Genomic DNA, 230686 nt, shown 5'->3' on the forward strand with positions numbered 1-230686 from the left:
TCATTATTACTATTCTATAGTGTGTAGATCATGGCTCTAGCTTCGGCCGTAATGATTTCTCCCGCCTACGGATGTCAGTTTGGGACGACACCGATAATTGGTATTACTATACAGAATTCTGATAGGAGTTACTGACCAGCATTACTGAAGGGTGTGTCTGACAAGTATTTATATACAAGCCGTTCGTTGCCGACCATACATGATTTCGTACACCATTTGGTCGGAGGCTGGAGGCGTCGGGAAGACGACGCTCTCGGTTAACTTAGCGGCGGCCCACGCACGGCGTGGCGAACGAGTGCTCGCTATCGACATGGACCCCCAAAACGGTGGGTTGACACACCATTTCGGCGGTGAAGTCTATCGAGAAGATCCCGAGGTGGACAACCTCGTTCGACACATGGTCGAACGGCCAAAGGGCGATTTCACGGATCTCGTCGTCGAAGTCGAGGAGAACATCGACCTCGTACCGGGTCACAACATGTTGGAATCGCTCGAGCGAAACCTGACGCGTGCAGCTCAATTGGAGGAGGACATGCACGACGAGAACTATCGCTGGCCGAAAGAGAAACAACTCCGACGCGTGCTTTCTGATGCGGACATTCCAGCGACGTACGACGTCCTCATTATCGATCCACCTGCGACAGTCGGACAGCACATTTACAATTCGATTTATGCGACGTCCAATCTCCTGATTCCGGCCGAGCTTTCGGCAAAAGGTGCCCAAAGTGTGGAGGGACTTAGAGACGTAGTGACGAACATCGAAGAAACTCTCGGTGATATCGAGGTTGGCGTTCTCGGTGTCGTCCCAAATAAAGTCGCGAACACGAACGTCCAGCGCGAATACCGAAAGCTGCTCAACGAGCAGGATCTCCCTATCGCCCCGGTCTCAATTCGTGAGCGTGGGTCGATGCTTGGCGACGCGTGGGACGGCCAAGTGAGTATTTTTGAACTCGCAACAAACGACGACCATCGTGATCTTCGCGACTACGAGCAAGAGACGCTCGAAAAGTTTGATCGACTGGCGGCGTTCATAAGCAAGCAGTTCGAGAGTCCGGAGGTAACAGCATGAAATCCGGTGCATCCGACCCCTTTGCGGACGACACAGCCGATGACACCACCGTGGAAAACGCAGACGGCGAAGCGCAGAATGCGGTCGAATCGGAGACGAAGGCGGAATCAGAGACAGAGTACTCCGAACAGTCTGACGAGTCAGGAACACCAAGCAGTAATACTCGGCAAATTAGCCGTGAAGACCTTCCATTCACGCTCCGCCGCGACAACGTCAAAGACGAACGCGAGAACGTCCATCAGTTATTCGTCCAAACCGAGACGGACAAGCATGCTAAGGATGCAGAGCGAGAGCTGGAATCCCTTATCGGTGAAGACGTGTACCGACTCGATGCACGTGAAGCAATCTATCTCGCAGGAATGCAGAATTTATCGGATGCGGCAACCATCCTCCGGGATTGGGGATACGACTTGTAGACGGCCACGATCCGTCAAAAGAGACGTTCTAAACGATCGGTCTCCCGTCGTCTAACCGGCTATATTCTCCATATAATTTATACAAAATATAATAATACGTTGTAATCAAACAATACCATGGATGGTATTGACAACCATAGAAGTTCAGAGCACAGTTCTCGCCACGAATCTGAAGGCAACGAACATACGATCGACCGACGAACGGCCCTTCAGCTATTCGCTGCAGTCGGTGGTTTGAGCACCGTCTCGTCAGTCGCAGGAACGGAGGACAGCTCGGGCAGTGAATCGACAAACACAAATCTGGAAACGAAACAAAATGCGGCCCCCGTGGGAACGGATGCATTACTTTCGTATATCCGCGCTAGCTATGGTACGCAACTAAGCGAATCCGAACTCGGCCAAGTTCGTGACGACATCGCCAGCGACCTTCGTGCGGCGAACTCACTCGATGCAGTCGAACTCGATTACACTGACGGCCCCGCACTAACGTTTCAGGCGTATCGGGAGGATGATTGCCGATGATTGCCGAGGAGAAGCTTTTTCAACCGATAGACGAGCTTGGAGACGGACTTCGTAACGGCGAGTATACAGCGACAGAGCTAACGAGGTCCTACCTCGACCGACTCGAACGGGTTGGGCCAGAGCTCAACGCTGTGGTCACCGTGATGCGTGAGCGTGCGCTAGAAACGGCCGCCAAACGAGATGCGGAGCTGGCTGCAGGCACGGACCGAGGACCGTTACATGGCATCCCGTACGGAGCAAAGGATTTGCTCGCGGCAAAAGGCGGACCGACAACATGGGGTGCAGAACCATACCGCAACCAAACGTTTGACTACGATGCAACGGTAGTAAACCGGCTCGAAGAAGCAGGTGCGATTCTCATTGCGAAACTCGCGATGGTGGAATTGGCCGGTGGCTTCGGATACAACCAAGCCGACGCCTCGTTTACCGGGCCGACACGAAACCCCTGGAACCCGAGTGCGTGGACGTGTGGGTCGTCAAGTGGGCCAGGGGCCGCCGTCCCAGCTGGTTTGGTCGGGTTCGCCATCGGAAGCGAAACGTGGGGGTCGATACTTTGTCCCTCATCGTTCAGCGGCGTTTCCGGCTTCCGACCGACGTACGGACGTGTCAGCCGCTATGGTGCAATGACACTATCGTACACGATGGATAAAATTGGGCCACTGTGCAGGTCTGCACGCGGATGTGAGCGGGTGTTCCGCGCTATTGCAGGATTCGACCCGAAAGACGACACGTCAGTCGAAAAACCACTCGAAATAAAATCGGAAGCGACACCGAATCCCGACATCGCAGTTCTCACAGATGCCGGAAAAGAAGAACAGGAAAGCGTTCGGGAAAATTATAACCAGTCACTCAATATCCTCAGTGAATTCGCGACGATAACCGAAATAACGCTTCCCGATCTTCCCTACAGCGAGGTTGCAGGCCTCGTTATCGACGCCGAGTCGGCAGCGGCGTTCGAGGACCTCGTCAAAAGTGGCGAAACTGATGAGCTGCGAGCACCGTCGAGTCAGATCGGTGGCTACAGTCAACAGGTCGTATTGGCGAAAGATTACCTGAAGGCTATGCGTGTTCGAACAAAAATTCAAGAACAGATTGACGACGTGCTTGCACCGTATGATGCACTCGTCACTCCGGCAAGACAGACAGTTGCAAACCCGATCAAGACGCCGCTCAGCGAGTATTTCGGCCGATACGGCGGTCCCTCGATTAGTGCTGCGGCTAACGTCGCCGGATTACCCGGCGTGACCGTTCCGAACGGGTTCGGTGCTCGTGACCTTCCGACCGGATTGGCGTTCACTGGCCGAGCGTTTTCAGACGTTCAGGTACTCGACATTGCACAGCAATATCAAGCCCAAACAGACCATATCGACTACAGTTCGTTGGAAGGGGGGCTTTCGGACTAGCACCGAAAGCTGGTACTCGTTCAGGAGAGGTGTCTAGTCACCCGGTTCGTAAGTCCGCAGCAATTGCGAGTACGTCGGTATCAGTTATTGGAGTCGTACATTCGGCACGTTCCTGGACTCTGCTTACCACGGAGGACAGTTCGTCGTCGTCAACGGCAACATCGTGGTCTTCTAACACCGCTCGGACGCTTGCGCGACCGGAATGTTTGCCCAGCACAAGACGTCGGTTGCGCCCGACTTTCTGAGGTGGGTAAGGTTCATACATTGCCTCATCCTTGAGCGTCCCATCCGTGTGAATGCCGCTTTCGTGAGCGAAGGCATTGGACCCAACGACAGCTTTGTTGGGCGGGAGTGAGATGTCTGTCGCCTGTGCTACGGTTTGTGCGAGGCCGTACAGTTCAGTCATCTCAACGGTCTCGATATCGTAAGCGTGATCGAGCGCGATAGCGACTTCCTCTAGTGCGACGTTTCCGGCCCGTTCGCCAATTCCATTGACCGTTGCATGAACCATATTTGCTCCTGCGGCGATACTTGCGAGTGCATTCGTAAGTGCCAAACCGAGGTCGTCGTGTGTGTGCGTGCTTGTTGGTCCGAGCGTCGAAAGTCGGTTTACGGTTTCTGCTGTTTGTGCCGGGTTTGAGTGACCAACCGTATCGCAGTAGCAAATACGGTCGGCACCAGCGTCCAACGCGGCACCGAATAGTCGTTCGAGAAAGTCATCGTCCGCCCGACTACCATCTTCGCCGAGTACTTCCACCCAAAGTCCGTGAGCAGTCGCATATTCGACGAGGTCGATGGTCGTTTCAATGACTTCGTTTCGTGTTGAGTCAACTTTTTGCTCGATATGTCGGTCGCTCGCAGGAACAACAAGGTTGATGCCATCAACCTCACAATCGAGCGCGTAGTCGATATCTTCTCGTATGCCTCTCGCAAAACTCGTTATTCGAGCCTCAAGGCCGAGTGACGTCACACGACGGATAGCATCGCGTTCAGCCTCGCTCGTACACGCGCTCCCAGCTTCGATTACGGAGATACCTCCTGCGTCGAGTGCTGTTGAAATCTCGGCTTTTTCTTGGGGAGACAGTGATACACCTGGCGCTTGCTCACCGTCACGAAGCGTGGTATCGAGAAACTGTACTTCTTCGCAATCAGATAGCGTGGTTAGATTCGGGGAGCCCCCGAATAAATCGGTCACCGGTCATGCTTTACCGTCAGCACCATTTTGGGGAGGGATATTAACGGGTGCGATCTGACAGACGCGTCTGTCATCCATCCGTTTCAAATGTGAGAAATTTGACGCAGTATTTTTTGGTGTGATTTCAAGTGAATTTTTTACGATCGCCACAAAACACTTAATCGGAGCGATTATGCCATATGCTGTGGCGAGGGAAGCCTCTGACACCGCTTGGATCGGGTTCATTCTGGTACTGACTTGATTGTCACCTGATCCATTTTACCCTCGTCACCTTCCACCAAATAAGCGCCTACGGTACCGATTGATACTATCAGCCGGTCGAATCACTTTCTCCCGATAATGGAAAGCTATAGGGGTTGCAGTGGTTAAATGACAACCACGAGAATGTCTGAGGAGGAGTACGATCACGCGGCAATAGAACGGCGGTGGCAGGAAGTGTGGGATGAGAGAGAGGCGTATCGGACGTCTGACAATGCAACGGACCCAACGTACGTGCTGGGGATGTTTCCCTACCCATCAGGGAAGCTTCACATGGGTCACGTTCGTAACTACACGATCACAGACGCATTTGAACGATATCGGCGAATGTGCGGCGACGACGTACTACACCCGATGGGATGGGACTCGTTCGGTCTTCCCGCTGAGAACGCGGCCAAAGAGCGCGATACCGATCCTCGCGAATGGACGCTCGATTGCATCGATACGATGCGGGGTCAGATGAAGTCGATGGGATTCGGCTACGATTGGGACCGTGAAATTACCACGTGTGAACCAGAGTACTACCGGTGGAACCAGTGGCTCTTCCAACGGTTCCACGATGAGGGTCTCGTCGAGCGGAAAGCTGCGGAAGTGAACTGGTGTCCCTCCTGTCAGACGGTGCTTGCGGACGAGCAGGTCGAGGGCGAAGACGACCACTGTTGGCGATGTGAGACCGTCGTCGAACAGCGCGAGTTGGATCAGTGGACGCTCGCCATCACCGAGTATGCCGACGAACTGCTCGAAGCGATCGACGAGTTGGATGGTTGGCCGGACAGCGTCCGTCAGATGCAACGCAACTGGATCGGGAAAAACGAAGGAACTGCCTTGGAATTCTCCGTCGAAGGCTACGGGCCGGTCGAGGCATTTACCACCCGCGTGGACACCGTCTTCGGCGCGGCATTCTTCGCACTCGCTCCGGACCATTCCATCGCCCAAGAACTGGCCAACGAGGACGACGGGATACGCCGATTCATCGAAGAAGAGGCGGACCCCGATGGTGACGAACCGAACGGTGTCGAAACCGGGCTCACCGCCACGAACCCCGCGACCGGTGAGGAACTGCCGGTGTTCGTTGCCGACTTCGTGCTGTCGGACGTCGGAACGGGCGCGCTAATGGGTGTTCCGGGCCACGACGATCGAGACCACGTGTTCGCGTCGAAGATGGGTGTCAATATCACGCCCGTCGTCGCTCCCGAATCGGACGAACCGGAGGCACCGGACGTGAGCGAATCGGCATTCACCGAGGATGGCGTGCTGGTAAACAGCGACGAATACTCGGGACTGACGAGCGCGGAGGCGCGTGAGCGACTGACAGCGGACATCGAATCCGCGACATTCCACACGCAGTATCGCCTACGCGACTGGCTCATCTCCCGGCAGCGCTACTGGGGAACGCCCATCCCGGTCATCCACTGTGACGACTGTGGACCGGTCATGGTACCCGAAGATGAGTTGCCAGTCGAACTGCCCGAGTTCGTCAACACGACGGGCAATCCGCTCGACGCTGCTGAAGAGTGGAAACACGTCGAGTGTCCGGACTGCGGTGCCGATGCGACTCGCGAGACGGATACGATGGACACGTTCATCGATTCGTCGTGGTATTATCTGCGGTATATTTCGCCGGACTTCGAAGACGCGCCGTTCGAGACGGACCGTGCCAACGACTGGATGCCGGTGGACCAGTACGTGGGCGGTATCGAACACGCCGTGATGCACCTACTGTACGCCCGATTCGTCACAAAGGCTATCTCGGATCTCGGGATGTTGGACCATCGCGAGCCGTTCACGAACCTGCTCGCACAGGGAATGGTGCAACTGGAGGGGGAAAAGATGTCGAAATCAAAGGGGAACACCGTGTCGCCCCAGCGAATCGTCGAGGAATACGGTGCCGATACGGCTCGGCTCTTCATGATGCAAGCCGCACAGCCGGAGCGCGACTTCGACTGGTCCGAAGAGGGCGTTCGCTCCACGAACCGCTTTTTGACGCGGTTGAAAGCGACCGTAGACGACTTCGATCCCGCGGCCGCCGACGGTGAAGACGATTCCGTCGCAAGGTACGTCCGGAGAGAGATCGACACGGCAGTCGCCGTCGCCACCGACGAGTACGAGGAGTTGACGTTCAACGTGGCGCTCCGGGAAGCACAGGACCTCGTCGGAACACTGCGAACGTATCAGGAGTTTACCGACGTTCACGCTCCGACGTTCGAGCGTGGACTAACGGTAGCGACCAAACTGTTGGCCCCGGTGACGCCACATATCGCCGAGGAACTATACGACGAGCTCGGTCACGATGGCCTCGTCGTCGATGCCGAGTGGCCATCGTCCGACGTTGAGATAGACGATGCAGTCGAACGTCGTCAGTTGATACAGAATACCCGCGAGGACGTACGCAACATCGTTGACGTCGCCGGTATCGAGGAACCCGAGCGCGTTGATGTCGTCGTCACACCCGAATGGAAATACCGAGCTCGAGAGATTGCCATCACAAGCGATGCGGACAACCTCATCTCCGAGCTGATGCAAGAAGGGGAAATCCGTGAACACGGTGATGTCGCCGCCTCCTACGGACAGGATTTACAGGCCGAGCGCGAGGCGCTCACCCACACGTTGACGCCGGAGTCGGAGTACGAAGTGCTCCAGCAGGCGACGTGGTTGATCGAGCAGGAGTTCGACGCGCCGGTACGGATTCTCAGCGCGGAGGAGGCCGACGACGATGTCGTTCGAAAGGCCGAGCCGGGACGGCCCGCCATCGACATCCAAGAATAGAGCGTCATTGCTACCAAGGACGACCCTATTCTCGGGGTGATGGCCGTATCGTCGTTTCGATGGCCCCGGGGGCTCGAATATCTCGAAGAGGGCTACAACGCCGAAATCACGACTACCGGCGAGCTCATCGACTCGTGGGAATCGTAACTCGAGCACAACAGCAATCGGGAACGATACTTCTGCAGACCAAGCAGAAAAACCAAAAGAAGCGGGATGAGAGGCGCAGCAGAGCCGGATTCGGACCCTCACTTCCCACTCGATGGAAAAAATGAGGCATGGCTCGAATCATTCCACCGGGATCGTGTGGCTGCCCTTCGTTCATTATAGCATAATACAGTTTATCAGTATGGCCATGTGAATACATCCGACCGTGAACGTCGGTCCACTTTTCCACCGTACGATCGTTCGGACGAGGACGAACAGTGGTGGAGATGAGATAGCCGAGAAGATGACCAGGGATAGTAGCGAGTACGCCCTCGTTGCCTCTTTTCGTCGGACTCGGCCGTGGCCGGCACCGCTACGAACTGCTATCCGACGTCTGAACATCTGTACGTCTACCGTAAACGAACAGCAACGAACGCATGAGCGTAGCGCACTTCGACGGCGGGTTTTATATTTCAGTGCTTAGACTACATTGGTTGATGACGGTTCACCCGAGTCGCGGAGCGACACAAGTAGTCAGTATCAACATAGAACCACTATCAGCCGTTTCAGGAGGGAACTAACCGATGGAGGAAGTCAGCACCGACGCCGCGCCGCCGAGTATCGGTCCGTTCTCGCAGGCGATTCTCGACGGCGACCGGATCTACGTCTCCGGTCAGGGACCGGTCGACCCGGAGACCGGCGACATCGTCGGGGAAACCATTGGCGAGCAGACGGCACGAACTCTCGAAAACATCGACGCAGTCCTTGCGGCGGCGGGGCGGTCACTCGATGACGTCGTAAAAGCGACCGTCTTCGTCCAAGATATGGCCGATTACGACGAGATTAACGATGTGTATGCGGAGTACGTCTCGTCACCGTATCCAGCTCGAAGCGCCGTCGAAGTGGCGGATTTACCCATCGATATCGGCGTCGAAATAGAGGTCGTTGCGAGCACTCGTGCGGAGGAGTAAGAGGACAATGAAAGCCGTTGCAGTTCGTCGTGATGAACCCGGACCACAGGTCGTGGACGTGCCGAAACCACAACCCACGTCGGATGAAGCATTAATACGGACGCTCAGGGTTGGCATCGACGGTACGGACCACGAGGTAATCGAAGGGAGTCATGGCGGGTATCCGGACGATTCGGACTACCAGATACTGGGTCACGAGGCGGTTGGTGTCGTCGAAGAGCCGAATGGAACCCGGTTCGCGGAGGGTGATCTCGTCGTCCCGACCGTTCGGCGACCATTGGGAGAACCGAACGAATATTTCGACCGCGGTGAACCGGATGTCGCTCCGGATGGCACGTATCTCGAACGGGGAATCGTCGGTGCACATGGCTATATGGCAGAGTACTTCACCAGCCCGGCGGAGTTTCTTGTCAGTGTTCCTGACTCCTTTGCCGACACGGGATTTCTGGTCGAACCCATCAGCAACTCCGAGAAGGCCATCGAGTTCGCTCACGCGAGTCGGTCCGCGTTCGAATGGAACCCGAAGTCCGCGCTCGTCCTCGGCAACGGGCCGCTGGGGTTACTAACGCTGGCGATGCTCACCGAACACAATACGTTCGAGCGAACGTACTGCCTCGGGCGTCGTGATCGACCCGATCGGACGATCGAAATCATCGAGCGACTCGGCGCGACGTACGTGGATTCGCGTGAAACCCCCGTCTCCGACATTCCGAACGTGTACGGGCCGATGGATTTCATCTACGAAGCAACGGGCTATGCACCACACGTCTTCGAGACGGTGAGCGCACTCGCGGCGAACGGTGTCGCCACGCTGCTCGGAATTCCGAGCGATCACGCGTTCGAAGTCGATGGCGGCCGCCTCCATCGAGAGTTAGTACTCCGGAACAAAGCACTACTCGGGAGCGTCAATTCGAACGTCCGCCATTTCGAGGCTGCAAAAACGTCGCTCGCGGAATTTCCGGACTGGTTTACGGACGAGTTGATTACCGGGGTGTACACCCCTGAAAATGCCGATCGGGCGTTCGAAACCGGCGACAACGTTATCAAAACTGTCGTCGAATTCGATACACTGTAGCGGGCTATGGTTCGGCCTGCGCCGTGATTCGTTCGACAGCGTACGTTGCTTCATCGTCAGTGAGACACATCGGATTCACCGTGAACTCGCCCGCTGGAAGGGCGTCGGCACCGACGAAAACGCGGGGCTCCTCACTGCGGAGGCCGCCGACAATGTCGGTGGCCGTGACACCTGCGGCCTCGGCATCTACCGACACGACGACCTCCGGCGCGACTGCAGTTTTGTCGTCGGCTGTAAGAGAGGTTTCGAAACCGTCAATGGTGTCCAGTTCGGCCGCGATTCGCTGCGAACGGTCGAGCCATTCGGCAGCGCGGGCATCATGATCCTCCTCGATGAAAAGCGAGAGTGCACGAATCAGCCCGACGAGCTCCTCCTTGCCAACTTTCATCGAGCGACCGATTCCCTGTCTAGGGACGCCGCCGAGCTGGGTCGGATCGACGAGTGCAGGTGCCGGTTCCCACACCTGCTCCGCGGCGTGCATGTCCAGATGCTGGGCGGCTACCGACTCGATCAAGTCCTGACGGCCGGCAAGTATCCCGGTGGTTTGCGGGCCGCGAATCGCTTTACCGCCGCTGAACGCGACGAGGTCGGCGCCCGCTTCGGTGAACGTCGAGAGGTTGCTCACCGGGGGCAGTTCGGCGGCAGCATCCACGATGACCGGAACGTCGTTGTCGTGTGCGATTTCACAGACAACGTCGAGTGGTGGTTCGGTGTAGGATTTCTCCATATACGCGACCGCCGCCGTGTCCTCGCCGATGGCGTCTTCGATTTCCCACGGTTCGACGTTGCGCGATCCGGTACCGAGATGACGGTCATTCGTTCCCACATCTACGATACGTGCGCCCACCGCTCGGAGTGCATGGTCGTAACCCGTTCGGTGCGTTCTGGGCATCACGATTTCGTCCGGCACGCCCTCCGTCTTCGGTAGCCGCGCCATCACACCGAGGTCATCAGCCGCGATGCAGGCGGCCGCGCCGAGCGCAAGCGCGCTCGACGCACCGGACGTGACGTAGCCTGCGTCCGCACCGGTTGCCTTGGCGATCAACTCGCTCGCTTTCGCCTGGAGGTCGGAGAGACGGACGAAGGCGTCCGATGCGCGAGCCATCGCCTCGACGGCCTCTGGGTGGATTCGACTGCCGCCAATTCGCGTTTTGGTTCCGGTCGCGTTGACGACGTGTGGGACGCCCAACTCCTCGTAGATAGTCTCGCGTGGCATACGCTATCCTCACACAGCTTGCACTAAATAGATTCGACTGGACAACCGTCCCACGGCTGTTATCGGTTCCTCCGGGCTTCGATACACCAACCACCACCGATACGTTCATGTCCTGCGAGTGAGCATCGATACCAAGCCACGAATATGCCCGACACCGAAAGCGGAGCAAGCTATTTCGGCGTACAGGACCCCGAACACGCGGTTGCGGACCTCGAACGATTCCGGGACGAGGGATTAGACGCCGTTCTCCACACGTTCAGCGAACGTGATCAAGCGTTCTACCGCGAAACGATGGCGGACATCGTCGCCGCAAGCCACGACCATTCGCTTACGGTCTACGTCAATCCGTGGGCGGTCGGCGGCGTCTTCGGCGGCGAGGAGTTCTCACGGTTCGTCGCCCACAACCCTAACAGTCGGCAGGTTCTCAGCACCGGGGAGCGCGTGCCAGCCGCCTGCTTTAACGCCCCGGCGTTCCGTGAATTCATGCACGAGTGGACCCGCGATGCCGCCGGACTCGGTGCGGATGTGCTCTTCTGGGACGAACCGCACTGGCATAACGTTCACTGGTACGGCGACGACCATCCACGAGATGTGTGGTGCTGTCGCTGTACCCATTGCCGCGACGGCTATCGCGAGCGATATGACGAACCGATGCCCGCCACCGAGACGGAAGCAGTCTCGACGTTTCGGGAGGAGTCGATGCTCGACTTTCTGGACGAAATGATGGCACTAACACGCGAGGAAGGCGCGGAGAACGCGGTCTGTCTTATGCCGAGTCAGTCAGCCGACCACGGACCGCGAAACTGGGAACGACTCGCCGAAAACGAGCATCTCGACGTGCTCGCCACCGATCCCTACTGGGACGCCTTCGCGGAGGACGCCGACCCGGAAGCCTACGTCTCACAGTTCGGAACGGAACTGGTCGAACTCGCCGATGAACACGGGTTGCGAAGCCAGCTCTGGATACAGGGGTTCGGATTGAAGGGGGAATCGGCGACAGACGAAGTTCGAACTGCCACACGAACCGCGCTCGACCTCGACGCCGACAGCATTTTTATGTGGGGCTACGACGGCTGTCGAACCATTTCCGAAATCGCCTGTGAAGAACCGATGGCCGTCTGGGAGGCGTATTTGGACGAGGTCAACTGATCGGTGACCACGAACGACGTGGTCGATAACATGATTCCACGCGTCAGGAGACCATCCCACGACAACAGTTCCTTCGGTACCCAATGTAGCATACAGTCGATTGTGTAAATGAACGGATCTCCGTCGTCATAGTCATCAACGGCGAGAAACGAGTCGTTCTGAACTCTCACCCCCAACTCGCCGGCAAACATGACGTTTGTTATTGTTAGAATATCATCTCAGTATCATATGATCCCATTGTCCGTCTCAGAACGGAAACAATCGTGCTTTCTCGTCGGCAGTGAGTTGCTTACCGTACTCGCTCGCTTCAAACGCCTCCGCATAGCAAACGTGCTCGCCATCGGCACCGTATCGTTCGACGAGGTCGTCGCGGTAGCGGTCCGCTACGTTCGAAAGGGCCTCGACATGCGGCAGTCCACCCTCGCGTAACCACTCGAGTCGTTCGTCGGGGTCGTCCGGAACCTCGCCGAGCGTCCCTTCGACCGATGGCAACCATTCGTACATCTGAGATTCGTGGCAATCAAGCATCTTGAACTTTCTATCGGCGGTATCGTCGATATCGATGACGACATCCGGCGAAAAGGGATACGGACGCTCGAATGTATCACTCATGTACGCAAAGACGGGATTTTCGTCGAGTGCGGGCGTTCCCGGACGAATCTTCGGCACCGCGACTAAATACGCCGCGTCCCGGACGAGCTGTGCCGTATACCGGTGGTCCGGGTGGTAATCGTTCGGACGATGAGTGAGGACGAGGTCGGGGCGAAACTGGCGGATACGTTCGATGAGCCGCCCTCGATTTTCGAGCGATGGTTGGAGTTTCCCGTCCGGAACGTCTAGCGTCTCGAACTCGGCATCAGCGACTGCTGCTGCAGCTTTTCCTTCCTCGTATCGGCGACGTATCAGCTCTCGACCTCCGAGACCGTGGTGTCCAGCTTCGCCATTTGTCATCGAAACGAAGCGTACGTCATGGCCGTTGTCGGAATATTTACACGCGATGCCGCCCGCTTTGAGGTCGCAGTCATCGGGATGAGCACCGACGACGAGAACCCGTATTGATTCCCTCGACATCGATTCATAAGAGACGATTCGATTGTATAAGCTCTCCGAACTGTTGGCTGACGAAATCGCCGCCGTACGGAATTATTTGTAGGTCGAGTTCGAGGAATACATATGTCGATTACGGACGTGTCAGCCATCCCAGTAGAGATGGGCGTCAAACCACTCGAATCGGAACTTGGCCTCGCACCCTACGTGAGCAACCACGATAGTGTCGAATCGGTTACGAGAATGCTCGTCAAAGTCAAAACGGACGAGGGTGTGACCGGTTGGGGCGAGATGCTCGTCGGAATGAAATCCGCCGCGGTGACGAAAGCGGTCATGGACGACGTGATCGCTCCCGAACTCGTGGGTCGTGAGGTCGGCGAAATACGCAATTTCGTTGAGTCGTTTTACTTCCCATACGTGAAAGTCCGACCGTTCCTCGGAGCCGTCGAAACCGCACTCTGGGACGCGTTCGGCAAGCAGGTTGGTGTTCCTGTCCACCAACTACTTGGCGGCAAGACCCGCGAAAACGTACCAATAGCGACCTGTCTCGGCATCCTCGGCCCCGAAGAGTCACGCAATTACGCCAATCGAGCGGTCGAGCATGGATTCACGACGTTGAAAACGAAAGCCGGACCGGATTGGCGCGAGGACGTCGAACGGATTCGTGCGATGCACGACGAAGTGGATGGTGAATTGGAGTTTCGACTCGATCCCAATCAAGGATGGGCGTTCGAGGACGCGGTTCGCGTCGCTACTCGGCTCGAGGAGGAAGGGATCTTGCTCCAGTATCTGGAGCAACCGGTTCGAATCGATACGTATGGAACGTATGCCTCGCTCCGAAACCGTGTCCGAACGCCGATTGCAGTCAACGAGGATACCTACTTCCCGCGAAACCTCCGCTACCTACTCCAAGCCGACGCCATCGACGTAGCCGTCGTTGATCTCGTCCCTGCTGGTGGTATCCTCCGCGTCAGAGAGCAAGTCGCGATGGCGGCAAACGCGGGTGTCTCGGTATCACACCACTGTGGGTTCGACCTCGGCGTCAAGACTGCTGCCATGCTCCACACTGTAGCGAGCACGCCTGGAATCAATCTCCCCCCGGATAGCGTCTACTACGGATGGGATGACTACATCATCGAGGAGCCGTTCGAAGTCGAAGACGGAGCCCTTTCAGTGCCCGACGAACCGGGGCTCGGGATAACGGTGGACGAGGAGAAGGTAGAACAGTATCGATGTGATTGAGATCAGTCACTTTCGGCCGCACTGCTCGGGGGAGGGGACCCTTTTTCGTCTTCGAGCGGTTCGCTCTGCCAATAACTGTGCGTGTCTTCGTGCCGGAAGCACGCCGTTCGTCGTCCGTCGCCATCGTGGTCAGTGAGTGAGGGGCAGGCCTTCGTACACGCCGTCCGCGCCTCTGGGCAGCGCGTATGGAATCGACATCCAGACGGTGGATCGACGGGGTCGGGAATATCGAGCGATCGAACCGGCGGTTCCGGGACGCTATCAGAACGATTTCGGAGATCGGAAGTCGCCCAGAGCAACACCTTCGTGTAGGGATGCTGTGGGTCGTGAATTATCTGTTCGGGGGTTCCGATTTCCACGAGTTCGCCGAGATACATGATGCCGATTCGGCCATTCGCTCGCTGTGTGAGATGCTTTGCGTTGGCGAGATCGTGTGAAATGTACAGATAGGACGTGTTGAACTGCTCTTGCAGTTCGAGCATGAGGTCCATCATCTCGGCACGAAGCGATACGTCGAGCGCACTGATGGCCTCGTCCGCGAGGATGAGGTCGGGATTCATCAACAGAGACCGAATGAGGGCAACGCGTTGCTGTTCGCCGCCGGAAAGCTGGTGTGGATATCGCTTTGCGTAATCCTTCGCTGGGGACATTCCCACGTACTCGAGCAACCCGTAGATCCGGGCACGGCGGTCGGCTTCGCTCATCTCCGGTTGCCAGCGTTTTAGTGGTTCGGCGAGACTCGATTCGACGGTGTAGTTCGAGTTCAACGAACTGCCGGGGTCCTGGTGAATCATCTGGAGCGACCGCCGTATTTCCTGGGGCGAGTACTCACCCTCTGCCTGTTTCCCGCCGAACAGCCCACCGGACTCCTTCGTCTCCCAAATGTCCTGCCCTCGGTACAACACGCGACCGTCCGTCGGACGCTGAACGCCGATAGCAGTCTTACCAAGCGTCGTCTTTCCACAGCCGGATTCGCCAACGAGGGCGACGATATCGTTCTCGTACAGGTCGAGGCTTACATCATCGACGGCGTGGACGGTTTCGGAACCAGCGAGCCCGAACAGGCGCTCTTTCTCAAAGTGAACGCTCACGTTTTGCATGGACAACAGTGGTTCACCGCGGTTGTCTGTCATCGCCGGTCACCCCCATGAGTCTCAGTAACGCTTTCCATCGAATCCGTCGATTCATCAAGCAGCAACGGAATGGTTTCACGGGCTTCCTCCCAGTGGAAACAAGCGACATCGTGGCCGGAATCCACATCCCGCAGCTGTGGGTTTTCCGACGTGCACATCCCATCCGCGAGCGGGCATCGTGGGTTGAACGAACACCCCCGTGGAAGCGTTACGGGGTCGGGACTCGATCCATCGATACCATCGACTTCCATCTCGCGGTCGGAGATGTTCGGGACAGCATTGAGCAACGCACGGGTATACGGGTGTGCTGCATGGTCGAGAACGTCGTCCGTTGGACCGAGTTCGACGAGTTCGAATGCATACATCACCGCAAGTCGGTCCGCGAGGTCGGCGACCAACGGCAGATCGTGGGTGACGAATACCATCGTCAAGTCGTATTTTTCCTGCAGGTCTTCCAACATGCTGATGATGGAGCGTTGCATGAGAAGGTCGAGTGCCGCGGTCGGTTCGTCCATCACGACGACGTTCGGGTTCAAAACGAGGCCAAGCGCGATAAGGGCGCGCTGTTTCATCCCGCCGGATAGCTCGTGGGGATGTGAGTGCAATACCTGTTCGATGGGCAGATAGAGGTCGGCGAGGAGTTCTCGGGCGAACTCCATACCGGCCGCAACATCGGCGTCGTGTGCCCGGAGTGTCTCCTCGAAGTGACTACCGATAGTCATCGTCGGATTGAACGCGCTTTGAGCGCCCTGGATGACGAACGAAATCTCGTTCCAGCGGAGTTTCGTGAGTTCCTCACGGGAAAGGGAAAGGATGTCAACCGGCGAACCCTCCGGCGGATGATAGATGATCTCGCCCTCGACTTGTCCCGGCGAAACGACGGCATCCAACATCGCAGAGGCAAGCATCGATTTTCCGGAACCGCTTTCGCCGACGACGCCGAGCACCTCGCCTGCGCGAACGTCGATGCTGACATCACGGAGGACACGAGAATCACCGCGATCCATGCTGAACGAGACGCTGGTATCCCGTATCTCCAAGATAATGTCTCCGTCCGGCGGACCCTCCGCATCTGAAGTGGGGCGGGATTCAGTCGCCATTCCTACCTCCATCGTCGCAGATCTCCTCGAATCGAACGGTTCGGGTGAATCGTTCGGGTCGGTTCGAGTGTCGATACGACGTTGCCGTGGTGGTGTCTGTAGTGGGCATGGGTTCGATCGTGGATTGTCGTTTCATTAGGTGTAATTGATGAGTCGAAGTCCGAGATGGCCGATAATCGCGTAGACGAACGCGCTTGTACCCCAGATAGCGAACATCCCGGCAAGGACGCCGTGCGTTAGCGACGGGAGAACGTGCGTCGAGAGGAGAACGGCCAACAGGCAACAGATGACGCCCATCGCCGTGATGAACGCAAGGAACGACTGCCTGATGGCAAGCAGAACGGACACCGTTCGTCCGTTCACGGCCGATAAGCGGGTGCTCATGTGTCACCACCACCGGCGGCCGTCTCGTGACGGGAGCGAAGTCGGACGTTGAACACCCTATCGAGGCCCTGCGCGAGCAGGATGAATCCAAGCGAGATGAGGATGATGAGTGCCATCGGAACGAGGAGCCAGTGAATCTGATCGGGGTTCGTCAAGTCCGCATTGCTGTAGGCCTTGTCCATCATCACGCCCCAATTGAGCGTCGAGTGGGGGAGGATACCAAGGAAGTACAGGGCGATCGACTCGAAGATGATGTTTCGCGAGCTGTTCGCGAAGTTCACCGAGATGTACGGCATCAGGTTCGAAATGATGTCCTTGCGAAGGATACGAGTCTCGGATAAGCCCATGATACGTGAAGCTTCCGTAAACGACTCCTCGCGGATACTCAGCACCTGCGAACGCACGGTTCGGGCCAACCGTGGCCAGTTGTCGATACCGAGGATGAGTCCGACGACGAGCGGCTGTTCGGGTTGGTAGATGCTCGCCAGCACGATTACCAGTGCGATACCGGGGATCGTGAGTACGACATCGGTGATCGACATCAACACGTAATCGGTTCGGCCGCCGCGATAACCCGCGACCGTCCCAATAACCGTTCCGAGACAGACCGAAAGTAATGCACCTGCTAAAATCATCTGCAGCATTGCAGGAGTCGCGTGGACGACCTGTTTCAAAATCGACTTCCCCATCACGCCCGTTCCAAGCGGATACTCCCAATTGGTGAATGGCGGGACGAATATCGGCCCTTCCATGACGCTGGCTTCTGGAATGAGGTAGACTCCAACGGTACCCATCACAACGAATCCAAGCAGGATGAGCGAGCCGAACAGTGCCCGCCAATCGTTGAGCAGAACCGCCACCGGCGCATAGATGCGGCGCTCGAACGTTCTTCGAGCCTTTTCACGCGGTGTCAGTTCGGGAACGTTCGCTGTCTGTGTGAAAATGCTCTCGTCTACCGGACCGGCGGAACCGGAGTGGCCGCTCGTCCCACCATCCGTGCGTGGGGGCGAACAGTCCGAGCCAAGATCGTTTGCGTCATCAGTAGGCTTCACGGTCACTCCCTCCTTTGACTCGGGGATCGATGACCCCATACGTCAAGTCCGCAACGAGAATCCCTAACAGTGTAATGCTGGTGAAGAAGATGAACGCACCCATGATGACCGGATAATCACGATTCAACAGTGCGTTGAACGTTACGAGTCCCATTGCGGGATAGTTGAAAATCGTCTCCAAGATGATTCCACTTCCGAAGATACTCGCGATACCCATCATGATACTTGTGTAGATGGGTAAGAGCGCGTTCCGACCAACGTAGCGAATGGCGATTCGCCCCTGACTGATGCCACGGAGCTGTGCGACCCGAATATAGCCTTCACCCATCTCACGGATACAGTTGCCGCGGAACGCTAACGCACCCCCGAATCCCGCGATAAACGACGAGAGGACGGGCAGCGCCGCATGTTTAACGACCCCGATGATGAACGGGAGGTTGAGACCTGGCGTCGTGTTCGGGTCCATCCGACCGCCACTCGGCAGCCAGCCGAGATAGAACGAGAAGACGATGAGCGAGAGGATGGCGACGATGTAGTACGGAACGGTGGTATTAGCAATGGAGAAAATCGTCATTCCGGTGTCGAATTTGCTCCCCTCGTTGTACGCCATGACCGCGCCGAACAGCAAGCTGACGGTAGTCCCGAGCGCAAGTCCGTAGATGCTGATGAAAATCGACCACGGCATCGCTTCGAACAGGATATCGAAGACAGGTCGGTTTTTGAATATTGACCGTCCAAAATCCTGGTACAGGACGATATCCCGCAGATAATGATAGTACGAAACGTACCACGGTTGATTGGGGTCGATTCCGGTGTAGGTCTCGACCATTGCGTTGATACGCGCCATCTGCTGCGGTGATGGACTCTCACCCTGCTCTAGCATCTGTTGCATCAGATGGATTTTGACCATCTCGATGGGACCGAATGGGAGCATCCGGTACAGGGCGAACGTTACTGTCAGTGCGAGGAAAAACACCAGCACTGACTGGCCGATCCGCTTCGAATAATACATCGTGCTACTGTGCTTGTGTTTCTCCCATACCAATAAAGCTATGGGAGAGATTCTCTGTAACGGTCCATTCATGAGGGCCGACAACCAGATGAGGGTATGACGCTCCTCGAACGGCTTCGAAGCTATCTCGGCGGTGGTACGGACGACACCGAAACGTACCAATGCATCAGATGTGGTGGAACATTTGACCGCAAGCACTACGAATGTCCCGACTGCGGTGTTCCACACGTTGTTACGCATACGGGTGACAGCGACGAGCGGGACGAAACGCTTAATCCCTGACACACGAGTCCATCGAACGGATGTCACACGGCCTTAGCCTCTTCGACTACGTCTGTTCGAACACCGATAAGTTTGCCCTGCTGTTCGCCTTTGAGTGTCTTGCCGGAGTCCTCTCGATAGCACTCTTTTTCTGGACGGAACCGGGCACGGCCACGCACGTCATTTCCCTTCTCAATGCCGTCGGCGCTGGAGCACTCGGAGCGGTGACGGGAGTCGTCCTTCTGAAATGCTATCGGACGTGATGGAACAGACAGTAAAATGGAAGTCGTGATCGAATCTAGTACACTCCGATTCTACTCGGGGTGTGTTTGCTTCTCGGTTACTTGGTTTTCGCGCTGACGTGCCCCTTCATCAGGAACTCCATCGAGTTCGAGAAGTGTTCCGCCTTTGTCCCCTCCGCGTTCGGGTGGTCATCGGCCTCTGCGGTGGGGAAGTTGAACTTACTCGTGTCACCCCAGAACGCTCTCGTCTCGTCGTAGAAGCCGATATGTGGAACTTGCCAATTCGTGTACCACATGAGCTTCTTGGTGAGATCTTTGACTTCCTTCGTGGACTGCGTCTGGGACATGATGTTGTTCCATTTGACCGGGTTCAACGTTTGTTTCGAACCGCCGTTCCCCTTCTGTCCAACCTTTTTCGGGAACTTCGCTCGGATGGGATGGTTCAGTTTGTTGCTCCGATCTTGCGAAAGATCGGGCATACTACGGTTTACTTTGCAGTTGCCTTTCGCCTCACTCTTATTCACAATTTCGTCGTACTTCCCGATACCTGCCACGCTGAGGGTCGAATACGCATTTGCCGGGTGTGACGTATCGGAGAACCAGTTGACCATGTCGAAGTCGTGTGTGTCCGTCCAGCGTTTCCAAAAGCCGCTGCTTGACGGGATGACAAGTTTGTTATCGAAACCAAACTCCTTGAGTTTGGGACTCATGTAGTTCCCGATGGTTTCGTAGATGTTCCACGGCGGGGTCAGATAGGTGAGCCCCTCGACTCGACTACCGTTCGGACCGACCCAGACGTTTCCATCCTTCGAGTAGCCAGCGTTTTCGAGGACCTGTTTCGCTTTTTGTGGCTTCGAATTGCGTCCGTAGGTGATGAGTTTGTTCCGGAAACCGTCGTCGACCCATTGTTTCGTCGCCTTGGATGACATTCCGGTGACGGTATCACGGGATTCGTAGTTCAGGCCCTGTGTGCTTTTGATGACTTGAACGAGTTCATCGTGATCGATGAGGTAGGCGATAGCCCGGCGAACCGGACGGCGGGCGAGATGTTCGTTGTTCCAGTTCATCGAGAGTTTGACAATGCTGGACGTACCGAACCGATTGAACACGTCCACCTTGCTGCTGGATTTTGCCTGATTTACCGTCTTGTCACCCATGTCGAGCTGGTCGGCTCTAAGCGACTGAATCGCCTTTTGCTTCTCGGAGATGAGATGCCAGTTGAACGTCTTTAGGTTCGTCCAATCGGCTCGGGGGTGATCCTCGTACTTCTCGTGAACGGCGTTAGTTGGCGAAAGTTGTGTTGGCTTCCAGAGACCACAGCCGAGTCCCTTCTCAGTCAGGTCGTTCAGCGTGATGTTCTCCTCTTCCAGTTCCTTCGTTACCTCCTTGATAGCCTCCTCGCTTCCCGCATCCTCGTACTTCTGCAGCCACGATTTGAAGTAGTCGTGTTTGACGGCGATAGAAAGGTACGAAGACTTCTGCAGGGACGGATTGGCCGGTCCCGAAAGTTTGTGTTTGAGGGTGTATTTGTCCACGATCTCCCAGCTATCGTCGGTATTCTCCGGGCCGAGATCCACGCGATAGTCACTGATGAGATACGCCGTATGAAGGTCCTGTGCAGTCACGGGTGTACCATCCCACCACGTGTAGTCCTCGTTGAGCTTTATTTCGACTTCACAGCCGTCTCCTTTGATATTGACTTCATCCGCGAGCCAATACATCGGTTTCCCATGGGCGTTGGGATACACTGGAGACTCCCACCAGATGTAATCCATCCAAAATTCCGTATTTTTGGTGCTCGTGAACGGGTTGATGTTCGCTTTGCTCGGTTGCCAGCTGACCGGCGCACGCATATGGAGTTCCGTTGTGACGGGCGTTCCATCGCCGTTCGATGTGTTGGAACTCATCGTTACGTCCGGGTCATTGGGGTTGTTCCCGCCACAACCGGCCAGACCAGCCATCGTCGCACTCCCGCCGAGCGCGAGCCATTGTCGTCGTGTCAGGCGGTTCCCCTGTGGATCACCGCTAGAACCGTGGTTGCTGTTAACCATGCTCGATTTGATATTTAAATGAGAGGGCAAAAATGTTTGGGTTAGTGATTTTACCCTCTTGGACCCAAAACAGTTTGTATTGGGGGAACAGGTGTGAGGTATGGCTTTCAGCGCAGACAGTCGACATACCGATGTCGCCATCGTCACCGGTGCGGCAAAGGGTATCGGACGTGCCGTTGCGAAACGATTTGCCGACGCGGACATGACCGTAATTGTTGCAGATGTGGACAACGAGGGCAGCGAGCGGACGGTTGCGGAGATCGAGAACGAAGGCGGCACCGCCGAGTTTGTCCCGACGGACGTCAGCAATCCAAGCGACGTCGCGACGATGGTCGAAGCGACGATGGAGCGACACGGGAGCGTCGATATTCTCGTGAACAACGCGGGCGGGTCGTTTGACGATGGAAACGTCGCCGACGTGGCGACCAACACGTGGGATAGAATCATCGATATCAACCTGAAGGGACAGTTCCTCTGTGCCCGGGAAGTACTCCCGGCGATGGTCGAATCGGGTGGCGGTTCGATGGTTCACATCTCGTCCGTTAACGCGCGACTCGGTATCGGCCTGGTTTCGTATTCCGCCGCGAAAAGCGGTATTCTCGCGCTTTCTCGGCTCGTGGCGACCCAGTACGGCAGACACGGCGTTCGCTCGAACGCGATCTGCCCGGGAAGCATCATCACTGATGCATCGAGCGAGAAGCTGACGACCGAGGGACCGGTTCGAGAGGAATGGATAAACCAGTATCCTGTCGGTCGATTCGGTCGCCCCGAAGACGTGGCCGCTGCTGCATTTTATCTGACGTCCGAAGAAGCATCGTTCGTTACCGGCACCGAGCTCGTCGTCGATGGCGGCCTCACCGCCGGACTCGACCAGCAGTTGGAGACGATGATGTACGATATCGACGAACCGCCGACGCGTCACCACGAGAGCGACCAGGGCGAATGAAACGTCGGTTCGGGGAGTGGAATTATAAGTAGCGGTGGGAGAAACAGCGGAAGGATGACCGCCGAGTTCCGCCAACTGACCGACTACGATAGCATTCGTGTCGGCATCGACTGCTGGAATCGCACCTATCCGTCCTTCGCCATCCCGGGGCGGGTAGCGGTACAGAACGTCTTTGCCCCCTTCACCGGGGTCGATGTAACGGCATGGGGTGGTTTCGAGGACAATACGCTCGTGGCGTTCGCGCTCGGAAAGCGGCTTACGACGTCGATTCCCGAATATACGGGTTCCGAACAGGGATGGATAAGTCTGTTCGCTGTGGATCCGGCAGTCGAGAATCGAACCAATGTTTCTCAAAAACTGCTCGCGACGGTCGAGCGCGACATGACGGATTTTGGCGTCTCCCGACTCCGTTTTGGCGGTGACCCCGGGCATTTCCTCCCCGGTGTCCCGACCGAGCTGGACGACCTTCGGAAGACGCTCCGTCAAAACGGGTTCGGCATCGACAGGACGTTTCACGACCTCCGAGGTACCCTCACGGAATACGAATCACCCCCACGAATCGCCGACGTTGCCGACTCGTGGCCGGAGTTGGCGCTCGAACGGGTCGGAGCGGACGCGAAACCCCTTCTCGAATTCCTGTCCGACCAGTTCCCGGGTCGCTGGAGCTACGAGGCGGAGAACTTCGTCCGTGTTCCTGGTGGGGCTTCGGAGTACTGGCTCCTCCGAAACGAGGGAGAAACGGTCGGCTTCGCCCGGACGAACACGCCGAATTCAGCGTATCGCGGTGGGAACGTCAACTGGGCGGACCGACTCGACGGAACCGTCTGCGGACTTGGCCCGCTCGGCGTTCACGAATCGTATCGCGGTCGTGGATGGGGACTCTGGTTGGTCGCGTCGCTCACCGAACGCTATCGCGACGCGGGATACGACCACATGATCATCGACTGGACCGACCTCGCCGAATACTACGGTAAGCTCGGCTTCGAACCGTGGCTCACCTACGAAACGGTCACGAAAGAACTGCGGGCGACAAAGGGGGCGGCGTGAACGAGCGCATCGTTATCGGCCTCATGTCCGGAACGTCACTGGATGGCGTCGATGCGGCCTGTTGTCGAATTCGAAGCGATGGGAACGACAGTCCAGACTACGATGTGTCCGTCGAGTCGTTCGTCACGCGTTCGTATGACCCACCACTCCGCGAGCGAATCGAAAAGGTGTGCACCGACGAGGGATCCGTCGCGGAGGTGTGTACCCTGAACGTTACGCTCGGAACGGTTTTCGCGGATGCGGCTGTTGCGGCCGCCACGGCCGCGAACATCGATATAGAGAATGTAAACGCCATCGGGTCACACGGCCAAACAGTCCGGCACGAACCGATACCGAAAGCGATGCCCGTTGGTGACGAGCGTCTCCGTTCGACGCTCCAAATTGGGGACGGGAGTCTTATCGCCGAACGAACCGGTATTACGACGATTTCCGACTTCCGCACCGCCGACATTGCAGTCGGCGGACATGGTGCCCCCCTTGTACCGTTCGCCGACCTCGCCCTACTTGCCGACGATGAGTCGTTCCAGATCGCTCAGAACATCGGTGGAATCGCAAACTGTACAGCGTTGCCACCCGAAGCGAGTCGAGAGAACGTCACAGCATTCGACACGGGTCCCGGCAATATGGTTATTGATGGCGTCGTCCAACGGTTGACCGACGGCGAACGGACGTACGATCGAGATGGAGAAATCGCTCGGAACGGAACGGTCAGCGACGCGATTCTCAAAACTGCGATGGACAAGCACTACTTCCATACTGCGCCTCCGAAATCGACCGGGAGGGAAGAGTTTGGTCGTGCGTACGTTCGAGAGTTCATCGACATCTGTCGCGAGCAAAATCTTCCCGACGAAGATATCGTCGCGACAGCGACCGCGCTGACGGCCCGATCGATCGCTGCTGCGTACCGCAAATTCCTCCCGCAGATGCCGGACGAAGTCGTCGTCTCCGGCGGTGGAGCGTTCAATTCTACGCTCATCGAGATGCTCGACGCGGAGGTGAACGGTCCGGTAACAACGATCGATGAATATGGCATCGGTGCCGACGCGAAGGAAGCCGTCGCGTTCGCCCTACTCGCCACAGCAGCACTCGATGGGGTTCCAAATAATGTTCCCAGCGCGACCGGTGCCGCCCGCCCGGTCGTCATGGGAAAGCGTTGTCCACCGACCTGAGCGACCCACACGTTTTCGAACGGTCGATATCTCACCGTAGCCCGGTCTCAACGGTAGGTTGTTTTCGACTCCGTAAAAGCCATATACAGTGATGTATCGACAAGCAGTGCTCCGCCATTCAGGGTTCGTCTTCATTCGTCAGCCGTTCAGAAGGTTTCGAACGAACCGAATCAAACGTTCATTCATCGTTAAATTAGGAAAAATGCGAACTGTAACGAGGGATGGCATACGACCCATCAAACAGACCATTACATCCATAGTATCGTAATGGATATCGAATGTCGTCGAGTCCACCATTCTGCAGAGAGAAGTGGTAATACTTGCGTTTAGAGCATGGTTTCTACTCTATCGAAACGGTGAGTCCCGATTATGAAAGTCCCATACACAACGAATTTTGGAAATTAACGTGTCTCGTGGCTTCTCCCGGTCGTTTCTGCTGAGCCGAAATTGATTACAAGACAGATGAAGGGTGAGAAACAGTTCCAGAAATTCGAACCGAGCGGCACTCTAATGGGAAAATGTGGACGAGAAGAAGCTACGAATCCGCTGTGACACCCGGGAGGTCGGGGAGGACTGTGAGTGACGTTACCTCGTAGGTCGGATCTTCGGGAAGATCGTATTCCGTTCGATGCGACCGGCGAACGAACACCGAATCGAGACCAGCGGCGTGGGCAGCACGAACGTCACATGCACTATCCCCGACGTACAATCCGTCCGTTACGTCGAGGTCCGCCATTGCGCGTTCGAGATAGTACGTGTCCGGCTTCGTTCGTTCGAATCCTTCGACCGTCGGTTTGCGGCCGTATACCGTCTCGAAAAGGTGAGCAAACTCGAAATATTCGAGCATGTATTCGACGGTTGCGTGTTGGTTGCTGCTGATAACACCCATTGCGTGGTGTTCAGCGAGGTCAAAAAGAACCGAACAATCGTCGTATGGTACTCGCTCGCCACAATCCATCATTCCACATTGAAGGCTCGACGTGTTTGCTTCGCGCTCCGGCCAAAACCTGGTGAAGTCGACGCCGAGATTATCACACACGCGACGCATATCCTCGATCGTCGCACCCGCGATAAACGCGTCTACGTCGGCAGTCGATGGAGAAATGCCAAACGCATCGAACGTCTCCTCGACAGCCTGCCGATAGGCGGTCGGATGCTCCGGATGGAAGTCGAGAAGGACGCCATCGACATCGAACAACAGCGAATCATACGTCATTGTGTTGTTTATTCCGTGTGAAGTCACAAATAGATTGTTCTCCCATGTTCGACAGGCAGAGTAGTTAAGACGGTTCGCAACCCTCGTTCAGCGGAATGACACATTCGACGGGAAACGATTCACTTGAAGCGGTTCTCGAACGCGGCCGGGACGAAGGCGTGTATCCCGGTGCCGTAGCAGCACTCGGGTCTACGGCGGGCATCGAACAGGTTGCAGTCGTCGGCGAACGTGACCCGGAGCGGGACAAAGAGATGACTCGCGAAACCGTGTTCGACGCCGCGTCCGTAACGAAACCGGTCGTAACGGCGACAACTGCACTCTCGCTCGTTGAAGCCGGAATCATCACGCTTTCGGACGAACTCCGGCAACACGTCTCGAACCTCGATGGCCACCGTCGTGGGAGGATTCGACTTCTCGAACTACTGACTCATAGCTCTGGTTTTCAGCCGTATTCGTTTTCCGAGTCGTGGCGGTCGCCGACGGATGTGTTGGATGGACTCCGAAACCGTTCGATACTCGAAGCCGAACCCGGAAGCCGAAACGAGTACAGCTGTCTCAATTTCGTCTATCTGGCTGAGGCGCTTCGGCAGGCAACCGGACGTTCGCTCTCCAAACTTGCTGAGGCGCACGTCTTCAACTCCGTTAACATGAAGAACTCCAGTCTGGGGCCGTTAACGGACAGTTCGAGCGTCGCTGCGACCTACGACCACCAGTATCGCGACCGAACACTCAGAGGAGAAGTACATGACCCCCTCGGCTGGGCCATGGATGGTCAGAGCGGAAACGCTGGGCTATTCACGACGGTCGATGACCTCGCGGCGTTCGCCCGAGCGTACCTCGCTGCGGATGGGACGCTTCTTTCGCACGCGACCGTCGAGCGTTTGCAAGACGACTGGGTACCGGAGTTGAACATCCGTCACAGCCTCGGGTGGCGACTTGCCGACGAGACGTACCCCGCGCCGAACTGGTCGCGGACTGGGCTGGGCCACACGGGCTATACCGGAACCTCACTGTGGCTCGACCACGACCGCGACCGATTCGCCGTGTTGCTCACGAATCAAATCCACGATGGAAAAGAAACTGGTCTCATTCGGTTTCGCGAGCGGCTTCATGCGATGATTGCCGCTGGGCGTTTCGACTGAGAATGGGGAATTTAGGGGTGATATGACGGGAGCATCGTCATCGAAGCGTAACCGAAGGAAGACGCAAGAGCGAACTGGATTCTTGCCACGGCCGGGGAATATTTATTACACGGCGCGAACGTTGGCAGGTATGGTCGCAGTCTGGAGTTACCCGTGGAATTTACTCTCACACGACCCGAACCAGGTTGTAAGAGAGTTCGATGAACTGGGGGTAACGAGTGTCACAGTCGCCGCGCATTATCACTCCATTCGAACGCTCGACCCGCGTTCCACCGACGGTCTGTTCGAATCGTACAGCGGTGGCTGTTATTTTGTCCCCGACGAGAAGTATTTTGACGAGACACCGATCGACCCTCCGGTAAACGAAATCGATGACCATCCCGACCCGTTTGGGGATGTCGTCGAACTGCTAACCGAGAACGGAATCGACGTCACCGCTTGGCTCGTCTGTTTTCATAATTCGAGGCTCGGTCGGGACAACCCACAGTTTCGCACGGAAAGTGCGTTTGGAGACGCACACGACCACGCGTTTTGTCCGTCCCATCCCGAGGTCCACGATTACTTTGATGGAGTCGTACAGTCGCTCGAAGACTATGGAATCGACGCGATCAACCTCGAATCGCTCGGCTTTCCAACCGCGTTCCATGGGCACGGTTCGACGTTTGGACATGCGAAAAATCACGTCGTCAGCGGAACACCCGAAGAGCTCCTCGTCTCACAGTGTTTCTGTTCCGCCTGCCAAGAGCGGGCGGCAAGTCATCACGTAGATTTCGATGGTGCCCGTGAGATCGTTCAGTCGCTCGCTCGTGACATACTTCAAAAACCGACGTCGCAGATGGAATCAATGGAACAGCTCGTTGAAGACCATCCTGTCCTCGGGGACCTCTTCGATTTTCGTGCGACCGTTATCGAAACCTTCCTCGAACGAATTGCGGCAGCCAGCGGTGACGTCGATTTAACTTACTCCGCGTCGGACGGTCTTGGCCGCGGCCCGAACGATGGCTGGCCAGCGGGCGTCGTTCTCGACGCTGTTCAAACGCATCTCGACCGCATTATCGCACTCTGTTATACGGATGACTGTGGTCTTGCTGAACGTCGTGTTCGAGAGTATCGTAACGCGGTCGATATCCCGGTCGATGTCGGACTCACTCTCGATCCGAATGTCCTCGGAACTCGAGACGACTGGCGGACGTTTGTCGCCGAAATCGGCGCTCTTGGCGACGATCTTCACGTATACAATCATTCCCTCATGAGTGAGGAACATCTCGATTGGCTCGAAACGGCAATCGCACGACCCAAAAATTGAGCCAGCAGCCACCAATTCACATAGGGTTTTTTAAGTCAAAAACGCATTGCCAAAGATATGGTTACACTCGGTGTAGAGCGGTTGTTAGATGACCGTTCCGAGATAGTCGAAGACGACCGATTGGGACTCACCACAAACCCATCGGGAACTGACAGTAAACTCAACACGACGATTGACCTGCTCGACAATCACGACGCATTCGACCTCCAGAAACTGTTCGGACCTGAACACGGTATTCGTGGCGACGCGCAGGCAGGTGTGAAGGTCGAAGACAGCATCGACGACAGAACCGGTCTCCCGGTGAAAAGTCTTTATGGGGAACAAAAACGGCTGAAGCCGGAGATGGTGGACGATATCGACACGATCATTTACGATATGCAGGACGTCGGCTGTCGGTTTTATACCCTCATCTATACGTTAGCGTACGCACTTCGAGGCGCCGCGGAGGCCGACAAGCGAATGGTCGTTTTAGACCGGCCGAATCCGATCTCCTCGTTGCCCGTCACCGGGAATCGAATTGGTGGCGATGCGTCGTCGTTCGTCGGCGCGTATGGGCTTCCGATCGTACACGGAATGACCATCGGAGAACTCGCGTTATACTTCAATGGCGAGTTTGAGATGGGTGCCGACGTGGAGGTCATCGAGATGCGTGACTGGGCTCGCTCGGACTGGTTTTCGGACACCGACCTCCCGTGGGTGTATCCCTCACCAAACATGCCGACACCGGAAACGGCGATGCTGTACCCCGGCATGTGTTTTTTCGAAGGGACGAACATTTCCGAGGGTCGCGGAACGACAAAACCGTTCGAACTCGTCGGCGCACCGTGGATCAGCGCGGACGAGTGGGCGACGGACCTTTCGAACCAAGGGTTGGACGGAGTGGCATTCCGACCAGCCTACTTTTCCCCGACGTTCTCAAAGCACGAGCGAGAGAACGTCACGGGCGTCCAAATCCACGTCCTCGACCAGGACGCAATCGACCCCGTCATGGTCGGTCTCACGGTTCTTGCGTCCGCGTTCACGACGTACGACGACTGTGAGTGGATTGCCTACGATGACGAATACTTTATCGACAAGCTGGCAGGAGGGAGCTATCTTCGTGAGACAGTAACCACTGCAGACCCTGCCACAGAGCCCCGTGAGATAGCCGAAACCATCGTAAACAGTTGGGAAGACGACCGTGCCGAATTCCTCGATGCACGAGCGAACTACCTCAGGTACTGACCACCGATGATGGATTCAACAATCGAGACGGAATCGATTCCCTCAACGTCATTGTATTCCAAGACAGCGATCGAGTCAGCTGTTTCATCTCTATCGCTGGATGAAAAAGTCGGACAGTTGTTCGTTGCTGGGTTCGATGGAACGACACCGACACGGGAGATAGAACGGCTCGTTTCCGAGCGCCATCTCGGCGGCGTTATCTACTTTAGCCGAAACGTCGAATCGCCGGAGCAGGTTCAAACTCTCTCTCGCACGCTTCAGGGATTCGTCCCCGATGGGCTGCCGCCACTGCTCCTGTCCATCGATCAAGAGGGAGGTCGAGTCGCCCGCCTCTCGTGGGGAACTGAGCTTCCGAGTGCGATGACACTCGGTGCGACGGACGACTCGGCACTTGCCACCCGGGCTGGAAATGCGGTCGGCCGTGAACTGCGGTCGCTCGGTATTGATATCGACCTCGCACCCGTTCTCGACGTAAACAACAATCCAGACAACCCAGTCATCGGAGTTCGGTCGTTCGGGGAGCGTCCCGAGCACGTCGCAACGCTTGGCTCCGCCTTTGCTGATGGAATTCAGGAAGCGAGTGTCATCGCTTGCGGAAAACACTTTCCTGGTCACGGCGATACAGCAGTCGATTCCCATCTCGATTTACCCGTTATCGACCACGACCGCGACCGACTTGATGCGGTCGAACTGCAACCGTTCCGTCAGGCTATCGAGGCCAATATCGGCGCGATTATGACGACACACGTCGCGTTTCCGACCATCACGGGAGACGCAGAGCGACCGGCGACGCTCTCCCGCAGAGTCATCACCGACCTTCTCCGAAAAGAACTCGGATTCGACGGGTTGGTGCTCACGGACTGCATGGAGATGGACGCCATCGCCGACGGCGTTGGAACGGTCGAAGGGTGTGTACGGGCTGTCGAAGCGGGTTGTGACCAAATCTGTGTTTCACACACACCGCGGAAACAACATGCCGCCATCGACGCCGTCATCGACGCAGTCGAATCGGAGAGGATTGCAGAATCACAGATTGACACATCGGTTCGACGCATCGTTCGCGCGAAACAGACGTTTGGCGCCGGATACGTGGGCGGTACGGACGAATGGAACACCGTTGCAGATGAATGCCGATCCGTAGGTCGGACCGTCGCCGAACGTGGCGTTACGCTCGTGCGCGACGTTTCCAACGCGATTCCATTGCCCGATCACACTGTGTCCGTCTACGAGTTCGAGGCCGGACGTGGTTCGCTCGCCGAGGAAACACAGGACAATCAAGGTGTATTCGCATCGGCACTCTCGGCAGCCGGCGCGACAGTCGATGCCACGGTTCTTCAGAAAGGAGAGTTTCCGGACGAAATTGAAGACAGGCCGACAGTAGTTTGCACGTCGGAGGCCGTCTCGAATCCTGATCAAGCAACAGTCGTCCGTAACCTCATAGCGGAAGGCGTAAATCCGATCGTAGTTGCCGTGCGAAACCCCTACGATCTATCGGTGCTTTCCGGCGTTCGGACGTACATGACGACATATGACGACACAGAAGCGTCGCTCGTCGCGGCAGCCGAACTACTGGTCGGAAACGGGAAGCCGACCGGTCGGCTTCCCGTTACGATTCCGAATCGGGACAATACACTGGAGAGGTAGTCTGCGACGCAACTTCATTCAGGAGATTGGGTACAACGTTACTGCGTCTGTGCGGATATATTTCGAAGCACGTCGGCCAATTCGTCACCCAATCGGTCGAAGAGCATTTTCCCTTTTTCAGCGCTGGCCAGCTCAGGATCACCGATGGCACCTGAGTCAGAATACGCTTCGAATGGTCGATACGTCGAAAGCGGCCCGCCAACAAGAAGGTCTTTTCCGCCACGATCGTAGGGCTCATCCAGATACTCGGCATCAGCCTGGTTCATCTTGACGAGGTCGTCGTAGAGATGGAGCATAAGCGATGTTTCGAACTCGCCACCGTGTGCCATACCGCCAACGTCGCTCTCCCGAATCTCGTCGATAAACGGTTCAGCGAGTTGGAAATAGGTTACACCGGTCACCTCTACGTCGGGATGGTTTTTACCGATAATGCTGACGGCGTTATCGACGGCAGAGGCGTTTCCGCCGTGTCCGTTAACGAAACAGAGACCGTTGAAGCCGTTTTCAAGGGCCGTACTAGCGACATCTGAAAGAACATCGAGCAGGTCATCTAGTTCGAGCGAGATGGTTCCGCCGAGCGAGAGATGGTGCGGTGAAAAGCCGGACCACACCGGCGGCGTGACGAGAATCGGAACGTCATCTGCGACACGTTCTGCGCCCAGATGGGCGACTGCGTCAGCTAATAGCGTATCAGTAGCGACGGGAAGGTGGTGGCCGTGCTGTTCGATACTTCCGACGGGAATGACGAGAACTGACCGATCATCGGTGCCGATGTCTCCAATTTCACGTCGAGTCTTTGCCGCCCATGCAACTGATGAGAGACGCATCGCTGTCGTCATAAAGAACACTGCTCGTTTTGGTCGCATAATTATTTGGATTGTATCGTAAAATAATATTCATCACGCGAGAAACGGTACACGAAATTGAATTATATCTTTTCATCAACAATTTTTATTAGTATTAATATATTATTACGGCTGTATGACGGGAGAAGAAATTCAAACGTCGAATCGTATCGGGCGAAAGCTAACTCGAGACGCATCGCGACGCACGTTCCTGAAGGGGACTGGTGCGCTCGCAACGACGGGGACGTTCGTCACGCGCGGGGTAAAAGCACACGGAAGTTACGGTAACCGCGTCGTCGGGTATTATCCATCGTGGGCAGGCAATTACACCCCATCAGATATACCGTTTGACAAGCTCACACACTTGAACTATGCCTTCCTCGAGCCACAGTCGGACGGAACGGTCGTCGTCGGCGATTCCTCGGAAAAGAGTCTGCTCAGCGACCTCGCAACCTACGACAACACAGATACGGTATTCATGCTTTCCATCAGTTCCGGTTGGTATTCCGGAACGTTTTCCGACGCTGCATCGACGGCCGCACGACGCCAACGGTTTGCCAAGACGGCCGTCGATATCATGGAGCAGTACAACTTCGACGGCCTCGACCTCGATTGGGAGTATCCGGATGGAACGGTTCGTGCAGAGGATCCACATAACTTCACACTACTCTTAGAGGCGTGTCGTAACGAACTCGATTCGAGGTTTGGTTCGTGGACTCACCTAACGATGGCTGGATCCCCTAATCCGAACATCGTCGACGATGCGTATGAATTGGGTACTATCAGTAGCTACCTCGATCATATCAATGTAATGACATACGATTATCATGGTGATTGGAGTAACGACACTAACTTCAATGCCCCATTCGATTCACCGCCGGAAGATCCCGACGGGCAACAAAGTTGGAACACTACTAATCACATGGAGTATTGGGGCAGTAAACCAATATCGAAGGACAAGCTTGTGATGGGAATGCCATTTTACGGCCGTTCCTATTCGGGTGTCGCACCGACGAACGACGGATTGTTCAATTCGTTCAGTTCGTCAACGTCCGAGACGTACTATAATATCCGAGAGAATATCAAACCGCAATCGGACTACGAATATCACTGGCATCCCGACGCAAAGGTGCCATGGCTATATTCCACGGTGGAAAACACGTTCATCTCCTATGATAACGTTGATTCAATATCGAACAAGGTAGAGTACGCGAAAGCCAATGGGTTCGGAGGAGCGATGTGTTGGGAACTCTCTCAGGATCCAAGCAATACCCTCATCAGCGAAATGCACGACCGATTGCACGCCTGAAAATCATCCATTTGAGTAGTCCAACTAAATCATCCGTCGTAGTAGTGTGGCGGAATGTTTTCGCAAGTATACCCTGGCATATTTTCACAGGATGCCAATCATGTATGAGTTAGTTTTAGCTCTATTATATTCTTTGCACGTCTGAGGTTTTTTAATAAGCGCTCGCGAAGGTCATCGTCGAGTCTGCTCGCTGGGCCGGAGACGCTGATCGCTCCGATAACCTGTCCGTTCTCGTTTTTGATCGCGACCGCAATACAGCGAACACCCCGGACTCGTTCCTCGTCGTCGACAGCGTATCCTTGCTCCCGAATCATCTCCAGTTCAGCGCGGAGTTCGACAGGATCGGTTATCGTCTTGACAGTCTGGGCAGATAGCTCCCGCCGATCAAAAATCGATTCGGTCTTGCTTTCCGGAAGATAGGCCAGAATGGCTTTTCCGAGCGCAGTTGCGTGGAGTGGCACATGTTTCCCAGGACGAGTGTCGAGTGGAATCGCATCGTCCCCTTGTGTGTTATAAATATAGACGCCAACACCGTCCTCCTCGACAAGTAGGCTTGCTGACTCTTCAGTTTCAAATGCCAATGTATCGATTTCCGATTTGGCCAGTTCGTATACTTTCCGCCGGGAGCGTGCGTATTCCCCGAAATCGAGAAACCGCAGACTTACGTGATAGGTGTTGTTATCCCTCACAACATATCCTCGTTGCGCGAGTGTACGGAGATGGTTATGCACTGTACTATCGGGAAGATCAAGATGTGCGGAGATCTCGGTGAGACGAGCACCATCGAGTTCACGAAGAGTTTCGATGATATCGAACGACCGCGCGGTTGTCCTGACTGGAGTATTTGATTCGCGGGTCATTGCCCTTTACGTCTCTTTGTATTCCCGAGGATAGTTATATAATTTCCTTCACGCAAAAAGGTATAGTCGTGAAAACGGTGATTATGGCGAGTAAAAACCGAACAGCAATTGTAAGCCATGCAATTACAATAACGATTGCCGTCGTCTGCCGATAATAGTAGGAAGAACACTTGCCCGCCAGTATTATCAGTTAGTCTGATCAGTAATACTGATCAGAAATGCCATATAGCAATTTTAGATAGTATTACCAGGCAATAATCCCAAGCAATAGGACTATTTAGCAATGCCAGTTAGAATGTCCGAGCTTTGCTACTAAAAAATAAGCCCGGTCGATAATCAAATAGAACACAAAGAGTTGATTGCTAAATTTGGTCGGTCGAACGGTCAGCATCGCATAATCGAATCGGTCAGTTCAGAGATGATACGGCGAAAAATCGAACAGACATGAGTCGGGACATTCGTCTGTCGACTACCACTGGCAAATCAATGCAAACGGACGATGCTAAATATTCACAAAACGGAAAGCGCAATGACATCGCTGGAAGTTCCAATCGGAGTTTTCAACCGAAACACTGACGTGAAATCTTGATTCGAGACACCCCCCGTCAAGAGTGAAACGCAGGATGAGTTCGATAGTGAAATGAGATGCCTCAAACTCACGGAATAACGGTCGAGGGTGAGGGGGACACACCCCTCGTCCAGAGTGTATCGGTTGAGGATGGGGTGGGGAGGATGGTACACAGTCGAAGACGAAGAAAAAAGAGACGTTTTACTGCATCTAGCGGGGACGCAGCAGTGAATAAAACAACTGAAAGGCGCTACTCGGGAGGCTCCGTTCTTCTGGTCGGGAAACGGATTTACAAATCCGTTTCCTTTAGATAACGGATTTTTACTTAATGGACTTTTATGTTCTGTACTCATATAATACTTATGTTCTACTTGCCCTCTACGAACCCTATTGTATCAGAAACTTTTCATTTATTCGGCCTCACTCTCTTTCCCCAGCGGCTCTTTTTCTATTACACTCTGGACGAGGGGTGTGTGGCGGACGGCGTGAAACCAGCGTACACATCTGATAACTAGCTCGAATTTCTGTTAGCAGGATGCGACTGGTTGCGTCTATTTGTGTATAGTTACACTCTGGGTGAGGGGTGTCTTGACGATACAGAAAACACGACTGAACCTAACTCGTCATACACTCTGGACGAGGGGTGTGGCATGCAGAGTAGAACGTTCATCAGACACCAACGACTATCATACAACGACACCCGTCTCAATTTCACTCTGTCTATGGTTTCCGTACGACCATGGAAATACCTCTTATTCAGCCATTCTCTATACGGTATTCCGAAGAGTTACACTCTTGGCCCGCTTGGAGTAGCTATTTATATTAAGCGAACACTCACTGTGGTATGCCTGATGAATCGACTCGGATAACCGATTTCGAGGATGGTTCGGAAGATCCTCTGTTTAGCATTGATGACGATGATGCATCTACTCAAGTCTTCGAGCGAAAAGAGCTCCTCAAAGTCGGGCACGTTCCGGAAAGCGATCGAATCGTAGGCCGGGATACGGAAATCGAGTCCGTCGCCGCCGAACTTCGACCCATCGTTCGGTCCGAACCCCCGAACAACGTAATGATTTATGGGAAGACGGGAACAGGAAAATCACTTGTCACTCGTCACGTCACCGAGCGAGCGCGACAAGCCGCGGCCGCGCAGGGCCTCACTGTCGGGACCGTGTATGTCGACTGTGCCCAACACGATACACATACCCGCGTCGCTAGGAGCATCACACGAACGCTAAACGACGAGGTTTCGACTGGCCTCTCGATACCACGGACGGGTATCGGGAGTGGAGAATATTACGACTATCTTTGGGAGGTCCTCGATGCGAGCTATGATTCGGTGCTCGTCATCCTCGACGAAGTTGACCGCCTCGAAACCGACGACGTGCTTATGCAACTTTCGCGTGCGCGCGAATCCGGAAAAGCCGAGTGCCATCTTGGTATCGTTGCAATTAGCAATAAAATCGAGTACCGAGATAGCCTGAACGAACGTGTGAAAAGCAGTCTTCGTGAGGAAGAATTCGTGTTTCAGCCATACGATGCGAACCAACTTCGCGAAATTATGGAACATCGTCGTGATGCGTTCAAAGACAATGTCCTCACCGATGATGTGATTCCACTCACTGCTGCGTTTGCAGCACAAGAACACGGTGACGCTCGCAAAGCTATCGAGATCCTTCGCCACGCTGGAGAGTTGGCTGAACGGCAGGCGGACGGAGAAATCACCGACGAACATGTTCGCGATGCGCAAGAATGGGCAGAAGTCGACCGTTTTGAGGAACTGCTTCGTGGATCGACGACGCAAGTGAAATTCATCCTCTATTCGCTCGCAATACTTACTCGGGAGAATCGAGAAAACGAATTCTCTACGAGTCGAATTTACAAACAATATACGAACGTCTGTGGTAATCTTGATGCAAACGTACTTAGTGAACACCGCGTCTACGAACTGCTGAAAGAGCAAGCATTTCTCGGCGTCGTCGAATCAACTCGAACGGGTGGTGGACGTGGACAGGGAAGCTATCTCGAACATCGACTTGTGCAGGACACCAACGTCGTGCTCAAATCCGTTCTTAGGGACAGTCGATTCGACGATTTAGACTGAACCTGCAGTCTTTTGTTTCCATTATGATTCTCTCTGCGACTTCTCTAATGTTATCGAATTCAACTACTTAGTTAGAACGAGGACAATCATTTTGTATGAAAAAATATGATTGTCATACGCACAGCAGACACCCCCGGTCAAGAGTGTAAACCAGTCGTATTCAACACGCAATCGTATCGAAACTCCAACCGTATCTTTTTTAGCTTCTACTGTTTTGCACTGTCATCTGTTCGCGAAGCGTCATTGATTACTCGACGAAAGCCACTTTCGTTTCCGGAGCGCACGATACCCCGGTGATCCGTCGGCTATCCAAACGACGAATGCGATTCCCACGAGAGCGAACTGACTGAGGACGAACACCGAAAGATCTAGTTCCGCAAAGTGTGCGAGAAAACTTTGCTCCGTTTCGTAAGATGGTGATGGGAGTACTGGCCAGAGCAGAAAACTCAGCTTCGAAAGATCACCATCAAGAACTGGTTTTGCTATATCCATCGCAAGATGACTGAGATAGCCGATGGCAAACGCCTGCCACGGAACTTGTTTTGAATACCGCTGAATAAGGAGCCAGCCAACACTTAGAATTAGAGCCGCAGTCAGCAACGAATGCATCAGCGACCGCCCCGTTGGGAGAATAGCGAACGTCCACGCAAATGGCTTATCGATCAGGTCGGGAAACTGCGTTCCGATGGCGACGAACAGGGTCCCGAGTGCCGTCGGTCTACGATGAGTAGATACTCGACTTGACAGCGAATACAACAGATATCCGACGGCGAGATGTCCCCAGGGCCACATCATCGTAATATCCTTGCTCAGTTTTGTTAGCTACTTCGCTTTCGATGTCACGTATTTCAATCAAATTGGCAACCACACTTCACACCTAAACTTGCGCTTCCGTTCGATAATTTCCCTTTTTATATTGATCCTTTCATTGTTATCTCCTCATCTTACTACTCTCTATGAACTTATCATCTGAAAAGGAATTTCTAATTACGACGGTTTTACGTCGTGAACGAACTCGACTCGATATTTATAATTGTCATACGTAACAGATATTTTAATATAGGGAATTTCAGGTCTTGTCGCTACTGAATGGGGGACAGATGATTAGCACTCGCGATAGCTGGCTTTTGGTTCCTTCTTCTGCGACGAATAGAAGTCTGATAACCGAATTGGTGCTGCTCGTCCCCTCAAATGATATGTGGAATTCCATTTTCTAACTACATTCGTATACAATATAATATATATTCATCTTATCAATATTGGGTTATTTTTTTATAGTAGACTGTGGTACCCAACTTGACCGGCGATTCGGCAGACGTGTGCTACAACAGAATCGAAAGCGTCGCCGGACATGAAAAACTGACGTATAATCAAAATTATAGAAAAATGACAGGAAACACTAACGAAAAAACGTGCGTCGTTACTGGTGCATCACGGGGAATCGGGGCGGAAATTGCGAGAGATCTTGCACGCGATGGTGCGGATACCGTCGTAAACTATCGCTCCTCTGAGGGGGAAGCTCTCGATGTTGTTGAATCAATTGAAGCGGAAGGGAACAACGCAATCGCTGTACAGGCAGACGTAACCGACAAGAAGGAGGTAGAGGAAATGTCGGATATTGTCCAAGACAGGTTTGGTCCCGCCGATGTGCTGGTGAACAACGCGGGCATCACCGTTGACCGCACGTTTAAGAATATGACCCGCGAAGACTGGGACCGCGTTGTTAACGTGAACCTTGGAGGGGTGTTCAATTGTACGAAAGCCTTCTACGACGACATCAAACAGGCACCGGAAGGGCGTCTCATCAATATTTCAAGCGTTGTGGGACAACAAGGGAACTACGGTCAGGCAAATTACGCAACCACGAAAAGTGGACTCTTTGGCTTTACGCGAACACTCGCTCTCGAACTGGCAAATTCGGGTTCGACAGTGAATTGTGTCGCACCTGGTTTCACGAGAACCGATATGCTCGCGGATGTAGACGAGGAAATTCAAGGGAAAATCCGCAACCGGATTCCACTCGACCGATTCGCTGACGTAGACGATATCTCCGGTGTAGTTCGATTTCTGGCGAGCGAGGAATCCTCATATATGACCGGGCAAATCCTTGGAATCAACGGCGGAATGGAGTGGTAATCGGAGGGTAGTACTACTCGTTCTTCAGCGCCGAACCAGCTATTTCAGGGCTGAATGACTTTCTCCCGACTATTATCGATCGGCAAAATAGGTCGCCTTGGAAGGCGATAATCCAGGAGCGAAAGCGACGACGGAATACATCAGAGAAACTTCCTATTAGCAGGTCATTTGGACGCCGTAAGGCGAACAGCCTGATCAATCCACTCTCGAACGGTCTTCTCGGAGAAATCGGTCTCTTCTGCGAGATGACTTGCATCGGCATCAGCGAGCGCAGAGAGAGTATCGATACCGGCTGCTTGCAGTCGTTCCGCGTACACTGAACCGATTCCCGACACAGCTTCGAGATTCTCTTGGGTTACCGAGCGTCCAGCATACCAGTCACAGACTTTTGGCCATAACTTCGTATGTGAACTAGATGAAACGGACAGGCCGATATGTCCGGTCGGGAACTCTAGAACGGAGGTGTCGTCACTTCCAACGACCTCGTTGAACGGTTTGCTTGCCTCGGGTGGAATCAAGTGGTCGTACTCCCCGACGATTTGGAGTACGGGCATGTCAATGTCGTCCAGGTCTATATGCCTCCCGTTCAGATGGAGTTCGTTCCTCATCAATTTGTCATCTTGGTAGATGTCCTCTATGAACTGGCGGTACGTTTCCCCGGCGACATCAATGCCGTCGCCAATCCACCGTTCCATCCGGGCGAAATTCTCGACCATTTCGTCATTGTCGATGTTATCGAACAACCGGACGTACTTGGTGACGAAGTTATCGACTGGATCCATGAGCGCGAACCCGACATCAAGAAATTCGGATGGGACGTTTCCGACCGTCTCTGTGAGTACTTCGGGTGAATAATACTCGTCGTCTCCCCATAGTTCGAGGACTCCGCCATCGCCATCGAAGGACAGTCCGGCGGCCATCAATCCAAGGTTTTTGACTTTGTCCGGATGCAAAGAAGCGTACATCGCGCTCATAGTCCCACCCATACAGTAACCGAGAACGTTGATCGAATCCTCTCCGGACCGCTCGCGAACGACATCGACGCAGTTGTCGATATATCGATCAACGTAGTCGTAGAGCGTGAGATGAGCGTCAAGTTTTGACGGCTCGCCCCAATCAATCATGTAGACATCGAATCCTTGGTCGAGCAGCGTTTTGACCACGCTTCGATCCTGCTGTAGATCGAGAATATATGGCCGATTGATCAGCGCATAGACGATGAGGATTGGCACGTCATGCTGTTTGTCCGTCGTCGGCTCGTAATGTTTGAGCGTGAGTTTGTTTTCTGAGTACACCTCCCTGCAGGGGGTTTGACCGACTTCGACGTCCGACATCCGCTCGATTTGCTCGGGGAGTACGGTACTTTTGTCCATCATTTCGGTTGCTTTCTCCCACTGTTGACGTTGCATATCGGTGATGAGCGTAAACGGGTTCATTCGCTCTCTACCACGTCGAGCACTCGGTCTAGTTTCCGCTCGATGTCGTGTTGTCGTCGCTCCACTTCGACCAATCGCTCTCCGATTTCTTGAATATCTGTTTCTGTCGGAAGACCGAATGCGCCAAGCGTTTGTTCAGTAGCTTCGTCCATGGTTTGCTTGTACGCCATCGAGTTTTCGACGGAGTCAGCAGTCATGGAAGCAAACTCGGATGTGGTCGTGACCTCTTTGAACGCATCGTTGGCCGCCTTCAGCCAGATGTCTCGGAACTCTTCGATGGGGACATCTTCCCCGTCAAGTGCGTCGTTTATCCGCTCGAACTGCTTTTGAGCGGCGTCCATCCATGCTTCGTACGCACCGATATACCCGTTCATCCCGTCCGATGCCTTCTCATCCGTTTCAGTGGTATCGAATGCCGACATCCATGAATCGACGAAAGCAGTCTGTGCTTCGACGTTTCGTTCGAGCGACTCGATAAAGGCATCATTCATTTCATTCATGTACTTGTTTTGTGAGGCGTTCTTTGATGGGTTTGTGTCTGTCATGGATATGGGTATTTCGTGGTGGAGTGACAAAAGCGTTAGTCAGAAGCTACTCGGTCTTGAACTCGGTCGCATCGACCACGGCATCCGACTGTTCTTCGAACTGCTTGTTCGTCTCCAGCATCATTTCGGCGGAATCGTCGACGAACGAACTGTAACTTTCGTTCATCTCTTCGGATGCTTCGATGCTATTCTCGACGTTGCGTTCGATAGACTCCCACACCTGATTATGAATGTGATTCAACACGTCGAACTGATCGTCTATCGCTTCGTGCATACTCGTGACCGCTGTCGAGTCCGAAGGCGTCATGCTATCAATCACGTCGATCGACGCCTCGGTAGCCGATTTCCACGCATCGAACCCCTTCGACTGAGCCGACTTTTGCTGTTCGACCGCTCTGGTGAATGAGTCGGACATCTCACTCTGGACTTCGATAGTCTGTTTACTCATTTTCCGTCCCTGCTCGATCGATTGACGTTGCATCTCGAATATCGGTGCGAATGGATTGTTATTCATCATCGTTTGTTGATTGTTTCTTGAAGGGAATAACGATCGTCTGTACGATGTCTCCTTCATTGATGTCGAGTACCTCTCTCTCGGCATCGGGAATACTGATTCGGCCACCACTCTGGACACGAGTTTTGAAAATTGCGGTCTCTCTCCCGATGGACTCGACCTTCGAAAACTCATCGACTTTCGAACCGCTAGTCCCGGAGACCATCTGTTCCCACATATCCAACTGTTTCTCCGCCGCATTCTCACTCGCCTGTTGCAGCTGGTTCGCAAACAGAGCGGGTGGCCACATACTTCGGTCGTCCTGATTCGTCATCGTCGAACACATGTACGACAGACCTCTGTAAAAATCTACCGCCGAAAGACACTAAATGGGATAGAATGCCATTGATTGGTTTCCAGTGTCATCGAGAACGTTGAGCACGTCAACCTTACTTTCCTGGACGACCCTCTATTGCCACCGGAATTACTATTATGTTCCTCTCCCACATACTCTCTAGTTCGGACAATCCCTTACCATGAGCAAAAACGAATCCTCGGCAAACCTCGGTCGAACGATAACGAAATCGTGGTTGGATGCATCTGAGCATGTGATGAACAGCTTCTTCGAAGTAAACCGGGCTTCGCTCGCCGCATTTGGCTTTTCGACTGAGACAAACGGTTCTCACAGCCCTGAACAACCCCAACAATCTACAGAAACATGGACGTTCGATCGGTCCGTCGAGGACCCGGACGATATTAGTCTTGGTGACACTGTCGAGTTTACCAAAACGCTCACCGACGCAGATGTCGAAGCGTTTGCCCGCGCAAGTGGAGATACGAACCCACTCCATTTGGACGACGGATTCGCAATGGAAACTCGATTTGGCGAACGAATTGTCCATGGAACCCTCGTTTCTGGCCTGATCAGCGCAGCGTTAGCGCGTCTTCCAGGCCTGACAATATATCTCTCTCAGGATATTTCGTTCATGAAGCCGGTTACACCCGGGCAAACACTCACCGCGGTCGTCGAGGTAATCGACGTTCTCAACGACGACCGATATACGCTCTCGACGGTCGTGTACGACGAAGACGGCCAATCGGTCGTCGAAGGAGAGTCGACCGTCCTCATTGATACTCTCCCGGAGAAAACAACGGAATCGAAGTGAACGGCTTCGCTTTCCCCGAACATTGGTCCGATAGTTCTACTATCGGTATGATGACCGAACGCGATCGCTCGAACGTGAGTCGGTACAAACGATAATTAAAAACAGATACCATGAACACCCACTACACCCAACGGGGAACGGGAACGCCGCTGATATTTATCCATGGTGGCTGGTTGAGTGAGCGGATGTGGACGGACCAGATGGAACGATTCGAGCGTGACTATCACGTTATCTCATACGATATTCGAGGCCACGGACAAACTGGCGGGTCACCGAAATCGACCTATTCGATGGACCTCTTCGTCGATGACCTTCGACGACTACTGACTGAACTTTCCGTCGAGATGCCCGTTCTCTGCGGACTTTCACTCGGCGGGATGATCGCACAAAAGTATGTAGATCGCTACCCGGACGACGTATTGGGTGTCGTACTCGCAAATACAGTGCAGTCGTTTCCCCCATTTCCGCTCACGCAAACCCAAAAAGAGCTGTTGTTTCCGCGGCTACAACGCCATCTCGCGCTATCCAACCTGGGGCCACAGTCGTACTTCAGACTCTCGTTTCCGCTGTTTCATCTTTTCGAAGGTCATCAGTGGATATCGCTCGACCGAGATACCCGAAAGTACGCACTTCGAGACAGCGATCGAATCAGCGCTGAGGAATTTGCGAAGATATTTGATGCGATGTACACCTGCGACCTGCGAACGGACGTTTCGATATCGTGCCCAGGACTAGTACTCACCAGCGACCACGAAACCCGCGCGGTCCGCAGGCAAAACGTCCGAATCGCAGAAAGCATACAACATAGTTCACATGTCGAAATCCCCGATGCGGGACATCTGATGAATATGGATAACCCCGAAGCGTTCGATTCCGCAGTCGATAGGTTTATCGCTGATTTAGTGGTGGTTGACGACCGATAATCGATAGCGCGAATACTGTCATTCCTACCGATGCGCTGCCACTGAAAACCCACAATACTGTCAAAAATTATTTCCTGTTATCGACCGTGATGTACATTTCATGCGCGCCGCTGTCTTAGAAGAGTATCAAGAACCGCTTGCTATCAAAGATGTAGACTCCCCTGACCCTGCGGTTGAGGGGGCAGTAATCGAAGTCGAGGCGTGTGGTATTTGTCGAAGCGACTGGCACGGTTGGCAGGGAGACTGGGATTGGCTCGGCATCAAGCCGCCGACCGGACAGATACTCGGCCACGAACCTGCTGGCAAAGTCATCGAAGTTGGGGACGAGGTCGAGAACATCAAGGTCGGTGATCGGGTCGCCGTCCCGTTCAACATCGGTGACGGTACCTGTCACCAGTGTCGGACCGGTCATGGGAACACCTGTCAAAACGTGATGCCATTAGGATTCGCCGAACCGGTTCAGGGAGCGTTCGCCGAACAGCTCCACATCCCAACCGCCGACCACAACGCCGTTCGACTGCCAGAGGGCGTCTCGTCGGTCGATATGGCTGGCTTGGGATGCCGATTCATGACTTCGTTCCATGCGCTTGCTCACCGTGCGGACGTCGAAGCAGGCGATTGGGTCGCCATTCACGGCTGTGGCGGTGTTGGCCTCTCGGCAGTTCACATCGCAGATGCTCTCGGTGCGAACGTCATCGCTGTGGATCTAATGGACGACAAACTCCAAAAAGCGACGGACCTTGGCGCAGCCGAGGCGATCAATGCGAGTGAAAACGACGTTCCCGAGACGGTCAAAGCGATTACCGACGGTGGTGCCGACGTTTCTGTCGATGCCCTTGGAATCGAGACGACCTGTCGAAATTCGGTGATGAGTCTCGGCACTCGCGGTCAGCATGTCCAAGTCGGCCTGAGTACACAGGCCGAGGAAGGGAAAGTGGCACTTCCGACGGATTTGATGGTCATGCAGGAGATCGAGTTCGTCGGTTCGCTCGGTATGCCTCCCACCAGTTACGACGAAATCTTCCGGATGGTCGATACCGGGAAACTCGACCCGAGCGCTGTGGTTTCGGAGACGGTGGCGCTCGACGACGTGTCCGACCGACTGGCATCGATGGACGATTTCGAGACGATGGGTATACCGGTCATCGACGAGTTCGCGTGATTGCTCGTCCGTGAGTGAGAATCACACCGTTTCTATATTAACGGACTGTTTTTCGACATGCCTATAGACCCTGGTTAAGGGTTGCTGATCAATGCTTATCATTTTCGAAAAGGTATTCTGTTCGTTTTAATATCGAAAATAAGAACAGAACAGCCGACAGACATACCATCTCTGAGAACGTTCTATTAGTCGGGGGAAAACAGTGAAACGTTACGAATCGGATGTTAGCACGAACGCAGTCTACGTGAATCGGGGATGTCCGTAATATGGCTCTCGTGGATACGCTCATCATCCTCATCGTCAGTTTGCTGGTCGGTGGGTTCGGTATTTACGTTGGAGCGAGGGTCGCAACCGACCGTCCAAGTGGCTACTCACACGCCATCGTCACGGCCCTTATCGGTTCGATAGTGTGGGGCATCATCAGCTTCTTCGTTGGTTGGATACCCCTCCTCGGGGCACTCTTAGCGCTTGTTGCATGGATTGGCGTTATCAACTGGCGGTATCCCGGAGGATGGGGGACTGCGATCGTCATCGGACTGGTCGCGTGGTTCGCGGCCGCAATCGTGTTGTACCTCCTCGCACTGTTGGACATCGTCGCTTCTGGCGCCCTCGGGATTCCTGGAATCTGATCCGATTTCACGCCGAATCGCAGGCCGATAACAGCATGCACATGTAATGTCGGTTCTCAATTTCTTCACCGATCAATGACAAACCATATTCGATTTTCGTAGTGGCTCGGCAGCGACGGTAACCGATAACAAAGCGAAAAGCGTTCAGTCCGCGCCTGCAGGGGTTGGTGTTCCTGGCGGTTCGTTGAACATGTACTGTTTGAGAAGTACAGCGGCAATGACGGCGAATCCGACAATGTCGGTCATCATCCCCGGTGCAATAAGTACCACTGCGCCAATAACGAGCGCGGCCCGTTCGGGGTAGCTAGCGGCCATATACAGATATCCTTGTGTTCCGGCGGACAGTGCAAGGACACCAATGACTGCCGTTGTTGCACTAATGGCGATTTCGGTCGTTGAACCGATGAGCAGGAGTTGTGGCCCGTAGACGAACATGTATGGCACAAGAAAGCCTGCAGCGGCGAGGTTGAGCGCGGTAAAGCCAGTTTTCCACGGATCTGATTCGGCGATTCCACTTGCGGTAAACACTGCCAACATGATCGGTGGTGTAATCGCCGAGATGATGCCGAAGTAGAAAATAAACAGGTGTGCAGCGATCAGTTCGACACCCATGTTGACGAGTGCAGGTGCGCCGAGTGCTGCGAGAACGACGTACGCTGCCGTTGTTGGAAGTCCCATGCCAAGGATAATCGATGTGAGCATGGTCAAGAACAGTGCGATGATGAGCGTACCACCGGAGAGACTGGTGATGAGCGTACTGAACTTGAGGCCGAGGCCAGTGAGCGTGACCATTCCGACAACGAGACCGGCAGTCGCACAGGCTGCGGCCACGGTGATAGTCATCCGCATTCCGCGTTCCATAGCGGCGACGCCAATGCTGAGGGCACTGCGACCAAGGCGACGAATCGTCGCGACATCACCGTTCGTGAGTGCACGGCCGAACTCTCCTGCTCGTGCAGGTGGAATTGCCACCACGACGGTCAGCAAGATGGCGTAAAACGCGGCTTTCATCGCGGAGTTCCCTTGGACAAGCATAACCACAAGCGAGACGAGCGGTATCAGGAAGTGGAATCCGGTTTTAAGAAGGTGCCACGTGTCGGGGAGGTCCTCGGACGCCATCCCTTCGAGCCCCTCTTTTTTCGCGCGGAAGTGAACGGCTGCGCCAATCGAGAGGAAGTAAAGTAGTGCCGGAATCGACGCTGCTGCAATAATCGTCACGTAAGAGATTCCCGTCCATGAAGACATGATGAACGCGCCCGCGCCCATCACTGGTGGCATGATTTGACCGCCGCTCGATGCGGCAGATTCGACGGCGGCGGCGTATTTCGATTTGAATCCAGTGCGTTTCATCAGCGGAATAGTGAACGCACCCGTGGTCGCGGTATTCGCGACTGCGCTGCCGTTCAGGCTGGCTAAGAAGCCACTCGCCATGACCGACGTTTTCGCGGGGCCGCCGGTCGTTCGTCCTGTCGCGCCATAGGCAAGGTCGATAAACCAGTCGCCGATGCCCGTGACCTCCAGAAACGCGCCAAGGATGATGAACACAACAACGAAGGTCGCACTCACACCGAGTGGGATGCCGAAGATACCCTCGGTGGTGAGGTAGGAGTGAGAGATGATCCGTTCGATGGTGTATCCGCGGTGGATAATCGGTTGGGGCATGCTCCGACCGTAGTACGCGTAGAGGAGGAACGACGACGCGATGATCGGCAGTGCACGACCCGTCGCACGCCGTGTGATTTCGAGCACGACGAGGATGGTGATTGCTCCAAAGACAAGGTCGCGTGTCAGTGGACTCCCCGAACGAGACGCGAGCGTCCCGAACTTGATGGCGTACGCAATGTATAGAATACTCGGGACGGAAACGAGTATCAGCAACCAGTCATACCATGGCACACTGTTCGTGTCCTTTGTACGGCCGGGGAACAGCAAGAACGCGAGAATGGTGACGAACGCGAGATGAACTGGTCGGTTGATGAACGCAGTGGGCGTCCCGAAACCCGCAGTATATACGTGATAGACGCCGGCGATAACCGCCACAGCGACCGCGAGATATCGGCCGATACCGGCCAATTCGCGTGATTTTTTCGTTTCCGATTCAGCTGTTTCGTCCGGATGTGAAGTCGTTGTGTTGGTCATACTTGTGCGGTTGCTTTGAGATATGCGTATTCGAGGTACGAAATCCGCTCTGCGGAAAACGTGAGGGTCTCCCACCGGTCAGAATAGTCAGTCAGCGGCGTTCGTTCGTCATCGATGACAAGCGATTGGTTCGTGTACGTCGCGACCCGAAGGGCGAATGAGTCGAAAGGCCGTTCCATGTGGAGAACAGTGAAGTTCCCGACTCGCTCTTGCTCGCGCTCAGTGTACTCTAGCCCGATCGCGAAATATTGGAATTCTTCTCGGATTTGGACGATTTTGCCGTCGCGAATAACGTACACTTCGTGAATGGGAGTCTTGTCGAACGAATGGGTATAGTGGATGGCGAACTCCTGGCCGGGGTCGATCCGCTCGATGCCAACAGTTTCGTCGGTTCGAGCATTTTGGATGTGAAGGACGGTCACACCTGTCGTTGCACCGGCACCCACGACTACTCCGCAGGCGACGAGAATCATTACGAGACGAACGCGCATGAAGTCGAGTTAGAGACCCGCTTCGTCGAAATATTTCTTCGACCCTGGATGGAGATCAATCGGAGCGGCACGCGCCGTCCCCTCGAACTGGTTTGCGGCCTGATGAACCTCGGCGAGACTATCGAGGTTTTCGAAAACCGTTTTCGTGAGTTTGTACGCGAGGTCTTCGCTCATGCTGTTTTGAACGACCATCGTGTTTGTGACACCCGGCACCTGAACGTCCTTATTGATCCCCTTGTAGGTTCCTGCAGGAATTGTCCCCTTCGAATAGTAGTCGAACTTCGACGTGATTTTGTTCAGGTCCTTCTTGGGGAACTTGACGAACTTGATGTCGCGCTGGCTGGCAAGGTTCTGAATCGAGGAAGCCGGATAGGCGACCGACCAGAAACCGGCATCTACCTGGCCGTCCTGCATCGCTGTGGCCGTTTCGCTGAACGAGAGGCGCTGTGCATTGATATCTTTGTAAGAGATATTGAAGTGGCTCAGGAGCTCTTTAGCAATGACTTCGGTTCCGGAACCGGGAGCACCGACGGAGATTTTCTTCCCCTTCATGTCCGGAATGGTTTCGATACCGGAACCCTTCGTCGTGATGACTTGGGTGCTGTTCTGATATGCACCGAAGGCGGCCTTCAAGTTTAGCGCCTTGCTGAAGTCACCTTCGCCGTTAACCGCGAGAAGGACGGCATTCCCAAGAGCGAGGGCCATGGTCATCTCTCCATTTGCGACAAGACGGCAGTTTTCGACGGAGGCACCCGTCGATTCGGCAGTCGCCTCGACGTTTTTCAGGTTCTTGTTCATAATGTCCGCCATCCCGCCACCGAGCGGGTAGTAGACTCCGCCCGTCCCACCAGTTCCGATGGTTACGAACTGTGTTCCACCGCCGCCGTCTTTCGAACCATCCGAACCGCCGGATTTAGCTGGTCCGCCAGAACAGCCGGCAATAGTCGCTGCTGTTGCGATACCTGCACTTGATTTGAGAAACGTCCGTCTTTGTATTCCGTGTGAGGGTCTACCACTAGCCATACTCAAAAACAACAATTGATAACAATAAATGCTCCGAATGAGGAATCTATCAAAATATATGTGTTAATAATACGTAGCATTGGACGATTGTAAACTTTATTGACTTTTTCTGGTTGAATATTATTGACAGACTGATTGCTTCTCTTCTATTAATATAATGGTATGAGTGGCTACTTACACGAGAACGAATTCGTACTGGTGGCGTATTCTCCCGAACCTCTACGTTCTATCGGTCAAGACGACCGCGCCATATACATTTGATGATATATGTCGAAAAATGAAACAAGTGACATCTACCGCAAATACCCTACCGAAACAGTTTAACCCGGTTTTTTCGAAATACTTACCACGACCATGCTAGACCTCGTCTCACTAGAATTTTCGATCGATAATCGGATAATCCGGTACACTGATTGCGTCGGCTCGATACTCGATGGCGACCACATCACCGGAATTCCAGCGTTCAAATAACGATACATGGTTGGAGAAGCACGACAACCGGAAACCGATTCCGGCCCGCTTGACGGCGTTACCGTCCTCGACGCCTCTCGCGTCCTCGTCGGTCCGTTCTGTACGATGCAGTTAGGCGACCTGGGTGCAGACGTCATCAAAGTCGAGCGACCGGACGGCGGCGACCAAACACGTGGCTGGCATCCACCGACCTATGGCGAGTCGGACGAGAGTGCTTACTACCTCAGCGTGAATCGGAACAAACGTTCGATGACGCTCAATCTCGCGAGTGAAGACGGGCGCGAACTCTTTCGTGACCTCGCAAGCGAGGCCGACGTCGTCGTTTCGAATTTCCGCGTCGGCAAGATGGAAGAATGGGGGCTCGACTATCGGACGTTGCGGGAAAATAATCCCGCCCTTATTTACTGTGCCCTCTCGGGATACGGCGAATGGGGTCCTGACAGAGATCGTCCGGCCTATGACCTCATCATGCAAGCGGAAGGTGGCCTGATGAGTATTACCGGCGAAAAAGACGGTGCACCCGTCCGTGTTGGAGTCGCAATCGCTGACATCGGTGCGGGAATGTACGCCACTCAGGCTATTCTCGCCGCACTGCTCGAACGCGAACTCGGGGACGGAACAGGTCAAAAAATCGATGTGTCGTTGCTCGACGGGCAGGTCGCATGGATGAGTTACATGGCGTCGAACTACTTTGCGACGGGAACCGCACCCGATAGGATGGGAAGTAAACACCCGACTATTGCCCCCTATCAAGCGTTTCCGACTGCGGACGGTTACGTCGTTATCGCGGTTCCCTCGCCGAACCTCTGGCCGAAATTCTGTACCGCAATCGACCGCGACGATCTCATCGATGATGACCGGTTTCACGACAACGCCTCACGCGTCGAAAACCGCGAGAAACTCGATACGTTGCTTGAAGCGGAATTTGCGGCGTATACGACGGCGGAAATCCTCGACGTGATGGACGACCACGGTGTTCCGGCGAGCGAAGTAAAGGACATGGAAGACGTTTTCGATGATCCACAGGTTGCGGCGCGAGGGATGCACCAATCGGTTTCGCATCCGACTGCAGGCGATGTCGAGATGGCTGGCAGTCCGATGCATCTCTCGAAGACACCAGCGAGCGTTCGTGCTCACCCCCCGTTGCTCGGCGAGCATACCGAACAAATCCTTTCCGAATACGGCTACACAGCATCCGATATCGACCAATTGGAAGAGAAGGATATCATCTAACTGACGTTTCGTTTCGATTCACCATTTCACCTCGGCTTACACGTATTCCCGAACACAGCTACAATACCAACGACTACTGATGCAGAGTCTCTTCGGGTTCCACTTGTCTACGGACACCGTCCTACCATGGGGGTTTTTGACATGGTAGTCATAAGATATTCGTATGGTTCCTCCTGCTGGTGCCTCAACTCCTCCAGCAACACGACGCGAGGTCGTCACCGAAACTCTCCATGGAACCGAGATTGTCGATCCGTTTCGCTGGCTGGAAAATGACAACACAAGGGTACAGGAGTGGCTCGACGCACAAAACGAGTACACGGACGCTCATTTGGATTCAGCGGTGCAAGAGCATCTGCGACCGAAAATGAAGCGTCTCGCTGACGTTCCGAACTACAGTCCGATCAAAGTGGAAAACGGGAAATTCTTCCAAACAGTCAGGGGAGCAGCCGACGACCATTCGCGTCTCCTCGTCCGGCGATCGCCGGACGAGGAGGGTACTGTTCTCGCTGACCCTAACGAGTGGTCGACTAACGACGACGCGAACGCACCAGCATGTTCGATTCGCTGGTTCCTTCCCGCTTACGACGGCGAGCACATCGCGTACGGTGTTACCGAAGGTGGTGAAGACCAGATCGATATTCACGTCGTGTCTGTCCCTGATGGCGACGAAATCGCCGTGATGGAAAACTGCGGGCGGGTATTCCTCGGTATCATCAGCTTTGACGCGGTGAGTCCGGGGATGGTTGCGTGGGACGCCGACAGCGATGGGTTCTATTATGTCGCCACCGGCGATACAGAGTCCGGCGCACAAATAACAACGGAACTACGACACTGGCGCTTCGACAGCGGCGAACAGACATTGTTCGAGCATGATAACCAACATGCATGGCCGACGGTCAAAACCGATCCCGAGTCGGGAACGCTCGCGGTCGGGTTCCACGACGTTTCCGGGACCGACTGGCACGTCTCCATCGATGAAGAACTCCGACCGGTCATCGTTGACAGCGACGCCGAGACGTTCGTTACCTTTCACGACGATACCGTTTTCTTTCTCACCGACTACGGAGCTTCGCGGAAACGTCTCCTTTCTTGTTCGCTCTCGCGATTTCGGGATGGCGACCTCACGTTCGAGGAATGTGAAACGGTTCTCCCCGAACACAAGGCACTTCTTCACTCATTCGCTGTCACGTCCAGACACATCGTTGCTCAGTACCTAACGGACGCTCATGCACGACTTGCCGTTTACAGCCACGACGGCGAACACCTTCATGACCTCTCGCTCGCCGACTACGTGTCGGTGTCGCAACTGCGGGTATGTGATGACACTGAAGATGTCTTCTATCAGGTGGAATCGTTCCATCTACCACCGACGCTCGTTCGGGCGAACCCCGCCACAGGTAACCATCGGGAACTCACAACGGTCGATGTCGAACTCCCCGAGATGGTCGTTCGACAGGAGTTCGTCGAGTCTACCAACGGTGCCAAGGTGCCCGTGTTTGTCTGTCACCGAGCGGATGTCAAGTTGGACGGAGACAACCCGGCGGTGCTGTCTGGATATGGTGGGTTCCGGTCCAATCGACCGCCCCGTTTCGACCGCTTTCGAGTCGCGTTTCTCACCGACGGCGGCGTCTATGCACAAGTCTGTGCCCGTGGCGGACAGGAGTACGGTGAATCGTGGCACGAGGATGGAATGCTAGCGAACAAACAACACACGTTCGACGATTTCATCGCGGCCGGGGAGTTCCTTTGTTCGGCCGAGTACACCTCCTCCGATCGACTGGCGGTTGTGGGCCGTTCCAACGGTGGCTTGTCCGTCGGTGCCGTAGTCACTCAGCGTCCCGATCTCTGGACCGCGGCCCGGTGTTCGGTACCACTGCTGGATATGCTCCGATTCCATCGATTCCTGATCGGGGAGTCGTGGACCACCGAATACGGCCACCCTGAAGACGCCGACGCCTTCGAGTACCTCCGTGCGTATTCGCCATACCACAATATCGAACGCGGTATCGACTACCCGGCGATTCTCCTTACGACCGCGGCCGAGGACGCTCGCGTCCACCCTGCTCACGCCCGCAAAATGGCCGCTCGACTGCAAAACGAGGCCGACGGCGGCCCGTTCCTCCTCCGAACCAAAATCGACACCGGACATGGTGGCGGCAAACCCTCCTCTATGCTCGTCGCGGAGCAGACAGACGAATGGGCATTTCTCTACGACCGTCTCGGGATAGACAATTGATACGTTTGCGCCTGTAGGAACCCGAAAACGCTTCCGGCACTCCACGCTGCCGGAAGACACGCATCTGGATGGCGAACGGTTCCGGGGCAGACAGCTTCGTCGCCAACCCCTACCATGAGTTCTGGGAAACCGAACCGCTCCGGCGAACCCGCACGAACCGTGTCGGCGAGCGCCGACAACCCTCTCGACGAGAGCGATTCGGCAGCGTCCCGGTGACCGCGCTCCGCGAACCCTATCGCGGCGATACTTGTATCGTGCGGCCACACACTCCCGCGATGATATGAGAGCGGGTCGTATGAGTCGTGCGAGGATGCGACAGTTCGGAGTCCCGCCGATGTCAGCATATCCTCGTTGGTCAGTCGATTGACGACGCGAGCGACGCGGTCGTCACTTCCCAGTCCGCCCCACACGGCGTGTCCCTGATTTGAGGCAACGGTCGGAATGACGCCGCTGTCGTCGGCCCCAAGCGCGTAGCATCCCTGTTCGGGAAGCCAGAGGTCAGCGTCGAATGACACCGCGAGGGTTTCGGCGGCTGTTCGACATTCCTCTGCGAGTTCGTCGTCTTCGTTGTCGCTGGCGAGTGGTTCGAATCGTTGGAGTGCGCGGTAAACATACCCCTGCACCTCGGCGAGCGCGATCGAGCCTTGAGCGGGCGTGCCATCGGGGTGGGCGAGCGCTTCTGCACTGTCCTTCCATCCGAGGTGTTCAAGACCGAGCGGGTGGTCATGAGAGTCATATCGAAGGAACCCGTCATCGTCCTGTTCGTCGAGTGTCCATTCAATGGCCGCTTTTGCGTGCGAATAAAGTTCCCTACGGAGGGTCTCGTTCCCCGTTTGCCGCACGGTGTCGGCGAATAGCGCGGCGAACAACGGTGTTGCATCAACCGTACCGTAGTACGGTGACCGGACGCTCTCGCCGACAGTAGGACGATCCCCGTACCGTTTCTCGTGCATGATCCGACCGGGGGCCTCGACCGTCGAACTGTCGACTTCCTTTCCCTGTTCCCCGGCCAAAAATCGCAACGTTCGTTCCGCGACGGTCGAATCAAACGGCAGGAGTTGGTACCCGACGATGAGCGAATCCCGTCCGAACGGCGCCAGGAATCGTGGCGCTCCTGCTGCTGGAACGCCGCACGGGAGCATCAACGAGTCGAGGGTCCGCCGTGCCCGCTCAATGAGGTCACCGTTGGGTAAATCCTCGGCAGTGGTATCAATATTGGAGGTTGTTCGATGGCCGGCGGGAAGGTCGATATCGACGGTGATTATCTGTGTCGAAGCGGGGGGTGCCGTCACCTCGGTAGAAAGGACGACGGAATCACTGGTGACGGCCGGTTCAAGGTCGGGATCTCCTGTGACCTCGACATGATTCTCCGTTCCATCCGCGAGCGTTCCCGTAAACGTACATCCCGCTGCTTGCGGGGAGACCGTGACCGACCGGTTCAGGTTGTCACGCGGTGAGAAGAACGATTCGACCTCGAAGATGTGGCGAAAGTCGGGTGTAAGCGTGACTGAGACAGGAACTGCTCGCGTGGACTGTGTGTTGTTCGTAAGTCGAACGCTCGTCCGAACTCCGGTGTGTGTAATCGCCAGCCGTTTGACGAGCGTCCATCGCCGCTGCTCGCCTCGCCCGGACCCGACTGCCGAACTGGCGAGCGTCGTCGATATCCCTCGCTCGCGGCGTTCACGACCGAGAACCTCCCAACCGTGACGGGCAGCAACGTCGACCGAGAGTTCGGAAAGATAGCGGTGGTCGGACTCGTCGATACCGGTTTCGGGAACCGTGGAGGAAACGTCCCCCTTCGAATCGACGATTATCTGCCGTCCGGAATCGATGGCGAGCGTACACGATTCAGGAAGCATTACTCGTCTCCTCCATCGTTCGGATAGGAAACCGACTCAATGATGATGCGGTCTGCTTCTAAATCTTCGAGGACGGCACCCCATCCGCCGACGCCGAATTTACCGTCGTCCGTTCGTAGGACGATGGTGGCTTGCCCCGCGAGCGAGGACAACGATGGGATCTGGTCCTGTTCGTAATGGTCGCCAGTAGCATACAATATGTCGGTGATTTCTCCGGAGAGTGTCTGTGTCTGTTTTAGCCCGATTTTCCTGCCACGAGCGGTGGCGTGGATGGTCGCACCGTCGGAGAGTAGCGGTGCGATGTCGCGGATACACCGCCGGATGTTCACGTACTCCGCCGGGAGCGAATCGTCGTGGCTGGTATAGATAAGTGGCCACGATTCCCAGAGTGCCGCCTCGAAATACCAGTGGAAAACGTATGCGAGCGTTTCGTCTTCGAACACCGCACCGTACTGTGCGAGTTTCTTGTGTGGGGCGAAACACGCGATTTCGCGGTCCGCGAGCACTAGAAACGGTGCCGGGAGATGTCGGTGACGAGCTTCCGTGACGATGCCGTCTAACTCTTCGTCGGACGGGAGTTCGGTCGGTTCTTCGTGCGTCGTGTTGAACGAAACGGAAACAAACACGCCGTTCTCGTGGCACGCTTGAAGAGCTGGAGCGAGTTCGTAATATTGGTCAGGTGTTACCGAAATGTGGACCTGATTAGTTGTGTCGCGTATCGATTCCTCCGCGCGTTCGATGACGGTTTCGACCCGTTTGAGGACACTAATACGATGGCTGCCGACGCCAGGTTGTTGCCACCGATTTCGTATTTCGGTCGCCGTATTCGAAAGCGTCTCCGCCCGCGATTGTAGTTCCTGAAATACCTTCGACGGTTCACTCGCACGTACTCGAAGCGAGTCCTGCTTGTATGTTTCCACGTACCCGTCTTCTTCTAGGTCACGGAGGACGTCGTAAATACGCGACCGGGGAACGTCCGCTTTTTCAGCGAGGCTGGTTGCGGAAGCGCTCCCGAGGTTCAACAGCGTAACGTACGCATCGATTTGGTAAGACGACAACCCAGCCTCCGAGAGGCCCGTTCGAAGTTCGTCAGTGTCCATCTCTGTTTCTTGATCCATCTTACGAACGGGAGTCCATAACGCTGCGGTCCTGTCTATCCACTGTACCTTCCATACGTGCCCTGATATTCACACCTGTAACAAACAGCTGGGGAAGATTTATATATTGTTATTTAGCATGGTTTAGTAGGTCAGTTATCCAATGGCAGATGATTACAAACACGGTGGAAAGTCACGGCGGAGGATTCTACAATCGTTAGGTGGTGCGGTCGGCACGGCGTCACTTGCTGGCTGTATGGGTAGCCTCAGTGGCGGCGGCGATAGTGATGGGACGACCGAACTCAGATTTTGGACGAGCAATGTCGAAAACGACCGGAAGAAGGTTATCAAGGACCTCCTCAAATCATTCGATTCGAATAGTAAGAGCAAGGTCACAATGAATGCAGTCAAGGAAGACGACCTTCCAACGCGAATTTCTTCGGCACGTGCATCGGGGACGCTGCCGACGGTCGCTGACTTTGGCCTCTCACCGATGCAGAAACTCGGGAGCAGCGACCTCCTCTCGACGAAAGTCGCCGACGAGGTCATTGCCAACGTGGGTAAGGACAGATTCTACCAGGGTGCGCTTGACCTCACGAAAGCACCCGACGGTGGCCACTACGCGGTTCCTATGTATGGATGGGTCGAAGGGATGTGGTATCGAAAGAGCGTCTGGGAAGAGAACGGACTGAAGGAGCCCACGACGTGGGATGCACTGTTGAACGCCGCGAAGACGCTTCATAAACCCGACGACAACCAATACGGTATCGTCATCGGAACGAAGAAGACGGCATTCGCTCGACAGTGTTTCACGCCGTTCGCTCGTTCGAACGATGCACGCGTTTTCGACAAGAACGGAAAAATCGTCTTCGACAGCAAAGAGATGGTTGAAGCGCTTGACTTCTACGGCAAGCTCGCGCAGTACACGCCGCCGGGGAAGGACACGTGGAAGACCGCGAACAACACGTATCTGAACGAACAATCCCACCTCATCGAATATTCGACGTTCATCATGGGTGACGTGGTCGAAAAGGGAACGAAGATGGTCAAGGATACCAACTTCGCCCCGTACGTCGAAAACAAACGTAAGAGCTCGTTCGGGCAAATCGTTGGCCTTAATCACTTCACGGCGGCCTCCGACGAGGCATTGAAATACGGGAAGGAGCTCTCCTCGTTCTTGATGGAAAAAGACCAGTACATCAAATGGCTCCACATGGCACCGGGCGGCATGAACCCCGTCTTGAAGGATGTCGCCAGCAGCAAGGCGTTCAAACAGAACGAAACGCTGAGTGCATGGGGCTCGACCGTCGAGGACGTGTCGGCCGCCTTCGAGAACATCGAACGGTTCGGTTACGTTGACGGGAAATCGTTCCCGAAACTCGGCAACATTACCAACAAGTATCTCATCGCGGAAGCCATTTCGCGTGTCACCGACGGTGAAGACGCGAAAACGGTTGCGACGGAACAAGCCGAAAAGATGCGGCAAGCAATCAAAGAGTAACGGTTTCGATTTCACCCACCAATCATGGCACCCACTTTCCACGCATGAGTTTGGCAAATCGAGCAGGATTGTCGTTGGATGGCGACTATACCATCGAACAGAAGGAAGCCGTTCTTGGCTATCTCCTCATCGCTCCAGCGTTGCTGTTGGTCGCGGGCGTCATCGTCTATCCCGTCCTGTACAACATTTATCTGAGCTTCACCGAAGTTCCGTTGTCCCCCTCGCAAGCACCCGTTTGGGTTGGACTGCAACATTATCAGACGTTGGTGTCGAGTAGCGAGTTCTGGGCGGCACTGAAAACGACCGTCATCTTCACCTTCTTTAGCGATTTGCTGGCGACCATCGGCGGTCTTGGCGTCGCAATCCTGTTCAATCGGAAGTTCCGAGGACGACGGCTCGTTCGTGGTCTCATGCTTCTGCCGTACGTTGCACCCCTTATCGCGGTCGCCTACGTCTGGCAGTTGCTTCTCGACCCTCTGTATGGAGTCGTTCCATTCCTATTGAGCGACGTCCTCGGTCTTTACAGCGGCAATCTTGACTTGCTCAACAACGCGAAAAGCGCCCTGTGGACGGTCATCGCATTCGATGCGTGGCGGTATTTCCCGTTTGCGTTCCTCATGATAATCGCTCGATTACAAGCGATTCCAAGCGATATGTACGAGGCCGCTAAAATCGATGGCGCGGGGCGAATCGCCCAATTCAAGGACATTACACTGGCCGAACTCAAATACGTTCTCGCGACTGTCTTCCTTCTTAGGTGGATCTGGAATTTCAATAAGTTCGCAGACATCTGGCTCCTCACTCGGAAGGTGAACACGCTGTCCCTGTACGCCTATCAAACGGCATTCGCCAACTACAAACAGGGGCAAGCAGCTGCCATCGCGATGGTGCTGTTTGTCGCGCTTATGGGATTCGTCCTTGTGTACGTTAGTTGGATTCTGGAGTGGTAACAATGGTTCACACAATCCTCACGACAGTCACTGATAGTTTCAAAACCGCCTTCGGGCAGAGTCGAATCGAAACCAGCCTGTGGGAGCGCGTCGTGTTCTACGCGGCTGTCGGGCTAACACTGGTCGTGTCGCTCGTCCCATTCTACTGGATGATCGTCACGAGTTTCATGCCAGAGAGCGCGATATACTCGCTTCCGCCGTCGTTCGTCCCACAGGAACTGACGCTGAAACATTATCGGGCTGTTTTCAGCCCGGAGACGTTTCCGTTCGTCACGTACTTCAAGAACAGTTTCATCATCGCGGTCGTTACCGGCGGACTGTCGGTCATTGTCTCCACGTTTGGCGCGTACAGCTTCGCTCGACTGAACTATCCCGGACGAGGGCTGTTCTCGCGTGGGGTCCTACTCGTCTACATGTTCTCGGGCATTCTGTTGGTCGTCCCACTGTTCCAAATCGTCGTTTGGTTGGGACTGGTCGACAGTTTGGGCAGTCTCGTTATCACGTACCTCGTCCAGACGCTTCCGGTGTCGCTGTACATGCTCGGGAATTACTTCCGAAGTGTTCCGCCGGAAATTGAAGAGGCAGCAATGATGGATGGCTATTCGCGGCTAGAGGTCATCTTCCGTATTACGCTTCCGCTGTCGGCACCCGCCATCGTCGCAGTGTTCATTTACACGTTCATGATTGCATGGAACGAGTATCTCTTCGCCAGCATCTTCTTACAAAGTCAAGCGAACTTCACGCTCCCGATCGGTCTCGACGCGCTGTCGTCGGGCCTGCACCAGGTATGGGGTCAAATTATGGCCGCATCCCTGCTGACGAGCATCCCCATCATTGTCATGTTCGTCTACCTGGAGAAGTACATGGTCGAGGGGCTCACCTTCGGCTCGGTGGAGGGATAATTCGTGTCATCTCAAATAACCGATAAAAAGACAGAACCCGCCATTGAAACCGAAGAGGCGGGTATCTCGCTGACCGACTTGGAAAAATCCTATGGCGACGTGTTGGCCGTGGACGGGCTGTCGCTCGACATCGAACCGGGCGAATTTCTCGTCTTGCTTGGCCCGTCGGGATGCGGCAAGTCCACAACATTGCGGATGATCGCAGGACTGGAGACGCCGACGGGTGGCCGAATCGAAATCGGCGACGACGAGGTGACACGGACGTTGCCTCAGAAGCGGGGTCTCTCGATGGTCTTCCAGAGTTACGCGCTCTATCCGCACAAGACGGTCGGCGAAAACCTCGAATTCCCGCTTGGGAAGATGGACCTCTCGGCTGAAGAAACGGAAGCGAAAGTCGAGCGAACCGCGCAACTCCTCGAGATTCAGGATTTGCTCGACAAGAAACCCGGTCAACTGTCCGGTGGCCAGCGCCAGCGTGTGGCTGTCGGACGAACCATCATCCGGGAACCCAGGGCCTTTCTAATGGACGAACCGCTTTCCAACCTGGACGCGAAACTCCGCGTGAAGACGCGCTTCGAGATCCGCGAACTCCAGCAGGAACTCGGGACGACCACCGTGTACGTTACACACGACCAGGAAGAAGCGATGAGCGTCGCCGACCGCATCGCCGTCATGAACGACGGCGAACTCCAACAGGTGGGCACGCCCGAGGAGATATACAAAAAGCCGAAAAACGAGTTCGTCGCGGGATTCATCGGAAATCCTCCAATGAACTTCTTTGACGTCGGTGAGAGTGGTCGTGGTGAATCACCTTCGAGCAGTGTGGCATCGGTTATTGACGCTACACTGCCGACCGAAACGACAACACTCGGTGTTCGGCCCGAGGACGTTCACTTGCTCGAAACGACGGCGGTGAACGTTGCGAACGTGTCGAGACCTAGTGCGTCGGATTTGACCGACCCGCTCACCTGCGATGTCACGGTCATCGAACCGTTGGGCAACGCGTACGAATTGGAACTCGACAGGAACGGCGAAACGTTCGTCGCCCGCGCTCGTGCGCTGCCGGAAACAGTCTCCACTGGGGGGACGGTCGAAGTCGCGTTTGACGAGACCGAACTGCACGCCTTCGACCCGGGTGGGGAGGCGATACGATGAGTCGCCGATTTGCCGATGTTTTGGCGCTCGATCGAACACTCGGGAACGGTGTATTGTCCGACGAACACGGATCTGTCGGTCGAACGACCGACGGCATAGGTGGTGACTGACGTGGCGACGCTCGAACTGAACGATCTCTCGAAAATATACGATGATGCACAGGGCCGTGAAACCGCAGTCGATTCACTCGATATCGACATTCGGGACGGTGAATTTCTCGTCCTGGTCGGTCCGTCCGGCTGCGGCAAATCAACGACGCTACGGATGATTGCCGGGCTAGAAACGGTGACTAATGGGACCATCACTATCGGCGACCGCGAAGTACAATCACTCTCGCCGAGCGAGCGGGAAATCGCGATGGTGTTCCAGAGCTACGCGCTCTACACCCAAATGACCGCACGCCGGAACATGGCCTACGGCCTGAAACACTCGACGGAACTGTCCAAACAGGAGCGCCACAAAAGAGTGGACGAGATAGCAGAACTGCTCGACATTACCGAGTTGCTGGACGACAAACCCGACGAGATGAGCGGCGGGCAGAAACAACGGGTCGCCCTTGGCCGTGCGATCGTTCGCGACCCCGACGTATTCCTGTTGGACGAACCGCTCAGCAACTTGGATGCAAAACTGCGAGCGCGAATGCGAACCGAACTGCAACAACTGCAGAGCGACCTCGACGTGACAGTCGTGTACGTCACCCACGATCAGACGGAGGCGATGACCATGGCCGACCGTATCGCCGTCATGAACGACGGCGAACTCCAGCAAGTTGCGCCACCCGAAGTGGCATACGACCACCCCGAAAACGAGTTCGTCGCAACATTCCTTGGCAGTCCGTCGATGAATACGTTCGAGACGACGACCGACGTGACCGCAACCGAATTGCGGTTCCGATACGAGGGGACGACACTCGCGTCTGTCCCACGCGAATCCGTCGAGTTGTCCCAAGACGAACGAGTGACACTCGGACTTCGCCCGGAAGACGTTCGACTGTTCGACGACTCCAAGGATGGGAGCTTTGCTGCGACGGTTACCGTTTCGGAATATCAGGGGAACGATAACTTTGTCCACCTCTCCGTGGATGACCGAGACCTCATGGCCCGCGTTCCGCCGGACACGTATCCCGACCCCGGAGAAACGGTCGGTGTAACCGTTTCGCCACGAGACGTATTCCTCTTTGACTCCGACACTGGCACGGCCCTGAAAACGTACGGGGCCCCCGATGAACAGACTGCACAGACACGACAATCAGTCTCCGAACCCTGAACCTCTTTACTCGATTCATGGCTTCAACGAACTCAAATACGAAGAACGATCCGACGACAAAAGCCCTCGACGACCCAACGTTTCACCTTGACGTCCTTGACAGTCTCGTCTACCCCGCAGACTGTGAGGGCTCAGTACCGCTTGCGAGCGACCCCGACGACCGCTATCCCTACGCCTATCCTCGCGACATCGCGTCGATTACAAAGGCGTGGCTCGGCGCGACCGAAGCTGGAATCCGTCCGTCGGAGTGCCGACGTCACATCGTCGATTCCGCCCGATTCCTCCTCGCCGCACAGGACGAGATGGGCCGGTGGCGCCAGCGATACGCCCTCGATGGAACCGACAGCGGAATCTACCAACAGGAGGACAACGTCGGACACGGTCTCCGCGTACTTGCCCACGCGGTGTTCGCGCTCGACGAAACTGACTCGCTTAACGACATCAACGACGCATTTCGACGAAACCTCATCGACGCGGTAGAGCGGGCCGTGACGCACGTTCGTGACGACCTCTTTGACCCCAACGCGCATCTCGTGGAGAGCACGACGAGTATCCACGAGGGGCGTATCGAATCGGGCTATACACTCTGGGTCAACTGTGTATTCGTCGCTGCCCTTCGGCAGGTTGGTCGAGCACTCTCGTTGCTTCCAGAGGAAACGGCCGATATTGAATCGTCCATCGAATCGTTCCGGTCACACCTCGAAGGAGGTGTCGAGCGAGCGTTTACGAGCCCTGCGCAGGTTCCGAGACGTTACTCGCCAACCGGCGATATCGATATGCGGCCGGACGTGACGCTGTTCGCACCGTTTTACTTCGGATTGGCCGATCTGTTCGGCGATCACCTTCACGAGGCCGCCGGACGAAGTGCGACTGCCCTTGAAGACCCAGAAATCGGTGGTATCCAGCGATTCCTGGGATTTTACGGCGATTTCGAAGTCCACCAGCACGGCGGAAACGGGCCGTGGCTGCAGTATACGGCGTGGCACGCGCAGTACCGATTCAAAAACGGCGAACATGACCACGGCAATGAGATTCTAGCAACGATTGCCCGGTACGCGGACGAACAGGGTCACATTCCGGAACACCTGACGACCAAGCGACGGTTTGAGGCGTTCATGGAAGAAGAGTGGAACACCGGCGTCGATTTCGAAAAGGAGTTCGACGAGGAGGTGTTACGGGACGTTTCGTTCGACTTTGTCGCCGAGGAGTTGGGTCACATGAAAGCGGCGTACCGTGACTTGGAAGCCCAGACGAAAGAGCACGACGTCGTCCGGTTCGCAATGCCGTTGGCGTGGTGTCACGCAGAGTATCTGACCGCGCTACTCGCTCGGCGGGTGACGGAGTAATCAATGAAGCACAAGTACGGACTCAATCAGGCCGGGTTTCCGGCATCGGAAATCGAGGAGACAAGTGCGATACTATCGTCAGCAGACTACGATGGACTCGAACCAAACTACATCGTTGACGGGCTGTTGACGACCCCGGACGGATGCGAGCGCGTTCGAAGAGCCGCGGACGAACACGACCTGTCCGTTCCCGCCGTCTCGACCACACTGCATTGGGAATACCCTCTTTCGAGCGCAGATGAAGAACGACGTCGACAGGGAATCGACGTTGCGACATCGATGGTGGATGCAGCGGTAACGCTTGGCGCGGACGAGATTCTCATTGTCCCTGCCGTCGTTACGCCCGGCTCGAAGTACAACGACCATTACGACCGTGCGGTCGATTCGGTTCGTGAAATCGTGGGCTACGCGGCGGATGCGGACGTCGGCGTCGCAATAGAGAACGTCCAGAATAACTTCCTCTACTCACCACGCGAGTTCGCCGAGTTCTTGGAACGCGTCGAGGACGCTGGGTCAGTGACCGCCTACTTCGACATCGGAAACGGGTTTCGGTCCGGTCTCCCGGACCGATGGATTCGCGCGCTCGGCGACTGGATTTCGAAAATCCACGTAAAGGACTGGATGACGAACGCACATCGCCCGACGTACCCGCTGCAAGGGAACATCGATTGGGAGAGCGTCATCAACGCGCTTGACGATATTGGGTATCGGGGTTGGATTACCGGTGAGGTTCCGCCTTACAACTCCGCCCCACATCGAATGCCGAGCCAGTTGCTTGAGACCATGCAGTATCTGTTCGAAACGAATGAAAACGACTGCCGGTCCGAACTTACCGGGGCGTAACGACTGATACCACAACACCATCGACTCACCACAGCTACAATTATGACCCGCACAATCGTTGTCGATCCGCTGTTCGAAGACGTATGGCCGCTCGCCGCAGACCACCTGCACAAACTCTGGAACGGAACCGATACCGAAGTCGAGTTCATTCGACTGTCAGAAACGAGGGAGACGAGCCTTCGCGATGCCGTCGATTCGCCGGAAGCAGTCGAACAGCTCGTTTCGCTCGGCGTGCGAACTTCCGAAGCCGGCCTCGATGAGTTTACAAACTTAAAAGAGGCATTCGTGATGACCACGTCGATGTATGGTCCCGATGAAGCACTCACTGCCTCCCTAACCGACCGAGGCGTGACCGTACATGATCACACCGGCGAGGGGTTCTGGAGCGAGTCCGTTGCCGAGTTCGGTATCGGCCTCACAATCGACGCTCTCAGGCAAATCCCACAGAAATACGAGAAAATGAAACGGTCACACGATCCGTGGGATGTCGATCTCTTGGACAACGAGATTCCGGGTGCCCGCGGTCACCAGTTTGCCGACGACCCGAATTTCGTTACCGGAACCATCGCAAGGAAGAACGTCCGCGTTGCCGGTATCGGAAACATAGGAAGTCGGTACGCGTCCACCGCTGACCACCTTGGTGCCGACGTCGCCGCATACGACCCGTTCGCGGACGAATCGTGCTTTCACAGCACCGGTTCGCGTCGCGTCTACGACCTCGACGAGCTGGTCCGCGATGCAGACATCTTTGCCCCGACGATTCCGCTTACTGACGCGACGGAGGGTGTGATAACCAAATCCCATATCGATGCGCTTCCGACCGGGTCGATACTCGTGTTGATCACTCGTGCGGGTATTTGCGATATGGATGCGGTTCGAGACCGAGTGCTCGCGAACGAACTCGTCCTCGCCGCAGACGTATGGGACGAGGAACCGCTCTCACTTGACGACCCCCTACTCGATCGTGACAACGTGGTTCACACACCGCATATTGCGGGTCGGACGCAGGATGCGAACGAACGATGGGCAGAACACCTCGCTGCACACTTCGACTCAATTTAAAACAGATGCTCCGTACGATCGATGCGAACCAGTAGTTTCAGATATCGCTCTCACGCGCTTTACTAGCATGATGACTTCACCGAACTATCACGACCCATGGGTACTCCGACAGCAGATGCACCGTGTGTTGAACTTCTACTATCCCGACTGTATCGATAACCGATACGGCGGCTACATCGCCCAGCTTGACGAACGGGATGGGTTCGTATACGACGGACGAACAAAACACCTCGTTGCAACCGCCCGGGCGGTCCATAACTTCAGCGTCGGCACCCTCATCGATGGGCCGGTGTGGTGTCGAGCGGCGGCAGAACACGGGCTTCAGTTCCTCTCAAACCATCACTGGGATGAGGCGAACAAGGGATACGATTGGCTTCTCGAGGGTCGCAACACCGCGGACGCGACTCGGTTTTGCTACGGTCACGCGTTCGTTCTTCTCGCGGCCGCACGGGCGGTCGAAGCGGGTATTCCCGGCGCGAGCGATGAACTTGAACGCTCGTTCGACGTCATCGACGACCGATTCTGGGAACCGGAACACGGATTATGTGCTGACCGTGCTGACGAATGCTGGGACATCGCCACGTATCGCGGACAGAACGCAAACATGCACGCTTGCGAGGCCTTCATCGCGGCTTACGAAGCAACCGAGGAAAAACGCTATCTGGACCGGGCGTACTCCATCGCCGAGGGGCTCGCCAAGACTCTCGCCGCCGAGACCGATGGCAAAATTTGGGAACACTACGACCGGAATTGGGGCCACGACATGTCGTACAACGAGGACGAGCCTCGACATCAGTTCCGTCCGTGGGGATATCAACCGGGGCACCACGCGGAGTGGTCGAAACTTCTCTCGACCCTTGCGACACACCGCTCCGAATCGTGGCTCCAACCAACAGCAAGAGACCTCTTCAACATCGCAATCGAGGACGGTTGGGATGACGACTACGGCGGGTTCTATTACACCGTCGATAGCGACGGGCAGCCGGTCATTCCGGACAAGTATAGTTGGCCGGTTACGGAAGCTATCGGTGCCGCGGCGCTACTTGGGCGGACGGATGAGCAATATCTCGATTGGTACGACCGCTTGTGGGAGTATGCAGCACGGCACTTCATCGATCCGAACCACGGAAACTGGTACGAACGGCTGACACGGGAACACAAACGCGATGGGCCGAACCGAGGTGTGGCAGTCGAACCTGGATATCATCCGCTCAACAACGCTTACGTCGCACTGGACGTTGTCGAGTAGCGTATTTGGTCATCTGGTTCGGGCTTTCCATCGTCTCGTGACAACTTCCGAAGAGAAGGAAAACGACGGCCAATTCGGTGGTTTGGGTGTGGCCCTGATCGGTCGGTCGAAAACGAACCGACGACCACGAATCGGTCAGTCGTTCATGGGGAGATAATTGAACAGTTAACGCCCGTCTTCTAACTTCGTCAGTTCGATTGGAAAATGCCCTTCGTCCATTAGTGCCTGCAAGGGTGTGAGTTCGGTGAGACGACCATGATAGCAATACCGTTGCTACACAGCGCCCATTGGATGTCCCGTACCGTTCAATGGCAATGACACTGTCTGCCATTTCGTAGGAGTCACTTGGTCGATGTCCTTTCGGGTTGGTGGTCGTTCATGTCTATAGCACTTGGCGGTTTATGATCGTGGCTCCAGTGCCCTCTATCTGACTGTGCTCGCCAGAGCTTCGAAGCTTTGTTATCGTCGTGATTATCCTATTCCGTCGGTTTGAGCGATCCAGAAAGCACTTTTGCAGCCACCAATATTGGGTCCCAGACGGGGCTAAACGGCGGAGCGTACGCGAGGTCTAAGCGCTCTAACTCCGTAACCGTGAGTTCAGCATCGATCGCGGTCGCGAGCGTGTCGATTCGTATCGCGGCCCGATCCGTTCCGATGATGCTTCCGCCGAGTAATCGATGCGTTCCGGTGTCAGCCGTCAGCGTCACGGTCGTCTCTGCCGCACCGGGATAGTATTCGGACCGCGACGATGCGGTGATGGTTTCCGATATGGGGTCAAATCCGGCTGCTCTCGCCTCCTCGTGATGGACAATTCCTGTTTTGCCACACTCCAGTTCGAAGGCTTTGACGACGGCGGTTCCGGCGACGTCGCCGACCGGTGTCGTATCACCGGCGACCGTCTGACCGATGGCTCGACCGGCACGGTTCGCGGTGAGTCCGAGCGGTATCCACGTTCGTTCACCGGTCACTGCGTGGTACATCTCCGCACAATCACCGGCCGCATATACGTGATTTCGATTCGTTTGACCGAATCTATCCGTTGCAATCGCTCCAGAATCGCCGAGTTCGATGTCCGTCTTCGACAGGATATCGACGTTCGGACGAATGCCGACCCCAATAAGTGCACAATCAGTAGCAACCGTTTCATGGCGACATACAACCGATTCGACATGCCTGTCTCCGTCGAGGCGCTCGATTTCCGTGTCGAGATGGAGGTCGATACCCTTTTCGCGAAGTGTCTCCTCGACTCGTGTTCCGATAGCATCCCCAAAGGCTGGTAATAATCCTCTGGATCGCTGAAAGAGGTGGATGGAAACATCGTATGCACTGATTGCCTCTGCCATCTCAATCCCAACATAGCTACCGCCGACGATTGCGACTGACTCCGGTGGTTCGAGAGTTGCGTATCGCTCGATATATGCCGTATCGGCATATCCACCGTCGATTTCGATCGATAACGATTCCGCTGGTCGGGTGAGATATGCTCGAAGCGCCCCCGCAGAATCCATGTGGTGCATCGTGAACACACCCTCGAGTGATGTCCCTGGTATCGACGCCGTGAGTGCGCTTGCCCCCGTCGCTATTAGTAGATCCGAGTACGGCTGGTCGAACTCCGTATTGTCGGTACGGACGGTTACCGACTTTTGGTCGGGATCGATGCTGACGACTTCGTGGTTCCGACGAAGATTGATTCCTCGTTCGTCTATCTGCGTCGGCGAGAGCGAGAGCAAATCGGTCAACGACTCAATATCACCCTTTACGTAGTACGGCATTCCACAGTAAGCGAACGACACCCACTCGCCGCGTTCGAAAACGACGACTTCGCGATTCGGTCGCTCGCGTTTGAATTTGCTCGCCGCGCTGAGCCCTGCTGCATCTCCCCCGATGACGACGAACGGGTCGGTCATGCGAAAGGATACGGCGTACTAGTATGTAGTACTGAAAGTGTGTTTCACGTAACTTACCTCGTACCCCTCTATAAACCGTATTACGAAATCTGCGGTCGAGCGAGTTTCTCAGCCTGCTCTACGTCGTTCGGTTTCTCTGCTTGTGCGTAGAGAAGTTGTCGAATTGACGGGTCGAAAATACCGTTTTTGTCGAATATCTCGCGTACCTGGCCGGTGATATAATAAAATTTGTACGGTCCCTCATCCACCCGTTGGCCTTCGGGAAACTCTACGCTATCGATATCTGAACAATTTCATGTCACAAACCAGTATTTCGTCTCACTCTCGCTCTGGCTGACTTTTTTATCCATCGCCTTCAAAGGGAGAATTGCGGTTATCGTATCAGTATACGGCGTGGCTCCGATGCCCCTACCCAACCTTCCATGCCGTGTATTTCTTTGTATCCCACCAATTGCAAGGCGAGTGTATGCTTTGTCCCGAGGATTTACGTTGGTAGTAACCATCCCTGCTTGTATTGATGATTTCGAATCGGCGATCGTCACTCACACCACTTGCGCAAAAATCACTTGATGCACTCGCGAAGGAATTGCCAAGTGAGGGGAAGCTCACGTATGAGCAAGCGTACGCTATTCTCAATGACAGCGAGGAGCTTGAGCAGTCTGCTGCCGAAGCTATTATCGAACGGCTCTATTTGCGGGGCCACATTTACGAAGTCGAAGGAAAACTTCGACTTACTGATCACTGACCTGAATCGCAGGGGCCGCCTCGATCCTAAAGCTGATATTTACGCCTGTGTGTTCGTTCTAACTACACTCTCGCCTTGTTTCGACAGCTTTGATAATTTTTGCCGCCGTCGTGCGAATCCGGCCAAGTCGGTCCTGAATCCCATCCTGAGTATTGTCCTGCCATGCTGCGAGGTAGAACGCTGAGCCACTCGTGTCCAACCCAACGTATCGACCAACGATGTACGCGACGGCTTCTGCTTCGACTTCACGTTTCGATCGCTCACACGCATCGTCAACATCGAAATGTAGCAGTGCGTGCGCGTATTCGTGGATTAGCGTCACCGCGAGATCCGCGTGATTTGCCCGTGCTTTCACTTCGACGATGGGCTGGAGATCGTACAGACTCCGCTGTTTGCAGACACCCCTTGCCTTACCGTGTTCCCAGTTGTCGGCATTAACGATACGAACCGTTACACCGAGTTCATCGGCTGCATCTTGAAGGGAAGACACGAGATTTTCAGCATTTCCATTTGCTTCGGTCTCCAATTCGGGAAGTGGTTCACCCTCTGTTTGGGACACATCGAACACAGCCGTGGGTTTGAATCCAACGAGTCCTTTTGACCACGCTTCAGGCGGTGTCTCGTCGTATTCACACGCGCTTTGCTCGTGGTAGCTCGGTGAATTCTCGCAGTTAGGACACTGCTTTGTGATGATCGGCGCCCAGATCCAGATCCCCTGCTCGCCTTCCTTCACATGGCGATCGAACTCAGTTCGCCACGTGTTGTAGCCCGCCACCTTCGTCGCATTTGGACATTGGAGCGTGATCAAGAGCGTGTTCCGGTGGGAGTAGTCGTGGAATTTGGATTGAACAGTTAACCACTCCTGGAATTGCTGACTCGCTCGTGCCTCGTCGATCAAGGCAGTGAGGTCGCCAATCCATTGTTCGATCGCGCTGTGCATTTCGTCACGTCGGGTGTCGTATTCGTCGAACGACACCGCAGAGTTGGTACTCAAAGCCATTATTTTTCGAACACGGACGCTTCTATTGAGCGCCCCGTACCCCTTTGGGGCCCAAAAAAATCCCCCAGAAGAGTCGTTTAATATAGATTAATTGTCTCTCTTACTGCATTTTTGACTTTTTGTACCATGTTATTTAATATTGGATCAAAAAGCCGAATTTTTATTATGCTGAGTCAGAGAGGACAGATACCATGGCCCTCCCGATAATAGTGCGACAGTGGCTCTCTTTAGATGAGAGTATCATTCACGAGTGTCGTCACTGCGGGATGTCACTTAAGAATACTGAACATCCATGCCCAACCTGTGGATCGACTGAAATCGTAGAATTCGACGTTTCCTAACGCGTCCCACCGTGGAATAGACTCTCACATGACCTCTAATTCTAATTGCAAGTAAATCAATTACAGTCGTGATCACAAAATTGATCGCCCACTCGAGACTCTCTACTCCCGATGTCTCATCAGCTCGCACGTGCCCAATGGCGAAGTTCGATGCGGTCATATAGTTGGTAAGTTGTAGCGATGGCTGCCAACCCGGGATACTCGGTATCGAGGTCGGCATAGACATATGTTGTAAATAAATCTTCATTCGATCGATTGCGCTGACGCAGATATGATTGTTGATCGGCTGTCAGCGTATCCAACTGCTGCTGTATCGACGTAAGTCGATCAGTGCACTCATCGAAAGCGAACTCACGTCGCTCGATTGCAGCTAACTCCTCACCAATATCATCAAGCGACCTCTGGAGCTTCTTCAGTTGTTGCCGTTCTTTTGCTATCAACGAGTACGATTGCTGGCGGGTTTTGATAGCCTCCTCACTCGCATGCCTGAGTTGATCCAACAACGGGTGTGACCACATCGTTGACCCGCCTGTCAAGCCAGCTGCCACCTCAGGACTGAATTCATTTGTAATGCTCTCCAGGGCGGTGTTCTCACCATACTCGTCTTCCCAATGATCTACTGCAAGGACAGTTTCACGGTAGGCTTCCTGAACCGCACTCGAGAACATGTGTGAGGAGGGCGACCGTGATTGAATTGTGTCATGTACTGACTCATTTTCAGTTCGATCGAGATGCGACGGAATCTCCTCGAGTTGGTCGAGAAAGTCCTTGAACGCGTCTATTTCAGCTTGAACTAGGGACTCTTCGTTACTAACGAGTTGCTCTGCGTTTGACAGTGACGAGCGGTTGAATAATAGACTCCTGCTCTGTACCATTATTAATAACTAACGCATAGGACGGCGGCTATTATACTTTATCGCCCATAAATAAACGGTATATTATTACTGAACTCGCACCATCCTATCACATTCGACGCATCGCGAGAAAAGCGACGGTGCCGACGGTACTCACACTGGCTACGAACGGGAAAGCCATGCCCATACCGAATCGCTCGGCAACAATCCCGAATAACAGCGGTCCCACCGCTCCACCAAGTGATCCTGCTGTTAGCATCACACCAAAAAGACTTCCACTGAATGATCGCTCGGAATACTCCGAGGTGATCGCATTCATCGTTGGGATGGCTGCCCACATTACAAGTCCAAGCAAAAAGAACCATATGAACAGTGCAATCGGTATTGGTGGAATGAAGACAGTTGCACCCAAGATAACTGTCGAAATTCCCATCGCTACAACTCCGAGTGTCTGCCGATCTACAGCATCTGCGAGGGTCCCAGCACCGAGCGAGGAGATACCTGCACCAACGAGCATTATGAAGAAAATTCCGTTGGCGACAGTGGCAGACAGTCCTATGTGCTCAACAAGATACGAGGTGATGAAGGTACGAACTGCGCCAATTTCGGTCGCGATAGCAAGATTGGCAAGAAACAATACTGCGACCCATCGCTCAAGTGGTACTGAGATAAGCGTGGTCAGACTCGACCATCGCCTTGCTGAGTCGTCAGTAGTCTTCTCAGAGACTTTATTCGTATCAGTTCCCCCATCGGATTCTACCGCAGGCGTGTCCTCGGCGCGATCGATATCGGGAAACAAAGTTAGGAACACCAACGCATAGGTAACACCAACGGCTGCGCTGACCGTGAGTGCAAGTCGCCAGTCAACAAGTGTCGCAAGACCGCCGACAAGGGCCGGAGCAAGAGCAGTTCCAACAACGCCGCCAAGACCGTGTATTCCCATGGCTTTTCCCTCGGTATCGCCACTCTCCAGATCACTAATCAAGGACATCCCTGATGGATGGTAGGTGCTCCCCCCGACGCCAGCAATGATTTCGGCGACTACAAGAGTCGAATAGTTTTGGGCTCCAGCAGCAACAAGAATGCCTGCAGCTAATACGACCATCCCGCCTGCAAGTAGCCATCGCTGGCCGATCCGATCTGCAAGGACACCTGCAGGTAACTGGAAGATCGAGTATGTGGCGAAAAATACCGTGAGCAATGCTCCTGCCTCTCCATACGAAATAGCAAAGTCGTTCACCAATAATGGGAGAATTGGTGGAAGTACGACACTATAGAACTCATTGACTGCATGGGCGACTGTGATGAGCCACACTTCACGGGGATTTGTGACTGAGAATATTCTCTGGCGGATTGAGGACAACACACATTCAGTCGGTTCTTTTATCCAATGTCAATTGTGTTTGCGGCAGTGCTGGCAGTCTTTTCACCAAGAGTGGAAAATTCGTGTGCTGTCCTAACAGTAAACTCCCACTAGAATGATCCACGCTTGCTCATCGGCCTTGAGTACATGATCGGAATATTCACAGATTCATATCGCATCACCGAATTCGATAAACAGGTAGCGCGACGCCCCACAATATAACCTCGAGAGTGTCACAGGCGTGGCGGGCGAGATCGCTATCGTGCATGAGATCATCGTTACTGAACTTGGTGACTGTCGTTCGCACCCGTTCGAATTCCGCGACAACTTTGTTTCAATCAGCCGAAAACGTGTTCCTGCACCGGCGGTGGAGATTTAATACAACCGAGATTGTCTTTCTCTGTCATGGGATATATTATCAAGATGCCCAAATTGGGACTGGAAATGGACTCGGGGACACTCAACGTTTGGACCGTTTCTGAAGGCGAAACGGTGGAAGAGGGTGCCGTTGTCGCCGAAATCGAATCGGAGAAGACGACAGCTGAAATCGACGCGCGCGAGGATGGTGTGCTTCGACGGGTTTTCGTCGAGGAGGGCGGCGTGACCGAACCGGGGGAACCACTTGGCATCGTCGCCGCACCGGATGCGGATATTGACGACTTGATCGCGGACGTTGAGGGTGAATCTGCGGAGTCCGTATCCGAGACGTCTGCCGAGGCCGGGGGTTCGAATGCCCCACAGGAGGGCGACTCACAGGTTGTTACCGACGGCTCGACTGCATCGATGAGCGAAGTCAAGGCGACGCCGCGAGCAAAGCGACGGGCTGAAGAACTCAATGTGGATCTCACGCTCATCGACGGCACCGGCCCGCAGGGTGCTATCGCCGAAAGTGACGTCGAAGCAGCCGCCGAGGATGAATCGGCCGATGCGACTGACGACATAAAGGCGACACCACGAGCGAAACGTCGGGCAGCGGAGTTGGACGTAGGGCTCCATTTGGTCGAGGGAACCGGGCCACAGGGAGCCGTGACCGAAGGCGACGTGGAGACCACAGCGGAGTCGATGGAAGACGAAGCGGCTACAGCCGAATCGATGGACGAGGAAGCGACTACTGCCGCGGTCACCGACGAACCTGAGATCCCCACGGAACGGGTGTTCGCTACGCCGAGCGCTCGCCGACTCGCGCGCGAGTTGGGTGTTGATGTTGAATCCGTCGGAGCGGAAATCGACGACCGTCTTACGGAAACCGATGTTCGGATGGCAGCTGAGGAGATGACGAGCGACGAAGCCGAGACGGTACCCGGAACGCGGGAAGAAGAACGACCACTGACAGGGATGCGTAGTACCATCGCGGAGCGTCTCGGACAGAGTGACCGCGAAGCAGTTCACGTCACTGAACATCGGTCGGCCGATGCGGAGGAACTCCTCGCTGCCGCGACGGCCGCGGATGAGGCACTTTCTCCCGACGTGTCTGTGACTGATATCCTGTTGGCAGCACTATCGGCAACGCTTGACGCTCATCCGGAGTTCAACGCCACCTTCGAGGACAACGTTCACCAGTTACACGAAGCGCACAACATCTGTGTTGCCGTCGACATCGACGCCGGACTCATCGCACCCGTCATCCCGGATGTGGATTCGCTCTCAGTTCCCGACCTCGCGGCAAAGCGCAAGAAAGTGACTGACCGGGCGCTTTCCGACGAGTATACGATGGACGACCTCACGGGTGGAACCATAACCGTCTCGAATCTCGGTGTTCTCGGCGTGGAGCGTTTCGATCCGGTCATCAACCCGCCACAGATTGCCATTCTCGGCGTCAACACCATTAAACGCGAAGTGGTTCCAACCAATGACGACGATGTCGCCGTCCGCAAGCGTATTTCCTTTTCGCTCTCATTCGACCACCGTATCGTGGATGGCGCGGACGCCGCGCGATTCCTCGGGACGCTCGTTGAACACGTCGAAAACCCGTGGCCGCTCGTGATTGCGGCGGGCGAAAAGTAGCATAGAAGACGGGCTCCCTTTCGGAAATCGCATCACTCTATGCGAAACAGCTCCTTTTTTGCGGCGCGTTCTACCACCGCATCGATTTGGACGAACCGTGGACCGTCACTGACAGGTTGCAATCGGACGTCTGCATCGCGGACTTCGAGTTCACGTTCACCGTCGGCGCTGACGACGGCGGTGGCGACGTCGAACGCGAACACTTCGCCGTCGTCGAGTACGCGATACTCCTCGATAGGGATACGCGAGAGGACGCCCGGAACGGTGACCGCATGTACCTCCTGTTGGGGTTCGCTGGTCGTCCCGAGTCGAAACCCGACACCGCCAGGGTCGTCGGGACGGCAGGCTGCGAGTCCACCGGCGATGCCAGAAAGACCGATTTCATTTGATGAGGCCCGTGAGACGACGCCCCCGATGACGTCTTCCGGGTCGAGAATAGCTCGAGTTCCGACGAACTGCTGATCCAACAGCCCGAGGGTCGCGAGCCCTCGAATGCGGCGTTCGCCGCTCCCGTCGGCGACAACCGCTTCGACGGTTCCGTGTCGAACTGTCGTCTCGTCGGCGGATACTGCTCTGCTTGCGATGAGTCCTGTGGCAATACCGGCAACGGTTCCATCGACCGCGGTGGGCACTACGTTGTTCGTTCCGGTCGAAATGCTGACGACAGGGACGTCCCCAATTCCGTGGGCGACGTCGCGATTGGTGCCGTCGCCACCAAGTACAACCACGGCATCGGCAGCATCCGAGAATCGTTTTGCCGCGTTTCGTGCGTCTTCACCGGACGCCGTGACCGTCATATCCAGCAGGTCGACCGTCAGATCCTCTGGTGCGCCGTCCACGATTCGGTCGGCGAGGCCGGCATTGTCCGGCATGACGAGAACTTCGGCGTCGTCCGCCATCGTCACCCCTTCGAGGACACAGGCTGCCGTCCGACGCTTCGCGTAGTTGCTACTAACGCTCGCACCACCCGTCAGTCGCCGAATATCGCGGCCGGCGACCGGGTTGACGATGAGTCCGACTGTCGGGGACACTTATACGACGCGGTCAATGGCCGCTTTCACGTCGTCAGCGTCTGGCAGGACTTCTTCCTCCAACGTCGGACTGAACGGGATATGTACGTCTGCGACGCCGACGCGCTGAATCGGTGCATCGAGGCTGAAGAACGCATTCTCCATGACGCGTGTCGCAATCTCCGCGTGAGTTCCGTATGAGAGCGGGCTTTCGTCGGCGATAATGAGACGCCCCGTCTTGTCCACGCTCTCGACGAGTGTGTCGGTATCAAGTGGGTAGAGCGACCTGAGGTCAATGACCTCAACGCTCGTCTCGCCGGCGAGTTTGTCCGCGAGTTCAAGCGATTCACCGACCAACCGTTGTGTCGCGACAACGGTTACGTCGTCACCCTCGCGTTCGACGTTCGCCGTTCCGAGCGGGATGGTGAAATCTTCGTCAAGCGGAACGTCGCCCGTCTGTTCGTACATCGCCTTGTTCTCGAAGACGAACACCGGGTCGTCAGAACGGATGGCTGACTTCAACAGCCCCTTTGCGGCTCGCGGCGTTCCGGGGGCGACGGCGATGATGCCCGGGAAGTGTGCGAACCACGTGTGCAGCGTGCCGGAATGCTGACTTGCAGCACCCATTCCGCCGCCCTCGGTCGTTCGAACCGTCACCGGCATCTCGGTCTTGCCGCCAAACATATAGCGGTTTTTCGCCATCTGATTGATTATCTGCTCCGAGCAGACGCCAAGGAAGTCCGCGAACATGATTTCCACGACGGGCCGCGTTCCAGTCGCCGCGGCACCGACCGCCGCGCCCATGAATCCGGCTTCGCTTATCGGCGTGTCCCGAACTCGGTCCTCCCCGAACTCGTCCACGAGACCGCTCGTCACCTCGAAGACGCCGCCGAACTCGCCGACGTCCTCGCCGACGATGAAAACGTCCTCGTCAAGGTTCAGTTCTTCCTGCATCGCAAGGCGAATCGCCTCCCGAACTGTCATCTCCTCGGTGTCTGACGGTCCCGAAGAGGGCATGCTCTCGGTACTCATCGGTCTTCACCTCCGTCAGTCCGCATCTGTTGTGCAAAGTCGTTTATCTCGGGTACGCTCGCGTTGAACATGTCGTCGTAGGCCTCGTTCGGGTCGGGATACTTCGCTTCCTTGGCTGTCTTCGCCGCCGCTTCCACCTGTTCGCTGATTTCCGATTCCATCTCGTCAAACTCCGATTCGGTGATGGTTCCGGCGTCGATGAGCCGTTTCCTGAACTGCTCTATCGCGTCGTTCTCCTTCCAAATCGCAATGTCCTCGTCGGTTCGGTACGGTTGTTGGTCTCCTTCAAAATGACCGCGATAGCGGTAGGTGTCCGCTTCGATGAACGTCGGCCCATCCTGTGCGAGCGCACGTTTGCGGGCCTCTTTCACCGCTTCGTAGACGGCCGTGACGTCCATCCCGTCCACCGTGAATCCGGGGATATTGTACGCCTCTGCTGTCTCACTTAGGTTCTGGAGATTATGCTGTTTTTCGACCGGTGTCCCCTCGCCGAACTGGTTGTTCTCGACCAGGAATATTGCCGGGAGGTCCCACGTCGCGGCGAGGTTGATGCTTTCGTGAATTTGCCCCTGTGCGACGGCACCGTCGCCGAAGAATGCCAATGCGACGGTATCTTCGCCTTTGATCTGTGAGGTGAGAGCAGCACCCGTCGCAAGCGGCGGCCCGGCGCCGACAATGCCGTTCGCACCCAACATGCCCGCGTCCACATCCGCGATGTGCATCGAGCCACCTTTGCCGTTACAGTAGCCGTTCGCTTTGCCGTACAACTCAGACATCATCTCCTCTAATTCGAGTCCCTTCGCGATGCAGTGGCCGTGGCCTCGGTGCGTACTCGTGATGTAGTCGTCTTCTTCCAACGCCGAACACGCGCCGACACCGACTGCCTCCTCGCCGATGTAGAGGTGGACGAACCCCGGGAGTTCCCCGTCACCGAACAGTTCGCCTGCTTTTGTGTCGAATGCCCGTATTGTTAACATCCGACGTAACGCTTCTTTTTGTCCGCTTTCTGTTTCGATGTCAATTGATACCATTGTCCATGTTATGGTTGACTTATCGACCATTAACTATTATGATTGTATCATGATATGTGGTGGTTCTAACTCGGGCTTCGGTTGTTTCTGGGATGCGTACAAATATAATTCTATCTTACATTGCTCAAGTCTAACCAACATAATCATACCTCTGGATGGTTGGCTGTCGGTTAATTAGGCATCACGGCGGTGCTGGAACCAACTAACCCTACAGTCTCCGATTTGCTCCCAAAATACATCATTGAAGACCTGATAGCAGGATTGTGAGACGTTGTGAGCCATTGCCTACTATGCACAAGAACTTCGAGCCTATCGTGCTCCCAATCGGTGGCCGACCGCACGGCTGTCGCCACTCATATCGAACAGACAACGGTCAATGATTCGCTATAAAAGCACAAACGAAGAGGACTCAAGAAGATGCTGCAGATTGAAACACGATCGTAGAATAGGACCCCCGGGGAAAGCAATGATCGTAATCAAGACGATCAACGACAACCAGTGTTACTATTTCAGTGGGAAAAAGGTGATCGTATCAAATCTAAATACCTCTGCAAAGCGAGTTTGGAGTAACGATAATCGACAAAATTTCACATCGTTCCAAGAAGACACAGGTCGATATTAACCAACAAAATCAGTATCAAATTTGTTGGTTATATTCGAGAATAGCGTACAACAACACTGTGACTAAAACCTCTTCCTCGTTTTTCTTTCTGATTCCTTCTATCTGAGTATGAATTTTCTCCTCGAATCCTCCGTAACGTAGGATTCGACGTGGCTACTACTTAGCTCAGTAGTCGAGCACACGCCGAATTCCTTCTTCAATTCGAGGTGGATTGGGGAGGTAGTAGTCCTCCATCGAGAGCAAGGGGACTGGGATGTCAAAACCAGTGACTCGTTCAACGGGTGCTTCAAGGTACATCAGTGCATCGTCATTAATGCGAGCGACGAGTTCTGAGCCGAATCCGCCAGTTCGTGCTGCTTCGTGCACTATCATCGCCCGCCCCGTCCGCTTTACTGATTCAACGACTGTTTTATGATCCAGTGGTGAGATGGTGCGGAGATCAATTATCTCGGCGTCAACACCGTAATTCTCGACAGCCGCTATTGTCGGCTCCATCATGGCTCCCCATGAGATGACAGTTAACTCTGATCCAGTACGACGGACGGCTGCCTTTCCGATCGGTTCCTCATAGGAATCCTCGGGGAGATCCCCGCTGAACGACCGATAGATATGTTTCGGCTCCAAAAAGAGCACTGGGTCAGGGTCGCGGATAGCCGCGATGAGTAGCCCCTTCGCATCGTGTGGCGTGCTCGGGACGACTACTTTCAAACCGGGGATGTGACCGTATGCTCCCTCTAGGCTCTCGGAGTGATGTTCAAGTGCGTTGACTCCTGCCCCATATGGTGTTCGAACAACGAGTGGTGCGGTCCACTCCCCACGTGTTCTCCACCGAATTCGGCTGGCCTGCGTGACAAGTTGGTCGAACGCCGGCGGGAGGAATCCTGAAAACTGAATTTCAGCTACGGGACGATACCCGTACATCGCGAGACCAACCGCACCGCCAACGATGGCAATCTCTGATAGGGGTGTGTCAGTGACTCGCTCCCCACCAAAACGATCTTTTAGCCCATCAGTCGCTCGGAAGACACCGCCGCTTTCCGCAACGTCCTCACCAAAGACTACAACCTGCTCATCCGTTGCCATCTCGGTGTGTAGCGCGTCGTTGATCGCTCCGACGATAGTTTCCTGCATGATTGTTCACCCTTTCACCCGTTGTTCGATGTGATCGTACGCATCAGGGCGTTCCTCGAGGAACGCCTTGAACTCAACCAGTTGCCGTTGGAGGTATGGTGGTAGTTCGTCATATAGGTACTCGAATATCTCGTCAACACTCCGCTGTTCGTATTCATCCGCCGCCGCCAGTGCGGCGTCGAACTCATCATTAATCTCTTCAACCAGCGTTTCCCGATCGATTTCGCTCCACAATCCCTCCGATCGGAGGAACGACTCGTACCGAGCAATCGGGTCACGTTCTTGCCACTGTTCCACTTCTGACTCGTTGCGGTACCGACCCGGATCGTCACTGGTCGTGTGGGCGTCTCGGCGGTATGTCACCGACTCTACAAGCGTTGGATTTCCAGCACGAGCAGCCTTGCGTGCCTCAGAGACAGCCTCGTAGACAGCTAATACGTCGTTTCCGTCCACACGGATGCCATTGATTCCATATCCGATAGCTCTCTGCGCTACGGAGCGTGCATTTGTTTGCTTCTCGAATGGCGTTGAAATTGCGTACTGATTATTCTGGCAGAAAAATACCGCCGGCACATCGAGCACGCCTGCGAAGTTCACTGCCTCATGGACGGCACCGGTACTGCTCGCTCCGTCACCGAAGTACGCTGTAACGACGTTGTCCTCGTCGGCAAGTTTCATGCCCCACGCGGTACCGGTGACGAGCGGGAGATGCGACCCAATGGAAATGGCGATCATTTGGTTGTGTTTAGCCATCTCTCGGTTCGCGTCCTCAAGGCCACGCCAGAACAGTATCAGATCCCGTATTGGCAATCCCTGAAGGAACATTGCGCCCGCTTCACGCCCCATCCCGAGTAGCCAGTCATCGTCTTTGAGTGCGTATCCGGATCCGATAATACTTGCCTCCTGACCGCGCCCGGAGCCGAAGGTTCCTATCTGACCGCGTCGCTGAAGTTTCACCATCCGCTTGTCGAATGTCCGTTCTACGAGCATCCAGCGGTAGAGCTCGCGAAACGCATCGTCGTCGAGACTTGGAACTGCTTCGGAATTGTATGAACCGTCGGGGGCAAGAATTTGAAACAATCCGATCTCGAGATTCTCCTGCGAGATTCGACCTTGATCTGCACCAACCGATGCTACTAACTTATGATCATTATTCATGCTCGTGGAGCACCTTTGTTCGGGAATACAATGGTCGGGAGATAAATCCATCGGGAACTCCACTCTCGCCGACACCTGAAGCGATGATCATTTAGAATTGACTGACGGAGCACAATAGACGGTGCATTAATCCGCCCACCTACATTGACCGAAATGCAGCATAGACCAACACCGCCATATTTTATATTGGTGCTATACAGACATGCAGGTATGCGATTCGTTCGATTCGACGAGGACCGACTAGGATTGCTTACCGACGACGATACTGGCGTCATCGATCTCAGTGACCGGCTGGATCTTATCACCCGTGATCCGCTGTTGGAATTTATCCGCAGTGACTATGACGCGAGCGAGTTTACCGATGCAAATCCAGATTATGACATCGAGGACGTTCACATCGGCGCCCCTATCAAACGGCCAGGGAAGGTTATCGCCGCCCCACTCAACTACGAAAATCACATCGAGGAAGCTATCGCCGACAAAGACATTACAACGGATGAGTGGTTCTCGATCGAGGACAAAGGATACTTCCTAAAAGCGCCCTCGAGCGTTGTCGGGCCAGATGACGGTGTCAAACTTCCGTTCTCGGATCGTCGTGTTGACCACGAGATCGAACTCGCGTTCGTGATGGAGTCGGATGTCAAAGACATAGATGCCGAGGAAGTATGGGATAACATCTTTGGGTACACCATCCTGCTCGACATTTCCGTTCGCGGTGATCAAGACCGCTCCAATAGGAAGTCCTATGACACATTCACAGTCATCGGGCCATGCGTCGTCACACGCGACGAGATTGACGACCCGCAGAGTCTCGATATGGAACTCCAACTCAATGGCGAGACGAAACAACGGGACAATACGAGTGACATGGTATACACGTGTGCTGACGTTGTGCAGTATGCCTCTCTCGGAACGACTATCGAGGCCGGAGACGTCATCACGACGGGAACTCCGGAGGGTGTGAGTGCCCTGTCGGATGGCGACACCATCGACGCTGAAATCGAGAATGTTGGTTCCATGACCGTCGATGTAACGGCCCGTGACACTAGTTTTGAGGACGTAGACGTTCAGAAGGGCGGCCAAAAATAGCGACGTTCGACTTAGTTTCTTCATCCAGTTTATACTGATTTCTGTGAACTAATGTGCAGAAGCTGGCTTAATACCGCAAAACTACACACTATGATTCGGCGATGTCCCGTCTCGAAATCGACGCTATCGACGTCGCAGACGGAACTATCCAGATTTGCTGTAATGTGCCCTTCTTGCTCAAGAAAGTCGAAGCTACCACTTTTGCTGAGTCAATGGATCTGAATTAATAGTGAAAACAAGCCGTTCTCGGCGATAATATTAGGACGGTTGTGCCTCAGCGTAGAAATTAAAGGCCTCGAACACTGGCCGGTCGGAGATGCCGAGAAGGATAGCCTCGTCGTCAGGCTCATGATGATGGATCTCGTCCGGCGGCACGACGAAGATATCCCATTGACTCCATTCTAGCGCCTCGTCGCCGACGTGAGTCGCTCCTTCGCCCTCAATAACGAAGTATACCTCCGTCGCATTGTGGAAGTGCGGATCGGTCGGACCCTCGTTCAGCAACTGCGCTCGGAAGGACATTGTTGGGAATAGCGGCTCTTTCCCCGTCGCCGGATTAATGTAAGCGAGACTGTAGCCGTCGTGTGGGTCTGGATCATCGTTGTCCGCACGCTGACGAAGGGCTTCGAGCATCTCGTCCCAACCAAAGCGATATGGCGGCGTCGCCTCACGAATTCCCTCGAATGGACCGGGGATGGATCCGTCAGTCTTCTCATTTGCTGGGCGACCGCGACCATACTGGCTGTCCCAGTACCCCTGGGTCTTGGTGACTGGCTGGCGTTCGAGTTCGTGATTCTCGAAAACCTGTCGTTTATTTAAAGAGTCCAAAAACAGCGGCAGATCGAGAACGTCGAGCCATGCAGCTGTTTCATCAGAGTCGTTGATGTGGTCATGCCATTCCCACTGTGGGGTCGTGATAAGATCGTTATCCCGCATAGGGAATTCCTCGCCTGCAACGACTGTCTTCATGTCCTCGTTCCCATCGATGGTAAACCGCAGGGCGTTAGCAGAATGTCGATGAGAGGGTGCGGTTTCCCCTGGGGAAACAGTCTGAACACCAACGTAGATCGTATTCGATATCGCGTTCCCAATAGAGGTATTGATTGGAACAGCGACACGTCGCTGAAATCCAGGGGGCAGATCTGCAATCGGGACGTCTTTTTCGATGCTGTCGATAGCAGTCTGGATATCCTCCCATTTCCAGATATCCGGTTGAAGATCATCGATGACGTTGCCGAAGTCGTCTTCTACCTCCCAGAGCGGGCGGAGACCATGCTTTTCAAGGATACCACGTGTTTCGGAACTCAGTTCTAAGAGTTCCTCTGGTTCTTGATGGGCCATAGTCAATTATTAGCACAGACTCACCATAAGTGTAGTGGACACATCTAATCCATAGTCGCTCAAGTAGTTCCTTCCTGGTTGTTTGTACTCCCTGGGTTACATATGATCTACGCGCACTATGACTGTGCGTCGAAAACCTCGGTAGTCGGAAAGACCGCCCGGCAGTCCTCACAGACCATCTGTCCCTGAATGGCGTATTCCCAGAGTTTGCCGCCGCAGCTTAAGCAGTCGAAATGTGCTTTGACGAATGGATTCTCCTCGGCGTAAATGTTGTCAAACTCGGCCATGTGAATACATTGCGAATGACATCTCAAAAGCGTATTGCCTGCCTGACCGATATCTTCTTGCTCACGAAGTACCAGCAGAGGCGGTTAGTCTTCGGCGTACTCTTCCATTGCTGCTCGCAGGTCGTCAGGAATCTCTGTTGCCCCCTCACCACCGGTGCGAGCGCAGACGCGTTGTTCATACCCATGGAACGCTACTTTATCATCACAGCGAGCAACGTACTCAAGTCGGACGCTTCGGTTTCCAATCGTTGGCGTTAGTTCAATGGTAACACCATCTCCGGCCTCGACGGGATTCTCAAACTCAAAATTCATTTCTACGAGCGGCAATCCAAATCCATGCTCCTCAGTGATTTCCCAGTATGGCCAGCCGATTTTCTCCATGAACATATCAGATGTCTCGTGGATCGCATCGACGATACGGGGGTAGTGGGCAATGCCGAAGGGGTCAGTATCCGAAAATCGTACTGTCCACGTTCGTTCGTACATACGTTACTCCCCCCAGAGAGTGACGGAGTTTCGTGCCATGGCCCTGGTATCTGTCCTCACCATGGAATTGCTCTCAACATTTGCAGTCATATCGTTCCTGCGCACACAATCGGCGACGCGGTCAGCCACGGTTGTGAGTGCCGACACACCAATCTCACTTACGTCCGAAACGCCAGTTTTTGCGAATATCGATCGTTCCTTATCAAATAGGAAATGACAGTCGTGGCCACTACTATTGCGAAGAACAGTCCCACTGTACACGTCGGATCGACTCTCTGATCTCATGCTTGTGTGATGGATTAACGTACAGAAATAAAACGTTTTTCGAAGGAAACATTCATCCCGATCCAATACTTTCGGAACAATCATTGTAGTTGGATGAGAGATAGCACAGACCCACATCTCAACATGGGTTTTTCGTTGAATCTCGTTTGGTTTTCCATGCCTGATCTTGACCAGTCGTGGATCTCGCTGCCGGCAGGACTCAGCATGGTAGGTGCCATCCTCTTGTACGCGCCAGTATCAGGAAACGTCATGACATTGATTGCTATCACTCTTGTCTGTGTTAGTCTTCGGATCGGAACGTCCGTTGAACTTTGGTTCACTGCACTTGTCTGTATTGGTCTCATCGGCATTACGCTCTCAACGAAGATCTCGCACGGTCAACGTTCCAATCAGATTTCAGTCACAGACCCGGAGCTTTATGTAGTATATATTCGCTATTACCGTGTATGCTCTTATCGCAACTATTTCATCAATCCGTTGCCCGAGCACCCGATACGGTCGCCGTCGTAAATCTCGGATCAGGACGGGAATTGACGTACCAAGAGCTATCTGATCGTGTATTTTCGCTTGCCAATGGGTTACGCAAGCATGGTATTGGTCACGGTGATAGAATAGCGGTCTGTATGGGGAACCGTCCGGAAACAGTCATGACCTTCCTTGCAACTCAGTTTATCGGTGCCATCCCAGTTCTATTTAACTTCAGAGAGACTGCCGATGGGGTTACGTACCATGTCGATGATTCGAATGTAGACACATTGTTGTACGATGCCTTGTCCGCAGAATCGGTACAGATGGCGGTCGATTCAATCGACTGTGACCTCATCTACGTTGGGAATGAAGAAACGTCTGAAGCAAAGCCGTTCGGTTCACTCCTCGATGCGCCGCCAGATAAGCCAGATGTCAATGTATCTGCTGATGATCCAAGTGTTATTCTCTATAGTTCTGGGACAACCGGTGACCCGAAAGGAATTCCGCTGGACCATCGTGCAACGACTACTCGAACGTTGGTCAATGCTATGGGCCAGCGATATTATCTCGATGAAACGCTGATCGGCATAATGCCCCTGTATCATACCATCGGACTTCACGGTATTCTCTGTAACGTTCTGAGCGTGTCCGGAACATATCTCTGTATGCCGAAATTCAATCCGGAACGATGTGTCGAAGCGATCTCTGAATGGGAGGTTACTGGCCTTCACGAAGCACCGACGATCTTCAGTCAATATCTCGCCACCAACGCAATAGACGAAGTCGACGTCAGTAGCGTTCGAGCAATAGGGTACTCGGGGGCACCGATGAATTCAGAGCTATTCAACAAAGTTGTTAATGCATTTAATCCAGATCACATTGCAAATCTATATGGGACGACCGAAGCGTTCGGTACAACTGCACACGTAGGGCTAAACGAGAATGACGACCCGAGGATAACGGGACCAGCAAATGTTTTCTACGAGATTCGGATCGTCAACCTCGAAAACGATCCCAACGACGAGGTTGAGCATGGTGAAGAAGGAGAGCTCATAGTCAATATAGAGTCACCACTCGCTTTCGACGGATACCTGAACAAGCCAGAGCACACCGAGGAAGTTATTCATGACGGGTGGTTCTTCACCGGTGATGCAGCCTATGAGACAGATGAAGGGTATATTGTGATTACCGGTCGAACTGACGACATGATCATAAGTGGCGGCGAGAACATTCATCCAGTGAATGTGGAAGACATCCTTACTTCCCATTCGGAAATTCGTGATGCTGCCGTTGTTGGCGTTCCGGATAAAGAGTGGGGAGAACTTGTTAAGGCGTACATCGTTGCTGATGACGGTATGACCTCGGATGATATTGATAAATGGTGTATGAACAACGATGCCCTTGCGAACTTCAAGCGACCACGAGAATACGAATTTCTCGACGAACTTCCTCGTAACCCGAGTGGGAAAATACTCCGGCATAAGCTTCGCTGAGAAGAATACTGCTCATATTTCCGCTCACCATTGCTGTCTGGATGTCGATCTTCTCACTGCGAGCGTCGGTGGGGTAAGGTGAATTCACACTTGACGAACGTCATACTAAAATATCAATTACTTGCTATTACTGACTCGTTCAGAAATCTGACGCAGTCAACTCCGATGACATTGAATCCAATCTCGATGGTGCCCTGGGAGCGGTCAGGAATGAAATAGATTTACAAGGTTTCGACAACAATTGAGACTATGACGCGAGAGGTGGATATTGAAGCAGCTGTGGAACAGCGTAAGGAAATTCCAGATGTCGATACTGTGTATGAACCCACTGAAGAAATTTCCATCACCGACTTATTTGATACCACGTTTGTCCGAAATCGCACTGAATTTGACTCATTCAGTGAGCTGGTCGCAGCAAGCCCCAGTAATGCCGACTCCGCCGCCGAACTCGATAGAGTATCTCACGGTGAGTGGGACGAATTCGTGGCCGAAACAACCGATTTCGAGGACGAGAAATCGCTGGTGATGGCCGCCCGGGATCACTGGGTCGCCCAAACATTGGATTTAGCTTAAAAAACGTGCAGAGTTCTTGCTGTCTATCTAGCGATAGAGTTGGGCACTGTCACCATCTGTTCCCTAAACCGTACTGCTGAACGTAATTCAGTAATTCCCTGTCGAGACGATTGGCGGGGTTCCGTGGGGTCCGTATGGTGCATCGTCGAGCCACTCACCAGCTACTTCGAAGTGATCTGCCAAGGTGGCGGCTGCTTCTTTTTGAAGGATTGTCGCCGGATTCTCGCCCTGGAGGTATTCCAGTGCCTGACCGGCCGCATTGAGGTTGAATTCGGCAGCCGTTTCGCGGCGAGCAGCATACAACTCGACCTCATCGCGGACAACCGCATCAGTCTTGGCGTTGATTGCGGCCGCAATTGCCGAGGCAGCCTCATCTGCATCGGCAATTCCGGAGTTCATTCCTCGAGCACCGAATGGCGCCAACAGATGGGCTGCTTCTCCTGCAAGTAACACACGGCGGTGTTTGTCTACGAACGTATCTGCCATTACTTGGAGGAAATAATAGCTCGAGACCCACTGTAGGTTGTCCGCATACTGTTCTCCCATTATATCACGGACAAATTCACGCATTCGCTCGTCGCTGCAGAGCTCTTCGGGATCGTCGCCTTCGATACACTGGATGTCGAGCCGCCAGCCACCAGCAAAGGGAACAAGCAGTACGTTCCGCCCGTCAGCTGCTGGCGCATCGTAATGGAACACTCGTTCGAACGGACGTGGGTTATCTTTGACTTCCCCGACGTCTGCGATGATGAAGGCGTTCTCGGACTGGTCGCCATCGAAATCCGCGCCGATTTCTTTTCGGACAGTCGAGCCACCGCCGTCAGCACCAACCAAGAATTCTCCCACCCATTCGCGACCGTCGGCTGTTTCAACTTCGACTCCGCTGGGAGACGTCTCTACTGATTCTACTTCAGCGTCCCAGTGGATGTCAATGCCAGCTTCGTCTAAGGCTCGATGCATGTGTTCCTCGGTTACGACCTGTGGAATGCTAGTGAAATGGGGGATATCGCCGGATCCACCGGGCGAATCATACGTTCGACTGAACACTTCTTTTCCCCGGAAAAGCGTTCGTCTCGTTGGCCAGACGAGACCCTCGGCAACGAGATCAGTCCCAAGTCCAGGATGGATGCGTTCGAGAGTTCGGAGAGTCGATCCGTGGACGTAGATGGCACGACTCCCCGACCGATCGCGATCTTCGGATTCGGCTTCAAGTATCGTCGCATCTACCCCACGTGCGTGTAAAGCTAATGCAGTGGACATTCCAACTGGACCTGCACCAGCTATCAGTGCTGGCGCTGCTGTCGTATTACCGGTCATGGTCGTATCGTTGGAGTAAATCATGATAACGGTTATGGTCACGGCATCGCGTCGGGTTTGCCACAGGGATCACGTGTTTTCAGCCGCTCCAATAATTTTATTTCATAAACTCTAATTTATATTTTGTTATTATGCTAAACCATTAATAGAATACCATGAAATATGTCCAAACCACATATATGACCGGTATCTTTATTATCTATGAAAAATACGGTCGAACCATGTTTGGGAGTACCACGTGGGAGAATGACGAGCATATGTCCGGCGAAAGTGTCGAATCTAATACAAAAACTATCAAGGATGTGAGATTGATAAAAAAACGGCCAAAGCCTGTACTGAGGTTCCTTCTCGCGTTCGGAATCGGTTCGTTCTTCTTTCTGTTTCCGATACAGTGGAACGGCCAAACTACGATTCCACTCGATGTGGCTGTAAGTCTCATACAGGAAGCGTTTCCAGCTTTCGTGGAATTCTTTACGTTCAGCCTGATATGCGCCGGTGGTATTCTGACGACGCTTTCAATGGCCAATCACCATGGAATCGTGACGATATCCGAACAAACGGTCGACCGGTTCGAACTGGATTACTGGCAAACGTCGAATGTGTTTTGGATTTTCCGGATCGTAGGAATCTTTCTTGCGATCCCGATCCTAATCGGTCAGGGTCCACAGTGGCTACTTAGCGAAAATACATCGGGCATCGTCTGGGGGGGCCTTCTCCTGACGATTGCACTTGTGATTCCAATCGGTGCTGTTTTCGTCAACTTACTCGCCGAACTCGGAGGATTACAATTCGTCGGCACGCTCTCCCAGCCGGTAATGAAGCCGGTATTCAACTTACCCGGCCGTGCTGCCCTTGATAGTGCAGCGTCATGGCTCGGATCATTCAGCATCGGTTACTATCTGACACGAAACGTCTTTGATCGTGGCGGCTACGACAAACAGGAGGTTTTTGTCATCTGTACCTGTTTCGCGACCGGGAACCTCGGAACAGTCGGAGCGATCGCCGCTGTCCTCGAGATATTGCATGTCTTTCCGGTCATCGTCCTCTTGTATCTACTCAGCGTAATTATTACAGCCATCATTCTCGTTCGAATCCCACCGCTTTCGACCGTCCCGAACGAATTCATTGCTGAACCCGATCCAGAGCCAGAATTCAATGGATCATTGGGGGACTATTTTCGATTTGCGTTCAACGAAGCCGTTAAAACTGCTGAAAAAGGAGCCTCACTCCCACGATCTGCGATCGAAGGCTTCATCGATGGACTGAAACTGACTGGAATGATGCTCGGCACGATTCTCACGATTGGGATGACCGCCGTTATTCTCAACGAATATACGTCGGTCTTCGAGGTGCTATCGACACCGCTCGTTCCTATCTTGTCAGCGTTCGGTATCCCGGATCCACAGATGGCCGCTACATCGGTGATCCTTGGCGGTGCCGAGATGTTTATCGGTGCCACGTTCGCCGTCGGCGCTGACCTGATTACGAAAGTCTACGTTGTAATCGTAGTGAGCGGGCAAGCGATTTTCTTTGCCGCCTCAGCGCCGATGATGGTCGATATGTTTGACGATATTCCGATCCGATTCCGTGACCTGTTCGTACTGTTCGTGATGCGAACTGCCCTTCTCATCCCAATTACCGCTGCATTGGTTCATGCCGCGGTGCTTTTAGGGCTCATCTGACCAGATCTAGCTCTCTAACAAACAGCGTTCGTCGCCTTCTTCAACTTCTAAAGATCCGGTTATTCTATTCACTCGCTCACAGAGCAGAACAATACCGGTAGTTCCGAACGGAGTGTAACTTGCTGAGCAACGCTTCCGAAAAGTGCCTTCCCAGTGGGAGACCGTTTTCGCCCGGCGATACTGATCATATCGGCATCCACCTCAGCAGCAGTATCAAGGATTTTCCGTACGGCATCACCATTTGACTGGATTACTTCCACATTGAACCCTGCTTCTGTCAGTAGCTCGGTTGCATGCGTTACTGACTTCAAATTACTAGCATCTATCTCGTCGTCATCGGTGCGAAAGACATGATAGACGAAGATCTGAACAGCATTCGTCTGCAACGGTAGTGTAGTGATCGATGCTACCTGACTTGAAATCCGTTCAACATCGGTATCGGCGCATAGCAGTATCGTTGTCATGGTTGTCAACGTAACGTTCAGAGGCGGGGTGACCTGGTGACCGACTGCTTTGTTTGATCGCCAGGAGCGGCACACCGAACGTCTGTTCTATGTCTTATTCAGTGGGTTCAATGGTATAGTTGTTCGTATCATTTCGTATCACGGTGAAGAACGGTGAATAGACGATCTGAGAACAAAGAAAGATACTATTTCGAAGATGCACGCTTGCAACCTGGGATTTCCAACAAGATAGTAACATGATTTCAAATAATTAACTGTGTGTCGAACGTTTTATTGGTGGGTGATGCGTGTCGACTATTTGAGCGTTGAATCGAAGATGACTACGAACTCCAATACAGTATTCGAGGGAGGAGACGATACCGCTGTTCACAAGTCGCCATCTGATTTCGTCTCGGACGAGATAGATCAACCGGCGCTCGTGAACGACATCCGCGACCGAGTTGCTGGTGACGTTCGGTTCGATACCTATACACGGCAACTGTATGCAACCGATGCAAGCGCGTACGAAATAACACCGATTGGCGTTGTTTTCCCAAAATCAACCGATGACGTCGCGACAACCGTCGCATATTGTGCTGAGCGAGGGATTCCGATTCTTCCACGTGGTGGTGGGACGAGCTTGGCAGGACAAGCAGTCAACGAGGCCGTCGTGCTTGATATCACTCGGTATATGGACGATATCGTGGCAATCAACCCTGGTGAGCAACGTGCTCATATTGAGGCGGGAACGGTTCTTGGCGACCTCAACGAGGCACTTTCTCCTCACAATCTGAAATTTGCGCCCGACCCGGCTGCTGGTGACCGCAGTGTAATCGGGGGGGCAATCGGAAACAATTCAACCGGAGCACATTCGCTCGTCTATGGCAAAACCGACGCGTACATTGAGGAATGTACGGTCGTATTAGCCGATGGAACAATCACCACACTCGGCGAGATAAGCGTAGAAAACCTCCGTCAATCTGCCGATTCTAACGGAACACTTCTTGAACAGGTGTATGCGGAAATCATCCATATTATCGATAATAGAGCCGATGAGGTTCGGGATCGGTTCCCCGAGATGAAACGTAACGTCTCGGGCTACAATCTCGACGTACTCATCAAGGAGGCTGAAACAGGGACAGTCAATCTCGCTCGCTTACTCGCAGGAAGCGAAGGTACCCTTGCTATCGTCACCGAAGCCGAAGTGTCACTTGAGCCTGTTCCGGCAACGAAAGCAGTGTCATTGCTGTTCTACGACAGCGTCCTCGATGCTGTGACTGATGTCCAATACGTACTTGAACACGACCCTGCTGCGGTCGAACTCATCGATGATGTGCTTCTCGGGCTCGCCAGAAAGACGACTGAGTTTGAAGAAGCAGCCTCAATCGTCCCGAATGAGGCAGAAGCAGGGCTCCTCATCGAATTTTACGCCGATGATAACGACCACGGTCGGGAACAGACTGCAGCCCTCCTCGCCGATAGGACTCCAATAGCTACTACGGAAGCAATCCCTTGTGATGAGCGACTAACTAACAGCGAAACGTTCGCGTTTACCGGATTGGAGGCTCATGTTGCAGAAAAGCGTGCGATGTTTTGGACGCTCCGAAAGGCAGGCCTTCCGATCTTGCTCTCTCGAACTTCCGATGAAAAGCATATTAGTTTCATTGAAGACTGTGCGGTTCCGCCGGAACATCTCCCGGAATTTGTCGATCGGTTTCAGTCATTACTTACCGAAAAGGATCGTGATGCCGATGCGGCATTCTATGCCCACGCGGGTCCGGGGGTTCTCCATGTACGCCCACTAATCAATACGAAGGCTACCACTGATCGCAAGGACATGGTCGCCATTGCAGACGAGGTGACCGATATGGTCGTCGAGTTCGGTGGCAGCGTTTCTGGCGAGCATGGCGACGGACGCGCACGCACTCAGTGGAATCATAAACTGTACGGTGACGACCTTTGGCAGGTATTTCGCGACCTGAAGTCCGCGTTCGACCCCGAGTGGTTACTCAATCCGGGGAATGTTTGTGGTGACCACGCTATGACCGAACATCTCCGGTATGATGGGGAGTATGAGTTCAACGCTGGATTTGAGCCATCATTGAATTGGAAGAACGAGAACGGAATGCAGGGCATGGTCGAACTCTGTCATGGATGTGGGGGGTGCCGTGGTTCCCAGGAAACCACGGGCGGAGTGATGTGCCCGACCTATAGAGCCGCTGAAGAGGAGATTACGACGACCCGCGGGCGAGCGAACCTCCTTAGGCAGGCAATGAGCGGTGACCTGCCCGCCGATCCCACCGACGATGAATTCGCCGAGGACGTACTTGATCTCTGTATTGGATGTAAAGGGTGCAAACGAGACTGTCCAAGTGGCGTTGACATGGCAAAACTCAAAACTGAAGTCATGCACGAGCGGCATGAAAAATACGGTGCAAGCCTTCGCGACAAGTTTTTCGCCAATTTCGATACGCTCGCAATGATCGGAAGTGCATTGGCGCCAGTGTCGAACCTCATACAATCGCTTCCTGGAATGGGAACTGTCACAGAAAAAACAGTCGGGATTGCAAGCGAACGGTCGCTGCCAAAGTTTCACCGTGAGACGCTACAAGATTGGTTTGACGCACGCAAACCTCGTGTTCCAAAATCGGAAGCCGAGCGGAAAGTTGTCCTCTTTGCGGATACCTACACCAACTACAGTCATCCTGAGGTCGGAAAAGCAGCAGTACGCGTTCTTGAGGCTGCGGGTGTTCACGTCGACGTCGCCACCGAAACCGATAGCGGTCGACCGGCGTTATCGAAAGGATTCGTCGATATCGCTCGAGAGACCGTGAAAAGAGATGTAAAAGAACTTGAGCCGCGTGTTCGCGATGGATGGGAAATCGTCGTCGCGGAACCGTCCGACGCGGTGATGTTCCAATCTGACGCTCTTGATGTATGCTCCGGTGACGCAGTCAACGCAGTTGCTGCGAACGCCTACGGACTCTGTGAGTATTTAGATACGTTCCGACTGGACGAGAACGTCAACTGGAACCCACCCGCCGAATCACTCATTTACCATGGTCACTGCCATCAGAAAGCCGAGAAAAAGGATCATCACGCAGTCGGCGTCCTCCGACGAGCCGGGTATACTGTCGATCCCCTCGACTCGGGGTGCTGTGGTATGGCTGGTACGTTCGGATACGAGGCAGAACATTACTCACTAAGCAAAGCTATCGGCAGGATCCTCTTCGATCAGATCGACGAAAGTGATGCTGAGGTTGTTACTGCACCAGGAACGTCGTGTCGAACCCAACTCGCCGATAGTTGGATCCAACCCGTTTCACCGAACAGCTCGCTTGCCGGCACATCGCTCGACAGAGACGAACCCCCGACACCAATAGAACTACTTGCACATGCACTTCCGCGGTGACCGCTCTGTGATTCATTACGAGAACGGTCGACTGGCTATTAGGCGGATAGTCCAGTACCATTCGGCGCGGCAAGCGTCAATAGATTACTCATAAATGAATACGGTAGTGTGAAGACCAATACGGCAAAACCCGGAAACTTAAGAGACAACGTTTAGTTTAACCCAATATGGGCGTGTCAGCTCTCTTCGACCCAGACGGCATCGCCGTCATCGGAGCATCGAACACACCGGGTAAGCTTGGGAACGACGCAATGTCAAACATTGAAGCGTACGACACCGAGATTTACCCTGTAAACCCTTCGAGTTCGGGGACTGTCTTCGGATATGAATTCGTCGACTCGGTCCAAGAAACGGACGCGGACTTAGCTTTCTGTTGTGTTCCCGGATCGCTGCAGCCAGAGGTGCTTGAAGAATGTGGTAAAGCAGGCGTAGATGCTGCCGTGATCTTTGCTGGTGGATTTGCCGAAGCCGGTGATGAGGGAAAAGAACTCCAAGAGGCAGTTGCAACGATCGCAAACAAGTACGATATTACGGTTCTCGGACCGAATACAGCTGGATATGCGATCCCACACAACGATCTATATGGGTCGTTTGTCCCACGTATTCGTGATGTCAATCCCGGGAATATCGGACTCGTTACGCAGAGTGCTGGCGTCGGCATTACCATGTCGTTCCAGCTCACACGTGAAGGATACGGTATTTCAGCGATGTTCGGTCTTGGAAATCGGATGAACACAGAATTCGCCGACGTTATTCCACTGCTCGACGCAGATCCGAAAACTGATGCTATTGTTATGCATGTTGAAGGGACGGAGGACGTTGATGCACTTTTAGACGCCTGCCAAAGCTCAGAGACCCCAGTTGTTGCATACAAAGTCGGCAAGCATGACATCGCCGATCTCGCCCAGGCACACACGGCAGCTCCAGCACAGGAGAACGCAATTTATGAAGATGGATTTGATCACCCCGGGTTAGTCACTGTTTCTTCGACTACAGAGCTGATCGATGCTGGTAGAGTCTTAGCTGACTCGCCGACACCGAATGGAACAAACGTGGGAATTGTGACGGCTCAGGCCGGCCCCGGGATCATCATTACGGACTACCTCAAAGGTACAGATGCAACCTTCCCAAATCTGACCAACGAAACACGAGAACAGTTAGATGACATCCTTCCCGGAATCACGTATACGGAGAACCCTGTCGATACGGGTCGACCAATGCCGGAGTTCGGAGAGGTTGTCGACATAGTTGCACGCGATGACCGAATCGATATCATCCTCGTCTACGAAATATATGAAGATTCATTGGGCTACCCAGTTGATGAACTGTCGAAACTTTCAACGGAGGTCGACAAGCCGATTCTTTTTACCGTTGCTGGCCCCGACCACGCACTTGAACACGAACGGCAACAGATGGAGAATCTTGGGATTCCGACATTCGATACGCCTGAACGTGGAGCACAAGCAGTCACAGCACTTATCGACTCAATCTCAGATACCTAATTAGTGCAACTTGCAACATGAACAGGTCGTACATTCGGATTGTAACGTACCGATCTCCTCCAAAGAGACGCTTAGTCTTCCCAAATAGGATTTTATACCCACGAATGACAATTTAATAATGGGGATATATTGTGGAGTTGCTGATATATGGGCTTCTATACTACATTTGATTTCGTGTGATCTTTGCGAGATACTCGCAATTAGTGCTCGCCATGAGAACAAGAATGTGTTGTGTGCTAACGGTAGATATTCTATCAAACCATGCTCACACACGCTATTGCTTACAAATCTAGTGATGTAATACGATGCCCGATAAAGCCACCGTCCGTTAATTTGACTGATTAATAACTTACAATTGAATAGTAGCGAGGATGGTTACAAGACAATTGTCTGTCCTTTTGACGATTAGGCTTGGACTCAATAGAATTCAACAAAGACCGTATCGTGGTGTAACACCAACAGTGGTTGATGAGCAGCTTTTCATGAATAATAATGTCTTCATTTGCGGTATACTCGCAATCTTGATTCACTATTCAACATAATTATCAATAATTATTCTTCACATTTTATTGAGCTTCCTATTCGTATGGTGGATGGCTCATTCATCTTCGATCTCTACAACCTGACAATTCGAACTACCGCATTTATTGGACGCAAAAGAGTGTGAGAATTGATTGCGAAATAATCGCAAATTACAAGTGGACTTTGCAACTATTGCTGCATATGTCTGATGACGCTATACCGCTCAAAACAGTTCACAGGGCGTTCGAGATTATCGAGATACTCTGGGAGCAAACTAGTGCAACTACATCCGAACTTGCGGCACAACTGGACATCCCAGAAAGCACAATCTACGACTATCTTCAAACCCTTCAGTCGATGGAATACGTTACACGGACAAAAGGCGAATATCGGCTGAGTTACAAACCACTTACTATCGGAGGACGGGTTAAGTATCGGAGTCGCTTGTTTAGAGTTGCACAGAGAGAACTCCAGCAGGTGGTCACAGAGACTGGTGAAGTGGCAGACATCAATGTCGAAGATAGTGGACAAGCAGTAATTCTGCACTACGAACGCGGTGAACAAGCATTGGATCTTGGGATGTATCCCGGCATGCGGACACCACTTCATACTCACGCTTCTGGAAAAGCTATCCTAGCACACCTCCCCGACTCCCGCGTCGACGAAATCATTGATAGTCATGGGTTGGAGTCAATGACTGACCAGACTGTTACCAGCGTTGAAACTCTCAAGAATGAACTTGAACATATTCGGGAGGAAGGATATGCAGCCGACTGGGATCAACAGGTCAGCGGTATGGGCGTTATTGCTGCTCCAATTCTTGTTAATGATGACATTTTAGGTGCTGTAGGCATCATTGCACCAAGCGATCGTGTGCAGAATGAATCGTATCAGGAACAACTTCAACAGAGGGTTCGTGAAGCGTCAAGTACGATTTCGATCAACTACCAGTATAGTCAGTGATTTACCCTTCCCTACGTACTTTGCACACTGGGGATAGAACTTCCCATTCTATGTCATGACTTGCAGATACAACACGGGTATCCGTAGCGGTCGGGTTTTTTATCACCACTACACCATAGGTTGGAACGTAGTAGTGGACGAAGAGGCGCTTAGTTGATTTTAGTATCTATAGTGGCGCTTTAACCAACGACCGAAGCTAAAAGCACTACTAATGTTGGTTAACAACGCTAGTATATTTTAATACATTTTCATTTAAGGTTTTATTTTGACAGGATTAACTTACTCACGTCTCGTTTCGACTATCTCGATAAAATTCGCTGCTGTCGTCCGGACTCGTCCAAGTCGATCTTGAATTGCGTCCGAATCATCGTCCTCCCAGTCGATCCAGTGTTTGATCGTGTTGTGCAATTCGTCACATCGGGTGTTGTACTCGTCAAATGATACCGCAAAGTTGGTACTCGTAGCCACTGGTTTTCGAGACGGACGCTTCTATCGAGCGCCCCGCACCTTGTGGGTCCGAAAAAATCTTCTTTTGTTACTTGAGTTCTGCCTTGGTATGGTGCCATCTTAACCAACACAACTCACACTACAGGAACTATGTTGGTTAATTACTGAACAAGGGAAATTCCCTAGCAGATGTTTTCTTAATAATGGACATCCCCCGGGATGATCCACAGCTGCTCGTCGGCATCGAGTATATGCCCAAGGTGTTCCCGATTACGAATCGCGTCGCCGAATTCGGTGTAGAGGTAGAGCGACGGGCCACGATACATGCCGAGATTGTAGCAGGCGTGGCGGGCGAGATCTTTGTCGTGCATGAGCTCATCGTCACTGAACTCGGTAACCGCCGTTCTCACCCGCTTAAGATTGCGTTCAAACTCCTGCTTGGTTGCTTCCCACCCACGTTCGAGGAGTTCCGCTCCGTCTTCGGAGTCGACTGGTGCAACAACCGGAAGTTCGCCCCACCGAGCTTTCCCGGCGCCGGATGATCTCTCGTCATCGAACGTCACGTAGTAGTCAAAGATGGCAGCGTTGTCGGGACCAGCGCCAACCAATCGGTCAAACGCTGCTCTTCCGCATGCAAGCGCAGCGTCTTCAGTCGATGCTTCTACGAGTGCGTAAATTACCTGGTGCATATCGGTCACCTCGCCAACGCATTGATTCGACACAACTCCATCACACAACACTTCATCTGTGCGCCGGCACCTATCGCCGGCGCCAATAAAATCACTCTGCGAAAGGAGCAGACGCATACGTAATTCGCACTACTCTTCCCGAAGTTCCCACCGACCAAATCGCACAGGATCAGCACGGAAAGCCACCAAACCAATCGCAGATTTTCATGCCCAGAATGCTTTGATTCGGTCGTCTAAGTCTTCCAGAACACGTGAAAGTACATCTCGCCAATCGCGTGCATAGTCTGCATCGGTTCCCGGTGTCGTTGCATTCGGTGGTGGATGGAAATGTGAGTGGGTATTGTGGCTGTTCGGATGGCGATCCCACCTGCACTCCCACTGGTCACCGTCCGTGTATTGTTCGGAGTAGTGGACGTTGAAATCATTTGTCTCGTACCACCGAATCTGGAGATACGCACGATCGATGGCTGCTGGAAAGTATCCCGTATCATATTCTGCCACGACTGAGCTCGGCGCATACTCTGGCTGAAACACGATCTCTGAGAACCGATGGCTTTGTCTAAGATGCTGTCCGATTTGTTCGAGAACCTCGGTATCGATCCCACCGACGTTCTCCGCGACGGTATCGTCATCATCCGACCGGTCTTTAGGCATCGACTCTTGCCCCACCACTTGACGGATGGCCGTTCTGGCGCGCCGCATCTAACAACTCTGCACGCTGCTCAAGCGTCTTCCACTCACTCACCGCTTCCCACAGCTCTTCGACCGATGACTCTCCACTCTCATCCACAAGTGAGACATCGTCCGGACTACTAGTATCGAATCGCGCTCGATATTCTTCGAGTTGCGCCATCGTCTCTTTGAGTTCCTCGACAATTTCACTATCCGAATACTGCTCTCGAATCCGTTCGATTCTGCGCCACCGCAGATACGACTCGTTCCGCTCATACCTCACAGGTCGTCCCGGAATCTCGCGCGTCATCCCCATCGAGGTGAACCATTCCAGGTAGTCTCGGGCGGTTTCGGTATCGCAGTTGGCTTGTGCTGCGATTCCGGCTACTTTTGTTGGGGTACGAAGTTGCAAGATTACTCCGAGGAGTCGTTCTCGCGTTGGGCCACCTTTTAGAACCTCTTCGGGTGTATCCCAATCGGTGAAATCAGGCGGTTCCTCGTTCGGTTCTCGAACATCGTCAGGGATGTCGGTCAAATCCATCACCATCCACCGTGTGTTTTCTAAGCTAAGGTGATTATCGGTCATATATCTATCGCACACTGAATTATTTCTGTTCCACTTTCTTCATAGAACGTTACGTGGGAATTGAACGCGGCACCAGCGTATGGGATAGCTCCACTTCAACGATCGAATTCCCTCTGCCAACGCATGGACTACATGTTGTGTTACTGTGTGATGCGCCGGCACCCATTCCCGGTGCTAATAAAATCCTTCTACGAGAGGAGCAGATTCACAAGTGATTCGTCCTACTCCTCTGGGAGATCACGACGCCCGGATCGCACACAAGGCCAACACGGAAAGCCACCAAGACCATCACAGTCACAGTCGGCTGGCTGGTTACTGTCGCTGTCTTCTGCATAGGTTTCAGTTTCATTCTCAAATTGTATCCCGCCGTCTGCGGCAAGGGAATGGTCAGTCACTGCCTGCAGGATTGGGGTTCGAATTGCGACGCCAACCCGATGTTTGCATGCACCGTCGTAGCGATCGTCCGCAGGACACTCACAGGCAATCGGTATCCCATCGTGAACAGTGACGAGATATTCATGCTCCGCTGGTTTTGCGTGACTGGTATTCCGAACGAGGACACCCCTCGTTGTGAGTGAAAATTCGAGGGCTTCGTACTGGGTGCGCTTTGCAACTCGGTTCGTGAACGTCAGGTGGGACAGGACGTTGTTACTGGACATACTCGATCCACGAGGCACGCAGTGTGCCCCGCACCCCTCGGGGGCACAAAACAACGTTCCTGAGAGTCATACCTCTCTTCTCATCGTTGGTAACTCATCGAGTGACACAACGCTTGTTATACCTTGTTGCATTGTGTCGAACAATGATTGATGAGGGGCAACGAGGCATAAGGGCATGTATACAGATTCATCCAGGCGATGATACCAGGATTTTCCGACTCGGCGCCGCTGACGACATTCTCCGTATATTGATGCTCATGAGACAGAATTCACGCTAAAGAACTTGGTCGAGAAACCGACTATTCCCGATCAACCGTCTGACGAGCACTTGAGTTACTCACTGAGTTGGGAGTCATTCAGATCCGAGAGACCACACAGCGAAAGTACGTTTCCATTGACACAGAGCACATAGAGAAGTCAGATCCCATCCTCGCCATCGAACAACCAGAGTATCATCAACCGGTTCGGACATATGTTCAGCGGATCAAAGACGCTCTCGGTGACACTGATGGGTCCAGGACATCATTGGCGTCCTTGTGTTTGGAAGCGTTGCACGGGGAGAAGCAGATCGGAAGAGTGAAATAGATCTCTTCGTCCTCGTTGAAGGGGATCGAACTGTCGTTCGACGAATTGTCACAGAGGTCGTTGCTGAGCTGGGAGACGAACAATTCGACGGTGATCGCTACGAGTTTGAATCGTATGTCGAATCCGTAGAGGATGGTCGATGTACAATTGTTTCGAGTTCGTCGAGATCTTCGAAGTCACTATTTCCCGTATGAAGGGTTTCACAGTCGGTAAGAACAGCTGTTGCGAGGTGAATGGCATCTGCATACGACAGCTCGCGCTCTCGGCGCTGATAGTATTTCGTGCGGAGCCGTGATGCGTATAATGCAATTTCACTCGTGACAGGAACGACGTGGATCTGCTCAAAATCCTCGATTGCACTCGTAACAAGATCTGCTGTTTCACTGCTAACCTCGCGATTGAGGATATAATCAACCTCTGTCAAGGTAATCGTTGAAACGATGCCACCAGCGTCCCGCGCATCGTGAATTGTTTCTTCGGCGATATCCGACAGCGTCCCATCAAGACCATATTCAAGCCAGACCCACGAGTCGAGATAGATCACGCGTGTCTGTTCCACTCGCGTCGTTCACGCTCTAACAACTCTGCTGCGTCGAGTTTAAGTGGAGCGGCACGCTTTCGGGCGGTTTTGAGACGGTCCATCGGGTTATTTGGAACGCCGATCATTCGAACGCCACCGTCCTCATCGAACCGAAAGAGGACCTTTTGCCCTTCTGTAAGCTGGAGTCGCTCTCGAACTTTCTTAGGGATGGTGATTTGTCCCTTACTGGTGATTGTTGCTTCGTACGACATCGTCTGTTCTCCTTACAAAATAGTTGCTTGTAATGCGTATATCTGTTTCGCATACCCCTGTACTATCGTCTGACTACGGACCAAACCAATATCAATGACTATCGCTTAACCGAATCGGTAAATCGCGATCCCATCGTGGTTGCATTCCGGGCACACGTTTGTTTCGACCTCGACCGTGGTTCCACACTGGCGACACTCGGCGATGATGGTGCTGTATGATCGGCCAGTAAACTGTATCAGGAGGTCTTTCATGCGAACTCCGGCCTGTGATTAGTTCGCTGTTCCTCAATGATGAGTCCACAGTCCTCACAGACTGTTTCGATCACGTTGGTAGTGACCAGGCCGCCACATCTGGGACACTGGTTGATTAGTTCGCTCGGTACGTCTTCGTCAAAGCCGTTTGCATAGTTGTCGCTGCGTATCATCGAAATCATTCCTCATCAAGACGCTCACACTGGAACGCCCCGCACACTTGAGGGGCAGAAAAAACCCCCGGCGGTCGAAGCATATCGATACGCAACAGAGGAATCAGATCACGCTCATCGACATCAATTCTCCCAATAGTTTAACAGAGAATACGTGCTTTGACATCGAATCACTGACAGGCTGTCAACGACGGTCGAGGTTGGGATCGGTGGCCGAACTTACTCTGGCCGTTGTGCGTTTTCGTATTTGACCATCTTTTCGGGTTTGTCAGAGATCGTCTCATAGATGCGTTGTAGGGTCTCTTCAGCGTCGAGGAGATTGTGTGTCTTGAGGAACTTGCGCCCCTCGTCTGTCAATCCATAGAACTTCCAGGGATATCCTTGTCGGCGCTGGTCGTCGGAAAGTGCGACCTCCTTCACGATACCTGCCTCGATCAACTTTTGGATGTGTTTGTACACGGTAGCGTCGCTGACGCTCGGATTGAGCTGTTCGAGCTCGTACATCGACGGGAGTTGTCGTGGGTGTTGAAGGATATTGGTGAGGAGTGCAAACCGAGTCTGTTGGGTCACAAAATGTACCAGTTCGCGGTTGTTCGCACCGTCACCAGTTCCCAACTCTGTACTCATATCACTAGCTACGAACTGGTGACTCAAGTAGTTTACTCTGAGGTAAATTACCCCAGAGTAAACTGAACCTCATTATTCGGTAAATTACTTAATAAACTCTTTATTCCCTGCGTAATATAAGTCCTGTATGCCAGACGAGGAGTCACCGATTCCAGAGGACATTCTCAAAAGCGCTACGTCACAACTCAAGCAAGAAGAGATCTCGCTGGCTGATAACGAAGAGATCACTCACACGCTGAGTGAATTGACACCCGTGTACGAGAACGACCGCTCGTACTTCGTTCTCGGAAACTATGATCGAGAGTCAATTCGACGATTGAACCTAGTCACCGATCGTTTGAATCGTCGGGAGGACGCCTACGCGTTTCGAATGGTTGATATCCGTGGCGAGTGGGACAATAGCATCCAGAAATTCTGTCTTATCGCCGACCTCGTCACATACCTCGTCGGTGTTGCTGAGAAAGATCCCAGCGATTTCCTCGTCGAACAGGGGCTGCTCGTCGGAACCACCGAGTACTTCTCGAAAAGCTATGTTCTCAAACGCGAGTATGACGACGAAGAGCATCCGTTTGGGTGGATGCAAGATGGTGTCTTCGATCTCTTCGAGAACGAGGGACGGTTGTATCGGTGGCGAGTGGACGATGATCTTCTCGAAGCTGCCGAGTCACTTCCGTGACCTGACTAAAGATACCGAGAACCAGATCGCCTTTTACCAATAACATGTGACTCGAACTCGGTAGACTACGTCGGGCAAGCAGACGCGGTCGTGAATAGTCTGCTTTGCGATCAGTGATTTACACGCGGTTCCGACCACGCTACTCTCTGGCAACCCCGTCTGTGGTCGGATTATCGTTTGTGTTCTCCGCCGAAACTTCACCGGGAAGCTCCACATCGGCTTTCAGGACAATACCCTCCGTTTCCTTCTGAGTTGGCTTCGTCAGCTCGCATCCATCCCGCGAGGTCGGGATGAGCGAACGTGATCTCGATATGGTGACCACCGACGCCCGTTGCATTGTCAATTGACAGCGTTCGCGATTCTTTGTAGGTCACACCGGGCACCCGTTCGGCCATTTTTCTCCATGACGCGATAGCCATCGTTTGTCTACGCACAGCCGTAATGCGTCGCAACCTCTCGGTAGTCTAACTGTGCAACTTTTGGTTGGTTACGTGGCGCTCTGTTGCTGGAACCACTGTGCCAACTCTTGTTGAAACCGCTCAAACCACTGGAGGTCGTCGTGAAGGACGTCAAATACGACCTCCTGATCAACGTCACCATAACGATGGGCGAGAATATTGCGGAACCCAACGGCTTCTTCCATCTTTACCTGTGTCTCACTCGTGATGACCCCTGCCTCACCGAGGGCCTGTATCTCTTGCTTTGCGGTTTCACTTGCTGAGAGATCCTCTGTAGAACGGATATGCTGGGCAATATCGATACACGCTTGAATGAGATTCATCAATGTTCGCTCGACTGCCCGCTGTCTAATCATATCGGTCAAATACTGGTCTCGTGACTGTCCACGCATCTGCCGCAAATCATCGGTGTATTGGTTTATATACTGGAGCTTATCGACGAAGATCTCTTCATCGACCATTCACACGTCACCGCTCGCAAGTCGGTCGATGAACTCTTGCCGTTCTCGTTTTCGCTCATCGACGGTTGCACCGTACTCTTGTTCGACTTGCTTCCGATAATCGTCTACGACTGTTTCATCTCCGACGAGGAGTATTCCATCACGAACGGCTGAATGAAGGACGTTCAATGGAAGCTGTTCGATGTCGCTTACGTCCACAAAGCCCTCGGCATATGCTTGGAGGTCAGCATCGATGCGATTCCGTCGTTGAAACCGCTCACGGGCGTCAAGTTGATCCGGGAAGTGGAGCGCAATATCGACATCGGATGTCGGTGTGGCCGTCCCTCGTGCATGGGATCCAAATAATAGAGCGAACGTGACTTCAGTTTGGGAAAGATATGACTGGAGCCGAGTGACATCAACACCGTCGATGTCCGGGTCGCTCGTCCGCTTCATGGGTTAGTGTTTGCGAGCGATGACTAATATACTTACGTTGGGTCCATTCCGGACGAGTACAATCGATATAGAACATAGGGGGATGGGGCTCTTCTGTGATCTCTCCCAAGCAGAAAACGCGAACATGGTTGTCAGAATCAAATCGCATTCTCCTGACGGTCACATTCTCGGCTGATTCAATCACGAGCTTCCGACCACAGACGCGGTGGTCGGTACCAGCTCTCTTCCTCCCGCTTGTTTGTAGCCGATAGTTGCCGATACAACTGCCGTACTTACGAGTAGCCGGACGACGTCTGTCCTGAGCTGTGTCAATTCGGGACGTCCACAACCGCGGTCCTGGTGGTGTTTGTGTTAGAGTCGTGTCCCTCTCGAGTGTGTTTTCGTCCCGACCACGCTACTCTCCGGCAACCCCGTCTGTGCTCGGAGTGTCGTCCGTAGTTTTGCTGTTCACCTCACCGGGAAGTTTCACATCGGCTTTCAGGACAAGGCGTGTTTCTTGGTAGATCAGTCCGTCTTTGGACCGTTGGCGTTTGATTTTCCCAAGGCGGCCATTCGAGAGTTCATGTATTGCGTCTATCGTCCGTCGAGCCAGCTCCTGGCTATATTTCTTGCTCACGCCGCACTCCTTCAGTCGAATCCACTTAGCAAGCTCTGAGGCATCGAGATACGCACGAATCTCGCCACTGTCGGTCGACCAGATCGAATACCGACCAGCATCATCGCGCTCGCGCCACGCCTTGCTTGCGAGTTCGTCCGGTTTGCGATTGGTCACCGACATAAACATTTCATCGTCATAGCGAGCCAATCGCTGTATTGGGAGGTGATCGGCTATCGAATGCGCGACTGCACCACCGCGACCGAGGACATCTTCCTCACCGGGGAGACGGAAGTAGGTCTTCCGGTCGTCTTTGATGATGCGTTCGAGTTCGTTGCCACCGACAGTGATCCGGTCTTCGTTGACGTTCTCGGCGAGCAGGTAGGCACCTTTCTCGAACTCGCGGGCTTGGAGTTCTTCGATGCGGTCATCACAGGACTGATTTTTTGGAAAGTTAGCTCTCGGTGGGCTTCCAGTCGCTGAACTCGCTCGATGATCTCATCGACCGTGAAGTCGGTCGCGATACGACTGGCTTCCTGCCATTCGAGATAGCCTTCGTTGCGCTCGTATCGAGCCGGGCGACTCTCGCTTTCATTATGGGCGATACCCATTTCGACGAGTCGTTCAAGATGCTTTTTCGCGGCGTTTGGTGAACACTCGGCGGTCTCTGCGATATCAGCGTAGGGGGTCGGCGCCGTAATCCCAAGGATCGTATCGTAAACACGCCCGAATGTGTCGGTATTTTCCCGCCACCGCTGTCGGATATTGTCGGTGGCGTCTCGGTTGGGAGTGGGATCGAACTCGGTCATTGGTGATACTACATGCCGTTTCACAACATATATTTGGAATTTGAAAATATTATGAGGGGGTATCGAGAATCGACAATTTCTCGAAGACCACGATGTTAGTATTGAATACTAACATCGACGAGTTTCACTTCGGAGTACAGCGAGTGGGCCTCTCCCGTTTAGATCGCTTATCGTTCCATGGCTCAAGAGATCGGCTTGATCAGCTGTATGAAGTCCCAAATCGACGAGCCTGATCTCCTAAGAGACCTCTATGAACCCTCGACGCTCATTCTGCAAGCATATAGCCCCTGTCAAAACCGTAACGAACGACGGGACGCTCCAGAAATGTCTATGCGAGGACGACGACGATGTCGAATCAGAAGACTGCGACTGTGACGGCGTCGGTGGTTTCCCGTGTTGGACATACGCGCGAGCGGGACGAAAAGAACTGCCGAACTAACCACCGATCCCGGCGTTTATTGGTATGTAAGATTCACTTCAACCATCTTTGTAGCTCGCTGGAGCAACTCTGGGATGTCTTCTCGAAACCAATCACCGTGAACACGATGAGTTGGTCCAGCAACTGTAAGCGCACCAAAAAGAGCACCCGTTTCCTGATTCACTATCGGAGCAGCAACACCTCGCATTCCTTCTAATCGCTCTTCATCATCGAATGCAACGCCAAGTTGACGTATACGTTTTAACTCAGCGTCCAACTCATCCCGATCTGTGATTGTTTGTGGCGTTCGCTTCGGCAGTCCATGCTGTTCAATGATTTGGTCTACTCGTTCCTCCGGAAGATGAGCTAAAATTGCTTTTCCCGTTCCGGTACAGTGAAGATATAAACGGATTCCCAATCGTGCGTCTGTTTTGACTGCTTGATCCGTTCGATTATAGTAGAGATATACTGCTTGTCCGGCCTCTTCAACGGCAATGGCAGCTGACTCCCCTGTTTCTTTTACCAGATTATTCACTACCGATTTTGTAACCGGATAGACGAGATGGCGATTGAGTGCATTTGCTCCGAGACGAAGCGCTTTCAATCCAACAAAATATTCCGTGCCATCATTTTGGACATATCCACGATTCTCAAGTGTCTTAAGATGGCGATGGACTGTACTCTTTGGCCGATCAATCTCGGCAGCGAGCGTTGAGACCCCTGCTCCATTTAAATCCCCAAGTTTCTCCAGAATTTCGATACCTGTATCGAGTGCTTGGATTGGTGGCTCAGGTTGGTCAGCCATTGTGTTTGTGTATGTGGCCTGTTTGTATAAATACCGTTCCACTCTGTGGAACATCATTATCCGCTGCATGGAACGTTCCCTTCTTTCATTTAATATTATTATCAATCATAATAATCCACCTATAAGCATAGCGGTCTTCCTCGGCTGCCGTTCCATTCTACGGAACAATGGCAATAAAGACAGAGTTTTATAGTAAACTTCCAATAATATTGTCTCCCCACTGAATAGGTCGATTTAGGAAATACCAATAGTAGGTCTATATCCTTGAATACTCCTTTTTCTGGCCTAAATACTGTATTTTGCTAAATCCTATCTTCTCATCTTCGAAGCGACAATCTCTCTCATCCGGCTTCATTATAGCTATATTCTGATATAGAATTTATAATAATATATTAAATAGAATTATATAGTGTCTATCACCACGTTGAGTCGGTGATTTAGACCACATGGGACTCATCGGAGCAATTGGAATTCTCGTTGTGTTCGCAGTTTTCGGGATTCTAATGATGACAGAGCTTGTGCCTACTTTCGTTGCATTGGCTGCAATGGCACTGAGTATCGCCGCTGTCGGTGGACTAGGAACAGATCAAATAATTAATACGGTAATTGTAGACGGTTCAACGAAGCTTGCAGCAGCGTTCGTTGCCGTGTTCTTTGGTGCTGCACTCGGCGCGATCATCGAACAAACCGGTATCGCCGAGGAGATCGTCAAATCCGCGGCGGAACTCGGTGGAGACAATGCGATCGTCGTTTCGATACTGCTCTACCTCGCCGTCACAGTCATTTCAACCAGCATTTCAGGATTGGGTGCGTTCATCATGATCGCGACTATCGTCTTCCCAATCATGGTTAGCATCGGTTTTCAGCGGAAAGTTGCCGCAGGTATCGTTCTCCTGGGATATGGCAACGGAGTCATGTTCAATCCAGCTAACTGGGTGTTCTATGCTGACGTCACGGGGATTGACCTACAGCAGGTGTTGGTATGGGCGCTTCCAACTGGTTTCGCTGCGTTGATCGCGGGACTCGCGTATATCGGATTCCAGACAAAAAGGGGCAATATTCAGGCGACCTGGGCGACGAACGCCGAAGACGTCGGATCGACGGCAGACGAAATCGAACAACAGTTCGAATCGATCGTTCCAACATACGCGCTTCTTGCCCCAATTCTCCCGGTTTTGCTGGTTATTGCCGGCAGTCCCGTCCTGCCTGCCTTCGTAGTCGGTATTCTCTACGCGGCTGTCACGAGCAAACCCGGACTCAAAGCATTCAAAAACATGAAACAGACATTAAATCAGGTTACATACGCATTCCATGAGGGGATTTCGGACGCCGCACCAGCAATCGCGCTGATGGTATCGATCGGGTGGCTCCTCCAAGCCGTCTTCGCCAAGCCCGTGGCAACGACAATGGAGCCTCTACTTAGACTTATCATCCCGCAGAATATGATGCTCTACGCCGCGATGTTCATCGTCCTGGCCCCCCTTGCGCTGTACAGGGGGCCACTGAACCTGTGGGGCTTGGGAAGCGGTATTATCGGTGTTCTCGCCGCAATTGGAATTAATCCAGCTCTCATTACCACCACCGCAGTGAGTGCGCTTCGGGTACAAGCACCAGCTGACCCAACGAACACGCACAATGCGTGGACTGCAGACGAAATGGAAATCAATGTTAATGACATCACTAAAAGCATTCTTCCATTCGCATGGTTTACCGCTGGAGTGGGTGTTGTTGTTTCAGTGTATCTCTTCGGGCTCTAATCCATGACACAGATACGAATCGGTATTGACGTCGGTGGAACGTTTACAGATGCAGTTGCGATTGATACCACGACCTTCGAGGTTCTGGATCAAGTGAAAGTCCCAACGACTCACGATGCGGGTGCCGGAGTCGCCGCAGGGATTGTTGAGGCAGCCTCGACAATACTCGAATCAGTCGAAGCCACTCCTGCTGACGTTGTGTTCATCGCACACGGAACGACACAAGCGACTAATGCGCTTCTAGAAGGCGACGTCGCAAAGGTCGGCGTACTTGGGATGGGACGCGGTCTGAAAGGTCGACGCGGTCGGTCCGAAACCCAAATCGACACCATCTCACTAGATAATGACCAAACGATCGAGACTGAACACGGATTTGTGATGCTCGACGACGGGGTACCAACTGATGAGATCGAACCAATTCTCGAGCGGTTTGCGGACAAGAACGTTGAAGCCGTCGTCGTAAGTCAGGCGTTCGGCGTCGACGACCCGACTGCGGAAAACGCGGTCTGTGACCTTGTGACCCGAGATGGGCTTGCTGCCATCGGTGCGAATGTTGTTTCAAAGCGCTATGGCCTCAAGGTTCGAACCCGGACAGCGGTCGTTAACGGGAGTATCCTTCCACGGATGATAGAAACATCGCGCTCGACCGTTGAGAGCATTGGTGGAATGGGGATCGATGCCCCGCTCATGATAATGCGGTCAGACGGTGGCGTGATGGAAATAGAGGAGATGCAACGACGTCCTATCCAGACGATTCTTTCTGGCCCGGCGGCAGGCGTTGCCGGCGCGTTGATGTATGAAAACATCACCGACGGTATCTTTATCGAAGTTGGTGGCACCAGCAGCGACATCAGCGTCATTGAGAAGGGACAACCGAAATGGAAAGCGGCCGAAATCGGTGGTCATACAACTTTCCTCCGGACGCTAGACATTCGAACTGAGGGAATTGCCGGTGGATCGATGATTCGTCTTGATGGCGACAAAATCGCAGAAGTCGGCCCTCGAAGTGCTCATATTGCCGATATTCCGTATGCGGTATATGCTGACCCCGACGAAATCCAGTCACCCTCGCTTGTCCGCCTTCGCCCAAAACCGAACGATCCCGAATACGTTGGTATCGAAACGGCGAATGGGAATCGATACGCGCTGACGCCGAGCGGTGCAGCAAACTTGCTCGGGTATGTCGACGAAACAGCCTATGCAGCCGGAAATCCAGAGGCAGCCAGACGTGCGTTCGAACCACTTGCTGACGAATTGGGGGTAGACGTTGAGACGGCCGCTGAGATGGTGCTTGATGCAAGCATCGGAAAGATTATTCCTGTTATTGAGTCGATCGTAGAAGAGTACGATCTTGACCCAAAACTTCTTGAATTAGTCGGCGGCGGTGGCGGGAGTGCTGCCTTGGTTCCATATCTGGCCGCAACAACCCCCTACGAAGCACGGCTTGCTCACAACCATGAGACAATCAGTACAATTGGTGTTGGGTTGGCGATGGTTCGCGACGTCATCGAGCGAAACGTCATGGATCCTGGTGAGGACGAAATCCAGCAGCTACGACGGGAAGCCATCGATTCTGTTGTCGGTATGGGAGCGAGTCAAGAAACGGTTGAAGCAAAAGTCGAGTATGATAGCTCCCGAAACCTGCTTCGCGCGGAGGCTGAAGGGTCGACCGAACTTCAAACGCGTGACCTCTCCCAGGGAACAGTTGATGAGGCGGAACTCCGGGAAACAGCGGCTTCAAGCCTCGATGCCGAGGCTGAAACCATTGAAAAGTTTGCTTCAATTGGGGGGCTGTCGGTGTATCAATCCCAAGAGACAAGTTCAAAATTCTTCGGTCTTATATCCAGCAGTACTCAACGACTCGCTGTTCTCGACGAAAGTGGCGTCGTCAAACTCAAGCTTAATGATGCGGAGGTGTACAAAGCGACTGGTGAACTTCTTACTAAGGTGGTCGACAAGGTTCTGGACGAAGAATCCGTCTTTAGTAACGCTTCAGCCAAGTTGCCGAACCTCTACATCTGTCATGGTAATCAACTGTTAGACGTTAGCGGCATCTCGTCACGTGAACAGATCCACTCGCTGCTCGACGTTGAATTCGAGGAGATACCGGACTCAGAACAACTCCTGATTCTAGCGGAGAAGCCATGAACCCGGTAGTTAACCCCTCTGGAGCTGAAATAACAGCCTCGGATACCGAGCATTTGTCATGGATCCAGCGTGCGAACGCAACTGGACAAACCCGTGCCCGAAATATTCGCGACAAATATGGAACGAACAACCCATTTCAGATTGCCATCGAGGAAGATATTGAGATTAACCAGGATCACTGGAACGGTTTCGACTCAGTTCAGTTACTTGGGGCGTACTCGGGTGGTGCTATTACCCTGTACGAGGGACAGATTGACCGAGTTGCCAACATTGCTGACATTGACCGGAATATTCTCCGAAAAGCCGTTTGCAGCCACGAGCTAGCTCATTATCTGTTAGAACAGAATCCGCCGGAGTGGCGAGAGCAATATAGTCCAATTAAACGCGCACTACGGTGGCTTCGGCGCAAAAAAACATCCAGACCATCGAGACGTAGCCTCGAAGAGTGTGCCGCACACTCATTTGCTACTACATTGATTCCTGAATCTGTTGCATCGTTCGCTCAGCAATCCCAATAGAAATCGATCAGAATACTCACACAGCTATGACTGAAGATCACTACCCAATCGTCGTCGTCGGAGGAACCGCAGGTGGAATTGCAGCTGCAGTACGTGCTGCACGAAACGGTGAACAAACATTACTCGTTACCTACAACCAGCATCTCGGCGGGATGATGGCTGGGGGATTGAGCTATACGGACACACTGATTAAAAAATCTCGAGCACCGCTTCTCGACGAGTTCTTCTCATCAGTTCGTGACCACTATCGAACAGAATACGGGGAGAACTCAAAACAGTACGAGTTCTCCGAGGATGGCTATATCTGTGAACCTCACGTCGCAGAGGAGATTTTCGAGGAGTTTGTCGCGAATGAGCCGAACTTGACAGTCTCCCGTGGATATCGTCCGACATCGGTTACGCGAAATGGATCGATTATTCAAAAAGTTACGTTCGAAGCGTTTGACAGCGATTCAACCTTCCAGGCTACTGGTTCGACGTTCATCGAAGCGACGTACGAGGGAGATCTCATGGCGATTGCTGGTGCGGCGTACCGTGTCGGTCGAGAGTCACGCTCGGAATACAATGAACAATTCGCAGGGCGGTTGTTCACTGGAATTCGTGGTGACCGATACTATCCGCGGGCCGCGGTCGGTGATGGCGATGACACCGCACCGATGGATCGCCGTGGCCCTCTTCATGTGCCAACAGATAAACAGCAAGGCGATCTCGACATTGTACCGCATCCAGCGGGCCTTACAGAGATTTATCCGAGGAGCACTGGCGAGGCGGACAACGCTATTCAAGCATACAACTATCGCCTCTGTTTAAGCCGGGATCCGGAAACAAGGCGGCTCCCGGATAGACCTGACGGATACGACCGAGCTGAGTATCTTGAAGAATTAGACGAGATCATCGAGAGCGGTGTTCGTCAGTATCTGTTACTCCGATACCTCCCGAACGAAAAAGCCGATATGAACTCGGCTGACCTCCCAGGCGAAAATCATGATTATCCGGATGCAGGGTGGGATCGGCGCGACGAAATCGCAACACGACACCGCAATTACGCGCTTGGACTTCTGTATTTCTTACAGAACGATGATGCGGTTCCTGATGAAATTCAATCGTATGCTCGCGAATGGGGTCTTGCCACTGACGAATTTACGGATACGGACAACTTCCCGTGGCAGCTTTACATTCGAGAAGCACGACGATTAGAGGGGCGAACTGTCTTCACTGAAAATGATGCACGCCATGCCCCCGGATTGGACCGCACACCGATCAAGTCGGATGCGGTTGCCATTGCTGAGTATCCACTGGATTCTCATGCCTGTCATACCGAGCGACAATTGGGTAGCCAGCCAGAGGGATTCTTTTATGCATCGCAGGTTACACGCCCTTCACAGGTTCCCTACCGATCTATGCTACCGAAAGGCATCGACAACTTACTAGTCCCCGTCCCATTGTCAGCAACACATGTCGCCTATGGTACGATTCGCTTAGAGCCTACTTGGATGCACATCGGCGAATCGGCGGGTTTTGCGGCTGCACTTGCCGAGCAACAGCAGGTTCCACCTGCCGATATCGATAGTGAAGAACTTCAACAAACGCTCGGTGAGTCTGGTGTTGTGTATTCGTTCTTTAATGATGTTGACCGTTCTGAATTCGGTTCTGAATCGTGGATTCCCGCGGTTCAGTATCTCGGCTCGAAAGGGTTCTTTGATTCATATGATGCCAACCTAGAGACAAAACTGACAAAATCGCGGGCTGAACAGTGGAGCAAGAATACCGCTGCATTGTTATCTAATACCGGTAAGGAGCCAACTGTATTGGCCCAAGATCTGCCCGATAGTGAACCAGACACTTCTTCGCTCACAACGGGCGATTTTCTCCAGTTGCTACGAACTGAGCTACACAAGGATGAATTACCGCCATCAGTTCTTCCGTCGGATCTTGAACCAAGTGATCCCATTTTAATAGGCCATGCAAGTGTTATTTGCTACCAGCTTCTCAGGAATCATGGTGATGGTGAGTAGCTGGATTGACCCGATTATGGGTTAGTCAAAGAGTCCACTCTCTTGGCTGCAGCCAATTCTTGACGGACAACGGAACGCTCTCGATACAACGCAGTACTGCGAAGGTTTACTGCGCCAAAGTGGTGGCTCGTCTGCGAAAACTTCGATGCTCGAATTGCTCGATATCGATGCTCAAAGATAGCTCACAACCCTGAACAGCACTGTTGTAGTGAATACGGTGGGTCACTTCGCGTCGAGAAGATCGATTACTAACCAATTCTCGTTTAAGTAGTTCTCGCGATAAGCAATAGATACGAGGAAGATTTTCGCGGACTGCTGCATTCTGTGTGAGTCATTTCTATCGCTCTTGCTTCGGAATATGGAGCGACAGTTGGTTAGTAGATTATACTAACTCTAATCCCTCGTGAATTCTCTCTTTTACGTAACCCTCCAAAATTCGTTGAAAAGCCTCGGGAGAGATTTGAACTCTCGACCGGCTCCTTACAAAGGAGCTGCTCTGCCAGCCTGAGCTACCAAGGCATGACTGGTATCGATACGCTCCCAACAAAGGTCTTCTCCTTTCGAATTCTCCACAAACGAAGATGGTAGTCTGCGTATCTTCTTCTGTGAGTTCGCATCGTTTGACTCCAACTCCGTATGGGCAATTTATACGCTAACCAAATCTCTTCTTTTCTCCCTATCTTACTCACTACAGCGATCGACACTGATGTATACCCTGTATCGAGCGAATGACCCTGCTAAGAGCCCATCTCTGATGAGCACCCACGAAAGCCCAGCAAGCAAACCAAAAATCACAGCAGTGTTGCTCCATCGTCCACCCGTCACTAAGACATACGCGGTCAGAATCGCTGTGAGCAATTCATAGATTGCCCAGACTAAACGCGGACGGTGGAGCGTCCTCATAACTGAACGTACCACTATCTCACCGAGAATTCCACTCGAAACTGGTTCTAACAGCGGGAACGATCCAGTAGCTTCCAAGGCATCTTTGTCCCTTGATCGTCACTCAGGATAGCAGTTTCCTGCTGACGCTGGAATGACTGTCCACAATAGAATAGACCTGTTCTCAAGGTCGTGGCTGCGCGCACAGCAACGCGAGCACGGAGCGGAGGGTGGGGTGGCGGGGCCTGGGTCGGTCCGGCACACAATAAAAAGGAACCTCTACTATCCGACTACTCCCACCAGCGCCCGCGCTCGAGACTGTGAATATCGCTCCAGCCAGTGACGGCTACTGAGACACGCCCCTCGTACCAATTTGTTGCAACTGATCGCAACTGCACCCTTTCACCTTCCTCAACCATCGTCTTTTGCGATGCTCGCCATACGGTGAATTTGATGCGACCACTGTCGTCTTCGATCAGGCCGACTTGTTGGATCTTCGGACTGCCAGGAGTCCACAGCTGGGTAACTTGCCCCTCAATGCTTACCTCCTTTCGATTCACGTCCTGCACATCCGCGATTGAAATCACCTGCCCAGGGGCCGTCCGCAATTCCTCGTACACACCCACGACTGCACTCATCACACTTGTCCCATCCACAACCCGTTCAGCTAACCGCCGACTGATTGCTGCTCGCGACCACTCATCGATTTTTGTCGTTAACCGCATTGCTTGTTTGTTCACTGCCGCCAACTGCTCTTGAGCCAACTCCTCACGAGGATCTCCTCGCTCTGGATCACACCACGGATCCACACTTGCCGCTCGCTCCTGGAACGCACAGCGCCGTTCTTGACTTCCCTCGACCGCCACTCGTCGACATTGTGCTTCTCGCTCTGAATCTTGTGCTCGATCCCACCGCTCACGCGTTCGTGTGATCTCCATCTCTCGTGCCACCAATCGCTCTTCTGCCGCCAACGTCAGTCCACGGCCAACCCCATCTGGATGATTCGTATCCACTTTCCCTTGGATGGTCTGTGCAACCGACGGCTGTAGCTCGGGTGTTTCCTCAACAACCTCATATTGTTCCGCTTCATCACATTCAATCGCCTGTTCGTCAACCGAAACTCTTTGATCAATCGTCTGTTTACTACTCATTGGAACTCTACCACGTTCCGAAGGCGCGTCCACTACCGCGTCTTTTCCGACACTTACCTCTGCATGAGTCACAACGCTACATTGCACAACGCATCCATCTCCTGCGCGCTCGCTTGCGCCTTCGCGAGCGTCCCCCTGGGCGCGAAGCGAGCGCGCGTTTTCGAAGGGACACAACCAGCACCGCGCGGCGACCCGCCCGGAGCAAGCGTCCAGCACACAAGCCGGTTTCGTGTCCGTCGACCAGCGAGAGACGCAACCGAACGTGCGCTTGGTGCTGGCGTCGAAACCAGATGCCCGGAACGGCCGCAGGCCGCACGCCCGGACTGGTCGGTCGCGAGCGACGCGGAGGTCTCGTGAGCAAAGCGAACGAGACGTCGGTGAGCTTGCTCACCGAAAGGCGGCAGCGGCGAGCGGGACGGGCCGTAACGAAGCACCTAAGAACGACTGATCCGCTTTCTCCGGCAGGTCATACACTTCGATGACTCGGTTCATGCAGAGGGCACTCTCGACGAAGCGAGTATCGTTGGGCCAGTCGGGCCACTCGGCAAGTCACTGCTTGAACGCGTCGTTATATCACTCAGTGGACCGCGAAGAACCTGAAACGCCGACGAGCCGTGGCATCAGACGAGACTCTGCACGCCGTAGAAGTTCAGAGGCAGTCGAATTCGCAACCTCCAGTTCACTCGCGACAGCATCAAGAGACGCCTGCCGCGGGACAGCATAATAGCCCATCTCGGTCGCCGTCTCGATCGCTTCTGCCTGGCGACTGGTCAAACAGCCAGTCACCGACCCTAGTCGACGGTCGAGCCGGCCAATCTCTCTGACGTCGACGCCGATGTCCGACCGGGCTTCGAGCGCGTCCACCAGGTCCGACAATGAGTCACCGCTCCCCACGACGGTCACATCGACCCAGCCGTCTGTGCCGTACACAATCGGTGGGACGACGACGAGTTGCAGGTCGATGAATGCCCGAGTCAATCCTCGTTCCGACTCAGTGTACTCCTGGCAGACGTACGAATAGAACCCGGTCTCGTCAAGGGGAGCAAGTTCGAACCATCGAATGGGTTCGACGGTTTCGATGCGGTCGCGATACGCGTCGATGTCGCCGTCGATGTAGAGTAACGCGAACTGGACAGTTTCGAACGACTGATTCCACGCGTGGAGTTCTGCGCGATTCATTGCTTCTGAGTCTGCGACGAACGATTGCAGCGGGTGGCGCATCGCCGCGGGAACGTCGAGGCGAGCGTGGAGGTAGCGCATTAGCAGTTATCGAAACGTCTCACTCGACCCACATAAATAGGCGAGATATCTCGGGACAACGTTCGTTCCGGTCGTGGCCGTTTTTTCACCTATGTGCCCGCAACACAGCGAATTCGATGCGTCGTCCGAGCATTCATCCGGCCGTCGCGGTACCGCCCTCCCCACTGAGACGCCGCCCGGGCCAGCTGGCCTCCCGATACTTGGGAACGCTCGCTCACTCATCGGCGATACGCGGGCGTTCTTTGACGAGATGAGTACCTACGGCGACGTCGTCAGCTATCGCCTTCCGCGGATGGACTTCTGTACGGTGTTGCATCCCGACCTCATCGAGCAGATTCTGCTGGTCGATTACGCACAATACGAAAAGTGGGGGCTCGAAGACTTCGGTGGCGAGTTCGCCCCCAATGGCGTGCTCATGACTGACGGCGACCAGTGGCGACGCCAGCGCACGATGCTTCAGGACGCCTTCACAGTCGAACGCATCCGGAGTTACGGCGAGACGATGGCCCAGTCCGCAGAGGAGCTAGTTGCCGACTGGGACGATGGCGAGGAGATTGCGCTCAATCGCGCGTTCTCGACCCTCACCCTCGACATGTTGACCCGGTCGCTGTTCGATTTAAAACTCGACGAAAGCGGGAGTATCGTGACCGAATTTGCAGAGACCCTCAATGACCGAGGCAGTTTAGACGGCCTTTCTACGTTCGTGCCAATGTGGATTCCGACACCGGAGAACCGCCGCTACAACCGCGTGCTCTCCGAATTTCGGTCATTCATCGAGGGGCTTATCGACGACCGTCGCGGGCAGGAAGACGAGTACGACGACCTGTTGTCACTGTTGCTCACCGTCGAGGACGCAGACGGCAACACGATGTCGGAAACCGAGATTCGCGACCAGATGATAACGTTCCTGTTCGCCGGTCACGAGACGACGTCGCTGGCGCTGACCTACACGTTCCTTGAACTCGCGAAAAACCGGTCTGTACGCGACAAACTGGATGCAGAACACGACGCAATTCTCGGAGGGCAGGCGCCCACGCTTGACGATCTCGCCGAACTCACGTACACGGAGAAAGTCATCCGCGAATCGCTTCGGCTGTACCCACCCGCATTCACCATGTTCCGCAAGACTACTGAGGACGTCGCACTCGGAGGCTATCGCATTCCGGAAGGGACCAGAATCACGCTCCCGCAGTTTTTCGTGCACACGGACGAACGCTGGTACGACGATCCCGGAACGTTCGATCCCGACCGCTGGACGGAGGAGCTCGAGGACTCGCGTCCGGATTACGCCTATTTCCCGTTCGGGGGTGGGCCGCGCCACTGTATCGGGATGCGCTTTGCCATGCTCGAACTGAAGACGATGCTGCCCACAATCGCCCAATCAGTCGAATTCGAATTGCTGTCCGACCCAAATCCTGATTTGGAGATGGCAACGACACTTCGCCCGGCCGAGGATATCCGTGCTCGCGTGAAACGACGGTGATAAACGCGGTCAGACATTGTTTCCGTCCTTCCTCACGGGAGTGAGAATAGTCTACACATGAACTGGCCGGTATCAGTGATATGAATCGCAGTCATCCATCGTCGATGTCCTCGTCAACGCCTTCGATATCCGCGAGTGACGCACCCAATGTCTCCGACATCGAAGTGTTCGAGGACCACGGACCGGAGCGCCTGCAGGACAATTTCGAACTCGGCAACAAACGCCATAGGTTCGCGATGTGGCTAGCCAAGACTGTCAATTCCGATCCGTTTTTAACTTTGGACACAGTGCGATAAGCGGATTGAACACGGGCTCCGTCACTCGCGAAGGGAGACGTCGCCATAGAGAGCGTCTCAACACGCAAGTAAACGAGGAGAAGGCGACAGCGGTGAGCGAGACGTCGGTGAGCTTGCTCACCGGTAGGCGGCATGCGGCGAGCAGGGTGGGCCGGAGAGAACCACCAGTTAAACAGTGAGCACCAAATATCGACTATCCCCTCTGGGTGGGATTGAAAGGGGCCGTGCGCTCGTCGAACGAGACCACATAAGCACCGCAACAGAGTGAACAGCAGCGAGACGCAGCCGTCGAGCGTGCAGGGGCTTTCGAGGCTATTAGCTGCGGAAACATTGCTCACTGCATTTGTCTCTATCCCTAGCCGAGTATCGTCTGTTATTCATTCGATGACTGTCGACTCCATCCCCTCCTGTCGCCCAGTGTGCAGACATAGTGTTCCCCCACCCGATCTCCTATTCAGCTAGTGGTGCTTCAACTGTCGATTGATTGATCCGGATTCTATATGTCGGGGAAAAGAGTAAAAACCTGACAAAATTGACGTGCAAGATATAGAAGATGTAGACAGTATCTCCAGTACTGCACATACCAATCACATCCCTGTCATTGACTTCGAATAAGGTTAGGCTTCAATGACCCCAACAATGATGCCATGGCCGAGCGTTACCCTAGAAGTTATGCTCAAAGATTCGCTCGAGGAGGCATTGAACAAACAGATCAACGCTGAACTCTACTCGGAGTACTTGTACCTCTCGATGGCGGCCTACTATGAGGATGAAGGTCTGCCCGGGTTCGCGTCGTGGATGCGGGCCCAGGCCGACGAGGAGCGTGCTCACGCGATGCGAATTTATGACTTCGTCATCGAGCGAGACGGACGGGTTACTCTGGATACTATTGACAGTCCGCCAAGGGAGTGGTCCGGTCCGTCTGACGCCTTCGAGGCAGCCTACGAACACGAGGTCGAAATAACCGGGATGATCAACGACCTCGTCTCACTCGCCCGTGAAGAGAACGACAATGCGACCGAAAACATGCTCCAGTGGTTTGTTGCGGAGCAGGTTGAGGAGGAAGCGACAGCACAGGCCGTTCTGGATAAACTCAAGCACGTCGGTGACGACGGTCCCGGCCTCCTGATGGTTGATCAGGAACTCGGCCAGCGCGGTGGCACCGGAAGGGACTCGGGCGGGAACGGAGCTTCCACATCTGAGCCCATGGGTGAGTAGTCAGAGACGGTGGCGTCGGACTTCCTATCGTCACCTGATGAATAAGCGCTCTGTAGCTCTCACACCGTAAGAGAACTATCTGCTATCGGGCATCAGAGCGTAGAACTTTGAATCCATCAGTCCATGGTTGACGGACCACTAGATTCACATCGAGAACAGTATCTCAATGCTAGCATCCCCCGAATAACAGTCACTCAAATCAACCGCAGTGAATCGCCGGGATCATCGCCAATGATATCTGCGACCCCGTACACGGAAATCGCATCTGCGTATCCTTGTGCGCCAACAGCCCGTTCAACACCTTTCCTGGCTGGTTTGTCGTCGGTAAGCACAGTAATACCGGCGGTCGACCGGTCTCGAAGGTATTGAACAACTAGTCCTGCAAGAATCGCATCCGCCTTCTCAACCTCATGTTCAGGTCGGCCAGTCTCATTCGCAATCGTCCGTCTCGCGATATCGCTCGCTGCGACGGCATCTCCGTCCGTTGGTGCTGGGGCGTCGATGACCTCGGCCCAGCCCTCCTCAAGGGCGATACGGACACGATCTGTGTCTGGCCCACCGATCTCACCGATAACGCGGTGAGGCAGTTTGAGTACGACGCCAGCGGCCTGCACCGCTTGTCGGAATCGTTTGTACCGCTGGTTTGTCGGATGCCCAATCGCGATAAAGATGTTCGCATCGACGAGGACATCCGTCTCTGCGGACAGCGGCGTATCTTGATCCATCTGTCCTACTCACTCGTCGCCTAGTGGTGGTTCGACCGGCGACGTCTCCATCTCCTCAAGATCAGGAAGATCCATCTCATCATGAACATCTGGGAACAGATAGTCGAAGTAGGGATCGTGATCACGGCCGACAGCAAGGGCTGGCACGAGAGCATACACGATGAGCATCGCTTCTGTATTACGGACATCGATATCACTCCCAACCATTCGCTGTGTTGTTTTACCTGCAAAATGCAGACCAGCACCGCGCAATGCTGCGACGAGCTTCCCAATTCGATACCGCTCAACGAAATATTCGATATCTTCGTCGACTTCTTGCAGCGCAAAAGCATGCAGTACAGTCGGCGTAATGATGATCGGGAGGTGCTTCTCGATGAGCACAATCGGATCGGCAGTCAACTGCTGCGGACGGGTTGAGTCATCACGCTTCACGAGACCAAGCGCGACGAGCCGGTCGACATACTCGTACGTCGTCGATTTGGATAGCTCGAGTCCGTCCATCACCTCCGGTGGCGACACTGGCCCCCAGTAGCAGATATACACATAGACACGGGTGAGAGCTGGGTGGTTGAGGAGTTCAACGATGGTTTCTAACCTGGGTGCGTTCTGTGCGAGTGCTTCCGGGGCAAGCGTTTCCTCGTTCAGTGCGTCAGTTGGTGGGTCGAGCGTGTCAATGCCTCCATCTGGGAGGATCCGACCGGAATCAGGTATCTGAGTCATAGTTACTAGTCCGAAGTCCATGTACTTCAGACTACCGCTGGTTCTAGGGGGACATACTTGGCGTACCACTATCCCATATAGACTGATCGGTCGCAAGCGATGCGGCGGTCTCGTTCGCCTCGCTCACGAGACGTCGGTGAGCTGTGCTCACCGGAAGGCAGCAGTGGCGAGCGGAGTGGTCCATAACGACCGCCCACCTAACTGTCAGAAAAAACCTGCTTATAGTAGACTTAGAATAGATACGGCCGTTGTCGAGCTATCATTCATACAAGACAATGTAAAAACCGACTCCTTCGAAATTGCCGCAGGTTCGAAAGCAGTTCAAAACACGACATCAGCGGACGACTGAGTCTCTTCAGTCATGTGAGTCGATATCTCGACGTTCAACGCCAGGAAAGGTGAGCACATAGTCAGAACCGAATGCTTCACCGGGCGTCAGGAATCCTGCCTCTACTCCATTGTCTAGAACACGACGAGCTGATTCGATGGCTGTCTTTGCGGTTAGGTCATACGTATCCGGCGTCTGTAAGTGCGCACTCACTTGTTCACCATCATCAGTTTCGACCTCCCCGACGACCCGCGTTACATTTTGTTCACGTTGTGCTGCAGTTGGGCCAGAGACCATGTTGTCAATAAGGGTCTTTAACCCCGCTTGAACGGGTTTCGATCCGAGAACCCGCGTGAATTTTCCCGACCGCTTCATTACCTTAATTGCGTACTCAGGAACCGTCGCATACGTTTCGATGTTTGGAATATTCGTCGCGTAAAAGGCGGTCGAGACATCGCCCCACGGCACTGTGACTGCCTTTTTATGCATCCCGTCAAATGCGAACGTACGGGTTCTCCACGCCGGAGGTACATCTCGTATCTCACCGTTCTCGTGGACTGCTCCCGGCCGATGGAGTCCCTCAACGATTGATTTCCCTGTGCCTGGTGAGAACGTCTGTAAACCGTCAAGTGCAAGCCGTAAGCGAGTCGGGTTATCGACCTGATCGGCGAGATAGACAGCGAGGCAGTCTGTCGGAACGACATCGAATCCGACTGCCGGAAGAAGTGTCACATCTGCCTCAATGGCGTCATCATCTCGCTCAGCGATGGATTCAAGCACATCAATCTGGCCTGTAATGTCAAGATAGTCAGTTCCGGTCTCCAGACAGGCGTCGATGAGCGGAGTCGCCGTCGACGAGAACGGTCCGGCACAGTTCAATACCGCATCGAAGTGGCTCACAGACTGCTCGATAATTGCTGGATGCTCGAGACTAAACGTCTGGTGATCAAGCCCGAGCTCGGTTGCCTGTGCCTCAACTGCTTCAGCTTGTCGCCCAGCCAGCACTGGTGACTCTCCCTCGTCAACCGCAGTTTTGGCGACTAAGGCCCCAGTATAGCCGTACGACCCGTAAATGAGCAACTCGTCGGTCATATATCCATTAGCGAGCCCCTCCGTCAAAATTCTCGTGGCAGTTGGTATCGAGACGAATATCTGGTCGCAACCCATCACACTGGGAGGAGTAATACTCTCATCGAGGCCAGAGCGATTGTGGCCTTGCTACTGTCATTATTTGAACACTGCTGATACGTCCTGATGACGGACGAACTGGAGCGGTGATAACCTGGAGACCGTCATCATTGGAACATCTCTCGGAGACGATCGATCACCCCTCCGGTGACCGCAAAAATCGCATCCATCTCGTCGTCGGTGAGTTTGAAGTCAAAGACGTCGAAATTTTCCTGCAAATGTTCGCTCCGAGAGGCTTTAGGGATCGCGATAACGTTCGACTGCTGGAGTAACCACCGTAATGCGACCTGTGCACCGGTCTTGCCGTACTGTTCGCCGATCGTGATGAGCGTTTCGTTGGTCGCAACGCGGCCCTTTGCCAACGGCGTATACGCTGTGAGACTCACGTCGTGCTGGATGCAAAACGCAAGCAGGTTGTCCCGGCGATGGTATGGATTGTACTGCACCTGGTTCGTGACGATCGGCGTCCGTGATGCCTCCATTGCGGCCCGCGTCTGCTCGACCGAAAAATTGCTCACCCCAATATGATGCACGAGACCACGGTCTTGTAAATCATTCATCGCTCCGATCGTGTCTGTAATCTGAACACGATTACTCGGCGCGTGGATCAATAGCAGGTCGATATATGTTGTGTCGAGTCGGTCGAGACTTGCCTCGACTGAGGACAACACCTTCTCTGGCGCCACGTTCCCGCGGTTGAGTTTCGTCGTGACGAAGACATCCTCCCTGTCGACAGCAGCAGCGGTGATGCCCGCTCCGACCGCGTCTTCGTTGTTGTACATCTGTGCTGTGTCCACGTGACGATATCCCAACTCCAACGCTTGTTCGACAGCCACGCGGCATTCTCGACCAGTCATAGGGGCCGTTCCGAGGCCGAGGGCCGGGATAGTGACGCCATTGATGGTCACGGCTTCTGTCGTCGATGCCATAGCCTCACCACGATGTGTAGCTACACGTGTGTTCGGGCGATACCTAACAAGATCAAAAGAGATGAGTGAGCTGTTTGTTCAGGGAGACTCCTCGTCCGTACTACTATAGGCCTCGTTGAAGTCCCATTCACGGCGGAGAAGTTCCTCAACACCATGTTCGAGAATGATCTCACTGAGGGCGGTCGCCCTGTAGTAGGTATTGTGACTGCCACGGTACCGCGACTGCGGTGCGTCGACACCATCAGGGCGGGCTGGGAAGCAGGCGGTGGACATGCCACTCGATCCTCCCGAGGCCCTCGAACGCGGAGCCAGAGCCGACTGTCTCTCCTTACGCCAAAATGCTAAGCTACTCGCTATCCTACATCGTATATGAGCGCAGGTATCGACAACATCCAGTTCTTGGCCACGTCGGCCCACCGAGTCGGCGTCCTCGAAGCGTTGCGCGACGGCCCGACCGACCGTCAAGAGCTGTGTGAGGCCACCGGTGCCTCCTCGCCGACCGTCGGGCGGGTGCTCGCCGACTTCAGCGAACGTCAATGGCTCGTTAGGGATGGCCCCACGTACGGACTGACCTCTCTCGGCGAGTACGTCGCCGATCGATTTCTGGCTCTCCGGGACGTGATGGAAATCGAAGAGAAGCTCCGCGACGTCTGGCACTGGCTGCCGGTGGAGATGCCGGGTTTTTCCGTCGATCTCTTCGCCGACGCGGTGGTTTCCTACCCCGGGCCAGGGTACCCCTACGAGCCCGTCGAGCGTCTCAGCCAGCTCATTGCGTCTACCTCGTCGTTGCGTGGGTTCGACAACATCGTCTACAAGTCGAGCAACCTGGAGACAGCCTGCGGCGCGGTTCTCGAGGGAATGACATTCGAGTACGTGTTTACGCCCGAGGCCCTGGAGGGTACCTTCGCCTGGAACCCAGACCGGATTATGGAGGTTACTGCCTGCGAGAACGCGGCCATCTTCGTCCATGACAACCTTCCCGACGGCGACCGCTGCGGCCTCGGCATCGTAGACGACCGGGCTGGCATCTGCTGCCACGACACCGAGACCGGGGCGCTCGTGGCTGTAATCGACACCGACGCCCCGAAAGCCCGTGAGTGGGCCATCTCGGTCTTCGAGGAGGTTCGTGTGGAGGCGACTCCGTTAGACGCCGCCGCCTTCGATTCCACCGCGCCATCGTAACGCCACTGACGACGACCGCCGCTATCGAACTCGCAAACTAATCAGCTTGGATCCACTGACGTAGCGGGCCCTCGGCCTACCCGAGATTTCAAGGCGTGAAATCCTGCATGCGGCATCATCACTTCCCTCGGGCGCGTACGTTTAGCCGAGGAACGAACACATGACCGAGCGATACGACACCATCGTCATCGGTGGCGGTCAGGCTGGACTGGCGACCGGGTACTACCTGCAACAGTACGATCAGGACTTCGTCATCCTCGATGCGAGCGACCGCGTCGGCGACGCATGGCGAACCCGCTGGGACTCCCTTCAAGTATTCACGCCAGCCCGCTACTCGACCCTGCCGGGGATGGACTATCCGGGCTCACCGTACGCCTTCCCCACAAAGGACGAGGTCGCCGACTATCTAGAAACCTACGCCCTGCATTTCGACCTGCCCGTCGGACTCGGCGTCCGAGTGGACGGGCTGGAACGGAGCGGCGATGGTTTCCTTGTGAGCGCCGGCAACCGGCGGTTCGAGGCGGACAACGTCATTGTGGCGATGGCGAGCTACCAGGTCCCAAAGATTCCTGAGTTCGCGTCGGAGCTCTCTGACGACATCGTTCAGTTGCACACAAGTGACTACCGCAATCCCGATCAGCTCCAGGACGGGGACGTGCTCGTCGTTGGGGCGGGTAACTCCGGTTCCGAGATCGCCCTCGACGTCGCCGACGAACACGAGACGTGGTTGTCTGGCCGGGACGTTGGCCACGTGCCGTTCCATATCGACTCGTGGTTCGGCCGTCACTTGGGTGTCCCTTTCGTGATGCGCGTGCTCTTTCACAGAATCCTCACGACGGGGACGCCCATCGGGCGTCGGAAGCGCCCGCAGATACTGTCACAGGGCATCCAGATGGTTCGAGTCAAACCAAGTGACTTGGCCGCGGCTGGCATCGAGCGAGTGCCTCGCACGACCGGCGTCCGAAACGGTCGCCCAGTCGTTGGGGACGACGACGTCCTCGATGTCGAGAACGTCATCTGGTGCACTGGCTTCCAGCCTGACTTCTCGTGGATCGACCTCCCGATCTTCGACGGGAAAGAAGAGCCCAAGGAGCCCGTCCACCTGCGCGGCGTCGTCCCGGACGAACCTGGCCTGTATTTTGTCGGCCTGTTTTTCCTATACGCGATGACGTCGGGGCTGTTCACCGGCCTCGGAAGGGATGCGGAGTACGTCGTCGACCACCTGACGTCAAGGACGCGACAGCAGCACCCCCATCCGAGTTACACCGGATCGGTGGACGAAGCCCCAGATCAGTCGTAATCGAGTTCGGCGTCGGCCCTATGTCTAAGAGAGGCCAGTCTCGAACACGTCGCCATCTCACACGGTCTTATTCATTCTACTTGGAGACAGATCACCCGTAGTGACCGATACGTTCTGTCTGCAGTACGTAGTTCCTATCAAGTACTGGGGGTCTCAAACAAAGCTACCATCCATCTCTGATGACAGTCTAACCAGGATAAGTGCTGTCACGTTTTGTTGGCCCAAAATAGACTTTCTCTGTATAATATGCATTTGACATATGATGATGAACGCCGGCGATTGTACTACTTACGATACTGGGGTTCCACTCGGCTCAATCCATGGTAATCCGTCCTCACTCGACCAACCGTGTATGCACGCACTCTGCTCAAAATATACTATTATTGAACTAATTGGATGGGAGAAACTGCGACCTCATTTACCCGTAGCTCATCCATTGGCTGACCACCCCTCTTTATTTCTATCTGTTAGGTTGCTGCCTCTCTTTGCACGGTCCCAACTACTCGACTCTCTTTTTCATATTATTGATATCTCCGTGATCTCAGCGATTGTTGCCCTTCCTCGCAATTCAGCAATTACATACTCTCCACCTGTACCCCTGTACCCCCCTATTACTTTGGACGGTTTTGGAGATACAGGTGGCGAAATGGCGGCGTTAGATTTGCATATAATAACGTAGGGCTTCTCTCAGGCCGTTATTTGTTATATGCAACTGGTTTTGGCTTCTCTGAGAGATATATGCACCGTGTTGAGACTTCTAACTCACGAATTTCGCATTTAACGTTAATCGGCCCATTCTTGTTACTCATACTATATGAAAAAGGTTGGATTTCCTATGTGAAAATAGAGACCAGAAAACGGCTCAGACGCCAGAATTCTTTGCACACAATAGCTTATTCGTATTTGCAAATCCGGTAGTACAAGCACTCCGAGATAGAAGTCAAACAGTAGGTACCCAATGTGATACAACAGCGGAAAGGAGCCTCCCACGGGAGGCCGCATTGATGGCTACTCTGACTGCGTATCGAGCTGCTCGTACATATCGTTAGGGAACGGAAGACTGCCATAGATCGAGTATGGACACTGGTCGCGCCCGATACAATAGCGCTGCATATCACCATTTGAACAGTTCATTGGGAGGGGGATCTCACCACCGATATCGTTCTCGAGTTCGTATCGAATCTGGTACTCCGTCGTCTCTTCATCATACCATGGCCACCGGGAGAACAACTTTTTCACATCACTGATGAATTCTGCTGTACTCGTGTCACGATACTGGGGCAACCACCATGCCATCCGCACAAGATTGAACAAGTCTTTGCGGACCGGTTTTTTCTCTTGGAGCCGCTCGTCCATCGCCGCCAGACAGGGAAGTTCAAAGAGATCCTCGAGATCGTCAATATGAATCGGTTGTGCTCCATCGTTGTACTCGGTGAGCGTATAGAGGTTACGCCAGCCAGACTCGACAGTCACACTTGGATGATTTTGCATTGCGGTGAGGGCATTTCCGAGAGTTCGGGACGATGTAATCGCATCACAGGCGTGTTGTTCCCATCTTCGATCAGGCTCGTATGCATCAAGGGCATCGTACAGTTCTCGCGCAGTCTGCGATTCACCAAGCTGCACTGTGTCAGTATCTGCGGCTTTGACGGCGTTGATGATCGTCAATAGATCTCGTTTTTGCGTACTCCAATTTTCCCAGAGGCGATGAGTCTGTCCCGCCTCGAAAAACCGGTCGATCCGGTCTGTGATTGCTGACTCGTTTGCAGTTAGCCAGCTGCGTTGCTTTGGGGTAAGTGCTTCTTCCTGGGCAGTGAGTAGTCGTCCAAATGCATCCTCGGCATATGACCGATACTTCGTCATAAAATCCGAGACAGGGACATACAGATTGTTGTCCGCGATGTGTGCTTGGATCTCGCCCTGCTGGTTACCGTCACGATCCGCCCGCGCCAAGCACTTCCGCGAGGCAGCAACGAGTGGAATTTCGAGATAATATCCATCACCGAATTCGGATCGTGTCGTGATTTCCGTACAGGCGCGACCCGAGTGCGGACCGTCTTCACCAGGCTCTTTCGCATAGAGAATTTCTGCGATCTCCTGGTGGAGCGACCAATCCTCGTATTCTCGTACGAGTGAGGCAATGTTGTTCACATAGAGTTCACGCAGATCACCGAGCAGAGCAAGGCGTCGAGGTGGCGTGTCTTCGAGTTTGGGATGATCCACAATACAGACCGCGCCAAGAGTCACGAGAACGGCGAGCATCCCTGGGTCGTCAACATACGGTCGCTCTGTGGCCTTCCGACGTGTGCTAGGCGTAAATGCATCGCACGTGAACCGCTCGATATCCGCGAGTAACTTCTCTGTTTCTTGTGTCTCGTCGACCATCCAGTGTTGATACCCACGCTCAAACAGCTGTGAAAGCTGGAACTCTCCTGCATCACGTGGCAGTGCCGCCACTCGATAGGCGGTATAGTCGTCATTTAGCGGTGTCTTTCGGGTCATGTTGTGAGAAAACTGGGGATGGCCTCGGTTCGAAAGTCGAAATCCGGACTCTGGATTGGTTGGACGACTCGCGAGACATCGGCGTGGAGTGAGTATGGGAGGCGCATCACGCGTCGTCGGTCGGCCGTAACGACAGGATCAATCGGGATCTCATACTCTTCAAGCAGGAGGTCGTTGATTACTTCGCGACTCTGCTCGTCGTAGCGGTGCTTGTGGTCGGTATCGAGCAGGTAGACGTGACATCCTTGTCCCGAGTACACAACCATTGTCTCCGTAGCCGCGAAGTCATCCTCGAAAATCTCCTGGACAGCAAACCCATACTCAAGGGCTTGCTCGATGTCCGCGAACGCATAGGGATAGCCCTCCGGGGCACTGTCAACGATACGTGTCTCTCGAAGGTGTTCGGAATCGACTTGTTTCGTGGATTCGGTGGTCGGTTCTGCGCCGGATGCTGCTCGCCGTGCTGCGATGTCTTTGGCGTCGATATCGACGGCAAGCACCCACGGGCGTTCCCAATGATCGAGCGCATAATACACTGCGTCGGGTCGTGGCTCGGGTCGTTCGAGGAGATCCGGATCAGCAAGTGCGTAATTACTTCCTTGGAGCGGGTCGTGCCGAGCTGGATATTGAATGAACTCGATCAGCTCGTCTATTGAGTTGAACTGCTTTGTGAGTCGATCGCCAGACTTGTTGGTCTGCCACGTTTCCCGACGGATGAACGTTCGATCGGGTGCGCCCTGCTTCCGAACGGGGTACGCCTCACGGAACGCAAGAGCGTACTCCTTTGGCCCCACTGCGGTAATGAATGAGGGCAGCGTATCAATATGGGCTGGAAAACTCTCCGTATAGTACGTGTGGATTTCTTCACGGGTTGCTGCCCTCCGAGGTGTAGTCATGGGTCTTCGGAGACCTCCACCTCAGCTTTCAGGCTTCGGAACGTGTGAAGCGCTGTCATTCCCGGATCGTCGTACCCGCCAATCGCTGCTCGTAGCGAGCTAATCGTCCGTTTTTGGGTTGCACTCAGCGAGATATCGAGTTTCTCAGCATCAGTGAGCGTCTCGATTGCCTCTAAGAGGAACTCTTTGTCTTCACATGCCCAGACGGCTGCTGCGTCGACGGTCGCGAGCTTCTCGTAATCAGCCAGCAATGCTTCGGGATTGTTGCTCGGAGTTTCGACCTCGCCAACCCAGATGAGTTCGTCCGCAGCAGTGAATCCAGCAACGTCAAACACGGTATTTTCTGCAGGCTGGTAATAGACCTCTGTTCGCGCAACATCTTCCTGTTGGGTGACCCACGCTTCAAGGAAGACAACCCCGGCCTTATGTGGCGTTTTCTCACCGAGATCGCCGACTCCAGGATTGACGTCCAGTGAGCGATCGAGGAACGTTCGACCGGCAGGGAGCACTGTATAGTATGTCTGCCAGAATGACCGATGTTCTTCGATAAAATCCTTCTCTTTGAGTGTCTCGATATCGAGAGCAGAAAACGGTTCTTCAAGTACACTCATGCTCTCTAAGAGTGAATACTCCTCGACCTGGTGGTTCATCGCGTCAAGCACGAGACCAAGGAACGCTGCCTCATCGCGGGTTACGCCTTCTGCCCGAAGCGTCTCGTCTGGAATATCGGTCGTTGCGTCGCTAAAACGGCCCGATACTCTCGGATCCAAAATGAGAGTGGGTTCGGATTCATGGGGTTGGCCCGATTCATCAGCAGTTGTCGTGGGGGATTCGGTAGCAGATGAATCAAGCGATGCAAACTCTTGGAAGGAGATTTCAATGCCGTAGTCTTCGGCATGAGCAGCGATTTTCCGGAATCGATCGAGAAGGTCACTGGTAGAATCAGTCGATTTGTGCGCTCGACGAGCGGCAACGAAAACCTCGTCTTTCGACGCAAACTGACAGCAGACACTCGCTCGTCGCTTCTCAGCGTCTGTATACTCAGTGCCACAGAGATTACAGACGTAGCCGTCGGTCCCCGTATCGTAGTGGACGTGCTCGGAGAGTGCAGCATTATCGGGTCCGTCTCCCGTGTTATTCGCATCTGTCGTCTCTTCGCCTGCATCTGTGGTTCCCGCCTCTCCTTCACTAGATCCATTCTGGGTACCCGTTTCTGTCTGCTCAGACGATGTGGAGTTCGGTGGGTCTTCGGATGGTGACTGCTCCGTTGTCGGAGCGCCAAACATGGAAGCACCTCCGAAATCCTGTTCCTCACTCGGTCGGTCGCGGGCTGGTGTGTCTCCCATACCCGTTGGGACCTTGTCGTCTGTAGCTGTGCCTGTGGCGTCACTCACATCGCTTCCACCGAAGAAGGGTGTCTCGGCTGGAGTGCCACCGTCGACAGCTTCAGCGGCGGCTGTGTGCTCTTGTGATCCGTCTGTGCCTGCAGTGTCCGCATCACCCATCTTTGCAAGTGTCTCCCGTGCATCGTCGTGCCCGATTGTGCTCGGACGATCGGGGATACTGCATTCGCTCTGGGTTCGTCGTCTGACCTGTGGACGGGCCATCTCCTCAAAGAGGTGGTGTGCGTCACCGGCGAGTGGCTCATCACTTTCTGGGTGCCCTTCTGGAATTGGCAACGGAGCGAGCGAGAACGTCGTTGGATCGTTTTCACCAAACCCAGGACTTGGGAGTTGCACGACCCACTCGCCAGATGGTAATCGTTGTATCCGCTTGCTAAGGTCTTGTGTAGACAAATTCTCATGGCCCATCGATTTCGCGAGCTCATCGTCAACCTCGATGTTCCCGATGATTTTCGTCTTCACATTGTTCAAAATCTCTTTGTACGGTCGATTCGACCGACTGTGATCATTCACTTGATCGGGGTACTGCATGATCAGGCCAAGGCTCACACCGAATCCTCGTCCTTGGGGCAAAAACTCCTCATAGACGAGTTCGGAAGTCGCAACCGCCGCTGCCTCTTCAATGATTACGTTCGCAATCTTCTCATCACTCGTCACTGGTTCTCCCTCGTCTGTCCTGCTCTCATCGGACCATCCCTGTGCGGCATCCCAAAGATTGCTTAGCAGAACCATCGTCAGCGCATTGCGCGAGTCGGCACGCAACTCACCGATATCGAACAAAATTACTGCATCGTCATCGAGAAAGTGACGAAAGTCAAAGACGTTCTCGGTATATTCGTTAGCTTCGTTGTCCCACTCTGGAACGTGATTGAAGATCTGATAGAGGTGTTCGAGTTCGACCAGTTTGTTCAATCGATTCGCAGCCCCACCCATTGACTGCTGGAATTGCGTCTCATCTAGCTCACATTGCTGGAGTAACGCCCGCTCGATGTGCGCATTCTCTGCACAAATTTCCGGGATAATGCGTTCATGGCGCATCTGATAGACAGCCTCAATGAGCGTATCCAGGCTAAACGCGTCTTGCCCGTACTCCTTATCAAACAATGCTTTGATCAAGAACGTCAAAATCTCGTTCGCGACAAATGCTCGATCGTGCGTTTCTTTCCCGAGAATCAGCCGCATGACCTCGTGAAAATGCTCGACGGTATCCTGGATTGCATCTTCACGGCGCCGGCCCATCGCAAGCTTGGGCTGGATATCAAAAAACGAGAAGGCTGGAAGCATCTCCGGCGCATCGAAGTGATAGACGTTGTCCAGTGTCCCGAATTTCGCGTAATGAGCTTTGAGGTAGTTGTCAACCATTGCATCGCCTTTCGACTCGAGCAACACTGTTGGACCGCCGACGTGCTCACTCAGTGTCAGCAGATCATTCTGGACGCTTTTGGATTTTCCAGAGCCAGTCGAGGCGGCGCGAATGTAATGTGTAACGAGTGTTGATCGGTGGACGTAGATCGCGTCGTCAAGTGGTTGACTTCGATCTTTGAGCGGCAGGCCAATCGCCATCCCCGGTGCTGATAATCGGTCTAACATCTCCGGTGCTGGGAGAGACAACGGCTGACGGAGTTGTTCTTTACCGCGAGTACCACGGGCACCCTCAGTGGTCAAAGCATGGGCACTCGGTACGGCCACGAAATTAGCGAGTTCGTCCGCATTCAAAATGAGCTGCGAGCGTTTGCGCCCTTGGCGAGAGGTGTTGAGTGACCGATCGAGCAGCCGCTTGAGCTCCTTTCTGGCTGGATCGCGGATATTGGTTAGTCCTTTCGTGAGACGGCTTCCGTCCAGCTCATAGTACGCCCCATCGAGATGATTGAACGCGTTCGCAAGCGCGTCGACGTCACTTTCCACCGTTCCGATAGTCGAATCGTCTGCACCAGCAGGTGGCACCCCAGCTGCACGCAGGTTTACCAGATACGTCTGAGATGGGTTTTTCTGGTCGATGAGTGCTTGCCGGGAGGCAGCTCCTCCACTTGTGGCGTTTGGTGCTTGGCCGATATTCTCTCCGATCTGCGGTGCGTCTCGGCCACGCCGTCGATCACGAATCTCTTCTTCGTCATAGCCCCGAAGCATATCTCTGAGATTGGTCTTCGTGGTTTGGACGAACCCATCACGTTTCGTCTGAATATTCTCCTTGCGTGTATTGGCCGCTTTCTCCCAGTCCGCATACCGTGTGAAGAGCACTTGCAAAACGGTGGGAGCACTCGCGTTCGCAAGCCGCTCGACGGCCGTTGCGAGCGGGGCTTTCGCCGATGTACTATCGCCATTCTGTGTCGTGTGGAGCTGTGAATACTGTGTGAGCGGCGTCATCCAATCATCAGTGCGCGTTGCCACGCCCTGCCACCGTGCCGCGATTGGCGACCGGTTCACTAGTTCCGATCGCGCATCATCGATAGACTGGGACTCGACAGTATCTTTGTCCGTATCGGGATCCCTGGTGGATGGCCCAAGTAATTCCACTGGGAGTGTGAGCTCTTCCTCTGACAGGTCGTAACTCGCCGGGTATGCAGTGGTCAACTCCGAGCGGATAGTCGACAAAAGCGTCTCATCATCAACGCCGAGATAGAAACGGACAGGTGTTTGATTCCCCTGTGTAAGCGCGAGAAACTCGAAGATGGGTGCATTCTTCTGAGGGAGATATTTGACTTTCCAGCCCGATTTGAGCTTGCGTAGGCCAGCGAGGCGAGAGATAATATCGGAGGGGATGACACGTTCGTGGGCAGGTTCGATTCGAATGTAGCGACGAGTAACAGTCATGGGTGGTGAATTGATTCCTGTAATTTTGTGCGTTAGCTGGTGGATGTAGTGGATTTGCGAGCCTGTTCGAGCAGTGACTGAGGTATGTTATACTCGTTGGCGCGTCTGTCCGCAAGCAGGTAGGAAACATCACCTGTGTCGAGCGCATTTTGCTCGATGAGATACTCCCACGGGTCGAGATCTTCGTCGAGCACGTGGACGGCAAACTCATCCACGTGTAACTGAATGCGCTTTTTCCAGTCGTTGACGAGCAGTAGGCTTTCCGAGTGAGTTCCGTCCTCACCGGTCTGTGCGGAGGCGATGAACCGCTGTTCGTTATGCGTGAGATCATGGGTCGCGATCATCTCCTCACTCACTGATTCGTGCCGGAAGATCTGCTTGATATTACACAGATTGTAGATTTCGCGAGCTTTCTCCAGTGCATCTGCAGACTGCTCAGTTGACTCGACGAGGAATTCATCTACCGTTTGGGAGATCAACGTCAGTCCGGTGTTGAAGTGGCGACTATGTCGGATGAACAGGTCGATCAGATCCGTCGTGGCTGCTCGGCGCAAAAGGTAGTGTGCCTCATCGATTGTCACCTGCGTCCGGCGATCGCTGCTCTGTGCTCGCTGGTAGATCCAGTCGAACATCACGTGCATAAACAGCGGCGCTTGTCCCGTATCGGAGAACATCGACATATCGATGGTTACGAGACGGTTGTCGAGTTCGACATTCGTCCGCCCGTTCAGATTCGCGTTCTCGCCACCCTCTTGGAAGGCTTCAAGTCCGAGCAACAGCTGGTAGGCAAGCCGCTCATCCGTCTCTCGGAACCGATCAGCGATATCCTGAACCTTTGGGACAACTCGTCGCTCCTCGGCTCCCGCATGGTACTCAATGAACTCTGTTGGGTCGTCACCATCGGCAATGTGTTCGAGGATATCGATGATATCCCCGATAATCGGACTCGTGTTTTCGTGTGTGGCTGGATCCTCGGTGATGCCGTACTGGTAATAGGAAAGCAAGACGGCACGCCGAAGAATGCCTTCCTGTTCATTTGAGAGGGCTTGGCCGTCTCCTGCAGCAAAATGGAGTCGGAATAACTCCATGACCGACCGGTACTTCTTGAGGAACGGATCTTCGACGACGTCGTCGATACCTCGTCGAATTTCAAGTGGGTTGATCGTATTCTCGCCACCAAACCGAATGACTTGCCCACCGAGATCCTCGGCAAAGTCGACGAAATCAGCCAGTGGATCCAGGACGAGGAGCTCGATTTCGGGATCCATCATCATCCGATGGAACATCTCGTACTTCTCGGCGAATGTCTTTCCCGATCCCATTTCACCAGCAATCACCTTCGAATACGAGGAGAATCGATAGCGATCAAGAAGAACGGGTGTATGTGTCCCGTCGAATCCGTAGTAGACGCCCTCGTCATCGGCCAATGCTGGCTCGATGAATGGGAACATCGTGCCGACAGCCGTCTCCTGCATGAGTTGGGTCGCTTTGATCGGGTCATTCCCGAGCGGCGCAAGCGCGTCCTGTGACTCGACTTGGCGCTTTTCGAGTGGGACGGCTTCTGTATTGGCCTTAGCAATAATCTCCAGGGCACGCTCAGTCGCCTCGTTCAATTCCTGCTTTGAATCGGCGATGATCTCGAAATAGATAGCGAAGGTGAATAGCTTCGTCTCGCCGCGAATAATATCCCAAATGAGATCCGAGACTGCCTCGTGGTCGGATTCGAGTTCGTGAGTATCACTCTGATTCTTTTCGTCTTTCCGATAGAGGCGAGCACGGAGTTGTGTGAGGCGATTGCGGAGTTTCCGAAGAATTTCATGGGAATCCCGTGGCCGGATGTGCTGTGTAACTCGGATGTTGTCGTGGGTTGTATAGAGGTCGTCAAGCCAGCCGAGCGGAACACGCTCGGGATAGCCATGGATCGTCATCGTGCGCACGTACTGGCCACCACGAACCATGTATCCCGACTCTAAGAGCCCTGATTTCTCGGAAATCTCGTGTGGGGCGATGATATCCCGGTCGGCGAACGAGCGTTCTGTCTCGTCTTGAAGTACACCGAGACGAATCTCACCGTCCTCGGAATTTTCGAGTTCAAGGAGATATCTCGCTTGGGCCTGGATGTTTTCCTTCGAGAGTTCGTCGCCGTTTGCCTCGAGGATGGCAGTTGCCCGGTCGAAAACCTCATCATCGATTTCATCTAGTCCAGGCTCACTCTCCAACCCTGGAATGAGTGATCGGAGGCGGGAACCCATCGTTAGACCTCCCCCTTTGAAAATGTCGTGTGATCAAATTTGTCGAACTCAGGTTTGACGTGATTGTAGTAGTGATACAGAACCTCCATCGTCTCCTGGCGAGTGTTGACGAGCTCGGTTGTGACGTCTGTCCGTCCAAGCTTGTCGATGACGCGGCGCTGGCGATTGTGTACTTCCCGGATGCACAGCTCGGTTTCTGCGTTCTCGTGCGTCTCCACCCACGGAAGCCGTTTGAGAATGTTTGCACCAGCAGAGCCGATAACCGGGAGCGTACTCAGTTGGTTGAGCACACTCCCAGTATCAAGATTGGTCGTGACCTGCGCAGCGTTGACGCGAATAACGATGTAGTAGTCGCGTGTTTTGATCCCCGAGCCGTCGATGTTGTCCTGTGCCCACTGGATGTAGTAGCGACGTCCGTACTGGAGGATCGGGGATTGTCCTCGTGCAGCAACGCTTGTGCCACCCCGAATGAACTTGTTATAGTGCTCACCGAGATCAAACTCCCGCGGATAGCACGGGATAGCAATCGACCAGTCGAGCGCCATGAGGAAGGAGATATAGTCGCTCATGACCTGCCGACGTTGCTCATAATTGAGCGTCAGCCAGTTCCGGGGCTTGACTTTCACGAGTCCGATATAGTCGTCACCATCAACGGCAATCCCATCATCACGAACGTAATCAAAGCCAAGCTGGGCTTGCGTTGTTGTTTTCCTATTTAACTTGTCCTCGAGATGGAACTGGTCACGAGCACGCACTTCTTTGCGAGCAGTGGGGAGATCCGTGTCAATTTCTGCGAGAGCTGCATCCATTGCTCGGAGAACGTCCAAATCTGATTCAGGGCGTTCCTCATCGACCTCAATCGTCCGATCGTCTATTCCAAGCGCTGTTCGTATTGTAGGCCCGTTAGAAGGTGGCTGTGTAGTGGTTGATCCGTTGGTTGCAGTCGTGGAATCAGATTCGGTAGTTTCGGTTTCTGTTTCGGCTCGAGTGCCAGATTGTTCAGTAGTAGCTGTCGAGGTGTCGGTGGCAGGGGGTGGTGAATCCATGGTGGTTACTGGTGAGAGTCGTGGTCGTCTTCCGCTTCGATCGTCTCGATGTCGAGGTCAGCGTGGCGGACACCGACCACATCTTGGGTTTTCGTCGTTTCCGCGGCGGGGCGTACTCGCCGATTTTGGTAGGTGGTGGTGCCGAAGTAGTACTGAGCACAGGCTCGCGCGTAGCTCAGTGGCCGTTGTGCGGCAGGAGTGATGAGGAGAATCACCACACCGAGGACAAGTGCAATCCCGGTGGCAATAAGAAAGAGATCGCCCGAAGCCCCGAGACTCTGGGCAATGCCGAGACCGAGAAACGGAAGGACGAGTGCTTCGCCAACGTCACGGGCAGTCAGACCAAAGACGATCTTGGTGTTAATGACCTGGCCGGCGATTGGGAACGTTTCCATTTGATATTATCTCACGTCGTAACTAGTTAATAATTACTCCTCGTGTCGATTTTTGTTTTAGTTTTCACTAACACTAAGGTATTATTATGATCTGTATGGTATCTTCTCAAAAATATACTAGTGAGGCGGTGATAGCACGACGGGCGATTGAGCGCCATAATTCTTTCTCCGACGAATTATATCACTTAATGGGACCCTGGCCCATCTGTCCCCCATTCGAGCAGTGGCCGGGTCAGACGGCTGCGACGGAGACCCGCTCACGAATGAGGACCGTGTTCATGTTTGGAAACTAGCGAAAATAAATCACAACCAGCTATCTCGGAATTTGCACCACACCGACATCTTCGTCTGTTTCACCGCCAAACAGAACCGCCAACAAGAGGAGTAATCCAACAACTGCCAGCACCATTTTGATAGCCATCGCGACTGTTTTCACCATACCTCCTAACTTCTACACGTCTGGAATAAGTTTTGTGGAACTAGTCATGTGGAAGTGAGTCCGAAGCCTTAATTGAGGATACTGCACCACATAGAACTCGATACTGGTAGCTGGCTTATTACGATATTCCAGATATCATGGAAGCTACGATGAATGCAGTTTGCTAATTGTTGTTCTCGCAATTTGTAGGCAGTCTGCAATTCAAAAGAGTACTACAGTGATTATTAAATTCCAATTTAAACCAATTATCAATAATATATATTTCCATTTGAGAAAGTATTTACCGTTCTACGATAAGATCATTGATGTATGACATTTAGTAGACGGCGAGTGCTCAGCGGGCTTGGTGTCCTGGCAGTAGGTGGCGTTAGTGCGACAACCGTTCTCGGTAACAGGGAGTATAGTGATCAGCGTAAGAATATCCAGGTCAAAGAAGTAAACGCTGAGGACGAATACGTTGTCTTCGCCAACACGGGGGACAGTGATCTCGACATCTCGAAATTCGTAGTTGAATTCGATTATTCAAACCCAGAATACAGCCAAGCGCGTTCGTTGCCCAACAACACGATCATTCGTGCGAACGGAACGCTGAAAGTGGCGACCGGCGCAAAAGAGGTAGACGATGCCGACGTGACGTTCGACTACACTGGCGAAGTGATAAACAACGACGAACAGGATACTGTCGCGCTCCTCACCACCGACCCTATTGAAGATGAAGCAATCGCTGTAGGCTCCGTTAACAATTCTACGACGACTACTAGCGAAGAAACTACCACGACGACCGAAGATGAGACAGATTCGGGAGCAGGTTCCGACGATAAATCTGGCAAATCATCAGACAAAAAGACTGATGACGGTGATTCGGATTCGTCGTCAGATTCAGGTGGCGATTCGGACTCTGGCTCTGAGGGTTCGAGTGACCAAGAATCAGGTACAGGCGACAAAGAAGACTGCTGAACAGGTCGTGTTCTTTTTCGTCACATTTGGTGAATAGCGTTTGCGCAAGGATTGTTTTTCAATCAACGACAATTGAGAAGATCGTCTTTTGTGATTGCCTCGGCATCACGTTCAGCCGCACGCATCGCTGCATCGTCGAGCATTCCAATGATGTCTACTGTACTACGATTCCCTGTTCGCCCAGCGAAGGATTTTATAATCATCCTTGAAAGGAGGGGATCTCCGAAATGAATGGATATCGACATTTTAATTGTTCTACACAGTTGCACATGAGCTCCCTCGAAACCATATTTTTGGTAGAAAAACAACAATACGATACAATGGTCTCTATCAAGACAATTTATCTCATCTCTCCTCTTCTATAATATCTGAGAGTGCCAAAAAATAACGGGCAGAGGTACATTATCGGCAGGTCAATCGCAGTTGGGAGAGCAGCAATGTCGAGACTGTGATCGCGTGCAAGGTCTTAGAGGCAAGGACGATTCAGGGGGTGACGAGTGCAAGTCCAAACCATTGGCGCTGGGTGAGTTATTTCATTCGTGACTACCTACAAGGGCACCAGCGAGGAACCAGAACGGAATGGTGTTTGCATACCGAAGCGGTGTCACCCAGAAGCCAACAACGACATAGGCAACGACGGCACCAACAATCCCGGCACGAAATGCGGTTGGTCGAGCAATCCACGATGATAGTGCCGAGAGAAAGACTAGACCGAGCGCCAGAAGGAACAATAGGCCCCCAACAAATCCGATTTCGGCAAACATCCCGACAATCATCGAATGAATCGGGAATGCACTCCCACCGCCTAACTGGGATGGGAGGTTATACTGTGATGCCGTATAAGCGTAATTAGCACCACCGATTCCAAAGAGTGGATTATCAAGTGCCATTTGAATCCCGCCCGCGAGCTGTCGGAAGCGGATTGACGCGGAGTTAGAGTTCTCGAAGAGGCGTTGAAGGTACCATAGCGACCCAACGACACCGGCAACGATGACCGCAGAGCCTCCAGCAATGACACGCCGATCGACAAGCGACGAGAGCTCAATCCAGTCATTCCCAATTGCCCAGAGTAATGCACCAACTCCAAGCCCAGCGAAAAGACCCATGAATGCTGATTCTTTTGCCGTAAGAAACAGCGCGAAGGACAACAGGAGAGGAAGTGAAAGCACGGCATACGAGCCACGCCGTTCGATGGCAAATCCGACAGACAGCGGTGTTACGAAGGCCAATAAAATCGACAGTGGTGCTGACCCACCCGTGAGACCGCTAATGTAGAGGCCATACATTAGTCCACCAATAGGGAACACTGCACGCGACTTAGATACATCGCGAGCGACTTCGCCAAGGAACGAAAAGCCAAACGAACCCTGCGCGGCGAATTGTACCACTCCGAACACTGCATGTCCAGCAGCCACAACGAGTAATACGTAAACTACACCTCGTGGCGAGATATAGCCACGCTGTACGGCACGATACATCGCTCCGAAAGAGACTGCAAGCACGCCAACGTAAAGCGAAAAGAACACTGCTACCAATGGTCGTTCCGGAGACCCGAGTATTGCACCAAGAAGTGCCCAAACCGCCATTCCGATAATAAGCATCTCAACAGGAATGACTTCGAAAGTGGACTGTCGGAGAGCAAGCATCGCGACAAGAATCCCAAGCGGGATGAAAACCAACCAGAGATGAGGTCCAATGTTCGCAGGGTATTCAGTGGCACTGGATAGCAGTGGCACGTTTGAAGAGATTGTTGCGGTGATAATCGCGGCAACACACACTCCGACAGGGATTGCACCTATTGAGATGACAAAGACGCTATAGGCACTTATGATAAGCGCGAGCGAAGCCAGGAGACCATAAATCATCGGAACTCCGACAATGTTCAAAAGGGTTGCGATAGCTGGTGTAGCAAAAAGTAGTCCAACGGTGAGGAGAACCGAGAGAAAGACGGCGTCCCCGGTCGGTGAAAACGGTGTTTCTGCCCGCTGATATTTGTTGAGTTGGTGGGAGACTGTTGTGGTGATGGTCTCTGATGCAGTGCTCATTTGTCGCACTCCTCGATGCGGTCTAAGAGGTCTGCGATTGCATCATTTGAGTTGGCAAGGCCGTGGCTGGCACGGTAAATGTCGAGTCGGCGAGTGACGTCAGGACCAAGCCGAGGGCGTGATGATTTCTGTTGTTCGCTCATATACTGGTACCTTTGGTACCCCGTATATATGTTTTCTGCTATTGCGATAAAATCAAGCAGACAGCGACTTATCAGAGTCCACGAGGGTGAGTGGCGAGTACCACAATCAGAAGTAAACTGGACCACACATATTATAAGATTCATCAAACTGATGCACTCGGTTCTGGGAGTTCGAAAAATCAGAAGCGATTGGAAATCAAGCGTATTAAAATCACTAACGACAAGTGGAAAGATTGTACGACAATCAATATTGACCGCAAACCTGATGAAATCAGCGAAATATTGGGGACGGTACTGTCGAATGGTGGACTTATCTCATGGATGTCAGCCAAGATACAGATGAAACCAGGTAATCCACAGATCGCATTCGAGACACCACCGAAGGGTAGAGGATTGCCCGGTACGAGAAACACCGACGAGCATTTGATTATCATTGATGCGACCGACTCCAGCGCAGTCGAGTATGAGTTAGAGGTTTCTGTCATCACGGTTCTCGCGTTAAAATCACGTGTCTTATCGAAGCGAGTGTAGTAGTATGACAATAATTTACATGGGTCCGTATGTGCGAGATTAAGCTGGTCAGCAACATATGCAGGCAACTGGCTATTGTCAATCATTTTCGCTCCGATGTAACGAACACCAATACGAGGCCTCTGAATCCGTGGTTCGGCATCGAGAACGTCGTCACTGCGAATTATCATCATAGATTAAAACTTGCTGTAACATGAGTTATACCCTGTCTGCCTCTTTTCCTCCGTTCCAAAGGAAATCTCTATCTTCCGCCTTGATTGCTGGTTCATCAGCCAGTAGTCGTCGATTCTGGGAACGACTCAGTGAGATCGACATACGTGATTGCTTGGGCATCTCGTTCAGCAGCCTGCATTGCAGCATCATCGACAATTCCAACAATATCTGCACTACTTAGATCAGTGGATTGCTCGGCTAACTTCTGGTACTCCTCTTGATCAAGATCAGTTGGGAGCGCTTGCAACCTAACTTTGAAGATTTTCTCGCGTGCTTCTTCGTTTGGCAGATCAACCTCATACTGCTGATCAAAGCGGCCACGACGAGTAGCGGCTTCATCAAGCAAGTCCGCACGATTCGTTGCTGCGATAAGCAGAAAACTCGGGTCTTCATCGTCTAAGTGCGCCAGAAACTCGTTGACGACTTGAGCATGCTCACGATGAAGATCGTTTCCGCGACCTGCGAGGAGTGCGTCAATCTCGTCGACGAAGATCACACACCGCTCGAATTGCTCGGCTTCCTTGAACAATTGGTTGACTTGCTCAGTGGACTCATTCACCCACCGGCTTTTGATATCGCCAGCACTCAACTCGAGGTATGGATGGCCGAGTTCACCAGCAATCGCCCGAGCGAAGTGTGTTTTCCCAGTACCAGGAGGGCCATGTAGGAGGATGCCGTTCGGTGGCGAGACGTTGAACCGTTCGTAGGCGGCATCAGTGTGCGAAAGCGGGCGAAGAACCGATCGCATAATATTGCGTTTGAGATCATCCATGCCACCGACATCGTGAAACCTCGTGGTGGGTGCTGACTCCCAGCCAAATGTGAGATCTGACTGTATATCCGTCATCTCCTCTTTATTGCGATTCTGGTGCTGACCCTGTTCTTGTCGCTTGATAGGTTGGTTCTTCTCTTGACTACGATCTCGGGTCGATTGTGCTCGCTGTTTCTCTGTCTTCTTGGTGTGATCCTCATTAGATCCCAGCACTACTGAAAAGCTCGTCAACTGTATCGGAATGCATGCTATCCAACTAAGTCCCATTAGCCATGGATCGTCGAGCATTGGCGCAGCTCGGAAGAGTTGCAAGACTCCTGCAAGCTGTGGAGAAAGATGGGCCCAGAGCGGAAGAAACCACACACCGGTCAATAAAATTAGTCCGGTAATCTCTCCAAGAATCCATCCGGTATCTATTTCTTGAACATCCAACTGAATTGCCTGCCATGTGAGATCATAAATTGTAGCGGCGATGTAGGTTGGAAGGGTCCAGATAGCAAATATAGCGAGAGTCGCTGGAATTAGTATACCAGCGGTTGACGTCAGTTCGCCCGCGATTACTAATAATCCAATTGGGATAAGTAAATAGCACGCCAGGGCAACCAGTGTAGAGAACGCGATTCTGAGAAGTCTCTTTGGACCGTGTGAGGTGTTGTTCTGCGATGTGGTGGACGTTATCTTTTCTTGACCGTCCATGAGTAATGTTCTATTTCTCCCTGATAAATGCGTTCTGCCATCTAAGTTATTTTGAGCTCTGCCTCTCTCTGGAGGAGCCGGTCCATTCGTTCAGTGTGCTCTGGTCCGCTTTTGATCCATTCTTGGATGGATCTATCACTGGATTTTCGCGATAGTGTCCGAGACCAGCTTCTGCCCAATCGAGAGGGGAGCGGTCAAGATTTCGCAATGCGAAATTTGTGCCGACACGAGCATCGTTTGCAGCACGCTTTCCACCATTCTTTGCTCGCTTACCTTGTTTCTTCACGAACTCAGCCTTTTGTTCCATCTTAGGCCCTTCAATTTTGGATCCAGCACGACTTTTTACGCTTCCAACAGTTGAGCTGGCTTTATCGACACTTCCACTAACCGCTCCACCAGTGAGACTCTGGTCAAGAGAGCTCATTTTAGAACTTGCGTAGCTACCAGCTTGCTTCCCCCCAAAGCGCGCCTGGTTCATGATACTCGCACGACTTGACTGCGGCGACTTCCCACCCGATGCCGATGACCGACTTCGAGATGTCCGCTTTCGCCGACTGCGGATCCGACCAGGGACAAAGCCCGAGGACATGGCTGTTTTCAGCCCATAGATCGCGGGTGCCACCAAACCGATCAACCAGAAAAGGAATGACTCGAGAACTTCGTTGAAGGAGCCAGGATCTGATCCTGCGGTGGCCGCTGCCTGTGTGGCTGCGCCGGATCCAGTGATACCCATCGCAGTTGCTCCGACGTACATGAGCGCTGCCATGAAAATCCCTGCAAACAAGAGCGAGAGCGTCGCGTTGATGAACATTTTCGCAGCTTTCGCCGAATCCTCGAATGGCCCAAAGTCGAGATAGAGCATAACTGCCAGAATCGGCAGCGTCACAAACATCGCCACGAAGAGGAACTCCCGAATCACCAGCATTGCAAACAACAGGAGAATTCCGGCAATCGAAGTTACACTCAAAATCACCATGCCGACCGCAACAACACCCGCAGAGGCAGCTGCACCCTCCATTCCGGTTTTAAGCATCTCGGTTCCGAATGCGCCGTAGCTCTCAGGGTAGATGTAGGCAATGACCGCATTCACGAGCAGCAGGCCAAAATGCATGAGCTGACGCCCCACAGCAACAAAGATAATCGCCTTGAGCGCCTTCCAAACCAGGATTACACTATCGACGTCGGCATTTTTCGAAAATGGCTGTGAGGCAAAGCCAGCCATCACCACGACCACAAGTAATTGGGGGAAGATACCCAACAGGTGGTCAAATGATTGGAGGTACTGCGGATCGGTATAGGGGCTATCGAAGACCAAGAAGGTGTACACGCCACCCGACATCAACAGCCCGACAAAGCCCATGAGCTTCGTCATGAGCCAAGTGAACAGATCCGCGATCCACCCGGTGAATCCAGCGGCAAGAACGAACGGCGTTATCTCTGTGGGGAGATGGCTGACGTTGCCTATGAGGTTGGGAACACTGTGAGCGATCGATGTGCCGTGTGTTTGGAGGGTGGGAGTCATTGGGTGTCAAAAAGATGGTGTTTGCTAGTATATCAGTGCCATCTCGTAAAAATATTTTCTTAGATATTGTGAATTATTATCGACGGAGATAGTGAAATGGAAGATAGAATAGCACGAATGCAATGACTGCCACGAATCCTTTACTCAGTGCCATCAGTGCACTATAGATATTGAACGGTGTGGGCGCAAATCGAATCTGATTGTGCGATGGGGCATAGTAGAGTCCCTGTGAATCATTGGCGACACCGCGAAACGTCGCTTCGACGGCACTCTCATCACGCGTGACGACAGCGATTCCGTCACTGTTGGTGGTGACACGACCCTGGGTGGCCCCGTGAAGATAGACCGATTGGTTAGCGATCGGGTTCCCGGTTTGGGCGTCGGTGAGTTCAATCTGGACGTGTCTCTTATCCTGCTTCGTCAGTGTGAGCGAAACTGGATGTTCGGAGGCAGTCCTCGTTGTCAGCGGGATCTCATCACCATGGATGTCGTAGAGTGCAGTGAGTAGTTGATCGACGTTCCTGATAACTACACGAGTGGATGCCCGTGGTGGAACCGATGAGAGGTTGACGGTCGGCCTGAGCGAGGCAGCCTCAGTGGTGAGCGGAATAGATTGAACACGCCCGACAGTTGCCGTTGATGCTGTCTGTGAGTCAGTGTGAGCGATCACTGGCTTGCTTCGAACGGCGATCAGCTGTTTTTCGAGAACATCTGGTGGCGGAACTGTTCTCTGTGAGGTCATGCTATGTGGCCAGGAGTGATTGGCTGACCTGTTGAGCGGAGCTAGTGGCTGTGATGCATTGCGTGAGAGCGTCGTGTTGGGTCCCTGGATGCCGATCGTTGTATTCTGGTAGCGATGCTGGGAGTAGATTCCCCATACATTTTGGAGGCGCATCTGTCCCGATTTGAATGTCGCGTAACTCCAGTGTCGACGATTGGTGACGCTCTTCGGCCCGTCTATGCGGAGAATAATCCGTTTGAGGTTGCCGTTATCAGTGACGAGTGTTTGCGTCGCGTTGAGCTGTTGGTTCGGTGTGATCACGACAGGTGCTGTATCGCGAACAGTATGCGAAAGAAGGGTCGTATTTGAGGTCACATTCGCTTGCTGCCATCCAGATTTCGTCCGGAGAGAGACGGTCTTGTGAATGGCCAGCTGCGTAGTGATCGTTCCTCGAACAACCATTGTCGTTCGGCCAGGCGCCCCCGCGTTCGTGTATGTCAGCGGCCGCGATGCTCCAGCTTCCTGTGAGGGCTCTCCCGTAGCCCATGTTTGCGAGCCAATTCTGAGTGATCGATTGATGGATTGATTCGTGATAGAGTAGTTGAGACACGTTCTGGTGCCATTCGTGACCGTGCAGGTTTGATTTGGAAGCACCGTCGAGTAATCGAGCGAGGCGAGAATAGATCCGTTTCGAGGAAGCAGGATGAGCTTTTGTGACGATGTGTTTGTTCGTCCCAGACGGGTTTGGGTCCCGTTCTGTGTCCCGAGGATCGTCACATGAGCATTTTTGACGATAGTCCCGTTCGTACGATTCGAATTAGGAAACCACACGCTTGTCGACCGGTTGTGCGGCAGGTTCTGGAGGTTAGTGCGACGGTACTCTCCAAGCGTCTGATTGCGAGGCCCGACTGCGTGGGACGGTTGGGATGTCGAATACGTGAAATCACGAAACTGACTGGCGTTTGCCGCTGAGATCTTCTGGGACTGGAGAATCGTCCGGAGGTCTGGCTGAATGAATGGTGGCAGTTCTCCAATATTGGGATCTGGGTCGTCAGAAACAAAGACGTCAGTAGCGTTGGCGAGTTTGGTGGTGCTGACACCTGTTGCGAACGAACTGAGTAAAAGTAGGACAACGAGTCCAAGAATGAGTGGCTGAAGACGTGTGTCCGAGAGTGGTGGCATTCGTGGGGAAAGCGTGTATAGGGCGATGGTCGGCCGATGATATACAGGAGTCGAACCTGGCGTACCGTCGTTAGAAGACCGGTGGGACGATCATCCCCGGAGCAAGGTTTTCGAAGAGCGTGACGAACACATTATAGCTAACCGAGAGAACGATCATGCCAGCGCCGCCCCAGAGCGCACGCCAACCCCACTGTGTGCGACTTGCGTTGCGTCCGGAGACGAACCAGATCGCTGCCCCGACGAGGAAGACGATAACCCCAAGCTGGCCGAGTGTGGTGGCAACGAACTGTTCAATTTCGCTGAGCGAGTTATTGATCTCGCTTTGTTGAGCGGCGGCGATGCCAGTATTGACACTGAACGTGACCAGTACCGTAACCAAATACGTAACGTGATGTCGGAATGGGAGGCGCATACACGGTTTTATTCTTTTCCCCATAGTAAAAATCTTAGCCTTTATGAATAATATTCTGAATTTTAGCAGGTATCCTGAAGCAATTTTGACTTATTTCAAAGTTAGGTACGGACGATCAAGACAGTTGATGCTCGTCTTCTTCTGGAAAGGATGGGTGTTACCTCGTATTCTTCCATGCATTGGTGCTAATTTTTATTATATATAATAATAGGATTTAAGTAGCGAAGATTAGTCACTCCGGTATGACTAATTCAGAACCTAACCAAGACACCTCTGCTGGCTCACACGAGAACGAATCCGCTCTTGATTTCGTGTCCTATAATCTCCCAACCGATCTCACCGCATTTCAGGCACACTTATTGTGTCTTATCTACCGGTTAGGACCTGCTGAAGGCGTCGATCTACAAGAAGCTCTAGAAGATCTCTATCCAGAACCGATCAATCACGGCCGATTATATCCCGGTCTCGATCGACTTGTCGAGAAAGGGTTGATCTCGAAGCAGACGAAAGCAAGCGATAAGCGACGGAATGTGTATGCGACCGTTGGACGGGGTGACTGGGCGGTTGAGGAATACTACCAATTCCTTCATGATATCGTCACGGCTGAGTAGTCATTGGTGATACATCGCGGCCGAACAGTCTAAGCTATATTTTAGCTATTGAGTTGATTAATACGATGCGATTGATATAGAATAGTCAGACCAAGGGTAACTGTCAGTAGTAATAGGAGAGGGATAGGTGATTCAAACCCTAAATTCCGGTAAATGTTGGATAATTTTGACGAAAACAAAAAGGATACTATTGTAGCTACTGCTAAGAATATAATCGGTAATTTGTTGTTCATATTTCCACTATGTACTTAACTGGGTATAAATATTTTGGCATCGTGTTTAAGCAAGTTCCACCAGACGGGGAAGGTCCGTCACCACGTTTTCGCACCTGTCGTCTCAATGCAACTAAAATTATTGTTAAACAATAATGTCCGTCGTTTTATTTCTTAAATAAGTGTTCAACGGAATTTATATTTCTCTATCGAACGATCTGAAGTTGGATCCTCGTTCGCTAGAGTGCCGCCATAAGACGGTGTTCGTGATCCACGAGAAACACGGTGTCGGCGATATCATGTTTCTCACAAAGCCCACAGAAAAACTGTTGGGAGAGTGCTGTTGTCGACGTGGTAAACAGCCGCAAATGCGGGAATCTGTTCGTGGTTGAATCGACAGCGGCATATAACCAATACTACTGTCCGTTGTTACGGATCGCTGTCTCGTTGAACGTGGAGTGATTCAGGTTCGCGTTGCTGGTGGGCGCACATCGGTCTTCTGTACTTACTCGTGAGCGGCTTTCCGCGGACGTCCGACGCCAAAATTATAAATTCCAGAGATAATATTTAAAAGTGACAACCTAGCCATAGAGCAGTTGAAATTCGATTCTCCTCATCTTTCAGCCTCAACTAAATACAACCAACTTCAGGAATTAGATGTTCATGTAAATATAATTATATAACAATATAATATTAAAATAGATATTATTGTTAGATAAATATTATTAAAAAGACTTATTATATTCCAATATATTCGAGCTAGTGTAATGTCAAAGGAATCTGGTAATATTAATCGGCGATCAATCTTGAAGGGAATTGGTGCGACAGGAGTTGCAGCTATCGGTTCAGCCGGTCTTGGCGTAGCAAAGCGTCGTGTGAGGGGGACACCCGCTGTCCTGAAATCGGCATCAGTTCAGGCACTTCTTGATGAAATAGGCAACCCGTCAGTCGATACTGATAATGCTGAAAAGGTGGTTCCTAAGATAGAGGACGAAGAACGCCCGAATCTCATGACCACCACCGTGATTCCGACGGAGATTGGTGATGTCCACCACGTGAGTACAGAAAATAATTCGTTCGCGTACCTTGTCTGCATGAACGAGTCGGGGAAATCAAAGGCAGATAGCAACAAGATTAGGAAGGCCGTCGGTGCGCCGGCCAACGTCCCGCTCATGGTCATGGCACAGAAACGAGACGTAACCGTCTCTCGAGGAGTAACTCCACGAGAAGAAGCACTACTCGCCCGTGAAACGGATTTCGATATCCAGAGCGAAAGTACACACGCACTGAAAACGTCTGCAGTGGATGGCTTCCGTGTTGTTGAGGAAGAACCAAGCTCCGCCGAAGTTAATGCTGCCTCGAAAAATGAGGTGCCCAACTACTACAACGTCACTGTGAGTGAGAGCGGCGACTCATCGCTGACTGTCACGAATACGGAGAAGTTTGACTTAAGTAATGATGTAAGTCCTACAGCAGGTGATGTTTCTACTAGCGATTGTAACACCTGTAACTCCTGTACAGCTTGGTGTGTGGCGTGTATCGGGTCAATCGGAACTGGTTGTGGTCCCTGCTCTTACGCATTGTATACTGTCGGTACTGGACCCGGCGCAGCAATCTATATCTCCTGTGCACTGATTGCCTGTGCAATCGTTGCCCCGATCACTTGTAATAACTGTATCCACTGCTCTCCATACGTCTGATCTGACTCGCAAAGCAAGCGCTCGCTAATTCCTAAATTCTTCTGATCGTGGCTTTGGTAAATCGCTACAGAGAAGGGATCTGGCTGAGACCATTGACCTGACCCTCCGTGTTCGGAATCTCGTCGCGGTGGCTCAGGTGGTCTGCGTAAATTGTTGCGTCTTTTGGGGCGGCTTGTTCCAGCACGTCGCAGGTGTCTTCTACAACGTCGTGGTGGTCTTTGTCTGATTCTCCGAGTAACTTTGCCGCGAGCAGGGTCCCACCTGCAACGGCAACGTATTTAGAGTAACGATCTATCCACCGAAAACAACCAACTTAGAATCAAGGTGCACGTAGCGAGTCGCCTTCCATTACCTGATTTCCTTTTAGCCAGACGAGAAGCCTCACCACAACAACGCTCCATTGCTGCCCCCCGTCACGACCGACATTATCCATGTCCACCCGTGGGGCTTGAGTCAGGACTAATTTTCTCACGGGAACGCTCCTGCGAACGGGGAGAGAGTGCGAAAATGACTGTTCCCATCGCGAGCACGCCAAGTGACAAAAAGACAGTGTTTGCGAGTGTGCTCGCCACACGAAGGCGTGAAAGTGAGCTCCGCCGCCGAGAAAACGGAAGGAACGGGTGGATACCACCGACCGTAATAACGTCACCAGTGAGATGCACGCAGATCCCGAGAACACCGATGACAAACCCGAGCCCGGTGAGTGTCTCAGGAGTGCGGCAAGTAGCTCGGTGCGATTACAACTACTGTTATAGTGGTCGCTGGAAGGACGGTCGTCTGCAGCCAGTGGGCAAGTGGGACAGTAAGATACCGTCCAAGAAGTCAACCATATCCGGCACACACAAGTTCAATAACCCCAGCGGTCAGCAGTGAGTGACTCACACCACGGTGTGAGAGTCCGGGTACTCAATGGTTATATCGAGGAGTGGTTCGATGATGAAGACGCCAAACACGAGCAACCCAGCAATTACGAACTGACCATTTTGGACAAGTGCATAGGAAATCGGCGCAAGAATGAGAAGTGTGATGCCGAGATGGCCGTGTCGGTACATGCAGGCTCATAGACCTCCCTTTTTGTTTACGTTTATCGATCTCTTGGTACGCTTTGATTTTCGCGTCTGTTATTTTCTGTAGTACCGTGTACTTCGTAGTTTGCACACTTGGCCTGCTTACTCCAAACGCTTTGGCGGCTTCAAACGAACCAAATAACCATATATCATCAGGATCCTAACACTCCAATTCAACGTCCATATTCTACAAAACAATCACATTCAAAGGTGATGTGTCTGTTGTCTCTTCGCTCGGCTTACGATGGACTCGGTGTCTGGACGTGTGAAATGTACGCGGCAAGATCTGTCGTTGATATCATCCCAATGACTCCCTCGGTTTCGTCCACGACGGGCATGTGATGGAACCCGTGTTTGAGCATCGTGTCCGCGACGTCACGGATGGATTCCTGTGCTGTCGCAGTAACCACATCAGTCGTCATGTAGGTCTTGACAGGTGTCTCGTCTTTCGGTTGTTTCTCGGCGACGACGTTGACAAAATCGGTAGTTGTCATTATACCAATAAGCTGGTTATCACTCCCAACGACGACAACCGAGCCAATTTCGTTTTTGAGCATTTTTTGTGCTGTCTCTTCTACGAGCGTTTCTGGCGAAACGGTATGCAGGTCGGTAGACATAATTCGTCCAACGAGGACATCTTCCATGGATAATGATATCTAGGAACAACCATAAGAGTTGTCTCCGTTCAGACCTGGTTCTTGACGCTACGTAAGCTCTTGATTGGAGGGTACTACGGGACTGTTCAGTGTCGAATGGTGAGATATAGAGCTGATGTGAGACCGCGATTTGTGGACCGACGATTAAAACACAGCATCCTCAGTGATTTTTGGCGACCGGCCTCACGGGTTTGATACCGTACTCCGACAGTACGTTCTCGAGAACATCGACACGTGTGTTTACCTCATCTGGGCGGTGAGAATCAGTGCCAACAGTAAACGAAACATTGTGTTCTCGGAGTATCTCCAAAAATGAACTCTGTGGATGAACAATCTCATCAGTGAGTGCTCGCCCGACGTTAATCTCTGGAATCGTCCGCGAGTCGGTAAATGCCTCCGCCACCGAGTGATAATGAGCTTCGGTGGCTCGTCCGCGAAGGGGCAATGTTCGTTCCAATAAATCGATGTGGGCTGCGATGTCGAACAATTCTGAGTCGATGAGCGCGACAAGTTGGTCGAAGTACCGGTCGACGACTTTTGTACGCTCATCGGTGGATTTGTTCTCAAAGGCTGATGCGACCTGAACGTTCGTGCCCATCACATCGTGGACGCTCCCAATGGTGTAGTCGAAATCAGCGTCGGAGAGGAATGCTCGAATCTCGTCTTCGTCTCGGGGATCATAATCCATCTCGACCGCATCGTATATCGCTATTTCGGACTCCTCTTGGAGATGGTCGATAGCACGTCGCCGTCGCTCGTATGTTCGGTCGAGGTTGAACCCTCGTGCAGCGCGAGCATCTTTAGCCTGTGCCCGCGACGAAACGTTGCAGTGATCTGTGAAACCAATGCCGTCTAACCCGGCTTGCTCAGCTGCGCGAACCATTCGAAAAAGGAACTGTCCATCCGAGTAATTCGAGTGGGTATGAAAATCATACATTGAGTATTTGGTCTCGTTTCGGGAACTTATCACTACCGCCCACCTAAAAGCGAAACACCTGAAACGGACCTTTAGAATTCTTAGATTCTGTGATCTATTTAACTTAAGGCGAAAATTTTGATCAGACCATTCGATAATTGGATGACGAATCAGTGGATGCGGTGTATACAAAACCAGCCCACGATAAGCCTATGCCGCTAACAAATTACACTAATAAATGCTAGATTGGGTGCGAGATGAAACTAGCACAATCCTCAAAACGAATTGGATGGCTGATATATGATAAGAATTATACCCTGTCGAAAAAACGTGTTTTATAATGAAAGCGGTTATTCTCGCTGCGGGTGAGGGATCAAGACTCAGACCCCTCACTAACCGTCGCCCAAAACCGATGCTCCCGATTGGGAACAAACCATTGCTCGAATCTGTCGTTGAGGCAGTTTCCGCAGCGGGTGTCAATGAAATCATCCTTGTCGTTGGATACCAACGTGAGCGAATTCAAAACCACTTTGGCGATGGTGACCGCTGGAATGTGGATATTACATATGCTGTTCAGGAGAAACAAATCGGCACCGGCCACGCCCTCCTCCAAGCTGAACCTTTCATCGAATCTGATTTCATCACGTTGAATGGCGACCGCCATATCGAATCACGTGTTGTTGAAGACCTGATTGACGAACGCAGAGAAACCGAGCAATCGTGTCTTGCCGTGACGCGCGTTGAAACCCCAAACAGATTCGGTGTAGTTGAGCTAGATGGTCAAATCGTTACTGACCTCATTGAAAAGCCAAACCGAGGAGCGACCTCATCAAGACAGATTAATGCTGGTGTCTACGCATTTGGTCCAGAAATCTTCTCGGCAATTCGCGATACTGAGAGCTACGGCGAGCAAGAATTGACGACTACGCTTCAGACACAATCCGCAATTCGTCCACTTCGTGCTGTCCAATGTAGCGGCATTTGGGGAGATGTGTCCTATCCATGGGACCTTCTCTGGCTCAACAACTATATTTTGGACCAACAACGATCCACTGATGGCTCTGAAATTCCGGAGTCTGTTTACATCGCATCGAACGCTGCTGTACACGATGATGTGGTGTTAGATGAGGACGTATCTATCCAGTCAGGTGCAGCTGTTTTTCGGGGTACGTCACTTGGCGAGAATGTCTCAGTCGGCGCGAATGCCGTTATCGAAGATGCTGTTGTTTTTCCTGATGCCACCATTCGCCCGGGTGCAGTCATCCGAAACTGTGTAATCGGAGCAAATGCTACCATCGGAGTAAATACCACCATCGAAGGAGGTAGTGTCGATGTCACACTTGATGGTCAAGTCCATCATGATGTGGTGTTCGGTGGGCTCATTGGTGACAACGCCCGTCTTGGAGGAAATGTTACAATAAATCCAGGAACCATTATCGGTGAGAGTGTGACTGCGGATAGCGGAACAGTAGTTAGTGGACAAATTGCAGACAACGCGTTTATACAACGAGGCTAATTCATGTGTGGAATAACAGGCTATGTCGGCGACGGTGATTGTTCAGCGATTGTTACAAAGAGCTTGAAGAATTTAGAGTATCGTGGGTATGACTCAGCAGGTATTGCCCTCCTTGATGACGTTCTTCACATCCATAAACAAAGCGGGCAAATAGACGATTTGACGGTTCCATCAATACCAAATGCTTCCTGTGGAATTGGCCATACACGCTGGAGTACGCATGGGGCGCCCACGGACGCAAACGCTCACCCCCATTCAGATTGCACGGAACAAGTTGCAGTCGTCCATAACGGCATTATCGATAATTACGAGACCTTCAAACAGGAGCTTCGTGATTCTCACACGTTTACGAGTGAGACTGACACAGAAGTCATTGCACATCTTATTGAAGACGAACTCAAAAACGGGGTCCAACTTCGAGATGCTGTCGAAAATGTTGTTTCGATGCTCAGTGGAAGCTTCGCAATTGCAGTCACTGCTGTTGGCTTTGATGGGATCATTGCTGCCCGCCAAGATAGTCCGCTCGTCATCGGCCATGCTGCGGATGCAACCTTTCTTGGGAGTGACGTCACGGCGTTCATTGAACACACTCAGACGGTTACCTTCCTGGAAGATGGTGACATCGCGCACATCAAAGCAGACAGCGTGACAATCGCAAATGGTGATGAGCATGTTGAACGTGAGAAACAAACTGTGGAGTGGAACGCTGATGCCGCCGAAAAAGGTGGGTATGATCACTATATGCGCAAAGAAATCCATGAACAGCCACACGCAGTCCGTCAAGCTCTTTCTGGTCGTATTAATGAACTTTCTGGAACGGTTGATTTAGATCTAGATCTATCAGAAGAGTACTGCAAATCAATCGATGAGATCCAGATAATTGCCTGTGGAACGTCCTACTACGCTGGTCTCTACGCCGCCGAATTATTAGAGCAACATGCAGACATCCGTGTTTCGGTTCATATTGCGAGCGAATATGAGTTCCGTGCGAATCGTGATCCGTGGCGAACATTGGTGATTGCAGTTACTCAAAGTGGTGAAACTGCTGATACATTACGTGCACTCAGAAAGGCAGATGGCGCAGGTGCACGGACAATTGCGGTGACAAACACGGTCGGGTCGACGATGGCTCGTGAAGCCAACGATACGGTGTATATCCGATCTGGCCCTGAGATTGGAGTAGCAGCAACCAAAACATTTGCCTCACAGGTGATAACACTCACACTTCTAACTGTCTACCTCGGTCGACAACGCAATTCACTTGCATCAAGCCAGGCATCCACCATACTAAAGGAGTTATCTGCTGTTCCAGGTGCGATCCAACAAGTGCTTGATGCGGAATCTACAGTACGTGAAACAGCAGAAGAGTTCGCGAACAGCGATGCATTCTTTTTCATCGGTCGGCGATACGGTCATCCAGTTTCGTTAGAAGGGGCATTGAAACTCAAAGAGATTTCTTATGACCATGCAGAAGGGTTTGCTGGCGGAGAGCTCAAACATGGACCATTGGCACTTGTTACAGAGAATACTCCCGTTCTCGCCATTTTGACCGAAGGCACGAATGCTGAAGACACATTACATAACGTCAAAGAAGTCGAATCGCGAGGTGCCCCCGTGATTGGTGTCACATCAGAGATAGATCCGAATCCAGTATTCGATATTACGTTCAGGGTTCCAGAAGTGGGTTTAATGGAACCCGTTGTCGCAAACGTATATCTGCAATTGTTTGCGTATCATGTTGCGGATCAAAAAGACCGATCCATCGATAAGCCCCGAAATCTCGCGAAAAGCGTTACTGTCGAGTAGCTCGATTGCTTATTTAGTATAATTAACGCCAAATTAGCCGATTTTCAGCCGTCAATCATTGTTGTCCGATAATAGTGTTCAAGGGAAAATCCATTATTCACGTCGATGCAGTGGACACGGTCTGCCCGGAAATGGAACAACGCATTGGCACATTGAGCCAGACTCGGAGTCAGTTCGTCCACAGATAGGTTGTCCAAGCTCATTTGTGGGTGTGGTATTTCGAGCCATATTTTATTCGTACCAGGTGTGCTGATATATGTATTTTTGCATTATATTGGTATATGTCTGACATGCGTCTCACCATGGTATTATTATGGTCTATTTATAATGTTCTTTAATCAGACTTATTTCCTATAATGCATAACCTAATCCCATATAGATGTAATTCATGCTACAAAAGATGATAGAATAAATAGCAACGTGTTTTATCGTCTATTTATACTGTTCGCAAACCGACTCCAATCCATCGCGAAGTGTTATTTTAGGCTCCCAACCAGTTGCTGCGTTGATTTCGGAATAGTCCGCCATTGTGTCATGGACATACACGGAATCGGGAATTGGGTTTTCGATGTACTCTGGTTCAATATCTGTATCAAGTTCCTCGTTGAGCAACTCGACAAGATCGTTGAACGAGATCTGTTCTCCCGTACCGAGGTTGTAAATACCGGTTAGTTGATTCTCTGCTGCGAGGACAAGCCCTCGTACGATATCGTCGACGTGAGTAAAGTCACGCGTTTGTGTTCCGTCTCCAAATAGAACAGGTGCCTCACCTTTCGCCATGTCGTCAGCAAATTGGGCGATGACATTCGCATATTCTTTTTTGTGCTCTTCTGCACCACCGTAACCCTGATACACTGAGAAGAAACGCATCCCCGCGATATTCATATCATAGTGGTTGGCGAAGTATTCTGCGTACTTTTCTCGCCCGAGTTTCGACGCTTCATATCCAGTATTGACTGTTACGTCCATTGTAACTGGTGAGGGTTCTGTCCGATTTCCATAAATAGAGGAGGTAGAGGCATACACAACGGTATCACAGCCGTCATCACGTGCTTGTTCAACCGTATTGACGAACCCTTCGATATTTACGCGAGCACCCTTTGTTGGGTTCTCTTCGTGCATCTTATAGGAGGAGAGCGCTGCCAGATGGAACACGACATCGACATCTGTTGGAAGGTCTTTGTCGAGCACACTCTGCTCGTGGAATTCGACAGCGTCGTCAAGATTTTCAGGTGTGCCGAGATATCCATCGTCGACGACAATGACGTCGTTTTCGCCAGCAAGATTATTTGCAACATTCGATCCGATGAAACCCGCACCGCCCGTAACGAGGATTCGCTTGTCTGTCAGTTGCATTTGAACCACGCTATTTTTAGTCGACTCAGAGGTGGGACTTATATTGACCGGTCGAATTAATTGATATTTTTTAAATATATTGAAAACCGCTGTACTAATATCCACAATCACCCTCTCCCATTATATAATTTTTAATGTGTTCCAAATCATCGAATTCTATCATAAAAAACCACATATTCCGCTTATTACACAGTGATTTTTAAAGTAGCCTTCGTAGAGGCTACTACCACCGAGAAATTATGGATTCAGGAAATATCTCAAAATACGCTCAGTTAGCATCAAAAGCTGTAAAGAGTCCAGAAAAAGCGACGTACAAAATTAAGGAATTCATCGGATCAATCCCTGCGGGAATTCATTCGAACTGGAAAACTAAGGATTTAGCGGGACAAGGTGAGCGCGTTCGCTTGCTTCGGCAAGAAGAAGAATATCTCCTTATTGTTCTTGATGCGTGCCGATACGATTTCTTTAAAAATATTGCGCCAGAGTATCTAACGTTCGATTCAATTGAGCCCGTTCGCAGTGAGGGGAGGAATACATTCGAGTATGTATCACGCTGCTGGAGCGGTGAATATGAAGACGTCGAATATATTAGTGCAGCAACTCCTGTTAACAGTGATTCTAGATCAGAGTATGATCAGGATACCCTTTCTCAACTTTATGGAGGGTATGTTCCATCGGAGCATATTTCCAATATTCGGGACGTATGGCGCGAGTCGTGGGATGAAAGTATTGGCATCACACCACCAAAGGCAGTTACTGATGCCGCTCTCGAAACAGACAAGAACAGATTGGTAGCTCATTACTTTCAACCACATGCGCCGTTTATTGGACGACAATCACTTCTCGGTCATACGAACGATGAATCCTCTCGACCATGGGAGGGCGAACCGGTTGACGTGCCTGTCTGGCAGCAGGTGAAATTTGGCGATCTAACCCAGGAAGAGTTACGCGCAGTGTACGAAAGCAATCTACATCGAGCATTGCGCGAAGTGCGCCGATTGGTAATTGAGACAGAAATTGAAAACATTGTGATTATGGGTGATCACGGTGAGGCACTGGGTGAGTATTGGGCTTATGAACATCCACGCATTGAACATCCGTATATTAGAACTGTTCCATGGGCCGTAGTCAAAGGTGTATGTGACTATCCGGATTCATCAGATCAAGGAGAGTCAGATTCGAGTGTCACATCCCGGCTAGAAGACCTTGGATATCTCAGCTAAATATCAAAACAGCGTGTATCGGATTTTCTAACTCGATTTATTCAATGTAGCCCAGGTTCCGGAGCGACTCTTTCGCGACATCCTCGGCTTGTCGTCTATTTTGTGTTGCTCCTTTCTTTTTCACATTGTCGATGTTTTGTTTTGCCTCTTGTGGAGACATTTCTGGAGCCCAGTGAACACGTGAGTTTTGTAGATGGGATTGGAGATATTGTCTAACATTTTGTTGAGCATGTTTTCGCCATGGGACTCTTGCTAATTGATATAGTGCTAACGGAACCCGATGTTTTCGACTTGATTTTGGAAAGACGTGTCCACCATTTGAAGACCATGATGATTCGTAAGAAACTTCGTACTCGCCCAAGGGTGTCGATTTTTTCATCGTATGGAACGATTCTCCATGATCCGCTAAACTTTCTTTAGTGAGATCGCGTCCTATTGGCTTAATCGGTGACGTGAGCTCAATTTCAAGTAGAGACGCGATAGTCGGAGCAAGATCCATATGCCTGAGTACTCGGTTGGTGATTGTTTTTTGTCCAATTTCTGGGTGCATGAATACTGTTGGAACATACACATGCCGTGGATGAATCGGGGGACTGTGTCCAAGCATCCCTGCTTCTCCAAGTAGTTCCCCGTGGTCACTTGTGTATATCACCAGTGTGTCGTCGAGTAATCCTCGCTCTTCGAGCGTTTCAACTCGCTTTTCAAACCATTGTTTATCCTTTTCAACTGCTCTTCTGTACTCCGAGGCAAATTGTTCGCGAGGTGATGCTCCACGTGCCTCGAAATATTCCCACCCATCTCCGTTGAAATCGCCATACGGTGCATGGCCACCCGGTCCACGTTCTAAAATGAAAAACGACGGTTCGATTGATGAGAGAATATCCGGAGACTGGACGCTTGTATTCAGAGTGTTTGCAATAAGACTGTGTTCACTGGGCTCGAACCGAACATCATTAATTGAGTTGATGAAAGCCGTTGATAAGGAAGCATCAAGTAAGTTTGGCACATCGTTTGGAAGTGCATCAGTGAATTGTGCCACATTATGCTGCGGTAAGTATGTTCCCGAAGCGATACTCGCAATACTCGTCGGTGAATGAATTCCGCCTGCGATCGTTTTTACACCAATGCCATTATTCATAATGCTATCAGGGACAAAATCCCACCGAACTGCATCTGCAATATAAATGAAGACATTATCGACATCTAGGTCTTGTAGCATTGGAATAGACGACTAACTACGAATATAAAAAAGTAGTGTGAGTTTAATAGAATTATTTTTCCATTATTTGTTAACAAGATTGTCTATCGTTGCATAATTCCTACTATTTCCATCAAATGTCGAGGTGAGTTTGGATATTATCTTTTCCACACATCTTCGATATTGTTTTTCCTATGTCTTCTAAGAAGTCAACTATTGTTGCAATTTGGGCATACAATCGTATTTGATGCCATTTAAGGTCACTCGATGATGTGTACGATATACGTTGTTTGAAATTGCCAGAAACAAACAATCTTTAAACGAGTACGGACTTGCAGTGTTGCTCAACATCGGTGTCTTCGTTTTCACACCCATTCTTGGAATGGTTTTTGAGATATTAAGTGCCCCATTGCCCCTATTCATCGCGCTTGGTTTCGTCCTCGCTTTGTATGGATTGTATTGCATAGCCATAGAATCAATTTTACAAGGACTAGCAGTCTCACTTCTCGTCTTAATGACGACTGCTGCTAATGTTCCCCTCTCTACAGATATTGTTGGAGGAATTGGCCCTCAAATTTGGCTTTATCAGATTCCATTGGTTGGGATTTTCGCCATTTACGCTCTCCGAACATGGTCACGAAATCACGTTTTAGTAGCACATCTGCTCTTGGGAAGCTTTGCCGTTTGGACAGTTGTTTCACTTCCTTTCATTGCAGGTCCTCGGGTCGATATGGCTGTTTGGTTCGCGGTATATGCTATTCAGTTCACTCTTATTTTCGTTCTTGTTTCGCGATTAATATTGGATGGCATACTTTCGCGACGTTCCACAATTGGGGTTCTTGGAATCACTGTAGTCTGGCACGTACTTCTCGGCATGGCTCAGATCATCAATAAAGGTCCATTTGGGATCTCGCATCTTGGAGAAAGTACCAGAGTAGTTGATTCAATTTCTTTTGGATTGCTTGGTGCCTATCAAACAGGTCCCTACGTGAGCGGGTTGGCTGGTGGTGCAGCATTCGCGAGTCTTTGTGTTATGATTTGTCCTATTTTGATAACGTATGCTTACCAATCTAATGGGCTCGAACGGAGCACTTCACTACTGATGATATTGTTTTTGATTATCACGGTTCGATTTACGGCATGGGATGCAAGTCGTGGTGGCCTTATTGTCGGTATAGGAGTTCTTGGGTGTATATGGCTCGCAAATCAGGTAGGTTTCTTGGAAGGCAAAAACCCATCTAAACTTGCAGTTCGTCTGTTCGGTGTTCTTGGGAGTTTGTTAGCATTCACTTCCGTTTTAATAGGAAAACTTCGTCGTTCTAGTCGAGGTAAACTCTGGTTTGAACCAATTCCTAAAAGAAGTGACCAATATGCACTCAGCTATCTCTCGCCTGGTGATGCCGTAGATTTCGTAAAAACCATTCACATACCGGGATTTGATGCGTCAAACCTAGCTATCAGAATTTGGATGTACGTTATTGGACTTGATTTGTTCTTACAACATCCAATCTTTGGAATTGGTGGAGTAAATTTTGCTTATATTGCTGAAGGATATGGATTTAATGATCCACATGAAATGCATAACATCTTTGTTATGCTCCTTGCTGAAACCGGTTTTCCGGGATTTTTATTGTATTCAGCTGCTCTCTGTGGTGTCTTAGTGACTTCGTGGCGCCGATTCAATCAAACTGGTGATATTCTGATCATCGGGGCCGTTGCAGGGTTGATTGGTTATATTGCCACATTGAATCTTCGTTCTGGATTTGTCCGTACCCCAGCAATATTCACTTTTTGGGCACTGGCAGGTGCCCTCGTAGCTCCGAAATTAGATGAGTAACTACCATCTATAGGAATAATAAGCTATCCAATCTAAACTCCCGCTCATCTAAATTAATCAAATAAAATTAGAAAAGAAGAATTTTATGTTTTATCACTATAGGTATAAAGATATATTACTTTTTTGCAGAATCATAATTGTTGTTGGAGATGGTTGGTGAATACCGATAGATTTTACCGCAATTCCTTCATCCGGTCATACAGTGTATGAACGTCCTCCTTTATGTAATCGATTGCCTCCGTAGCGATCACGTTTCGAGCTATGGATACTCGCGAGAAACGACACCAAATATTGATTCAGTTGCTGCTGATGGCATTCGGTATACGGAGTGTTCTACCCCTGCCACTTGGACGAGACCAGTCAGTGTCTCGCTTCTCACAGGGTCTTATCCATCGACACATGGAGTGCGACACCGAGATAATATCTTTCCGTCGAATCTTAAACGTCTTCCACAGTACCTCTCCGAATCAGGCTTCGAGACTGTTGGTGTATCAACTATGGGGAATGTCTCGAGCGCTCTTGGCTACAATATTGGATTTGACTCATACCATGACATATATAAAGATGAAGAAATCATCCAGAAGAGGCGACGCACGTCCACCGACCGAGAAAAACTTCTCCACGAAGAACAAGAAGAGATTGCGCTGCCACGTGCTGAAGATATTACAGACCAACTTGTACCAATAATACAACAAGCCGATCATGATCTATTCTCTTTTGCTTGGAGTATTGACCCACATATGCCACTGGACCCACCGGAAACTCACCGAGACTTTCTTGACGAAGAATACAGTGGACCAATCGATGGGAGTTTTGAATCACTACCAAACGAGTTTTCGAGTGCAGATATAAAACGACTACAGGACCTTTACGACTGCGAAATAAAATACACGGACGAGCAATTTGGTAATATTATTGACGAATTGAAAAGCAACGGAGAATACGAGGAAAGCTTAATCATTGTGCTCGGAGATCATGGTGAAGCATACTATGAGCATGATCACATCTTCCATGGGTCGTGTCCCCACGATGAGGTACTCAGTGTTCCGTTGATCATCAAACCGCCGAAAGAGTTCACACAGAGGGGGATGGAGGTGACTGAACCAGTTTCTCTTATAGACGTATGTCCCACAATCCTCGACATTGTTGGAATCGACCCTCAAGTGGATCATATGCAGGGTCAAAAAATTCCTCCGTTCGGGAATACTGAGACAGATCGATGTGTTTTCGCTGAAACACAGACATGGGATTTCTCACCATCGTACCAAGCAGTCCGGGATAATCGTTGGAAATACATAGAAATAAATCGTCCACCTTTCTTCGATGTGCTGAGAAAAATGTATGCACACAGAAAAGAGCTATCTGGCAAAAAATACATACTGAAGGTACTTAAGGACAGTTTATTTGACGAAATTTATAGTGAACCAGATAAGCTCCTGTATGACCTTCAAAATGATCCTCAAGAACAGGAAAACTTAATCGAAGCTCGTCCTGAGATCGGTGAGAAATTTGAGTCCATACTTTCCGACTGGGTTGATGAATGTTATCGGTTAAACCAAAAAATAGAAGATTCCACGGATGACGAAATTGACTCCGGAACGATGGAGCAATTAAAACAGCTCGGTTACGCCGACTAAAACCAATGGAACAGAAAGCTGTTCGGTCCTTTGGCTGTCAACTGTTGTCGAAGAGTTTGGCGGCATATCGCTGCTCGAGTAACTATACCAACTTTAGTAAAAATGGCAGGTTGTTAATGCCAATCACTGAAAAACGTATAGAGTCTGCCGATAAAAATAATCCACTGCTAAAGGATCTGGGGTGGTATAATGTCTGATAAGTCAGATGCACTCTTTAAGACGATTCTTACTTCGAGTGGTATCCTTATTATTGGATTAGCTTTCAGAATGGGACTGGGATTTCTTGGTCGAGTTGTAATCGCCCGGTTTCTCGGGAAAGTTAATTATGGAAGTGTTTCACTGGGCCTGACACTAATGATGACTACATCAGTTCTCGTTGTCGTCGGAATCGACAATGGGATTGGCAGATATCTCCCCCGATACGACGAACGGCATAGACGGCGCGGAATTCTCATGTCCGCATTTCAAATCGTCGTTCCAATTGCGTTCCTGGTGGGGCTTCTGATTGTAGTCTTTGCCGACGTTATTGCATCTGATGTTTTTCATACTCCAGAACTCACGGAGGTGATCCGAATCTTTGGGATAACTATCCCATTTGCTGCCTTCGTCCGTCTTACTGTCGGAAGTATACGGGGAATGCAGGAGGCACTGCCGAGAGTATACATTGAAAACATCGCACTACCGATAAGCCGGTTTGCACTGATCGCAGCAGCTGTTATTTTGGGATTCGAAAGTGTCGGCATTGCTTGGGCCTACGCAGGAGCATATGGATTAGCTGCCACCCTCTCTCTGTTTTACCTTTGGAAAAAGACCCCTCTCTTAGAACGCACTGAGTTCGCGTCGATGCATCGGGAACTACTCCTTTTTTCAGCACCACTAATGGTTTCGGCAACTATGAACATTATTCTCTCTAACTTAGACACATTCATGCTTGGTGTCTTATCATCGCCGGGTGAGGTCGGCATATATAATGTCGCTTATCCGCTTGCGAATTTATTGACTATATTACTAACCGCGTTTAATTTTGTCTTTATGCCTACTATCTCTGAATTGCAATCAAATGGGGAATACCAACAACTGGGCAGGGTGTATCACGTCGTATCCAAGTGGGTGTTTGTTTTCACCCTCCCGATATTCATTGTTCTCGCATTCTATCCCCAGCCGATTATTCGGCTGACATTCGGACCAGAATACATCGACGGTGGATTTGCGCTTACTATCCTGGCAATTGGATTTTTTACTCACACGGTTGTCGGACCGACTGGAAACACGTTGATGGCGGTCGGCCGATCTCAGTTGATTATGTATGCTAATATTATTGTCGCAAGTGTGAATACTGTGCTCAATATTCTTCTCATTCCGGAGTTCTCCTTTGTCGGTGCGGCAATAGCGACGACGATTGGTTATATTACGATGAATTCCATTTATATAATATATTTGAACAAAGAGCTTGGAATTCATCCATTCCGGGCAGAGGTATTCCGTCCAGGATTGATTGCAATAGCTCTTTGGATTGGGATTTATTTAACTAGTCAACAACTTCCATTGACGCCATTAGTATCAATGATTTCTAGTATAATCCTTTTTGGCCCTCTTTACGCGATAGTGATTCTCAGGTTTGGCGGAGTAGAGAGCGAAGAGTTGGCCCTTTTGCGATCGCTTGAGAGCAAAATAGGAGTTGATTTGAATCCTCTCAGAAAGTTCGCAAAGCGGTTCATGGGATAAGCGCACCGAACGATCGTCAAATATTGAAAGTGAAAATTGACTGTTTGACAGTCCACTCAGGCGTAGCCCAAATCCTTGAGTCGATCTTCTACTTCCTCTGGAACAGCATTATCCTGTTCAACGTGTTTTGTCTTTAAATCATCAATCAATGTATCTAGCCGTTCTTTCCCAGACTGTTGTTGATTACTTCCTGTCTCAACAAAGTCGCTTGTAGTTTCGAACCCGTAATAATCGACCGGTCCAGCAACTCCCCTAAGTGGTTCGTCATACTCTTTGATTTTGTCTCCCAGACCATTCTTTTCCAGCTTCCGTTCACTCCAAGATGTAAGGCCTATATATTCAGTTAGCCGGTCGCGTTCGGTCACGGGGCTTAATAGCGTCTGTCCTCGCTGACTTTCCGAAATTCCGGCAGCGTCGAGAACAGTTTTGTGGACATCAAGGATATTGACTGGCTTTTTAACATTTCCAGTTAATCCATCACCCGATAAACACAGGGGTACATGCGTCAGCTGTGGATATACACCATGCTCATGACCCCACGCATCATACTCACCGAGCATTTCACCGTGATCTGAGAGAGTAATTATATAGTCAAATTCCTCTTGAAGTTCACCGAATATCTTTCGATAAATATCGGAAAGATATGCGGCACAATCATCATATGCTTGTTGTATTAGTTCTCGGTTGTTTTCGTTACCAATGGATAGGTCACCGATGGCTTCGGTAAGGCCAGGATCCTCGGTGGACATGTACTCTTCTGGTGCCTGATACGGCTCATGAGCTTCCATCAAATTGAGAAAGAGAAATTCCTGCTCTCCAAAGTTAATGTCATTTATTTCACTTAACGCTTCGAGGGCTCCGCCATACTTAACCATCTCGTTGTCTCCAATTGCGTATTTTGCTCCGAGAAGGAGTGAAGGCAATATATCAGACTCACTTCTCACACATTCGAGAACTGCTTCTATGTATTTTCTAAATCCATGTTTATCTGTTTCTCGGCTGAATTTTGGGAAATTAAATATCCCCTCCTGATTGAATTTTTCGAATTTTTCTGGTGTCCGAAAATCCTTATAACCACGATCGAAATTAAAATGGCTGGTAATATTCGTATTCGCACTAAACGCCCTAGTAGTATACCCTTCCGCCTCCAATTGTTCTGCGAGAGTCAATTCTTCACAGTTACAATAGATATTTTTTGCGTGAACCCCGACCTCACTAGGATACAGTCCAGTGAATAATGAGGCATGTGCGGGCACGGTCCAGTTCGCTGTGGTATACGCACGCTCAAACCGCCGACCTGGTAGCCAATTGAAATGCTTATCAAACGAATCCTTTCGTAACGTATCGAGAACCACGAGTGCAATGTTTGTCATATAGTATTTTCCTTTTAGAAATCAATCATTTGGACACTTCTTTAACTATTTTTCCGCCCAAAAGCCTTATTTTATGAGGCTTGATTTTCTCCATTGCAATATCCGTGCAGCTCAAAGGTAATAATACATTTGGCATTCCGCTTGAAATAGGTTCATACTATGAGTAGAATCGCTATCGTTCATCCAAATCTACAAATGAAAGGTGGAGCGGAAGACGTCTGCATGCAAGTAATCGAAGCTCTTCAAGATGAAAATGATGTTACCCTCCTAACTCTTATAAGCCCAAACATTACCGAGTTGAACCAGTATTTCGATACTAACGTTCGAGAGCTCTCTGTACGAGTGGTCCCTCAAGCAATAACTGAAATTTGTCAACGGGCGGGAAATCGGGCTGTTAAGCTTCAATCAGCGATACTCGCTCGATTCGCAAAACGAAACCTCGCCGATTTCGATCAAATGATCAGCACAAAAAACGAACTCGCACTCGACATCAACTCAGTCGAGTACATTCATCATCCCCAGTACTCCATCGATGATCCTGGGCTTATTAATGAATCACTCCCAAGGCAAGCATACGACAGACTGTGTCGCGAACTCGCAGATGTCGACCGGTCGAAACTCGATTCGATTTGCTTGCTTGCAAATTCGGATTGGACAGCAGAATCATTCCATGATGCGTACGGCATTCGCCCAAAAACAGTTTATCCACCTGTTCACACTGACCGATTTTCCCAATTAGATTGGGAGGACCGTGAAAACGGATTTTTGACGATTGGCCGAATCGGACCAAGTAAACGGATTCTCAATAACATTGAGATAGTTGCCCAGCTACGAGAGCGGGGGCACGATGTACATCTCCATATCGCTGGGCCAACAACGGACGGTGAGTATTGTGATCGCGTAAAACGTCGCGCCGCCGAACTTGAATTCGTTCATTTCGAAGGATCTGTCGCATATGATTCCCTTACTGAATTGATAAATGAGCATCGATATGGTCTTCACGGTCGTCCATACGAGCATTTTGGAATCGTCGTTGCTGAGATGGCTGCGGGAGGGATGGTTCCATTTGCCCCAAACAGTGGAGGCCAGCGAGAAATTCTGAATGAAGAAAGCACACTGCTATATGACTCTCCCACCGACGCGATAGAAAAAATCGAAACGATACTCGAAGATGCGGAGCGACAGACCGCGGTTCGAGAGACCCTTTCATCAACTTCACAACGGTTCAGTCGAGATCGCTTCAAAAGAGAAATCCGCGAGATTGTAATGAAGGAGCCCGAATCAAATGAATAAAATCGGAATTAATGCGCGAGTGTTAACGAAACCGAATCCAACTGGCGTCAGCCGGTACACACATAAATTACTCGAAGCCCTCGTTCAGCAGGAGGATGATTTCGAATACGTTCTTTTCGGCGTCGAATCAATCCCAGAACCATTCACTGAGTTTCCTACAGTCACCAATGCAGGCGTTCCGACTCCTGCTCACAGTGGTCACCGTGCCCACATCTGGGAGCAAACAACTCTTCCGAAAGCAATCGACCGTCACGATCTTGATGTGTTTCACACGCCAGCTGGGCAGCCACCAGTAATAGCACGAACGCCGCTTGTAACGACGATTCATGACATCTCACCAATTAGCCACCCGGAGTGGTTTTCGCGAGCATATGCCACTGTCTATCGAATTCTCACACCACTTGCAGTCCGAACGTCGGATCGACTCCTTACAGTCTCCAAATTTGCTCAAGAAGAAATTACCAATTATTATCCTCGCTCTGCAGGCAAAACGCTTGTGACGTACAATGGTGTTACACCACCGAATGGATCTGGTAAGATAATCGACGACCTGTCAGAAGATAGATTTATACTCTCTGTTGGAGCGACAAACCCACGAAAGAACTTAAAGTCGTTAGTACGTTCGTATCGACATTATCGAGAGAACGTGAGCAATCCGGTGGATCTTGTGCTTGCCGGACCGGATCGAGATGTGTTCGCTTCAAACGATCTTCCTGACGTTTCTGGCGTTCATGCACTCGGGTTCGTTTCGGACCCGGAGCTAACTTGGCTATATCGGAACGCCGCAACACTAGCGTATCCATCACTCTACGAAGGATTTGGATTACCAATTGTTGAGGCTATGCACGTCGGAACACCAGTTATCACGTCGGATCGAGGTGCCATGGCAGAAATCGCTGGGGATGCCGCATTGTTGGCTGATCCAAATGATCCCGAGGAAATCGCGAAGTGCATTGAGCGGGTGGTTAATTCAGATACATTCTCCACGGAACTTGCGCGTCAGGGACGCTCTCGTGCCGCCGAATTCACCTGGGAGAGGACAGCACGTGATACAATTGCCGCATACCGAGAGGTGATCGAGAATGTCTAATGACTCGCCTAACGTACTCCAAGTGAGTAAATTCTACTACCCGGACGTTGGTGGTGTTGAACGGGTTGTCCAGCAGCTTGCGGAAGGGCTAAACTCTTCGTATAGAATGCGTGTTCTAGCATCGACAACAAAGGGAGCTGGAGAAACAACGAAAGTCAACAGTGTACCAGTAAATCGCACCAGTAGCCTTGGAACAATATTATCTGTATCCGCATCCCCGACCTTCCCTGTCCAACTTGCACGAATGCAAAGAGAGGCAGACATTATTCACTATCACCTACCGAATCCGCTCTGTGTCGCGTCACATTTCCTCACGCCAGCGGCAGACGCGAAAATAGTCGTAACATATCATAGCGATATCGTCCGACAACAGTCTGCATTGAAATTTTATCGGCCGTTCTTACGCCGGTTTCTCGATCAGGCAGATCGAATTATTGTGACCTCGCCGAACTTGCTTCAATCTTCTGAGCATCTCACACCATACGAAGAAAAATGTACAGTTATACCACTGTCAATCGATCTCGATGACTACTCTGTCCCAAGCAATGATCCGCCCAATCTACCGATTGATTCGGATCGCCCCACATTGTTGTTCGTTGGACGGTTAATCTACTACAAGGGGGTTGAGTATCTTGTCGATGCTATGGCTAACATTGACGCAACTCTACTGATCGCTGGAGACGGTGAATTGCGAGAATCACTACAAGAACGAGCTGTTGCACGTGGAGTTGACGATAAGGTTCATTTCCTCGGATACGTTCCGGATGAGCATCTCCCTCATTGCTACGAAGCAGCCGATTTGTTCGTTCTTCCTTCTGTCGAACCGAGTGAAGCATTCGGTATTGTTCAGTTAGAGGCAATGGCATATAAGACGCCAATAGTGAATACAGATCTTAGAACGGGCGTTCCCTGGGTAAGTAAACACGGAGTCACTGGCCGGACAACAGAACCCAGAAATCCAGACGGCCTTGCCAATGAAATCAATAGCGTGTTAGAAAACCAAGAATTGTTACGTGAATACGGTAACAATGCTTATCAGCGAGTTCAACAGCAGTTCAATGAACAGACAATGCTCCAAAAGGTAGATCAGGTCTATCGTGAGATCTTAGCAGAACAATAGTGCCGATATTGAGACGGTGGCTATGAGTGAGGATTAGTCATCGTCATTGTGCCGTTGAATTGACTATTTTTGCCTCCTCGCCAAGTCTTTGTTCCGCCTCATCGCGGTCCTCGGGATATCCAACGTCGATTCGCCACCCGTCCATACGAATCGCGTCGATCGTCCTACCACTTTGAATTAGCAAGTCAATCGCCTCACTGATCTCGTATTCGCCGCGGTTTGACGGCTGGACAAGGTGACAGGCGTGGAAGATAGCAGGTGTGAACGTGTAAAAGCCAGTCATTACGAGATTCGATGGCGGATCTTCAGGTTTTTCGACCACGTCTGTGATCTCGCCATAACTATTCGTAGCACAGACGCCAAACCTACTAGCATCCTCATATGGCACTTCTTCGGTGAGGAAAGCTGCATCTGCGCGATCTTCCTGTTGACGACGGACAACATCTTCTAAGTTCGCCTGGAAAATATTATCACCTAACATTAACATGAAGTCGTCGTTGATGAGTTCTTCTACGGTCAATAGAGCATGAGCTAGTCCTTTCTGTTCACGCTGATGTGCGTAGGTAATGGGAATGCCTTCGAACTCGTCATCATAGTGACTGATGATGTCCTCCTTTCGATACCCAACAACCACGACGAATTCGTCGGCGCCCAACTCTGCGAGTTGCTCGAAGCAATGTGTAACAATGGGCTTGCCATTCACTTCGACCAGCCCTTTTGGCTTGTCATTCGTAAGTGGTCGAAGACGCGTGCCCTTACCTGCCGCCAGTACAACAGCTTTCATAATTTTTCCCAGTGTGCCAGTACTAAATACTTTTAGACTCGGTTACATCCGAAGGCTCAAGGAAAGATGCGGAAACGTATTAGATAATGGATCTTAGTATCGTCGGAAGCGGATACGTTGGGACGACCGCTGCTGCCTGCTTCGCCGAACTTGGTCACCGCGTCACCAATATTGACATTGATGAGGATATTGTGGAGCGAATCAATAATGGTGAGGCACCTATCCACGAACCAAAGTTGGACGAACTCATTGCCAAGCACGGCGGTTCTCGTCTTCGAGGAACGACCAGTTACACTGCGGTGGAGAACACAGACGCGACATTTCTCGCTCTTCCAACACCGTCACAAGAAGATGGCAGTATTGACACATCCATTATTGAGGCCGGTGCGCGGTCACTCGGCGAAGCGTTGGAAACGAAATCAGGATATCATCTTATTGTAGTTAAGAGCACTGTGGTTCCCGGAACCACAGAGGATATTTTAACGCCAATTCTAGAGGAGACTTCGAACAAGACCGCAGGTGATGAATTTGACATAGCCATGAACCCTGAATTCTTGCGTGAGGGGAGTGCGGTCGACGATTTCTTAGTTCCCGACAAACTGGTTTTCGGTGCTGAAAATACTCGGGCAACAAAATGCCTTTCTGAAATATTCGAGACACTCATCCAGACATCTGATCCAGTGGTCGTCGAAACCGGAATCCGAGAGGCAGAGATGATTAAGTACGCGAATAACGCTTTTCTCGCTACCAAGGTAAGCCTCGTCAACGAACTTGGAAATATTTGTAAGGAATACGGTGTGGATACGTATGAGGTCATGGATGCCATTGGCTTTGACGACCGTATTAGTGAGCGATTCCTTCAAAGCGGGGTTGGCTGGGGTGGTAGTTGTTTCCCAAAGGATACTGCCGCACTGGTCGCATTCGCGCGTGAAACGGGATATGATCCCTCACTCATTGAGGCTGCCATTGAGGTGAACGAAAAACAACCAAAACGCCTCCTTGATCTACTTGAAGCACACCTTGCTCCACAAGACAAACGGATTGCTGTGCTCGGTCTCTCCTTCAAACCTGGAACTGACGATATTCGAAATTCGCGAGCAATTCCGGTAATCGATGGACTCCGAGATCGCGGGGCAAACGTCGTTGCTTATGATCCAGTTGCGATGAAGAATATGCGAGAACGTTTTCCGGATGTTGAGTACGCGGAATCAGCGACGATGGCGCTCGATGGTGCGAACGCTGCACTCGTCGTCACTGATTGGGATGAATTTGCCGCACTGGACGATGAGTTTGAACGAATGATCGATCCCATTGTGGTAGATGGCCGGCATATTATAAATTGCAAAGAAGAATTAGTATATGAAGGTCTAACGTGGTAGATCCCGCCAAAGTATGATTGGCGACTGATTGAAGGCAACCTGATTCGGATTCCATTCTGTTGATGAAAAACTGGTGTAGGACCTCATTTCCTAATCTTTGAATTTTGAACGGTCAGTACGGACACCCCCCGAAATAGAGCCAGATTGACCCGGTTTGGTCTTGATGTAGTCTACTGTTATAAGTCGACGCAAAGTTATCTAAACCATTCGTGTTTCCCTGCTAAGCCACGGATCTCCTTTAGTAAGTAGGCTACCTGTACGCGCGGTGTGATCTCAGACATGGAATAAAGAGTCCCCAATTGGTCTTCTGGAACCGACGTGGGATTAAACGATGGATCCTGAATGTTCCGTAATCCAGTCACCAGAACCTCCGGTGAGGAACTAAACAGTCGTTGACGAGTCTCGGCCCATGTTTTTGCATCTTTGAGGTCAATCGACTCAAACTCTATGATGTAGCCGGCATCTAGCTCTGGTGTTAGCCGCTGTAGCGTCACACCACCTCTTGGAGAGTCATGAAGGAACTCCCAAAACCCAGCAGGACTTCCACGATATTGACGGATATCACCATGGTGGTAGCTCAATACACCATGTTTTGGCCGAGTGAGGATATCTCCCTGAAGGATTCCGACTTCAAAATGGACAACGACATCACATGTGTCCGCGATTGTTTCGATAACGTCGGAAGGAATGAGGACACCAAGATTCTCCGCCGGTTCCGGTTTGCATTGGATTTGATCTGCCGATGCCAACCACTCGATATCAGTCAGCGAGGTGTATGTCTGTGGATCCCGTTTTATTGCGTCTTTCACGTATTGCGTTCCCACACCCCAGTATTTTCCAACTTGACCACTAACATTGGAATGATCACATTCGTCTATTGATCGAGATGTGGTATCCGAACGAACTGTACCTTCCTCTTCAGTTGCGTGGACAATAAGTGGTATTTCGACATTCGCTTTTAGCGCTGCTTGCCGTAGCGACTCGACCATCCAATCGGCAATCTGCGTAGTTCCCGTGAGAAAGCAAATTTGTAAGGGAGATTCAGAGGTCATATTTTTGCTTGGACTCTCATTGGGTAAAAACCCCTATTGACCAGTGTCGTGCTGTCAAAACGTTTCGACCTAATCCGATATTGCCGTCGACAGCACAGATCCACTTTCCGTTTACGAACCATGGATCAATGTGATGCATACAACCGCTGTTCCACCCAAATCGGCTATCGGAGGGAGTTAATATCGGAGATGATGGATGCTCCTCATCTTCGTACTCATTTGGAGTAAGGGTCGTGATCCTATACGCACGGAGCTGTTCTCCGTACCATTGCTCACAGTCCTGGAAAAAGAATAATATCTCTTCATCATCAATGATCGGCCGCCCGCCAGGCCGAAATGCACTTGTTCGACCGTCAACGACCGGATTCCGGCGATGGGGTGTCCAGTCAGCATTTTCGATATCTTCGCTCTCGGTGAAATATGCATATAGCCGATCCCCATCATGAGCATCTCCAATGAGCAACCACCAACGGTCGTTCCAGCGAAACACGACCGTATCGTCGGTCGCGTGTGAGGGCCGAATCAGATCCGATACTGGCGACCACTCTGTCGGGAACGGGTCAGCCTTGTATAGGATAACTCGCTGATCGTCCACATCACACTCCATTTCTGGAATCATGTAGTGTTCTCCATTCCAACTAAAAACGAAGGGAAACGAAAGGTGGTGGTCAGTTTTCAGCACTACTTGATCATACTCCCAGCTCCGTCCGGCGTCGGGGCTTGTCGCATGACCGATAACCGCGTCCGGGACTTTTGAATCATTGAAAATTTCGAAAAAGAGATGGTACTCACCGTCTTCGATGAACAGAAATGGATCCGCGACGAAATCAGCGGAGCCATAATCGGTTACGGCCGTCCGAGTTAGGACAGGATTTGAAACGTCACATGGAGACGACGGGCGAAACGGGCTCCGAGCAACAGAGGTAGTATTTGAGGATAGACCAGGGAAACACTCGACAGCCGCGATTGGTCTCGCTTGTTGATTGATTTGGTGTCGTTCTCGAAAATACTTAGGTAGGTCGTAGTGAAGGAACTCCCCTAGTCGCCACGCAGAATGATCTACGTACGGTAGTTTCTTGAGCTCAGACTTCAAGCGTCTCATAATCTCATTTCTTCCAATATAATCATATGTATAATTGACTCATTTGTATTAGTATAGTGAATTAAAGTGACTAGAAATGATAGTAGTTTCTATTTGATTCCAGACTTGCGTCCTGAAGACCAAACAGACGCAACAGTACTATGGATCCTAAACTCACGTTCGTCCTTATTTCTGTTCAATTACCGGAGCGTGAAGCCGTGATATTACTCTCAATCACCTTCGATCGCCCACTCCAATCGGAATTCATATTACATGCCTATATTGAATCGGCGTCGAGCTGTCGGAATTTGACTATCGGAGGCGAAGCTAATGATGGAAGCACCGTAATCAATTCATGTATTGGACTGCCCAATCGCACGAGAGACTGCATCGAGGAACCCGGCTTCAAGTGCTGTGGCCGAATAGTTAGAGGAGACTCGTTCTCGTCCTGCTTGCCCGAACTGACTCCGTAGATTTTCATTATCGGCGAGCATTCGTAGGTGCTGGCAATGTTTGTCTTTCGCATCCGCCGGTGCCAGAAGTCCGGTTCGGCCTTCTTCAACTGATTCAGAGATACCCCCGGCCGTGCTTCCCACTATCGGAAGGCCGCATGCCATCGCTTCGATAACCGTGATGCAGAGTCCTTCTCGGCGAGACGGTTGAAAGTAAATGTCGAGTCCAGCAAGAAACGACGGGATTTCGTCCGGTGGGATTTCGCCATGAAAGGTAACACGGCTAGGGACTTGCTCCAAAACACGTGTTTCTAGGTCCTCACGTTGTGGACCATCGCCGACAACATGAAATTCGATCCCATCATCTAACTCCATTGCACAATCTATTAGACAGTCGTAATTCTTAGCAGGGATGAGTTGTCCAATCGAACCCACGCGAATCACTCCATCATCGCGTGTTGGTTCAGTAACTGAGATATATGTCTCTAAATCGACGCCTGCGATCGGAACGACGGTGATATTCGAATTCGAGACACCCTCAGTCCGTACCATTGATGCAACTGCCTCGGAGTCGGCGAGGATTTGATCACACCCCTTAAAAGCATTTCTGGAGATCTTTTTCCTTAGCGTGCTCGTGTATCCCGCCGAATTTTGCCAGCCGAGGATGACTGGAACTCTCTGTAGGTTGCCGAGAACGGTGCCGATAACGAGAGAATGAAAGAGCGATGTGACCAAAATGTCGGTCTTACTGAGCAACTTCCATAGGGGAGTAAGACCATCCAGTCGAAACTTCGGATCTATCTCCAGGTCGATGACTGTAACATGATCCGGAAGCAACGAGACAACTCCATTCCCTTTGCCCTCGAGGCCAACAACCGTAATATCGAATCGCTCGGGATCGAGTTGCTGTAATAGTCGGGCCATTCCGACCTGTGCGCCACCGACATTGAGGCCATCGATGAGATACGTCAACCGATGCGTGGGTTTGGCCATCGGTTTATTGCAGTCATAGCCATAACGAAAAGGTTGCGTTTGTTCTGTATTACCGGTAGAGACAACTAATGACGGAATGAAGGCGATAGCCATCGACAACCGTTGGTCTTTTCGTTGTCTGAAATTAAATGTTCCTCTAATGTATTCGATCTCACAAATAATCAATGCACTACGGAATCCGGGACGTGCAGGTGTCGAAATAAATCGCCATTTTCACTCCCGTGTGTCTGGAAACGATCCTGCTGAAAGTATCTTCGATGAGGATTGGGACAACCTTATTATTTTAGATGCTTGCCGGTATGATGCGTTTGCCGCCCGGTCTTCACTCCCTGGATCGCTTGAAAGTCGTCGATCGCTCGGAGCCACAACCTCTGAATTCGTCCGCGAGAATTTTAAAGGCAGGACGCTTCATGATACGGTTTACGTGTCTGCAAATGTCTGGTATCTCAAACTACTTGATGAGCTTCACAGTGAACTCCACAAATTCATCAACCTACAGGACCAACATCACGATGAAGAGCGTGGAACGGTCCTTCCTGAAGTAGTCACGAAAAAAGCACGGAGTGTGGCCGAAGAATATCCGAATAAGCGACTCATCATCCATTATTTGCAGCCCCATCAGCCTTATATTGGGCCGACTGGACGCGAACGGTTTAAAGTATCCCCCGGACTTCGAGAGACACTCCAACAAAGCGATGTGAATGACGAATTGCTACGGACAGCGTATCAAGAAAACCTCGACCTCGTGCTCGATTCGGTTGCTGACCTTCTACCCTCCCTCGAAGGTCGGACGATTGTTACTGCAGACCACGGGGAAATGCTTGGTGAGCGGGGGCGGCCTGTGCCAGTTCGAACGTATGGTCACTTTAGCGGGCTTTATCACGACGAACTGGTGACTGTACCATGGCTCGTTATTGATGAGGGACAGCGAAAGGAAATCATTTCGGAGTCACCTTCGGTCCAATTGGACGACCAGGACACAGAAGAGGTAGACGAGCGACTGCGGCAACTTGGATACAAGGTATAATATCTATATGACCAGAATGTGGATGAAGTAGTTCAATGCGGTTGCTTTACCACTAATGCGAATAATGATTGAATATGTGTCATCTAAGAAACCCTCAACGCAGTTCGATTGTCTCTCATTTCCCGTTCGGTGGGTTGAAATATCTCGGCAGTACGTTTAGTGGACGAACATCATCCGATATGATTCCGCAAATTATGTGTCTTGATCCTCGACTTTTAATTGCCTGTATCCAACTAACAACACGGTTGTCCAAACAATGAAAATTGCGTTCATTCACCCTAGTTGGCCAGGAAGTGAAGGGACTGGTGCGACCCACAGCGCTACACAGGTTGCGAAAGGACTTGCCGAACGGGGTAATGAAGTGCATGTCTTCTGCACGGAGCCAATAGACAATGTATCGACAACAGAGGAAAATATGACACTTAAATATCTACCTGCTGAGGGTCGCCTCCACCATTATCAATATAACTTAAAACTGAACCATACGCTAAAGGAGCGTGCTTCGGAATTCGACAAGTATGATATCGTCCACAGTTATCTCACAATTCTGATTCCCGGGCTTGAAGCTATTGGGAAGCGGACCTCTGCATCGACTGTTGCGACATTAAATGCATACGGTGGCGTTTGCCCAAAAAACGACCTATATTATTTGGATGAGCAACAGTGTAAGAGCGCCTCGTTCGCTAAATGCACATCTTGCATCGCGCAGACGAGTGATAACACGGATGAGAATCCCATCCGTCTTACTGCCAGCCGATTAGCAAACCTCAAACTGGTAATGGAGGGTAAGCGTAACTTGGACCACCTCGATGCGTTTCGAGCGCCCTCCGGGCATGTTCGAGAAAACTACGTGCGTCACGAGTTCCCCGAGGACAAAATTCAGGTGATTCCCCACCCGCTCAACTCAGATTTCCTTGTTGACCACCGAAGCGAGTTCACGGAACCCTATCGGCTCCTTTATGTTGGATTTTTGAAACAAAAGAAGGGGGTTGAAGAGCTAATTCCAATAGTCACACGGCTTCGAGAACTAACCGACGCACAGTTTACGCTTTCCATCGTTGGGAAAGGCCCAAGCGAAAAACGAATGCGCGAACAAACTCAGCAGCTGGGTGTCGAGGATATTGTTGAGTTCCGCGGGTTCATGTCAAACGAAGAACTCCCCAATATATATGCGAATCACGATCTCTTTGTTTATCCGAGTCTCTGGGAGGAACCACTGGGTCGAGTATACATAGAATCCCTGGCTACTGGGACGCCGATCGTTTCGTCTGCATACGGGAGTATTGAGGAAATAATAGGTGATGGAGGTGTGGCTGTCCACGGGGGGCCCGATTCGTTCGCTCACGAGATATCATCATTATTCAGTGGTAGGACACTGAAGGAGATGTCTGCTGCAGCTATTTGCGAAGCACAGAAATTTCGCCGGGAAGCCGTTGTCAACCGGATTGAAAAAATGTACGAACAGATAGTGATCGATGAATAAGCCGCAGAGACTTTGAAACCGCGTGAGAAAATTGACCCTACCTAAAAGGTGAATAATTTGTTTGCTTACGTTCAGTGGTGATCAGTTATAAGATCGCATTATCGAATTCCATCTACTATTCACTGTTCATATTAGTTTCTTTGTTGCAATTAAAATCCGTAGTTAGGATGATGAACAATAGATTCAAAAACTTTAGGATATAAGCGAGTAATTGAATAGTTAATGAAAAAGGTGCTATTATGACAAATTTGTCCGTGGGAGACGCTAAAAATTACGGTTCGCTATTCAACTGTGCGTTTGTAGTTTCTCTACTGCTGCCATTTGCATTCATAGTTCGACAAGACATTGCAGTCTCTGGAATTGGAATCGAAAAACTCGTTTTTGTAACCGTCATGGTGATCTGGATCGGGAGTATAGCCCAGCGAAGATCTATTCGTGTTCCAAATATGTATCATATGGCTGCTATTCTTCTCATCTTTTGGAATCTAAGCAGCATTCTCTGGACAACGAGTACGAGTAAAACAGTAGCAATACTCCCAAATAGCTTCGTCATACTTGTTGTCGTATTAATGATATGGGACCTTTATCGTACCGCGACACAGATGAATATTGCTGCGTCGTCGTATTCGGCCACCTCGTTTATATTTTCAATACTTATATTCCGGAACTATGTGCTCGGCATCGCCTATGGACCCGGCAGATACACTGCACTTGGAGTAAATCCCAATGTTATCGCACTTCCTCTTCTCCTCAGTATCCCGATTTCGTGGCGGCTTATTCAACGCCGCTACTTCACCGGGTATTTCAGTATTTTTACGAAATTACAACTCCTCATTGTCCCAGCAGCGGTCATACTGACTGGCTCTCGGCAAGGTTTGATTGGGCTTATCCTTGTTTTCTCCTATCCAGTATGGTCACTCATATCTGAACGTACAACGTCTATTCCTAGTTGGAAAGTGCTCGTCCCAACAGTAATCACTGGTATCGTTTTTCTCATGGAATCTCGAGATGTCCTTGATCGATTTCTAACCATTCCGACAGCTGTTTTGAGCGGGGACTTCGGAAGTCGTGGCGTTCAGTGGATCGCAGGATGGACTCTCTTTCAGGATTCGATGGTTGTCGGAATCGGAGCCAACACGTTCAACACCGCGATCGAACCCCTCATCGGCTATCAGGTCGCTCCCGACAATACGTATCTTCTTGTATTGTACGAATTAGGCATCATCGGAATAATATTTTTATTCTCACTATTAGCAATCCTGTTTTATATCGACCAGAGAAACGGGAATTCGGTATATAATTCATGGACAGCGATTTTAGTCACGTGGTGCGTTATCGGGCTCGTTAATGATCTCATTTGGGTGCCACTTTATTGGTACCTCTTCACATGGTTGGTTGCGGATCGAAGTGGTAATCAGGGAGTTTCGACTTGGAATTTGAGTGTTTCTGAATGGCTACTTTCGCGGCAACATATAACAGATTGAGAGTTATCACGATACACCTGCCCAAATTGTAATCATATCTAAAATCAGCTTACAAAAAATTCATTGAATTAAATGTCGTATACTTTCAATATCTCGATGACGAATGCCGCCAATAATTGTAAGTATGACTAAATATACGCTTGCTCCAAGACCGGCATGCACGATGAGGTGTGTGAGTGACGATAAGCCAGTAGTAGGTACAAGCGAGAGAACAGCTGCCATTATAGCAGTTGAGAAGGTTGCCCGACCAATATCGTGAATCGGTAGTGAAAGGGGAACAAATCGACGAGAGTAGTAGATTAGAAGAGCTGTCTTTATCACCTGTGCAGTGAGGGTTGCCGTTGCTGCTCCTTTGAGTCCAATAGATGGGATAAGAAGAATGTTCAAGATTAGGTTTACAAGAACTGAAAGAAAAGTAAGTTTGGCAATTACTTCGGTCCGCTTTGCAGAAGTGAATATATAACTGACTGGATATTCTACCCCCTGGATCAATAATCCAACAACCAGAATTGGAATCAAGTCTTTGCCCTTTGCTGCAATCTCCGGCGTAGATAGGAATTGAAGTGCTGGCTCTGCAAGCAGACTTATCCCGACTGCCGCAGGGATCATCAAAATCGCATAACCCCGAAAGAAAATTGAATAAAAGTCCTGAATGGCATTGACTTTGTCATTTTCCCATGCAGCGGAGATGTTCGGGTAAAGTGTAGAGTTGAATACTCCGCCCACTTGAGGAAAAAACCGAACAATATTGTATGCGACAGTATAGATTCCTGTAGCGGCGGGTGACAACATCCAGAGAATGATATATTTGTCAGCATGTGTCAACAACGTCCCCGAAATCTCACTGGGAGCCATCGGAACTCCGTAGCGGAGGTACTCACCAAACCGGGCTACCGACGGACGAGTTACGGCATGACGGCCAAATACTGGTATTAGTAGTAAACTGGCGAACCAGACCGAAGCAAGTGCGATTGCGGCAGCGAGAACGGTAGGTGTTACTAGGACCGCAATTACGATCGCTGCTATTTCGATCGTTGTGCGGCTGATATAGAGCAGTTCATACAGTTTCACCTGATTGTCTGCCCGAGGGTAATTGATAACAATATCCGAGAGAATTCGAGTTGCAATGAGTAATCCACCGACAGCAGCAATGTTTGCTGACTGAACCTCGCCGCCAAGTAGATTGCTAAGTGGCAGAGCCATTGCTATCATCCAGAAAAGGCTCCCGCTACCGATAGCGGCAATCGTTCCCAATGAGAGTATATCTGAGAATGTTTCCGAGAGACCGTTATCGGGCGCGAAGCGAATGAGAGCTCCGTGAAGATGAAGGCCACCGGTAGAGGCAAACAGTTCAATGGTGACCATCAACGCTGCCCAAATACCATATCCATCGGCACCCAGCACATTGGTAAAAATCGGTATGACGACAATAGCACGCAACAGTGCCGCCAAAATCCGTGAAGATGAGACGAGTGCATCCGAAAAAATCCGCCTGAGATTCATTCAACTCGAGCTAGTGCTGCTGGGTACATTATTGTACTGTTCTAACGAAAGGAAAGGGAATTCACTAACGCCTTGGTTGTCAAATTGGCTTTTCAAGGTGGTATACCTACAAACCTCTGGGTTAGAAATCAGAAACGTGGCCTATCCCCATTTTGATCTCAAATGAAGGTTGGCCTCAGCAAGTGAGATTGAATAGAAAATATCTCTTTGATAAGAATACTCAAATATGTAGAAATCATTCATCTGATCGCAGGAACTTAGAATATATCCATTCACGAATCTGATTTGGCATAAATCGAACAGCCGTTCGAGACGCAACGTTTGCAGCGAAGACTGGAATAGAGACGAATCCCCAATCAAGAAAATCACGTTGAAGTTGGTATTCAATCTGTACGTATTCTAATCCACCCCTGCGACGGTACAGATCCTCACCTGCTCTCGCGTATACCAACACTTCTGGAATGTTACAAAGTACCTTCTCACAAAGGAGCATTCGCCCCCAGAGGTCATAATCCTGCATTGAACGTAATCCGCGGTAATTCCCTGAATCAAGCACCGCTTCCCGGCGATACATGACTGTCGGATGGTTCATCGGGCACCGAAACCGTGCCCACTTCGCAAGTTTGTGCGGATCTGATGGGACTGTCCGAACCCGTTTTACATTCGATACACTGCCTTCAAATTCTGCGACATATCCCCCTACGACATCAGCTTCCGGATTCGTCTTTAAAAAATCGAGTTGAGTTTTCAGTCGATCTGGGTGAGCGATATCGTCGGAGTCCATACGTGCAATGAGGTCATAAGAGCACTGTTGGATACCCTCTCGGAGTGCCACCCCCAGTCCTTGATTTTTTTCCAACTCAACGAATTTAAATAACGAAGGATGTTCCGAGCGCCATTCTAAGAGAATGCGGTCTAAATCGGCGGTCAGTGGACCATCCTTCACCACAACGATTTCATCTGGAGAAACAGATTGTTCAACAATACTTTCGATAGCGGCATTGACGTGGTCGGCTTTCTCCCCCCGATATACAGACATGAGTACGGAAATGGATTCTTCGGTCACTATCCGTGGTCTGTAGGGCATGTTAAAAGAATTACTGATATAATTTCAGACTGTGTTCTTTCTACGAATTTCGCGCGAGAGGGCCGTACCATTCGCGGTTGTCGCGATACCATGTGATGAAATCAACGATGCCATCACGAATCGACGTTGTTGGCTCGTATCCAAGAAGATCCGATGCCTTTGAAATATCTGCATGAGTATGATCGGCATCGGCTTCGTGTCGATCGGCATATTCGAGATCAAGGTTAGGAGCTATTTCGTCTCGTATAACCGATGCTAATTCAAGAATTGATATATTATCGGTACTACCAATATTCAGTATTTCACCGTCCGCTGCATCAGTTTGAAGAAGCGAGCGATTCGCTTCAACAATGTCGTCAATATATGTGAAATCGCGCGTCTGATCACCTTCACCGTAGATAATCGGTGAATCACCATGCATACACCGTGAGACGAAATTGCTGATGGCCATATTCGGTCGCATTCGAGGCCCATACACTGTGAAATATCGAAGCGATACGGTTGAGAGGCCGTACACCTCATTATACACTCGTGCATATTGCTCTCCTGCCAGCTTTGAAACACCGTAAGGGCTCACTGGGGTTGTCGGATGGTTTTCGTCGTAGGGAAGGTACTGTGGCTTCCCATAAACCGATGATGAACTAGCAAGAATGACTCGGTCCGTTCTTGAATCACGCGCTGCATCGAGCACATTTAGTGTTCCGTCGACATTGATACTGTTGGGTTTTTGCGGATCATCAACGCTTGTTCGTACACCAGCTTGAGCTGCTTGATGAAAAACAAAGTCCGCATCCTTTACGAGCGAGTTAACAAGGGATTCATCTCTGACATCCCCCTTTACGAGTTTGTAATCACCGGTAGATTCGGCTGCTGCATCACGGGCAGACTCGACGTTATATTTTTTAATCCCGATATCATAATATTCATCAAAATTGTCGAGAGCAACGACATCGTGCCCATTTTTGACGAACTGTTCCGCTAAATGACCACCGATAAATCCTGCAGCACCAGTGACTACTATTTGCATTATGGAATCACTGTTGTTGACAGATTAAAAAGGGAAGGGTATTGGATATTCAACCGTCACACACATTAAGCTCAATTTTTATTTTCAATATTGAAAATCATGGAACATGTGTCAGTCACTACGTACCAAACTTGTCGAGCGACGATTTTTATATCAAACCAAAAAGATTGTCTTCTAATATATTCTAAATCATATCGGAGCTTTGTCTTTGGGTCTGTACTTTTAGCGCCATGAACTTGTGCTAGCCCTGTTAGACCAGGTTTCACAAACCATCGCTTTCGCCACTTGTCGATTTTTGCTTCTAGCTGTTGTTCTTCCTCTGTCCAAATTGCACGTGGACCGACAACACTCATCCCACCAGTAAGAATCGTCCAGAGTTGTGGAATCTCATCTAAATGTGTTTTTCGAAGAACCCGCCCAACGCGAGTTATTCGGTCATTAGTCTCGTCTTCTTCTGGTTCTGCGGACTCGCTGTCCGGTAGCATTGTCCGGAACTTATATACCTGAAACGTCCCACCGAACTCTGCAGTCCTTGCCTGACTATAGAATACTGGGCCTGAACTGTCGAGCTTGATTGCTAGCGCAATAATGCCAAGAAGTGGTGCGAGTATGATGAGACTAGTTGAAGCAAATAGAATATCGAATGTGCGCTTGAACAAATAATCCTGCCAATCCCATGGCTCGAGAGCAATTTCGACAAGTTCGTCATCCTCAGTTGCCTTAGCCTTGGTGAGTACGCTATCAATCTGGCGGTTGGGTGCTTTCGCAGTTACACCATGTTTATAACACGTATCTAATGCACCGAAAAACTCAGCTCGATCTGTAGTTGAGAATGCTAAGATAACGACATCAATACTGTTTTCGATCAGAATATTTTCCAATCGAGAGAGTCCTCCAAGCCGTTCGACACCTGCCAATGGTTGTTCGGTGCCACCGTCGGAGACGATTTGCTTTCGCTCCCAGTTTTTAATTTCATAGCCACTTGGTGGCGAGACGTACCCTAATACGGGTGTGTTAATTACTTCAAGTACGTCTTTTATATGTCGTATATCGTCTCCAATTACAATTGCTCGTTTGTTCTTTGTCCTTGGGCGTCTGCGGATAACAACGAACAGGAGAGGGAGACTAATCGCAAGTAATGACATTACAATAATTAATGTCGAACGTGGAAGACGGTACGAATAATCAAAATAGCCAATTGTTGCAAGCCCAAGCATGGCGATTATAAGCTGCTTTTCTGTGATAAACATAGTATCCAGAATCCGACGGGGGCGTGGTTTGTACATAGGGAATAAACACCCTGTAATAAGGAAAATAGAAACAAGACCTGCCACTGCAACCTGGGTATCAGACATTACCGTCATAGGAAGCTGATCGACCACCGGTATTGAGGTGGTGACGAATAGCTGAACAGGTGAGTAATTCGCAATCGCAACCGAAAGTACAACGAGTAATATCGTCCCAGAAATACTTGCAAAGCGATAACGGAATCCAGAGGGCATTATTTTATTTAGGTGCTGTGCGAGGGCATAAATCCTACGCTTGCTAAAATACATAATGAATCTTTAGGTAGTAGTGACTGGCATCGATACGAAAATAATGAACTTCTCCAAAAGAGGATAGTTTTACAAGGTATGGTATGTATGCTCGTAATTATATGTGCACTAACCAATCGTAACACTCAATTATGAATTAATAGGCACATCAATACAATAGTGATAGAATACAATTATTATTTTCGTATGATCGCGCTCGTTCGGCCATGTACAAATTCTAACTGTTGCCGGGGTCATGGATAGATGAATACTAATTTCAGATCAAGCATAATGGATAAATTAAGCATCTTTTGGAAAGGGTATTTGATTGGTATTCTTGCTTCCGCTGCTCTCTGGTTCATTTTAATTTACTCCCTATACTTATCCATATAAATAATGTAAGATCCATTTCTCTCATAGTTGTAAGATGATTTACTGAAAATTGGGTGGTGGCTATCAATATCTAAAATATGTCTCTTAACAGTATATATACTAATTAATTTACATACCATAAATATATAAGAAGTCGTCGTATAGATAAATCACGAGGAATACTACCAATGACCATAGATGAAATGATGATTGCTGCGGGTGTTCTCCTCGCAACCTTTGGAATCGGGTATACTTTTATTGGTTTTTAAATCTTGTCAGGAGTAATGGCTTCATATTTATCTATTTATAATTTATTATTATATATTATGAATAGAGATTGGTAAGTTATATGAAGAGAATGAAGGCACCACCAAGTAAAGCCATCGTTCCAATTCCGATACACACCGCCCAGAAGGAAACGCGTTCTACGATCCGCAGCAATATGTCAATTGTTAAATATCCTATAACGGCACTTGTCGCAAGTGCGGCAACCGCTGCTTTAGGTGTGACGGAAGGCAGGCCACCCGTTTCAAGAACGACCAAAACCCCAGCACCCGCAGCCGCCGGTATACTAAGTAGAAATGAAAGACGAAACGCGTCAGAACCATTATACCCCCGAAACAGAAGAGTTCCTGCAGTTGTTCCAGATCGAGAAACCCCTGGGAGAATAGCTAGCCCTTGCATGCTACCGACTAAGAGCGCATCTATCAAGGTGGGTGACTCACGATTCCCTAATTGGAATTGATTTGCAGTGCGAAGGAGGATTCCCGTTCCAATCAATAAGAGACCAATAAGTGCTACAAATCCACCACCAGCTAATTCAGACACAACAGCATCAAGCGTTTTGTACGCAAGTAATCCGACGACTCCAGACGCGACAGTGGCGACAGCAAGAAAAGAGAGCTCAGCTTGACGGTTTTGGAACGCCGAGTCAGGACGCCATTCCGGAATCGATTTGAAAACTCCTTCCAATTCCCCTCGATAATAGACCGCTGCAGCAATTGCAGTCCCAGCATGTAAGAAAAGTGAAAAACGTAGTGCGGCTTCCGGTTGGCTTCCCATCGCTCGGAGAAATAATGTAATATTCCCTTCACTAGATATCGGAAGCCATTCAAAGATTCCCTGCAAGACTCCAGCAATAATTGCGACGAGGAGGGAATTGTTGGACATGAAAGGTGCATTCTGCCCGAGAAAGAAAGCTAATTCGGTTTCGACATAGGTGTAAATATGAGATTTAGTCTTATTCTATTTGCTCGTTTTTCGTCAACTGTTTTGTTCGATAGTCACCTTAAGAAATGGCACAATAAAAATTCTATTCATGGATTGTGTTTAGATAATGTATAAAACATACAAATGAACTTCATCTGCTTTGTAGTTATTCATTAGAGACCAACTTCATATTTTGTACAGTTACAGAAGTATCATAAATCCCAATGTGCCTGAGAGGCTAAATATAGCGCCCAATTGGCTGTGCTTACTTTTGATATCCGCAGATGAGGTACCCGACAACCAACGTGGCGAGTATTGCACTGACTGCGACGTTAAACATAGTATAGACCTCAAAGGCTTGGTGTACCGCAAACCCAAACGCAAATGCGAATATTGGGACATCGACGGTTTTTCTCCGAATAATTCCCTCAAGGATACTTCCTCCCATTAATATCAGGTAGGCCACTCCACCGACTATACCGGTGTTGAGGAATATCTCTACATATGAGTTGTGTGGAGAGTAACCACGATATGCTGGATCAGTCACGAATGGAGCAATTAATTCATGGGTATTGACAACCCCATAACCGAACGAAGAGGGTGCGCGTAGTATTGCCCGGATACCACCTTTCCAGAGTTCGAAACGACCATTTGCACTGATCGGAATCACTGAAAAGAGAATACCCCCGAGGAATAACACTGTTAATACTCCAACTGCGATAGCAGTATATGGGACACTTCGCCGACCAAGTATAAGATATGCCAGATACAACGTTGAAGCAATACCAAAAGCGAGCCAGGAAGCTCGAGAGTAAGATAAGAACAAACCTAGCGTACTTACTATGAGCATTGCTCCTGCGATCGGGATTGAGGACAATCTCTTCCGCCGAATATTTTCACCAATTAGTGCGAGAGCGCCGAACGCACCTGCGAAGGTAAGTCCACCGACAGTATTTGGGTTTGTGAAAATTGATTGGAAGAAGTGAACCTCCGTTCCAAATATCGGCAAAGCGAATGTACCCTGATATAGCGAGATTTGGAGCCAAGATAGGTTGAATTCACCTATTAGATAGGCCGGAAGTCCGAGCACAACGATAAATGAGGACAAAGAAGATATCCCCCAAAGGAAGACATCACGTGATACATATCGTGGAATAAAAAACAAGTTCAATCCAAAAATCAACCCCATATAGACGACGAAGGATGCTCTTGTTGACCCGGCGCTCATCTCATTGACGTGGTAGAAAAATACACCAAGGATGGTTACATATGATCCAATATATACTGCTCTACTTCGAAGAAATTGCATGAAGTTGTGACTGATGAGCGGATAGAGTACATATAACAGAAAGATAAGGGCAACGTGTACCGTTCGACCCTCTGCTGGAATATATTTGTTGCGCTGGCGTAGGAATATAAATGTAAGTAGTATTAACGCCGATATTTGTGCAACGTGCAACCATAAGTCCCGATTTTCACTGTAATAACTACGCATGAGCAGTAACAGTGGGACAAAGTAAAGGTAAAGCATGTTAAGATGAAACGACCCGTACTGTTCTGGAGAATTTGATGCGCGAAGGAGAATATCTACAAATAGAAGGGGAATTAAAAGAATCTGTAGAAGGGCAATCGGCCTGAATTCGCCGGTTAATGGATTCAGTGATAGTGAAGTAGAGGTTTTTTGTTGATCTTGTAAACTCATTCTTTTTCCTCGGTAGTTAGAGTGGACATTGCACTAAGGGTTAAAAAGAGTAATTCATTCTATTCTTAACTTCACAAACAGTAAATAAATGGTCTAGTTGACAGAGAGGACTGCTACCGTCTATTCAAGACATAATACCTTGTTAACCGTTTCCAAATTTTTGGCGCGAAAAACTTGAAGTCGCTATCTGTGGCAGATTTATAGTATTTGACTAGTGCTAAGACGTTGCGCATGATTGGACTTGATGTCAATGTCATACTTACTTCTCGATCAGCCCAACATTGAGAACAGGTAATCGAGACAGTCACTTAGTGCACGCACACACACACACTTCGACTCAGTATCGAAAAATCATTCCGTGAATTTGAGGAGATGCCGCTAATCTTCTAATATAAGTCATACACAAGTAGAATCATTTTTAATAGTGTATATGGGTAATCTGCGATCGAGTTAATACACAATTGTGGTCGTGTATGTCAGTAAAAACAAATTTTTATTTCATTCTCACATTTTATTAACTTGTGGGAAAGTGCTCGGTGAATAGGCCCTCACCTATGAGATGAATTTTTCCTGTCATGGTTTCGTAAAGGTATATAAACTAGATTAGATAACCAATTACTTGCTTTGAGACGCGATTATCCGTTCGCCATCAGGCAGTGAATTTGAGGCTTCTAAGACAAAGAAATTAGAGTACTGAATATAGTGATGATCAAGGATTGAGCCTGCAGGATAGGTTGTAGTAAATATTTTTCCAGCGCTAACAACAGGAGTTCCAGCACCAATCATTCCTTCAGGAGATGTGGTGAGGTTACTTGCATCTAATAGGTGAGACCATTCACGATTCCCGGTTTTCAAATCAAGCGCATGAATCGCTGCTTGGATTATACCAGGGTTTGTGAGATCGATATATCGACCGCCAATATAGATAATACCGTTTGCTATAGTGAAATTACTGAAATAGTCGCCAACCAGCTCTTTTGTCCAGATCTGTGATCCTGTTTTTGCATTTAGGGCTGTTATCGTTTCCCTCTCGGAGTCGAAAAAGAGCACATGGCCATCAGCGACTGCGAATCGTCTATCTATAATGTTTTTACCACCAATCTCATGACTCCAATCAACTGTCCCATCCCTAACCGATCGTGATTCAACCGTAACAACGTCATTGTCATTTTCAACATATTTAGTTCGGAGATAATACACTCGATTATCCACAATAGTATGATTCGCAAATGCCGAGTTGCTATCTGTTACTCGCCACTTTACAGATCCGTCTGCAGCATTTAGCGCAGTGCCGTCACTAAAGAATATAGTCCCATTAGCATAACTCAATGCTCCATCCCCACCGTCAGTTAGCATACCAATATCCTTTGTCCGCCAAATGGTCTCACCACTCTTTCGATTGAGCGCATATGCGCCGTCACTATTCGAGGTATATAGTCGGCTTCCCACTACTATTGGAGATGTCCATTTGAGTGTGTCTTTACGACTCCAAACAGTATCGCCACTCTCTCGTTCAACACCATAGAGACCTCCTTTGTTCTCTTTACTTATTTCCGGAACGTTAGTAGCAAAATAAATCAGAGATTCACCAACGGTGGGTGTCTTTGGTGAAGGGTAATCTGATTGTATCCATTGTTGATTTCCAGTTTCGATATCATATGCACCAATAAATCCGCCACCCTCCGTGGGATCACTATTTGTCGTAACTGCAAGATAGACTGTCCCATCAGCGACGACAGGTTCTTTCGAGAACATACTGCCTGCCAAGTTTCTCTTCCATTTTGTTGCTGTATAGGGAGTTGGTCCGCTAGTATTGATTGTTCCAGTCCGTTGTGCATTTGCTCGGGCTGTATTCCAATTGATATCCTTTCGAATGTTGTTATTGTCCTTTTGTGCAGCTGCAGCCGTGGATTCAAGACTTACTGCACCCATGGTGACACCGACCTTCTTCAAAAACGATCTTCGACCATTATCCTGACAATTCGATTGACAGTTTTGATTCATCAATTGGTTTGCTAGAAATAGTACTATGATATTTATCTACTGGTTTGTGACTGCATTCATATGGTAAAAGTTATATACTAATGATAATAGTTGCTACTAACGAAAAATGAGAGTTGGAAATTTAGGAGTATGTAACAGCGATATCTTTACTAAATACCATTATTCTACCGAATCACAAATTTACTATAACTTTACAATTTTCAGGAGGGATTCATAGATGCAAACCTATAATATTGTAAATGAAGGTGCAGATAATAGCGGAAATACAGCAATTGATTCCGTCCTACATGAGATTATTGATGAGAATACTGTCATCATATTCCCATCTGGTACATATAAACTCAATGAGCTAATTGTCTATTCTGGCCTCGAAAATCTCAATCTCATTGCACCAAATGGAGCTCGACTCATCCCTGGGCAATCAGGTGATAATGTTAGCTGGTTCGATGTCTACTCGAGTGGATTCGTACTCGATGGGTTCGAACTCGATATGCGGGACACAGAAATACCACCCTTTGTTCGAATGAATAATGAAGCAGGTGACTGGGAACTCAAGCGTCTGGTCACGCGTGGGAAAGTTCGAGCAGCTACAGACTCCAACGTAGGATCAGGTGATTCATCCGACGCTCGAACATACTTCCGGCTATCTGCTGCAGAGGGGACCCGTGGACTACTCCAAGACTGTTATTTTCACGAAGGGTCCTGTGAACCGACTGAAGCGAGCAATCGACGAGCAATTCTCGTCGAATCAGGAAAAGGAGAACTCGTTTTCAATCGCTGTTGGTTCGAATTGTGGGGGGAAAACACAATTTACGCAAAGAAACCAGAGGGGCGGCTAAAAATTTATAATTGTTTCTGTCGAAACACACAAGTCGGTATTAGACTTGGAGGTAAATCTGAAGTGCGTAATTGTGTTTCGATCAAAGATGATATTCATCCAATACAGGCATGGTCGGGTGGATCGCTTCAGCGCGGTGTGAGCGTCGAGGCTGTCGATCCAGCAGATTCAGATGATGGAATCAATAGTTACAATGGGACAATTACAATCACTGACAGTGATTTCTATCATCGTTATCCGTCCTCAAGTTGTGGTGGACCGATTACAGCATCAGCACCGTGTGAGCGCCTTGATGTTCATAATGTCCGGATTAGCTATAATTCCGAAAAGTTCCACGATGCAATCTACACACTCGAGGGGCAAATGAGTAATGGGGAACCCGCGAGCCTGGAGTATCTCGGACTTGAAGACGTTCATGTCCATAACGATCACGATTACCAATATGCCATCTCAATCGGACAAGAGCCGACGGAATGGGGTACTGTCTCAGGAATCCTCGGGGGAGATGGACTACAGACGGATTCATCGTATATTCAAAACGAAATGACTACCGATGGGGATCCAACACACCCTGATACACGCCCGCCACTTCCTAAAGCACCACCACTTGGAGAAGTCCCACTCCAATCAGCACAGTTAATCCGTATCGACAACACCGGCAACAATGTTGATTCATCCTATCAAATTACAGCAGGTACAGCTGCTCTCCCTGCAGGTGACAATGGGGCAACTGTCGCAATGGATTGGGGAGAGAATAATTCACCAGTGCGACCACCTAATTCAGAACAAGCGACTGGATCAGTTCCACCAGGCGGAGTCCATGCATTCTATGTGACTGGCGGTATCGTCTCGACTAGTGCTAGTGGATCTGCAACGTGGAGTGTTGACGGGGCATCCTTTACTCCTGGGAGTGTACTTACAACGAATACACTAACCAGCAAACAGTCATCGGTAGACGAATGGCATCAGGTTGAAACGAATGACAATTCAACCGGTGTAGTCATTGGAAAGCCTCTCTCGTCCAACGGTGGCCATCCGGCCCATGTTCGACTCCGGAATACGTTGACTGGTGGGTTCGAGTATAAAATCGAGGAATGGGAGTATCTTGATGGTACACATATTACTGAAACATTCAACACACTCGCTGTATCCCCCGGTGAGTATAAACTGCAGTTAGGCAACGGGTATCCATATCGGGTAAAAGCGGGAACTATCTCGACAGATGATGAGTTTGAGACAAGCCCATTAGGGGACTTCTTCGATTCGATACGACCCGTTGTGCTGGCACAGGTACAGAGCTTCGAAGGGTCGGAGCCGGTTGTAACGCGTGTATCTGAAGTTTCACCAAATTCATTTAACGCCAAGGTCCATGAGGCGGGGAGCGAAAGCCATCGTATCGAAACTATTGGCTATATAGCACTACAGCCAGGAACTGGCTATCTCAACGGAAAGCCATTCGAAGTGCACCGAACTGCAGAAATAGTCTCTGATAGCTGGACCCAGATTGAATTTGAACAACGATATACGAATCCCAAATTTGTTGCTGGATTGCAAACATTCAACGGGCTAGATACCGCAAATATCCGTTATCGAAATCTTACGAGTACTAGTGTCGAGATAAAGGTTGAAGAGCTACAGAGTAAGGATTCTGAAACAGCTCATATCAAAGAAGAGGTTGGCTATGCTGTTTTTGGTGATCCTTTGCTCGTATCCACCATTTCGAGCAACAACCAGCGAGCCCGAAGTCAGTGGCAGCGTGCAAATTCAGTTGTCCAACCTGATGGCGTTGCAATCGCAAAACCACTCTCGTACAGTGGTAATCATCCATCTCATATTCGCATGCGAAATGTATCCGAAGGCAGTCTTGAATATAAAATTGAGGAATGGCGATATCTTGATGGATCGCATATCAGCGAAACATTCCATATACTCTCAATGGGGCAGGTCGAAGGGGAAATGCGACTTGACGATGGCACGCGCTATCGAACCAAAGGGGGGGAAGTACCGGTAAATGATGAATTTAGGACAATTCCGTTAAATAATGTTTTCGAATCCGAGACACCAGTTGTATTCGCTCAGGCACAGACATACAATGGTGCCGACCCGATTGTTACACGGATGCGAAATGTCTCAAGCGAATCCTTCGATATACGGGTGCAAGAAGAAGAGGCACAAAGTGGCCACCCAAACAATGAATCAATTGGCTACATCGCATTGCAACAAACCACAGGCAAAATAAACGGCAGACCATTCGAAGTTCAGCGCACAGGACGATCGATTGGCAGTGAATGGGTGTACATCTCGTTCGAACAAGAGTATGAATCACCAGCGTTCATCGCAGGCATGCAGACATTTAGTGGAATCAATACAGCCAATTTGCGCTATCGAAATCTTTCTGGATCCGGTGTCGAGGTCAAAGTTGAGGAAGAGAAAAGTAAAGAGCCAGAGATATACCATGATTCAGAGTCAGTTGGATACGCTGTTTTCGAAAACGCTTAATAGATTTAAAAATATTCGACTGCATCCTTTCTCAACTCCACTATATAATATTGTCTGTATAGGGGGCCTTGCCACGGGTACGAACTACACCACAGAGTCCAGATTCACAATCAAATAAGACTCAGGATTGTCAATATTTGAAAATTTCATTTTTGAAAATGCAAGCAGGAAGCGAGTTGTTAACAACGCCTTTATTTCTGAGTAACGGGTCCAATTATCCTTCAGACACCTCATAACAATCAATAAGGGTGACAATAAATGACCTATGGTCGAGAGTAGAACTATTGACCAACGAGAAGAAACGAAAGACACGATCGAGCAAAGATGGGCCGTGGCAATTCACCTCAGAAAGTACTTACAGCGAACTGTTGATCTTTGCCATGATTTGAGGGGTCGACTCGATGCTCGGCATCCAATAATGGAGATTGTGTAGATGCCAACCTATAATATCGCCCAGCAGGGGGCAGACAAGACAGGAGAGGTTGCCATCGACACTGTTCTTTCGAGACTTATCGGTAGTGATACCACGATCGTGTTTCCACGTGGGACGTATAAAATCAATGAGCTCGTGGTTCAGTCCGGTACAAATAATCTCGAGCTCATCGCACCTAGGGGTGCCCGCTTAGTGCCTGGCCGATCAGACGACAGTATTCGATGGATTGACGTCTACTCGAATGGGTTCGTGCTGGATGGTTTCGAACTGGACATGCGAAATATAGAAATACCTCCATTCGTGCGAATGAATTCAGAGGCTGGCAATTGGGAAATCCGACGAGTGATTACCCGTGGGCGAGTGCGTGGGGCGACTGATACAAATGTTGGATCGAATAGTTCGTCCGAGGCACGAACGTATTTCCGGCTGTCTGCAGCAGCAGGTACTCGTGGGTTGCTCCAAGATTGTTACTTCAATCGAGGATCGTGTGCACCAGACGAAGCGAGCAATCGTCGTGCAATTCTCGTCGAATCAGCAAAAGGTGCACTTACATTCAACCGCTGTTGGTTCGAGAGTTGGGGAGAAAACACGATATACGCGAAAAAACCCGAAGGCAGACTTAAAATCTTAAACTGCTTTGTTCGCAATTCACAAAACGGGCTACGACTTGGTGGCAACACTGATGTTCAAAACTGTGTCTCAATCAAAGATGACCAACATCCAACTCAAGCTTGGTCTAACGGATCACTCCAACGCGGAGTGAATGCAGAAGCGATCGACTCTCCGAATACATCACAGGGAATCAATAGCTACGATGGGACGCTTTCGATTAGTGATAGTGATTTTTATCACCGCTACCCGGACAATAGCTGTGGTGGGGCAATTACTGCTCCAGCTCCATGTCAACGCATCAACATTCAGCGGGTGCGCATTAGTTATAATTCAACAAAAAGCCACGACGCTATCTATACGTATGAGGGCAGGATGAGTGATGGCACACCTGCAAATCTTGAATATCTCCAACTCGAAGATGTCCACGTTACAAACGATCATCGTTCTGAATACGGTATTTATATTGGGCAAGTACCCGATACGTGGGGAACTGTTTCTGGTGTGATTGGGGGCAGTGGCACACAGACGAACTCCTCATATGTCCAGAATCAGATGACCACGGGTGAGGATCCTATCCAACCAAACACGACGCCACCACTGCCAAGTCCGCCACCACTTGGGGAGGTTCCGATGCAACAGTCACAACTCGTCCGTATTGATAATACAGGGGGTAATGAACCAACGACTTACCAGATTACGGCTGGTCAGTATGCTCTTCCGGCAGCAAACGATGGTGCGTCGATAACGATGTCATGGGGTCCGGATAGCGGACCAAGACGCCCACCGAACTCGGAGGTTGCCACAGGTACGATTCCAGCAGGGAAGGCGCATGCATTCTATGTAAGAGGAGGCATTATTTCAACTGAGTCCAATGGCCCTGCAGTTTGGACCGTTGATGGCGAGGCATACGAACCTGAATCTGAGGGACCAGCAATACTCACAAATAGAATTACCAGCGAAAAGCAAGAAGCTCGAAGCCAATGGCAACTGGCAGACACAGTTGTCCAACCTAATGGCGTTGCGATCGCGAAACCACTGTCATACGATGGCATTCAACCAGCACATGTTCGCGTTCGAAACATTGCAGACAGTAGTTTAGAGTACAGACTCGAGGAATGGCGATATCTCGATGGAAACCACACCAACGAAACGTTCCATACGCTTTCTACAAGAGTAGGCGAACACGAAATCGAGCTAGATAATGGAACGACGTATCGAACAAAAGGAAGAAAAGTCGCAACTAATGACGAATTCAAATCTGTTTCACTTGGTGACTTCTTCGGTGCTGAGACACCCATTCTCCTCGCTCAAGCACAGTCGTTCAATGGAGGTGATCCGATTGTCACACGATTGCGTAATATCTCAAGTGACGCATTTGATGTGCGAGTTCAAGAGGAAGAAGCCCAGGGAGGACATCCGAACAATGAGCAGGTTGGTACTGTGGCACTTGAGCAAACCGTGGGTAGCCTTGATAGCAGGTCTTTCGAGGTGCAACGGACCGGAGAAACAGTTAATCACGAGTGGTCTCGGATCGCTTTCGAGCAGGCGTATGAAATTCCACAGTTTGTCGCCGATATACAGACGTTCAATGGCTCCGATACAGCAAACCTCCGGTATCGGAATTTGTCTGGGTCCGGTGTTGAGATAAAGGTCGAAGAAGCACAGAGTGCAGACACTGAAATAGAGCATGCACCGGAGTCAGTTGGATACGCTGTTTTCGAAGGTGCTACATTACTGACTACCACTGTTACCAGCAATCAAGCAACCAGGGGCGAATGGAAACAAGCAGATTCCATTGTTCAACCAAATGGTGTTGTTATCGCGAGTCCGCTCTCATATAATGGTCCGAGTCCATGTCACGTTCGACTTCGAAATGTTGGTGGTAATAGCTTCGGATATAAACTCGAAGAATGGAAATACCTCGATGGCAGGCACATCAGTGAAACATTTCACGCACTCGCTGCAGGAGTTGGTAGTCGCCAAATCCGACTCGATGATGGTCGATCCTCTCAAGTAGAGGTTGGAACCGTATCCACGCCGGATAGATTTATCAGCGTTTCTCTAAGTAATTCATTTGGCGCGGAAACGCCAGTCGTTCTTGCCCAGTCACAGACCTTCAACGGCGGCGATCCAATTGTGACACGTATACAGAACGTCTCAAATAATTCATTCGACGTTCGAGTCCAAGAAGAGGAAGCCGAAAGTGGCCATCCGAATAACGAGACGGTAGGTTATATCGCACTCGAAGAGGTGGTCGGTGAAATGAACGGCCGGACATTTGAGGTACAGCGGACTGGGGCGACTATCAGTAACAGATGGTCTCGAATTAACTTCCAGCAATCATATGAAGACCCGAAGTTTGTGGCCAGTATACAAACGTTCAACGGCGCGGATACAGCAAACCTCCGCTATCGAAATCTAACGGGCACTAGTGTGGAAGTCAAAGTTGAGGAGGGAGAGAGTGCAGACACTGAAACCGAGCACGTTTCAGAAGCAGTTGGATACGCCGTCTTCGAAGACTCTGTGTAGGGTCTGTTCTCTCAGCATTCTCTATTCGCCAATGAAATCATAAAATGTGAATTGATCAAATGGCTTCTATCGCAATCTTGATCACGACCTACGAACTCACGGATTGTCCATTCGAATTAGTATAATAATCCATAGAATATGGTCACAGATACTGTGACTTAGCGTACATGAAAACATTGAATTGTAGGTTACTAGGCTCTCTGTCTAGCGTTGAAAGAAAAACGACTAAGCTATCTAGTGATACTAAAATACAATTTCGAAGAGATATCAGGCTGAACGTGAAAGAAGTCAGGCAGTAAATAACAATTATTTAGTAACGATATTTTGTAGATGTCGGGTAGAAATTCCCTCAGCCCTATTGGATCATACGCCCGACTCTCATGGGGAACACGTCTCAGGACATGGCCATCCCCATGAGATCAAATCGCAATATGTAGTCTGAGAGTAGTAATTGAGGTCAGACACGAGACCCAACAAGGATCAATTCTGGATGTCGGTGTGTTTGATCCTACAATAGTTTCACAAACAGATTTTGACTCCTTTAGAATAGAGTAAGTCGGTTAGTCGTCTCGAGTTTGGTTCACTCCTTATGCAAATCAAATATCCGCTGTGGACTATTTGGGGTAGTTCTGAATATTGTCGATTATGTCTAATTCGCTAGTGGCAACGTATGTTGATAACGTGGTCACTCGGGTCTGACTGTATTAACCCCATCATTGGTTTGATAGGTCACGCTATTCGATTCGGAGTCACGAACAGAAGTCGTTCGTTGATATCCAACTCTTTGGTGGGATTACATCGTTATAATAACGGGGGACACGCCTGTGTATTCCCTGCACTATTGCAGAAACACCGCAGAAACAACCGCACTTGCTAGTAGTTGAGGGTTGCGTACAGTGGCTACGTCGGTGGAAGTTGTGTTCGTGTGGCTGGTGTAGTAGAATACAAAGGGGTTCGGCGAACCCCCTGTATTATACGATCGTAATCAGCCCTCCCGGTGAGCACGAACCCATCCACGTAGGTCGGGATGGTTCCACTCAACGCGAATACGCTTTCCTTCGACTTTCGTGGTAGCGTCCACGTCCGAATTGGCGAGATGGCCATCGACATACTGGACTCCGGGTACCCGATCGCTCATCTCTTCCATCACGCGATAGCCATCGGTCATATAGGCACACCCATAATGGGTTGCAACCTCGCGATAGTTCAGATAGACAATTTGAGTGTTGGTTTCGCGAGCTTTCTCCTCTGCCCGTCCAAGAACGTGGAGGTATTTTTCGTGGATGCTCGTGTTTGCTGGTCGTTTGGTTGTGAAGTCGAGCAGACTGGCGTTGTCGGTTGATCGTTCAATTGTATCGTGCAGTTCTTTCCCGACGGTGGCCGCTTCGGCCACGATGTTCGGTGAGGTGGCATCGACGCTACTGCCGTCATCACTCGTATAATCGCGTACGTCGTTGATGATTCGCGAGACTGATGCACGAATGCGTTGGTTCTGTTCGCGTTCTCTATTGAGTTCAGTCTGGAAGTCAGTGGTCACGGTTTCGAGGTCATCGATGCATGATTCGAGGGCGGCGGTTCGGTCGCGTTCGGTTGCAAGGTTTGCTTCAAGGGTCTCCATTTGATCGGTGGTGGTCGCGAGTTCGGTTCTGAGCGCTTCGCAGTCGTGCTCTAAGTTGCGGATGCGTTGGTCTTTGGCTGCTAATTCGGATTCAAGCTTGTCGACACGCTCAGTAAGGGCGCTCAGTTGATCGACCAAGGTAGCATTGGAGATAGTTGACTGGCTCATCGATTGATCACCTCTTCAGGAGACACCGTGGTGGGACGGTGAAGGACGGTGTCCTGGTATCCACTTTCGACGATGGTGATCTCGCTGGCAGCAAAGTAGAACTGACACGGGTCGAAGAATGAGAACAAGCCGTTAGTGACGCGGGTGGTTTGCCACGTGGCATCTGGATTCTGTGCTCTGGCCAAGTAAGTTGGAAGCGATACCTGGGTGGGTGAGTCGTGGGCGGCGCTCATTCGTCACACCCCCGTTGTGTGTCAGTGAGGTCGGCTGGCAGATGGCCAGTGTGTTCATCGGTGGGGTGGGTATTGTCGGGTCGCGTGACGGTTTCGATAGAGGCGTGCGTGCGCACCCAGGCGTACTTGCCGTTAGGTGTGAGTTCGTAGCGATCAAGCTGGTGCTGTGTGTGGTCGTACGCCTCATAGTAGGTGTAAGTGAGTCGGTACAGGTCGTTGCTGGGGGTGGCGAACAACAACGTATGGGAGCCGGGCTCCGGCCCACGGTGAGTCAGTATCGGATCGACGTGCTCGTGGTCGTAGATGACGCCTGTAAGCGTGCGCTTGGTGGTTGTGACCTGGATGGGATCAGTGCGTGTGAGTAAGAGGATAGTCTCTGTGCGAAGACTGGGATCGGTCATTAGGCATCACCTCTCAACTGGTGTGCAAAGCGTGGTGGCGTGTGCAGGTTAATTGGTGGGTGCTGCAGCTCTCGGACGGGACACTTTTGTCCCGTGTGCGTGTAGAGGTTCATGCGGTTGACTCCAAACGACCGCATGACGGGCGCGTGGTGCAAGCACGTGTCCGTTCTGAGTTTTAGTTAAACAACCCGTCGTGCAGTCGTTACTCTTTGTATGATTCTGACTTCCAATAAATGTTGTCACAATAGTGTGCCAATTTGTCCTAAATTTGTGACAACTGTTCTATAAATCGACGGGTGTAATAATAAGGAGGATTGACGGAATCTCATGAGAAACCGGGCATCATGGATGAATAAGGCAACCGACCCGGTCCTTGAGATACTTGCTGACACGGGCTACGCACTCCCATCAGGAGCAATCTATTACAACCTCTCACATAAGGAGCAAACAGATGTTTCTAGACGCACCGTACTGCGCGCGTTAGATCCATTGAAAGAGCATGGATTGGTGAGAATTGCTGATCAGACAGAGACATATTACGAGATTACCGAGAAAGGACAAAGATATCTTAGCGGAAATCTAGATGCTGAAACATTGGAATCATAGCTATAATTCGATCTTAGGTTCTAATAACAGAGGTACATCGTAGGAGCAAGACTGGTTTGATGCGTCGCCTCACAATACTTTACATCACTAGCTCGATCCGCTTTGCAACTTTTTACAATACCTGTTGAAAATTCTTACGTAACTCTGGGAATATCCAAAACAGTCTACGATATTTCGTGCTGGCGAGAGATAATAATCGCTCTCTTTGAAGATCTTGCTATAAATTTCAACAACGACATCAAGCACTCAACAAACCACTCAACCGTAACTCGTGATGGTTGGTTACTTGTGGCAGCGTTTTCGCCACCAGACCACACTTTGTGGCCCGAGCTTTATTTTTCAATTTCACCCTCTCGTGCTAATCGCGCAAGTCGCCGACGGGAACATCAACTTAGAGAGCTGGTGATCTTCAGTATCTGAACAGGGAGGTCACCAGCAGCCCCATGATGATTACCCAGTCACGGTCTATGCTTCTCAATCAAGAAATAGTCGTGAGTGGATTGTCACAGGCGTGTACTGCGCCAATAATTGCAAGTAGTAGAATTAGACGGATCCGAGGATTTTACTGATGAGTAGTCAAACTTGAATAGATGGAAGCTGACGAAATTCATCCGCAGGCAAAGAGCGTCCTCAAACGCCAACAGTATATTCCACTCCCTCACAGCGAGCGCGGCCTTCGTCTCTTCCGACTGTTTACCCACGTTACCGCCAGAATACGGAATCGGAATCCACCAACAGTCGGAAAAATCGTCAACCGAACGATTCCCGGTTCTGACGAACCGCTTGAAGCAAAATTGTATCTCCCGGAAGGATCTGGACCTCACCCGACTATCGTGTTTTTTCACGGCGGTGGCTTTGTTTTCGGGGATTTAACGACATACGACGTCCTCTGTCGGCAGTTGACCCGTGCTAGTGGGTGTGCAGTATTATCAGTTGCATACCGTCTCGCCCCGGAACATCCGTTTCCAGCAGCCGTTGAAGACGCTTACGCAGCAGTACAATGGGTGGCTTCAAACCCTTCTGCAATCGGGTCAACTGGAGACCTAGCAGTCGCCGGTGATAGTGCAGGCGGGAACGTAGCGGCTGTCACATCCCTAATGGCCGCGGAAAAGAATGGCCCTGAAATCACACATCAAGCACTATTGTATCCGGCTGTTGGCAGCGAAGCTGGACAACCATCAGTTGAACATCATACTGGAACCGTTCTAGATGAGCGTGACCTCCAGTGGTTTCGAGACTGTTACTTTGACAGAGAGATCCATGAGCGGAATCCATACGCAGATCCGATGAATGCCTGTGATCTTTCCGGTGTGGCACCAGCAACGATTATCACTGCCGGGTTCGATCCGCTTCGAGACGGTGGCAAAGCATATGCGGAACGTCTCGATGACGACGGGGTATCGGTTCGATATATCAACTACGAGGATATGATTCACGGATTTATGTCCTACCGAGAGATCGACCGGACACATGAAGCGATCACCACTGTGGGTAGTGATCTTGCGGATGCACTGATTTCATGTTGACCTCAGTACCCTCTGGCATTGCTCGCTCAGTGGGTTGCGGATACGGTTTGTGCACTCTTTCTCACACTCCCCTCTTCTATCGAACTTTATGCGCATTATCGCGTGAATCCTCAGCGAGAGTCATGCTGACAGGGGTGCTCGTCCACTTGCTTCCTACAAAGAAGGCTGCTAGTGTCCACTCATCAAATCCAATAATGTAGATTACGTGCTCACCATAGTTTATGGGTTGGAAAAGACGCGAATGGATGCGCGCGTCTTTGGAATACAAAACGATTCCAAGTGGTAGTAAATCAACTACCCGTCTAAAAGTTTCGATTGAGAACGAGTATTTAATAGAACAATGAGAAATTTCAGAGAAGTTCAATAAACATCAATATTATGACGAATAGATGGGATACAATCTAAACTCGCCAAACTACTCCAACACGTTTGCTATCAAAACCAGATTTGTTGGTTTTCCCGTCCAAACTTGTATTCGACTCATCTCTCCTGGTTCATGGTAAAAATCCTCACAAACACAAAGGATTTATATTGGCCACAAGAACTTGAAAGTTGCAGGAAAGGTACGGAATCGAGAGATTACGATAAGCCTTAAACTGCGAACCTTTCCTGTCATGCTTTCATATACTACCAATAAAATGCAGTACTCTAGTTATTTCACGTACTGTGAGCTGCAATAGTTCGTTCGCTATCCGGTAACGAGGCGCAGGAAGGTTTGATTGTCTCCACTGTTGCTCACCAGTTTTGGTATCATATGCGCCAATATAGCCCTCACTATCAGTGGGACCATTATTCGTTGTAGCTGCAAGATAAACCATCTCATCCTTAATAATTGGTTCGACAGAATACATACTACCATCTAGATCCATTTTCCAGTTTGTTTTTGCATAAGGAGTTGGATCAGTTGCAGTGATTGCACCAGTTCGTCGAAATTTTGATCGAGCAGTTGTCCACGGAGCAGGCTGACCAACGCTTGTATCATTGGTATCCGCTTTTGCAGCGACAGTTGCAGCCTCTATGCTTGCTGTGCCCATTGTAATGCCTACTGTTTTGAGAAATGTTCTTCGGCTATTTCCACAACTGTCAGGATGATCATCTTCTTGCATCTGTCCATATATCAAAAAAATTATTATAATATTTATCTAATGGTTCCTAGCTACATCTATATGGTAAAAACTAAATACTAATTACAAACTTTATTACTAACGAAATATGAACATCGGGAAAAAGTTTAGTCATGACAATTATGGGCTCCACCATCTTTCAAATATTTTACATATATATCAACCTATAGATATAAAAAAAATTATTAACTATGCGGAGTGTCGGTAAATGCCGACCTATAACATTATTGAAGAAGGAGCAGATAATAGTGGGAATTCAGCAATTGATCCGGTTCTTAATGAAATCGTAGGTTCTGATACAACCATTATCTTCCCGTCTGGAACATATTTACTTAATGATCTTGTTGTCTATTCTGGTATTACTAATCTACATCTAATTGCACCAAATGGTGCGCGTCTGGTTCCGGGAACGTCCGGTGATAATGTCAGCTGGTTCGATGTCTACTCGAACGGATTCGTACTCGATGGGTTCGAACTCGATATGCGGGATATTGAGGTCCCACCGTTTGTGCGAATGAATAACGAAGCGGGGGACTGGGAACTCAAGCGTCTGGTCACGCGTGGGAAAGTTCGAGCAGCCACCGACTCTAACATTGGTTCGGGCAGTTCAAGCGATGCTCGAACGTACTTTCGGTTGTCAGCAGCAGAGGGAACCCGAGGACTATTACAAGACTGCTACTTCCACGAAGGGGCTTGCGAACCGACTGAAGCGAGTAATCGGCGGGCAATCCTGGTCGAATCAGGAAAGGGCGAACTCGTCTTTAATCGCTGTTGGTTCGAATTGTGGGGTGAGAATACAATCTATGCGAAGAAACCGGAAGGCCCGCTGAACATCTACAACTGCTTCTGGCGCAACACACAGGTTGGGGTTCGCGTCGGAGGGAACTCCGAGGTTCGAAACTGTGTTTCCATTAAAGATGATGCTCATCCTGTTCAAGCTTGGTCCGGTGGCTCACTCCAACGCGGTGTGAGCGTTGAGGCTGTTGTTCCAGCAGATCCAGAAAACGGGATTAACAGCTATGATGGGACTGCTACTGTCGCTGATAGTGACTTCTATCATCGCTATCCAGACTCAAGTTGTGGTGGGCCAATTACCGCATCGACACCATGTGAACGGATCAGTATCAACAACGTCCGTATTAGCTACAATTCTGAGAAATACCATGACGCGATCTACACGCTCAACGGCCGAATGAACGACGGTGATCCGGCGAATCTCAAATATTTAGAGCTACAGAAGGCTAAGATTCACAATGATCACGATAACCAATATGCTGTCTCGATTGGTCAAACACCAGATCAATGGGGGGATGTAGCTGGAGAATTAGGTGGCAGTGGGCCACAGACGGACTCCGCGTATATTCGAGATCAGATGACTACCAACGGCGATCCTACCTTGCCTGATACACGACCACCGCTCCCATCTGTGCCTCCGCTTGGAGAGGTACCACTACAATCCGCACAGCTCGTACGGATTGATAATAGCGGGAATAACGCTTCCTCGGCCTACCAGATTACTGGTGGAACATACGTGCTTCCGGCAGGTGATGACGGTGCAACGGTGGCAATGGATTGGGGTTCGAATAATGCGCCAGTGCGCCCGCCTGATTCAGAACAAGCGACTGGTTCAGTTCCACCAGGGGAGGTGTATGCCTTCTATGTGACTGGGGGTATCGTCTCAACCAGTGCAAGTGGGGCTGCAACCTGGACGGTTGATGGAACGCCATATTCTCCGGGCAGCGTCCTTTCAACAAATACGCTGTCGTCTAACCAGACGAACCGAGATCAGTGGCACCAGGTTGAGGCAAGCGATCAATCGACGGGCGTTGTTGTAGGAAAACCGCTTTCGTATAATGGCAATCAACCAGCACACGTTCGCCTTCGAAATTCCATAACCGGTGGCTTCGACTATAAACTCGAAGAATGGGAATATCTTGATGGGGGACACACTACTGAAACGTTCAACACCCTTGCGGTACCACCTGCTGAATACAAATTACAACTGAGTAATGACTTACCCTACCTAGTGAAATCCGGGACAGTGTCTACTGACCATGAATTCACAACTGTTTCACTTGGAGATTTCTTTGGGTCAGGGCAACCAGTTATCCTAGCACAATCACAGAGCTTCGAGGGGAGTGAGGCAATTGTCACACAAGTATCTGATGTTTCAAGTGACACATTTGATGTGAAAGTTCAGGAGGAAGGAGGCGAAGCTCATCGCGTAGAAACAATTGGGTATATTGCACTCCAGCCGGAGGTTGGTCATCTCGATGGAAGACCATTTGAAGTCCAGCGAACAGCCGAGATAGTTACTGACGAGTGGACTCGTATTGACTTCCAACAACAGTATAACAGACCTCAATTTATCGCAGGTCTACAGACGTACCATGGACTGGATACAGCGGGCGTCCGTTACAGAAATCTCACGAGTTCAAGTGTCGAAGTAATGGTTGAAGAAGAACAAAGTGATTCTTCTGAAACAAATCACGCGACAGAGGTAATTGGTTACGCTGTTTTCGGGGAGCCAGCAATCCTAACAAAAACAATTTCTAGTAATCAACCTAGTAGCGATCACTGGCATGAAATCGATCTAGACGTACAGTCTCCACGCATTGTTATCGCAAAACCACTTTCAAATAATGATGGTCAACCATCTCACCTTCGGCTTCAGAATGTGACGAAGAACAGTTTCCAGTATAAGATAGAAGAGTGGAAATATCTTGATGGGGTACACATAGATGAGATATTTCATATGATGGCTGTGGAACCAACCGAACAGGAATTACTATTGGATGATGGTTCTACCTATCGTGCTGAGGCTGGAACTACATCGATTGCTGGTAGTTTTATTAATGTCTCTCTCGGGAGCTCCTTTGGCTCAGAACGACCAGTTGTTTTCACGCAGGTTCAAACATTCAATGGCCCACAACCGATTGTCACTCGGGTAAGAAATGTCTCAAATGACTCGTTTGGAGTAGGACTGCAAGAAGAAGGCGAAGACGAGTGGCATACACAAGAAGAACTTGGATATATTACACTTGAACAAACGTCGGGTCAAATCAATGGTGCCTCATTTGAAGTTCAACGCACCGAAGAAACGGTTACTGACCAGTGGACTCATATCACCTTCAGTCAAGAATACGAATCACCACGATTTATTTCACATATGCAAACTTTCAATGGTGTAGACACTTCCAATTTACGGTATCAAAACTTGACTAATACTGGCGTTGATGTTAAAATTGAAGAAGAAAAATCGACAGATGGTGAAACAAGACATCAAAATGCGGAAGAAATTGGCTACGCTGTCTTCGAAAATTCAATTTAGAATGCATTTTAAAAATTAATATATCTATATTGGTCAATTTACGAAGCGAGTAATTTGTCGACATAGTGCCTTGATCGACCGAGAACTGCTCAGCGAGACTGTAGAGAGGTGAATTCTGAATGCTGGGAATGTGATGGGACGGCAACGTCTGTTAGGGCGTTCGCCGTCCGTCTCTACGCGACCGGTTGTTCCTCAGAGTGACAAGTCACATCAAGCGATTTTTCTGTGGGTGTATTGTGTGTCTAACAACGTTTGTGACCCACATCGACTGTGCCGACACGCGTCGCGGTTGACGAAACCACTATCAAAATTTGCAGCGAGTGATCTTGGGTGTACGTCGCAATATGTATCAAAACCAAGCTGCTGCTTGACGTCGCCGTGTGATTGGTATAGCACCGATAGCGGCGACACAAGTGTAGGCTCGCAAAAAACACGACTACTGGAATCTCCGATGATCACGAGGAACCGAATATTTCCGCTAATCGTAGGATCTTCGCGCTCGATGCCATTGATGGATCTATGAGGTATCGGAGAGAAACTGAAAGAAGGACGTTTGTTAATCTCACGGATAATGATAGAATTGTGTACTAAACCAAAAACAAATATGTCTTCAGAAATGATAATGGCGGCAAGGTGCAAGCGTGATTGGCGGATACAGGGGAGGAATGCATATTTCAGGACGACGACGTCAACGAGTGGAACGGTCGACCTGCTGTCACTGAGAGTCATGTGCCTTTCGTCGAGTCGGATCATAAGGGAACGTGAACACCATTCATTCAAAAAACGGGTGAGGTGGCATGGACGAATCAGACGTGGAGTCGAGCGCTGAATCAGTGGAGCTGTGGTACGTGATGTGCTGGATGTTGTGGCGTGTCGGTCGTAACATGAGAACGAGCGCGGTGGTGTGTGACTTGTCGCTGTCGTCTCGGCAACTACTGCCAGTGAGAAGTTCGTGGTACCGTGAACGTTCTCACCGAATAAACAATGGGTGGCTCTAGGTTTTGTGGATCAAGCGGCGGTGACGTCTCGATTCTCATGCCTGTTTACCACCCGCTGGGTCGACGATAGCCTCGACATGGGCGTTCGTTCGAAGCCAAGCGTATTCCAGTAGGTGTTCGACTGTACCGATCGAGAATTGTTCCGGTGTGGCCGATTCTTCGTAGTAGCAATACTGTACTCTCTAGCGATCATTTTGGGTGTCACAACGTACAGGACATGCTCGCCAGGTTCGGGGCCACGGCAGGTGAGAACGCGGTCGTGGTGTGTACACTGGTAGACGACACCTGTGAGCGTGCACGTTTTAGTGTGAATCTGGATCATATCCGCTGTCGAACAAGAGGATTGTGTGGTGGTCGATCGTTGTCCGTCCTCGTGTGTGGTGTCTTTGTGCGTTATGATCCAGCAGTCCGGACGTGGGGTGGGATGGTGCGAATCACTCATTGGGTCTCACCACCCGTTGGAGTGTTGGTTTGGAGACGGTAGTCGGACGAGACATTACAGTCCTACTTTACTCGATTATCAATAGTCGAGAGCGATGTATGATCATGATAGAACAATGCGAGTTGCTTGTCATAGACTGTACTACCGGCAGAAGAGTAGGGTTTGACGTTTTTATATCATGATGTTTAAGTCAACAATTTCAATATAAGCGAGCTTCGACCGGAAAGCAAGAGGGTACTTATACTCATCCTCTGTTTGAATATCAATAATTGATATATAATGCGGGCACTAAATTTACTACCAGCTTCCACCTACTGCACGTGAATAAATAGATGCTGCCTGCTCAGCGACATTGTCCCAGTCGTATTGTTGAGCTCGGTCACGAGGTGCGTGAGTAGGACGATTATCTGCGAGTGCCTTATCAAGAGAGTTAGCTAATTCCACAATCGTAGGTTCTACTACGAGACCTGCATCGCCGATAACCTCTTTAGCTGCCGAATTGGGGTGATCTGCTCCGATAACCGTACAATCTGAGGCCATTGCCTCTACATAGGTGATGCCAAATCCTTCGCGGGTAGACGGGGAAGCAAAAACGTCCGCCGCGCGCATGTGTCCGAGTACTTCGTTGTATTCGTCCAGGAATCCAAGGAAAGAGATCTGGTTGGACGTTTCCAAATTTCTGGCCTCCTGCTTTAATGATTCAAGTTCTGGACCTTCACCAATGATACCAAGTGTTGAATCAGGAGGTGCAATTCTATCGAAGGCTTCGAGGAGCCTGTCAACTCGTTTGTCCTCGATCAGTCGACCAGCAAAAAGTACATCAAAGCCATCATCTGCAGGTTCGACAGAGCGGATCTGATCATAATCGATTCCGTTTGGAACGACAGGTACTGTGTCGTAATTAGGGCTAAGTGATGTCAGTCGATCCGCGGTAATACCGGAGACGGCGAGTGGATACTGTGGAATACTTGCAGTAAATCGCTCCGTAATCTTCCCGAAGGGAGCTAATGTTCCAAGATAGTCAGTCCAATAGTCCTGCCAAACCTCATGCCAAGTAGTTACGACAGGGAGTTCGGAGAAGAGAGTCGAAAGCTTCGTCGAGAGTACCGGGAAATACGGGAAGACAGAAGCCACGATAATATCGTGTTCATGGCGATGTCGATACAGCGGAACGACAAGATCCTTTGCAAATTCGATTGCCTCGGTAATTGAGCGGCGTTCTTGTGCGTACAGTTCCCGTTCTGGACTGACTGCACGAAGTGTCATCCCCGAGTGAGTGATCTCTGTCGATCCATCCCAGAAATGACGACCGTAAATTGTCACGTCGTGACCGGCATCGGCAAGTCGCGTGCCGATTTCATGAACACGCTTTTCAGCACCACCGGTGACAAAAGGATACACGACATTTGTGATGAACGCGATTCTCATTTGAATGTATAAATTGGTTCAAGCAACTATTCTGTTTCGGAAAAGATCCATCATAAATTAATTTTGCTTTAGAATTCGCGTCGGAACCAAAGTAATATATCCTTCGAGCAAACTCAACTTAGTAATGAGTTCCGGAAATCAGAATGTGATTCTTCTGTCGATGGACGCACTTCGTGCGGATCATCTATCCTGTTATGGATACGAGAGGAACACATCCCCCAATCTCGACAAATTGGCGAACCAAGGTATCTTATTTAAGAACGCGTACAGTGCAAGTTCACACACACGTGAAGCAGTGCCGGCGATCCTCACAGGACGATATCCTGATGAAGCAATCAACTCGAACTACCATCGCGCCAGAGATACAGTCGCTACTCATCTAAAACAAGAGGGGTACACCACCGCGGGGTTTCACTCGAATCCTTTCGTCTCACGAGCCTACGGATTCAATGATGGGTTTGATATGTTTGATGACGATCTCCATCTTGGCAAACACAAACTCATCGCGCTCGCTCAGCGGGCGTTGGATAAACTACGCAACCGACACTATGCTCGGGCGGATGAAATCAACGAACGGTCACTCGATTGGATCGATTCCCTCGATAGCGATCAACCATTCTTCCTCTGGAACCACTACATGGATCCACACGGACCATACGAACCCTTCGATAAATATCGAGCGTTATATCACGACGAGCCAGTAAGCGACAGGCGCGCGCAAAAACTCTACAAGCGAGCAATCAACTTTCCGGAATCGATTTCGAACTCTGAACGAAAACTACTCATCGATTTGTACGACGCTGAAATCCGCTACACAGACAAACAAGTTAAGGAGTTCATCGATATACTGAATAACAGAGGGCTACTCAACGATACTCTCCTCGTGATTACGGCGGATCACGGCGATGCCTTCGGTGAACGTGGATACTACGAACATCCACGCTACGTTCACGAGGAACTCACTCGAGTTCCGATGATTGTTATAGATCCGGATTGCGGAGCGAAAACCGTCGAGACGCCGGTCAACACCATTGACGTCGTTCCCACGCTGTTGGACGCAGCCGAAACGAACGCCGACCTGCCGGGTCGGTCGCTATTGGAATTTGCCTCGGAACCGTCCGTGAACCGAACCATATTCATGCAAGCCCGCGGGGAAAAAGAGAACAGCCACCTCCGCCGCTTCGCCGCACGAAACGAGGATGCGATCGGGTACGCGACGTACAATCTGGAGGCGGAGGAGATCGTTGCAGAAGAGGTGGACGACGAAGAACTGTCCTGTAAACTCGAAGCTTACATCCAAGAACGGGTAGCAGAAGGAGAAACGCAGGCCGCCGATTCGGACAGGGACGAGGCAGACGAAGAGATTGAACGTCGACTTGCCGCATTGGGGTACAAAGAGTAACATGAAAATTGGGATTAATGCACGTACGTTCTCAGTTGATGAACCAGGTGGATCAGTGCAAACATCACTGAGATTGACCAATGAGTTGATGACCTACCCTGAGATTGAAGTAGTACTATTTGGTCATAATTCTTTAAAACATATTTTTCCAAATGCAAAAATAATTGATAAATATTATCTTAAAGACAGTCAAATATACGGATTATTCTGGGAACGAACGGTGCTTCCCAATATAGCTTCAGCAGAAGAGGTAGATGTACTCTACTGTCCCAACGGAAACGCGCCCTTGCATCCCGTTTCATATCCCGTTGTAATGTGCATCCACGATATAAACGCAATCAAAGGAATGTCAAATAAGCACCATCAATTATATAGAAAATTAACAGTACCACAAGCTGCTAAATCAGCCGATGCAGTCGTGACTGTTTCAAATTTTTCAAAAAGAGAAATAGTAAATGAATTATCTATTGATTCAAACAAAATAAATGTTGTACATAACGGCATTAAAAACACATATTTCAATAATGAGAGCAGTTCGTCAATTGACTTACCAGAAAAGTATATACTATATGTTGGAGCATTTAATCCAAGGAAAAACATTAAACGTCTCGTAGCAGCGTTCAAGCAATTAAAAGAGGAAGCAGATATACCTCACAAGCTTGTTCTAATTGGACCTAAGAATAAAATGATATTTAAAAATATGGATATTACCATATCGGAAGAGATTATAACTCCTGGGTTCCTGAAAATAGAAGAATTAAAATTCGCTTATCAAAATGCTACGATATTTGCCTATCCTTCGTTATATGAAGGATTTGGATTACCACCCTTAGAGGCGATGGCCTGTAAAACACCAGTTGTGGCATCTACAGCATCCTCACTTCCTGAAATATTAGACAATGCAGCAGAATTGGCCGATCCATACGAGATCGAGGATATTAAACAATCAATATATAAGGTAATAAGTGACGAACAATATCAAGACAAATTGGCTAATCTGGGTCAAATTAGAAGTCAACGATTCACATGGAAAGCTGCAGCAGAAAAAATGGTGGATATATTTATATCAGTTAATAATAAAAGATAATATTGAAATATTTTATAATTTATATATAATCTCGATATCCGATGCGTTTTTATCCTGGTAGGGTATTAACTAATTATGGTAAATGACATTTATTTAATTACGATTGATTGTCTTAGGTATGATAAGTGTGGGTTTTCAGGGTATGAAAAAGACACCACACCAAATATAGATAAATTGGCCGAAAATGGAGCCGTTTTTGAAGATGCCATTGCCCCGGGTCCTCGAACGAGTGAATCGATCCCAGGTATCCTTTCAGGTCGACATTCGTATCAATGTGACTATGTGGAAGAGTTATCATATAAATCAATACCCAATAATGCAGAAACCTTCGCTTCTTGGCTCTCCAACCATGGATATACCACTGTCGGAATTGTAGCAAACCCACAATTGACGCCCATTCGGAATTTCGACGCCGGATTTGACAAATTCAGGAACATTCGTATCGAATCGCAGGGGGATAAATTTTCAGAGGAAGGTGATACCAGTGGAAATCCAGTACTAGGAGTGGGCCGAGCTCTTCTCCGGCAAATGGAAAATTCACCTCTTCCTCTTAATCCGGTCAGATTAGCATTTGTTGGATATAGAATAAAGCAATTGTATGATGGTTGGCCAACCATTGATGGGAAAATAGTGATTGATAATTTAATGTCATATATGTCCGATAGAGAAGGACCCATGTTTGCCTGGACCCATTTGAATGATTTACATACACCAATTCATCCAAGGCGAGCAAAAGAAGGAGGGATGGCTAATCATTCATCATTACGCCAATTTTGGGACGATTCAAAGCGGGTGCGCCACCAATATGCACCAATCTATGAAAAAGCGTATGATAGCGTGCTCAAATATATTGACGCACAAGTCGGACGTTTTATTGACTTTCTTAAAAATGAAGATCGTTGGGAAAAATCGCTAGTCATTGTAACTGCAGACCATGGAGATTCAATGTTGGAGCATGGTTACTATGATCACGGTGCAGGGGCTGAACAGAGAATATGCAACGATGATCGTGATTACCTGTATCGCGATTTGTTACACGTCCCATTGGTTCTTTCCGGCCCGCAAGTTAGTCAAACCAGAATTCAAAAGAGTTTCTCACTCACATGGCTTAACGAATTAGTGGCACAAACAGTTAACATTGAAAGAGGAGATTTCCCAATTGAAAAAGATATTGGAAATATATCGATTAGAGAATTTTATCCATCTCGGCCGGTTATTGCCGATGCTCTAACCGAAAGAGGTCATACTATAGTTGCACATGACTAAACTGGGACAGTCTATTCAAGCGACAGCAATGACATAAATGAGTGGTGGTATTTTTCAGCTAATGATCCCAAGGAGTGCAAACCGAAAAGTGTGCCAGAAAAATCGCCAAGCAAGTTAAAAGACGAAATCAAATCGGTGAAAACAAATCCGGAAGAGATGCGTCGTCTTACTGATTCAATAGATGCAGAAACCAAGCAATTATTGTCTGATCTAGGCTACAAATAAAAAATATAATTAATATCAGTATTTAATGAATATTTCGTTGAGATTTTCTATAGCTGCTTTCCAGGAATATTTTTCAGCTAGCTTTCTGCATGATGCAGTGTCACAACTGGAAACTTCCTCAACACCTTTTGTAAGATCATTTGACACAACTCCGGTAGACTCGTTGAGTAATTCACTTGCACCGCACCTCGAAGACACTACAACAGGGGTCCCACAAGCTAAAGATTCTAAGATGATATTTCCAAATGCTTCGAAATTGGCAGGGTGAATAGTGGCATAAGCCTTACTATACAAACTACGAAGTTCTTCTTGAGAGATGTCAGATAAGGTCTCAAAATATTGTGAACTGTGATTTGGATCGCCAACAATGATCACACGACGTTGAGTTTCACTTGAAAACCGCCTCACGTCGTCTATGCCTTTTCTTTCATTATCTCCAATAAAAAGAACATAGTCCTCCTGTCCTTCTTCGGGAAAAAACTCACCTGAATCAACACCATTGTAGACAATATTAGAGGGTGATGAGAATTTGTAGTACTCCTGCCATGCATCACGACATATTTTACTGTTGAAAATGTAATGATCCGACACATCTAATGAACGTTGGTCAACAAATCTCCTTGTTGGTTCTACTATTTTATCTAATATTTTCTTGAACGTACTGTACTCTTTCATGACATACTCGCCCGACTTTCGTTTGGAGTCATGATAGTGAGTTATAAGGGGTATTTTCAGACCATACGGAAGTGGAGTGTGAGTATATGCAATATCGAATCGTTCGATATCAAAATCAGCTAGAAAGGTTTTCAAAGCATATGGGAACCTAATATGATTTCCTTCAATACTCCCAAAGTCAACGGTATGTAGGGTGAAGTCACGGCTGATTTCGTGGATTGGACGGTCGGACGCTTCTCGACATGTTCCAGTAATTACTTCCACATCGTGATCTCTTAACAGTTCATCACAGATTTGAGCAAGGGCATACGATATGCCACCAAGTACATGAGGGGGAAATTCTCTAGTTATCAGTAATATTTTCATCGATATTGCAGTAGGAATGATGAACTCCTATATGAAAAATATTCCCTTTATGTAGAATTTCATGGTGATTATCTAATAGATGCACTACGGATACATATAATCACTGAACACCAGATTTAAGAATTGCTCTGATCAATGGGATTTCAATACCGAAACGGTTTTCAATCTGATAATATAGATCTAAATCATCTTTTTCAAGGCTACTCGTCCCGACTAAACATATGAGTTGAAAAATAGAAATAACGATGCCTAATGAAATCAATCCAGTGAAATTGGTTATGTGGCCGATTACCTTCGAAATAATAGCCGTAATTAATATATTGGCGAGTAAAGGCTTTAATAGATGGCTGGAAAATGGGTGAATACTTGTCATTCGATAAATTATTATAATTTCTATTAAATTGTATATCCCATATCCGATGACCGTTCCAAAAGCTGCGCCAACAATTCCAAATTGGGGTATTAACCAAATATTCAACAGAATATTTGACACTACACCGACAACTGAAGCATATAACTCGATCTGGGGTCGGTTAATTGCCTTTACTACGTCACCGTCTAAACCAACTAAAGAACGTATAAAGAGACCACCGGTTAGTACTGCCAGTGTCGGAGCAGCAGCTGAATATGCGCTTCCAAAGAATACCCTCACAGTATCCCCTGAGAAGAACGTGAATAACAGCACAGGTGGGAAGGTAAGAGTGACAATCCATTTCGTGGAGGTCTGATAGAACTGATGGAGAGAAATTATGTCATTCTCTTCGAAATATCTGGTTGCTAGTGGTAAAAACAAAAAAGTAAAAGAACTCATTACAAAAGTAGTTACTTGACGAAGAGGCTGTACGGCACGATAAAGACCAACATCTTGTGAATCCAAAAAGTACGCAATCATGATCATATCTGAATTTGAAAGCAGAAGAAAAACAGTGGAACTGACTGCAAGTGGCCAAGAAAATGCAAATAGTTCATGCAATGATTTTTTGTCGAAATTCAGTGATGACCTGGTAGGCCAATCAACATAATAAAAAGAAGAGATAAGAACGAATAGTGGAAGAAATGCCCAATAGATAGCTGCTCCTTCTTCCGGACGGTTGAAATAAAGGAATAGAGTCAAAATGATAAAGCATCCAATTCGGGGTATGAGTTCTCGAGAAACCACAGCATGTAGAGATTTCCCTTCTGCTCTAAGAATACCGAACGAGATCCGAGAGAGGGGATAAAGAAGTAAAAATGGCAGAAAGTATGGAATGAGATCTGAGAAAGACGGTGCTGATAAAATATCTGCGATTAAAAAACGGGCAAAGTATATTGTTACCGATCCAATTGTTGCTCCTGCTAAAGCAATCACGTATCCTGAGATAATAGTATTCCCACTTGATACATTATTGGATGAGAGCATTCGAGTGATGCCTTCGTCCGATCCAATCACAAGGATACTACCAATTGATAAAACAATAGTATAAGTAAGTGCAATTTCTCCAAACAATTCAGGATTTAATGTTCGTGCAATAAAAATTTCGCTACATAGGGCAAGTAATCTACCGACAATTGTCCCAATTAATATTATTACTGAACTTTTTGCTAGATTTCCAAGCGCGTTGGAGGAAGAGGTCACATGAATAAGAAATAAGCAAGTCTCTTCAACTTTTCGGGATTATTTTACAATCTAATTCCTAAAACCATTATATATCATATTTATCGTTTTCCAATCTTAGTCCAAGTAACCGAGAGCCTTCAGTTGATCCTGCTTTTCCATGTCATGTTCTTTGATCCAAGAATCGGGTTCATAGCCATTAGTATTCGTTGCTTCCGTTTCAATCCAGGGAACAGTTCTCAAGGAAGAATGTGGCATCCGCGGGGGATGACCATAGATTCCCCACTTACCCAATGCATTGCCATGATCCGATGTAATCACAACATCTCCATTAACCGACTCCAATAATGTATGAATATTGTCTAAAACTAATTCTAAATTCTTCCGATAACCCTCCCATAATTCATCAAGAGTAATATCCCTATCGCGATATAACTCCCATACGTCTCGATGATCATGGGATGAAAACTCATTTAACTTCTTTTGAGAGAATGGTTTGGGTATAAAGGGGCAGTGAGGCTGTAGATAATGAGCAATAGTACGATCTGAGTTTGTTCCACGCATCGCACGGATTGTTTCATCAGTGACCGCTTGTGGTGGGACTGTTCCCGGCTCTTCCCAGACGCATTTCCATAATTCCACTACTTTTTTAAATTTATTATTATCTACTAAGTTATCAGAAAAAGGATTTGAGCAAATATAAGTGGTTTCTTTGATTTGGTCATGCTTAAATGTCCTTCGCATCCAATACGCAGTTGTACTGTCTACAGACCAATGTGAATCTACTTTTGGGATATAATCATATTGATTCGCCACTTCACACATGAGGTCATATCTACATGAGTCAACAACTATCAATAAATCCCAACTATAGTCATAAATATTGTCTCCAGCTGGTTGAAATCGACGACCCTGCTCTAGAAACTTACGATACACTGGCCATAATGATTCTCGAATTCCGCCTATTCCATCTTTTTCAATGTTATTTCTAGACTCTGTTAACCAATGGAATAAATCCATATGATTTATTACCTCCCCGTGTAATTAATACTATCGTATGTCGGAATACTACTATAATTACTAAGTTCATATGAGAATACAAACCAAAAATTCGCTGGTTCGTAGAAAAACTTCGATCAAATTGTTGTGTATAATTTGGTTTTTAGCATTTACTACGTTAGTACTAACAGCGTTTAGCTTAATATCTATCCCTTACCAAATAGTATATTTTAATTTGATATTTTTGGGCGTAGTACTAGTCATCATCAATAAATTCAACGTGCTAGACACTACCCGTATGATATTTATATCCTTATTATCATTAGTCAACTTATTGATCGTAATTGATCCCAAAGAGTTGAAACTATATGGCTATGACCCAGCGACAACCTTGCAAATATTCAAATTATATCAAAATTCTGGGTTGTTATCGGCAACGTCCAAGGGTGGATGGCCAGGTATGTACATTCTGATTGATGTATTAAATGAAATACTAAGTATTCCACTAATGAAGATTGGAAAATATTTACCGTTAATTAGCATATTAATTCCCATTATTTTTTTTCTAGGAGTGAAACGGATCGGAGGAAGTAAAGTTGCATTATATGCTGTATTATCAGTCATATATCTTAAAACATATAGAGGATTTGAAGCAAAGCTAGTTGATGAAATTCCAGCTATGATTGCGCTTTATTTTATATTATATATATTTATGTTTAAATTTAGAGCGAGATCTTCCAATAAGCGTGTAATAGTTTTATCCGCTGTGTTTTTTTCATTAGCAATAATCAGTCATCCTATCCTTGCAATTGCGTCAGTAATACTAATATTAATAAATGAAATTTTAGTTGAAAATCTCCTGTACAGGATTGATATAACAGACGAACAAAAATCGATATCAATATTACAGATAGCAACAGCTGCAGCGATCGCCGTTACTGTATTGATTTTCTGGGGAATTAATAGTAATACTGTGGCAGGAATAATTGTAGGATTAACACAATTAGGTGGTTCGCCTAGTTGGACAGTAGGAGGAAAATCAATACCTTCTATCAGACAAATGGTTGTATACTATGGTACGATGAGTTTGATTGTAATATGGTCCATCGCCACACTTTTATCAGTAGTAAATAAAAGAACTAAGACAAAAAATTGGCAATTATCACTATCATTTTTTGCCGGAGTTACGACAATATTATATTTCTTCCAGCTTTTTGCTGGACGTGTAATCGCTTATGATCCTGCTCGTTATTTATTATTATTTATTCCTATAACAACGTTTATAATGCTACATGAATTAGAACATATAGATGCCTTTCCAAAGGATATTATTCAAATAGTTCTTTTAATATCATTTATTACGATACATTCTTTTGCTATTTCTCCTCAAGTCCTAATTTCCAATCCCGATGAAACTACACTAGGTGAAGGTAATTACACACCTCAACAGTATCAGTCAACATATTGGGTAGAGGAATATTCATCAGAAAAATATACAGTTGTGGGATACGAAATTGAACTATGGCGATATATAGGACGTCAGCCAGAATTACGTCCATCAAGTTGTGAACCGAATAAAATTTTCGTGGAAAGACTAGATCAAATGGCCAAAGATAACTCATATATAAATGGAGACAAAATCTACACATCGCATGGAGTAAAGCTCTATAGATGCTCTGTCCTTTGATAAATAAATTAGAAATAACTTTAATAAATAATTATAATCTTGCTTAATCTAGGTTGTAATATTATGATGCATTCCAAGTGCTTTTCACTCTTAACTCCGATAACTATACTATTGTGAGATTCAAGAATGATCTAAAGAGTTTAGTTCGACCAGTATATTTCTGGAAACTTTCGAAACAGGCTAATCTGGAACATTGTAGTCCTAGCTTTAAGCCGAGTAAAGATAACCTTCCAAGAGATGCTCCAGAACACGTTTTAATGATTTGTATTGATGCACTTCGTGCCAAGAGTATGATGAAAATCCCTGGTTTTACACTTTCTGATGCTATAGCCCCAAGTCCTTGGACATTTCCATCTGTATCTAGCTATTTGACCGGATTATATCCACATAAGCATGGAGCCGTTGCGCATACAGATTCAAATAGTGATTCATTCGCAATGCCAAAACAGACAAACGAGGGAAAACCTCTTCCAATCCTTTTTGAGGAGCACGGATATGAGACATTTGCTGGATACGGTTTCCCAATGCCATTCATGGCGACAAAAAGTTGGTTCCAATCACACCGAGTGTATGCGGATGCCAATTCAGAAAAAGTAACAGATAAATATCAGTCATGGCGATCAGATCGGGAACGAACATTCGGTTATATTCATCTAGGTGATGTTCATGCTCCTATTGAAATTCCAGATGAATACATCAAACAAAGGAAGGTAGATACCTCCATAGACCAACTTAAATCCTTTAGTAAATATACTAATAATTATAATTCTAATGATGAAAACTGTAGACGATATCGTAAACATCGATTGCGGCTATATCATGCAGCTATTGATTATACTCTAGAAGTAGTAAAAAGCCTAAACAATGAACTAGAAAATACGACGATTTTTATATTTGGTGACCATGGAGAAGCTCATTGGGAATTCTCCGATCTCGATAGAAAGTTCACTGATAGCCGACCAAATTACTGCTGTGGGCATGGTGGTACTCCCTTTGACGTCGTTGCAAGAGTCCCGATTGGCTCAACTGATTCAAAATTAGTTCCCACAGGTGGACGTGCCAGTCTAATCGATTTACCGAAAACAATTGCCTCACTAATTGGTAAAGGAGACCAATATACAGGTTGTAATTGGAAAGACCCAATATCAACGGGTCGAAAAGTCCTTTGTGAGGGAGTACGCTACGGTGTAGAGCGGAAAGCTATTTATTGTGACACTCAGAAAATCATTGTATCCAAGCAGGATGATGTAATTCTTTCATCATACATTAAGGATGGAAAGGAACAATTTGATGCTAATGAAGAAAATGAAGAATTAGTTTCAGCTCTCCCAGATGATTGGGAAGATTCTGACCCAGTTGGACAAACAAGTAAGATGGTTGAAAGTCAGCTTCGGGCGCTTGGGTATAAGTGACTGGTACAGTCTATGACCGTTATTATTTCTTAAATCTTACTTACTGAATAATTAATATTAAAAATAGTTTTTATTTATTCCGATATAGTGCTCACTAAGAACGCCGAAAAAATGGTTTGAACACCTAAGACAATCGCAGTGAACGCGAGTATGTCGTCCATCAACAATGGTAACTCAACGAATCCACTCGACACCCACTGGATTACGAGATACGCCGCATAGACCGTGCCACCGGCGAACAATAAGACCCCAAGTGTCGCTGCATGTTCGAGTTGCAACTGTTTTAATATCCGACCCATGATTGGCTGACGCGATTGTTTAATCGGATTTCCAGCGACTGTCGCAAACACTCCGAGGCTTCCAACCTGATAGCCGCTGATCGCCAATAAACTCCCGGCAATCATTGAGTGCAGGCCGACGTGTACTCCATTGATCGTAATACCAGTATACGCTAGAAACATCACTAACAACCCAATCCCAGAAAGGAACATCGCTGGAACTGAGAACAAATATCCCGGTGCATTCACGAGCATGAACTTCACGTGTCGCCAACCGTCACTAAAGCTATCGAGCGTAGCATCACCTTCGCGTTCGTGATACGTAATGGGCACCTCTTTGATCGTCATATCGCGCGCACCAGCCTCCATGATCATTTCGCTGGCGTATTCCATTCCGGTTGTCTTTAATTCCAACTCCTCATACGCCTCACGTTCAATGATACGGAATCCACTGTGCGCGTCGGAAACACCCGCTCCATAAAACGTATTGAGAAACTTCGTCAGCAGTGGGTTGCCAATATACTGATGCAGAGGTGGCATGGCACCAGATTTGATTTCACCTTCAAGCCGACTCCCCATCACCATATCCGCATCGTTGTGCGTAACCTCCTCTAAGAGCCGAGGAATATCCTCAAAATCGTACGTTGTATCTGCATCCCCAATGACGATGTACCGGCCACGAGCATGGTCAAACGCATACCGATATGCATACCCATATCCAGGTTTGTCCGGTTCAACGACGATTGCACCCATTTCGCGTGCGATCTCTGGAGTACGATCAGTTGAACTATCACTGATAATGATCTCAGTCGTCACACCAATTTTACTGATCCCTCGTTTCACCATTTCAATGCATTCTGCAATCCCATCTTCTTCATTGAGTGTGGGCATGATCACACTCAACAGGGGGGTCACAGCACTGTCTTTCCCAACAAGGAGATTGCCTGGTGAATCCGCGTCCTGTTCTTCTGCTACTGTACGGTTACGACTGGAGGGTATAGTTTCCTCTTCGCTCATTTATTTCAATCCTGAATTTTAGTCGTCTGCAATTGGGCTCGGTTTCGCAACCGCCGGTTCCTTTTGTCCTTGTTCATTCTTTTCAATAGGTGATTCGCCACATTTGACACAACCGTATGCTCCATCTACGGTTTGGACAACAGGCGCGTTGCATGCGATACATTTGATCGACGCCGCTCGAACGGATTTTGGATATCGTGACATTGATTCCTTGATTTGACTTCTATTTGTTTAGTCTTCGGTTTCATTCTACTCGCAACTAGAGTAGATATTCCTCAAGAAGATTGATTCGGACAAGACATATATAATTTCCGCTTATAATATTATCTGTTAATACCGACACTGCCAACAGTTGAAAATGTATAAATTAATTGGTTAGAAAAACCATAATTTATGAAAAACCGTCCAACCAGTAGCGATATAGTTAATTAAATGTTATGAACTAGTGTGTAAATACCGTGTTTAAGTGATGTAATAGGGGTGGCAAATGTTGTCAGCAATATTTTCCATTGTCTGCTATCGGTCTTGTAATAGTAATCTGATCATTTCCACTTGTCGTATAGACCATGTTTTGTTTTGCAATCCATTGCTGATATTTACTGGCAGAAATCCGTTTCGGAGAATCGGGAAACAATTGGACGCCTAAAGTCGTCCAAGAGGACTGTGAGACAACAGTACAAGTGGGAGGCATCCCTCCGCCTTGGGCCCACTGATACATTGGGGTATAAGTCGCATTTGTCTGACGGGGATAGTAATAGAGGGCGAGACGTGAGAGATGACCATCACTTACCCACGTATTCGGGACGTAGTTCGCAGCGAATGTTGTGGACTCATACTCGCTGGGTGCAATAACTGCCTGTGCTGAAGTTGCATGCAACCCTGTAAAGGCCAATGGCGCACTCATCAGTGCTGCTACTAGCAAGAGCGGAACAAATCCAGCACGAATACCGTTCCATACATGACTACTGGAATCCCCTCGTAGGCTGAGACTGACGACGGCAAGCGCCGCTAAGATAGCGGCCACCAAGTGTAGAAAGATCTGTCCTCGGACGATAAGCCCCTGATATTCAATTGTCAATCTACCTGTCAATCCGAAACCAATGAGCGTCAATGGGCCAAGAAGAAGAGCAAGACCGATCACACCATCCCTTGCAACCGTAATATATGGGAGTCCATGGGTAGCGAGGAGACCGATACAAATGATTGGAATGGAAAACAGCAATGCAGACATATGGAGTGACGCTGTTCCGGGGAAAACAGGAACGAAGAAATTAGCAACCAGAACTCCGACACCGCCAAATAGTGCGAACATGGGTACGCTACGTTGTGTTCGGACACTCGTTGATGGGATCCAAACTGCTGCGACAAACAAAACAATAATCCAGGCAAGAAAGAGCCCAGGAACAGACGAGACTCGAGAGAGTTCGTTCATTCCCATAACAGAGTAATAGCTACTGAGATAGATCCAAAATGCGATGACTGCTAGTCCACCTGCAACAAGGACACGTCCTGTCGACTGACGAACCGAGACAGCGAGAAGCGCTGTAATCACAAGGGCACCGATCATTGTACTCAGATTGTGCGTTAGTGGGAAGATAGCGATCAGCAAGGCCGTCAATACGATCCATGGCCACCGGCCAGTTTGCAACAGTCGGTAAAAGACAATCGCTAAAATAGCGACAAATACGAGACCAAGTCCTTCACTTGTTACTGCTGCAGATCGACCAAGGTAGACGCCTTCTGTTGCTAAAACAAGACCAGCGAGAGCAGCTGCGATACGTGTATGCACTGGGTTCCATTGTAACTGATGACCGATACGCCGCGTCAGCCACACTGCAATCAAACAGGGGACACTGCCAATCACTGCGATTGCGGGCTGTGCAATACGAAGTGGTGAAATCCCCGTCAACTGGCTACAAATGGTGAGCAATGCAGAGAATGTGTATTTATCTGGGTGAAAAAATCCATAAGAAGTTGGAAGATGGCCATGAGAGAGTGTATATCGAGCGGGGGCAGCAAATTGGAGACCGTCGAGATTGAACGGAAGATAGCTCCAATAGAGCGGGATTGTCCGCATCGCGACTGCCACCATGAAGACGGTGATACCAATGAAGACGTACGGACGACGGTTAGTCATTCAGACCTCCTTGTGAGCCAGTGCTCGTTTCACGACTTGTGGATTTAAAAAGGGAGACTGGCTGTTGACGAAGAAGGCCGAGAGTGACGAGGAGAGCACTGAACAGAATAATCATGAGTTCACCACATAGTACAACCCCGACCACTGTTAACGTTATCTCTGGTGTGATTTGAATTCCAAATATGGTCAAGAATCCGCCCCACGCAAGTATCGCAGTCACCAAAATTGCACTGCTAAATGCAGTAACAGTCGCAACCGCACCGATTTTGAGTGCATCCATGAGAATCAAGCGAGCAACCTGATACGGGATGGCACCAGTTGCTCGGTGAACACCGATAGCTTGTCGACGGGCATGAATCGCCTGTGCGAAGGTTGCTGTTGTACTGCCGATCGTCATAACGCCCGCTAAGACACTGAGAATCCCAACAAGGAACGTAAGATTCCCAAACGCGGTCTCAAGTATACTTCCGACACCACTACTGCCAGAATACGCCCCTTGGTTTGCATAGGCTGCGACGATCCGGTCATCCCCTGAGACAGTATAGTCGGCAACAGCAAGGGTTCGCTCTGACGCCATTAGACGAGCTGTATACGAACCCGGGGCCATTCGTGGTAGCTGGATTTCCGTTGATTTGTTTTGCCCTGGTGCAACTGAGACGGTGCGTGTGTATTGCTTCCCTGCTGTCGAAACAACAGCTTTTGTGGAGACCTTTGTTTGCCATGGGTTATAGAGTGAAATACGTGCGTGTGGTCGAACTGCAATCGAGGGGTTAGTTGGGCGAATACGGATTTGGCCGACAAGGGTTCGCGATGCGGTTTCCGAGACGTTGATTGTCTGTGTTTTGGACTGGTTTTGATGGTGGACTGTGAGCGTTTGCGTTCCAGGCTCATCAAGTGGAACCCGCACACGGCCGTTTTGGTTTGTCTCGACAGTTCGGTTCCCGATAGTGAGTGATGCATTCGCGACTGGTGTTCCGGTTGTATTTGTCACTGTCACCAATGGATTGCTCGATAGCGGTGCAGACGATGGTAGCCCATCTATCTGGAGTCCATTGCGGGGAAGTACAGTAACAGATGTCCTCTGCGTTCCGACCTGAATGTGCTGTGTTCCTGGTGTCCGAACTGGAACATGTAGTGTAACGGTGCGTTGTGCATGTGCCTCCAGTTTAACAGTGATTTTTCGAGTCTCATTTCCGACGTGTGCACGGACTGTTCGAGTAATCGTTTTTGAGCCGAAATTCTGAACACGAATACGAACGGGGAGCCTCTGTGTAACCGCTATCCGTTCAGGTGCAGTGACATCGAGAATGGTATAGTTCGACTGCGTGCTCGAAGTTGTCGAGACCTGTTTTGTGGTTCGAATAAAATGCACCATTCCTGGCTTCGCAAGTGAAAGGTGTTGTCCCGTCTGAAGTGAAACTAGCAGCTGATCGTCGTAGAGGCCGGATGCAGAATACTTCCCGACGACCTTCACGCGGGTAAATGAGGGTGCAGTACTCCCACCTAATGTGATTGAATCGCCAACCTGGATATCACGTTTATCTGCAATGTCAGCGCCGATTACGGCTTCATCTGGTGACTGTGGTGCACGTCCCTGTTCCACATTTGCATCAGAGAGGATGGCGAATGAATCAAAGTCGACACCCCTCACCAAGAGCGAGTTGCCATTGTGAACGGTAAAGAGCAATAACTCTGGACTGGCAGTGTTTCCTTGCTCTTGAAGTGTTGTTGCATAGGAACTGGGTACCTTACTGCCGATAGGGTGAACCGCACCCGGTTCGGTAATTGTCGAATTGCCAGTATTCATAAGCGGCGTGAGAACGCCAGCAACTGATGCACCAACGAGAACGACCGTTGCAAATACAGTGAGTGTTGTTGTACTGGGGAGCAACGCCCGCCAGTCAAGAAATGTGAGTGAGAAATGCTGAAAAAGTCGGTGTGAGAGAGAATTTGATGAGCCAGTATGAGAGATTTGGTGACGAAGTGCTGCTGGCGATCGGCGACTCGCTGGCCATGCAGCACTGATCCCTGCCAGAAGACCGGTGAGTGCAACCCCACCAAACCCAATTGCTAATAGTCGAGCGACCTGTGTAGTCACGGTCATCGAAAGTGATATTGGGAATCCGGAAGCAACCGCGAAGTTGACAGCTGCCCGCGTCATGATGATACCGACTGCATACCCACTGGCAATACCAACGAGAGTAAGCAGCAATGCTCGAACGCCAAATAACATCCAAATGCTAGTCGAAGTTCCACCAGTTGATCGGATCAGTCGGATAGTCTGAATCCGATCGCGGACAGTCATTCGTGTGATACTGTGGACAACGACGCCAACCAGCACTGCGCCACCAACCGCAAGGAGTGTCACCAAAGAAAGTAATTGGCGAGTTCCCACTATGAAAAACGCAAGCACAGATCGCAGTGGAACGCCGGTCTGTGGAACCGTTTGTGCGTTCTTCGTTGGTAGCTCGATTACAAATGCACCAGTAGTACCGAGTTGCCGAACCGTTGCTGGTGTTGTACGATACCATGAGGGTGGAACAGTTGCTTTCGACTGAATATTCGCATCGACAGTGACCGGAACGGTGAGCGCCCTATTTTTCCCGACTAACCGTTGTGAATCAGTAGTGAACCCAGCATTACTGGACACACTGACGCCATTCTGTGGCGGATTTGGAATCGTAATATCAGTCTGCTTATTGAAAGTACGAGCGGCATCAGGTGGAATACCGATAACGTATTGCTGTGATCCATTTGGCAGTGTAACCGTTGCTATAGGAAGAACGAGTGCGTTGTTGGGTGATTGAGTGTGAGCTGCCTCAAGCGAGTTGTAATAGGTCGCAGTGCCATCCGAATCGAAGTCTTCTGCAATAGTTGTCGTCTGTGTCCCTGTCGCTGTGAGAACAAGAGTTGTTCCTGTGAGAAACGCAACGGTAACAGTAATGACGAGGATTGCAAGCTTATCGCGATGAGACCACCGCAAAAGAACTGAACGACGGTATCCCACGGTCTATGACTCCGCACTAGTCACGTGATTGTTCGCTCCAGCACTTGGTGGCTGCACTGACGCAGCAGTACCACTGTCCGAAACGTTGACCCACAGATGCAGCTCTCGATATGCAGACTTCTGAGATGGATTAGCGGGGACGGATCCCTTGTATAACAGATATTGAAGTCGAAGTCGTGTCCCAGTCATCGAAGGCGAGATTGTATGTTTCTTGCGCCACGTCGAATTATCGTCGAGCGTAGTTTGAAAGCGCTTTAACTCCTGTGTATTTTTTACCTGCGTCGTATTATTAGTCACTGAGACTTGCTGAAGACGAACCAACACAGTGTATGAAACCTGTTGGTGCTCGTTGTTTTCGATGCCAACATACAGTGGTTTGCCCTCTCCCTGCGTGAAGTTGGTTGGATAATCATCGGCAACGAATTGGTCACTCTCATTTTTAGTCAATAAATAGAATTCAGAAAATGATTCTCCTTGGTTTGGAACAGCAACGACGTAGCCAACACTCCCGACAGCGAGAATTAAGCTGATTGCGAGCACAACATTGAGAGCGGCATCTGCTCTCGTATCCGGCTCAAGTAGTTCCACTTTAGTAGCGACACCCCATTGTTTGTATGGAACGCGAAACCGTTCTTCCGCGGGAAGGTCCCAACGTCGAACAGCAGCAATCACGGTCATACAAAGGGTAAATAGGCTAAGGCTGAGCAAGACGGGAACTAGTCGAATCCCCCATGGAGTGAAGTTGAGTATGAGGCCAATTAACGGAACAATGGCAATACTGGTTCCAAAAGACAGTGCAACTCGCTCAAGGCCATCAATTCCAGATCCAAATCGCGAAGGATTCCCCTCCGTCGATTCAGTCATTTTTTCATCTGTGGAGATACCCTCTGGAAACAGGGCTGCGATGAATGCATACCCAGGTGGGAAGAGCACAAACAGAAGTCCAATGATTGCTCGAACTGGGCTTGTATTCAATCCAGGTATGAAAACAACAGCAATTGTAAGAATGACGAGGGCACCAATAACGGCTAGATCCGCTGGAAGGCGGCGGATCGGTCGGGGTAAAAGGAGCTTTGGGTCAACGTCACGAGTCATTCATTTTCCCATGAGGGCTAGCATAATAAAAAGCCCTCGGTAAAATCGGTTAGATATCACAAGTGGCAAGTTATATCAGAATTTATATTAAAATAACTAGTTAATGAAATCCATCATTAGTTAATATTGAATAGCTGCAGGTTAAGATTATACTATAGAGACAGTCATTATCATATTCATTAGTGTCTACCGATCCCAGGAAAATGAACTCTAAATGAACTATACTGAAATACTCCTTCGAAAGTGGTCACGACGAGATCAATTAGCAATCGTCATTGTCGCAGTGACAGTTGCGTTTCTCGTTGGAACAACCCTCTTGCTAACTGCTGCAAGTGCGCAGTCATCAGCAATAACCGGTGGAGAGAACGACTCGATGGTTGTCCAGCAGTATAATTCATACCAAGGTGCTCAACAAGACGCAAGTAAGAACGATATCGTATTTCCGACGACTACTATCAGACATAATGGAACGGAATATCGAGTTATTGGCATCCCGAAAAACGCACCATCCGAACTTACAAAGCTTTCTGTATCATGGAAGAATGCGACGGTTCCGTCACCGCCATCAACAGGCTTCCAAGGGCCTGTTTCTGAACCAACACGCCAGCGATTCCATACACAATCAGGCAAGCGTGTGACCAAACACGTCGCTCCCTACACAGAACAAGATTCTATTTTTCCACAAACGTGGTATGTTGGTGACGCTGGGTCAGTGAGGTCTCTCGAAGATTCAGGCGCATTTCTCGTTCACACAAATCAGCAAACAAAGAACAGTCAACAACTGCCACAAGAAGGGACGCTGAGTCCCTCACTCTTTGCTTACTTTTTCGGAGGAATGCAGCAGGTACTTCAAACGTTAGTTGCAGCAACGGTTGCCGCTGGGGTTCTAATCCTCGTCGTCATACATAATATAACTGTAATGAGTGTTCGGGATCGACTTACTGAAATTGCGGTTATTCGATCAACCGGTGGGTCTACACGCCGGATTATCGGAATATTTGCGTTACGAGCAGGCATCATTGCTCTTGTTGGATCTATTCTGGGATATGCAATCGGAGTAATCACAATCCGAGCCCTCGTGAATTTCGCTATTTTCGCTGGTTTGTCTGTCTCATTAGATCCAACTGTCACAGTAACATCCACACGAATATTGCTGTTTGTAGTGGTATTTCTGAGTGGTGCTGGAACGCTCGCAGGTGCTGTTGCTACCAGAAGCGTTGTAATACCACCACCATCCCAACTATGGAAAACCACTAGCAGAGCACCACCGGAACACCAGCGATGGGAACCACTATCTCGATTTCGGCTTCGTCCCCAACTTCTTCCATGGCGAACGCTTATACCAGCGACGGCAACACTGACCGTGTTCGCCTTGATAGTGATTTTATCGAGTTCGCTCGTCGGTGCACTCACACCGGTTGCGACCACCTCAACGGGGACAGTCACGGAACCTGGTTCTCCATATCCGATGGCAAGTCGCATCGATGCTCAATATGCCTCAGAACTACGGAACCAAGGACTGAGCGCGAGTCCAGAAATCATTGTGGCACAAGTTTCTGATGGAAAGCCGTACCTCGCAAGAGGTGCTAATTATTCAGCGTTTGCTTCCGTCTCGGATACAAAGCTAACAAAGGGTCACCCTCCCCACACTGAGGGGCAGGCAGTAATTGGTCAAGACCTTGCACAAACACTGGATAAAACGACTGGTGATACGATCATCGTTGGTGGGAGCACATCGCCCGCAGTGACACAAGTGAAAATTGTGGGTGTATTTCGTGCGCCGGGAATACTTGATGACCAGCTCATCATCCCTCTTCCAACAGCCCATTCGCTTTCAACAAAGCCAGGGACGGTACATTTCATTCGGACAGCGGGTGGGACACCAAACCAGGTGCTCAATAACCAAGAAAGCTCTCCAAACAGCGAGTTACAGCAACAAAAAATGCGTATAACCAGTGTCTCTGCGCCAGAAGAGGGCATTCTGAAACAACCAATACCGGTCTCAGTGACTATCCAAAACATAGGTTCAACCAAACGCACTAGACAAGTGAAGGCTGCTGTGGGAGACGATGTACAACGGCGTTCAGTCACCCTTCAACCAGGGGAAGAGACTCAAGTTCAGATGAATCTGAGTGCCTCTCACTCTGGAAATCAAACGTTAGAGGTAGGGCGATATTCACAGCCAATCCGAGTATATAAACGCTCGCCACTTGTCCTCCCAATCCTTCCTGAAAAAGCGCCACCAGGGTCTCAGGTTGCAATTTCGATTCAAACAATATATGAGAAAAACATTACAGGAGCAACAGTGACTATTGATGGAACCACTACAACAACCAACGACCAGGGAATTGCACTCGTAACACTTCCGAACAAACCGGGAACATACGAGCTTACCGCACGCAAGGGCGAACGAACGTACTCTTCACAAATCCAAATTTCGCGAGATGCTTCACGACGATTATTTGCAGATATCAAGGTAACGCCAAAGAGAGGGAGTGTCTATACGACTCCAAGAGCAATAATTCGAGTCGCAAATCCTTGGGGAGTAAAGCTCACCCGAAATATTTCTCTTGTGACCCCTGGACAGACACGCACACAAACACGAACAGTTCCGGCATATAATTTGAGTGAAAAGCAAGTGACGCTTGAGAAATCAACCGAGCCGGAATCTACTAACCAGTTTGCACCGGGTGAATACACGATTCGTGTCGTATCCAATGGAACAACACTGGCCAGTGACGATTATGTCGTAATAGGTGATAAGCGAATACAGTCAACACTGGCACAGAATGCAGAATTTTCTGCTGGGAGTGGACTAGGTCAGGCAGTCGAGATGGTGTTCGGAAATTTTAAACTATTGTTATTTGGAATGATTGGTCTCGCGGGATTAACAACGATCGGAAGCACGACATCGACGTTTGCACAGGTAGTTCATTCTCGACGTCAATCAATTGGCATCTATCGCGCCACTGGTGCAACGCGCAGACAGCTTCTCAAATTACTGCTAGGTGATGTAGTGCGGATAGCAATACCAGCATCTGTTGTTTCTATGCTTATTGCGCTTGGTTCTGTATACGTACTTTCATTTAGTAGTTTGATGACAGTATTTGGTGTTCAGTTGAATGTGGCGATGAATCCATACATGCTCATTGGCGTTGGAGCAGGCGCACTCATACTGTCTTGCATTGGTGTAATAATCGCGGTGATACCGTTTCTCACTGTACAACCAACGGAAATGCAGTAACGGTTTTATTACAACTACTATTATATAGTTTCATTCATTTAATAACACAGCTATTGGCGGTATCGTTAAGTAAAATATAAGTGTTAAGTTCGGTTACTATATCCTGAGGTTATAATGGGAGAGATTTCCCATTAAATAATAATGAGTAAACGTAAAATAGTGAGTATTTTCCTGGTTGGAATACTCGTCATTTCAGCAATTGGCATTGGACAGGCAAGCATGCCTACAAAAGCAGAAGATAAAAATAAAAATCCACAACCGCAGAAGATGACTCTGCAAGTGGAAGAGGTGACGGTTCACAATTGGTCGTTCACTGTCGGACCGGACGACTCTGTGGATCGTACCGTGTATGTTGATCCAATTTCGATCAAAAACAAAAAGTACAAAGTGGATCTAAAGAAGCTTGCTAAAGCAGACGACATGTCTGGTCTTGCGACAATGCCTGCAAAGAAACAGGCACAGGCGCAAGCAAAACAGAATGTAAACATCAAAGAGGGAGAGACGGTTCGTATCTGCATTAAGAAGATTCACATTGAAAACGTGGATGTCATGGTGAAACTGCCGAAACAGATGCCGAATTCGAAGAAGATGTCGAATGCTCAAATGGCATCGATGGATTCGGACAAGCCGGGATACATGGTCACGATCAATAAACTGAGCATTAATAAATGGTCATTTATTGTCGGTCCGAAGAAGAAGCCGGATGAAACAATCACAATCGGTGACGTTACTGTCAAAGATCGGGTCATCCACGTTGGGTCTTCTGACTCTAACGACGAGAAATCGGCCGCAGCAATGGAATCCATCCGAAAGCAAATCAAAGGCAAGATGGCTGAAAAAGGTGTGAAGAAGGGTAAAACTTATCGAGTCATCATTCAGAATATTAACATTGAAAACGTTACGTTCGTCTTTGGGAACCCCGAGAATATCGATGTTCCGGAAGATGGGACGACAACAACAGAAGAGACTACGACCGAAGAAGACACGAGTGAAGAGGACATGACGACGACCGAAGAGGGGGATACAACCACAACGACGACTTCCAGTGAAGGCTCCAATGGTGACGATGGGTCAGAGACGACAAATAATGGTGGACAGCCTGGATTCGGCGTCGGAATTGCTTTACTTGCATTGCTCGGTGTCGGGTTCCTAGCGGTTCGTAGAGAGTAAAGAATAGCACCAATTTTTATTGATTGTTCACAAAGTGATGTCAGTACACTATAGAACAATCTATGGTTTTAAAAATTGATATAATGAAAA

The 230686-nt window shown here is 50.6% G+C and carries 183 protein-coding genes, 1 tRNA gene and 5 pseudogenes; 87 read left to right on the top strand and 102 right to left on the bottom strand.

Annotated elements, in window-relative coordinates; all coding sequences use genetic code 11:
• Nucleotides 1-199: 199 nt before the first annotated feature.
• The 4 genes from OOF89_RS17375 to OOF89_RS17390 all read left to right on the top strand — a co-directional run bounded on the left by OOF89_RS17375 (nucleotide 200) and on the right by OOF89_RS17390 (nucleotide 3410).
• Nucleotides 200-1069, top strand: a complete 870-nt coding sequence (locus tag OOF89_RS17375) for a ParA family protein (protein ID WP_266081369.1) — start codon at nucleotides 200-202, stop codon at nucleotides 1067-1069.
• Entirely contained in the window at nucleotides 1066-1485 is a 420-nt protein-coding gene (locus OOF89_RS17380) for a hypothetical protein (RefSeq protein ID WP_266081370.1), read from the top strand. The genes OOF89_RS17375 and OOF89_RS17380 overlap by 4 nt, the downstream gene beginning before the upstream one ends.
• A 117-nt stretch (nucleotides 1486-1602) precedes the next feature.
• Nucleotides 1603-2007: a hypothetical protein gene (locus OOF89_RS17385; RefSeq protein WP_266081372.1), complete on the top strand. Its 405-nt coding sequence runs from the start codon at nucleotides 1603-1605 to the stop codon at nucleotides 2005-2007.
• Nucleotides 2004-3410, top strand: a complete 1407-nt coding sequence (locus OOF89_RS17390; RefSeq protein ID WP_266081374.1) for an amidase — start codon at nucleotides 2004-2006, stop codon at nucleotides 3408-3410. The genes OOF89_RS17385 and OOF89_RS17390 overlap by 4 nt, the downstream gene beginning before the upstream one ends.
• Nucleotides 3411-3456: 46 nt before the next feature.
• On the opposite strand, the pseudogene OOF89_RS17395 reads toward OOF89_RS17390, so the two are convergent.
• A pseudogene (locus OOF89_RS17395) lies at nucleotides 3457-4605 on the bottom strand (homocitrate synthase/isopropylmalate synthase family protein); the annotation flags it as partial.
• A 384-nt stretch (nucleotides 4606-4989) separates the two neighbouring features.
• Here OOF89_RS17395 and leuS point away from each other — a divergent pair.
• From leuS to OOF89_RS17410, 3 genes are all read left to right on the top strand, one after another.
• Nucleotides 4990-7629: a leucine--tRNA ligase gene (leuS, locus tag OOF89_RS17400; protein WP_266081785.1), complete on the top strand. Its 2640-nt coding sequence runs from the start codon at nucleotides 4990-4992 to the stop codon at nucleotides 7627-7629.
• Between the two features lie 728 nt (nucleotides 7630-8357).
• Nucleotides 8358-8744: a Rid family detoxifying hydrolase gene (locus OOF89_RS17405; RefSeq protein ID WP_266081376.1), complete on the top strand. Its 387-nt coding sequence runs from the start codon at nucleotides 8358-8360 to the stop codon at nucleotides 8742-8744.
• A 7-nt stretch (nucleotides 8745-8751) separates the two neighbouring features.
• On the top strand, nucleotides 8752-9819 hold the full coding sequence (locus tag OOF89_RS17410; RefSeq protein ID WP_266081378.1) for a glucose 1-dehydrogenase: 1068 nt from the start codon (nucleotides 8752-8754) through the stop codon (nucleotides 9817-9819).
• A gap of 4 nt (nucleotides 9820-9823) precedes the next feature.
• On the opposite strand, the gene OOF89_RS17415 is transcribed toward OOF89_RS17410, so the two are convergent.
• Nucleotides 9824-11035 (bottom strand): aminotransferase class V-fold PLP-dependent enzyme, encoded by a 1212-nt coding sequence (locus OOF89_RS17415; RefSeq protein WP_266081380.1) that lies wholly within the window; start codon nucleotides 11033-11035, stop codon nucleotides 9824-9826.
• A gap of 144 nt (nucleotides 11036-11179) precedes the next feature.
• On the opposite strand from OOF89_RS17415, the gene OOF89_RS17420 reads away from it, so the two are divergent.
• On the top strand, nucleotides 11180-12184 hold the full coding sequence (locus OOF89_RS17420) for a hypothetical protein (RefSeq protein WP_266081381.1): 1005 nt from the start codon (nucleotides 11180-11182) through the stop codon (nucleotides 12182-12184).
• Between the two features lie 246 nt (nucleotides 12185-12430).
• On the opposite strand, the gene OOF89_RS17425 is transcribed toward OOF89_RS17420, so the two are convergent.
• Nucleotides 12431-13255, bottom strand: a complete 825-nt coding sequence (locus tag OOF89_RS17425; protein ID WP_266081383.1) for a PIG-L deacetylase family protein — start codon at nucleotides 13253-13255, stop codon at nucleotides 12431-12433.
• A 102-nt stretch (nucleotides 13256-13357) separates the two neighbouring features.
• Here OOF89_RS17425 and OOF89_RS17430 point away from each other — a divergent pair, with 102 nt between their 5' ends.
• On the top strand, nucleotides 13358-14473 hold the full coding sequence (locus OOF89_RS17430; RefSeq protein ID WP_266081385.1) for a mandelate racemase/muconate lactonizing enzyme family protein: 1116 nt from the start codon (nucleotides 13358-13360) through the stop codon (nucleotides 14471-14473).
• 2 nt (nucleotides 14474-14475) lie between these two features.
• On the opposite strand, the gene OOF89_RS17435 is transcribed toward OOF89_RS17430, so the two are convergent.
• From OOF89_RS17435 to OOF89_RS17455, 5 genes are all read right to left on the bottom strand, one after another.
• Nucleotides 14476-15606: an ABC transporter ATP-binding protein gene (locus OOF89_RS17435; protein ID WP_266081387.1), complete on the bottom strand. Its 1131-nt coding sequence runs from the start codon at nucleotides 15604-15606 to the stop codon at nucleotides 14476-14478.
• Entirely contained in the window at nucleotides 15603-16706 is a 1104-nt protein-coding gene (locus tag OOF89_RS17440) for an ABC transporter ATP-binding protein (RefSeq protein ID WP_266081389.1), read from the bottom strand. Before OOF89_RS17440 ends, OOF89_RS17435 begins: the two co-directional genes overlap by 4 nt.
• Before the next feature lie 135 nt (nucleotides 16707-16841).
• The gene (locus OOF89_RS17445) at nucleotides 16842-17090 is read right to left on the bottom strand and encodes a hypothetical protein (protein ID WP_266081390.1); all 249 of its coding nucleotides are present in this window, start codon (nucleotides 17088-17090) and stop codon (nucleotides 16842-16844) included.
• Entirely contained in the window at nucleotides 17087-18142 is a 1056-nt protein-coding gene (locus OOF89_RS17450; protein ID WP_266081392.1) for an ABC transporter permease, read from the bottom strand. The genes OOF89_RS17445 and OOF89_RS17450 overlap by 4 nt, the downstream gene beginning before the upstream one ends.
• Nucleotides 18129-19154 (bottom strand): ABC transporter permease, encoded by a 1026-nt coding sequence (locus OOF89_RS17455; protein ID WP_266081394.1) that lies wholly within the window; start codon nucleotides 19152-19154, stop codon nucleotides 18129-18131. The genes OOF89_RS17450 and OOF89_RS17455 overlap by 14 nt, the downstream gene beginning before the upstream one ends.
• A 96-nt stretch (nucleotides 19155-19250) precedes the next feature.
• Here OOF89_RS17455 and OOF89_RS17460 point away from each other — a divergent pair, with 96 nt between their 5' ends.
• Both OOF89_RS17460 and OOF89_RS17465 read left to right on the top strand, forming a co-directional pair.
• The gene (locus OOF89_RS17460; RefSeq protein ID WP_266081396.1) at nucleotides 19251-19436 is read left to right on the top strand and encodes a hypothetical protein; all 186 of its coding nucleotides are present in this window, start codon (nucleotides 19251-19253) and stop codon (nucleotides 19434-19436) included.
• A gap of 20 nt (nucleotides 19437-19456) precedes the next feature.
• Nucleotides 19457-19678, top strand: a complete 222-nt coding sequence (locus OOF89_RS17465) for a hypothetical protein (RefSeq protein WP_266081398.1) — start codon at nucleotides 19457-19459, stop codon at nucleotides 19676-19678.
• 77 nt (nucleotides 19679-19755) lie between these two features.
• On the opposite strand, the gene OOF89_RS17470 is transcribed toward OOF89_RS17465, so the two are convergent.
• A complete protein-coding gene (locus tag OOF89_RS17470; RefSeq protein ID WP_266081400.1) occupies nucleotides 19756-21708 on the bottom strand; it encodes an ABC transporter substrate-binding protein in 1953 nt (650 codons plus the stop codon).
• Nucleotides 21709-21808: 100 nt separating this feature from the next.
• Between OOF89_RS17470 and OOF89_RS17475 the strand changes: the two genes are divergently transcribed.
• The 3 genes from OOF89_RS17475 to OOF89_RS17485 are packed head-to-tail and all read left to right on the top strand — an operon-like array spanning nucleotide 21809 to nucleotide 24870.
• Nucleotides 21809-22654: an SDR family NAD(P)-dependent oxidoreductase gene (locus OOF89_RS17475; RefSeq protein ID WP_266081402.1), complete on the top strand. Its 846-nt coding sequence runs from the start codon at nucleotides 21809-21811 to the stop codon at nucleotides 22652-22654.
• A gap of 54 nt (nucleotides 22655-22708) precedes the next feature.
• The gene (locus OOF89_RS17480; protein WP_266081404.1) at nucleotides 22709-23701 is read left to right on the top strand and encodes a GNAT family N-acetyltransferase; all 993 of its coding nucleotides are present in this window, start codon (nucleotides 22709-22711) and stop codon (nucleotides 23699-23701) included.
• Entirely contained in the window at nucleotides 23644-24870 is a 1227-nt protein-coding gene (locus tag OOF89_RS17485; RefSeq protein WP_266081406.1) for an anhydro-N-acetylmuramic acid kinase, read from the top strand. Before OOF89_RS17480 ends, OOF89_RS17485 begins: the two co-directional genes overlap by 58 nt.
• A 535-nt stretch (nucleotides 24871-25405) precedes the next feature.
• Here the strand turns inward: OOF89_RS17485 and OOF89_RS17490 are convergent.
• A complete protein-coding gene (locus OOF89_RS17490; protein WP_266081408.1) occupies nucleotides 25406-26086 on the bottom strand; it encodes an HAD family hydrolase in 681 nt (226 codons plus the stop codon).
• A 95-nt stretch (nucleotides 26087-26181) separates the two neighbouring features.
• Between OOF89_RS17490 and OOF89_RS17495 the strand changes: the two genes are divergently transcribed.
• The 4 genes from OOF89_RS17495 (at nucleotide 26182) to nagZ (ending at nucleotide 31402) form a co-directional block, all read left to right on the top strand.
• Complete coding sequence (locus OOF89_RS17495; protein ID WP_266081410.1) at nucleotides 26182-27228, top strand: serine hydrolase domain-containing protein; 1047 nt, start codon at nucleotides 26182-26184, stop codon at nucleotides 27226-27228.
• Between the two features lie 130 nt (nucleotides 27229-27358).
• Nucleotides 27359-28534 (top strand): alpha-amylase family protein, encoded by a 1176-nt coding sequence (locus tag OOF89_RS17500; protein ID WP_266081412.1) that lies wholly within the window; start codon nucleotides 27359-27361, stop codon nucleotides 28532-28534.
• A gap of 57 nt (nucleotides 28535-28591) precedes the next feature.
• Nucleotides 28592-29758 (top strand): exo-beta-N-acetylmuramidase NamZ family protein, encoded by a 1167-nt coding sequence (locus OOF89_RS17505; protein WP_266081414.1) that lies wholly within the window; start codon nucleotides 28592-28594, stop codon nucleotides 29756-29758.
• Between the two features lie 9 nt (nucleotides 29759-29767).
• Nucleotides 29768-31402: a beta-N-acetylhexosaminidase gene (gene nagZ, locus OOF89_RS17510; protein ID WP_266081416.1), complete on the top strand. Its 1635-nt coding sequence runs from the start codon at nucleotides 29768-29770 to the stop codon at nucleotides 31400-31402.
• A 38-nt stretch (nucleotides 31403-31440) separates the two neighbouring features.
• On the opposite strand, the gene OOF89_RS17515 is transcribed toward nagZ, so the two are convergent.
• Nucleotides 31441-32241, bottom strand: coding sequence for a creatininase family protein (locus tag OOF89_RS17515; protein WP_266081418.1), 801 nt, complete (start codon nucleotides 32239-32241; stop codon nucleotides 31441-31443).
• A gap of 142 nt (nucleotides 32242-32383) precedes the next feature.
• On the opposite strand from OOF89_RS17515, the gene OOF89_RS17520 reads away from it, so the two are divergent.
• On the top strand, nucleotides 32384-33556 hold the full coding sequence (locus OOF89_RS17520; protein ID WP_266081420.1) for a glycoside hydrolase family 18 protein: 1173 nt from the start codon (nucleotides 32384-32386) through the stop codon (nucleotides 33554-33556).
• Between the two features lie 98 nt (nucleotides 33557-33654).
• On the opposite strand, the gene OOF89_RS17525 is transcribed toward OOF89_RS17520, so the two are convergent.
• Both OOF89_RS17525 and OOF89_RS17530 read right to left on the bottom strand, forming a co-directional pair.
• A complete protein-coding gene (locus tag OOF89_RS17525) occupies nucleotides 33655-34245 on the bottom strand; it encodes an IclR family transcriptional regulator (RefSeq protein ID WP_266081786.1) in 591 nt (196 codons plus the stop codon).
• Nucleotides 34246-34416 (bottom strand): annotated as a pseudogene (locus OOF89_RS17530) (helix-turn-helix domain-containing protein); the annotation flags it as partial.
• Nucleotides 34417-35828: 1412 nt separating this feature from the next.
• Between OOF89_RS17530 and OOF89_RS17535 the strand changes: the two are divergent.
• A complete protein-coding gene (locus OOF89_RS17535) occupies nucleotides 35829-37088 on the top strand; it encodes a Cdc6/Cdc18 family protein (RefSeq protein WP_266081422.1) in 1260 nt (419 codons plus the stop codon).
• A 240-nt stretch (nucleotides 37089-37328) separates the two neighbouring features.
• Here OOF89_RS17535 and OOF89_RS17540 read toward each other — a convergent pair whose 3' ends face one another.
• Complete coding sequence (locus OOF89_RS17540; RefSeq protein WP_266081424.1) at nucleotides 37329-37883, bottom strand: metal-dependent hydrolase; 555 nt, start codon at nucleotides 37881-37883, stop codon at nucleotides 37329-37331.
• A gap of 591 nt (nucleotides 37884-38474) precedes the next feature.
• Here OOF89_RS17540 and OOF89_RS17545 point away from each other — a divergent pair.
• Complete coding sequence (locus OOF89_RS17545; RefSeq protein ID WP_266081427.1) at nucleotides 38475-39224, top strand: beta-ketoacyl-ACP reductase; 750 nt, start codon at nucleotides 38475-38477, stop codon at nucleotides 39222-39224.
• A gap of 164 nt (nucleotides 39225-39388) precedes the next feature.
• On the opposite strand, the gene phaC is transcribed toward OOF89_RS17545, so the two are convergent.
• From phaC to OOF89_RS17565, 4 genes are read right to left on the bottom strand one after another with little or no spacing between them, the layout of a single operon-like run.
• On the bottom strand, nucleotides 39389-40660 hold the full coding sequence (gene phaC, locus OOF89_RS17550; protein WP_303657570.1) for a class III poly(R)-hydroxyalkanoic acid synthase subunit PhaC: 1272 nt from the start codon (nucleotides 40658-40660) through the stop codon (nucleotides 39389-39391).
• Nucleotides 40657-41205: a poly(R)-hydroxyalkanoic acid synthase subunit PhaE gene (locus tag OOF89_RS17555; protein WP_266081428.1), complete on the bottom strand. Its 549-nt coding sequence runs from the start codon at nucleotides 41203-41205 to the stop codon at nucleotides 40657-40659. Before OOF89_RS17555 ends, phaC begins: the two co-directional genes overlap by 4 nt.
• A 46-nt stretch (nucleotides 41206-41251) precedes the next feature.
• Nucleotides 41252-41653, bottom strand: a complete 402-nt coding sequence (locus tag OOF89_RS17560) for a hypothetical protein (protein WP_266081430.1) — start codon at nucleotides 41651-41653, stop codon at nucleotides 41252-41254.
• Nucleotides 41654-41711: 58 nt separating this feature from the next.
• Nucleotides 41712-42032, bottom strand: coding sequence for an AbrB/MazE/SpoVT family DNA-binding domain-containing protein (locus OOF89_RS17565; protein ID WP_266081432.1), 321 nt, complete (start codon nucleotides 42030-42032; stop codon nucleotides 41712-41714).
• Between the two features lie 202 nt (nucleotides 42033-42234).
• On the opposite strand from OOF89_RS17565, the gene OOF89_RS17570 reads away from it, so the two are divergent.
• The 4 genes from OOF89_RS17570 to OOF89_RS17585 all read left to right on the top strand — a co-directional run bounded on the left by OOF89_RS17570 (nucleotide 42235) and on the right by OOF89_RS17585 (nucleotide 45578).
• Nucleotides 42235-42864: a MaoC family dehydratase gene (locus tag OOF89_RS17570; protein ID WP_266081434.1), complete on the top strand. Its 630-nt coding sequence runs from the start codon at nucleotides 42235-42237 to the stop codon at nucleotides 42862-42864.
• 110 nt (nucleotides 42865-42974) lie between these two features.
• Nucleotides 42975-43787, top strand: a complete 813-nt coding sequence (locus tag OOF89_RS17575; RefSeq protein ID WP_266081435.1) for an alpha/beta fold hydrolase — start codon at nucleotides 42975-42977, stop codon at nucleotides 43785-43787.
• A 100-nt stretch (nucleotides 43788-43887) separates the two neighbouring features.
• Nucleotides 43888-44949: a zinc-dependent alcohol dehydrogenase family protein gene (locus OOF89_RS17580; RefSeq protein ID WP_266081437.1), complete on the top strand. Its 1062-nt coding sequence runs from the start codon at nucleotides 43888-43890 to the stop codon at nucleotides 44947-44949.
• 266 nt (nucleotides 44950-45215) lie between these two features.
• Complete coding sequence (locus OOF89_RS17585; RefSeq protein ID WP_266081439.1) at nucleotides 45216-45578, top strand: hypothetical protein; 363 nt, start codon at nucleotides 45216-45218, stop codon at nucleotides 45576-45578.
• A gap of 144 nt (nucleotides 45579-45722) precedes the next feature.
• On the opposite strand, the gene OOF89_RS17590 is transcribed toward OOF89_RS17585, so the two are convergent.
• The 3 genes from OOF89_RS17590 to OOF89_RS17600 are packed head-to-tail and all read right to left on the bottom strand — an operon-like array spanning nucleotide 45723 to nucleotide 49231.
• The gene (locus OOF89_RS17590) at nucleotides 45723-47717 is read right to left on the bottom strand and encodes a TRAP transporter permease (RefSeq protein WP_266081440.1); all 1995 of its coding nucleotides are present in this window, start codon (nucleotides 47715-47717) and stop codon (nucleotides 45723-45725) included.
• Nucleotides 47714-48208 carry a DUF1850 domain-containing protein gene (locus tag OOF89_RS17595; RefSeq protein WP_266081442.1) on the bottom strand — a complete coding sequence of 165 codons (495 nt, stop codon included), beginning with the start codon at nucleotides 48206-48208 and terminating at the stop codon, nucleotides 47714-47716. Before OOF89_RS17595 ends, OOF89_RS17590 begins: the two co-directional genes overlap by 4 nt.
• Before the next feature lie 9 nt (nucleotides 48209-48217).
• Entirely contained in the window at nucleotides 48218-49231 is a 1014-nt protein-coding gene (locus tag OOF89_RS17600; RefSeq protein WP_266081444.1) for a TAXI family TRAP transporter solute-binding subunit, read from the bottom strand.
• A gap of 477 nt (nucleotides 49232-49708) precedes the next feature.
• On the opposite strand from OOF89_RS17600, the gene OOF89_RS17605 reads away from it, so the two are divergent.
• Both OOF89_RS17605 and OOF89_RS17610 read left to right on the top strand, forming a co-directional pair.
• Nucleotides 49709-50935, top strand: a complete 1227-nt coding sequence (locus OOF89_RS17605; RefSeq protein ID WP_266081446.1) for a CaiB/BaiF CoA transferase family protein — start codon at nucleotides 49709-49711, stop codon at nucleotides 50933-50935.
• Between the two features lie 163 nt (nucleotides 50936-51098).
• On the top strand, nucleotides 51099-53171 hold the full coding sequence (locus tag OOF89_RS17610) for a prolyl oligopeptidase family serine peptidase (RefSeq protein ID WP_266081448.1): 2073 nt from the start codon (nucleotides 51099-51101) through the stop codon (nucleotides 53169-53171).
• Here the strand turns inward: OOF89_RS17610 and OOF89_RS17615 are convergent.
• Entirely contained in the window at nucleotides 53144-55030 is a 1887-nt protein-coding gene (locus tag OOF89_RS17615; protein WP_266081450.1) for an MGH1-like glycoside hydrolase domain-containing protein, read from the bottom strand. The two genes, OOF89_RS17610 and OOF89_RS17615, sit on opposite strands and share 28 nt — an antisense overlap.
• Nucleotides 55030-56130, bottom strand: coding sequence for a TrmB family transcriptional regulator (locus tag OOF89_RS17620; protein WP_266081790.1), 1101 nt, complete (start codon nucleotides 56128-56130; stop codon nucleotides 55030-55032). Before OOF89_RS17620 ends, OOF89_RS17615 begins: the two co-directional genes overlap by 1 nt.
• 160 nt (nucleotides 56131-56290) lie before the next feature.
• Here OOF89_RS17620 and OOF89_RS17625 point away from each other — a divergent pair, with 160 nt between their 5' ends.
• The 9 genes from OOF89_RS17625 to OOF89_RS17665 all read left to right on the top strand — a co-directional run bounded on the left by OOF89_RS17625 (nucleotide 56291) and on the right by OOF89_RS17665 (nucleotide 66401).
• Nucleotides 56291-57628 carry an ABC transporter substrate-binding protein gene (locus OOF89_RS17625; protein ID WP_266081452.1) on the top strand — a complete coding sequence of 446 codons (1338 nt, stop codon included), beginning with the start codon at nucleotides 56291-56293 and terminating at the stop codon, nucleotides 57626-57628.
• Between the two features lie 44 nt (nucleotides 57629-57672).
• On the top strand, nucleotides 57673-58578 hold the full coding sequence (locus OOF89_RS17630) for a carbohydrate ABC transporter permease (protein ID WP_266081454.1): 906 nt from the start codon (nucleotides 57673-57675) through the stop codon (nucleotides 58576-58578).
• Between the two features lie 2 nt (nucleotides 58579-58580).
• Entirely contained in the window at nucleotides 58581-59480 is a 900-nt protein-coding gene (locus OOF89_RS17635) for a carbohydrate ABC transporter permease (protein ID WP_266081456.1), read from the top strand.
• Between the two features lie 3 nt (nucleotides 59481-59483).
• Complete coding sequence (locus OOF89_RS17640) at nucleotides 59484-60635, top strand: ABC transporter ATP-binding protein (protein ID WP_303657571.1); 1152 nt, start codon at nucleotides 59484-59486, stop codon at nucleotides 60633-60635.
• 111 nt (nucleotides 60636-60746) lie between these two features.
• Nucleotides 60747-61901: an ABC transporter ATP-binding protein gene (locus OOF89_RS17645; protein WP_266081794.1), complete on the top strand. Its 1155-nt coding sequence runs from the start codon at nucleotides 60747-60749 to the stop codon at nucleotides 61899-61901.
• A gap of 17 nt (nucleotides 61902-61918) precedes the next feature.
• Nucleotides 61919-63247 carry a glucoamylase gene (locus OOF89_RS17650; protein ID WP_266081458.1) on the top strand — a complete coding sequence of 443 codons (1329 nt, stop codon included), beginning with the start codon at nucleotides 61919-61921 and terminating at the stop codon, nucleotides 63245-63247.
• Between the two features lie 3 nt (nucleotides 63248-63250).
• On the top strand, nucleotides 63251-64090 hold the full coding sequence (locus tag OOF89_RS17655) for a sugar phosphate isomerase/epimerase family protein (protein ID WP_266081460.1): 840 nt from the start codon (nucleotides 63251-63253) through the stop codon (nucleotides 64088-64090).
• A gap of 42 nt (nucleotides 64091-64132) precedes the next feature.
• Nucleotides 64133-65152: an NAD(P)-dependent oxidoreductase gene (locus tag OOF89_RS17660; RefSeq protein ID WP_266081462.1), complete on the top strand. Its 1020-nt coding sequence runs from the start codon at nucleotides 64133-64135 to the stop codon at nucleotides 65150-65152.
• A gap of 67 nt (nucleotides 65153-65219) precedes the next feature.
• A complete protein-coding gene (locus OOF89_RS17665) occupies nucleotides 65220-66401 on the top strand; it encodes an AGE family epimerase/isomerase (protein WP_407661649.1) in 1182 nt (393 codons plus the stop codon).
• A 476-nt stretch (nucleotides 66402-66877) separates the two neighbouring features.
• Here the strand turns inward: OOF89_RS17665 and OOF89_RS17670 are convergent, their stop codons facing one another.
• Nucleotides 66878-68308: an FAD-dependent oxidoreductase gene (locus OOF89_RS17670; RefSeq protein ID WP_266081464.1), complete on the bottom strand. Its 1431-nt coding sequence runs from the start codon at nucleotides 68306-68308 to the stop codon at nucleotides 66878-66880.
• Between the two features lie 517 nt (nucleotides 68309-68825).
• Between OOF89_RS17670 and OOF89_RS17675 the strand changes: the two genes are divergently transcribed.
• Entirely contained in the window at nucleotides 68826-69053 is a 228-nt protein-coding gene (locus OOF89_RS17675; protein ID WP_266081466.1) for a hypothetical protein, read from the top strand.
• A gap of 58 nt (nucleotides 69054-69111) precedes the next feature.
• Here OOF89_RS17675 and OOF89_RS17680 read toward each other — a convergent pair whose 3' ends face one another.
• The 3 genes from OOF89_RS17680 to OOF89_RS17690 form a co-directional block, all read right to left on the bottom strand.
• Nucleotides 69112-70053, bottom strand: a complete 942-nt coding sequence (locus OOF89_RS17680) for an ArdC-like ssDNA-binding domain-containing protein (RefSeq protein ID WP_266081467.1) — start codon at nucleotides 70051-70053, stop codon at nucleotides 69112-69114.
• A 460-nt stretch (nucleotides 70054-70513) separates the two neighbouring features.
• Nucleotides 70514-71269, bottom strand: coding sequence for a DUF7260 family protein (locus OOF89_RS17685; RefSeq protein WP_456071293.1), 756 nt, complete (start codon nucleotides 71267-71269; stop codon nucleotides 70514-70516).
• Between the two features lie 88 nt (nucleotides 71270-71357).
• Nucleotides 71358-72614 carry an MFS transporter gene (locus OOF89_RS17690; protein WP_266081471.1) on the bottom strand — a complete coding sequence of 419 codons (1257 nt, stop codon included), beginning with the start codon at nucleotides 72612-72614 and terminating at the stop codon, nucleotides 71358-71360.
• A 402-nt stretch (nucleotides 72615-73016) separates the two neighbouring features.
• Between OOF89_RS17690 and OOF89_RS17695 the strand changes: the two genes are divergently transcribed.
• A complete protein-coding gene (locus OOF89_RS17695) occupies nucleotides 73017-74615 on the top strand; it encodes a 2-oxo acid dehydrogenase subunit E2 (RefSeq protein WP_266081473.1) in 1599 nt (532 codons plus the stop codon).
• A gap of 32 nt (nucleotides 74616-74647) precedes the next feature.
• Here OOF89_RS17695 and OOF89_RS17700 read toward each other — a convergent pair whose 3' ends face one another.
• The 5 genes from OOF89_RS17700 to OOF89_RS17720 form a co-directional block, all read right to left on the bottom strand.
• Entirely contained in the window at nucleotides 74648-75646 is a 999-nt protein-coding gene (locus OOF89_RS17700) for an NAD(+)/NADH kinase (protein ID WP_266081475.1), read from the bottom strand.
• Nucleotides 75647-76657 (bottom strand): alpha-ketoacid dehydrogenase subunit beta, encoded by a 1011-nt coding sequence (locus OOF89_RS17705; RefSeq protein ID WP_266081477.1) that lies wholly within the window; start codon nucleotides 76655-76657, stop codon nucleotides 75647-75649.
• The gene (locus tag OOF89_RS17710; protein ID WP_266081478.1) at nucleotides 76654-77688 is read right to left on the bottom strand and encodes a thiamine pyrophosphate-dependent dehydrogenase E1 component subunit alpha; all 1035 of its coding nucleotides are present in this window, start codon (nucleotides 77686-77688) and stop codon (nucleotides 76654-76656) included. Before OOF89_RS17710 ends, OOF89_RS17705 begins: the two co-directional genes overlap by 4 nt.
• A gap of 787 nt (nucleotides 77689-78475) precedes the next feature.
• Nucleotides 78476-79441: an alpha-ketoacid dehydrogenase subunit beta gene (locus OOF89_RS17715; RefSeq protein WP_303657572.1), complete on the bottom strand. Its 966-nt coding sequence runs from the start codon at nucleotides 79439-79441 to the stop codon at nucleotides 78476-78478.
• A 6-nt stretch (nucleotides 79442-79447) separates the two neighbouring features.
• A complete protein-coding gene (locus tag OOF89_RS17720) occupies nucleotides 79448-80599 on the bottom strand; it encodes a thiamine pyrophosphate-dependent dehydrogenase E1 component subunit alpha (protein WP_266081480.1) in 1152 nt (383 codons plus the stop codon).
• A gap of 210 nt (nucleotides 80600-80809) precedes the next feature.
• On the opposite strand from OOF89_RS17720, the gene OOF89_RS17725 reads away from it, so the two are divergent.
• Nucleotides 80810-81688, top strand: a complete 879-nt coding sequence (locus tag OOF89_RS17725) for a fumarylacetoacetate hydrolase family protein (RefSeq protein ID WP_266081482.1) — start codon at nucleotides 80810-80812, stop codon at nucleotides 81686-81688.
• A gap of 258 nt (nucleotides 81689-81946) precedes the next feature.
• Here OOF89_RS17725 and OOF89_RS17730 read toward each other — a convergent pair whose 3' ends face one another.
• From OOF89_RS17730 to OOF89_RS17740, 3 genes are all read right to left on the bottom strand, one after another.
• A complete protein-coding gene (locus OOF89_RS17730; RefSeq protein WP_266081484.1) occupies nucleotides 81947-83029 on the bottom strand; it encodes a cupin domain-containing protein in 1083 nt (360 codons plus the stop codon).
• A 116-nt stretch (nucleotides 83030-83145) separates the two neighbouring features.
• The gene (locus OOF89_RS17735; RefSeq protein ID WP_266081486.1) at nucleotides 83146-83316 is read right to left on the bottom strand and encodes a hypothetical protein; all 171 of its coding nucleotides are present in this window, start codon (nucleotides 83314-83316) and stop codon (nucleotides 83146-83148) included.
• A gap of 84 nt (nucleotides 83317-83400) precedes the next feature.
• The gene (locus OOF89_RS17740; RefSeq protein WP_266081488.1) at nucleotides 83401-83802 is read right to left on the bottom strand and encodes an acyl-CoA thioesterase; all 402 of its coding nucleotides are present in this window, start codon (nucleotides 83800-83802) and stop codon (nucleotides 83401-83403) included.
• Nucleotides 83803-84533: 731 nt separating this feature from the next.
• On the opposite strand from OOF89_RS17740, the gene OOF89_RS17745 reads away from it, so the two are divergent.
• Both OOF89_RS17745 and OOF89_RS17750 read left to right on the top strand, forming a co-directional pair.
• On the top strand, nucleotides 84534-86048 hold the full coding sequence (locus OOF89_RS17745) for a class I adenylate-forming enzyme family protein (RefSeq protein ID WP_266081490.1): 1515 nt from the start codon (nucleotides 84534-84536) through the stop codon (nucleotides 86046-86048).
• Nucleotides 86049-86297: 249 nt separating this feature from the next.
• A complete protein-coding gene (locus tag OOF89_RS17750) occupies nucleotides 86298-86621 on the top strand; it encodes a hypothetical protein (RefSeq protein ID WP_266081492.1) in 324 nt (107 codons plus the stop codon).
• Nucleotides 86622-86708: 87 nt separating this feature from the next.
• Here OOF89_RS17750 and OOF89_RS17755 read toward each other — a convergent pair whose 3' ends face one another.
• Nucleotides 86709-87938 (bottom strand): FAD-dependent monooxygenase, encoded by a 1230-nt coding sequence (locus OOF89_RS17755; RefSeq protein WP_266081494.1) that lies wholly within the window; start codon nucleotides 87936-87938, stop codon nucleotides 86709-86711.
• Between the two features lie 221 nt (nucleotides 87939-88159).
• On the opposite strand from OOF89_RS17755, the gene OOF89_RS17760 reads away from it, so the two are divergent.
• Complete coding sequence (locus tag OOF89_RS17760) at nucleotides 88160-89620, top strand: YjiH family protein (protein ID WP_266081496.1); 1461 nt, start codon at nucleotides 88160-88162, stop codon at nucleotides 89618-89620.
• Between the two features lie 68 nt (nucleotides 89621-89688).
• On the opposite strand, the gene OOF89_RS17765 is transcribed toward OOF89_RS17760, so the two are convergent.
• Entirely contained in the window at nucleotides 89689-90084 is a 396-nt protein-coding gene (locus OOF89_RS17765; protein WP_266081498.1) for a universal stress protein, read from the bottom strand.
• 316 nt (nucleotides 90085-90400) lie between these two features.
• Here OOF89_RS17765 and OOF89_RS17770 point away from each other — a divergent pair, with 316 nt between their 5' ends.
• From OOF89_RS17770 to OOF89_RS17780, 3 genes are all read left to right on the top strand, one after another.
• On the top strand, nucleotides 90401-93475 hold the full coding sequence (locus OOF89_RS17770; protein ID WP_266081798.1) for an FAD-binding and (Fe-S)-binding domain-containing protein: 3075 nt from the start codon (nucleotides 90401-90403) through the stop codon (nucleotides 93473-93475).
• A 167-nt stretch (nucleotides 93476-93642) separates the two neighbouring features.
• Nucleotides 93643-94977 carry a CoA-binding protein gene (locus OOF89_RS17775; RefSeq protein ID WP_266081500.1) on the top strand — a complete coding sequence of 445 codons (1335 nt, stop codon included), beginning with the start codon at nucleotides 93643-93645 and terminating at the stop codon, nucleotides 94975-94977.
• Nucleotides 94978-95700: 723 nt separating this feature from the next.
• Nucleotides 95701-96462: an IclR family transcriptional regulator gene (locus tag OOF89_RS17780; RefSeq protein ID WP_266081501.1), complete on the top strand. Its 762-nt coding sequence runs from the start codon at nucleotides 95701-95703 to the stop codon at nucleotides 96460-96462.
• Nucleotides 96463-97106: 644 nt separating this feature from the next.
• Here the strand turns inward: OOF89_RS17780 and OOF89_RS17785 are convergent.
• From OOF89_RS17785 to OOF89_RS17800, 4 genes are all read right to left on the bottom strand, one after another.
• Entirely contained in the window at nucleotides 97107-97598 is a 492-nt protein-coding gene (locus OOF89_RS17785) for a hypothetical protein (RefSeq protein ID WP_266081503.1), read from the bottom strand.
• 204 nt (nucleotides 97599-97802) lie between these two features.
• Nucleotides 97803-98252: a hypothetical protein gene (locus tag OOF89_RS17790; protein ID WP_266081505.1), complete on the bottom strand. Its 450-nt coding sequence runs from the start codon at nucleotides 98250-98252 to the stop codon at nucleotides 97803-97805.
• Nucleotides 98245-98811: a DUF7342 family protein gene (locus OOF89_RS17795; RefSeq protein WP_266081507.1), complete on the bottom strand. Its 567-nt coding sequence runs from the start codon at nucleotides 98809-98811 to the stop codon at nucleotides 98245-98247. The genes OOF89_RS17790 and OOF89_RS17795 overlap by 8 nt, the downstream gene beginning before the upstream one ends.
• Nucleotides 98812-99077: 266 nt before the next feature.
• Nucleotides 99078-99515 (bottom strand): SWIM zinc finger family protein, encoded by a 438-nt coding sequence (locus OOF89_RS17800; RefSeq protein WP_266081509.1) that lies wholly within the window; start codon nucleotides 99513-99515, stop codon nucleotides 99078-99080.
• A gap of 536 nt (nucleotides 99516-100051) precedes the next feature.
• Between OOF89_RS17800 and OOF89_RS17805 the strand changes: the two genes are divergently transcribed.
• Nucleotides 100052-100294, top strand: a complete 243-nt coding sequence (locus OOF89_RS17805) for a nucleotidyltransferase domain-containing protein (RefSeq protein ID WP_266081511.1) — start codon at nucleotides 100052-100054, stop codon at nucleotides 100292-100294.
• On the opposite strand, the gene OOF89_RS17810 is transcribed toward OOF89_RS17805, so the two are convergent.
• The 4 genes and pseudogenes from OOF89_RS17810 to OOF89_RS17825 form a co-directional block, all read right to left on the bottom strand.
• Nucleotides 100198-100659: a PIN domain-containing protein gene (locus OOF89_RS17810; RefSeq protein WP_266081513.1), complete on the bottom strand. Its 462-nt coding sequence runs from the start codon at nucleotides 100657-100659 to the stop codon at nucleotides 100198-100200. The two genes, OOF89_RS17805 and OOF89_RS17810, sit on opposite strands and share 97 nt — an antisense overlap.
• Nucleotides 100641-100892: an AbrB/MazE/SpoVT family DNA-binding domain-containing protein gene (locus tag OOF89_RS17815; protein WP_266081515.1), complete on the bottom strand. Its 252-nt coding sequence runs from the start codon at nucleotides 100890-100892 to the stop codon at nucleotides 100641-100643. The genes OOF89_RS17810 and OOF89_RS17815 overlap by 19 nt, the downstream gene beginning before the upstream one ends.
• A 254-nt stretch (nucleotides 100893-101146) precedes the next feature.
• A pseudogene (locus OOF89_RS17820) lies at nucleotides 101147-101317 on the bottom strand (TFIIB-type zinc ribbon-containing protein); the annotation flags it as partial.
• A 219-nt stretch (nucleotides 101318-101536) separates the two neighbouring features.
• Nucleotides 101537-101944 (bottom strand): helix-turn-helix domain-containing protein, encoded by a 408-nt coding sequence (locus OOF89_RS17825; RefSeq protein WP_266081517.1) that lies wholly within the window; start codon nucleotides 101942-101944, stop codon nucleotides 101537-101539.
• A 127-nt stretch (nucleotides 101945-102071) separates the two neighbouring features.
• Here OOF89_RS17825 and OOF89_RS17830 point away from each other — a divergent pair, with 127 nt between their 5' ends.
• Nucleotides 102072-102620, top strand: a complete 549-nt coding sequence (locus OOF89_RS17830; protein WP_266081518.1) for a hypothetical protein — start codon at nucleotides 102072-102074, stop codon at nucleotides 102618-102620.
• A gap of 197 nt (nucleotides 102621-102817) precedes the next feature.
• On the opposite strand, the gene OOF89_RS17835 is transcribed toward OOF89_RS17830, so the two are convergent.
• From OOF89_RS17835 to OOF89_RS17850, 4 genes are all read right to left on the bottom strand, one after another.
• On the bottom strand, nucleotides 102818-103015 hold the full coding sequence (locus tag OOF89_RS17835) for a hypothetical protein (protein ID WP_266081519.1): 198 nt from the start codon (nucleotides 103013-103015) through the stop codon (nucleotides 102818-102820).
• Between the two features lie 92 nt (nucleotides 103016-103107).
• Entirely contained in the window at nucleotides 103108-103539 is a 432-nt protein-coding gene (hepT, locus tag OOF89_RS17840) for a type VII toxin-antitoxin system HepT family RNase toxin (RefSeq protein ID WP_266081521.1), read from the bottom strand.
• On the bottom strand, nucleotides 103540-103974 hold the full coding sequence (mntA, locus tag OOF89_RS17845) for a type VII toxin-antitoxin system MntA family adenylyltransferase antitoxin (protein ID WP_266081523.1): 435 nt from the start codon (nucleotides 103972-103974) through the stop codon (nucleotides 103540-103542).
• Between the two features lie 394 nt (nucleotides 103975-104368).
• Nucleotides 104369-104752: a hypothetical protein gene (locus tag OOF89_RS17850; RefSeq protein ID WP_266081525.1), complete on the bottom strand. Its 384-nt coding sequence runs from the start codon at nucleotides 104750-104752 to the stop codon at nucleotides 104369-104371.
• A gap of 57 nt (nucleotides 104753-104809) precedes the next feature.
• Between OOF89_RS17850 and OOF89_RS17855 the strand changes: the two genes are divergently transcribed.
• Nucleotides 104810-105052, top strand: a complete 243-nt coding sequence (locus tag OOF89_RS17855) for a hypothetical protein (RefSeq protein WP_266081843.1) — start codon at nucleotides 104810-104812, stop codon at nucleotides 105050-105052.
• On the opposite strand, the pseudogene OOF89_RS17860 reads toward OOF89_RS17855, so the two are convergent.
• Nucleotides 105028-105378, bottom strand: a pseudogene (locus tag OOF89_RS17860) (DUF7342 family protein); the annotation flags it as partial. The gene OOF89_RS17855 and the pseudogene OOF89_RS17860 overlap by 25 nt on opposite strands.
• A 455-nt stretch (nucleotides 105379-105833) precedes the next feature.
• Complete coding sequence (locus OOF89_RS17865) at nucleotides 105834-106601, bottom strand: IclR family transcriptional regulator (RefSeq protein WP_266081527.1); 768 nt, start codon at nucleotides 106599-106601, stop codon at nucleotides 105834-105836.
• 446 nt (nucleotides 106602-107047) lie between these two features.
• Here OOF89_RS17865 and OOF89_RS17870 point away from each other — a divergent pair, with 446 nt between their 5' ends.
• From OOF89_RS17870 to OOF89_RS17885, 4 genes are read left to right on the top strand one after another with little or no spacing between them, the layout of a single operon-like run.
• The gene (locus OOF89_RS17870) at nucleotides 107048-108358 is read left to right on the top strand and encodes a transporter permease (protein ID WP_266081529.1); all 1311 of its coding nucleotides are present in this window, start codon (nucleotides 107048-107050) and stop codon (nucleotides 108356-108358) included.
• Nucleotides 108359-108361: 3 nt separating this feature from the next.
• Nucleotides 108362-110506 carry a hydantoinase/oxoprolinase family protein gene (locus tag OOF89_RS17875; RefSeq protein WP_266081531.1) on the top strand — a complete coding sequence of 715 codons (2145 nt, stop codon included), beginning with the start codon at nucleotides 108362-108364 and terminating at the stop codon, nucleotides 110504-110506.
• Entirely contained in the window at nucleotides 110503-111024 is a 522-nt protein-coding gene (locus OOF89_RS17880) for a hypothetical protein (RefSeq protein ID WP_266081533.1), read from the top strand. The genes OOF89_RS17875 and OOF89_RS17880 overlap by 4 nt, the downstream gene beginning before the upstream one ends.
• Before the next feature lie 26 nt (nucleotides 111025-111050).
• Nucleotides 111051-113039, top strand: a complete 1989-nt coding sequence (locus OOF89_RS17885; protein WP_266081535.1) for an FAD-dependent oxidoreductase — start codon at nucleotides 111051-111053, stop codon at nucleotides 113037-113039.
• A 445-nt stretch (nucleotides 113040-113484) separates the two neighbouring features.
• Here OOF89_RS17885 and OOF89_RS17890 read toward each other — a convergent pair.
• Nucleotides 113485-113558: transfer RNA gene (locus OOF89_RS17890), tRNA-Thr, on the bottom strand.
• Nucleotides 113559-114211: 653 nt separating this feature from the next.
• Nucleotides 114212-115072: a DNA-binding protein gene (locus OOF89_RS17895; RefSeq protein WP_266081537.1), complete on the bottom strand. Its 861-nt coding sequence runs from the start codon at nucleotides 115070-115072 to the stop codon at nucleotides 114212-114214.
• A 63-nt stretch (nucleotides 115073-115135) separates the two neighbouring features.
• On the opposite strand from OOF89_RS17895, the gene OOF89_RS17900 reads away from it, so the two are divergent.
• A complete protein-coding gene (locus OOF89_RS17900) occupies nucleotides 115136-115429 on the top strand; it encodes a hypothetical protein (RefSeq protein ID WP_266081539.1) in 294 nt (97 codons plus the stop codon).
• 216 nt (nucleotides 115430-115645) lie between these two features.
• Here the strand turns inward: OOF89_RS17900 and OOF89_RS17905 are convergent, their stop codons facing one another.
• On the bottom strand, nucleotides 115646-116332 hold the full coding sequence (locus OOF89_RS17905; protein ID WP_266081542.1) for a helix-turn-helix domain-containing protein: 687 nt from the start codon (nucleotides 116330-116332) through the stop codon (nucleotides 115646-115648).
• Nucleotides 116333-116423: 91 nt separating this feature from the next.
• Between OOF89_RS17905 and OOF89_RS17910 the strand changes: the two genes are divergently transcribed.
• Nucleotides 116424-117815 (top strand): cytochrome P450, encoded by a 1392-nt coding sequence (locus OOF89_RS17910; RefSeq protein ID WP_266081544.1) that lies wholly within the window; start codon nucleotides 116424-116426, stop codon nucleotides 117813-117815.
• Nucleotides 117816-118783: 968 nt separating this feature from the next.
• Nucleotides 118784-119329, top strand: coding sequence for a ferritin (locus OOF89_RS17915; protein WP_266081546.1), 546 nt, complete (start codon nucleotides 118784-118786; stop codon nucleotides 119327-119329).
• A 194-nt stretch (nucleotides 119330-119523) separates the two neighbouring features.
• On the opposite strand, the gene OOF89_RS17920 is transcribed toward OOF89_RS17915, so the two are convergent.
• The 5 genes from OOF89_RS17920 to OOF89_RS17940 form a co-directional block, all read right to left on the bottom strand.
• Nucleotides 119524-120054, bottom strand: coding sequence for a hypothetical protein (locus OOF89_RS17920; protein ID WP_266081548.1), 531 nt, complete (start codon nucleotides 120052-120054; stop codon nucleotides 119524-119526).
• A 9-nt stretch (nucleotides 120055-120063) separates the two neighbouring features.
• Nucleotides 120064-120795 carry a DUF7437 domain-containing protein gene (locus OOF89_RS17925; RefSeq protein ID WP_266081550.1) on the bottom strand — a complete coding sequence of 244 codons (732 nt, stop codon included), beginning with the start codon at nucleotides 120793-120795 and terminating at the stop codon, nucleotides 120064-120066.
• Between the two features lie 334 nt (nucleotides 120796-121129).
• Complete coding sequence (locus tag OOF89_RS17930) at nucleotides 121130-122194, bottom strand: saccharopine dehydrogenase family protein (RefSeq protein WP_266081552.1); 1065 nt, start codon at nucleotides 122192-122194, stop codon at nucleotides 121130-121132.
• A gap of 203 nt (nucleotides 122195-122397) precedes the next feature.
• Complete coding sequence (locus OOF89_RS17935; protein ID WP_266081553.1) at nucleotides 122398-123219, bottom strand: aldo/keto reductase; 822 nt, start codon at nucleotides 123217-123219, stop codon at nucleotides 122398-122400.
• A gap of 78 nt (nucleotides 123220-123297) precedes the next feature.
• Nucleotides 123298-123492, bottom strand: a complete 195-nt coding sequence (locus tag OOF89_RS17940) for a hypothetical protein (RefSeq protein ID WP_266081845.1) — start codon at nucleotides 123490-123492, stop codon at nucleotides 123298-123300.
• A 96-nt stretch (nucleotides 123493-123588) separates the two neighbouring features.
• On the opposite strand from OOF89_RS17940, the gene OOF89_RS17945 reads away from it, so the two are divergent.
• Together OOF89_RS17945 and OOF89_RS17950 are read left to right on the top strand one after the other, a co-directional pair.
• Nucleotides 123589-124401, top strand: a complete 813-nt coding sequence (locus OOF89_RS17945; protein ID WP_266081554.1) for a helix-turn-helix transcriptional regulator — start codon at nucleotides 123589-123591, stop codon at nucleotides 124399-124401.
• Nucleotides 124402-124561: 160 nt separating this feature from the next.
• Nucleotides 124562-125701, top strand: a complete 1140-nt coding sequence (locus OOF89_RS17950) for a flavin-containing monooxygenase (protein WP_266081556.1) — start codon at nucleotides 124562-124564, stop codon at nucleotides 125699-125701.
• Between the two features lie 1008 nt (nucleotides 125702-126709).
• On the opposite strand, the gene OOF89_RS17955 is transcribed toward OOF89_RS17950, so the two are convergent.
• The 7 genes from OOF89_RS17955 to OOF89_RS17985 all read right to left on the bottom strand — a co-directional run bounded on the left by OOF89_RS17955 (nucleotide 126710) and on the right by OOF89_RS17985 (nucleotide 137445).
• Nucleotides 126710-128203 (bottom strand): primase-associated protein, encoded by a 1494-nt coding sequence (locus OOF89_RS17955; RefSeq protein ID WP_266081559.1) that lies wholly within the window; start codon nucleotides 128201-128203, stop codon nucleotides 126710-126712.
• The gene (locus OOF89_RS17960; protein ID WP_266081561.1) at nucleotides 128200-129099 is read right to left on the bottom strand and encodes a bifunctional DNA primase/polymerase; all 900 of its coding nucleotides are present in this window, start codon (nucleotides 129097-129099) and stop codon (nucleotides 128200-128202) included. Before OOF89_RS17960 ends, OOF89_RS17955 begins: the two co-directional genes overlap by 4 nt.
• Nucleotides 129096-133313 (bottom strand): hypothetical protein, encoded by a 4218-nt coding sequence (locus OOF89_RS17965; protein ID WP_266081562.1) that lies wholly within the window; start codon nucleotides 133311-133313, stop codon nucleotides 129096-129098. Before OOF89_RS17965 ends, OOF89_RS17960 begins: the two co-directional genes overlap by 4 nt.
• A 32-nt stretch (nucleotides 133314-133345) precedes the next feature.
• Nucleotides 133346-135565, bottom strand: a complete 2220-nt coding sequence (locus tag OOF89_RS17970; RefSeq protein WP_266081563.1) for a VirB4 family type IV secretion system protein — start codon at nucleotides 135563-135565, stop codon at nucleotides 133346-133348.
• A gap of 2 nt (nucleotides 135566-135567) precedes the next feature.
• Nucleotides 135568-136374 carry a hypothetical protein gene (locus OOF89_RS17975; protein ID WP_266081565.1) on the bottom strand — a complete coding sequence of 269 codons (807 nt, stop codon included), beginning with the start codon at nucleotides 136372-136374 and terminating at the stop codon, nucleotides 135568-135570.
• Nucleotides 136375-136616: 242 nt separating this feature from the next.
• Nucleotides 136617-137006, bottom strand: a complete 390-nt coding sequence (locus OOF89_RS17980; protein ID WP_266081567.1) for a hypothetical protein — start codon at nucleotides 137004-137006, stop codon at nucleotides 136617-136619.
• Between the two features lie 313 nt (nucleotides 137007-137319).
• On the bottom strand, nucleotides 137320-137445 hold the full coding sequence (locus OOF89_RS17985; RefSeq protein WP_266081569.1) for a hypothetical protein: 126 nt from the start codon (nucleotides 137443-137445) through the stop codon (nucleotides 137320-137322).
• Nucleotides 137446-137754: 309 nt separating this feature from the next.
• Here OOF89_RS17985 and OOF89_RS17990 point away from each other — a divergent pair, with 309 nt between their 5' ends.
• The gene (locus OOF89_RS17990; protein ID WP_266081571.1) at nucleotides 137755-138402 is read left to right on the top strand and encodes a lamin tail domain-containing protein; all 648 of its coding nucleotides are present in this window, start codon (nucleotides 137755-137757) and stop codon (nucleotides 138400-138402) included.
• Between the two features lie 533 nt (nucleotides 138403-138935).
• Here the strand turns inward: OOF89_RS17990 and OOF89_RS17995 are convergent.
• Together OOF89_RS17995 and OOF89_RS18000 are read right to left on the bottom strand one after the other, a co-directional pair.
• Nucleotides 138936-140447, bottom strand: a complete 1512-nt coding sequence (locus OOF89_RS17995) for an O-antigen ligase family protein (protein ID WP_266081573.1) — start codon at nucleotides 140445-140447, stop codon at nucleotides 138936-138938.
• Complete coding sequence (locus OOF89_RS18000) at nucleotides 140444-140590, bottom strand: hypothetical protein (protein WP_266081575.1); 147 nt, start codon at nucleotides 140588-140590, stop codon at nucleotides 140444-140446. The genes OOF89_RS17995 and OOF89_RS18000 overlap by 4 nt, the downstream gene beginning before the upstream one ends.
• Before the next feature lie 90 nt (nucleotides 140591-140680).
• On the opposite strand from OOF89_RS18000, the gene OOF89_RS18005 reads away from it, so the two are divergent.
• A complete protein-coding gene (locus tag OOF89_RS18005; protein WP_266081577.1) occupies nucleotides 140681-141121 on the top strand; it encodes a hypothetical protein in 441 nt (146 codons plus the stop codon).
• Nucleotides 141122-141389: 268 nt separating this feature from the next.
• On the opposite strand, the gene OOF89_RS18010 is transcribed toward OOF89_RS18005, so the two are convergent.
• The 4 genes from OOF89_RS18010 to OOF89_RS18025 all read right to left on the bottom strand — a co-directional run bounded on the left by OOF89_RS18010 (nucleotide 141390) and on the right by OOF89_RS18025 (nucleotide 146639).
• Nucleotides 141390-142802 (bottom strand): ATP-binding protein, encoded by a 1413-nt coding sequence (locus OOF89_RS18010; RefSeq protein ID WP_266081579.1) that lies wholly within the window; start codon nucleotides 142800-142802, stop codon nucleotides 141390-141392.
• Nucleotides 142803-142848: 46 nt separating this feature from the next.
• Nucleotides 142849-144324, bottom strand: coding sequence for a hypothetical protein (locus OOF89_RS18015; RefSeq protein WP_266081581.1), 1476 nt, complete (start codon nucleotides 144322-144324; stop codon nucleotides 142849-142851).
• Nucleotides 144325-144400: 76 nt separating this feature from the next.
• A complete protein-coding gene (locus OOF89_RS18020; RefSeq protein ID WP_266081583.1) occupies nucleotides 144401-145066 on the bottom strand; it encodes a hypothetical protein in 666 nt (221 codons plus the stop codon).
• A gap of 1231 nt (nucleotides 145067-146297) precedes the next feature.
• On the bottom strand, nucleotides 146298-146639 hold the full coding sequence (locus tag OOF89_RS18025) for a hypothetical protein (protein WP_266081585.1): 342 nt from the start codon (nucleotides 146637-146639) through the stop codon (nucleotides 146298-146300).
• Between the two features lie 242 nt (nucleotides 146640-146881).
• Here OOF89_RS18025 and OOF89_RS18030 point away from each other — a divergent pair, with 242 nt between their 5' ends.
• Together OOF89_RS18030 and OOF89_RS18035 are read left to right on the top strand one after the other, a co-directional pair.
• The gene (locus OOF89_RS18030; protein ID WP_266081587.1) at nucleotides 146882-147250 is read left to right on the top strand and encodes a helix-turn-helix transcriptional regulator; all 369 of its coding nucleotides are present in this window, start codon (nucleotides 146882-146884) and stop codon (nucleotides 147248-147250) included.
• 979 nt (nucleotides 147251-148229) lie between these two features.
• Nucleotides 148230-149162, top strand: coding sequence for a hypothetical protein (locus OOF89_RS18035; protein ID WP_266081589.1), 933 nt, complete (start codon nucleotides 148230-148232; stop codon nucleotides 149160-149162).
• Between the two features lie 425 nt (nucleotides 149163-149587).
• Here OOF89_RS18035 and OOF89_RS24640 read toward each other — a convergent pair whose 3' ends face one another.
• From OOF89_RS24640 to OOF89_RS18055, 4 genes are all read right to left on the bottom strand, one after another.
• On the bottom strand, nucleotides 149588-149845 hold the full coding sequence (locus OOF89_RS24640; protein ID WP_266081800.1) for a hypothetical protein: 258 nt from the start codon (nucleotides 149843-149845) through the stop codon (nucleotides 149588-149590).
• A gap of 195 nt (nucleotides 149846-150040) precedes the next feature.
• Nucleotides 150041-150214, bottom strand: a complete 174-nt coding sequence (locus OOF89_RS18045; RefSeq protein WP_266081590.1) for a hypothetical protein — start codon at nucleotides 150212-150214, stop codon at nucleotides 150041-150043.
• A 254-nt stretch (nucleotides 150215-150468) separates the two neighbouring features.
• Nucleotides 150469-150873 (bottom strand): CBS domain-containing protein, encoded by a 405-nt coding sequence (locus tag OOF89_RS18050; protein ID WP_266081591.1) that lies wholly within the window; start codon nucleotides 150871-150873, stop codon nucleotides 150469-150471.
• 172 nt (nucleotides 150874-151045) lie between these two features.
• Nucleotides 151046-151822 carry a PHP domain-containing protein gene (locus OOF89_RS18055; RefSeq protein WP_266081593.1) on the bottom strand — a complete coding sequence of 259 codons (777 nt, stop codon included), beginning with the start codon at nucleotides 151820-151822 and terminating at the stop codon, nucleotides 151046-151048.
• Nucleotides 151823-152141: 319 nt separating this feature from the next.
• Between OOF89_RS18055 and OOF89_RS18060 the strand changes: the two genes are divergently transcribed.
• On the top strand, nucleotides 152142-153317 hold the full coding sequence (locus OOF89_RS18060) for a sugar phosphate nucleotidyltransferase (RefSeq protein ID WP_266081595.1): 1176 nt from the start codon (nucleotides 152142-152144) through the stop codon (nucleotides 153315-153317).
• 3 nt (nucleotides 153318-153320) lie between these two features.
• Nucleotides 153321-155123 (top strand): glutamine--fructose-6-phosphate transaminase (isomerizing), encoded by a 1803-nt coding sequence (gene glmS / locus OOF89_RS18065; RefSeq protein ID WP_266081597.1) that lies wholly within the window; start codon nucleotides 153321-153323, stop codon nucleotides 155121-155123.
• Between the two features lie 432 nt (nucleotides 155124-155555).
• On the opposite strand, the gene OOF89_RS18070 is transcribed toward glmS, so the two are convergent.
• Nucleotides 155556-156479, bottom strand: coding sequence for an NAD-dependent epimerase/dehydratase family protein (locus OOF89_RS18070; protein WP_407661654.1), 924 nt, complete (start codon nucleotides 156477-156479; stop codon nucleotides 155556-155558).
• Between the two features lie 239 nt (nucleotides 156480-156718).
• On the opposite strand from OOF89_RS18070, the gene OOF89_RS18075 reads away from it, so the two are divergent.
• A complete protein-coding gene (locus OOF89_RS18075; RefSeq protein ID WP_266081598.1) occupies nucleotides 156719-157702 on the top strand; it encodes an alkaline phosphatase family protein in 984 nt (327 codons plus the stop codon).
• A 37-nt stretch (nucleotides 157703-157739) separates the two neighbouring features.
• On the opposite strand, the gene OOF89_RS18080 is transcribed toward OOF89_RS18075, so the two are convergent.
• Entirely contained in the window at nucleotides 157740-158921 is a 1182-nt protein-coding gene (locus OOF89_RS18080) for a sulfatase-like hydrolase/transferase (protein ID WP_266081600.1), read from the bottom strand.
• Between the two features lie 265 nt (nucleotides 158922-159186).
• Between OOF89_RS18080 and OOF89_RS18085 the strand changes: the two genes are divergently transcribed.
• The 3 genes from OOF89_RS18085 (at nucleotide 159187) to OOF89_RS18095 (ending at nucleotide 164099) form a co-directional block, all read left to right on the top strand.
• Complete coding sequence (locus OOF89_RS18085; protein ID WP_266081602.1) at nucleotides 159187-160737, top strand: O-antigen ligase family protein; 1551 nt, start codon at nucleotides 159187-159189, stop codon at nucleotides 160735-160737.
• A gap of 206 nt (nucleotides 160738-160943) precedes the next feature.
• Entirely contained in the window at nucleotides 160944-162374 is a 1431-nt protein-coding gene (locus tag OOF89_RS18090; protein WP_266081604.1) for a sulfatase-like hydrolase/transferase, read from the top strand.
• A 189-nt stretch (nucleotides 162375-162563) separates the two neighbouring features.
• Nucleotides 162564-164099 carry a flippase gene (locus OOF89_RS18095; protein ID WP_266081606.1) on the top strand — a complete coding sequence of 512 codons (1536 nt, stop codon included), beginning with the start codon at nucleotides 162564-162566 and terminating at the stop codon, nucleotides 164097-164099.
• 56 nt (nucleotides 164100-164155) lie between these two features.
• On the opposite strand, the gene OOF89_RS18100 is transcribed toward OOF89_RS18095, so the two are convergent.
• Nucleotides 164156-165472, bottom strand: coding sequence for a sulfatase-like hydrolase/transferase (locus OOF89_RS18100; protein WP_266081608.1), 1317 nt, complete (start codon nucleotides 165470-165472; stop codon nucleotides 164156-164158).
• A 159-nt stretch (nucleotides 165473-165631) separates the two neighbouring features.
• Here OOF89_RS18100 and OOF89_RS18105 point away from each other — a divergent pair, with 159 nt between their 5' ends.
• Genes OOF89_RS18105 through OOF89_RS18115 form a run of 3 tightly spaced genes read left to right on the top strand, consistent with a single transcriptional unit; the run spans nucleotide 165632 to nucleotide 168975 of the window.
• Entirely contained in the window at nucleotides 165632-166765 is a 1134-nt protein-coding gene (locus OOF89_RS18105) for a glycosyltransferase family 4 protein (protein ID WP_266081610.1), read from the top strand.
• Complete coding sequence (locus tag OOF89_RS18110) at nucleotides 166758-167855, top strand: glycosyltransferase family 4 protein (RefSeq protein ID WP_266081612.1); 1098 nt, start codon at nucleotides 166758-166760, stop codon at nucleotides 167853-167855. Before OOF89_RS18105 ends, OOF89_RS18110 begins: the two co-directional genes overlap by 8 nt.
• 22 nt (nucleotides 167856-167877) lie before the next feature.
• Complete coding sequence (locus OOF89_RS18115; protein ID WP_266081614.1) at nucleotides 167878-168975, top strand: glycosyltransferase; 1098 nt, start codon at nucleotides 167878-167880, stop codon at nucleotides 168973-168975.
• A 43-nt stretch (nucleotides 168976-169018) separates the two neighbouring features.
• On the opposite strand, the gene aglF is transcribed toward OOF89_RS18115, so the two are convergent.
• Entirely contained in the window at nucleotides 169019-169759 is a 741-nt protein-coding gene (gene aglF / locus OOF89_RS18120) for a UTP--glucose-1-phosphate uridylyltransferase AglF (protein ID WP_266081616.1), read from the bottom strand.
• A gap of 86 nt (nucleotides 169760-169845) precedes the next feature.
• Here aglF and aglM point away from each other — a divergent pair, with 86 nt between their 5' ends.
• Nucleotides 169846-171138, top strand: coding sequence for a UDP-glucose 6-dehydrogenase AglM (gene aglM / locus OOF89_RS18125; protein ID WP_266081618.1), 1293 nt, complete (start codon nucleotides 169846-169848; stop codon nucleotides 171136-171138).
• 194 nt (nucleotides 171139-171332) lie between these two features.
• Here the strand turns inward: aglM and OOF89_RS18130 are convergent, their stop codons facing one another.
• The 3 genes from OOF89_RS18130 to OOF89_RS18135 form a co-directional block, all read right to left on the bottom strand.
• The gene (locus OOF89_RS18130; protein ID WP_266081620.1) at nucleotides 171333-172190 is read right to left on the bottom strand and encodes a hypothetical protein; all 858 of its coding nucleotides are present in this window, start codon (nucleotides 172188-172190) and stop codon (nucleotides 171333-171335) included.
• Between the two features lie 16 nt (nucleotides 172191-172206).
• Nucleotides 172207-173292, bottom strand: a complete 1086-nt coding sequence (locus OOF89_RS24795) for a glucosamine inositolphosphorylceramide transferase family protein (protein ID WP_456071294.1) — start codon at nucleotides 173290-173292, stop codon at nucleotides 172207-172209.
• Between the two features lie 332 nt (nucleotides 173293-173624).
• A complete protein-coding gene (locus OOF89_RS18135) occupies nucleotides 173625-174716 on the bottom strand; it encodes a glycosyltransferase family 4 protein (RefSeq protein ID WP_266081621.1) in 1092 nt (363 codons plus the stop codon).
• A 424-nt stretch (nucleotides 174717-175140) separates the two neighbouring features.
• Between OOF89_RS18135 and OOF89_RS18140 the strand changes: the two genes are divergently transcribed.
• From OOF89_RS18140 to OOF89_RS18150, 3 genes are all read left to right on the top strand, one after another.
• Nucleotides 175141-175743, top strand: coding sequence for an alkaline phosphatase family protein (locus tag OOF89_RS18140; RefSeq protein ID WP_266081623.1), 603 nt, complete (start codon nucleotides 175141-175143; stop codon nucleotides 175741-175743).
• A 256-nt stretch (nucleotides 175744-175999) separates the two neighbouring features.
• Entirely contained in the window at nucleotides 176000-177226 is a 1227-nt protein-coding gene (locus OOF89_RS18145; protein ID WP_266081625.1) for a glycosyltransferase family 4 protein, read from the top strand.
• Between the two features lie 254 nt (nucleotides 177227-177480).
• Nucleotides 177481-178710: an O-antigen ligase family protein gene (locus OOF89_RS18150; protein WP_266081804.1), complete on the top strand. Its 1230-nt coding sequence runs from the start codon at nucleotides 177481-177483 to the stop codon at nucleotides 178708-178710.
• A 60-nt stretch (nucleotides 178711-178770) separates the two neighbouring features.
• On the opposite strand, the gene OOF89_RS18155 is transcribed toward OOF89_RS18150, so the two are convergent.
• The 7 genes from OOF89_RS18155 to OOF89_RS18185 form a co-directional block, all read right to left on the bottom strand.
• Complete coding sequence (locus tag OOF89_RS18155; RefSeq protein WP_266081627.1) at nucleotides 178771-180213, bottom strand: lipopolysaccharide biosynthesis protein; 1443 nt, start codon at nucleotides 180211-180213, stop codon at nucleotides 178771-178773.
• Nucleotides 180214-180448: 235 nt separating this feature from the next.
• A complete protein-coding gene (locus tag OOF89_RS18160) occupies nucleotides 180449-181279 on the bottom strand; it encodes a glycosyltransferase (RefSeq protein ID WP_266081629.1) in 831 nt (276 codons plus the stop codon).
• Between the two features lie 61 nt (nucleotides 181280-181340).
• A complete protein-coding gene (locus OOF89_RS18165; RefSeq protein ID WP_266081631.1) occupies nucleotides 181341-182327 on the bottom strand; it encodes a GDP-mannose 4,6-dehydratase in 987 nt (328 codons plus the stop codon).
• Nucleotides 182328-182398: 71 nt separating this feature from the next.
• Entirely contained in the window at nucleotides 182399-183829 is a 1431-nt protein-coding gene (locus OOF89_RS18170; protein ID WP_266081633.1) for a sugar transferase, read from the bottom strand.
• Nucleotides 183830-184579: 750 nt separating this feature from the next.
• On the bottom strand, nucleotides 184580-185404 hold the full coding sequence (locus OOF89_RS18175) for an undecaprenyl-diphosphate phosphatase (protein WP_266081635.1): 825 nt from the start codon (nucleotides 185402-185404) through the stop codon (nucleotides 184580-184582).
• A 304-nt stretch (nucleotides 185405-185708) separates the two neighbouring features.
• Nucleotides 185709-187145, bottom strand: coding sequence for an O-antigen ligase family protein (locus tag OOF89_RS18180; RefSeq protein ID WP_266081637.1), 1437 nt, complete (start codon nucleotides 187143-187145; stop codon nucleotides 185709-185711).
• Between the two features lie 615 nt (nucleotides 187146-187760).
• Nucleotides 187761-189077: a PQQ-binding-like beta-propeller repeat protein gene (locus OOF89_RS18185; RefSeq protein WP_266081639.1), complete on the bottom strand. Its 1317-nt coding sequence runs from the start codon at nucleotides 189075-189077 to the stop codon at nucleotides 187761-187763.
• Nucleotides 189078-189366: 289 nt separating this feature from the next.
• Between OOF89_RS18185 and OOF89_RS18190 the strand changes: the two genes are divergently transcribed.
• Both OOF89_RS18190 and OOF89_RS18195 read left to right on the top strand, forming a co-directional pair.
• Nucleotides 189367-192486 (top strand): hypothetical protein, encoded by a 3120-nt coding sequence (locus tag OOF89_RS18190; RefSeq protein ID WP_266081641.1) that lies wholly within the window; start codon nucleotides 189367-189369, stop codon nucleotides 192484-192486.
• A 433-nt stretch (nucleotides 192487-192919) separates the two neighbouring features.
• Entirely contained in the window at nucleotides 192920-196060 is a 3141-nt protein-coding gene (locus OOF89_RS18195; protein WP_266081643.1) for a hypothetical protein, read from the top strand.
• Nucleotides 196061-197045: 985 nt separating this feature from the next.
• Here the strand turns inward: OOF89_RS18195 and OOF89_RS18200 are convergent.
• Genes OOF89_RS18200 through OOF89_RS18210 form a run of 3 tightly spaced genes read right to left on the bottom strand, consistent with a single transcriptional unit; the run spans nucleotide 197046 to nucleotide 198480 of the window.
• The gene (locus tag OOF89_RS18200; protein WP_266081645.1) at nucleotides 197046-197846 is read right to left on the bottom strand and encodes a hypothetical protein; all 801 of its coding nucleotides are present in this window, start codon (nucleotides 197844-197846) and stop codon (nucleotides 197046-197048) included.
• Entirely contained in the window at nucleotides 197843-198079 is a 237-nt protein-coding gene (locus OOF89_RS18205) for a hypothetical protein (protein ID WP_266081647.1), read from the bottom strand. Before OOF89_RS18205 ends, OOF89_RS18200 begins: the two co-directional genes overlap by 4 nt.
• Nucleotides 198076-198480: a hypothetical protein gene (locus OOF89_RS18210; protein WP_266081649.1), complete on the bottom strand. Its 405-nt coding sequence runs from the start codon at nucleotides 198478-198480 to the stop codon at nucleotides 198076-198078. The genes OOF89_RS18205 and OOF89_RS18210 overlap by 4 nt, the downstream gene beginning before the upstream one ends.
• Before the next feature lie 327 nt (nucleotides 198481-198807).
• Between OOF89_RS18210 and OOF89_RS18215 the strand changes: the two genes are divergently transcribed.
• A complete protein-coding gene (locus tag OOF89_RS18215) occupies nucleotides 198808-199086 on the top strand; it encodes a MarR family transcriptional regulator (protein WP_266081650.1) in 279 nt (92 codons plus the stop codon).
• 590 nt (nucleotides 199087-199676) lie between these two features.
• Nucleotides 199677-200612, top strand: coding sequence for an alpha/beta hydrolase (locus tag OOF89_RS18220; protein ID WP_266081652.1), 936 nt, complete (start codon nucleotides 199677-199679; stop codon nucleotides 200610-200612).
• A 620-nt stretch (nucleotides 200613-201232) separates the two neighbouring features.
• Here OOF89_RS18220 and OOF89_RS18225 read toward each other — a convergent pair.
• Nucleotides 201233-201718, bottom strand: coding sequence for a hypothetical protein (locus OOF89_RS18225; RefSeq protein ID WP_266081653.1), 486 nt, complete (start codon nucleotides 201716-201718; stop codon nucleotides 201233-201235).
• 226 nt (nucleotides 201719-201944) lie between these two features.
• On the opposite strand from OOF89_RS18225, the gene OOF89_RS18230 reads away from it, so the two are divergent.
• Nucleotides 201945-205067: a hypothetical protein gene (locus OOF89_RS18230; RefSeq protein WP_266081654.1), complete on the top strand. Its 3123-nt coding sequence runs from the start codon at nucleotides 201945-201947 to the stop codon at nucleotides 205065-205067.
• A gap of 70 nt (nucleotides 205068-205137) precedes the next feature.
• Nucleotides 205138-205388: pseudogene (locus OOF89_RS18235) on the top strand (IS6 family transposase); the annotation flags it as partial.
• A 1416-nt stretch (nucleotides 205389-206804) separates the two neighbouring features.
• Here the strand turns inward: OOF89_RS18235 and OOF89_RS18240 are convergent.
• The gene (locus tag OOF89_RS18240; protein ID WP_266081656.1) at nucleotides 206805-207935 is read right to left on the bottom strand and encodes a glycosyltransferase family 4 protein; all 1131 of its coding nucleotides are present in this window, start codon (nucleotides 207933-207935) and stop codon (nucleotides 206805-206807) included.
• Nucleotides 207936-208059: 124 nt separating this feature from the next.
• Here OOF89_RS18240 and OOF89_RS18245 point away from each other — a divergent pair, with 124 nt between their 5' ends.
• From OOF89_RS18245 to OOF89_RS18255, 3 genes are all read left to right on the top strand, one after another.
• Nucleotides 208060-209337 (top strand): sulfatase, encoded by a 1278-nt coding sequence (locus OOF89_RS18245; protein ID WP_266081658.1) that lies wholly within the window; start codon nucleotides 208060-208062, stop codon nucleotides 209335-209337.
• A gap of 1 nt (nucleotide 209338) precedes the next feature.
• Nucleotides 209339-210424: a glycosyltransferase family 4 protein gene (locus OOF89_RS18250; protein WP_266081660.1), complete on the top strand. Its 1086-nt coding sequence runs from the start codon at nucleotides 209339-209341 to the stop codon at nucleotides 210422-210424.
• 75 nt (nucleotides 210425-210499) lie between these two features.
• Nucleotides 210500-211690, top strand: a complete 1191-nt coding sequence (locus OOF89_RS18255) for a sulfatase-like hydrolase/transferase (RefSeq protein WP_266081662.1) — start codon at nucleotides 210500-210502, stop codon at nucleotides 211688-211690.
• 240 nt (nucleotides 211691-211930) lie between these two features.
• On the opposite strand, the gene OOF89_RS18260 is transcribed toward OOF89_RS18255, so the two are convergent.
• The 3 genes from OOF89_RS18260 to OOF89_RS18270 form a co-directional block, all read right to left on the bottom strand.
• Entirely contained in the window at nucleotides 211931-212956 is a 1026-nt protein-coding gene (locus OOF89_RS18260) for a glycosyltransferase family 4 protein (RefSeq protein ID WP_266081664.1), read from the bottom strand.
• A 100-nt stretch (nucleotides 212957-213056) separates the two neighbouring features.
• The gene (locus OOF89_RS18265; RefSeq protein WP_266081667.1) at nucleotides 213057-214571 is read right to left on the bottom strand and encodes a flippase; all 1515 of its coding nucleotides are present in this window, start codon (nucleotides 214569-214571) and stop codon (nucleotides 213057-213059) included.
• Between the two features lie 96 nt (nucleotides 214572-214667).
• On the bottom strand, nucleotides 214668-215570 hold the full coding sequence (locus tag OOF89_RS18270) for a hypothetical protein (protein ID WP_266081669.1): 903 nt from the start codon (nucleotides 215568-215570) through the stop codon (nucleotides 214668-214670).
• A 313-nt stretch (nucleotides 215571-215883) separates the two neighbouring features.
• Between OOF89_RS18270 and OOF89_RS18275 the strand changes: the two genes are divergently transcribed.
• Nucleotides 215884-217236 (top strand): hypothetical protein, encoded by a 1353-nt coding sequence (locus OOF89_RS18275; protein WP_266081671.1) that lies wholly within the window; start codon nucleotides 215884-215886, stop codon nucleotides 217234-217236.
• Between the two features lie 290 nt (nucleotides 217237-217526).
• On the top strand, nucleotides 217527-218648 hold the full coding sequence (locus OOF89_RS18280) for a sulfatase-like hydrolase/transferase (RefSeq protein WP_266081673.1): 1122 nt from the start codon (nucleotides 217527-217529) through the stop codon (nucleotides 218646-218648).
• Nucleotides 218649-218722: 74 nt separating this feature from the next.
• Here the strand turns inward: OOF89_RS18280 and OOF89_RS18285 are convergent, their stop codons facing one another.
• The 4 genes from OOF89_RS18285 to OOF89_RS18300 all read right to left on the bottom strand — a co-directional run bounded on the left by OOF89_RS18285 (nucleotide 218723) and on the right by OOF89_RS18300 (nucleotide 226182).
• Nucleotides 218723-219943 carry a glycosyltransferase family 2 protein gene (locus OOF89_RS18285; RefSeq protein WP_266081675.1) on the bottom strand — a complete coding sequence of 407 codons (1221 nt, stop codon included), beginning with the start codon at nucleotides 219941-219943 and terminating at the stop codon, nucleotides 218723-218725.
• Between the two features lie 493 nt (nucleotides 219944-220436).
• A complete protein-coding gene (locus OOF89_RS18290; RefSeq protein WP_266081677.1) occupies nucleotides 220437-222080 on the bottom strand; it encodes a sodium/phosphate symporter in 1644 nt (547 codons plus the stop codon).
• Complete coding sequence (locus OOF89_RS18295; RefSeq protein WP_266081679.1) at nucleotides 222073-225087, bottom strand: FtsX-like permease family protein; 3015 nt, start codon at nucleotides 225085-225087, stop codon at nucleotides 222073-222075. Before OOF89_RS18295 ends, OOF89_RS18290 begins: the two co-directional genes overlap by 8 nt.
• A 3-nt stretch (nucleotides 225088-225090) precedes the next feature.
• Nucleotides 225091-226182 (bottom strand): DUF1616 domain-containing protein, encoded by a 1092-nt coding sequence (locus tag OOF89_RS18300; RefSeq protein WP_266081681.1) that lies wholly within the window; start codon nucleotides 226180-226182, stop codon nucleotides 225091-225093.
• A 214-nt stretch (nucleotides 226183-226396) separates the two neighbouring features.
• Here OOF89_RS18300 and OOF89_RS18305 point away from each other — a divergent pair, with 214 nt between their 5' ends.
• Nucleotides 226397-229426, top strand: coding sequence for an FtsX-like permease family protein (locus tag OOF89_RS18305; RefSeq protein ID WP_266081683.1), 3030 nt, complete (start codon nucleotides 226397-226399; stop codon nucleotides 229424-229426).
• A gap of 141 nt (nucleotides 229427-229567) precedes the next feature.
• On the top strand, nucleotides 229568-230596 hold the full coding sequence (locus tag OOF89_RS18310; protein WP_266081685.1) for a PGF-CTERM sorting domain-containing protein: 1029 nt from the start codon (nucleotides 229568-229570) through the stop codon (nucleotides 230594-230596).
• The last annotated feature ends 90 nt before the right edge of the window (nucleotides 230597-230686 follow it).

The sequence above is a fragment of the Haladaptatus caseinilyticus genome (assembly GCF_026248685.1).
In the GTDB taxonomy this organism is placed as follows: domain Archaea; phylum Halobacteriota; class Halobacteria; order Halobacteriales; family Haladaptataceae; genus Haladaptatus; species Haladaptatus caseinilyticus.

Coding starts and splice junctions, on each gene's coding strand:
- OOF89_RS17375 (WP_266081369.1), top strand. CDS start 200: ATGATTTCGTACACCATTTGGTCGGAGGCTGGAGGCGTCGGGAAGACG.
- OOF89_RS17380 (WP_266081370.1), top strand. CDS start 1,066: ATGAAATCCGGTGCATCCGACCCCTTTGCGGACGACACAGCCGATGAC.
- OOF89_RS17385 (WP_266081372.1), top strand. CDS start 1,603: ATGGATGGTATTGACAACCATAGAAGTTCAGAGCACAGTTCTCGCCAC.
- OOF89_RS17390 (WP_266081374.1), top strand. CDS start 2,004: ATGATTGCCGAGGAGAAGCTTTTTCAACCGATAGACGAGCTTGGAGAC.
- leuS (WP_266081785.1), top strand. CDS start 4,990: ATGTCTGAGGAGGAGTACGATCACGCGGCAATAGAACGGCGGTGGCAG.
- OOF89_RS17405 (WP_266081376.1), top strand. CDS start 8,358: ATGGAGGAAGTCAGCACCGACGCCGCGCCGCCGAGTATCGGTCCGTTC.
- OOF89_RS17410 (WP_266081378.1), top strand. CDS start 8,752: ATGAAAGCCGTTGCAGTTCGTCGTGATGAACCCGGACCACAGGTCGTG.
- OOF89_RS17415 (WP_266081380.1), bottom strand. CDS start 11,035: ATGCCACGCGAGACTATCTACGAGGAGTTGGGCGTCCCACACGTCGTC.
- OOF89_RS17420 (WP_266081381.1), top strand. CDS start 11,180: ATGCCCGACACCGAAAGCGGAGCAAGCTATTTCGGCGTACAGGACCCC.
- OOF89_RS17425 (WP_266081383.1), bottom strand. CDS start 13,255: ATGTCGAGGGAATCAATACGGGTTCTCGTCGTCGGTGCTCATCCCGAT.
- OOF89_RS17430 (WP_266081385.1), top strand. CDS start 13,358: ATGTCGATTACGGACGTGTCAGCCATCCCAGTAGAGATGGGCGTCAAA.
- OOF89_RS17435 (WP_266081387.1), bottom strand. CDS start 15,606: ATGACAGACAACCGCGGTGAACCACTGTTGTCCATGCAAAACGTGAGC.
- OOF89_RS17440 (WP_266081389.1), bottom strand. CDS start 16,706: ATGGCGACTGAATCCCGCCCCACTTCAGATGCGGAGGGTCCGCCGGAC.
- OOF89_RS17445 (WP_266081390.1), bottom strand. CDS start 17,090: ATGAGCACCCGCTTATCGGCCGTGAACGGACGAACGGTGTCCGTTCTG.
- OOF89_RS17455 (WP_266081394.1), bottom strand. CDS start 19,154: ATGTATTATTCGAAGCGGATCGGCCAGTCAGTGCTGGTGTTTTTCCTC.
- OOF89_RS17460 (WP_266081396.1), top strand. CDS start 19,251: ATGACGCTCCTCGAACGGCTTCGAAGCTATCTCGGCGGTGGTACGGAC.
- OOF89_RS17465 (WP_266081398.1), top strand. CDS start 19,457: ATGTCACACGGCCTTAGCCTCTTCGACTACGTCTGTTCGAACACCGAT.
- OOF89_RS17470 (WP_266081400.1), bottom strand. CDS start 21,708: ATGGTTAACAGCAACCACGGTTCTAGCGGTGATCCACAGGGGAACCGC.
- OOF89_RS17475 (WP_266081402.1), top strand. CDS start 21,809: ATGGCTTTCAGCGCAGACAGTCGACATACCGATGTCGCCATCGTCACC.
- OOF89_RS17480 (WP_266081404.1), top strand. CDS start 22,709: ATGACCGCCGAGTTCCGCCAACTGACCGACTACGATAGCATTCGTGTC.
- OOF89_RS17490 (WP_266081408.1), bottom strand. CDS start 26,086: ATGACGTATGATTCGCTGTTGTTCGATGTCGATGGCGTCCTTCTCGAC.
- OOF89_RS17495 (WP_266081410.1), top strand. CDS start 26,182: ATGACACATTCGACGGGAAACGATTCACTTGAAGCGGTTCTCGAACGC.
- OOF89_RS17500 (WP_266081412.1), top strand. CDS start 27,359: ATGGTCGCAGTCTGGAGTTACCCGTGGAATTTACTCTCACACGACCCG.
- OOF89_RS17505 (WP_266081414.1), top strand. CDS start 28,592: ATGGTTACACTCGGTGTAGAGCGGTTGTTAGATGACCGTTCCGAGATA.
- nagZ (WP_266081416.1), top strand. CDS start 29,768: ATGGATTCAACAATCGAGACGGAATCGATTCCCTCAACGTCATTGTAT.
- OOF89_RS17515 (WP_266081418.1), bottom strand. CDS start 32,241: ATGACGACAGCGATGCGTCTCTCATCAGTTGCATGGGCGGCAAAGACT.
- OOF89_RS17520 (WP_266081420.1), top strand. CDS start 32,384: ATGACGGGAGAAGAAATTCAAACGTCGAATCGTATCGGGCGAAAGCTA.
- OOF89_RS17535 (WP_266081422.1), top strand. CDS start 35,829: ATGCCTGATGAATCGACTCGGATAACCGATTTCGAGGATGGTTCGGAA.
- OOF89_RS17540 (WP_266081424.1), bottom strand. CDS start 37,883: ATGATGTGGCCCTGGGGACATCTCGCCGTCGGATATCTGTTGTATTCG.
- OOF89_RS17545 (WP_266081427.1), top strand. CDS start 38,475: ATGACAGGAAACACTAACGAAAAAACGTGCGTCGTTACTGGTGCATCA.
- phaC (WP_303657570.1), bottom strand. CDS start 40,660: ATGAACCCGTTTACGCTCATCACCGATATGCAACGTCAACAGTGGGAG.
- OOF89_RS17555 (WP_266081428.1), bottom strand. CDS start 41,205: ATGACAGACACAAACCCATCAAAGAACGCCTCACAAAACAAGTACATG.
- OOF89_RS17560 (WP_266081430.1), bottom strand. CDS start 41,653: ATGAGTAAACAGACTATCGAAGTCCAGAGTGAGATGTCCGACTCATTC.
- OOF89_RS17565 (WP_266081432.1), bottom strand. CDS start 42,032: ATGACGAATCAGGACGACCGAAGTATGTGGCCACCCGCTCTGTTTGCG.
- OOF89_RS17570 (WP_266081434.1), top strand. CDS start 42,235: ATGAGCAAAAACGAATCCTCGGCAAACCTCGGTCGAACGATAACGAAA.
- OOF89_RS17575 (WP_266081435.1), top strand. CDS start 42,975: ATGAACACCCACTACACCCAACGGGGAACGGGAACGCCGCTGATATTT.
- OOF89_RS17580 (WP_266081437.1), top strand. CDS start 43,888: ATGCGCGCCGCTGTCTTAGAAGAGTATCAAGAACCGCTTGCTATCAAA.
- OOF89_RS17585 (WP_266081439.1), top strand. CDS start 45,216: ATGGCTCTCGTGGATACGCTCATCATCCTCATCGTCAGTTTGCTGGTC.
- OOF89_RS17590 (WP_266081440.1), bottom strand. CDS start 47,717: ATGACCAACACAACGACTTCACATCCGGACGAAACAGCTGAATCGGAA.
- OOF89_RS17595 (WP_266081442.1), bottom strand. CDS start 48,208: ATGCGCGTTCGTCTCGTAATGATTCTCGTCGCCTGCGGAGTAGTCGTG.
- OOF89_RS17600 (WP_266081444.1), bottom strand. CDS start 49,231: ATGGCTAGTGGTAGACCCTCACACGGAATACAAAGACGGACGTTTCTC.
- OOF89_RS17605 (WP_266081446.1), top strand. CDS start 49,709: ATGGTTGGAGAAGCACGACAACCGGAAACCGATTCCGGCCCGCTTGAC.
- OOF89_RS17610 (WP_266081448.1), top strand. CDS start 51,099: ATGGTTCCTCCTGCTGGTGCCTCAACTCCTCCAGCAACACGACGCGAG.
- OOF89_RS17615 (WP_266081450.1), bottom strand. CDS start 55,030: ATGCTTCCTGAATCGTGTACGCTCGCCATCGATTCCGGACGGCAGATA.
- OOF89_RS17620 (WP_266081790.1), bottom strand. CDS start 56,130: ATGGACACTGACGAACTTCGAACGGGCCTCTCGGAGGCTGGGTTGTCG.
- OOF89_RS17625 (WP_266081452.1), top strand. CDS start 56,291: ATGGCAGATGATTACAAACACGGTGGAAAGTCACGGCGGAGGATTCTA.
- OOF89_RS17630 (WP_266081454.1), top strand. CDS start 57,673: ATGAGTTTGGCAAATCGAGCAGGATTGTCGTTGGATGGCGACTATACC.
- OOF89_RS17635 (WP_266081456.1), top strand. CDS start 58,581: ATGGTTCACACAATCCTCACGACAGTCACTGATAGTTTCAAAACCGCC.
- OOF89_RS17650 (WP_266081458.1), top strand. CDS start 61,919: ATGGCTTCAACGAACTCAAATACGAAGAACGATCCGACGACAAAAGCC.
- OOF89_RS17655 (WP_266081460.1), top strand. CDS start 63,251: ATGAAGCACAAGTACGGACTCAATCAGGCCGGGTTTCCGGCATCGGAA.
- OOF89_RS17660 (WP_266081462.1), top strand. CDS start 64,133: ATGACCCGCACAATCGTTGTCGATCCGCTGTTCGAAGACGTATGGCCG.
- OOF89_RS17665 (WP_407661649.1), top strand. CDS start 65,220: ATGATGACTTCACCGAACTATCACGACCCATGGGTACTCCGACAGCAG.
- OOF89_RS17670 (WP_266081464.1), bottom strand. CDS start 68,308: ATGACCGACCCGTTCGTCGTCATCGGGGGAGATGCAGCAGGGCTCAGC.
- OOF89_RS17675 (WP_266081466.1), top strand. CDS start 68,826: ATGATTTCGAATCGGCGATCGTCACTCACACCACTTGCGCAAAAATCA.
- OOF89_RS17680 (WP_266081467.1), bottom strand. CDS start 70,053: ATGGCTTTGAGTACCAACTCTGCGGTGTCGTTCGACGAATACGACACC.
- OOF89_RS17685 (WP_456071293.1), bottom strand. CDS start 71,269: ATGGTACAGAGCAGGAGTCTATTATTCAACCGCTCGTCACTGTCAAAC.
- OOF89_RS17695 (WP_266081473.1), top strand. CDS start 73,017: ATGGGATATATTATCAAGATGCCCAAATTGGGACTGGAAATGGACTCG.
- OOF89_RS17705 (WP_266081477.1), bottom strand. CDS start 76,657: ATGAGTACCGAGAGCATGCCCTCTTCGGGACCGTCAGACACCGAGGAG.
- OOF89_RS17710 (WP_266081478.1), bottom strand. CDS start 77,688: ATGGTATCAATTGACATCGAAACAGAAAGCGGACAAAAAGAAGCGTTA.
- OOF89_RS17715 (WP_303657572.1), bottom strand. CDS start 79,441: ATGCAGGAAACTATCGTCGGAGCGATCAACGACGCGCTACACACCGAG.
- OOF89_RS17720 (WP_266081480.1), bottom strand. CDS start 80,599: ATGAATAATGATCATAAGTTAGTAGCATCGGTTGGTGCAGATCAAGGT.
- OOF89_RS17725 (WP_266081482.1), top strand. CDS start 80,810: ATGCGATTCGTTCGATTCGACGAGGACCGACTAGGATTGCTTACCGAC.
- OOF89_RS17730 (WP_266081484.1), bottom strand. CDS start 83,029: ATGGCCCATCAAGAACCAGAGGAACTCTTAGAACTGAGTTCCGAAACA.
- OOF89_RS17735 (WP_266081486.1), bottom strand. CDS start 83,316: ATGGCCGAGTTTGACAACATTTACGCCGAGGAGAATCCATTCGTCAAA.
- OOF89_RS17740 (WP_266081488.1), bottom strand. CDS start 83,802: ATGTACGAACGAACGTGGACAGTACGATTTTCGGATACTGACCCCTTC.
- OOF89_RS17745 (WP_266081490.1), top strand. CDS start 84,534: ATGCTCTTATCGCAACTATTTCATCAATCCGTTGCCCGAGCACCCGAT.
- OOF89_RS17750 (WP_266081492.1), top strand. CDS start 86,298: ATGACGCGAGAGGTGGATATTGAAGCAGCTGTGGAACAGCGTAAGGAA.
- OOF89_RS17755 (WP_266081494.1), bottom strand. CDS start 87,938: ATGACCGGTAATACGACAGCAGCGCCAGCACTGATAGCTGGTGCAGGT.
- OOF89_RS17760 (WP_266081496.1), top strand. CDS start 88,160: ATGTTTGGGAGTACCACGTGGGAGAATGACGAGCATATGTCCGGCGAA.
- OOF89_RS17765 (WP_266081498.1), bottom strand. CDS start 90,084: ATGACAACGATACTGCTATGCGCCGATACCGATGTTGAACGGATTTCA.
- OOF89_RS17770 (WP_266081798.1), top strand. CDS start 90,401: ATGACTACGAACTCCAATACAGTATTCGAGGGAGGAGACGATACCGCT.
- OOF89_RS17775 (WP_266081500.1), top strand. CDS start 93,643: ATGGGCGTGTCAGCTCTCTTCGACCCAGACGGCATCGCCGTCATCGGA.
- OOF89_RS17780 (WP_266081501.1), top strand. CDS start 95,701: ATGTCTGATGACGCTATACCGCTCAAAACAGTTCACAGGGCGTTCGAG.
- OOF89_RS17785 (WP_266081503.1), bottom strand. CDS start 97,598: ATGCACCAGGTAATTTACGCACTCGTAGAAGCATCGACTGAAGACGCT.
- OOF89_RS17790 (WP_266081505.1), bottom strand. CDS start 98,252: ATGCCTAAAGACCGGTCGGATGATGACGATACCGTCGCGGAGAACGTC.
- OOF89_RS17795 (WP_266081507.1), bottom strand. CDS start 98,811: ATGGATTTGACCGACATCCCTGACGATGTTCGAGAACCGAACGAGGAA.
- OOF89_RS17800 (WP_266081509.1), bottom strand. CDS start 99,515: ATGTCCAGTAACAACGTCCTGTCCCACCTGACGTTCACGAACCGAGTT.
- OOF89_RS17815 (WP_266081515.1), bottom strand. CDS start 100,892: ATGTCGTACGAAGCAACAATCACCAGTAAGGGACAAATCACCATCCCT.
- OOF89_RS17825 (WP_266081517.1), bottom strand. CDS start 101,944: ATGAGTACAGAGTTGGGAACTGGTGACGGTGCGAACAACCGCGAACTG.
- OOF89_RS17830 (WP_266081518.1), top strand. CDS start 102,072: ATGCCAGACGAGGAGTCACCGATTCCAGAGGACATTCTCAAAAGCGCT.
- OOF89_RS17835 (WP_266081519.1), bottom strand. CDS start 103,015: ATGGCCGAACGGGTGCCCGGTGTGACCTACAAAGAATCGCGAACGCTG.
- hepT (WP_266081521.1), bottom strand. CDS start 103,539: ATGGTCGATGAAGAGATCTTCGTCGATAAGCTCCAGTATATAAACCAA.
- mntA (WP_266081523.1), bottom strand. CDS start 103,974: ATGAAGCGGACGAGCGACCCGGACATCGACGGTGTTGATGTCACTCGG.
- OOF89_RS17850 (WP_266081525.1), bottom strand. CDS start 104,752: ATGTCGGTGACCAATCGCAAACCGGACGAACTCGCAAGCAAGGCGTGG.
- OOF89_RS17855 (WP_266081843.1), top strand. CDS start 104,810: ATGCGCGACTGCACCACCGCGACCGAGGACATCTTCCTCACCGGGGAG.
- OOF89_RS17865 (WP_266081527.1), bottom strand. CDS start 106,601: ATGGCTGACCAACCTGAGCCACCAATCCAAGCACTCGATACAGGTATC.
- OOF89_RS17870 (WP_266081529.1), top strand. CDS start 107,048: ATGGGACTCATCGGAGCAATTGGAATTCTCGTTGTGTTCGCAGTTTTC.
- OOF89_RS17875 (WP_266081531.1), top strand. CDS start 108,362: ATGACACAGATACGAATCGGTATTGACGTCGGTGGAACGTTTACAGAT.
- OOF89_RS17880 (WP_266081533.1), top strand. CDS start 110,503: ATGAACCCGGTAGTTAACCCCTCTGGAGCTGAAATAACAGCCTCGGAT.
- OOF89_RS17885 (WP_266081535.1), top strand. CDS start 111,051: ATGACTGAAGATCACTACCCAATCGTCGTCGTCGGAGGAACCGCAGGT.
- OOF89_RS17895 (WP_266081537.1), bottom strand. CDS start 115,072: ATGAGTAGTAAACAGACGATTGATCAAAGAGTTTCGGTTGACGAACAG.
- OOF89_RS17900 (WP_266081539.1), top strand. CDS start 115,136: ATGAGTCACAACGCTACATTGCACAACGCATCCATCTCCTGCGCGCTC.
- OOF89_RS17905 (WP_266081542.1), bottom strand. CDS start 116,332: ATGCGCTACCTCCACGCTCGCCTCGACGTTCCCGCGGCGATGCGCCAC.
- OOF89_RS17910 (WP_266081544.1), top strand. CDS start 116,424: ATGTGCCCGCAACACAGCGAATTCGATGCGTCGTCCGAGCATTCATCC.
- OOF89_RS17915 (WP_266081546.1), top strand. CDS start 118,784: ATGCTCAAAGATTCGCTCGAGGAGGCATTGAACAAACAGATCAACGCT.
- OOF89_RS17920 (WP_266081548.1), bottom strand. CDS start 120,054: ATGGATCAAGATACGCCGCTGTCCGCAGAGACGGATGTCCTCGTCGAT.
- OOF89_RS17925 (WP_266081550.1), bottom strand. CDS start 120,795: ATGGACTTCGGACTAGTAACTATGACTCAGATACCTGATTCCGGTCGG.
- OOF89_RS17930 (WP_266081552.1), bottom strand. CDS start 122,194: ATGACCGACGAGTTGCTCATTTACGGGTCGTACGGCTATACTGGGGCC.
- OOF89_RS17935 (WP_266081553.1), bottom strand. CDS start 123,219: ATGGCATCGACGACAGAAGCCGTGACCATCAATGGCGTCACTATCCCG.
- OOF89_RS17940 (WP_266081845.1), bottom strand. CDS start 123,492: ATGTCCACCGCCTGCTTCCCAGCCCGCCCTGATGGTGTCGACGCACCG.
- OOF89_RS17945 (WP_266081554.1), top strand. CDS start 123,589: ATGAGCGCAGGTATCGACAACATCCAGTTCTTGGCCACGTCGGCCCAC.
- OOF89_RS17950 (WP_266081556.1), top strand. CDS start 124,562: ATGACCGAGCGATACGACACCATCGTCATCGGTGGCGGTCAGGCTGGA.
- OOF89_RS17955 (WP_266081559.1), bottom strand. CDS start 128,203: ATGACCCGAAAGACACCGCTAAATGACGACTATACCGCCTATCGAGTG.
- OOF89_RS17960 (WP_266081561.1), bottom strand. CDS start 129,099: ATGACTACACCTCGGAGGGCAGCAACCCGTGAAGAAATCCACACGTAC.
- OOF89_RS17965 (WP_266081562.1), bottom strand. CDS start 133,313: ATGACTGTTACTCGTCGCTACATTCGAATCGAACCTGCCCACGAACGT.
- OOF89_RS17970 (WP_266081563.1), bottom strand. CDS start 135,565: ATGGGTTCCCGCCTCCGATCACTCATTCCAGGGTTGGAGAGTGAGCCT.
- OOF89_RS17975 (WP_266081565.1), bottom strand. CDS start 136,374: ATGGATGCAGCTCTCGCAGAAATTGACACGGATCTCCCCACTGCTCGC.
- OOF89_RS17980 (WP_266081567.1), bottom strand. CDS start 137,006: ATGGAAACGTTCCCAATCGCCGGCCAGGTCATTAACACCAAGATCGTC.
- OOF89_RS17985 (WP_266081569.1), bottom strand. CDS start 137,445: ATGGTGAAAACAGTCGCGATGGCTATCAAAATGGTGCTGGCAGTTGTT.
- OOF89_RS17990 (WP_266081571.1), top strand. CDS start 137,755: ATGACATTTAGTAGACGGCGAGTGCTCAGCGGGCTTGGTGTCCTGGCA.
- OOF89_RS17995 (WP_266081573.1), bottom strand. CDS start 140,447: ATGAGCACTGCATCAGAGACCATCACCACAACAGTCTCCCACCAACTC.
- OOF89_RS18000 (WP_266081575.1), bottom strand. CDS start 140,590: ATGAGCGAACAACAGAAATCATCACGCCCTCGGCTTGGTCCTGACGTC.
- OOF89_RS18010 (WP_266081579.1), bottom strand. CDS start 142,802: ATGGACGGTCAAGAAAAGATAACGTCCACCACATCGCAGAACAACACC.
- OOF89_RS18015 (WP_266081581.1), bottom strand. CDS start 144,324: ATGACTCCCACCCTCCAAACACACGGCACATCGATCGCTCACAGTGTT.
- OOF89_RS18020 (WP_266081583.1), bottom strand. CDS start 145,066: ATGACCTCACAGAGAACAGTTCCGCCACCAGATGTTCTCGAAAAACAG.
- OOF89_RS18025 (WP_266081585.1), bottom strand. CDS start 146,639: ATGCGCCTCCCATTCCGACATCACGTTACGTATTTGGTTACGGTACTG.
- OOF89_RS18030 (WP_266081587.1), top strand. CDS start 146,882: ATGACTAATTCAGAACCTAACCAAGACACCTCTGCTGGCTCACACGAG.
- OOF89_RS18035 (WP_266081589.1), top strand. CDS start 148,230: ATGTCAAAGGAATCTGGTAATATTAATCGGCGATCAATCTTGAAGGGA.
- OOF89_RS18045 (WP_266081590.1), bottom strand. CDS start 150,214: ATGTACCGACACGGCCATCTCGGCATCACACTTCTCATTCTTGCGCCG.
- OOF89_RS18050 (WP_266081591.1), bottom strand. CDS start 150,873: ATGGAAGATGTCCTCGTTGGACGAATTATGTCTACCGACCTGCATACC.
- OOF89_RS18055 (WP_266081593.1), bottom strand. CDS start 151,822: ATGTATGATTTTCATACCCACTCGAATTACTCGGATGGACAGTTCCTT.
- OOF89_RS18060 (WP_266081595.1), top strand. CDS start 152,142: ATGAAAGCGGTTATTCTCGCTGCGGGTGAGGGATCAAGACTCAGACCC.
- glmS (WP_266081597.1), top strand. CDS start 153,321: ATGTGTGGAATAACAGGCTATGTCGGCGACGGTGATTGTTCAGCGATT.
- OOF89_RS18070 (WP_407661654.1), bottom strand. CDS start 156,479: ATGCAACTGACAGACAAGCGAATCCTCGTTACGGGCGGTGCGGGTTTC.
- OOF89_RS18075 (WP_266081598.1), top strand. CDS start 156,719: ATGGATTCAGGAAATATCTCAAAATACGCTCAGTTAGCATCAAAAGCT.
- OOF89_RS18080 (WP_266081600.1), bottom strand. CDS start 158,921: ATGCTACAAGACCTAGATGTCGATAATGTCTTCATTTATATTGCAGAT.
- OOF89_RS18090 (WP_266081604.1), top strand. CDS start 160,944: ATGAACGTCCTCCTTTATGTAATCGATTGCCTCCGTAGCGATCACGTT.
- OOF89_RS18095 (WP_266081606.1), top strand. CDS start 162,564: ATGTCTGATAAGTCAGATGCACTCTTTAAGACGATTCTTACTTCGAGT.
- OOF89_RS18100 (WP_266081608.1), bottom strand. CDS start 165,472: ATGACAAACATTGCACTCGTGGTTCTCGATACGTTACGAAAGGATTCG.
- OOF89_RS18105 (WP_266081610.1), top strand. CDS start 165,632: ATGAGTAGAATCGCTATCGTTCATCCAAATCTACAAATGAAAGGTGGA.
- OOF89_RS18110 (WP_266081612.1), top strand. CDS start 166,758: ATGAATAAAATCGGAATTAATGCGCGAGTGTTAACGAAACCGAATCCA.
- aglF (WP_266081616.1), bottom strand. CDS start 169,759: ATGAAAGCTGTTGTACTGGCGGCAGGTAAGGGCACGCGTCTTCGACCA.
- aglM (WP_266081618.1), top strand. CDS start 169,846: ATGGATCTTAGTATCGTCGGAAGCGGATACGTTGGGACGACCGCTGCT.
- OOF89_RS18130 (WP_266081620.1), bottom strand. CDS start 172,190: ATGACCTCTGAATCTCCCTTACAAATTTGCTTTCTCACGGGAACTACG.
- OOF89_RS24795 (WP_456071294.1), bottom strand. CDS start 173,292: ATGAGACGCTTGAAGTCTGAGCTCAAGAAACTACCGTACGTAGATCAT.
- OOF89_RS18135 (WP_266081621.1), bottom strand. CDS start 174,716: ATGGCCAAACCCACGCATCGGTTGACGTATCTCATCGATGGCCTCAAT.
- OOF89_RS18145 (WP_266081625.1), top strand. CDS start 176,000: ATGAAAATTGCGTTCATTCACCCTAGTTGGCCAGGAAGTGAAGGGACT.
- OOF89_RS18155 (WP_266081627.1), bottom strand. CDS start 180,213: ATGAATCTCAGGCGGATTTTTTCGGATGCACTCGTCTCATCTTCACGG.
- OOF89_RS18165 (WP_266081631.1), bottom strand. CDS start 182,327: ATGCAAATAGTAGTCACTGGTGCTGCAGGATTTATCGGTGGTCATTTA.
- OOF89_RS18170 (WP_266081633.1), bottom strand. CDS start 183,829: ATGCCCTCTGGATTCCGTTATCGCTTTGCAAGTATTTCTGGGACGATA.
- OOF89_RS18175 (WP_266081635.1), bottom strand. CDS start 185,404: ATGTCCAACAATTCCCTCCTCGTCGCAATTATTGCTGGAGTCTTGCAG.
- OOF89_RS18180 (WP_266081637.1), bottom strand. CDS start 187,145: ATGAGTTTACAAGATCAACAAAAAACCTCTACTTCACTATCACTGAAT.
- OOF89_RS18185 (WP_266081639.1), bottom strand. CDS start 189,077: ATGGGTGCAGTAAGTCTTGAATCCACGGCTGCAGCTGCACAAAAGGAC.
- OOF89_RS18190 (WP_266081641.1), top strand. CDS start 189,367: ATGCAAACCTATAATATTGTAAATGAAGGTGCAGATAATAGCGGAAAT.
- OOF89_RS18195 (WP_266081643.1), top strand. CDS start 192,920: ATGCCAACCTATAATATCGCCCAGCAGGGGGCAGACAAGACAGGAGAG.
- OOF89_RS18200 (WP_266081645.1), bottom strand. CDS start 197,846: ATGAGCCAGTCAACTATCTCCAATGCTACCTTGGTCGATCAACTGAGC.
- OOF89_RS18205 (WP_266081647.1), bottom strand. CDS start 198,079: ATGAGCGCCGCCCACGACTCACCCACCCAGGTATCGCTTCCAACTTAC.
- OOF89_RS18210 (WP_266081649.1), bottom strand. CDS start 198,480: ATGACCGATCCCAGTCTTCGCACAGAGACTATCCTCTTACTCACACGC.
- OOF89_RS18215 (WP_266081650.1), top strand. CDS start 198,808: ATGAGAAACCGGGCATCATGGATGAATAAGGCAACCGACCCGGTCCTT.
- OOF89_RS18220 (WP_266081652.1), top strand. CDS start 199,677: ATGGAAGCTGACGAAATTCATCCGCAGGCAAAGAGCGTCCTCAAACGC.
- OOF89_RS18225 (WP_266081653.1), bottom strand. CDS start 201,718: ATGCAAGAAGATGATCATCCTGACAGTTGTGGAAATAGCCGAAGAACA.
- OOF89_RS18230 (WP_266081654.1), top strand. CDS start 201,945: ATGCCGACCTATAACATTATTGAAGAAGGAGCAGATAATAGTGGGAAT.
- OOF89_RS18240 (WP_266081656.1), bottom strand. CDS start 207,935: ATGAGAATCGCGTTCATCACAAATGTCGTGTATCCTTTTGTCACCGGT.
- OOF89_RS18245 (WP_266081658.1), top strand. CDS start 208,060: ATGAGTTCCGGAAATCAGAATGTGATTCTTCTGTCGATGGACGCACTT.
- OOF89_RS18250 (WP_266081660.1), top strand. CDS start 209,339: ATGAAAATTGGGATTAATGCACGTACGTTCTCAGTTGATGAACCAGGT.
- OOF89_RS18255 (WP_266081662.1), top strand. CDS start 210,500: ATGGTAAATGACATTTATTTAATTACGATTGATTGTCTTAGGTATGAT.
- OOF89_RS18260 (WP_266081664.1), bottom strand. CDS start 212,956: ATGAAAATATTACTGATAACTAGAGAATTTCCCCCTCATGTACTTGGT.
- OOF89_RS18270 (WP_266081669.1), bottom strand. CDS start 215,570: ATGGATTTATTCCATTGGTTAACAGAGTCTAGAAATAACATTGAAAAA.
- OOF89_RS18280 (WP_266081673.1), top strand. CDS start 217,527: ATGATGAAAATCCCTGGTTTTACACTTTCTGATGCTATAGCCCCAAGT.
- OOF89_RS18285 (WP_266081675.1), bottom strand. CDS start 219,943: ATGAGCGAAGAGGAAACTATACCCTCCAGTCGTAACCGTACAGTAGCA.
- OOF89_RS18290 (WP_266081677.1), bottom strand. CDS start 222,080: ATGACTAACCGTCGTCCGTACGTCTTCATTGGTATCACCGTCTTCATG.
- OOF89_RS18300 (WP_266081681.1), bottom strand. CDS start 226,182: ATGACTCGTGACGTTGACCCAAAGCTCCTTTTACCCCGACCGATCCGC.
- OOF89_RS18305 (WP_266081683.1), top strand. CDS start 226,397: ATGAACTATACTGAAATACTCCTTCGAAAGTGGTCACGACGAGATCAA.
- OOF89_RS18310 (WP_266081685.1), top strand. CDS start 229,568: ATGAGTAAACGTAAAATAGTGAGTATTTTCCTGGTTGGAATACTCGTC.